The organism is Pseudomonas sp. RL_5y_Pfl2_69, assembly GCF_963970465.1.
Classification (GTDB): Bacteria; Pseudomonadota; Gammaproteobacteria; order Pseudomonadales; family Pseudomonadaceae; genus Aquipseudomonas.
This window is the reverse complement of sequence record NZ_CAXAOU010000009.1, coordinates 1-229090: the sequence shown is the minus strand read 5'-3', so window position 1 is coordinate 229090 and position 229090 is coordinate 1. Positions and strand designations below refer to the sequence as shown.

At 56.8% G+C, this 229090-nt stretch carries 201 protein-coding genes and 15 pseudogenes; 104 read left to right on the top strand and 112 right to left on the bottom strand.

Going from position 1 to position 229090, the window contains the following annotated elements; all coding sequences use genetic code 11:
- Positions 1 to 504: 504 nt before the first annotated feature.
- From ltnD to otnI, 5 genes are all read left to right on the top strand, one after another.
- Entirely contained in the window at positions 505 to 1422 is a 918-nt protein-coding gene (gene ltnD / locus AACY07_RS16900; protein WP_257622890.1) for an L-threonate dehydrogenase, read from the top strand.
- Positions 1423 to 1432: 10 nt separating this feature from the next.
- The gene (otnK, locus tag AACY07_RS16895; protein ID WP_339476272.1) at positions 1433 to 2725 is read left to right on the top strand and encodes a 3-oxo-tetronate kinase; all 1293 of its coding nucleotides are present in this window, start codon (positions 1433 to 1435) and stop codon (positions 2723 to 2725) included.
- Positions 2722 to 3360, top strand: coding sequence for a 3-oxo-tetronate 4-phosphate decarboxylase (otnC, locus tag AACY07_RS16890; protein ID WP_339476270.1), 639 nt, complete (start codon positions 2722 to 2724; stop codon positions 3358 to 3360). Before otnK ends, otnC begins: the two co-directional genes overlap by 4 nt.
- 174 nt (positions 3361 to 3534) lie before the next feature.
- Positions 3535 to 4995 (top strand): GntT/GntP/DsdX family permease, encoded by a 1461-nt coding sequence (locus AACY07_RS16885; protein ID WP_133078018.1) that lies wholly within the window; start codon positions 3535 to 3537, stop codon positions 4993 to 4995.
- 21 nt (positions 4996 to 5016) lie between these two features.
- Positions 5017 to 5799 (top strand): 2-oxo-tetronate isomerase, encoded by a 783-nt coding sequence (otnI, locus tag AACY07_RS16880; protein WP_339476269.1) that lies wholly within the window; start codon positions 5017 to 5019, stop codon positions 5797 to 5799.
- A 156-nt stretch (positions 5800 to 5955) separates the two neighbouring features.
- On the opposite strand, the gene AACY07_RS16875 is transcribed toward otnI, so the two are convergent.
- Entirely contained in the window at positions 5956 to 6777 is an 822-nt protein-coding gene (locus AACY07_RS16875) for a DeoR/GlpR family DNA-binding transcription regulator (protein ID WP_133078020.1), read from the bottom strand.
- Between the two features lie 330 nt (positions 6778 to 7107).
- Between AACY07_RS16875 and ggt the strand changes: the two genes are divergently transcribed.
- On the top strand, positions 7108 to 8940 hold the full coding sequence (ggt, locus tag AACY07_RS16870; protein WP_339476268.1) for a gamma-glutamyltransferase: 1833 nt from the start codon (positions 7108 to 7110) through the stop codon (positions 8938 to 8940).
- A 202-nt stretch (positions 8941 to 9142) separates the two neighbouring features.
- On the opposite strand, the gene AACY07_RS16865 is transcribed toward ggt, so the two are convergent.
- Positions 9143 to 9421, bottom strand: coding sequence for a DUF1652 domain-containing protein (locus AACY07_RS16865; protein WP_219261837.1), 279 nt, complete (start codon positions 9419 to 9421; stop codon positions 9143 to 9145).
- A 242-nt stretch (positions 9422 to 9663) separates the two neighbouring features.
- Here AACY07_RS16865 and AACY07_RS16860 point away from each other — a divergent pair, with 242 nt between their 5' ends.
- Genes AACY07_RS16860 through AACY07_RS16845 form a run of 4 tightly spaced genes read left to right on the top strand, consistent with a single transcriptional unit; the run spans position 9664 to position 13442 of the window.
- Positions 9664 to 10494, top strand: coding sequence for a helix-turn-helix domain-containing protein (locus AACY07_RS16860; RefSeq protein ID WP_339476267.1), 831 nt, complete (start codon positions 9664 to 9666; stop codon positions 10492 to 10494).
- Between the two features lie 35 nt (positions 10495 to 10529).
- Positions 10530 to 11936: an NAD(P)/FAD-dependent oxidoreductase gene (locus AACY07_RS16855; RefSeq protein ID WP_339476266.1), complete on the top strand. Its 1407-nt coding sequence runs from the start codon at positions 10530 to 10532 to the stop codon at positions 11934 to 11936.
- A gap of 30 nt (positions 11937 to 11966) precedes the next feature.
- Positions 11967 to 12308 carry a cupin domain-containing protein gene (locus AACY07_RS16850; RefSeq protein WP_133078025.1) on the top strand — a complete coding sequence of 114 codons (342 nt, stop codon included), beginning with the start codon at positions 11967 to 11969 and terminating at the stop codon, positions 12306 to 12308.
- 54 nt (positions 12309 to 12362) lie between these two features.
- Positions 12363 to 13442 carry a polyamine ABC transporter substrate-binding protein gene (locus AACY07_RS16845; RefSeq protein ID WP_339476264.1) on the top strand — a complete coding sequence of 360 codons (1080 nt, stop codon included), beginning with the start codon at positions 12363 to 12365 and terminating at the stop codon, positions 13440 to 13442.
- On the opposite strand, the gene AACY07_RS16840 is transcribed toward AACY07_RS16845, so the two are convergent.
- The 5 genes from AACY07_RS16840 to AACY07_RS16820 form a co-directional block, all read right to left on the bottom strand.
- A complete protein-coding gene (locus AACY07_RS16840) occupies positions 13443 to 14417 on the bottom strand; it encodes an NAD(P)-dependent oxidoreductase (RefSeq protein ID WP_339476262.1) in 975 nt (324 codons plus the stop codon).
- Positions 14418 to 14437: 20 nt separating this feature from the next.
- Positions 14438 to 15733, bottom strand: coding sequence for an MFS transporter (locus AACY07_RS16835; protein ID WP_219261840.1), 1296 nt, complete (start codon positions 15731 to 15733; stop codon positions 14438 to 14440).
- A 66-nt stretch (positions 15734 to 15799) separates the two neighbouring features.
- Positions 15800 to 16753 carry a sugar kinase gene (locus AACY07_RS16830; protein ID WP_339476260.1) on the bottom strand — a complete coding sequence of 318 codons (954 nt, stop codon included), beginning with the start codon at positions 16751 to 16753 and terminating at the stop codon, positions 15800 to 15802.
- On the bottom strand, positions 16746 to 17528 hold the full coding sequence (locus AACY07_RS16825; RefSeq protein ID WP_339476258.1) for a sugar phosphate isomerase/epimerase family protein: 783 nt from the start codon (positions 17526 to 17528) through the stop codon (positions 16746 to 16748). The genes AACY07_RS16830 and AACY07_RS16825 overlap by 8 nt, the downstream gene beginning before the upstream one ends.
- Before the next feature lie 84 nt (positions 17529 to 17612).
- Positions 17613 to 18638, bottom strand: a complete 1026-nt coding sequence (locus tag AACY07_RS16820) for a LacI family DNA-binding transcriptional regulator (RefSeq protein WP_339476256.1) — start codon at positions 18636 to 18638, stop codon at positions 17613 to 17615.
- A gap of 655 nt (positions 18639 to 19293) precedes the next feature.
- Between AACY07_RS16820 and AACY07_RS16815 the strand changes: the two genes are divergently transcribed.
- The 6 genes from AACY07_RS16815 (at position 19294) to AACY07_RS16790 (ending at position 27598) form a co-directional block, all read left to right on the top strand.
- Positions 19294 to 20736 carry a serralysin family metalloprotease gene (locus tag AACY07_RS16815; protein WP_339476253.1) on the top strand — a complete coding sequence of 481 codons (1443 nt, stop codon included), beginning with the start codon at positions 19294 to 19296 and terminating at the stop codon, positions 20734 to 20736.
- Positions 20737 to 20788: 52 nt separating this feature from the next.
- Positions 20789 to 21178 carry an AprI/Inh family metalloprotease inhibitor gene (locus tag AACY07_RS16810; protein ID WP_339476251.1) on the top strand — a complete coding sequence of 130 codons (390 nt, stop codon included), beginning with the start codon at positions 20789 to 20791 and terminating at the stop codon, positions 21176 to 21178.
- Between the two features lie 122 nt (positions 21179 to 21300).
- A complete protein-coding gene (locus tag AACY07_RS16805; protein ID WP_339476249.1) occupies positions 21301 to 23049 on the top strand; it encodes a type I secretion system permease/ATPase in 1749 nt (582 codons plus the stop codon).
- 17 nt (positions 23050 to 23066) lie between these two features.
- Positions 23067 to 24368 carry an HlyD family type I secretion periplasmic adaptor subunit gene (locus AACY07_RS16800; protein WP_445261388.1) on the top strand — a complete coding sequence of 434 codons (1302 nt, stop codon included), beginning with the start codon at positions 23067 to 23069 and terminating at the stop codon, positions 24366 to 24368.
- Between the two features lies 1 nt (position 24369).
- On the top strand, positions 24370 to 25725 hold the full coding sequence (locus tag AACY07_RS16795) for a TolC family outer membrane protein (RefSeq protein ID WP_339476244.1): 1356 nt from the start codon (positions 24370 to 24372) through the stop codon (positions 25723 to 25725).
- 25 nt (positions 25726 to 25750) lie between these two features.
- Positions 25751 to 27598, top strand: a complete 1848-nt coding sequence (locus AACY07_RS16790) for a polyurethane esterase (RefSeq protein WP_339476242.1) — start codon at positions 25751 to 25753, stop codon at positions 27596 to 27598.
- A gap of 38 nt (positions 27599 to 27636) precedes the next feature.
- On the opposite strand, the gene AACY07_RS24315 is transcribed toward AACY07_RS16790, so the two are convergent.
- Together AACY07_RS24315 and AACY07_RS24310 are read right to left on the bottom strand one after the other, a co-directional pair.
- Positions 27637 to 28371: a methyl-accepting chemotaxis protein gene (locus tag AACY07_RS24315; RefSeq protein ID WP_445261389.1), complete on the bottom strand. Its 735-nt coding sequence runs from the start codon at positions 28369 to 28371 to the stop codon at positions 27637 to 27639.
- A gap of 123 nt (positions 28372 to 28494) precedes the next feature.
- Positions 28495 to 29181 (bottom strand): annotated as a pseudogene (locus AACY07_RS24310) (cache domain-containing protein); the annotation flags it as partial.
- 372 nt (positions 29182 to 29553) lie between these two features.
- Here AACY07_RS24310 and AACY07_RS16780 point away from each other — a divergent pair.
- From AACY07_RS16780 to AACY07_RS16760, 5 genes are all read left to right on the top strand, one after another.
- Positions 29554 to 30384 carry an undecaprenyl-diphosphate phosphatase gene (locus AACY07_RS16780; protein WP_133078033.1) on the top strand — a complete coding sequence of 277 codons (831 nt, stop codon included), beginning with the start codon at positions 29554 to 29556 and terminating at the stop codon, positions 30382 to 30384.
- A gap of 35 nt (positions 30385 to 30419) precedes the next feature.
- The gene (locus tag AACY07_RS16775; protein ID WP_339476286.1) at positions 30420 to 30818 is read left to right on the top strand and encodes a DUF1294 domain-containing protein; all 399 of its coding nucleotides are present in this window, start codon (positions 30420 to 30422) and stop codon (positions 30816 to 30818) included.
- Positions 30819 to 30930: 112 nt separating this feature from the next.
- Positions 30931 to 31467 carry a hypothetical protein gene (locus AACY07_RS16770; RefSeq protein ID WP_339476238.1) on the top strand — a complete coding sequence of 179 codons (537 nt, stop codon included), beginning with the start codon at positions 30931 to 30933 and terminating at the stop codon, positions 31465 to 31467.
- A gap of 4 nt (positions 31468 to 31471) precedes the next feature.
- Positions 31472 to 32206, top strand: coding sequence for an S-type pyocin domain-containing protein (locus tag AACY07_RS16765; protein WP_339476284.1), 735 nt, complete (start codon positions 31472 to 31474; stop codon positions 32204 to 32206).
- 11 nt (positions 32207 to 32217) lie between these two features.
- Positions 32218 to 32487 (top strand): bacteriocin immunity protein, encoded by a 270-nt coding sequence (locus AACY07_RS16760; protein WP_339476237.1) that lies wholly within the window; start codon positions 32218 to 32220, stop codon positions 32485 to 32487.
- Between the two features lie 552 nt (positions 32488 to 33039).
- On the opposite strand, the gene AACY07_RS16755 is transcribed toward AACY07_RS16760, so the two are convergent.
- On the bottom strand, positions 33040 to 33384 hold the full coding sequence (locus AACY07_RS16755; protein WP_339476281.1) for an MmcQ/YjbR family DNA-binding protein: 345 nt from the start codon (positions 33382 to 33384) through the stop codon (positions 33040 to 33042).
- Positions 33385 to 33389: 5 nt separating this feature from the next.
- Positions 33390 to 34298 carry a LysR substrate-binding domain-containing protein gene (locus AACY07_RS16750; RefSeq protein WP_133078034.1) on the bottom strand — a complete coding sequence of 303 codons (909 nt, stop codon included), beginning with the start codon at positions 34296 to 34298 and terminating at the stop codon, positions 33390 to 33392.
- Positions 34299 to 34424: 126 nt separating this feature from the next.
- On the opposite strand from AACY07_RS16750, the gene AACY07_RS16745 reads away from it, so the two are divergent.
- Together AACY07_RS16745 and AACY07_RS16740 are read left to right on the top strand one after the other, a co-directional pair.
- Complete coding sequence (locus AACY07_RS16745) at positions 34425 to 35036, top strand: FMN-dependent NADH-azoreductase (RefSeq protein WP_339476235.1); 612 nt, start codon at positions 34425 to 34427, stop codon at positions 35034 to 35036.
- Positions 35037 to 35194: 158 nt separating this feature from the next.
- Entirely contained in the window at positions 35195 to 36226 is a 1032-nt protein-coding gene (locus AACY07_RS16740; protein ID WP_339476234.1) for an alpha/beta hydrolase family protein, read from the top strand.
- Position 36227: 1 nt separating this feature from the next.
- Here AACY07_RS16740 and AACY07_RS16735 read toward each other — a convergent pair whose 3' ends face one another.
- The 3 genes from AACY07_RS16735 to AACY07_RS16725 all read right to left on the bottom strand — a co-directional run bounded on the left by AACY07_RS16735 (position 36228) and on the right by AACY07_RS16725 (position 39935).
- The gene (locus AACY07_RS16735) at positions 36228 to 37415 is read right to left on the bottom strand and encodes an MFS transporter (protein WP_326427714.1); all 1188 of its coding nucleotides are present in this window, start codon (positions 37413 to 37415) and stop codon (positions 36228 to 36230) included.
- 160 nt (positions 37416 to 37575) lie between these two features.
- The gene (locus AACY07_RS16730) at positions 37576 to 38811 is read right to left on the bottom strand and encodes a saccharopine dehydrogenase family protein (RefSeq protein WP_133078037.1); all 1236 of its coding nucleotides are present in this window, start codon (positions 38809 to 38811) and stop codon (positions 37576 to 37578) included.
- 26 nt (positions 38812 to 38837) lie between these two features.
- Positions 38838 to 39935: a carboxynorspermidine decarboxylase gene (locus AACY07_RS16725; RefSeq protein WP_133078038.1), complete on the bottom strand. Its 1098-nt coding sequence runs from the start codon at positions 39933 to 39935 to the stop codon at positions 38838 to 38840.
- A 548-nt stretch (positions 39936 to 40483) separates the two neighbouring features.
- Here AACY07_RS16725 and nirB point away from each other — a divergent pair.
- Positions 40484 to 43045 carry a nitrite reductase large subunit NirB gene (nirB, locus tag AACY07_RS16720; protein ID WP_339476233.1) on the top strand — a complete coding sequence of 854 codons (2562 nt, stop codon included), beginning with the start codon at positions 40484 to 40486 and terminating at the stop codon, positions 43043 to 43045.
- Entirely contained in the window at positions 43045 to 43407 is a 363-nt protein-coding gene (nirD, locus tag AACY07_RS16715) for a nitrite reductase small subunit NirD (protein ID WP_133078040.1), read from the top strand. The genes nirB and nirD overlap by 1 nt, the downstream gene beginning before the upstream one ends.
- An 88-nt stretch (positions 43408 to 43495) precedes the next feature.
- Here the strand turns inward: nirD and AACY07_RS16710 are convergent, their stop codons facing one another.
- The 3 genes from AACY07_RS16710 to AACY07_RS16695 all read right to left on the bottom strand — a co-directional run bounded on the left by AACY07_RS16710 (position 43496) and on the right by AACY07_RS16695 (position 48976).
- The gene (locus AACY07_RS16710; RefSeq protein WP_339476232.1) at positions 43496 to 45649 is read right to left on the bottom strand and encodes a TonB-dependent siderophore receptor; all 2154 of its coding nucleotides are present in this window, start codon (positions 45647 to 45649) and stop codon (positions 43496 to 43498) included.
- A 319-nt stretch (positions 45650 to 45968) separates the two neighbouring features.
- Complete coding sequence (locus AACY07_RS16705) at positions 45969 to 47555, bottom strand: ABC-F family ATPase (RefSeq protein ID WP_133078041.1); 1587 nt, start codon at positions 47553 to 47555, stop codon at positions 45969 to 45971.
- A gap of 791 nt (positions 47556 to 48346) precedes the next feature.
- A complete protein-coding gene (locus AACY07_RS16695) occupies positions 48347 to 48976 on the bottom strand; it encodes a flagellar biosynthesis protein (RefSeq protein WP_339476230.1) in 630 nt (209 codons plus the stop codon).
- Between the two features lie 190 nt (positions 48977 to 49166).
- Between AACY07_RS16695 and AACY07_RS16690 the strand changes: the two genes are divergently transcribed.
- Positions 49167 to 49466 carry a hypothetical protein gene (locus tag AACY07_RS16690; RefSeq protein WP_339476229.1) on the top strand — a complete coding sequence of 100 codons (300 nt, stop codon included), beginning with the start codon at positions 49167 to 49169 and terminating at the stop codon, positions 49464 to 49466.
- A 109-nt stretch (positions 49467 to 49575) separates the two neighbouring features.
- On the opposite strand, the gene dapA is transcribed toward AACY07_RS16690, so the two are convergent.
- Complete coding sequence (dapA, locus tag AACY07_RS16685) at positions 49576 to 50451, bottom strand: 4-hydroxy-tetrahydrodipicolinate synthase (protein ID WP_339476226.1); 876 nt, start codon at positions 50449 to 50451, stop codon at positions 49576 to 49578.
- A 436-nt stretch (positions 50452 to 50887) separates the two neighbouring features.
- On the opposite strand from dapA, the gene AACY07_RS16680 reads away from it, so the two are divergent.
- The 5 genes from AACY07_RS16680 (at position 50888) to msrA (ending at position 56257) form a co-directional block, all read left to right on the top strand.
- Positions 50888 to 51472 carry a DUF6630 family protein gene (locus tag AACY07_RS16680; RefSeq protein ID WP_339476224.1) on the top strand — a complete coding sequence of 195 codons (585 nt, stop codon included), beginning with the start codon at positions 50888 to 50890 and terminating at the stop codon, positions 51470 to 51472.
- Positions 51473 to 51714: 242 nt separating this feature from the next.
- Positions 51715 to 53811 carry an ATP-binding cassette domain-containing protein gene (locus AACY07_RS16675; RefSeq protein ID WP_339476221.1) on the top strand — a complete coding sequence of 699 codons (2097 nt, stop codon included), beginning with the start codon at positions 51715 to 51717 and terminating at the stop codon, positions 53809 to 53811.
- Between the two features lie 15 nt (positions 53812 to 53826).
- The gene (locus AACY07_RS16670; RefSeq protein ID WP_339476219.1) at positions 53827 to 54876 is read left to right on the top strand and encodes an ABC transporter substrate-binding protein; all 1050 of its coding nucleotides are present in this window, start codon (positions 53827 to 53829) and stop codon (positions 54874 to 54876) included.
- Positions 54873 to 55793 carry a homocysteine S-methyltransferase family protein gene (locus AACY07_RS16665; RefSeq protein ID WP_339476216.1) on the top strand — a complete coding sequence of 307 codons (921 nt, stop codon included), beginning with the start codon at positions 54873 to 54875 and terminating at the stop codon, positions 55791 to 55793. The genes AACY07_RS16670 and AACY07_RS16665 overlap by 4 nt, the downstream gene beginning before the upstream one ends.
- Entirely contained in the window at positions 55790 to 56257 is a 468-nt protein-coding gene (gene msrA, locus AACY07_RS16660) for a peptide-methionine (S)-S-oxide reductase MsrA (protein WP_339476213.1), read from the top strand. The genes AACY07_RS16665 and msrA overlap by 4 nt, the downstream gene beginning before the upstream one ends.
- A gap of 17 nt (positions 56258 to 56274) precedes the next feature.
- Here msrA and AACY07_RS16655 read toward each other — a convergent pair whose 3' ends face one another.
- Both AACY07_RS16655 and AACY07_RS16650 read right to left on the bottom strand, forming a co-directional pair.
- Positions 56275 to 56487 carry a hypothetical protein gene (locus tag AACY07_RS16655; protein ID WP_133078050.1) on the bottom strand — a complete coding sequence of 71 codons (213 nt, stop codon included), beginning with the start codon at positions 56485 to 56487 and terminating at the stop codon, positions 56275 to 56277.
- Positions 56488 to 57104: 617 nt separating this feature from the next.
- The gene (locus AACY07_RS16650; RefSeq protein ID WP_339476211.1) at positions 57105 to 58043 is read right to left on the bottom strand and encodes a LysR family transcriptional regulator; all 939 of its coding nucleotides are present in this window, start codon (positions 58041 to 58043) and stop codon (positions 57105 to 57107) included.
- 129 nt (positions 58044 to 58172) lie between these two features.
- Between AACY07_RS16650 and AACY07_RS16645 the strand changes: the two genes are divergently transcribed.
- The 8 genes and pseudogenes from AACY07_RS16645 to AACY07_RS16610 all read left to right on the top strand — a co-directional run bounded on the left by AACY07_RS16645 (position 58173) and on the right by AACY07_RS16610 (position 64168).
- Complete coding sequence (locus AACY07_RS16645; RefSeq protein WP_339476209.1) at positions 58173 to 58448, top strand: DUF2798 domain-containing protein; 276 nt, start codon at positions 58173 to 58175, stop codon at positions 58446 to 58448.
- A gap of 143 nt (positions 58449 to 58591) precedes the next feature.
- Positions 58592 to 59629: a zinc-dependent alcohol dehydrogenase family protein gene (locus AACY07_RS16640; RefSeq protein ID WP_339476207.1), complete on the top strand. Its 1038-nt coding sequence runs from the start codon at positions 58592 to 58594 to the stop codon at positions 59627 to 59629.
- A 251-nt stretch (positions 59630 to 59880) separates the two neighbouring features.
- Complete coding sequence (gene hdeA / locus AACY07_RS16635; protein WP_133078054.1) at positions 59881 to 60195, top strand: acid-activated periplasmic chaperone HdeA; 315 nt, start codon at positions 59881 to 59883, stop codon at positions 60193 to 60195.
- A gap of 469 nt (positions 60196 to 60664) precedes the next feature.
- A pseudogene (locus tag AACY07_RS16630) lies at positions 60665 to 61027 on the top strand (Hcp family type VI secretion system effector); the annotation flags it as partial.
- A gap of 107 nt (positions 61028 to 61134) precedes the next feature.
- Entirely contained in the window at positions 61135 to 61518 is a 384-nt protein-coding gene (locus AACY07_RS16625; protein WP_339476206.1) for a hypothetical protein, read from the top strand.
- A gap of 240 nt (positions 61519 to 61758) precedes the next feature.
- On the top strand, positions 61759 to 62550 hold the full coding sequence (locus tag AACY07_RS16620) for a hypothetical protein (protein ID WP_339476204.1): 792 nt from the start codon (positions 61759 to 61761) through the stop codon (positions 62548 to 62550).
- A gap of 82 nt (positions 62551 to 62632) precedes the next feature.
- Positions 62633 to 63004 (top strand): hypothetical protein, encoded by a 372-nt coding sequence (locus tag AACY07_RS16615; RefSeq protein WP_339476202.1) that lies wholly within the window; start codon positions 62633 to 62635, stop codon positions 63002 to 63004.
- Between the two features lie 15 nt (positions 63005 to 63019).
- Entirely contained in the window at positions 63020 to 64168 is a 1149-nt protein-coding gene (locus tag AACY07_RS16610) for a PQQ-dependent sugar dehydrogenase (protein ID WP_339476200.1), read from the top strand.
- A 46-nt stretch (positions 64169 to 64214) separates the two neighbouring features.
- Here AACY07_RS16610 and eco read toward each other — a convergent pair whose 3' ends face one another.
- Entirely contained in the window at positions 64215 to 64697 is a 483-nt protein-coding gene (gene eco, locus AACY07_RS16605) for a serine protease inhibitor ecotin (protein ID WP_133078057.1), read from the bottom strand.
- 195 nt (positions 64698 to 64892) lie between these two features.
- On the opposite strand from eco, the gene pgm reads away from it, so the two are divergent.
- Positions 64893 to 66533, top strand: coding sequence for a phosphoglucomutase (alpha-D-glucose-1,6-bisphosphate-dependent) (pgm, locus tag AACY07_RS16600; RefSeq protein ID WP_339476197.1), 1641 nt, complete (start codon positions 64893 to 64895; stop codon positions 66531 to 66533).
- 66 nt (positions 66534 to 66599) lie between these two features.
- On the opposite strand, the gene AACY07_RS16595 is transcribed toward pgm, so the two are convergent.
- From AACY07_RS16595 to AACY07_RS16580, 4 genes are all read right to left on the bottom strand, one after another.
- Positions 66600 to 68471, bottom strand: a complete 1872-nt coding sequence (locus AACY07_RS16595) for a DUF3857 domain-containing transglutaminase family protein (RefSeq protein WP_339476195.1) — start codon at positions 68469 to 68471, stop codon at positions 66600 to 66602.
- A gap of 173 nt (positions 68472 to 68644) precedes the next feature.
- Positions 68645 to 69118, bottom strand: coding sequence for a YbaK/EbsC family protein (locus AACY07_RS16590; RefSeq protein WP_339476193.1), 474 nt, complete (start codon positions 69116 to 69118; stop codon positions 68645 to 68647).
- A gap of 80 nt (positions 69119 to 69198) precedes the next feature.
- A complete protein-coding gene (locus tag AACY07_RS16585) occupies positions 69199 to 70209 on the bottom strand; it encodes a zinc-dependent alcohol dehydrogenase family protein (protein ID WP_339476192.1) in 1011 nt (336 codons plus the stop codon).
- Between the two features lie 53 nt (positions 70210 to 70262).
- Positions 70263 to 70559, bottom strand: a complete 297-nt coding sequence (locus AACY07_RS16580; RefSeq protein WP_133078106.1) for an ArsR/SmtB family transcription factor — start codon at positions 70557 to 70559, stop codon at positions 70263 to 70265.
- A gap of 320 nt (positions 70560 to 70879) precedes the next feature.
- Here AACY07_RS16580 and hemB point away from each other — a divergent pair, with 320 nt between their 5' ends.
- Both hemB and surE read left to right on the top strand, forming a co-directional pair.
- The gene (hemB, locus tag AACY07_RS16575) at positions 70880 to 71854 is read left to right on the top strand and encodes a porphobilinogen synthase (protein ID WP_133078062.1); all 975 of its coding nucleotides are present in this window, start codon (positions 70880 to 70882) and stop codon (positions 71852 to 71854) included.
- A gap of 71 nt (positions 71855 to 71925) precedes the next feature.
- Positions 71926 to 72702: a 5'/3'-nucleotidase SurE gene (surE, locus tag AACY07_RS16570; protein ID WP_339476189.1), complete on the top strand. Its 777-nt coding sequence runs from the start codon at positions 71926 to 71928 to the stop codon at positions 72700 to 72702.
- Here the strand turns inward: surE and AACY07_RS16565 are convergent.
- Entirely contained in the window at positions 72699 to 73634 is a 936-nt protein-coding gene (locus tag AACY07_RS16565; RefSeq protein WP_133078064.1) for a LysR family transcriptional regulator, read from the bottom strand. The genes surE and AACY07_RS16565 overlap by 4 nt on opposite strands.
- 339 nt (positions 73635 to 73973) lie before the next feature.
- Between AACY07_RS16565 and AACY07_RS16560 the strand changes: the two genes are divergently transcribed.
- Positions 73974 to 75251, top strand: a complete 1278-nt coding sequence (locus AACY07_RS16560; RefSeq protein ID WP_339476186.1) for a Wzz/FepE/Etk N-terminal domain-containing protein — start codon at positions 73974 to 73976, stop codon at positions 75249 to 75251.
- On the opposite strand, the gene modC is transcribed toward AACY07_RS16560, so the two are convergent.
- From modC to AACY07_RS16530, 6 genes are all read right to left on the bottom strand, one after another.
- Positions 75248 to 76333, bottom strand: a complete 1086-nt coding sequence (gene modC / locus AACY07_RS16555; protein ID WP_339476184.1) for a molybdenum ABC transporter ATP-binding protein — start codon at positions 76331 to 76333, stop codon at positions 75248 to 75250. The genes AACY07_RS16560 and modC overlap by 4 nt on opposite strands.
- A 2-nt stretch (positions 76334 to 76335) precedes the next feature.
- A complete protein-coding gene (modB, locus tag AACY07_RS16550) occupies positions 76336 to 77016 on the bottom strand; it encodes a molybdate ABC transporter permease subunit (RefSeq protein WP_019822781.1) in 681 nt (226 codons plus the stop codon).
- Positions 77017 to 77784 carry a molybdate ABC transporter substrate-binding protein gene (gene modA / locus AACY07_RS16545; RefSeq protein WP_326426907.1) on the bottom strand — a complete coding sequence of 256 codons (768 nt, stop codon included), beginning with the start codon at positions 77782 to 77784 and terminating at the stop codon, positions 77017 to 77019.
- A gap of 142 nt (positions 77785 to 77926) precedes the next feature.
- On the bottom strand, positions 77927 to 78577 hold the full coding sequence (gene alkB, locus AACY07_RS16540; RefSeq protein WP_339476182.1) for a DNA oxidative demethylase AlkB: 651 nt from the start codon (positions 78575 to 78577) through the stop codon (positions 77927 to 77929).
- Positions 78578 to 78582: 5 nt separating this feature from the next.
- Positions 78583 to 78750 carry a hypothetical protein gene (locus AACY07_RS16535; protein ID WP_219261862.1) on the bottom strand — a complete coding sequence of 56 codons (168 nt, stop codon included), beginning with the start codon at positions 78748 to 78750 and terminating at the stop codon, positions 78583 to 78585.
- 18 nt (positions 78751 to 78768) lie between these two features.
- Positions 78769 to 79071, bottom strand: coding sequence for a DUF1883 domain-containing protein (locus tag AACY07_RS16530; RefSeq protein WP_003445729.1), 303 nt, complete (start codon positions 79069 to 79071; stop codon positions 78769 to 78771).
- A gap of 208 nt (positions 79072 to 79279) precedes the next feature.
- On the opposite strand from AACY07_RS16530, the gene AACY07_RS16525 reads away from it, so the two are divergent.
- The 3 genes from AACY07_RS16525 (at position 79280) to AACY07_RS16515 (ending at position 81394) form a co-directional block, all read left to right on the top strand.
- Complete coding sequence (locus AACY07_RS16525) at positions 79280 to 79633, top strand: hypothetical protein (RefSeq protein WP_339476180.1); 354 nt, start codon at positions 79280 to 79282, stop codon at positions 79631 to 79633.
- A gap of 184 nt (positions 79634 to 79817) precedes the next feature.
- Complete coding sequence (locus tag AACY07_RS16520) at positions 79818 to 80471, top strand: c-type cytochrome (protein ID WP_133078069.1); 654 nt, start codon at positions 79818 to 79820, stop codon at positions 80469 to 80471.
- Entirely contained in the window at positions 80468 to 81394 is a 927-nt protein-coding gene (locus tag AACY07_RS16515) for a c-type cytochrome (protein WP_133078070.1), read from the top strand. The genes AACY07_RS16520 and AACY07_RS16515 overlap by 4 nt, the downstream gene beginning before the upstream one ends.
- A 59-nt stretch (positions 81395 to 81453) precedes the next feature.
- Here AACY07_RS16515 and AACY07_RS16510 read toward each other — a convergent pair whose 3' ends face one another.
- Both AACY07_RS16510 and AACY07_RS16505 read right to left on the bottom strand, forming a co-directional pair.
- Positions 81454 to 81735: a hypothetical protein gene (locus AACY07_RS16510; RefSeq protein ID WP_133078071.1), complete on the bottom strand. Its 282-nt coding sequence runs from the start codon at positions 81733 to 81735 to the stop codon at positions 81454 to 81456.
- Between the two features lie 27 nt (positions 81736 to 81762).
- Positions 81763 to 81951, bottom strand: a complete 189-nt coding sequence (locus AACY07_RS16505; protein WP_339476178.1) for a hypothetical protein — start codon at positions 81949 to 81951, stop codon at positions 81763 to 81765.
- 226 nt (positions 81952 to 82177) lie between these two features.
- Between AACY07_RS16505 and galU the strand changes: the two genes are divergently transcribed.
- Positions 82178 to 83017, top strand: a complete 840-nt coding sequence (gene galU / locus AACY07_RS16500; RefSeq protein WP_095029362.1) for a UTP--glucose-1-phosphate uridylyltransferase GalU — start codon at positions 82178 to 82180, stop codon at positions 83015 to 83017.
- 135 nt (positions 83018 to 83152) lie between these two features.
- Positions 83153 to 84511, top strand: a complete 1359-nt coding sequence (gorA, locus tag AACY07_RS16495; protein ID WP_133078073.1) for a glutathione-disulfide reductase — start codon at positions 83153 to 83155, stop codon at positions 84509 to 84511.
- 120 nt (positions 84512 to 84631) lie between these two features.
- Here the strand turns inward: gorA and bcsC are convergent, their stop codons facing one another.
- From bcsC to bcsE, 9 genes are read right to left on the bottom strand one after another with little or no spacing between them, the layout of a single operon-like run.
- Positions 84632 to 88162 carry a cellulose synthase complex outer membrane protein BcsC gene (gene bcsC / locus AACY07_RS16490; protein ID WP_339476175.1) on the bottom strand — a complete coding sequence of 1177 codons (3531 nt, stop codon included), beginning with the start codon at positions 88160 to 88162 and terminating at the stop codon, positions 84632 to 84634.
- Positions 88150 to 89262, bottom strand: a complete 1113-nt coding sequence (bcsZ, locus tag AACY07_RS16485) for a cellulose synthase complex periplasmic endoglucanase BcsZ (protein WP_339476173.1) — start codon at positions 89260 to 89262, stop codon at positions 88150 to 88152. The genes bcsC and bcsZ overlap by 13 nt, the downstream gene beginning before the upstream one ends.
- A gap of 4 nt (positions 89263 to 89266) precedes the next feature.
- Positions 89267 to 91594 (bottom strand): cellulose biosynthesis cyclic di-GMP-binding regulatory protein BcsB, encoded by a 2328-nt coding sequence (bcsB, locus tag AACY07_RS16480; protein WP_339476171.1) that lies wholly within the window; start codon positions 91592 to 91594, stop codon positions 89267 to 89269.
- Positions 91591 to 94194, bottom strand: a complete 2604-nt coding sequence (bcsA, locus tag AACY07_RS16475) for a UDP-forming cellulose synthase catalytic subunit (protein ID WP_339476169.1) — start codon at positions 94192 to 94194, stop codon at positions 91591 to 91593. Before bcsA ends, bcsB begins: the two co-directional genes overlap by 4 nt.
- Entirely contained in the window at positions 94191 to 94913 is a 723-nt protein-coding gene (bcsQ, locus tag AACY07_RS16470) for a cellulose biosynthesis protein BcsQ (RefSeq protein ID WP_339476167.1), read from the bottom strand. Before bcsQ ends, bcsA begins: the two co-directional genes overlap by 4 nt.
- The gene (bcsR, locus tag AACY07_RS16465) at positions 94910 to 95146 is read right to left on the bottom strand and encodes a cellulose biosynthesis protein BcsR (protein ID WP_133078079.1); all 237 of its coding nucleotides are present in this window, start codon (positions 95144 to 95146) and stop codon (positions 94910 to 94912) included. Before bcsR ends, bcsQ begins: the two co-directional genes overlap by 4 nt.
- On the bottom strand, positions 95116 to 96762 hold the full coding sequence (gene bcsG, locus AACY07_RS16460) for a cellulose biosynthesis protein BcsG (protein WP_339476165.1): 1647 nt from the start codon (positions 96760 to 96762) through the stop codon (positions 95116 to 95118). The genes bcsR and bcsG overlap by 31 nt, the downstream gene beginning before the upstream one ends.
- The gene (bcsF, locus tag AACY07_RS16455) at positions 96749 to 96949 is read right to left on the bottom strand and encodes a cellulose biosynthesis protein BcsF (RefSeq protein WP_133078081.1); all 201 of its coding nucleotides are present in this window, start codon (positions 96947 to 96949) and stop codon (positions 96749 to 96751) included. Before bcsF ends, bcsG begins: the two co-directional genes overlap by 14 nt.
- Positions 96946 to 98493, bottom strand: coding sequence for a cellulose biosynthesis protein BcsE (gene bcsE, locus AACY07_RS16450; RefSeq protein ID WP_339476161.1), 1548 nt, complete (start codon positions 98491 to 98493; stop codon positions 96946 to 96948). The genes bcsF and bcsE overlap by 4 nt, the downstream gene beginning before the upstream one ends.
- A gap of 541 nt (positions 98494 to 99034) precedes the next feature.
- Between bcsE and AACY07_RS16445 the strand changes: the two genes are divergently transcribed.
- The 4 genes from AACY07_RS16445 to AACY07_RS16430 all read left to right on the top strand — a co-directional run bounded on the left by AACY07_RS16445 (position 99035) and on the right by AACY07_RS16430 (position 101059).
- Positions 99035 to 99271, top strand: a complete 237-nt coding sequence (locus AACY07_RS16445) for a YdcH family protein (protein ID WP_019822745.1) — start codon at positions 99035 to 99037, stop codon at positions 99269 to 99271.
- A gap of 26 nt (positions 99272 to 99297) precedes the next feature.
- Entirely contained in the window at positions 99298 to 99594 is a 297-nt protein-coding gene (locus AACY07_RS16440) for a putative quinol monooxygenase (RefSeq protein ID WP_219261873.1), read from the top strand.
- Between the two features lie 164 nt (positions 99595 to 99758).
- A complete protein-coding gene (locus tag AACY07_RS16435; RefSeq protein WP_339476158.1) occupies positions 99759 to 100316 on the top strand; it encodes an Hcp family type VI secretion system effector in 558 nt (185 codons plus the stop codon).
- The gene (locus AACY07_RS16430) at positions 100313 to 101059 is read left to right on the top strand and encodes a hypothetical protein (protein WP_339476156.1); all 747 of its coding nucleotides are present in this window, start codon (positions 100313 to 100315) and stop codon (positions 101057 to 101059) included. The genes AACY07_RS16435 and AACY07_RS16430 overlap by 4 nt, the downstream gene beginning before the upstream one ends.
- Before the next feature lie 119 nt (positions 101060 to 101178).
- Here the strand turns inward: AACY07_RS16430 and AACY07_RS16425 are convergent, their stop codons facing one another.
- Complete coding sequence (locus tag AACY07_RS16425) at positions 101179 to 102951, bottom strand: acyl-CoA dehydrogenase C-terminal domain-containing protein (RefSeq protein WP_339476153.1); 1773 nt, start codon at positions 102949 to 102951, stop codon at positions 101179 to 101181.
- Positions 102952 to 103088: 137 nt separating this feature from the next.
- The gene (locus tag AACY07_RS16420; RefSeq protein WP_339476151.1) at positions 103089 to 104711 is read right to left on the bottom strand and encodes an acyl-CoA synthetase; all 1623 of its coding nucleotides are present in this window, start codon (positions 104709 to 104711) and stop codon (positions 103089 to 103091) included.
- A 180-nt stretch (positions 104712 to 104891) separates the two neighbouring features.
- Between AACY07_RS16420 and AACY07_RS16415 the strand changes: the two genes are divergently transcribed.
- Together AACY07_RS16415 and AACY07_RS16410 are read left to right on the top strand one after the other, a co-directional pair.
- Complete coding sequence (locus tag AACY07_RS16415; RefSeq protein WP_339476150.1) at positions 104892 to 106703, top strand: PAS domain-containing sensor histidine kinase; 1812 nt, start codon at positions 104892 to 104894, stop codon at positions 106701 to 106703.
- The gene (locus AACY07_RS16410; protein ID WP_339476149.1) at positions 106700 to 107335 is read left to right on the top strand and encodes a response regulator transcription factor; all 636 of its coding nucleotides are present in this window, start codon (positions 106700 to 106702) and stop codon (positions 107333 to 107335) included. Before AACY07_RS16415 ends, AACY07_RS16410 begins: the two co-directional genes overlap by 4 nt.
- On the opposite strand, the gene AACY07_RS16405 is transcribed toward AACY07_RS16410, so the two are convergent.
- Positions 107322 to 108725 (bottom strand): aminotransferase-like domain-containing protein, encoded by a 1404-nt coding sequence (locus AACY07_RS16405; RefSeq protein WP_339476148.1) that lies wholly within the window; start codon positions 108723 to 108725, stop codon positions 107322 to 107324. The two genes, AACY07_RS16410 and AACY07_RS16405, sit on opposite strands and share 14 nt — an antisense overlap.
- Positions 108726 to 108872: 147 nt before the next feature.
- On the opposite strand from AACY07_RS16405, the gene AACY07_RS16400 reads away from it, so the two are divergent.
- The gene (locus AACY07_RS16400; protein ID WP_339476146.1) at positions 108873 to 109508 is read left to right on the top strand and encodes a LysE family translocator; all 636 of its coding nucleotides are present in this window, start codon (positions 108873 to 108875) and stop codon (positions 109506 to 109508) included.
- Between the two features lie 88 nt (positions 109509 to 109596).
- Complete coding sequence (locus AACY07_RS16395) at positions 109597 to 110544, top strand: site-specific integrase (protein ID WP_339476278.1); 948 nt, start codon at positions 109597 to 109599, stop codon at positions 110542 to 110544.
- Positions 110545 to 110613: 69 nt separating this feature from the next.
- Here AACY07_RS16395 and AACY07_RS16390 read toward each other — a convergent pair whose 3' ends face one another.
- Complete coding sequence (locus AACY07_RS16390; protein WP_339476144.1) at positions 110614 to 111702, bottom strand: polyamine ABC transporter substrate-binding protein; 1089 nt, start codon at positions 111700 to 111702, stop codon at positions 110614 to 110616.
- Between the two features lie 49 nt (positions 111703 to 111751).
- Positions 111752 to 113053, bottom strand: a complete 1302-nt coding sequence (locus AACY07_RS16385; protein ID WP_339476142.1) for an NAD(P)/FAD-dependent oxidoreductase — start codon at positions 113051 to 113053, stop codon at positions 111752 to 111754.
- Positions 113054 to 113211: 158 nt separating this feature from the next.
- Between AACY07_RS16385 and AACY07_RS16380 the strand changes: the two genes are divergently transcribed.
- The gene (locus AACY07_RS16380; protein ID WP_133078093.1) at positions 113212 to 114084 is read left to right on the top strand and encodes a LysR substrate-binding domain-containing protein; all 873 of its coding nucleotides are present in this window, start codon (positions 113212 to 113214) and stop codon (positions 114082 to 114084) included.
- Between the two features lie 288 nt (positions 114085 to 114372).
- Positions 114373 to 115935 carry a TerC family protein gene (locus AACY07_RS16375; protein WP_133078094.1) on the top strand — a complete coding sequence of 521 codons (1563 nt, stop codon included), beginning with the start codon at positions 114373 to 114375 and terminating at the stop codon, positions 115933 to 115935.
- Between the two features lie 87 nt (positions 115936 to 116022).
- Here AACY07_RS16375 and AACY07_RS16370 read toward each other — a convergent pair whose 3' ends face one another.
- The 4 genes from AACY07_RS16370 to AACY07_RS16355 all read right to left on the bottom strand — a co-directional run bounded on the left by AACY07_RS16370 (position 116023) and on the right by AACY07_RS16355 (position 122500).
- Complete coding sequence (locus AACY07_RS16370) at positions 116023 to 118443, bottom strand: glucose/quinate/shikimate family membrane-bound PQQ-dependent dehydrogenase (protein WP_339476139.1); 2421 nt, start codon at positions 118441 to 118443, stop codon at positions 116023 to 116025.
- A 222-nt stretch (positions 118444 to 118665) separates the two neighbouring features.
- Positions 118666 to 119148, bottom strand: coding sequence for a cupin domain-containing protein (locus tag AACY07_RS16365; protein WP_326397893.1), 483 nt, complete (start codon positions 119146 to 119148; stop codon positions 118666 to 118668).
- A gap of 340 nt (positions 119149 to 119488) precedes the next feature.
- Positions 119489 to 119914 carry an N-acetyltransferase gene (locus tag AACY07_RS16360; RefSeq protein ID WP_339476136.1) on the bottom strand — a complete coding sequence of 142 codons (426 nt, stop codon included), beginning with the start codon at positions 119912 to 119914 and terminating at the stop codon, positions 119489 to 119491.
- 1212 nt (positions 119915 to 121126) lie between these two features.
- Positions 121127 to 122500 (bottom strand): Shedu immune nuclease family protein, encoded by a 1374-nt coding sequence (locus AACY07_RS16355; protein ID WP_339476133.1) that lies wholly within the window; start codon positions 122498 to 122500, stop codon positions 121127 to 121129.
- Between the two features lie 102 nt (positions 122501 to 122602).
- Between AACY07_RS16355 and AACY07_RS16350 the strand changes: the two genes are divergently transcribed.
- Both AACY07_RS16350 and AACY07_RS16345 read left to right on the top strand, forming a co-directional pair.
- Positions 122603 to 123571, top strand: a complete 969-nt coding sequence (locus AACY07_RS16350) for an IS5 family transposase (RefSeq protein ID WP_339476131.1) — start codon at positions 122603 to 122605, stop codon at positions 123569 to 123571.
- 730 nt (positions 123572 to 124301) lie between these two features.
- Positions 124302 to 124740: pseudogene (locus tag AACY07_RS16345) on the top strand (site-specific integrase); the annotation flags it as partial.
- A gap of 112 nt (positions 124741 to 124852) precedes the next feature.
- Here the strand turns inward: AACY07_RS16345 and AACY07_RS24305 are convergent.
- The 3 genes and pseudogenes from AACY07_RS24305 to AACY07_RS16330 all read right to left on the bottom strand — a co-directional run.
- Positions 124853 to 125072: pseudogene (locus tag AACY07_RS24305) on the bottom strand (transposase); the annotation flags it as partial.
- Positions 125073 to 125113: 41 nt separating this feature from the next.
- On the bottom strand, positions 125114 to 126505 hold the full coding sequence (locus tag AACY07_RS16335; protein ID WP_339476129.1) for an MBL fold metallo-hydrolase: 1392 nt from the start codon (positions 126503 to 126505) through the stop codon (positions 125114 to 125116).
- Positions 126506 to 126601: 96 nt separating this feature from the next.
- Positions 126602 to 127522, bottom strand: coding sequence for a universal stress protein (locus AACY07_RS16330; RefSeq protein WP_339476127.1), 921 nt, complete (start codon positions 127520 to 127522; stop codon positions 126602 to 126604).
- A 410-nt stretch (positions 127523 to 127932) separates the two neighbouring features.
- On the opposite strand from AACY07_RS16330, the gene fnr reads away from it, so the two are divergent.
- Together fnr and AACY07_RS16320 are read left to right on the top strand one after the other, a co-directional pair.
- The gene (gene fnr / locus AACY07_RS16325; protein ID WP_339476124.1) at positions 127933 to 128676 is read left to right on the top strand and encodes a fumarate/nitrate reduction transcriptional regulator Fnr; all 744 of its coding nucleotides are present in this window, start codon (positions 127933 to 127935) and stop codon (positions 128674 to 128676) included.
- Positions 128677 to 128876: 200 nt separating this feature from the next.
- On the top strand, positions 128877 to 129440 hold the full coding sequence (locus AACY07_RS16320) for a GNAT family N-acetyltransferase (protein WP_048361788.1): 564 nt from the start codon (positions 128877 to 128879) through the stop codon (positions 129438 to 129440).
- Between the two features lie 88 nt (positions 129441 to 129528).
- Here AACY07_RS16320 and AACY07_RS16315 read toward each other — a convergent pair whose 3' ends face one another.
- The 3 genes and pseudogenes from AACY07_RS16315 to AACY07_RS16305 all read right to left on the bottom strand — a co-directional run bounded on the left by AACY07_RS16315 (position 129529) and on the right by AACY07_RS16305 (position 131142).
- Positions 129529 to 129765, bottom strand: a complete 237-nt coding sequence (locus tag AACY07_RS16315; protein ID WP_339476117.1) for an Lpp/OprI family alanine-zipper lipoprotein — start codon at positions 129763 to 129765, stop codon at positions 129529 to 129531.
- A gap of 241 nt (positions 129766 to 130006) precedes the next feature.
- A pseudogene (locus tag AACY07_RS16310) lies at positions 130007 to 130171 on the bottom strand (universal stress protein); the annotation flags it as partial.
- A gap of 65 nt (positions 130172 to 130236) precedes the next feature.
- Positions 130237 to 131142 carry a universal stress protein gene (locus tag AACY07_RS16305; protein ID WP_339476115.1) on the bottom strand — a complete coding sequence of 302 codons (906 nt, stop codon included), beginning with the start codon at positions 131140 to 131142 and terminating at the stop codon, positions 130237 to 130239.
- Positions 131143 to 131345: 203 nt separating this feature from the next.
- On the opposite strand from AACY07_RS16305, the gene AACY07_RS16300 reads away from it, so the two are divergent.
- The gene (locus AACY07_RS16300) at positions 131346 to 132305 is read left to right on the top strand and encodes a sensor domain-containing diguanylate cyclase (RefSeq protein WP_339476114.1); all 960 of its coding nucleotides are present in this window, start codon (positions 131346 to 131348) and stop codon (positions 132303 to 132305) included.
- Here AACY07_RS16300 and AACY07_RS16295 read toward each other — a convergent pair.
- From AACY07_RS16295 to AACY07_RS16255, 9 genes are all read right to left on the bottom strand, one after another.
- Complete coding sequence (locus AACY07_RS16295) at positions 132247 to 133485, bottom strand: MgtC/SapB family protein (protein WP_339476113.1); 1239 nt, start codon at positions 133483 to 133485, stop codon at positions 132247 to 132249. The genes AACY07_RS16300 and AACY07_RS16295 overlap by 59 nt on opposite strands.
- Before the next feature lie 259 nt (positions 133486 to 133744).
- Positions 133745 to 135376 (bottom strand): diguanylate cyclase domain-containing protein, encoded by a 1632-nt coding sequence (locus AACY07_RS16290; RefSeq protein ID WP_339476110.1) that lies wholly within the window; start codon positions 135374 to 135376, stop codon positions 133745 to 133747.
- Between the two features lie 302 nt (positions 135377 to 135678).
- Positions 135679 to 137046 (bottom strand): sensor histidine kinase, encoded by a 1368-nt coding sequence (locus AACY07_RS16285; RefSeq protein ID WP_339476107.1) that lies wholly within the window; start codon positions 137044 to 137046, stop codon positions 135679 to 135681.
- Complete coding sequence (locus AACY07_RS16280) at positions 137043 to 137705, bottom strand: response regulator (RefSeq protein ID WP_339476104.1); 663 nt, start codon at positions 137703 to 137705, stop codon at positions 137043 to 137045. Before AACY07_RS16280 ends, AACY07_RS16285 begins: the two co-directional genes overlap by 4 nt.
- Before the next feature lie 11 nt (positions 137706 to 137716).
- Positions 137717 to 138361, bottom strand: coding sequence for a tetratricopeptide repeat protein (locus AACY07_RS16275; protein WP_339476101.1), 645 nt, complete (start codon positions 138359 to 138361; stop codon positions 137717 to 137719).
- Positions 138358 to 139167: an SDR family oxidoreductase gene (locus tag AACY07_RS16270; RefSeq protein ID WP_339476098.1), complete on the bottom strand. Its 810-nt coding sequence runs from the start codon at positions 139165 to 139167 to the stop codon at positions 138358 to 138360. Before AACY07_RS16270 ends, AACY07_RS16275 begins: the two co-directional genes overlap by 4 nt.
- Complete coding sequence (locus tag AACY07_RS16265; RefSeq protein WP_339476096.1) at positions 139154 to 139828, bottom strand: TenA family transcriptional regulator; 675 nt, start codon at positions 139826 to 139828, stop codon at positions 139154 to 139156. Before AACY07_RS16265 ends, AACY07_RS16270 begins: the two co-directional genes overlap by 14 nt.
- Positions 139825 to 141306, bottom strand: coding sequence for an AMP-binding protein (locus AACY07_RS16260; protein ID WP_339476093.1), 1482 nt, complete (start codon positions 141304 to 141306; stop codon positions 139825 to 139827). Before AACY07_RS16260 ends, AACY07_RS16265 begins: the two co-directional genes overlap by 4 nt.
- The gene (locus AACY07_RS16255; protein WP_339476090.1) at positions 141296 to 141973 is read right to left on the bottom strand and encodes a thermostable hemolysin; all 678 of its coding nucleotides are present in this window, start codon (positions 141971 to 141973) and stop codon (positions 141296 to 141298) included. The genes AACY07_RS16260 and AACY07_RS16255 overlap by 11 nt, the downstream gene beginning before the upstream one ends.
- Positions 141974 to 142157: 184 nt before the next feature.
- On the opposite strand from AACY07_RS16255, the gene AACY07_RS16250 reads away from it, so the two are divergent.
- Positions 142158 to 142703 (top strand): cytochrome b, encoded by a 546-nt coding sequence (locus tag AACY07_RS16250; protein ID WP_339476088.1) that lies wholly within the window; start codon positions 142158 to 142160, stop codon positions 142701 to 142703.
- Between the two features lie 201 nt (positions 142704 to 142904).
- Positions 142905 to 144158: a ferredoxin reductase family protein gene (locus AACY07_RS16245; RefSeq protein WP_339476085.1), complete on the top strand. Its 1254-nt coding sequence runs from the start codon at positions 142905 to 142907 to the stop codon at positions 144156 to 144158.
- A gap of 125 nt (positions 144159 to 144283) precedes the next feature.
- On the opposite strand, the gene AACY07_RS16240 is transcribed toward AACY07_RS16245, so the two are convergent.
- Positions 144284 to 144508, bottom strand: coding sequence for a hypothetical protein (locus AACY07_RS16240; protein WP_339476082.1), 225 nt, complete (start codon positions 144506 to 144508; stop codon positions 144284 to 144286).
- A gap of 1308 nt (positions 144509 to 145816) precedes the next feature.
- Complete coding sequence (locus tag AACY07_RS16235) at positions 145817 to 146044, bottom strand: hypothetical protein (protein ID WP_339476079.1); 228 nt, start codon at positions 146042 to 146044, stop codon at positions 145817 to 145819.
- A 116-nt stretch (positions 146045 to 146160) separates the two neighbouring features.
- Here AACY07_RS16235 and AACY07_RS16230 point away from each other — a divergent pair, with 116 nt between their 5' ends.
- From AACY07_RS16230 to AACY07_RS16215, 4 genes and pseudogenes are all read left to right on the top strand, one after another.
- On the top strand, positions 146161 to 146427 hold the full coding sequence (locus AACY07_RS16230; RefSeq protein WP_339476076.1) for a hypothetical protein: 267 nt from the start codon (positions 146161 to 146163) through the stop codon (positions 146425 to 146427).
- 74 nt (positions 146428 to 146501) lie between these two features.
- Positions 146502 to 146791: pseudogene (locus tag AACY07_RS16225) on the top strand (DNA cytosine methyltransferase); the annotation flags it as partial.
- Between the two features lie 103 nt (positions 146792 to 146894).
- Positions 146895 to 147257 carry a hypothetical protein gene (locus AACY07_RS16220; RefSeq protein WP_339476073.1) on the top strand — a complete coding sequence of 121 codons (363 nt, stop codon included), beginning with the start codon at positions 146895 to 146897 and terminating at the stop codon, positions 147255 to 147257.
- Between the two features lie 154 nt (positions 147258 to 147411).
- Complete coding sequence (locus AACY07_RS16215) at positions 147412 to 147552, top strand: hypothetical protein (RefSeq protein ID WP_339476288.1); 141 nt, start codon at positions 147412 to 147414, stop codon at positions 147550 to 147552.
- 255 nt (positions 147553 to 147807) lie between these two features.
- Here the strand turns inward: AACY07_RS16215 and AACY07_RS16210 are convergent, their stop codons facing one another.
- The 4 genes from AACY07_RS16210 to AACY07_RS16195 all read right to left on the bottom strand — a co-directional run bounded on the left by AACY07_RS16210 (position 147808) and on the right by AACY07_RS16195 (position 151441).
- Positions 147808 to 148629: a metallophosphoesterase gene (locus AACY07_RS16210; protein ID WP_339476071.1), complete on the bottom strand. Its 822-nt coding sequence runs from the start codon at positions 148627 to 148629 to the stop codon at positions 147808 to 147810.
- Between the two features lie 633 nt (positions 148630 to 149262).
- On the bottom strand, positions 149263 to 149682 hold the full coding sequence (locus tag AACY07_RS16205) for a DUF6691 family protein (RefSeq protein WP_048361841.1): 420 nt from the start codon (positions 149680 to 149682) through the stop codon (positions 149263 to 149265).
- Between the two features lie 2 nt (positions 149683 to 149684).
- Entirely contained in the window at positions 149685 to 150119 is a 435-nt protein-coding gene (locus AACY07_RS16200) for a YeeE/YedE family protein (RefSeq protein ID WP_048361842.1), read from the bottom strand.
- A 485-nt stretch (positions 150120 to 150604) separates the two neighbouring features.
- Positions 150605 to 151441, bottom strand: a complete 837-nt coding sequence (locus tag AACY07_RS16195) for an MliC family protein (protein ID WP_339476065.1) — start codon at positions 151439 to 151441, stop codon at positions 150605 to 150607.
- Positions 151442 to 151590: 149 nt separating this feature from the next.
- Here AACY07_RS16195 and AACY07_RS16190 point away from each other — a divergent pair.
- Positions 151591 to 151761: pseudogene (locus AACY07_RS16190) on the top strand (arginase family protein); the annotation flags it as partial.
- Between the two features lie 241 nt (positions 151762 to 152002).
- Here AACY07_RS16190 and AACY07_RS16185 read toward each other — a convergent pair.
- Both AACY07_RS16185 and AACY07_RS16180 read right to left on the bottom strand, forming a co-directional pair.
- A complete protein-coding gene (locus tag AACY07_RS16185) occupies positions 152003 to 153337 on the bottom strand; it encodes an ATP-binding protein (RefSeq protein ID WP_048361844.1) in 1335 nt (444 codons plus the stop codon).
- Positions 153334 to 153993, bottom strand: coding sequence for a response regulator transcription factor (locus tag AACY07_RS16180; protein WP_048361845.1), 660 nt, complete (start codon positions 153991 to 153993; stop codon positions 153334 to 153336). The genes AACY07_RS16185 and AACY07_RS16180 overlap by 4 nt, the downstream gene beginning before the upstream one ends.
- Before the next feature lie 132 nt (positions 153994 to 154125).
- Between AACY07_RS16180 and AACY07_RS16175 the strand changes: the two genes are divergently transcribed.
- The 7 genes and pseudogenes from AACY07_RS16175 to AACY07_RS16145 all read left to right on the top strand — a co-directional run.
- Positions 154126 to 154449, top strand: a complete 324-nt coding sequence (locus AACY07_RS16175) for a PepSY domain-containing protein (protein WP_339476060.1) — start codon at positions 154126 to 154128, stop codon at positions 154447 to 154449.
- A gap of 85 nt (positions 154450 to 154534) precedes the next feature.
- Positions 154535 to 155005: a DUF2271 domain-containing protein gene (locus AACY07_RS16170; RefSeq protein ID WP_048361847.1), complete on the top strand. Its 471-nt coding sequence runs from the start codon at positions 154535 to 154537 to the stop codon at positions 155003 to 155005.
- Between the two features lie 25 nt (positions 155006 to 155030).
- On the top strand, positions 155031 to 157211 hold the full coding sequence (locus AACY07_RS16165) for a PepSY domain-containing protein (protein WP_339476057.1): 2181 nt from the start codon (positions 155031 to 155033) through the stop codon (positions 157209 to 157211).
- Entirely contained in the window at positions 157201 to 158205 is a 1005-nt protein-coding gene (locus tag AACY07_RS16160) for an FAD:protein FMN transferase (RefSeq protein ID WP_339476276.1), read from the top strand. The genes AACY07_RS16165 and AACY07_RS16160 overlap by 11 nt, the downstream gene beginning before the upstream one ends.
- On the top strand, positions 158202 to 158903 hold the full coding sequence (locus AACY07_RS16155) for a VIT1/CCC1 transporter family protein (protein WP_048361850.1): 702 nt from the start codon (positions 158202 to 158204) through the stop codon (positions 158901 to 158903). The genes AACY07_RS16160 and AACY07_RS16155 overlap by 4 nt, the downstream gene beginning before the upstream one ends.
- A gap of 323 nt (positions 158904 to 159226) precedes the next feature.
- Positions 159227 to 159355 (top strand): annotated as a pseudogene (locus tag AACY07_RS16150) (transposase); the annotation flags it as partial.
- A pseudogene (locus AACY07_RS16145) lies at positions 159354 to 159737 on the top strand (MFS transporter); the annotation flags it as partial. The pseudogenes AACY07_RS16150 and AACY07_RS16145, both read left to right, overlap by 2 nt.
- Here AACY07_RS16145 and AACY07_RS16140 read toward each other — a convergent pair.
- Together AACY07_RS16140 and AACY07_RS16135 are read right to left on the bottom strand one after the other, a co-directional pair.
- A pseudogene (locus tag AACY07_RS16140) lies at positions 159668 to 160224 on the bottom strand (DDE-type integrase/transposase/recombinase); the annotation flags it as partial. The pseudogenes AACY07_RS16145 and AACY07_RS16140 sit on opposite strands and share 70 nt — an antisense overlap.
- A 222-nt stretch (positions 160225 to 160446) precedes the next feature.
- The gene (locus tag AACY07_RS16135) at positions 160447 to 160929 is read right to left on the bottom strand and encodes a helix-turn-helix domain-containing protein (RefSeq protein WP_339476055.1); all 483 of its coding nucleotides are present in this window, start codon (positions 160927 to 160929) and stop codon (positions 160447 to 160449) included.
- Positions 160930 to 161097: 168 nt separating this feature from the next.
- Between AACY07_RS16135 and AACY07_RS16130 the strand changes: the two genes are divergently transcribed.
- The 6 genes and pseudogenes from AACY07_RS16130 to AACY07_RS16110 all read left to right on the top strand — a co-directional run bounded on the left by AACY07_RS16130 (position 161098) and on the right by AACY07_RS16110 (position 164441).
- Positions 161098 to 161532 (top strand): hypothetical protein, encoded by a 435-nt coding sequence (locus AACY07_RS16130; RefSeq protein WP_339476053.1) that lies wholly within the window; start codon positions 161098 to 161100, stop codon positions 161530 to 161532.
- A 234-nt stretch (positions 161533 to 161766) separates the two neighbouring features.
- Positions 161767 to 161952 (top strand): hypothetical protein, encoded by a 186-nt coding sequence (locus tag AACY07_RS16125; protein ID WP_074836831.1) that lies wholly within the window; start codon positions 161767 to 161769, stop codon positions 161950 to 161952.
- A 140-nt stretch (positions 161953 to 162092) separates the two neighbouring features.
- Positions 162093 to 162248, top strand: a pseudogene (locus tag AACY07_RS24300) (EamA/RhaT family transporter); the annotation flags it as partial.
- 256 nt (positions 162249 to 162504) lie between these two features.
- Positions 162505 to 162825: pseudogene (locus AACY07_RS16120) on the top strand (IS66 family transposase); the annotation flags it as partial.
- A gap of 989 nt (positions 162826 to 163814) precedes the next feature.
- Complete coding sequence (locus AACY07_RS16115) at positions 163815 to 164039, top strand: DUF2188 domain-containing protein (RefSeq protein ID WP_017136943.1); 225 nt, start codon at positions 163815 to 163817, stop codon at positions 164037 to 164039.
- A 60-nt stretch (positions 164040 to 164099) separates the two neighbouring features.
- Positions 164100 to 164441 carry a hypothetical protein gene (locus AACY07_RS16110; protein WP_133076988.1) on the top strand — a complete coding sequence of 114 codons (342 nt, stop codon included), beginning with the start codon at positions 164100 to 164102 and terminating at the stop codon, positions 164439 to 164441.
- A 57-nt stretch (positions 164442 to 164498) separates the two neighbouring features.
- On the opposite strand, the gene AACY07_RS16105 is transcribed toward AACY07_RS16110, so the two are convergent.
- The 3 genes and pseudogenes from AACY07_RS16105 to AACY07_RS16095 all read right to left on the bottom strand — a co-directional run bounded on the left by AACY07_RS16105 (position 164499) and on the right by AACY07_RS16095 (position 167247).
- Positions 164499 to 165539 (bottom strand): DUF4062 domain-containing protein, encoded by a 1041-nt coding sequence (locus tag AACY07_RS16105; RefSeq protein WP_339476040.1) that lies wholly within the window; start codon positions 165537 to 165539, stop codon positions 164499 to 164501.
- 509 nt (positions 165540 to 166048) lie between these two features.
- A pseudogene (locus AACY07_RS16100) lies at positions 166049 to 166327 on the bottom strand (transposase); the annotation flags it as partial.
- A 47-nt stretch (positions 166328 to 166374) separates the two neighbouring features.
- Positions 166375 to 167247, bottom strand: a complete 873-nt coding sequence (locus AACY07_RS16095) for a DNA-binding protein (protein WP_339476037.1) — start codon at positions 167245 to 167247, stop codon at positions 166375 to 166377.
- A gap of 87 nt (positions 167248 to 167334) precedes the next feature.
- Here AACY07_RS16095 and AACY07_RS16090 point away from each other — a divergent pair, with 87 nt between their 5' ends.
- A complete protein-coding gene (locus tag AACY07_RS16090) occupies positions 167335 to 168465 on the top strand; it encodes a site-specific integrase (protein ID WP_339476034.1) in 1131 nt (376 codons plus the stop codon).
- Positions 168466 to 169336: 871 nt separating this feature from the next.
- Here AACY07_RS16090 and AACY07_RS16085 read toward each other — a convergent pair.
- The 6 genes from AACY07_RS16085 to AACY07_RS16060 all read right to left on the bottom strand — a co-directional run bounded on the left by AACY07_RS16085 (position 169337) and on the right by AACY07_RS16060 (position 176225).
- Positions 169337 to 169888 (bottom strand): DNA-binding protein, encoded by a 552-nt coding sequence (locus tag AACY07_RS16085; RefSeq protein ID WP_339476031.1) that lies wholly within the window; start codon positions 169886 to 169888, stop codon positions 169337 to 169339.
- A gap of 19 nt (positions 169889 to 169907) precedes the next feature.
- The gene (locus AACY07_RS16080; RefSeq protein ID WP_339476028.1) at positions 169908 to 171221 is read right to left on the bottom strand and encodes a hypothetical protein; all 1314 of its coding nucleotides are present in this window, start codon (positions 171219 to 171221) and stop codon (positions 169908 to 169910) included.
- Positions 171218 to 172171, bottom strand: coding sequence for a hypothetical protein (locus AACY07_RS16075; RefSeq protein ID WP_339476025.1), 954 nt, complete (start codon positions 172169 to 172171; stop codon positions 171218 to 171220). The genes AACY07_RS16080 and AACY07_RS16075 overlap by 4 nt, the downstream gene beginning before the upstream one ends.
- Positions 172164 to 174119 carry a helix-turn-helix domain-containing protein gene (locus AACY07_RS16070; protein ID WP_339476022.1) on the bottom strand — a complete coding sequence of 652 codons (1956 nt, stop codon included), beginning with the start codon at positions 174117 to 174119 and terminating at the stop codon, positions 172164 to 172166. The genes AACY07_RS16075 and AACY07_RS16070 overlap by 8 nt, the downstream gene beginning before the upstream one ends.
- Positions 174116 to 174766, bottom strand: coding sequence for a hypothetical protein (locus AACY07_RS16065; RefSeq protein WP_339476020.1), 651 nt, complete (start codon positions 174764 to 174766; stop codon positions 174116 to 174118). The genes AACY07_RS16070 and AACY07_RS16065 overlap by 4 nt, the downstream gene beginning before the upstream one ends.
- A gap of 511 nt (positions 174767 to 175277) precedes the next feature.
- Positions 175278 to 176225, bottom strand: a complete 948-nt coding sequence (locus AACY07_RS16060) for a LysR family transcriptional regulator (RefSeq protein WP_339476018.1) — start codon at positions 176223 to 176225, stop codon at positions 175278 to 175280.
- Positions 176226 to 176327: 102 nt separating this feature from the next.
- On the opposite strand from AACY07_RS16060, the gene araD1 (AACY07_RS16055) reads away from it, so the two are divergent.
- From araD1 (AACY07_RS16055) to AACY07_RS16040, 4 genes are all read left to right on the top strand, one after another.
- A complete protein-coding gene (gene araD1, locus AACY07_RS16055) occupies positions 176328 to 177326 on the top strand; it encodes an AraD1 family protein (protein WP_339476016.1) in 999 nt (332 codons plus the stop codon).
- Between the two features lie 71 nt (positions 177327 to 177397).
- Complete coding sequence (locus tag AACY07_RS16050; RefSeq protein ID WP_019822602.1) at positions 177398 to 178717, top strand: MFS transporter; 1320 nt, start codon at positions 177398 to 177400, stop codon at positions 178715 to 178717.
- Between the two features lie 55 nt (positions 178718 to 178772).
- Complete coding sequence (locus AACY07_RS16045) at positions 178773 to 180329, top strand: UxaA family hydrolase (protein ID WP_339476011.1); 1557 nt, start codon at positions 178773 to 178775, stop codon at positions 180327 to 180329.
- 116 nt (positions 180330 to 180445) lie between these two features.
- The gene (locus AACY07_RS16040; protein ID WP_339476009.1) at positions 180446 to 182032 is read left to right on the top strand and encodes an aldehyde dehydrogenase (NADP(+)); all 1587 of its coding nucleotides are present in this window, start codon (positions 180446 to 180448) and stop codon (positions 182030 to 182032) included.
- A gap of 237 nt (positions 182033 to 182269) precedes the next feature.
- Here the strand turns inward: AACY07_RS16040 and AACY07_RS16035 are convergent, their stop codons facing one another.
- From AACY07_RS16035 to AACY07_RS16015, 5 genes are read right to left on the bottom strand one after another with little or no spacing between them, the layout of a single operon-like run.
- Complete coding sequence (locus tag AACY07_RS16035) at positions 182270 to 183181, bottom strand: SMP-30/gluconolactonase/LRE family protein (RefSeq protein ID WP_339476007.1); 912 nt, start codon at positions 183179 to 183181, stop codon at positions 182270 to 182272.
- 15 nt (positions 183182 to 183196) lie between these two features.
- Positions 183197 to 184159 (bottom strand): ABC transporter permease, encoded by a 963-nt coding sequence (locus AACY07_RS16030; RefSeq protein ID WP_339476005.1) that lies wholly within the window; start codon positions 184157 to 184159, stop codon positions 183197 to 183199.
- Positions 184156 to 185142, bottom strand: coding sequence for an ABC transporter permease (locus AACY07_RS16025; protein WP_339476002.1), 987 nt, complete (start codon positions 185140 to 185142; stop codon positions 184156 to 184158). Before AACY07_RS16025 ends, AACY07_RS16030 begins: the two co-directional genes overlap by 4 nt.
- Complete coding sequence (locus AACY07_RS16020) at positions 185139 to 186593, bottom strand: sugar ABC transporter ATP-binding protein (protein WP_339475999.1); 1455 nt, start codon at positions 186591 to 186593, stop codon at positions 185139 to 185141. The genes AACY07_RS16025 and AACY07_RS16020 overlap by 4 nt, the downstream gene beginning before the upstream one ends.
- A gap of 47 nt (positions 186594 to 186640) precedes the next feature.
- Complete coding sequence (locus tag AACY07_RS16015; protein ID WP_133079486.1) at positions 186641 to 187663, bottom strand: ABC transporter substrate-binding protein; 1023 nt, start codon at positions 187661 to 187663, stop codon at positions 186641 to 186643.
- 276 nt (positions 187664 to 187939) lie between these two features.
- On the opposite strand from AACY07_RS16015, the gene AACY07_RS16010 reads away from it, so the two are divergent.
- On the top strand, positions 187940 to 189202 hold the full coding sequence (locus AACY07_RS16010; RefSeq protein ID WP_339475997.1) for a GAF domain-containing sensor histidine kinase: 1263 nt from the start codon (positions 187940 to 187942) through the stop codon (positions 189200 to 189202).
- Positions 189202 to 189960, top strand: a complete 759-nt coding sequence (locus AACY07_RS16005) for a response regulator transcription factor (RefSeq protein ID WP_339476274.1) — start codon at positions 189202 to 189204, stop codon at positions 189958 to 189960. The genes AACY07_RS16010 and AACY07_RS16005 overlap by 1 nt, the downstream gene beginning before the upstream one ends.
- A 77-nt stretch (positions 189961 to 190037) precedes the next feature.
- On the opposite strand, the gene sfnG is transcribed toward AACY07_RS16005, so the two are convergent.
- The gene (sfnG, locus tag AACY07_RS16000) at positions 190038 to 191138 is read right to left on the bottom strand and encodes a dimethylsulfone monooxygenase SfnG (RefSeq protein ID WP_339475995.1); all 1101 of its coding nucleotides are present in this window, start codon (positions 191136 to 191138) and stop codon (positions 190038 to 190040) included.
- A gap of 346 nt (positions 191139 to 191484) precedes the next feature.
- Here sfnG and ycaC point away from each other — a divergent pair, with 346 nt between their 5' ends.
- Entirely contained in the window at positions 191485 to 192111 is a 627-nt protein-coding gene (gene ycaC / locus AACY07_RS15995; RefSeq protein WP_339475992.1) for an isochorismate family cysteine hydrolase YcaC, read from the top strand.
- Between the two features lie 227 nt (positions 192112 to 192338).
- Here the strand turns inward: ycaC and AACY07_RS15990 are convergent.
- Positions 192339 to 193073, bottom strand: a pseudogene (locus AACY07_RS15990) (LysR substrate-binding domain-containing protein); the annotation flags it as partial.
- Positions 192992 to 194029 (bottom strand): LacI family DNA-binding transcriptional regulator, encoded by a 1038-nt coding sequence (locus tag AACY07_RS15985; protein ID WP_339475990.1) that lies wholly within the window; start codon positions 194027 to 194029, stop codon positions 192992 to 192994. The pseudogene AACY07_RS15990 and the gene AACY07_RS15985, both read right to left, overlap by 82 nt.
- 239 nt (positions 194030 to 194268) lie before the next feature.
- Here AACY07_RS15985 and AACY07_RS15980 point away from each other — a divergent pair, with 239 nt between their 5' ends.
- Both AACY07_RS15980 and AACY07_RS15975 read left to right on the top strand, forming a co-directional pair.
- Positions 194269 to 194709 carry a nuclear transport factor 2 family protein gene (locus tag AACY07_RS15980; protein WP_019822564.1) on the top strand — a complete coding sequence of 147 codons (441 nt, stop codon included), beginning with the start codon at positions 194269 to 194271 and terminating at the stop codon, positions 194707 to 194709.
- Between the two features lie 82 nt (positions 194710 to 194791).
- Positions 194792 to 195712: a LysR family transcriptional regulator gene (locus AACY07_RS15975; protein ID WP_339475986.1), complete on the top strand. Its 921-nt coding sequence runs from the start codon at positions 194792 to 194794 to the stop codon at positions 195710 to 195712.
- Between the two features lie 92 nt (positions 195713 to 195804).
- Here the strand turns inward: AACY07_RS15975 and AACY07_RS15970 are convergent, their stop codons facing one another.
- From AACY07_RS15970 to AACY07_RS15940, 7 genes and pseudogenes are all read right to left on the bottom strand, one after another.
- Positions 195805 to 196908 carry an alkene reductase gene (locus AACY07_RS15970; protein WP_339475983.1) on the bottom strand — a complete coding sequence of 368 codons (1104 nt, stop codon included), beginning with the start codon at positions 196906 to 196908 and terminating at the stop codon, positions 195805 to 195807.
- 622 nt (positions 196909 to 197530) lie between these two features.
- Positions 197531 to 197704 (bottom strand): annotated as a pseudogene (gene tssD, locus AACY07_RS15965) (type VI secretion system tube protein TssD); the annotation flags it as partial.
- Between the two features lie 309 nt (positions 197705 to 198013).
- Positions 198014 to 200128, bottom strand: coding sequence for an EAL domain-containing response regulator (locus tag AACY07_RS15960; RefSeq protein WP_339475981.1), 2115 nt, complete (start codon positions 200126 to 200128; stop codon positions 198014 to 198016).
- A gap of 9 nt (positions 200129 to 200137) precedes the next feature.
- Positions 200138 to 200527 (bottom strand): response regulator, encoded by a 390-nt coding sequence (locus tag AACY07_RS15955; RefSeq protein ID WP_133079469.1) that lies wholly within the window; start codon positions 200525 to 200527, stop codon positions 200138 to 200140.
- Positions 200512 to 202242, bottom strand: coding sequence for a PAS domain-containing sensor histidine kinase (locus tag AACY07_RS15950; protein ID WP_339475978.1), 1731 nt, complete (start codon positions 202240 to 202242; stop codon positions 200512 to 200514). The genes AACY07_RS15955 and AACY07_RS15950 overlap by 16 nt, the downstream gene beginning before the upstream one ends.
- Before the next feature lie 186 nt (positions 202243 to 202428).
- Positions 202429 to 203892, bottom strand: a complete 1464-nt coding sequence (locus AACY07_RS15945) for an MFS transporter (protein ID WP_339475976.1) — start codon at positions 203890 to 203892, stop codon at positions 202429 to 202431.
- Positions 203893 to 204175: 283 nt separating this feature from the next.
- The gene (locus tag AACY07_RS15940; protein ID WP_339475973.1) at positions 204176 to 206071 is read right to left on the bottom strand and encodes a sigma-54-dependent Fis family transcriptional regulator; all 1896 of its coding nucleotides are present in this window, start codon (positions 206069 to 206071) and stop codon (positions 204176 to 204178) included.
- A 243-nt stretch (positions 206072 to 206314) separates the two neighbouring features.
- Here AACY07_RS15940 and AACY07_RS15935 point away from each other — a divergent pair, with 243 nt between their 5' ends.
- On the top strand, positions 206315 to 208138 hold the full coding sequence (locus tag AACY07_RS15935) for an NAD(P)/FAD-dependent oxidoreductase (protein WP_339475970.1): 1824 nt from the start codon (positions 206315 to 206317) through the stop codon (positions 208136 to 208138).
- Positions 208139 to 208207: 69 nt separating this feature from the next.
- Here the strand turns inward: AACY07_RS15935 and AACY07_RS15930 are convergent, their stop codons facing one another.
- Both AACY07_RS15930 and AACY07_RS15925 read right to left on the bottom strand, forming a co-directional pair.
- The gene (locus tag AACY07_RS15930) at positions 208208 to 208921 is read right to left on the bottom strand and encodes an FCD domain-containing protein (protein ID WP_133079464.1); all 714 of its coding nucleotides are present in this window, start codon (positions 208919 to 208921) and stop codon (positions 208208 to 208210) included.
- A gap of 107 nt (positions 208922 to 209028) precedes the next feature.
- Positions 209029 to 210765, bottom strand: coding sequence for an IlvD/Edd family dehydratase (locus AACY07_RS15925; RefSeq protein WP_339475968.1), 1737 nt, complete (start codon positions 210763 to 210765; stop codon positions 209029 to 209031).
- Between the two features lie 190 nt (positions 210766 to 210955).
- Here AACY07_RS15925 and AACY07_RS15920 point away from each other — a divergent pair, with 190 nt between their 5' ends.
- Positions 210956 to 212278 carry an MFS transporter gene (locus AACY07_RS15920; protein WP_133079462.1) on the top strand — a complete coding sequence of 441 codons (1323 nt, stop codon included), beginning with the start codon at positions 210956 to 210958 and terminating at the stop codon, positions 212276 to 212278.
- A 16-nt stretch (positions 212279 to 212294) separates the two neighbouring features.
- The gene (gene araD1, locus AACY07_RS15915; protein ID WP_339475965.1) at positions 212295 to 213287 is read left to right on the top strand and encodes an AraD1 family protein; all 993 of its coding nucleotides are present in this window, start codon (positions 212295 to 212297) and stop codon (positions 213285 to 213287) included.
- A gap of 49 nt (positions 213288 to 213336) precedes the next feature.
- Here the strand turns inward: araD1 (AACY07_RS15915) and AACY07_RS15910 are convergent, their stop codons facing one another.
- A complete protein-coding gene (locus AACY07_RS15910) occupies positions 213337 to 213636 on the bottom strand; it encodes an ArsR/SmtB family transcription factor (RefSeq protein ID WP_133079460.1) in 300 nt (99 codons plus the stop codon).
- A gap of 83 nt (positions 213637 to 213719) precedes the next feature.
- On the opposite strand from AACY07_RS15910, the gene AACY07_RS15905 reads away from it, so the two are divergent.
- Positions 213720 to 214811, top strand: coding sequence for an NADH:flavin oxidoreductase/NADH oxidase (locus AACY07_RS15905; RefSeq protein ID WP_338647483.1), 1092 nt, complete (start codon positions 213720 to 213722; stop codon positions 214809 to 214811).
- Positions 214812 to 214932: 121 nt separating this feature from the next.
- Here the strand turns inward: AACY07_RS15905 and AACY07_RS15900 are convergent, their stop codons facing one another.
- From AACY07_RS15900 to AACY07_RS15880, 5 genes are all read right to left on the bottom strand, one after another.
- Positions 214933 to 215562, bottom strand: a complete 630-nt coding sequence (locus AACY07_RS15900; RefSeq protein WP_339475961.1) for a glutathione S-transferase family protein — start codon at positions 215560 to 215562, stop codon at positions 214933 to 214935.
- A 70-nt stretch (positions 215563 to 215632) separates the two neighbouring features.
- Positions 215633 to 216310: a type 1 glutamine amidotransferase domain-containing protein gene (locus AACY07_RS15895; protein ID WP_339475959.1), complete on the bottom strand. Its 678-nt coding sequence runs from the start codon at positions 216308 to 216310 to the stop codon at positions 215633 to 215635.
- A 140-nt stretch (positions 216311 to 216450) separates the two neighbouring features.
- Positions 216451 to 217110, bottom strand: coding sequence for an ankyrin repeat domain-containing protein (locus AACY07_RS15890; protein ID WP_339475956.1), 660 nt, complete (start codon positions 217108 to 217110; stop codon positions 216451 to 216453).
- A gap of 111 nt (positions 217111 to 217221) precedes the next feature.
- Positions 217222 to 218592, bottom strand: coding sequence for a metal-dependent hydrolase family protein (locus tag AACY07_RS15885; protein WP_339475953.1), 1371 nt, complete (start codon positions 218590 to 218592; stop codon positions 217222 to 217224).
- 258 nt (positions 218593 to 218850) lie between these two features.
- Complete coding sequence (locus AACY07_RS15880; RefSeq protein WP_133079747.1) at positions 218851 to 219540, bottom strand: GntR family transcriptional regulator; 690 nt, start codon at positions 219538 to 219540, stop codon at positions 218851 to 218853.
- A 140-nt stretch (positions 219541 to 219680) separates the two neighbouring features.
- On the opposite strand from AACY07_RS15880, the gene AACY07_RS15875 reads away from it, so the two are divergent.
- From AACY07_RS15875 to AACY07_RS15845, 7 genes are all read left to right on the top strand, one after another.
- Positions 219681 to 220766 (top strand): ABC transporter ATP-binding protein, encoded by a 1086-nt coding sequence (locus AACY07_RS15875; protein WP_133079746.1) that lies wholly within the window; start codon positions 219681 to 219683, stop codon positions 220764 to 220766.
- A gap of 1 nt (position 220767) precedes the next feature.
- The gene (locus AACY07_RS15870; RefSeq protein WP_133079745.1) at positions 220768 to 221685 is read left to right on the top strand and encodes an ABC transporter permease; all 918 of its coding nucleotides are present in this window, start codon (positions 220768 to 220770) and stop codon (positions 221683 to 221685) included.
- On the top strand, positions 221682 to 222470 hold the full coding sequence (locus AACY07_RS15865; RefSeq protein WP_133079744.1) for an ABC transporter permease: 789 nt from the start codon (positions 221682 to 221684) through the stop codon (positions 222468 to 222470). The genes AACY07_RS15870 and AACY07_RS15865 overlap by 4 nt, the downstream gene beginning before the upstream one ends.
- Positions 222471 to 222502: 32 nt before the next feature.
- Entirely contained in the window at positions 222503 to 223555 is a 1053-nt protein-coding gene (locus AACY07_RS15860) for an extracellular solute-binding protein (protein ID WP_133079751.1), read from the top strand.
- A gap of 80 nt (positions 223556 to 223635) precedes the next feature.
- A complete protein-coding gene (locus tag AACY07_RS15855) occupies positions 223636 to 224832 on the top strand; it encodes an amidohydrolase family protein (protein WP_339475948.1) in 1197 nt (398 codons plus the stop codon).
- The gene (locus tag AACY07_RS15850) at positions 224829 to 226331 is read left to right on the top strand and encodes an amidohydrolase family protein (RefSeq protein WP_339475946.1); all 1503 of its coding nucleotides are present in this window, start codon (positions 224829 to 224831) and stop codon (positions 226329 to 226331) included. The genes AACY07_RS15855 and AACY07_RS15850 overlap by 4 nt, the downstream gene beginning before the upstream one ends.
- A 12-nt stretch (positions 226332 to 226343) precedes the next feature.
- The gene (locus AACY07_RS15845) at positions 226344 to 227006 is read left to right on the top strand and encodes a flavin reductase family protein (RefSeq protein WP_219261935.1); all 663 of its coding nucleotides are present in this window, start codon (positions 226344 to 226346) and stop codon (positions 227004 to 227006) included.
- Positions 227007 to 227017: 11 nt separating this feature from the next.
- On the opposite strand, the gene AACY07_RS15840 is transcribed toward AACY07_RS15845, so the two are convergent.
- From AACY07_RS15840 to AACY07_RS15830, 3 genes are all read right to left on the bottom strand, one after another.
- Positions 227018 to 227626, bottom strand: a complete 609-nt coding sequence (locus AACY07_RS15840) for a dTMP kinase (RefSeq protein ID WP_339475944.1) — start codon at positions 227624 to 227626, stop codon at positions 227018 to 227020.
- 193 nt (positions 227627 to 227819) lie between these two features.
- Complete coding sequence (locus AACY07_RS15835) at positions 227820 to 228704, bottom strand: homocysteine S-methyltransferase family protein (protein WP_339475941.1); 885 nt, start codon at positions 228702 to 228704, stop codon at positions 227820 to 227822.
- 90 nt (positions 228705 to 228794) lie between these two features.
- Positions 228795 to 229090 (bottom strand): ABC transporter permease subunit (locus AACY07_RS15830; protein ID WP_339475939.1); only part of this gene is annotated, 296 nt, incomplete at its 5' end.

Here is a 229090-nt window from a genome sequence, read left to right as displayed (position 1 = left end):
TTCTTTTCGGTCACTTGATTGACCGCTTGGATTTTGAATTCTTCGGGGTAACGCGGGTTGCTCATGGCACCTCCTAATTGGCCTCAGTTTAAGGCAAAGAGATGTCTACGAAACCCGGGGCGATTCAAACATCGAGCCCACGATTCTGCGTGTCCGCCATTCCGGGTCCTTCGACCGTTGTCTTGTGTGCGATGCCATCCGAAAACAGCAAGTGATGGGGTATGCCTGGCGTGGGGCGATGTTATTCGGTTATGTTAAAAAATGTTAGATGAAAAAATAACTTCACATAATCTGATCATTGGTGGATTATCTGCTCAATCCGCATGACAACCTGAAAACAACATAAAACAGGATTGCGACGATGTTCGAGACTACGCCCAGCCGCCTTGTCGCCGCTTCTCCTGTGGCTGGCACCGCCATCACCATCGATCCAGTCTTTCCCCTCTCTGCACACGTGGACAATGCCCTGCGCCTTTACGGTCAGGCCGTGCCCGCAGCTTTTCTCTGGAGTACCCCATGAATAACAAGAATGTCGGCGTAATCGGTCTGGGCGCGATGGGACTGGGCATTGCCCGTTCGCTGTTGCGCAGCGGCTTCAACGTGCATGCCTGTGACGTGCGCGAAGCCGTCACCACGCAATTTGCCAGCGAAGGCGGTGTGGCTTGCACTTCACCGGCTCACATGGCCGGTGAGTGTGATGTGATCATCACCGTTGTGGTGAATGCCGAGCAGACCGAAACCGTGTTGTTCGGTGAAGGTGGCGCCGTGGCTGCATTGCGCCCGGGGAGTCTGGTGATTGGCTGTGCCACTGTCGCACCGACCTACGCGGTGGAACTGGGGCAACGCCTGGATGAGAAAGGCTTGCTGTACCTGGATGCGCCGATCTCCGGTGGCGCCGCCAAGGCTGCGGCGGGCGAGATGACCATGATGACGTCCGGCCCGGCTCCGGCCTACGCCAGGGCCGATGCGATCCTGGCGGGCATGGCCGGTAAGGTCTATCGCCTGGGTGATGTTCATGGCCTGGGTTCCAAGGTCAAAATCATCAATCAATTGCTGGCCGGCGTGCACATCGCCGCCTCCGCAGAGGCGATGGCCCTTGGGTTGCGCGAAGGGGTGGATGCCGATGCGCTGTATGAAGTGATCACCCACAGCGCCGGTAATTCGTGGATGTTCGAAAACCGCGTACCGCACATTCTCAAGGCGGACTACACGCCTTTGTCCGCCGTCGATATTTTCGTCAAGGATCTGGGCCTGGTTCTCGATACCGCGCGGGCCAGCAAGTTTCCGCTGCCGTTATCGGCAACGGCACATCAGATGTTCATGCAAGCTTCCAGCGCGGGTTTTGGCCGCGAGGATGACTCGGCCGTGATCAAGATCTTCCCGGGCATTGAGCTTCCGAAAGCCAAACCTGAATCCGTTTGAGGGCCGTGTCATGACTACTTCCATCGCCCGCCCGTTGCTGGGGTGCATCGCCGATGACTTCACTGGCGCCACGGATCTGGCCAATATGCTGGTACGCGGAGGCATGCGCACGGTGCAGAGCATCGGTATTCCCGGCAACGAAGTCGCCGCCGGGCTCGACGCCGACGCCATTGTGATCGCACTGAAATCCCGCACCATGCCGACCCAAGACGCTGTCGCAGAATCCCTGGCGGCGTTGAACTGGTTGCGAGAGCAAGGTTGCGAGCAGATTTTCTTCAAGTATTGCTCCACGTTCGATTCCACAGCCGCCGGGAACATCGGCCAGGTCAGCGAAGCATTGCTCGAGGCGCTGGGCAGTGATTTCACCCTGGCCTGCCCGGCATTCCCGGAGAACGGGCGAACCATCTTTCGCGGCCACTTGTTTGTGCAGGATCAACTGCTCAGTGAGTCGGGGATGCAGCACCATCCGCTGACGCCCATGACCGATGCCAATCTGGTGCGTGTTCTGCAATCCCAGACCACCCTGAAGGTCGGGTTGCTGCGCTACGACAGCATTGCACTGGGCGCTGAACACGTACGCGGGAAAATCGCCGAATTGCGGGCGCAAGGTATTGGCATGGCTATCGCCGATGCATTGAGCGATGAGGACCTTTACACCCTGGGCACGGCCTGTGCCGACCTGCCTCTGCTGACCGGTGGTTCGGGCCTGGCGCTGGGGCTGCCGGAAAACTTCCGTCGCGCAGGCAAGCTGAGGCATCTGGATGCGTCGTCATTGCCCACGGTGTCGGGAGGTGAAGTGGTCCTGGCGGGGAGTGCCTCTGTCGCGACCAATGGGCAAGTTGCTGCGTGGCTTGAATCAGGCCGCCCGGCCCTGCGCATTGACCCGTTGGCCCTGGCAGCCGGAGAGCCGGTTGTTGCCCAGGCGCTGGCTTTCGCCAGGGATCATGGGCAGACCGTATTGATCTATGCCACCAGCTCGCCGGACGAGGTCAAGTCGGTGCAACAGCAACTGGGTGTCGAGCAGGCTGGCAGCCTGGTAGAGCGCGCCTTTGGCGACATTGCCAAAGGTCTGCTGAGCACTGGCGTGCGTCGCTTCGTGATCGCAGGCGGTGAAACCTCGGGCGCGGTGGTGCAGGCGTTGGGGGTGCAACTGTTGCAGATCGGGGCGCAGATCGATCCGGGCGTGCCTGCCACGGTCAGCAGCACCGATGAGCCTTTGGCGCTTGCGCTCAAGTCGGGCAATTTTGGTTGCCGGGAATTTTTCGACAAGGCTTTGAAGCAACTGGCCGGAGGTGCGCAATGAGCCGCGAAGCCGCATTGCGCGAGGAAATTTGCGACGTGGGTCGCAGCCTGTATCAGCGCGGCTACACCGTGGGCAGCGCTGGCAATATCAGCGCCCGTCTTGACGATGGGTGGCTGATTACCCCCACCGATGCCTGCCTGGGTCGTCTCGATCCAGCGGCCATCGCCAAGGTCAACCTCGCGGGAGAGTGGGTGTCCGGTGACAAGCCGTCGAAAACCCTGGCCCTGCATCGCCAGGTCTATGACCGCAATCCAGGCGTCGGGGGTGTGGTGCATACCCATTCCACCCATCTGGTGGCATTGACCCTGGCCGGGGTATGGCATCCGGATGACATTCTGCCGCCGTTGACGCCTTACCAGGTGATGAAGGTCGGGCACATTCCATTGATCGGTTATCAACGGCCGGGCTCCCCAAAGGTGGCCGAGCAAGTCGCGCAACTCGCCAACAGCGTGCGGGGCGTAATGCTCGAACGGCTCGGCCCGGTGGTCTGGGAAAGCTCCGTATCCAAGGCCAGTTATGCCCTGGAGGAGCTTGAGGAAACGGCACGACTGTGGCTGATGAGCGACCCGCGTCCGCAGCCGCTGGATCAACTCGCCCTGGATGAATTGCGAGAAGCGTTCAACGTTCACTGGTAGGGCCGATACACCGCTAATGCAGGCTATGCCCGGGAGCAGCAGTGCTACTCCTGTGGGGAGCGGCTTGCCTAAAACAATAACAACAGGACTTGACCTCATGGCATACGATCACCGTATCACTCATGTTTTAAGTGGCATTCGCCCACCCATCGTTCAACCTGGAGCGCGGCAGTCATGAGCCCGTTCATTCTGATGTTGACTGCCGGAGCCGGGATCGCGCTGTTGCTGTTCCTGGTGCTCAAGTACAAGTTTCAACCTTTCGTGGCCCTGATGCTGGTCAGCATTCTGGTGGCATTGGTGGCCGGGGTGAAACCGGCGGATCTGGTGGCAACCATTGAAGGCGGCATGGGCAAGACCCTCGGTCACATTGCGATCATCATCGCGCTGGGCGCAATGATCGGACGGATCATCGAGCTTTCCGGCGGTGCCGAGGCGCTGGCCAAGACGTTGATGGAGCGCTTCGGCAACCGTCGCACGCCGTTGGCGCTGACGGTTGCCGGTTTTATCATTGGTGTACCGGTGTTCTTCGAGGTCGGGGTGATCATTCTGATGCCGCTGGCTTACGGAGTGGCGCGCAGAGCGCGTAAACCGCTGCTGGTGTTTGCGTTGCCGATGTGCGCGGCGCTGCTCACCGTGCATGCTTTTTTGCCACCCCATCCGGGTGCTGTCGCGGCGGCAAGCCAGTTGGGGGCTGACCTCGGTCGTGTGCTGATGTTCGGCCTGCCGATCACGGCCTTCCTGTGCTACGTCGGCTACCGGGTGGCCGGGCGCATGACGCGCCGCTTCTACCCGATGAGCGATGACATTCGCGCTGAAGTCTATGGCCCGCATGTGACCAACGAAGACTTGGCGGCATGGACCAATGGCCAGTCAACCGACACGGTAAAAGCGGCTGTCGCCGAGACCCACATGGGGCTGGAGGAATCCACCAGCAGTATCGTCTCCAAGCTGCCGCCGGCACCGCCGCCCGGCTTTGCACTGATTTCAGGCCTGATCCTGTTTCCCATCGTGCTGATCCTGCTGGGTACCCTGGCTAACTCGTTGCTGCCCCCGGAATCGACCTTGCGCGGGATCATGACCGTGCTCGGCGCACCGCTGGTGGCGCTGTTGCTGGACACCTTGCTGTGTGCTTGGCTGCTCGGCTCGCGCCGTGGCTGGAGCCGCACCCAGGTTTCTGATGTCATCGGTTCGGCTCTGCCCGGCGTGGCCATGGTCATCCTGATTGCCGGTGCAGGGGGTGTATTCGGCAAGGTGCTGGTCGACACCGGGATCGGCGCGGTGGTCTCCGACATGTTGCGTACCACCGGGTTGCCCGTGCTGGCCCTGGGGTTCCTGCTGACCATGTTGCTGCGTGCGGTACAAGGTTCGACCACTGTGGCGCTGGTGACTACCGCGGGTATCATCAGCCCGCTGATCGTCACCCTTGACCTGACGCCCAACCACATGGCGCTGCTGTGCCTGGCCATGGGCGGTGGCGGGTTGGCCATGTCGCACATCAACGACGCGGGTTACTGGATTTTCACGAAACTGGCCGGGCTCAACGTCGCGGACGGTTTGCGCACCTGGACCGTGATCACGACGTTGCTGGGCACGCTCGGCTTCTTGATCACGCTGGTGATCTGGCCATTTGTCTGACCCATTTCCCAAGGAGTTAACATGCCTCGTTTTGCTGCCAACCTCAGCATGCTGTACCCGGAGCACGCTTTTCTGGATCGTTTCGCCGCGGCGGCGGCCGATGGTTTTGAAGCGGTGGAGTATCTGTTTCCTTACGACTACAGCGCCCAGCAACTCAAGCAGCGCCTGAGCGACAACGGCCTGGTCCAGGCCCTGTTCAACGCGCCGCCCGGTGACTGGGCGGCGGGAGAGCGGGGCATTGCAACCTTGCCGGGCCGCGAACATGAGTTTCGCTCGGGCTTCGACCGCGCGCTGGAATACGCCGCGGTCCTGGGCAACAGCCGTATCCATGTGATGGCGGGGTTACTGCCTTCGCCAGCCGAGCGAGCACGCCACCATGGCGTGTACCTGGAAAACCTCTCGTACGCGACGGCTCAAGCGAGCCAGGCGGGCATCACCGTGTTGCTGGAGCCGATCAATACGCGAGACATGCCCGGGTTTTTCCTCAACCGCCAGGATCAGGCCCACGCCATTTGCAAGGAGGTGGGCGCGGCCAATCTCAAGGTTCAGTTCGACTGCTATCACTGCCAGATAGTGGAAGGGGACCTGGCCACCAAGCTTCGTCGCGACTTTGACGGGATCGGTCACATTCAGATTGCAGGTGTGCCTGATCGTCATGAGCCCGATTTGGGGGAGCTCAATTACCCGTTCCTGTTCGACCTGATGGACGAGTTGGGCTATGACGGCTGGGTCGGCTGCGAGTACCGCCCCAAGGGAGACACTTCGGCGGGGCTGCAGTGGCTGCGGGAGTGGAGAGCGCGCTGATCAGGTATTCACTCAAGTGATTTCTGCCTCTGTGGGAGCGGGCTTGCTCGCGATGATCGTTAACGATGACGCGTATTGACTGAGTCAATGCGCCCCTCTGAAGACCATCGCGAGCAAGCCCGCTCCCACAATTGCAGCCAGTACCAGCGCTGTTTGTCAGGCCGGCTTTTGATCGCCCGGTAACAAGAGTTCGATACCCTGCTTGCGAATCCCGTCGGCTGCCGCGGCCGCAAGGGCATCATCGCTGATGATGATGTCGAACTGCTCAAGCCCCGCGATCTTGTACATGCTGAACGTGCCGTACTTGGAGCTGCTGGCGATCAGCACCACTTGCGAGGCTGAATGCATCGCCACCTGCTTGACCTCCACCTTCAACGCCGAAGGCGTGGTGATGCCGCGGCGCAAATCCCAGGAACTGGTGGAAATAAAGGCGACGTCCGTGACTATCTGGCGCAAGGTCGCGACGGCCAGGTTGCCGACACAGGAATGGTTGGAGTGATCAAGCTGCCCGCCGGTATGAATGACCGTCACCTGGGGGGCGTCCAGCAAGGCTTGAACCACGCCAAAATCGTTGGTCACTACGGTCATGCCCGTCAATGCCTTCACATAGGGCACAATTTCCAGCGTGCTGGTACCGGCATCCAGGTACACCGTCATGTCGGCATGCAGAAGTCGGGACGCGAGCCTGGCCATGGCTTGCTTTTGCGGCAACTCGACCACTGCCTTGAGCTGATGACTGGGCTCGCTGTGCAGCTGGCTGGCAATCCGTACACCACCCGTTACCGAATAGGCGCGCCCCTCTTGCTCCAGCAAGGCGATATCGCGGCGTACCGTCATGTGCGAGCAGTCGAACATCTCCATCAACTGATGAACACTCAGTATCTGGTGCTTGCGCAACTGTCGCAGGATCAGCTCGCGGCGCTGGTCAGGAATCACCGGTGCGGTGCTTGGGGCTGCGGTGTCCTTTTGGCTGGGCATTCGGTGCTCCAAGGGGGTAGGGCTGCGTGTTTCGCATGTGCGTGCATAGTAGCGAATCCGCTGCCTGATCAGTAGTGCCAGGGCTCAATGAACGTGTGGATTTTCAGGGAGATAATGATGAATCAAAGATATGGTTTTTATCCTCCAGGCCGGGAAAATTGCCCTGGATGGCTCGACGGTCAAGAATGCCTGCCAGTGACTGTTGCAACGTTTGAGGCAAAAGTGGCCACTACGTTTCAGTACGTATAGATACACTGCGCGGGTCACCGATTCGCGACAAGCCTGTTTAATGAGTGATGTCCGTAAAACAAAAAAGTGAAGGAACTTCTTTTGATCAATACCCTGCTTGCCAAGAACAACCACGCCCGTGTTATTGGTTTATCGGCCCTTGCCCTCTTGATCGGGGGCTGCAGCAGCGGATACCAGCCACCTGATAAAGCCTCCGAATTGCCCCCTGCACCCGAGATATCCTCGGGCTTTCGGGCTGGCATGGCGCCCGTGCATGCAACCCGTCACATGGCCGCGGCAGCCAATCCATTGGCAACCGCTGCAGGGCAGCAGATGCTGCGCAAGGGTGGATCGGCAATTGATGCGGCCATCGCCATGCAAGCCGTGCTCGCATTGGTAGAGCCCCAGGCAAGCGGCATCGGCGGCGGTGCGTTCATCGTGTACTGGGACGGCAAGCGGGTTCAGGCCTTTGATGGCCGGGAAACGGCCCCGGCAGGTGCCACCAGCCATATGTTCATGGGTAAAGACGGCCAGCCGATCCCTTTTACGCAGGCCCAGATCGGCGGGCGTTCGGTGGGCGTGCCGGGGGTGCTCAGAGCGCTGGAAATGGCCCATCAGCAACATGGCAAACTGCCTTGGCGTGACCTGTTCCAGCCTGCCATTGAACTGGCGCGCGAAGGGTTTCCTGTCTCCAAACGCCTGCATACCCAAATCACCGCCGACCCCTTCATCGCCGCTTCACCGCAAATGGCCAAGTACTTCCTGACGGACCAGGGGCAGCCTTTGCCGGTCGGCACACTGCTTAAAAACCCTGAGTTGGCCCAGACCCTGGATGCCATCGCTACACGCGGGGCAGACGCCTTCTACCAGGGCGTCGTGGCGCAGGGGATGGTGGATCAGGTCAGGTCCCACACCAACCCGGGAACCCTGTCCCTGTCCGATATCAGCAGTTACCGGGCCATAGAGCGTCAGCCAGTGTGCGGTGACTATAAACAGTGGAAAGTCTGTGGCATGCCGCCGCCGTCTTCAGGTGGCGTTGCCGTGCTGCAGACCCTGGGGATTCTCGAAGCCCTGCAAAACAAATCGCCCGCGCTGGATCTGGCCACCCTGCAACCCGTTCCGAGCAAGACCGGAGCAGGCCTGGAACCTGCGGTTAGCGCCGTACACCTGATCTCGGAGGCCGAGCGTCTTGCTTACGCCGACCGGGCGCTGTATCTGGCAGATAGCGACTACGTGCCGGTCAATGTGAAAGGGCTGACCGATAAAGCGTATTTGCAGACCAGGGCATCTCTTGTCGGCGAGCGAAGCATGGGGCGCGCCCAGGCGGGGACTCCAGCAGGGGTGAACCTCGCGCTGGCACCGGATCGATCACCACTGCGTATTTCCACCTCGCAAATTGCAGCCGTTGACGATCAGGGCGGCGCTATATCGATGACCACTTCGGTTGAAGCTGCATTTGGCTCACATGTGATGACCAACGGCTTTATCTTGAACAACCAGCTGACTGATTTCTCCTTTGTCCCTGAGGAAAACGGCAAGCCGGTGGCCAACCGTATCGAGCCGGGCAAGCGACCTCGTTCTTCAATGGCCCCGACACTGGTATTCGATCGAAAAAGCGGCGAGCTGATTGCCACCATTGGTTCTCCGGGTGGCTCCCAGATCATCGAGTATGTGAACAAGGCGGTGATTGGCCTGGTGGACTGGAAACTCGACCCTCAGCAGGCGATCAATCTTCCCAACTTTGGTAGCCGCAACGTGGGCACAGAAGTCGAGGCCGGCCTTGTCAGCCCGGCATTGGTGCAACAGTTGAAGGATCGAGGGCACGATGTGTCCGTCATCGAGATGACCAGTGGCACCCAGGTTATCGTTCGCGATCAACAAGGCTTGGCCGCCGGTGCCGACCCGCGCCGTGAAGGCACTGCATTGGGGGACTGAGCCAGCGCCCACAGGTCTGGTGATGCCCTTGATGGCAGAGTCAATGTGGGAGCGGGCTTGCTCGCGATGCGGGCGCTGGGGTCTGTCAGTCAAACCGCAGGGATGCCATCGCAGGCAAGCCAGCTCCTACAGGTCTAGTGATGCCTTTAATGGCAGAGTCATGTGGGAGCGGGCTTGCTCGCGATGCGGGCGCAGGCGCAGTTCAGGCCTGCGCCTGCCAGGCCTGTGGCGGTACGAAGCTTTCGAGTTCGTCCTCCACGACCTGGATGATGTGCCCCAACTGGCCCAGGCTCATGACCGTGGCGCAGGGGATGCCGGCAATCGCAATCACGGTCTCGCCACTGGCGCGGTCAAACAGTCGGGCGATCATGCTGCTCGGCGCGTCCATGGTCGCCTCGAAGCCCATCGGATGAAAATGCCAGCGCATCAGTTGGCAGGCGTTCGGGAAGGTGACTTTATTGATGTTTCCCTGCGAGTACATAGAGCAATTCCTTTAGCTCAAGTTGTGGCTGCGGCACGATTCTGGCCGCGTGTGTTTGCACGTGTTTCGAGCTCAAAGCTAGCATCCAACACTGATAGCGATAAGCCTTATTTTGCCCGTTAGCCGATTGAGTGCTCAGGTTTTGATATGAATCATGCACTTAGGCTATTTATCTCCTGCCGATGGCCATTGAAGCCTGCGCACAAACTCGGCACTCTCTGTTTTTTGCCTTCGAGCACTCTATGTCAGCCCCAGACGACGGCCCCGAGCACACCCGCGCCACTGGCGAAACCGTGATGCGTTATCACCTGTGCTGGAAGCATCGGGACCTTGATGGAGTCATGGCGCTTTATCATCCCGAGGTGACCTACAACGATTTTTTCCAGAATCGGGTCATGGTCCTCGATGAACTGCGCGAGTATGTGCAGTCGTCCATGCCCAGAGAACCGGATGAAGCACTCGAACACAGCGATCGTATCCGCCTGGATGGCAATACCGCCTTTATCCAGTACCGCATGACCCTGCGCGGCAGCCAGGGCCTGGTGTCCTTCCGGGCCAGCGAAGCCATTACCGTGCGTGACGGGCTGATCTGGAGGGTCAATGAGTACGCCTCTCTGGTTCACGAAGCCGCCGCTCATTGTGCACGTCCGGGATCGTTTCGGCCTGCGGTCAGCCGCCTTGGGCTTTCGGCCCGGCAATTGAGCTTCATGGCCCAGGACCTGCAAACCTATTTCGAACGCCAGCAACCCTGGCTCGATCCCGACCTGGACCTGCAACAAGTGGCCAAAGCGTGCGGCTACACCCGCAATCAGATGTCCTATCTGCTCAATCAGGTGCTGGGGCTCAGCTTTTATCGGTATGTGAATCAGGCACGGCTGCGCCATGTACTGGCGGCGATGGATGTGGCCGCAACCCCTGTCAAAGTCGATGAGCTGGCTTTTTCGGCGGGGTTCAACTCGATATCAGCGTTTTACAGCTGTTTTCGCCAGCACACCGGGCAATCGCCCAAGGCCTACGCCAAACAAATTTCTTTGCGGGCACGCACGCAAGACGCGCCAGAGGCCAACGACTAGGATCGAGCCATTCTTGGATCGGTGTGGAGTCGGTAATGCCAGCATGGCGCTCAATCAGTTTGTGGATGGACCAGCTTGGGGAGGAGCTCGTACCTCGCCCGTCCCTTGAGCACGACCTGGATGTCGATGTGGTCATTATCGGCGCCGGTTACACCGGACTCTGGACGGCGTATTACCTCAAACGCCATGCCCCTGAACTGAGTATCGCCATCGTTGAGGCGCAAACAGCAGGCTTTGGCGCTTCCGGACGTAACGGTGGCTGGTTGATGGGCAACTTGCTGGGTGAAGACCGCTTGCTCGCAGGCCTGTCTGTGGAGCAGCGGCGCCAATCCTTCGATTTGCTGCACGGCATTCCCGATGAAGTAAAGAGCGTCATTGATCGCGAAGGGATCGACTGTGACTACCGCAAAGGGGGCGGGCTGTATTGCGCGGCCCGCTATCCGGAGCAGGAAGCCAGCTTGCGCAGCTATCTGGCGAGCCTTTATGCCGAAGGCCTGGACGAGTCCGATTACCGTTGGTTAAGCCCCGCCGAGCTGGCACAGCAGATCCGCGTCGCCAAACCCTATGGCGGGATTTTCACACCCCATATTGCAACCATTCACCCTGCCAAACTGGTACGCGGCCTGGCCCGTGCCGTTGAACGCATGGGGGTGAAGATTTATGAACAAAGCCCGGTCACCGAATGGCGCGCAGGTTTTGCCCGCACTGCCAGGGCCCAGGTCCGCAGCCGGTGGGTGGTGCCAGCCGTGGAAGGCTACGCCAACACCCTGGCCCCTCTGGGGCGTTATCAATTGCCTGTGCAGAGCCTGCTGGTGGCTACCGAACCCTTGTCGCAAGCCACTTGGGACGGCATCGGCCTGTCCCGGGGCCAGGCCTTCAGCGAAAGCAGCCGTCAGGTCACCTACGGCCAGCGCACTGCGGACAACCGCCTGGTGTTCGGGGCCCGGGGTGGCTATCAGTTTGGCGGGCGCTTGCGTGAGAACTTTGATCTGAGCAAGGACGAAGTCGAACTGCGTCGCTATCTGTTTGGCGAACTGTTCCCGCAGCTTAAAGACGTCGAGATCACTCACGCTTGGGGCGGCAATCTGGGGATGTCGCGACGGTTTCAGCCGCACATGCTCTGTGATCGCCAGCAGGGCATTGCGTTGGCCGGTGGGTACGGTGGAGAGGGGGTAGGCGCCAGTCATTTGGGCGGGCGCACCCTGGCAGACCTGATTTTGCAGCGCGATACCCTTGAGGTCAGGCAACCGTGGGTGCTGACCGAAGGCGGTCTCGGCGCACTCAAGGCCTGGGAGCCCGAGCCGTGCCGCTGGCTGGGCTACAACGCGATCATTCGCAGCTTTGTGTACGAAGACAAAACCCTGGCCAATCCGGACAGCCCGCCCTGGCGTCGGCAATTTGCCAGCCGCATGGCCGGGTTTATGGAAGGTTTCATGCATTAACCAACACTTGCGCTTAACAGGAAGCATCCCATGAGCATCACTCAGTTCAAAAATACCGCCCACGTGGCCTTGCACGAGTCTTTCCCTGTCGCCGTACCGCTCGGTACGCCGGTGGCGGTGACGTCAGTCACCTGTGTCGAACGTAGCGACGGTGTCGAAACCGGCATCTGGGAATGTACCCCGGGCCGCTGGCGTCGCCAGATCGTGGCGCAAGAGTTCTGTCACTTTATCCAGGGCCGCTGCACCTTCACCCCGGATAACGGTGAACCCCTGACAATCGAAGCGGGCGATGCACTGATGTTGCCTGCCAATAGCACCGGAATCTGGGACATCCAGGAAACCGTGCGCAAGACCTATGTATTGATCCTTTGATCGCCGAAACCTGCCAATAAAAACAGCTGCCCAAAATATGCAAGGAATCGAATCATGATCCGTATGACCCTGTTGCCCCTGATGCTGGCCGGTACGCTGTGTCAGGCCGCCGAAACTGTGAAGGTCTATAACTGGTCGGACTACATTGCTCCCGACACGATGAAGAACTTCCAGCGCGATACCGGTATTACGTTCAGCTATGACGTGTTCGACAGCAACGAGACGCTGGATGGCAAGTTGATGACGGGCTCATCGGGTTATGACGTGGTGTTCCCATCCAACCACTTCATGGCGCGGCAGATCCAGGGCAAGGCCCTGAAGAAACTCGACAAGAGCCAGTTGCCGAACTGGAAGAACCTCAACCCGGTGCTGCTCAAGGCGCTGCAGGTCAATGATCCGGGCAACGAGCACGGGTTTCCCTACCTGTGGGGCAGCACGGGGATTGGCTACAACATCGCCAAGGTCAAGGCCGTGTTGGGTGACGATGCGCCGGTGGATTCCTGGGACTTGATCTTCAAGCCCGAAAACATGGAAAAGCTCAAATCCTGTGGCGTAGCCATTCTCGACAATGGCCCGGAAATCCTGCCCGCGGCGCTCAACTACCTGGGCTTGCCCCATCACAGCAAGAACCCGGCCGACTACAAGAAGGCTGAAGAGTTGCTGCTCAAGGTCCGGCCCTATATCAGCTACTTCCATTCATCGAAGTACACCAGTGACTTGGCCAACGGCAATATCTGCGTGGCAGTCGGCTTTTCGGGAGACATTCTGCAGGCCGAAACCCGGGCCAAAGAAGCCAATAACGGCGTCGAAATCGGCTACAGGATTCCCAAGGAAGGTGCCGCCATCTGGTTTGACATGGTTGCCATGCCCAGCGACGCACCGGACGAAAAAGCGGCCTATAGCTTTATGAACTACCTGCTGCGCCCGGACGTGATGGCCGGTATCACCAACCATGTGCATTACGCCAATGGCAACGAGCAGGCAGATGCCTTGGTCAGCCCTGAAATCAAGGCTGACACCAAGGTCTATCCAACCCCTGAAATGATGGACACGTTGTTTGCGCTGGAGGCCATGCCGCTGAATATCGACCGGGTACGCACCCGTATCTGGACCAATATCAAAAGCGGCAAGTGATTAGCGCAGTGTTTGCGGGTTAACCAGGTTGGCCGGGCGATCACCGGCCAATGCCGCCAGCAGGTTATCGACCGCACAGCGCGCCATTGCTTCGCGGGTCTCGAACGTGGCCGAACCGATATGCGGGGTGGCCACCACGTTATCCAGTTTCAGCAAGGGCGAGGTCAGTTCCAGCGGTTCGCGCTCGAATACGTCGAGCCCGGCAGCCCGTATCTGGCCGTTTTGCAAGGCATGAATCAGCGCCGCTTCGTCCACCACCTTGCCCCGCGAGATATTGATAAAAATGCTCTCGGGGCGCATCAGGGCAAATTGCCCGGCACCGATCAGGCCTTCGGTCTTAGCGGTCAGGGGCAGGGTCAGGCAGATAAAGTCGGCTTGCTGCAACAACTCATCCAGGCTGCGGTATTGCGCGTTGAAGCGTGCTTCAACAGCGGGCTTGGGCGAGTTGCTGTGGTAAATCACCGGCATCCCGAAGCCAAAGTGGCCGCGTTGGGCCAGGGCTTCGCCAATGCGGCCCATGCCGATAATGCCCAGGGTCTTGCCATGCACGTCGGTGCCGAAATGCTCGGGGCCGACGTTTTTTTGCCATTGGCCATTACGCACCATATTGGCCAGTTCCACCACGCGGCGGGCGCTGGCCAGTACCAGGGCGAAGCCGGTGTCTGCGGTGGTCTCGGTGAGCACGTCAGGAGTATTGGTGAGCTGAATTTTACGTTCGGTCAGGTAATCGATGTCGTAATTGTCGACACCCACCGAGACGCTGGACACCACTTCAAGATCTGGCGCCAGATCCAGCAACTGCGCGTCCAGCTTCAGGCTTGCACCCAGTATTCCCTGGGCCTGGGGCAGGGCGGCACGCAATGTGTTCATGCCGTCGGCGTCCAGGCGCTCGATCAGCGTGACATTGGCGTGGGCTTCAAGGCGCTGCATCAGCGCCTGGGACAGTTCTTTGTAGAGCACGACATTCTTTTTCAAGGGAATCACCAACGTTGAATTCAAGAGTGGGCCAGGCGTTGCGAAGTACTGTGGTGCGGCGCAGCAGGGTCTTTGGCAGCGGGTTTGAGCATCAGTGTCAGGAGCACCGAAATCATCAGGGCACCGCTCATCAACAAGAAGGATGCGCCGGTGGAGCCGGTGGAGCTGTTCAGATAGCCAACCAGGTACGAGCCTGCAAATGAGCCCAGCGCGCCCATGCTGTTAATCAGGGCCATAGCGCCACCGGCCACGTTGGAGGGCAGGATTTCCGGGATGATGGCGAAAAACGGGCCATAGGGTGCGTACATGCAACCACCGGCGATCACCAGCAATGCGTAGGACCACCAGAAGTGTTCGGCGCCCAGCATGTAGGATCCGTAGAACGCGATAGACGCGATCAGCAGCGGTGGCCAGACAAAGCGTTTGCGCTTTTGCAGTTTGTCCGAGCCCCAGGACACCACCAGCATGGCGATGACCGCCGCCAGATACGGCAGAGCAGAAAGCCAGCCCGCTTCGATCATGTCCATCTGTGCGCCCTGCTTGAGGATCGACGGCAGCCACAGCACAAAGCCGTACACGCCGATACTCCAGCAAAAGAACTGCAAGGCCAGCAGGATAACGGCCGGTGTACGGAACGCAGCTGCGTAGTTTTTCACCGGCTTCATGCCAACTTGCTCGGCATCCAGCGCGCTTTGCAGGTCCACTTTCTCCTGGTTGCTCAGCCATTTGGCTTCGCTTGGACGGTCATCGGCCAGGCGCCACCAGATAAACGCCCAGAAGACTGCAGGCAGGCCTTCGACAATAAACATCCAGCGCCAGCTGTAATGCTGTACCAGATAGCCAGAGACCACCGACATCCAGAGCATGGTCACCGGGTTGCCCAGGATCAGGAAGGTGTTGGCGCGTGAGCGTTCGGCACGGGTGAACCAATGACACAGGTACACGAGCATCGCCGGCATCACGGCGGCTTCAACCACCCCGAGCATAAAGCGGATAGCGATCAGCCAGTAGGCGTTGGAGACCACGCCGGTCAGCGTGGCGAGGCTGCCCCAAAGGATCAGGCTGACAAAAATCAGCTTTTTGACGCTGTTTCTCTGGGCGTAGATGGCACCGGGTACTTGGAAGAAGAAATACCCCAGGAAGAACAGAGCGCCCAGCAATGACGACAGGCCTGGGGTGATATTGAGGTCTTCGGCCATCCCGGAGGCAGCGGCGAAGCCGTAGTTGGCTCGGTCAAGGTACGCCAGGCTGTAGGTGATAAACACGATCGGCATGATGTACCACCAGCGACGGGCGGCGAGTTTTAGCGATTGCATGTGGGGTGCTCCTGAGCTTGTTTTTGTTTTTTCGCAGCAGGTTACAAATGAAGCCAATGACGGTGTTTAAAGGGACGCGGGCAGCGCGCTGTAGGTGTTCAGTTCGGCACGGGTCGGCAAACCCTCCATGTCGCCACGGCTCTGTACGGCACGGCTGCCGATCCAGTTGCCCCGTTGTACGGCCTGGGCAAATCCGAGGTTTTCCAGCAAGGCACTGACCACCCCGACGGCAAAGCCATCACCGGCACCGACGGTGTCAATGACGTTGGCCACGGGTACGGCCGGGATAAATTGTTCATCCTGGGCCGTGCGATAGAACGCGCCTTTGGCACCCAGTTTGATGATCACTGCTTCCGCACCCTGGTCGAGGTAGAACGCGGCAATATCAGCCGGGTCGTCGTAGCCGGTCAGTATCCGGCCTTCGCTCAGGCCCGGCAGTACCCAGTCGGCACAGGCGGCGAGGGCGTTGATGTCGCGGATCATCTGTTGCTCGCTGGCCCACAGCGAAGGTCGCAGATTGGGGTCGAACGACACGCTGCTGCCTGCGGCGCGCATCGACTTCATCAAATCGAAGGACAACGCATTGCAGCTCGGCGAGAGTGCAGGGGGAATGCCGGTGGCGTGCAAATGCCTGGCACTGAGCAACTGCGCACTGAGCGCAGAACTGTTCAGGTGACTGGCGGCCGAGCCGCGACGGAAGTATTCGACCTGCGGGTCGCTGCCATCATCGACGCGGGACTTGAGCTGAAAGCCGGTCGGGTTCAGCGGATCGATTTCAACATGCTGGCAGTCCAGGCCTTCGGCTTGCAGCGTGTCGAGTACAAAACGCCCAAGGGAGTCGGCGCCTACGCGGCTCAGCCAGGTGACATTGAAACCCAGCCGGGCAAGGCCTATGGCTACGTTGCTGTCAGCCCCGGCGATGCGCTTGTGGAACTGCCCGACTTGCGCCAGATCACCGGTGTACTCGGCGACCAGCATGGCCATGGTTTCGCCAAACGACAACACATCAACCTTAGACATGGCTCAGCTCCTGTTGCTTCTGGCTCAAGCGGGCCAGCACGGCAACATGGGCCTGGGTCAGGCCGTCGAGATCCGCGCCCTGCAGCGGATATTCGATGGCACGGGTCAGGCCGTGGGGCATGTGGGTCATCAGGTGTTGCCACTGTTGCAAGTCGATGGCAGTCGGTGGCGTTGCGACCAGCTTGCCGTCCGGGCGACGGACCACGCCTTTGCAGTGCAGGTAAGTGACGTATCGGCCCAGCAGGCGGGCAGCGGTGTTGGCCGACTGGTCCTGCCACTGCCAGTTGCCGATATCGAACGTCATGCTGATGGGCGCTTGCTGCTGCTCAACCTGATCGAAAAAGCGCTGCATGGGTTCAATGCGGCCGCCGTAGGAGGTCTGGTCGTTTTCCACCAGCAGACGCACCGGTTGCTGGTTCAGGCAGGCTGCGAGGTTCTGCATGTCACAGTGTTCAGTGAAATAGCCCAGCGACACCTTCAGCCATTGGGCGCCGAACGCGTGGGCCCGCTTAAGGGTGGCGAGCAGTTGGGTATTGGGGCGTGATTGCCCGGCTTCCCACAGTTCCAATGGCGAGGAGAACACGCACTCCAGCCCCAGTTGCTGTACGGACTGGCTAAAGGCTATCGGGTCTTCTGTGGTCAACAGTTCTTCGCGCAACTCGATGCGGGACACGCCAGCATTGGCCAGCAACTCAATGAAACTGTGTTGTCCGCGCTGGCGAACCAGATCGGCGCCGTAGCTCGACAGGCTGATGGAAACGGGAAATGTCGTCATTGTTATTAATCTCTGAAACCGGTTTCATTTTATTGTGCGTTAAACGGCTGGTCACCGGTTCATGGGTTACCAGCCGCTGAAGTGTCAGGCCGTCAGGGGGTGTGTCGAGCCGCGAATAATCAATTGCGCAGGAAAATCCAGCGCCCGTGGCGGTGACGTGTCACCGCTCAGGCGCTTAAGCAGGCAGTCAAAGGCACTGGCGCCGATCTGTTGCGTGGGCTGGGCCAGTGCGGTGATGCCGCTGCCCACCAACGGGAACCATTCCAGGTCATCGAGGGCAATCAACCCTACGTCTTCGAACAACCGGCAGTTCAACTCGCGCAACACCTGGGTGCACGCCAGTGCGGCGAGGCCGTTGGCGCAAAAGATCGCCTTGGGGCCGTGGCCGGTTGTTTGCAGGAAGGTCTGGATGTCGGCGCGAAGGCCCGGGCCGGTCTTGAGCACGGCACCACGAAGGGCAGGGCGTGCGGCCAGTTGCCCGGTAAAACTGCTGATACGCTCGATCCGGGAACTGGTACCGTCAACCGGTTCACTGACCATCAGCACATCGCGATAACCCTGCTGATCAAGATGCTCCAGCGCCATGCGCACCGCCTCGGGGTTATCGAGGCCCACCAGGTCGGTGTGCAACTGCTCCACTTTGCGGTCGATCAGCACGATGGGCATTTCCTGATGCAGCGCTTGCAGCGCGTCAGGGTCATGGCCAAGGGTATTAAGGATCAGGCCTTCGATATTGTAGGCACGCAGAGCTGCCAGGTGCTGGCGCTCCTGCTCGTCATTACGGTCGGTGTTGCAGACGACAAGGTTGTAGCCATGCAGGCGGCAGGCGGTTTCGACGCCGTGCATGACCGCAATGGAATAGGGGTTGCGAATATCGGCCACCAGCATCCCGATCAGTCGGGTGCGACCGCGTTTCAGGCCGCGGGCCATTTGATTGGGCCGATAGCCCAGATCATTGATTGCCCGCTCGATACGCTCGGCGATGGCTTCGGACAGCAAGGCGCGGTCTTCGCCAATGAAGCGCGACACGCTGGCCTTGGACACTCCGGCCCGCTGGGCAACATCGAGCATGGTCACGCGGGTGCGCTGGGCTGCTGAAAAACTGTTCACGGCCTGAAACCTTTTATTTGAGTTATCGCAGGCGGTTTCGCGGCAAAGCGCTGAAACCGGTTTCATGGAAACTCAAATGCCCCGTTGGCGTCAAGTGACAATGGTCTCAGAAGCTCGTAAAACCGGTAAACACGATGTGCCTGAATTTCCAGGTTGTCTGGTTTTACGATTGCTTCGTCGCATTGGCGCACCAAGCCGATCGCAGCCTCGCTGCGCTCTTCAGCGGCTACAGTGCGCCAATGCGGTGTTCTGAATACAACTTGCCAGTCACGACGAAAACTTATCAACACGCGACATTGTGTATATAACAATCGACAACTGGAAGTGGTTCGAAAGTTATATGATGATTGTTATATCAGTGCACTTCTGGCCCTTATTGGAGACGGACGAGAAGCCGGTTAATTTAACTTTTTTGAATTTAGACCCTTCAGTCAGTTGGTGGCCGTTTGCGGATCAAAAAATACTTTCGCTCAAACATTCAATGTTTCCGGTAACTTCCGCCGTTTGCGCAAATTAGCCGGAAAAAGTGCTGGACTAAATATTTAAGGATGTGTCAGCTTCTGCCGGCCATATAAAGGCGAGTGATAGGACGATCTCGCCAAGGGGTCGTCGATGTCTGTCAAAATTTTCTACGGCTAAACAAGGAAATGTTTAAATGTCGAAACTTAAAGAGAAAGTGGCACTGTCTGTCGGCCCGACCCAGTCGGCAACTGGCAGCAGTTCCGTCTTCACTCAAATTGATAACTTCAGTCATTTCTATGATCGCGGCAATCACCTGGTCAATGGCAAACCTTCGTTCACCGTCGATCAGGCGGCCGATCAACTGACCCGCTCCGGCGCCAGTTGGCATGACCTGAATGGCGACGGCGTGATCAACCTCACGTACACCTTCCTGACAGCGCCACCGGTTGGGTATGCCACCCGCGGACTTGGGACCTTCAGCCAGTTCTCCGCAGTGCAAAAGGAACAGGCCAAGCTGTCACTGGAGTCCTGGGCAGACGTCGCCAAAGTGACCTTCACCGAGGGGCCGGCATCCCGTGGTGACGACGGTCACATGACGTTCGCCAACTTCAGTGCAAGCAACGGCGGTGCGGCGTTTGCCTATCTGCCAAACAGTGCGCGCAAAGGCGAGTCGTGGTACTTGATCAACAAGGACTATGACGTCAACAAAACCCCGGGCGAAGGCAATTACGGCCGTCAGACCCTGACCCACGAAATCGGCCACACCCTGGGGCTGTCGCACCCCGGCGACTACAATGCCGGCAATGGCAACCCGACCTACCGCGACGCGGTTTATGGCGAAGACAGTCGTGCATACAGCGTCATGAGCTACTGGAGTGAAAGCAACACCGGTCAGCACTTCACCAATAGCGGCGAAGGTGCCTACGCATCGGCCCCGTTGCTGGATGACATTGCAGCGGTGCAAAAACTCTACGGCGCCAACCTTGAAACCCGCGCCGATGACACCGTTTACGGTTTCAACGCCACGGCAGACCGTGACTTCTACAGCGCGACGTCAGCCAGCTCCAAGCTGATCTTTGCGGTGTGGGACGGCGGCGGCAATGACACCCTCGATTTCTCCGGCTTCACTCAAAACCAGAAGATCAACCTGACTGCAGGTTCGTTCTCTGACGTGGGCGGGATGACCGGCAACGTGTCGATTGCACAGGGCGTGACAGTCGAAAACGCGATCGGCGGCTCGGGTAATGACCTGCTGATTGGCAACAGTGCCGACAACGTGCTCAAGGGTGGGGCCGGCAACGACGTGCTCTACGGCGGTGGCGGTGCTGACACGCTCTGGGGGGGCACCGGTGCCGATGTATTTGTGTTTGGCGCGGTGTCAGACTCTGCACCCAATGCCGCCGATACCCTCATGGACTTCCAGTCCGGTATCGACAAAATCGACGTTTCGGCCATCACCAAACTGGCCGGGCTGAACTTTGTCGATGCCTTCACCGGGCGTGCCGGCGAGGCGATCGTGAGCTACGACAAAGCCAGTAACCAGGGCCACTTTGCCGTCGATTTCAGCGGCCATGCGGTCGCTGACTTCCTGGTCAGCACCGTGGGTCAAGTGGCAACTTACGACATCGTCGCGTAAGCCTGCCGGTACAGGAGCAGCGCGCAAGCGCTGCTTTCAGGGGGCTGAGTACATGAACTGCACGCTAACCGGATTTTTCAAGGTGATGGGGTGTCTCGCCGCATTGCTGACCTTTTCTACAGAGAGCGCCATGGCCAATTCCTTGCTGCTGCTGAGCCCCGCACAACTGGCGGGCAACTGGACATTTTATCCGCAGGACGATGTGGATCAGGCCTGTACGGTACAGCTGATTGCCGAGAACAGGACGTTCAGTCCCGAAGTTGAATGTTTGCAAACCTGGTTGGGCGAAGTCCCGAAAAGTTGGTCGCCCACCCCGGACGGCTTATTCCTGATGGGCGAAGACGGTACCGATATAGTGCATATGAACCGTATTGAGCCGGGGCACTATGAAGTGCAACTTGGCGCTCGAAGAATATTGGTGATGGTGCGCGCCAACCACTAATCGTTATTAAGGCGTTAGTGCAGGGGTAAAGGGCTGGACGGGTAATTGCCCGGCGCAGCTCGCGGGTAACTGTGGTTTTTTTTTGCGCAAGCATGCAATGCTTTATCTATCAAGGAAGCCTCATGAAGCGGCTGAATAACAGTCCCGTCGCCCCCTTGTTGCAGGCGCTGGGTGACTATAAAAATACCCTGATCAGCGTGGGGTGTTTTACGGCCTTGATCAATATATTGATGTTGGTGCCGTCCATTTACATGCTCCAGGTGTATGACCGGGTGTTGTCCTCGCAAAACACCACAACACTGGCCATGTTGTCATTGATGGTGGTGGGCTTTTTCATTTTTATCGGGCTGCTTGAAACGGTGCGCAGTTTTATTGTTATCCGCATCGGCAGCCAATTGGAGCGCCGGTTTAACCAGCAGGTGTACCGCGCCGCCTTCGAGCGCAATCTGTTCAGCGGTCAGGCGCATGCCGGCCAGGCGCTGGGGGATTTGACCCTCATCCGCCAATTTGTCACGGGCCCAGCCCTGTTCGCTTTCTTTGATGCACCGTGGTTTCCCGTCTATTTGTTCGTGATGTTCCTGTTCAACACCTGGCTCGGGGTGCTGGCCACTGCAGGCGCGCTGTTGCTGGTTGGGCTGGCCTGTGTCAACGAAGTGATGACGCGCAAATCCCTGGGCCTGGCCAGTGTGTACTCGCAGCAGTCCAGCCAACTGGCCACCAGCCATCTGCACAATGCCGAGACCATTCAGGCCATGGGCATGCTGGGCGTGTTACGCAAACGCTGGTTCAACCTGCATTCGCGGTTTCTGGCTGAGCAGAACAAGGCCAGCGACACCGGGGCCGTCATCGGTTCGCTGAGCAAGACCTTGCGTCTGTGCCTGCAATCACTGGTGCTGGGGCTGGGTGCCTTGCTGGTGATTCAGGGCGACATGAGTGCCGGTATGATGATTGCCGGTTCGATTTTGATGGGCCGCGTGTTGAGCCCCATCGACCAGTTGATTGCCGTGTGGAAGCAATGGAGCTCGGCCCGGCTGGCCTATGGGCGACTGGACAGCCTGCTGCGCGAACACCCGGCCAGTGAAGACAGCATGGCGTTGCCGGCCCCCAGGGGGCAGGTGAGTTTCGAGCAGGTCAGTGCTGCGCCGCCGGGCCAGCGTCTGCCCACGCTGCATCAGATCAGTTTCAGTCTCAATGCGGGCGAGGTGCTTGGCGTGCTGGGCGCGTCGGGTTGCGGCAAGTCGACCCTGGCGCGGGTGCTGGTGGGCGCATGGCCCACCCTGGCAGGCACGGTGCGTCTGGATGGCGCGGATATCCATCAGTGGAACCGCGATCAACTGGGGCCGCATATCGGCTACCTGCCCCAGGACATCGAGTTGTTCAGCGGCAGCATTGCCGAAAATATCGCCCGTTTCCGTGATGGCGACCCGCAACAGGTGGTCACTGCGGCCCGGCAGGCCGGGGTGCACGAGATGATTTTGCGCCTGCCCCAAGGCTACGACACGGTGCTCGGGGACGAGGGCAGCGGCTTGTCGGGCGGGCAAAAGCAGCGCGTGGCACTGGCCCGGGCCTTGTACGGCAAGCCAAGCCTGGTGGTGCTCGACGAGCCCAACTCCAATCTCGATGCCGTGGGTGATGCGGCGCTGACCCAGGCCATTGCCCAGCTCAAGGGGCAGGGTTGCACGGTGATACTGGTGACCCATCGCTCATCATCCCTGGCCCAGACCGACAAACTGCTGGTGCTCAATGATGGCCGCACCCAGGTCTTCGGGCCCAGTGCCGAGGTGCTCAAGGCGTTGTCCGGGGCACAGCAACAACACGCCGCCGCACAGGCGACGCCCGCCAGTATCAATCGCCAGAGTGTCGACGCATGAGCAAGGAAGCTCCCATCATGAGTGATGACCATCAGCCACAACGCGGGGCCGGGTTTTACGTCCGGGCAGGTTGGGTACTGACTATTCTGGGCGCAGGAAGCTTTTTTGTATGGGCCAGCTTCGCGCCGCTGGATGAGGGCATTCCCGTTCAAGGCACCGTGGTGGTGTCGGGCAAGCGCAAGGCCGTGCAGTCGTTGGGACCGGGGGTGGTGAGCCAGATTCTGGTACGCGAAGGGCAGACGGTGCGTCAGGGTGAACCGCTGTTTCGCCTGGACCCCACGCAGGTCGAGGCCGATGTGCAATCGCTGCGAGCACAGTACCGCATGGCCTGGGCCAGTCAGGCCCGCTGGCAAAGTGAGCGAGACAACCTTGGGCGGGTCAGTTTTGCGCCTCAGTTGAGTGACGACCCGGACCCGCGCCTGGCCCTGGTGCTCGAAGGCCAGCAACAACTGTTCAGCAGTCGGCGTGAGGCCTTCGCCCGCGAGCAGGCCGGTCTCAAGGCCAGCATCGAAGGCGCTGCGCAACAGTTGGCAGGGATGCGCCGGGCCCGAGGTGATCAGTTGGCTCAGGCCGATTCCCTGCGTCAGCAACTGAGCAATCTGCGGCCATTGGCTGACAACGGCTATATCCCGCGTAACCGCCTGATGGAATACGAACGCCAGCTGTCGCAGATTCAACAGGATCTGGCACAGAACGTCGGCGAAAGCGGACGAATCGAGCAGGGCATACTGGAGTCGCGCCTCAAACTGGCGCAACACATTGACGAGTATCAGAAGGAAGTGCGCACCCAGTTGGCCGAGGCTCAACTCAAAACCCTGACCCTTGAGCAGCAACTGGCTTCGGCCACCTTTGATCTGCAACACAGCGATATCAATGCGCCTGCGGACGGTATCGCGGTCAACCTGGGGGTACACACCGAGGGTGCGGTGGTACGGGCCGGGGAAACCCTGCTGGAAATCGTGCCCCAAGGCGCGCGCCTTGAAGTCGAAGGGCGCCTGCCGGTGAACCTGGTGGACCGTGTGGGCAGCGAGTTGCCCGTGGACATACTGTTTACGGCGTTCAATCAGAGCCGGACACCACGGGTGTCTGGAGCGGTGAGCCTGGTTTCGGCAGACCAGTTGCTCGATGAAAAAACCGGAATGCCGTACTACGTCCTGCGCAGCACGGTCAGTGATCAGGCCCTGGAAAAACTCAACGGGCTGGTCATCAGACCCGGCATGCCGGCCGAGATGTTCGTACGCACGGGTGAGCGCTCACTGCTCAACTACTTGTTTAAACCGCTGCTGGATCGCGCAGGTTCTGCGCTGACTGAGCGCTAGGATGCTGCGACCTATGAAAAGAGCTTCCCGGTTGGGCCTCTCGCTTGCGCTGTGGCTCGGGGTCACGGCCAGTGCACAGGCAATGGGACTGTTTGAGGTATATGAAGAGGCGTTGCGCAATGATCCGCAGTTCCTGGGTGCCATCCAGGAGCGCGACGCGGGCCTTGAAAGCCGGGCCATTGGCCGCGCCGGGCTGCTGCCCAAGCTGTCCTACAACTACAACAAGGGGCGCAACAACTCCAAAGCCACCTACCTCAACGAGCGCGGCAACACCCACGATGACCGCCACTACAACAGTTACGGCTCGACCTTCATGTTGCAGCAGCCGCTGATCGACTACGAGGCGTACGCCAATTACCGCAAGGGTGTCGCCCAGGCGTTGTTTGCAGATGAAGTGTTTCGCAGCAAAAGCCAGGAGCTGCTGGTGCGGGTGCTGACGTATTACACCCAGGCCCTGTTTGCGCAGGATCAGATCGACATCGCTCAAGCCAAGAAAAAAGCCTACGAGCAGCAGTTTCAGCAGAACGAACACCTGTTTCGCCAAGGGGAAGGTACGCGTACCGACATTCTGGAAGCCGAATCCCGTTACGAGTTGGCCACCGCAGAAGAGATCCAGGCCTTTGATGAGCAAGATGCAGCGTTGCGTGAGCTGGGCGCCCTGATGGGGGTGGCAGTACTGGATATCGAGCAGTTGACGCCGCTGGCCCGAAGTTTCAATTCATTGCCGCTGGAACCGGCGAACTTTTCGACCTGGCATGCCATGGCCCTGGCCAACAACCCGGTGCTCGCTTCACAGCGTGAGGCGCTGGAGGTGGCACGGTACGAAGTCGAGCGAAACCGGGCAGGGCATCTACCCAAGCTCAACGCCTACGCCAGTGTGCGCAAGATGGAGTCAGAGAGCGGCAATACCTACAACCAACGCTACGACACCAACACCATCGGCATAGAGGTCAGCCTGCCCCTGTACTCGGGAGGCGGGGTGACGGCGTCGGTGCGTCAGGCCAGCAGCAACCTGTCCCAGGCGCAATACGAACTCGAGGGCAAGACCCGGGAAACCCTGATTGAGCTCAGGCGCCAATTCAATGCGTGTTTGTCGGGTGTCAGCAAATTGCGGGCCTACCAGAAGGCTCTGGTCTCGGCCGAGGCGCTGGTGGTTTCGACCCGGCAAAGCATTCTGGGGGGCGAGCGGGTCAACCTTGATGCATTGAACGCCGAGCAGCAGCTCTACAGCACGCGGCGCGACCTGGCCCAAACCCGTTACGACTACTTGCTGGCCTGGACCAAATTGCACTTTTACGCGGGCACGTTGCGTGAACAGGACCTGGCACGGGTCGATGAGGCTTTTGTGGCGCGATAGGTTTATCAAAGAGGAGCGTAAAATCATGGCGATTTTTGACTATATGGATGTGGGATCAAACGTTTCAACGGCGCTCGTTAAAGATGCGCTGGCTATCACGCTTTACAGTTATCACAACCTCGACAACGGCTTTGCCGTGGGTTACCAGAAAAACGGCATGGGCACCGGGCTCCCCGCCACGCTGGTCAAGGCCGTGCTAGGCGGGACCGACTCACAGGGAGTGGTGCCGGGGATTCCCTGGAACCCGGATTCGGAAAAACTCGCCCGCGAGGCCGTCGAAAAAGCCGGCTGGACCCCCATCAGTGCCGAGCAGCTGGGTTACGCGGGCAAGGTTGATCAGCGCGGCACCTTCTTCGGTGAAAAAGCCGGCTATGGCACGGCTCAAGTGGAGATCCTCGGTAAATACGGTGCCGATGGCCAGTTGACTGCCATTGGCATCGGTTTTCGCGGCACCAGCGGGCCACGGGAATCGCTGATCACGGACTCCATTGGCGATGCCATCAGCGATTTGCTGGCCGCTGTCGGGCCTGGGGATTACGCCAAAAACTACAGCGCCAATGCGTTCGACTCGCTACTGGGAAAAGTGGCCGCCTTTGCCGGTGCCCAGGGGTTGGCCGGCAAGGACGTGCTGGTGAGTGGCCATAGTCTGGGCGGACTGGCGGTCAATAGCCTGGCCGATTTGAGCAGCGATCACTGGTCGGGTTTCTACCGTGATGCTCGTTACATCGCCTTTGCTTCGCCTACACAGAGCGAAACCACGTCCAGCGTGTTGAATATCGGCTACGAGAACGACCCGGTATTCCGCGCTCTGGATGGCTCGGACTTCAATCTGTCTTCCCTGGGGGTACACGACGCGCATCAACCGTCAGCCACCAACAATATTGTGAGTTTCAACGATCACTACGCGTCCACTGCGTGGAACCTCATGCCCTTTTCGATCGCCAATGTCTCGACCTGGGTCACCCATTTACCCAGCGGTTACGAAAGCGGGATGACGCGGATTCTTGACTCTGCGTTCTATGAGCTGACGGGTAAGGATTCGACCATCGTGGTTGCCAACCTGTCGAACCCGGCACGGGAAAACACCTGGGTTCAGGACCTGAATCGCAACGCCGAGCCCCACAAGGGCAGCACGTTCATTATTGGCAGCGACGGCAACGACCTGATTCAGGGCGGGCGCGGCAATGACTTCCTGGAAGGGCGTGAAGGCAATGACACTTTTCGGGACAGTGGGGGCCATAACATCATTCTGGGCGGTAAAGGCATCAATACCCTGGACCTGCAACAGGCCATGAGTCACGTGGAAGTCGTCAATGACGGGCACGGCACCCTCTATGTACGCGATGAGCACGGCGGGATCAGCATTGCCCGGGATATCAACCTGTTGGCCACGCAAGAGCCAGGCTGGCTGGGGATGAGCAAAACCGTGGTCCATCGGGTTGCCGATGACGGCTTGTGGTCCGGCAATAACCGCAGTGATTACACCGGCGCGGTGAAGGCCGGGTCCGGGGACAGCACGCTCAAGGCCGGTGAGCACGGCGACTGGTTACTGGGGCAGGGCGGCAACGATCATCTGATCGGTTCGCGGGGCAACGATGTGTTTGTCGGTGGCGCGGGCAATGACCTGCTGGAGTCCGGGGGCGGGATCAATACCTTCGTCTTCAGCGGGCATTTCGGCAACGACACGCTGGTGGGTTATCAGGCTACCGACACGCTGCTGTTTCTGGGGGTTGATGGCGGGTACAACACCGACTATCGGGCCCACGCCAGTGCTTCGGGGCACGACACCGTCCTGAGCTTTGGCAATGACTCGGTGACGCTGGTTGGCGTCGGGCTGGCCTCGCTGGCGGGCAGCGACATTGTGATTGCTTGAGGCGAGGCAGGCTGCACGTGTGCAGCCTGCCTCTGCTTTCACACCCTGAACTGGCGCAGTAGCCCATTGAGCTGCACGCTCAATTCCTTGAGGTGGGCACTGGCGGCGCTCGACTGCTCTGCCGCCTGGGCGGTGCCCTGGGACAGTTGGGCTGCCTGGGTCACGTTCTGGTTGATGTCTTCCACCACGTGGGCCTGTTGCAGCGTGGCGCTGGCAATGGATGCATTGAGATCGTTGAGATTGTTCAGTGCATGGCCAATGCTGGTCAGGCTTTGCCCGGCCTGGGTGGCCTGTTCGATGGTCAGTTGAGAGGCCCGGCTGCTCGTGCCGATGACATTGACCGCGGCTTCGGAGTGCTTCTGCAAGCCTTCGATCATGGTCTGGATTTCGGCCGTGGATTTTTGCGTGCGCTGGGCCAACAGCCGGACCTCGTCGGCCACAACGGTAAAGCCACGCCCTTGCTCGCCTGCGCGGGCCGCTTCGATGGCAGCGTTGAGCGCCAGCAGGTTGGTTTGTTCGGCAATCGAGCGGATCACCTCAAGCACGCTGCCGATTTCGCTGCTTTGCGTGGCCAGGGTCCGGATGACGTCGACGGCCTGATTGATGGTGCCGGACAGTTGGTCGATCTGTTGCAGGCTGCTGTCAATGTTTTGCTGGCCAAGCTCGGCTTGGGACTGGGCGCCGCGCATTTCGCCGGCAGCATGCTCGGCGTTTTTGGCCACCTCTTGCACGGCGTACGTCACTTCGTTGATTGCCGTGGCGACCTGATCCATTTGCAGGGCCTGCTGCTGGCTGCGCTGCTGGGCGTCAGTCGCGTCATTGCCCAGCTCAGTGGACGACTGCTCAAGTGCGGTGGCGGTGGACTGCAGATGGCTGATCACATTGCGCAGCTTGGCGGTAAAGGCATTGAAATGCTGTGCCAGGAGGGTGACTTCATCCCGGCCGTGGGTATCGAGGCTACGGGTCAGGTCGCTTTCACCGCTGGCAATATTGGCCATGGCCTGCACTGCCTCTTGCAGCGGTCGCACAATGCTGCGGGCAATGAGGGTGACCAGCAGCGCCATGACCAGCGCTATGCCAAGGCCTGCCCAACTGGCTTTCCAGGCCTGGGCGCGAAATTCGGCCTGCATGTCGTCGATGTAGACGCCAGAGCCGATGACCCAGCCCCAAGGCTCGAACAATTGCACATAGGAGGTTTTTTGCACCGGATCTTGCGCGCCGGGTTTTGGCCAGCGGTAGTCAACCATGCCCGCGCCCCTGGTTTTGGCCAGGTGTGCCATTTCGTTAAAAATCCCGAAGCCGTCCGGGTCCTTGATGGCGGACAGGTCCTTGCCGTCGAGCTTGGGGTTGGTGGGGTGCATGACCATGTACGGGCGCAGGTCGTTGATCCAGAAATAGTCGTCATTGTCGTAGCGCAGTGTGCTGATCACGCTCAGAGCCTGCTGCTGTGCCGCTTCACGGCTCAAGCTGCCGGCCGTCTCCAGGCCGTGGTAGTAGCTGAGCACGCCACTGGCGGCCTGCACCACATGTTGGGTCTTCTGGGCTTTGCCTTCATACAAATCGTCATGTATCTGCTTTAGCATCAATAAGCCCAACGCCAGCAGCATCGCCATTGCAACGATCAGAATCAGCCATAAACGACGGCTGATGGACAACCCGCGCAGGGTATTCATGAATGTTCACTCCTGTTTTTCTTCTTGTGGTGTTTCGCAGAACAACTTTTTTCAGACTTGCCTGTCAGACGAAACCGAAGTCATGTCATAGCAGCGAAAGTAGAACGTGTCTGATAGGATCTCGGCCGAAATTGGCAAAGCTTCATCTTTATTGATTTCTGACAGTTTTTTCACACCGTTCTGGGGAACATGTCGCACCTGTAACCCACTTCAGGGCAGCGGTGGCAAACACTTAATCAAGACTAATCAGCTCTGCATGAGGCAGGGCTTTATGGGGGAATAATGGATCTTTGGACTGCCGCTCAGGCGTTGATACTTGGCGTCGTTGAGGGCTTGACGGAGTTTTTGCCGATCTCAAGCACCGGTCACCAGATTATCGTGGCCGACTTGCTGAACTTCGGCGGCGAGCGGGCGATGGCGTTCAACATCATCATCCAGCTGGGCGCCATTTTGGCTGTTGTCTGGGAATTTCGTCGCAAGATCATCGACGTTGTCATCGGTTTACCCACTAAACCAGAGGCGCGCCGCTTTACCACCAACCTGATCATCGCGGTGATGCCTGCGGTGGTGCTGGGGGTGATTTTTGCCGATGTGATTCACGAGTACCTGTTCAACCCGATTACCGTTGCCACGGCATTGGTGGTGGGCGGTGTGATCATGTTGTGGGCTGAGCGTCGCCAACACGTGATTCGTGCCGAAACAGTGGACGACATGACCTGGAAAGACGCGGTGAAAATCGGCTTTGCGCAATGTCTGGCGATGATTCCAGGCACTTCGCGCTCGGGCTCGACCATTATCGGCGGCCTGCTGTTTGGCTTGTCCCGCAAGGCGGCGACCGAGTTTTCATTCTTCCTGGCCATGCCAACCATGGTCGGTGCGGCGGTGTACTCGGGCTACAAGTACCGTCATCTGTTCCAGCCTGACGACTTGCCAGTGTTCGCGATTGGTTTTGTGACCTCGTTTATCTTCGCCATGATCGCGGTACGGGCATTGCTGAAGTTCATTTCGAACCACAGTTATGCCGTGTTCGCCTGGTATCGCATCGGGTTTGGCTTGCTGATTCTGGCCACCTGGCAGTTCGGCTGGATCGACTGGTCTGCGGCTTCGGCGTGAAAACCAAGGTCAAGGACCGGCGCGAGCATGCCGGTATGCGTGAGCGCCAGGGGGCGCCGATTCGCGGCTTGAAACTCAAGCTGGCGATATTGGCGCTGCTCTGTGCATTGCCACTGGGCGGTTCGGTGAATGTACTGCTCACCGGGGGCAGCCGGTTGCCCTTGCTGGCCTATGCAGTTGCCAGCGTTCTTGCGTTTGGCCTGTATTGGTACGACAAGCAGCAGGCCAGGACTGGCCAGTGGCGCACCCCGGAAAATGTGCTGCACGGGGTTGAGCTACTGGGCGGATGGCCGGGAGCCTTGGTGGCGCAACAGGTGTTTCGCCACAAAACCCGCAAGGTGTCTTACCAGGTGTTTTTCTGGCTGATCGTGGCTTTGCACCAGGTGATCTGGATTGACGTTCTGTTCGTGAAAATGACCTTTGCGAACCTGTAGCGATTAAAGCAATAAACCGATCTGACGTTTTCAGATCTTCCTCGCCGTGCAAGTCATTGATGAGGTATAGCCTGGCGTTGCCCTAGTCTTCTTTAGAAGACATGGAGCGTTGATGTACCAAAACAAATACGGATTTAAAGACACTCCGGACTCGTTACCCATTCCAGCGTTTGATGACAGCCAAGAAAAAGCCGAGGCGGCGCAGGCCGCTTGGGCCAGAGCGGTGGCCGCGAACGAAAAGAACGACCGGGACGCTGATGAACGCTGGGAAGCGGCCCAGAGAAAGGTAGAGGGCAAGCAGGCGGGCTACGTTTTTGCGAAGTCCTGCGCACTGCCGGATGGCGTGACGAATCACCCGGGTTTTATACCGGTGGAGTCGCTGAAACAGTACGGAACTTACGCGGTGCTCGGCTCGAGCACCGCGATGACGGCAGGCGCCACAGCCCTGGAGTGGATTGGTGGCTCCGCCAGTGCTACGGCCTTGGCCAGTCGCCTGGGCGGAACCCTTGCGGCGGTGGTGCCCGCCAACCTGTCAATCGTTGTGGCGGCGCTGATGCCGAACACGACCTCGCCCGACAGTGCGTTCTATTCGTCCGCGCAATATGCCGAGTTGACCCAGGGGCAATACGCGGGCACGGGTAACGGTTAAACACCTGCCCGACGGCTCAGTCGACCTGTACGGGTTTTATACCGGGGGCCAACCACAATGGCAGAGCGTCCCGGTGATCAAGGCCGAGCCACGTGGCGAGCAACTGGTGGCGGATTTTGGCGGTGGCATAGAAATCATCTGGACACCGGCCGCAGACCCCAACGCCGTGCTGGGGATTCCGGCGCTCGAAGGCGTCACGATGAAGCCTGCTGTGTGGGTGTATCCACCGGGCGAGAAAGCTGACCAGATCTTGATTAACCCCGCGTACCCACCGGATTATCAGGATGCGATTATCTGGTTTCCGAGCCAGCCGCAAATCGCGCCAATCTACCTGTCGCTGAGTGTGCGTCGAGGTGAGCCAGGTGTTGTTACCGGGGTGGGGGAAGACGCTCCGGGAGCATGGCTCGACCATGCTCGGGCAGGACTTGGGGCGCCGATTCCGACAAGTATTGCTGATACGCTTCGAGGTCGGAAATTTTCGAGCTTTGATTCGTTCCGCCGGGCGTTTTGGGTGGCTGTATCGAGAGATCCAAATTTGAGTGAACAGTTTTCGCCAAAAGACCTTGTTCGTATGAGGGGCGGCGGTGCACCGCGTGCTCGCGAGATCGATATGGTTGGTAAACGGCAGTCTCACGACATACATCATGTCGAGCAAATTTCGGAAGGCGGCGAGGTCTACAACGTCGATAATTTACGGGTTAATACGCCGAAAAATCATATCGAAGTGCACAACATTTAAGGATGAAAAGTATGAGCGATCCGTATATCAAAAACAGTCTTCCCGATTACACCGAAAATGAGTTTGTCGAGTTTTTGGAGGAGCTTTTTCGGGAGGATGCAACACCAACCGGTAATCGTGACGACGAGCTTCTGTTCCATTTCAGACAGATTATTGGACACCCAAGTGGGGCGGACTTGATTTATCACCCTGAGCCGGGAGCCGACACGTCTGCCGAAGGGATCACCAAAACTATCAAAGAATGGCGAGCTGCCAATGGTCTGCCCGGTTTCAAAGAATGATTTTTTCCGAACGTGAGAACTATCAGCTCTCGCGTGCGGGAAATTTTCCCATGGTAAAAAGCACCAAGTGCAGCGGTTAGCACTGTTAAACACGCACTATTAAAGCGCGGCACTGCTTGCCAAACCGCGAATATCGCAATGGCTGAACGTCCCGGTGATCAAAGCTGAGCTACGTGGCGAGCAACTGGCGGCCGACTTTGGTGGTGGCATAGAAATCATCTGGATCCCGGCCGCAGACCCCAATGTTATTCACTTAAACGATTTCTGCCTCTGTGGGAGCGGGCTTGCTCGCGATGGTCTTCAGAACGCCGAATTGACTCAGTCAATACGCGTCATCGTTAACGACCCTCGCGAGCAAGCCCGCTCCCACACTCGAGCAGCGTTGCTCTCCAAAAAACAGGTGTTTCGAGAACATGTCCGGCATTCGAATCCAACTGATATAGGGATTTCGCCCTTACGGCCAGGCATGCCCAGCGTATGTCCTTCGCTTTGCACCAGGTGATCTGGATTGACGTTCTGTTCGTGAAAATGACCTTTGCGAACCTGTAGCGATTAAAGCAATAAACCGATCTGACGTTTTTTTGCCAGCTTGGCGACCACCAGTTGGTGGGAGCGGCGCAACAGGTCTTGCAGTTCTGCAGCGCCCATCGGGTAGGGCGCTTGCATGTTGATCCAGTACGCCCGCGCCAGATACGGCGACGGGCGTATGCCCGGACGATCGACATAGCCCAGAAACAATTCTTTCTCGACCTTGAACGAGAGCCCGTCGCGGTTCAGATTGAGCAGGGCGAACATCTTCCTCTGGTCGACATAAAACACCTGAACGCCTCCCCATTGCACCACTTCCTGAACGCCCGGCAGGCTGTGACAGAATTGGGCTACGTCATGTTGGGTCATCTGGCTCATAGCAGTTTGTCTCCACACCTTTCGAATGATTCGACCAAATGGTCAATCCAGGCCCTGACGGCAGGCATCACCCCGCGTCGGTGGGGGTAAACCGCATGCAGCCAGCCCCCTGGCAGGGTCCAGGAGGGCAGGATTTGAACCAGCTGCCCGTCCAGCAGTTCCTGTTCGCAATACATCATGGGCAGTACGGTAAAGCCCAGACCGGCCAGGGTGCAGGCTTTGCGCACCACAAAATCATCAATGCCCAGGCGCGCTTCCAGTACCAGGTTGCTGGCCTTGCCCTGTTCGTCGAGCATGCGCAGATGAACCATGCGATCAGGTTCAAGGGCACCCAGCAGCGGCACGTTTTTCAAGTCTTCCGGGGTATTGACCGGCCACTGGCGGGCAAATCCGGGGCTGGCCACCATCACGGTGCGGGCCTGGCGCAAACGCCGCGTGACCAGTAACGGGTCTTCATCGCCTTCTTCACGCACGCGCAAGGCGACATCAATGCCTTCAGTGACCAGATCAACGCGACGGTTGAGCAGGCTGACTTCCAGCTGCACAAGCGGGTAGGCCTGCAGAAACGAACTGATCACGCCGGGCATGAACTCGTGAGCCAGGCCCACAGGGCACGATACGCGCAGGCGGCCTCGCGGCTCGCTGGACATGCTGGCCACTGCCTCGTCGGCCATTTCGGCCTCAAGCAACATGGCCTGGCAGTGACGCAGGTAGCGCTCACCCACGGCCGTGAGCTTGAGTTGGCGGGTAGTACGCTGCAGCAGGCGGGCGCCAAGGCGCTCTTCAAGCTCGGCCACCCTGCGCGACAGGCGCGACTTCGGAATCCCCAGCAATCGACCCGCAGCGGCAAAGCCACCGGCTTCGACCACCTTGGCGAAGTAATACAAGTCATTGAGGTCTTGCATGACGGGCTCACTGTCCTATGGATGGGACGAACTATCGCACGATGGCTAACTTATCGTCGATTACTTTCATCGGTAGCATCTACTTCATCAGATCGCCCAGTAGCGGTCCTCATTTGGAGATCACACATGAAACTGTTGCATATCGATTCGAGCATTCTGGGCGACAACTCGGCTTCGCGTCAGTTGAGCCGTGAAGTGGTCAAGGCCTGGCAGGCTGCCGACCCGGACGTTGAGGTGAGCTATCGCGATCTGGCTGCAGAGGCCATTGAGCATTTCTCGGCCGCAACCCTGGTGGCGGCGGGCACACCGGCTGAGCTGCGTGATGCGGCACAGAAACATGAAGCCCAATTGAGTGCCGATACCCTTGCGCAGTTCCTGGCCGCTGACGCGGTAGTGATTGCGGCGCCGATGTACAACTTCACCATTCCTACCCAGCTCAAGGCCTGGATCGACCGCATTGCCGTTGCCGGTCAGACCTTCCGTTACACCGAAGCTGGCCCGCAAGGCCTGTGCGGCAATAAAAAGGTGATCGTGGTGTCGACCTCGGGCGGTCTGCATGCTGGCCAGGCCACGGGCGTTGCCCATGAAGACTATTTGAAAGTGATGTTGGGCTTCATGGGCATCACCGATGTCGAGTTTGTTCGCGCCCACGGCCTGGCCTATGGCGACGAAGTTCGCACCAAGGCCATGAACGATGCCCAGGCGCACATTAACCAGGATCTGTTCAGCGCAGCGTAAGTAATCTGGACGGTTTCACCGACTAAACTCTGTACTCTGGATGTCTTCAAAGACCGGAGTACGGAGTTTTTTTGCGTTTGGCTTGGGTTATGCAGAGTCTGTGGATAGACGTCCTGCATGTCCGGTTTCAAGCTACGCGCCATTAAAGGTGAGCCTCCATGATACGTCTCAATGCGGCACTGGTTTTACTCCTGGCATGTTGCCCCGTCCTGGTGCAGGCCGAACCTGCCATGCAATGGGGCGTGGGCTTTCATCGCTTGAGTTTTCTCGACCCTCTGGACGAGCAGCCCATGCGCGCTATCGCCTTTTATCCGTCCAATGAAGCCCGGGGGCTGACCAGAATGGGCGGTTATGAAGTCGAGGCGACTGAAGAAGCCAAAATCGCCATGGGCCATTACCCGCTGTTGATGTTGTCCCATGGCAACACCGGAACCCCGCTGGCCCTGCACGATCTGGCCACGTCATTGGCGCGCAAGGGGTTTGTGGTGGTGGCGGTGTTGCACCCGGGTGACAACTACAAAGACCACAGCCGTCTGGGTACCCTGAGCAACCTCTACGGACGGCCGATGCAGATATCGGCCGCCATCACTGCCACGCTGGCGGATCGCGAGCTGTCACCGTACGTGCATGACGATCAGGTGGGGGTCATCGGTTATTCGGCTGGCGGCGAAACGGCGTTGATTCTTTCCGGAGCCCAGCCTGATCTGGATCGCCTGCGCCGCTACTGCCAGGAGCGACCTGAGGACCGTGATGCCTGTACGACAAAAGGCGAGCTGATCGCCGATCGTGATGACCTTGTGCCCGTTGCCGATCCTCGGGTTCATGCACTGCTGCTGATGGCCCCCTTGAGCCTGATGTTTGGCCGGCAAACCCTGGCCGATGTGCATGTGCCGGTGCTGCTGTACAGCGGCGACAACGACAAGCTGGTGTTCCCGGACAAAAATGCCGACGCCCTTGCGCGCAAGCTGCCAGTGGAGCCTGAGTTCAAGGTGATTCCTGGTGCCGGGCATTTCGTGTTCATGGCGCCTTGCACCGACGAGCAAATGGGCGCAATGCCCGGTCTATGCACCGACGCGCAGGGGGTCGACCGCGAGGATGTGCACCGTGATCTGATTTATGAGGCGGGACGGTTTTTCAGCAAGACCCTGCAAGTCCGCCAGCGCACGGGGTTTCGCACTGCCGACCACTGATCTAGCCGTTTGCGCGACGCGACAGGGTCACGCTCAGCAGCAAGCCCACGCAGCACATGACTGCGGCGCTGAAGAAAATCCACGGGTACCCCATGTTCAACGCGATGGCGCCCATGATCGGGCCCGCGATGGCGAGGGCCAGATCGAAAAACACCGCATAGGCACTCAAGCCCGCGCCCCGGCTGGAGACCGGCACCCGCTTGACCGCCTCCACGCCCAGCGCCGGGTACACCAATGACAGGCCAAAACCGGTCAGGCCGGCGCCTGTCAGGGCATATGCCTCGGAGGGCGCCAGCCACAATAATGTCAGGCCGACCGTTTCGATCGTCATGCAGACAATCGCCACGGTGTAGCCGCCAAAACGGCTGATGCTGTTGGTGAAAATCAGGCGCGCCAGGATAAAGCACACGCCGAACACCGACAGGCAATAAGCGGCTCCGACCCAACCGCGGTCGATGTAAAACAAGGTAATGAAGGTGGTCAGGGTGCCATAGCCAATGGAGGCCAGTGTCAGGCTGATGCCATACGGTGCGATCAGGCCGAACACCGACCAGAAGGGCAGGCGCACGCCGCTGATCACCGGAATCGAAGGTTTTTTACGAATAAGCAGCAAGGCAAACAGTGCCAGCAGTAACAGCGTCACCCCCAAACTGAAAAAACCCAGCTGGTCGATCATCACGACACCCAGCGGGGCACCGATGGCGATGGCGCCATAGGACGCAATGCCGTTCCAGCCAATCGCCCGGGCGGTGTGTTGGGATCCGACCTGAGCGATCCCCCAGCTGATCGTACCGACGCCGATCAAGCCTTGGGCAATGCCCAGGAAAATCCGTCCGGCAATCAAAATGCACAGGCTAAGCAGTGGCCAGCCTTGCAGCGCGACGGCCAGGGAGGTGAGTACGCCGCTGATGGCAATCCCGATCAGGCCATACACGATGGCGGGCTTGGTGCCGAGGCTGTCCACCAGGCGTCCGGCGAAAGGGCGGCTGAGCAAGGTTGCCAGGTATTGCGAAGCAATGGTCAGGCCTGCGATTACGGCACTGAAACCCAGTTGGTCGTGGACATAACCGGGTAATACGGCTATCGGCAAGCCGATGCAAATGAACGCGATGAAGGTGTAGAACACGATCGAAAGGATTTGCAGCGTGACCGACAGGGAACTCTCGACGTGGGGTTGTTGCGCAGGCATAGACGGTGAATCCGGCTGACGGTCTTAGACCCGCATCATGGCTCGGCTTCAGAAGAAATGAAAGCAGGCTAACGATAACCTCAGAAAGCAAAAAGCCAATGCCCCGACACCTCGGGGCATTGGCTAAAGCGTAAAACACACACTACCTGTCAATCAGGCATCAGTTCCAGGGACGATCGCCGTTCTCATCCTTGATACGAGTCGGCAGGCCCATCACGTCCAGCGCCTTGAGGAACGGCTCTGCTGGCAGTTCTTCGACGTTGACCATGCGTTTTACGTCCCACTCGCCGCGAGCGACCAGCAAGGCTGCTGCCACCGGAGGTACACCGGCGGTATAGGAAATGCCCTGGCTGTCAGTCTCGGCAAAGGCGTCCTCGTGGTCGGCGACGTTGTAGATGAACACCTCGCGCGGCTGACCATCCTTGGTGCCCTTGACCAGATCACCGATGCAGGTCTTGCCCGTGTAGCCGGGGGCAAGCGAGCTCGGATCAGGCAGCACGGCCTTGACCAGTTTGAGTGGCACGACTTCCAGGCCTTCAGCGGTCTTGACCGGCTGTTCGGAGAGAAGGCCCAGGTTCTTGAGCACCGTGAACACATTGATGTAGTGCTCGCCGAAACTCATCCAGAAACGCACGTTTGGTACGTCGAGGTTCTTCGACAGGGAATGAACCTCGTCATGACCGGTCAGGTACAGGTTCTGCTCGCCCACGACCGGCAGATCGTCGGTACGCTTGACTTCGAACATGCTATTGCTGGTCCACTGGCTGTTCTGCCAGCTCCAGACCTGCCCGGTGAACTCGCGGAAGTTGATTTCCGGGTCGAAGTTGGTGGCGAAATACTTGCCGTGGGAACCGGCATTGACGTCGAGAATATCGATCGAATCAATGCGGTCGAAATACTGTTGCTGCGCCAGAGCTGCATAAGCGTTGACCACACCCGGGTCGAAGCCTACGCCGAGGATGGCGGTGATGTTTTTCGCTTTGCACTCCTCGATGTGGTTCCACTCGTAGTTGCCATACCAGGGCGGCGTTTCGCAGACCTTGCCCGGCTCTTCGTGAATGGCGGTGTCGAGATAGGCCACGCCGGTATCGATGCAGGCACGCAGCACCGACATGTTGAGGAAGGCAGAGCCGACGTTGATGACGATCTGCGATTCGGTTTCCAGAATCAGCGCCTTGGTCGCTTCGACATCCAGAGCGTTCAGCGAGAAGGCTTTGATGTCGGCGGGCTGCTTGAGGCTGCCCTTGGCGATGACGCTGTCGATGATGGCCTGGCATTTGGAGATGTTGCGCGACGCGATAGCGATACGACCAAGTTCATCGTTGTGCTGCGCGCACTTGTGGGCCACCACCTTGGCGACACCTCCTGCACCAATGATAAGAACGTTTTTCTTCAATTTGTTTAAATCTCCCTTCTGCCAGATTACGAGAGGCTGGACAGGTAGTCGTTGAAATCAAACTCGCGAACCACTTCGACTGTACCGTCGAGTTGTTTCACTACGATGGACGGCATTTTCAGACCGTTGAACCAGTTTTTCTTGACCATGGTGTAACCCGCTGCGTCGATAAACGACAGCCGATCGCCGATGGCCAGCGGACGATCAAATGGATACTCGCCGAAAATGTCTCCGGCCAGGCATGACTTGCCGCACACCATATAGGTGTGTTCACCCTCGCTTGGGGCCAGCTTGGCGTTCAGGCGATAGATCAGCAGATCGAGCATGTGGGCTTCGATGGAGCTGTCTACGACCGCCAGGTGCTTGCCGTTGTAGAGCGTGTCGAGCACGGTCACTTCCAGCGAGGCGCTCTGGGTGATGGCAGCTTCGCCAGGTTCCAGATAGACCTGCACGCCGTACTTTTGCGAGAAGGCCTTGAGGCGCGCGCAGAAAGCATCCAGTGCATAGTCGTCACCGGTGAAGTGGATACCGCCACCCAGGCTGACCCATTCAACCTTGTGCAGCAGATCGCCGAAGCGTTCTTCGATGGTGCACAGCATCTTGTCGAACAGGCCGAAGTCACCGTTCTCGCAGTTGTTGTGGAACATGAAGCCCGAGATCTGGTCGATGACCTGCTCGATCTTCACCGGGTCCCATTCGCCCAGGCGGCTGAACGGACGAGCGGGGTCGGCCAACAGGTAGTCGGAGCTGCTCACCTGCGGGTTGACCCGCAGACCGCGCACTTTGCCGGCAGAGGCCTGGGCATAGCGCTGCAACTGGCCGATGGAGTTGAAGATGATCTTGTCGCTGTTCTCGAGCATCTCTTCGATTTCGTCGTCGGCCCAGGCCACGCTGTAGGCGTGGGTCTCGCCGGCGAACTTCTGTCGACCGAGCTTGAGTTCATACAGCGACGACGACGTGGTGCCGTCCATGTACTGCTGCATCAGGTCGAACACCGACCAGGTGGCGAAGCACTTGAGTGCCAGCAGGGCCTTGGCCCCGGACTGCTCGCGTACGTAGGCGATCTTCTGCATGTTCGCCAGCAGCTTTTGTTTATCAATCAGGTAGTACGGTGTTTTGATCATTTCGAGGCGCCTGCGGCATGGCCAGCCAAAAAAGGATGCGCATTGTGCCTTCACTGACCGCAGATCGAAAGAGCAGAACGCCAAGTTTGATCGGCGCGAGGAGCGTAACGCCCGGCCCGCAGCGCCGATAATGCAATAAACATCGCACTCATGGCGTATGTGCTGGCTCGATTGGCGCCCGTTCATCGCCATGAAAAATTGCACGTTTACATCGCGCTAGAACGCTGGAGCGCACCAGTTGGAGGCGAAACTGTCGCTGCTCACAGTGATCGTTGTGCCTTAAAACTGCGTTGTGACAAGGCCCATCCCGGTCTGGCACAAAGACTGCAAGTCCTGATTCAGGTCCACCGGCGAGGCATTAGAGTGGACAGCCCCCTCGGTCAACGACGATCGACAGGCCGTACAGGTCATGGGCAACAGCGGTGGGTCAGGCGAAGCAGCCCGATTTAACCCCGCATAAGAACAGGCAAAGACGCCTGGAACCGTAAGGTTTCAGGCGTTTTTTTTTGCTTTTTAATAACTGTGATGGGCTTTGGCGGGTGCTTTATATGAACTCCAATGTTGCCGTGTTGAACAACGTGAAAACCCTGGTCGTAGTGGGCAATGGCATGGTCGGACATCATTGTGTCGAGCAGTTGATCGCGCGGGGCGCGCTGGATCACTACCGACTGCATGTGTTCAGCGAGGAGCCCATGCGGGCCTATGACCGGGTGCACCTGTCTGAATACTTCACCGGTCGCGATGCCGAGTCGCTGGCACTGTCAGAAGCGTCGCTCTACCAGACGCCCGGTGTCACGTTGCACTTGGGTGTCCCCGTACTGGAAATCGATCGCGCCCGTTGTGAGGTGATCACTGCGCAAGGCAGCGTGCCGTACGACAAATTGGTGCTGGCCACCGGGTCTTATCCCTTTGTGCCGCCGATTGAAGGGGCCGAGGGGGACTCACGCCTGGTGTATCGAACCCTTGAAGACCTCGACGCCATACGGGCTGCGGCAACCAATGCCCGACGTGGCGTGGTGGTGGGCGGTGGCTTGCTGGGCCTTGAGGCGGCCAACGCGCTCAAAAGCCTGGGCCTGGAAGCCCATGTTGTCGAATTCGCACCGCGCCTGATGCCGGTGCAACTGGATGACTTCGGCGGCCTGGCACTCAAGACGCAAATCGAACGGCTGGGGGTCGGCGTCCACCTGTCGCGCGCCACCCAGTCGATCAGCGCTGGCGAGCAGTATCGCTATCGCATGAACTTCGCCAATGACGAGTTTCTTGAAACCGACCTGATTGTCTTCTCGGCCGGTATCCGCGCCCAGGATGGCCTGGCCCGTCAGGCAGCTTTGGAGATAGGCCCGCGCGGCGGTGTGGTGATCAACGACGAGTGCTTGAGCAGCGATCCGAACATCTATGCCATCGGCGAGTGCGCTTCCTGGAACGGCAGTGTGTTCGGTCTGGTGGCGCCGGGTTACCAGATGGCCCGGGGGGTGGCGGCCGTGTTGTGTGATCAGGCCGCTGAGCCGTTTATCGGCGCGGACATGTCGACCAAACTCAAACTGCTGGGCGTAGACGTCGGTTCCATTGGCGACGCCCACGGCCATATGCCGGGTTCGCGCAGCTATCAGTTTATCGACGAGGCCACGGCCAGTTATCGGCGCCTGGTGGTCGACGCCACGGGTAAGCATGTGATCGGTGCCGTACTGGTCGGCGACAACAGTTACTACGACACCTTGCTGCAATACATGCAAAACAGCATTGCCTTGCCAGCGGAACCTGCCAGCCTGATTTTGCCGTCGTCTACCGGCGCACCCACCCTGGGGCCGGGTTCACTGCCGGAGTCGGCGACGGTCTGTTCTTGCCACAACGTCACCAAAGGCGCCATCTGTTCGGCCATTGACGGCGGCTGCGGCGACCTCGGCATGCTCAAGGCTCAGACCAAGGCCTGCACTGGCTGCGGTGGTTGCGCCGGTTTACTCAAGCAAGTGTTCGAGCACGAGCTGATTGCCCGGGGTGTGACTGTCGACAAGAGCCTGTGCGAACACTTCGCCTATACCCGTCAGGAACTTTACGCCCTGGTTCGCGTAGAAGGCGTGACCACCTTTGAAGAGTTGCTGGCCAGCCATGGCCGTGGCCACACCGGTTGCGATGTCTGCAAGCCGGCCGTGGGGTCGATACTTGCGTCGTGCTGGAACCAGCCGATCATGGATGCCTCGCTGGTGCCGCTGCAGGACACCAATGACACGTTCATGGCCAATATGCAGAAAAACGGCACTTACTCCGTAGTACCGCGCATCCCCGGTGGCGAGATCACGGCCGACAAGCTGATCGCAATTGGCGTGGTGGCGAAGAAGTACGACCTGTACACCAAAATCACCGGTGGCCAGCGTATCGATCTGTTTGGCGCCCAGTTGCATGAGTTGCCGGACATCTGGAGTGAGCTGATCGAGGCCGGTTTTGAAACAGGACACGCCTACGGCAAATCGACCCGCACGGTTAAATCCTGTGTCGGCAGTACCTGGTGCCGCTACGGTGTACAAGACAGCGTGAAAATGGCCCTGTTGATCGAAGACCGCTACAAGGGACTGCGCTCACCGCACAAGCTCAAGTTCGCCGTCTCCGGATGCACCCGCGAGTGCGCCGAAGCGCAAAGCAAAGATGTTGGCGTGATCGCTACGGAAAAAGGCTGGAACCTGTATATCGCCGGTAACGGCGGCATGCGTCCTCGTCACGCCGAACTGTTCGCCACCGATCTGGATGACGACACGCTGATTCGCTACATCGACCGCTTCCTGATGTTCTACATCCGCACGGCGGACAAGCTGCAACGCACTTCGGTGTGGCGCGAAAGCCTGGAGGGTGGCCTGGACTACCTCAAAGCCGTGATCCTCGACGACAGTCTGGGCCTGGGTGCCGAACTTGAGTCCCAGATGCAGATGGTGGTCGATCGCTATGAGTGCGAATGGGCCAACACCCTCAAAGACCCTGAAAAGCTCAAGCGTTTTCGCACCTTCGTCAACGACAAGCGTGCAGACCCCGATATCCATTTTGTCCAGGAGCGCGGCCAGCGTCGTCCGATCATGGCCGCCGAACTTAACCTTATTCCTGTTATCGAGGAGATTGCGTGATGAGCCAGTCCAATACCCGGCAAAACCTGGCCACCTGGAAAACGGTGTGCAATGAGCAAGACCTGGTGACCAACTCCGGTGTGGTGGTCTGGTTTGAAGGGGCGCAGGTGGCGCTCTTTTACCTGCCTCAACACGAGGGCAAATCCCTGTACGCCATTGACAACCATGACCCGCAATCCGGGGCTAATGTCATCGGCCGCGGTCTGATTGGCACGATCAAGGGTGAGCTGGTGGTGGCGTCGCCGATCTACAAACAGCATTACCGACTGGAGGACGGCCATTGCCTGGAGTCGCCGCAACAACGCTTGCGTGTGTGGCCCGCACGCTTGAGCGATGGCCAGGTGGAGCTTTGCGTGGGTTGATCACTCAAGCAAACCCCTTGCGGGTGAGTGTGGAGGGGCAGCCCTCCACACTCACAGGCTCGGGGTGAATGGTCTCAGCGCTCGCGCGTCACAACGTCCATTTCAGCGAAAACATCAGGTTGCGCGGGTCCCCGTAAGTGCCTGAGCCGCTGGCGGTCGGGATACCCTGCCAGTATTTTTGATCCAGCACGTTGTTCAGGTTGACCCGTGCATCCCAGTGTTCATCCAGGCGATAGCCGGCCATCAAGCCCACCACCGCATAAGGGTCCTGCTCGGCATGACCGTTGCCGACCCGGCCATAGGTAGCGCTTTGCGCGAGCACATCGGCGCCAATGCGTGCCTTGGCAAACGCACCTTGCAGGTGGTAAGTGGTGGCCGCCTTGAACAAATGCTTGGGCTGGTTGGGGGCGAACAGGTTGCCTTTGTCGAATGCCTTGTCCTTGACGTACTGGCTCAACACCAGGGTGTAGGCGGCAGATGCCTGCCAGTCAGGGGTGAGGGCACCGCTGATTTCCGCGTCCAGGCCACGGCTGCGAACTTCCCCGGCGGCTTCATAGCAGGTGCGGTTGGTGGCCAGGCAACTGGCGGGCTGGGTGTCGAGGGCATAGGCGCGGTTTTCCTGGGTCATGTCGAACAGTGCCAGGGAGGCGTTCAGTTCACCGTCGAAGTACTCGCCCTTGATCCCGACTTCATAGCTTTCACCGGTCATCGGTTTGAGCACCGAACCCGCGACGTCCTGTTGGGTTTGTGGCTTGAAGATTTCGGTGTAGCTGGCATAGACCGAGTAAGTGTCGTTGATGTCATAGACCACGCCCGCATACGGCGTGACTTGCTGAGTGACTTTGTAATCGCCGGTGCCCGAGCGGTTGTCGTATTCGTACCAGCTCAACCGGGAGCCGATGATCACGTGCAGTGGATCGAACGGGTTGAAGCGAGCGGCGGCGTAGACGCCTTCTTCTGTCGCGGTGTTCTGGCTTTGATAGGGGGTGCGGTCGGCAATGTTCGGCTTGGGAATGACACCCGGGTCGAAGTTGTAGATGTCGATCGGGGTCGCCTTGGCCCAGAAGCCGCCTTTCTGGTCGAATTTTTCCTGACGACGGCTTGCACCCACCGTCAGCTCATGTTCGCGGCCAAACAGGGTGAACGGACCCGAGAGCGAGCCATCGAGGTTGGTCTGTACATCGGTGGTGTCGTACTGGCCGGAGGACTGGGTAAACCCGCCGCCCTTGGCTGCGCTCAAATAGCTGGAAAAGGTGTTGGACTCGGCCCAGATCCTGGCGAAGGCCAGTCTTGAGGTCCAGCCGTTGTCGAAGCGGGTGGTGAGGTCGGTGAACAGGCTGACGTTGTCCCGATCCCAATAGGCCCAGTCGTTGCTCAGGAAGGTCGAGCGTGGCAAGTGCAGGTCTTCGCCATTTGGCCCGGCGGGCAGGCTGCCCCAGTCGGAGGTGGCGTCGTCGCGCTGCTTGGAGGCGCCAAGGGTCCAGGTGGTTGCATCGCTCAGATCCGCTTCAATGACGCCGTAGAACGTCTGGCGCTGTTTATCGCGCTCGTCGATGTAGCTTTTGTCGTCCTCATAGGCCGCTACGACACGGCCCCTCAGGGTTGCCGACTCATTGAGCTTGTTGGACGCATCCACTTCGGTTCGGTATCGATCCCAGCTCCCTGCGCTGGTGGTGATGCTGACCTGCGGCGTGGCAGTAGGGCGCTTGCGCACCAGATTCAGGGTGGCTGACGGGCTGCCGGCACCGCTCATCAGGCCCGTGGCGCCGCGTACGACCTCCACCCGGTCATACATGGCCAGGTCCGCCCCGGCGATGGTGTCCAGGGTAAAAGTACTGAGACTGGTGGGCAGGCCGTCGTACATCAGGTTGTCGATGATAAAGCCGCGGGCGAGGAACTGCTGGCGATCCCCGCCGAACTTGCGCAGGGTGATGCCCGGTGCGTACTTGACCACATCGTTGAGGTCATTCATGCCCTGATCGTCCATACGCTGACGGGTGATGACGCTGACCGATTGCGGCGTTTCGCGGATCGACAGCGGCAGGCCGACAGCCGTGCTCATGGCGCCGGTGGTATAGGAGCCGCTGCCTTCGGTGGTGGCGTTATCGGTTATCAGACTTTGGGCATTGATCTTCACTTCACCCAGATTCAACGGGCCCGGAATGGCCGTCGCTGCAAGGGTTGCAGCAGAAAAGCCCAGTGCCAGGGCACCGGTCAACGAGGGGATATAAGGACGGGGCATCAGATAGATCCTGCGAGTGGTGAATACTAGTGCCGGCTGGTCAGACATTTCGCAGTTAGAAATGCTTGTTGTCTGACAACGGACTACGCCAAGGGCCCGATACTAGAGATTTATTCGCAGGTGTAAATAGCAATTGTTTGCATATGCGTATGTTTTACATTCGTGCCTTTGATGTGTGCCCCTTAGCCAGTCCATCTGATGCGGTTTTTTCAGGCGCCAGAAACGCCAATGCCCCGACGAGTCGGGGCATTGGTTTTGGGTCCTGCTCAGGTTGCGCTGTTACACATCCAGAGCAAGGGGCCGTTCGCGGTGTCTAAAATCAGAACACAACGCCCTGGCTACGCAGGTAGTCATCGTATGTACCGCTGAAGTCGATCACGCCGCTTGGGCTCAACTCGATGATACGAGTGGCCAGGGAGGATACGAACTCACGGTCATGGCTGACGAATACCAGGGTGCCCGGGTAGTTCTCGAGTGCCAGGTTCAGCGCCTCGATGGATTCCATGTCCAAGTGGTTGGTCGGTTCGTCCATGATCAGCACGTTGGCTTTTTGCAGGATCAGCTTGCCGAACAGCATGCGACCTTGCTCACCACCGGAAATCACCTTGACCGACTTGAGGATGTCATCGTTGGAGAACAGCATGCGGCCCAAGGTGCCACGTACCATTTGCTCGCCTTGAGTCCACTGGCCCATCCAGTCGAACAGGGTCATGTCGTCTTCGAAGTCGTGGGCATGGTCCTGGGCGTAGTAGCCCAGCTCAGCGGCATCCGTCCACTTCACAGTACCGGCATCCGGGGTCAGTTCGTTGACCAGGGTGCGCAGCAGGGTGGTTTTACCGATACCGTTCGGACCAATGATCGCGACGCGTTCGCCGGCTTCAACGGTGAAGCTGAAGTCCTTGAACAGGATCTTGCCATCAAAGCCTTTGGCCATTTGCTCGACAATGACTGCCTGGCGGTGCAGCTTTTTGTTCTGTTCAAAGCGAATGAACGGGCTGACACGGCTCGAAGGCTTGACCTCGGCCAGGGTGATCTTGTCGATCGCCTTGGCGCGGGAGCTGGCCTGCTTGGATTTCGAGGCGTTGGCCGAGAAGCGGCTGACGAACGCTTGCAGTTCGTTGATCTGGGCCTTTTTCTTGGCGTTTTCAGACAGCAGCTGCTCGCGCGACTGGGTAGCGACAGTCATGTACTCGTCATAGTTGCCCGGGAACAGACGCAGTTCGCCGTAGTCCAGGTCAGCCATGTGGGTGCAGACACTGTTCAGGAAGTGCCTGTCGTGAGAGATGATGATCATCAGGCTGTTGCGCTGGGTCAGAATGTTTTCCAGCCAGCGGATGGTGTTGATATCCAGGTGGTTGGTCGGTTCATCGAGCAGCAGGACTTCAGGGTCCGAGAACAGCGCCTGAGCCAGCAGAACACGCAGCTTCCAGCCCGGCGATACTTCGCTCATCGGACCGTTGTGCTGTTCGATGCCAATACCCAGGCCCAGCAGCAACTCGCCAGCACGGGATTCGGCGGTATAACCGTCCATTTCTGCGAACTCGGTTTCGAGTTCGGCAACGGCCATGCCGTCATCTTCAGTCATTTCTGGCAGCGAGTAGATGCGGTCGCGTTCGGCCTTGACCTTCCACAGCTCTTCGTGACCCATGATCACGGTATCGATGACGGTGAATTCTTCGTAAGCGAACTGGTCCTGGCGCAATTTACCCAGACGCACGTTCGGCTCCAGCATGACCTGGCCGCCAGACGGCTCAAGATCATCACCGAGGATTTTCATGAAGGTGGACTTGCCGCAACCGTTGGCGCCGATCAGGCCATAACGGTTACCTGCACCAAATTTTACTGAAACGTTCTCGAATAGCGGCTTTGCGCCGAACTGCATCGTGATATTTGCTGTGGAGATCAATTACTTTACCTATCAATAGCTTAGAAAGCGCGAATTTGGACCGGGACCAATTATTGACCCCTTTGGGAGCTCTTCAAGCTCACTCCGATCTGAGCTTGAGTTGATCCATCGCGCATAAGTCGACAGCAGCATCTGCACGTTATGGCCGAGCTGCTGGGAAATAAATGCGGGGGTTCATGCCAGACATATTGCGTATTGTCTCATAGGTGTGAGGGCAGTTGTACGGTGGTCTGTGCCGTATCTTCAAGGCACTGATGGTCGGCTTCCACGGTTTAGGCACGTCATATGCCTGGCCAGCCTGTTCGCAGATCATGGAAGGCAGGGGAATTCATGAGGCCTTGGCACCATTCAAGCAGCGTTTTCCGCGCAGCGGCAGACTTTTAAGGGCATAGGGCATAGGGCATATGAAGAAGGGGTCTTAGACGCGAGCGAAGGCCCTTGGTAAAAAGAGTGTGTTCGTAGAGCGTATTTCAGGAGTTCACTTTGAGAACGTGTAGCGAGCAGGAGTCCCGGATTGCTTGTTGGGACCCGCCCTTGGTAATGGGCAGTGATCAATGGGCTTCAGCATTGAGCTTCGAGTTAATCTACTCCCTGCCAATCTAGGCCAATGACTCAAGGTTTTGGTTCATTGATCACATCTATTCAGGCTGCCCGACGGCTCAAAGCACGGGCAGTTCGCGCGCCGGGAGGAGCCGCACCCATGCTGCGGTCATCCCTGTATCCATCAGACTGGAGGCCGTCCATTTCAAGCGAAGTGGACGGCCTCTGACGTGTTGTGCTCGACACATCGCTCAAAGCTGCTTGAGGGTCTCCTGGGTTATGGCTTCAAGGCCAGCTTCGGTAATGTGCTTCCAGTCGGTATCCGTGGCCACTTTCACCTTCTCGCTGACCAGGGTTTTCAGGGAACGCTCAGGTGCGCCTGCGGTTTTTATCTGCAACAACGACTTGTTGCGCAGCACCTTATCGAGCACGCCTTCAGCCGTATACCATGACCAGAACTCAATGATGTTGACCTTCACTTCACTGACATCCGGGGCTTCGCGAGTGCTGACCACCTCATAGCCTGCCTGCCGGTAAGCGCTGGCAACAGCATCGCCCACCAGTTCTGAAACCGTATGCCCTTCAGGCAGTAGCACGTCGCCAATGGCCATGTTGTAGTTATTGCGTTTGCGCGCAATCGCCCGCGCAGTAATCGACGTGTCGTCAATCTCGTCATATTTCAGCGAAGGTATGTCGAAGCTGGAAGGCTTGATCTGAAAAACGCGACTGTCCACGGCGCTGATGTATACCTTCTTGCCATTGCTGGGGGCAGGGGGCTGTGTATTGCCAGGTGGCAAGACATTCACGCTCACTTCTGCCCTGTTAGTGGCGCACCCTGCCAGCAGCACCAATGCCATAACCGCCAAAACTCTGCGAACCATCTTTATTACTCCCTTTCCATAGTGCGCCTTCACAGGCTTGACCCAAAAATGGCCAAAAAAGAGTGTAGAAGACAAATCGCAGCTCAATTGCGCGTGTACGGACATTGAAGACACCGTGTGCAGTGGCGTGTTTTATTCAAGTAAGGTATCGCTTTGGTTTGGGCGCTTGGTCTGTCAGGGAGTTACTTGAATGAAACACATACTGTTGGCGGTTGTTCTGGCATCTGTTGCCACCGTTGCGCAGGCCGGGATTCCTTTGGTTAACGCAACCTGTCCTGGAGGCATTGAGGTCCATGCGGATCGTGGCGGCCCCATTTATATCAACGGCAAAGAGGCCAGGCTGAAGAAGTTCAGTGAAACCTATTTCGAGGCCAAGGGCAGCGGTATCACGATCTCATTGATGATCAATCCGGACGGCTCGGCGAGTGTTTCGTATACAGGTAAGGCCAGAGCCAATGGGATATGCCAGGTAAAAGGGCAGGACGCCTGACAAGTCCCCCTCTTCAGGTTTTGGTGGAGCGCAGTGGGATAAATCAAATGAACCCCTGAAGACCGCCCCTGTGCCGGGCGGCCATAACTGGGTCTGGGTCGTTGGCAATCTAGCAGTCGCTGTTTTTCAGCCCGTTCACTACGCCTTGCAAACGCAGCTTCATGGCTTCACTGCTGCGCTGCATTGGCGCTCGCAATTCGTCATGGATCAGGCCTGCAAGCGCCAGGGCGGCTTTCACCGGAGCAGGATTGGGTTCGATGAACAGGCTGTGAATCAACGGTACTAATCGCAGGAACGTTGCACGACCCTCGGCCAGCTGGTTATCGCGAATTTGCTGATACAGCGCCACGAACAGTTCGGGATGAATGTGTGCCGAGGCGGCAATTGCGCCAGATGCCCCGAGGCACAATGCACTGAATAGCTGGTTGTCTTCGCCGCACAACACATCCACTTTTTGACTGGCCAGCAGGGCCAGTGTGTTGGCCTGATTGCCGCCGCAATCCTTGATAGCGACAATCCGCTCATGCTCGACAATGTTGAGCAAGGTCGCTTGTTCGAAGGTCACGCCGGTGCGATACGGGATGTCATAGAGAATGATCGGAACGCTTGAGGCATTGGCGACGGTGTTGAAAAACCCTTCGAGCCCCGCTTGGGACGGGCGGATGTAATACGGCGGCGGAACCAGCAAGCCTGCCACCGGGCGCTTGAGGATTTCACTCTGAAAGTGCAGCAGTTCGGTCAGATTATTACCGGCCAGCCCCATGACCACCTGCGGTCCTGGTACCTGTTCCAGCACCGCATCCAGCACATCCAACTGCTCACGTTTGCTCAGCGCCGCTGCTTCGCCCGTGGTGCCGCAGACCACAATACCGTCGATGCCACTTTCGAGCAGATGGCTGACCAGCCGCCGAAGTGCGACAAAGTCGATCGCGCCGTTATGGAAAGGTGTAACGAGTGGAACCCAGATCCCTTGAAACGATGACATGTACTGACTCCTGAAGGTTGACCGATTGAGTCACCGCCAGAAGTGCAGAAGGGAAGAAAGCAAGGGAGGAAGTCCGTAGCGCTCATGTCCTGTCAGCCCATCTGACGGGACAGCGCGCCCCGGTCAAATGAGCGACTGTTTCTTGGATTTGGAGGCGATGCAGGCACGACCCGACGCATCGGCATGTAAACCGATATCGCGCAGCATAAGGTCGGTGATTAGCAACATCAGAGGGATCGCCTTCAATCAATGAACCCTTTTTTAGAAGTTTGCCGCGCAGATGTCAACTGGCCATTGGGCCTTGGCCTGAAAAGGGCGGGAAGCTCACAGCAAGGCAGTTGATCGACAATCATCACGTAGCGCCCGTAAGCTACGACGGGATCTGGGGCCCGGACTTGAACGGGAGAGTTATCCTCAACGTGAAACAGGGAGTGACATGGGCTTTTTAGATCGGCTGTTTGGTGGACGCTTCACCATGCCTCCACCCGAGGAAACCAACCTCAGCGCTTCAAAAATCATGAAAGAACTGCGACCTGAGGGGCACGATCCCGCCCGGAAAAAAGCACTTGAGGCTTTTGCCAATGAGTTGGTAGCCCTCGTTCCGCAAAAGGAAGGGGCCAGGCTTGTGCGGCGTGTGATGCGTCGATACACGATGGGAGATGACGCACCCACCGCCCTCACAGAGGGGCTGTTGAATGACGTCAAAGGACAAAAACTTGAAACCCTCGTTCTGCTTAGCGTGGACTGGAAGGGTTATGACGTGTTCGAGTATCAAGCGCCCTTTTTGGTGAGCGCCAGTGGCTTGAAGGAACCCTATGTCTACGTCCATGAAGGCGCCTCATCGATGCCCGAAGTTCTCGGCAACCTTGACCAGTGGTTAGCCCGGCTGGGTAAACGTTATCTTCACCTGGACTCGGGAGGGGACAATTACGACGGTTTCATTGTTGATGCTGATCGGGTACCCGGGATTATCGAGTTGGCGGGGCGTGCGGGGATAAAAGTCAGCCTTGAGAATTTTTAGAGGCTTCGCATCTTGATGATCGGAGAGAGGCTGATATTGGCCTAAGCTAATTCCAAAATAGTATTTATTTCTAGTTTTTAAGATCGTTTAGCTTTATGCCTCTGCAAGGCGCCGCCCTCAACTGCGGCGCTTTTTTTTGCATCAGGCTTACCGTATTCGGAGCATGGCCTGGGGCGCAGCCCTTTTTCCCACTCTGGAGCGAGCAGCACGCCGCCTCCAGGGAGTGCTTGCTCGGAGCTACTGTGACACTGACTCAAACCGCTTCATCAGCAGCCCGGATCGAGCCCTCTCAATGGCTCGCCCATCCCGCCAGCCATCCCGAAAGGGAGGGTGACGTCGTCCTCGAATTGCGAAACGTCACCAAAACCTATCAGCGCAAGAACGCCTCGGCGTTGCCTGCCGTCAGCGATGTAAGTCTGAAGGTGCGTCGTGGTGAGGTGCTGTGCCTGATGGGAACATCCGGCAGTGGCAAGTCAACGCTGCTGCGCCATATCAATCGCCTGATCGAGCCCTCGAGTGGCGAAGTCCTGATCGAAGGCCAGGCCATCAGCGGCTTGAGTCCCGAGGCCTTGCGCGAGTTGAGGAGCCAGCGCATCGGGATGGTGTTTCAGCATTTTGGCCTGCTGCCCCATCGCACGGTGCTGGACAATGTCGCGTTGCCCCTTGAATTGCGCGGCGAACCCGAGTCGATTCGCTATGCGGCGGCCACGCTGCAGTTACAGGCGGTGGGGCTGCAAGGGTGGGGCGATCATTATCCCCATGAGCTATCCGGTGGCATGCAGCAACGGGTCGGGCTGGCACGGGCATTGGTGACTGACCCCGACATCTTGCTGATGGACGAGCCATTCAGCGCACTCGATCCGACCATCCGCCGGGATCTGCAAACTCATTTTCTGGCCCTGGTGCGTGAACGCGGAATCAGCACATTGCTGGTCACCCACGACCCGGCGGAAGCCATACGTCTTGCCGACCGGATTGCCGTGCTGCGCCGCGGTCGGCTGGTGCAGTTGGGCACACCCCAGGAGTTGCTGGAGCATCCGGTTGACGCTGAAGTGGCGGATTTTTTCCGGGACTGCACCCCAACCCCGTCAGTGCTGCGAAGCGTTGAAAACGTTCCCGTCCCGGCTGCTGAAGGTGCTCCCCGCGAGCAAGCGTCCAACCCTGGGTTGAGTGGCTGGCAATCCGTGTTGCTGGGCCCCGCGGCCCTGGCCGCACAGGGCAAGGGCGGTGCCTTCTGGCTTACGTTCGTTGCAGAGCTCGCCGCTTTGGCTTTGGTGGGGCAAAACATTACCAGCGGTTTGTGGCTGGCGATTCTGGCAGCCGTGGCGCTGTTTGGCGTCAGTCGCTATGCAGCGTTCTCGTTGAGCCGCCATCCCGTGCGCAGCAACGCATCGGGTTGGGCGCTGCCTTTGGTGGTATTGCTGGTCAGTCAGGCATTGGTGATCTGGCGTGTCATCACGCCAGACACGACTAATGTGCTGCTGCAGTTCCCGAGCAATCGCCAGGCGCTGTTGCTGACAGCGCAGAGCATTGATGACTTTATTGGCTGGTCCCAGGTGACGTTCGAGAGCGCATTCGTGGGTGTGATCGTTGCGGTCAGGACCGTCATCGAAGGCATCGAAAGCCTGCTGGGCTGGTTGCCGTGGCCGGTTTCGGCGCTGGCGCTGGTGTTTCTGGCGTGGCGCTCGGCGGGCTTGGCGTTGGCGCTGACCAGTGGGGCTGCGTTGCTGTACATCGGCCTGTTCGGCTTTTGGGAGCGAACCATCGCCACTCTGGCGCTGGTGGGGTCTTCCGTGTTGATTGCCCTGGTCATTGGCGTGCCCACCGGCATTCTGCTTGCCAAGCGACCGCTGATACGCAAGGTGATCACGCCCTTGCTGGATGTGATGCAAACCCTGCCAACGTTTGTGTATTTGATCCCCGCCGTGGCGTTCTTTTCGGTCGGCAAGACGCCGGCGGTAATCGCAACGGTGATTTTTGCGCTGGCGCCGATGATTCGCCTGACCTCCCTGGGGATTCAGCAAGTTCCCAAGGATGCCGTCGAAGCTGCGGTCGCCCATGGAGCCAGTCCCTGGCAAACCCTGACCAAGGTGCAACTGCCTCTGGCTCGACGGTCGCTGTTGCTTGGGGTCAATCAAACCATCGTCATGAGTCTGTCGATGGTCGTCGTGGCGGCACTGATCGGCGCTGGCGGCCTGGGTTATGACGTCATGACGGCGTTGCGCAATATCAAGGGTGGCGAGGGCGTGCTGGCTGGCGTGGCGATCGTTCTGTGCGCGCTGATCCCTGATCGAATCATTCAATCGAGCTTGCGCAAGCAAGATCATCTGCACACCTGAACAGTGAGACTTATTGTGAAGACACACGTATTGCGCAACTGGGGCGCTGCAGCACTGCTGGCCTCCCTGATTCTTCCCGCCACAGCCCAGGCCAAGGACAAAATAGTCATTGGTGAGCAGAACTGGACGGGCGCTATCGCCATTCAGTACATCCTGGGGGAAGTGATCAAAACCCGTCTTGATGGCGATGTTTCGTACCTCGCAGGGGATGTCCCGGTGCTGTTCAGTGCCGCGTCCAAAGGGGATGGCTCGGTGGACGTGCTGACGGATATCTGGCTGCCCAACCAGTCGGCAGCCTGGGCGAAATACGTCACAGGCGGCACCCGGTCCCTGGTACCGAATACTCAACCCTACACGGCCGTGCAGGGCTTTTATATTCCCGGCTATGTGCAGGACAAGTACGGGGTCAAATCTGTCTACGACCTGAAAAAACCGGAAGTGGCCAAACTCTTCGAGCCTCTGGGCGGCGGCAAGGCCGAGTTGCTGGTGGGACCTGCCGGATGGGAGTCGACTTACATCGGCCAGATCAAAGCCAAGGATTACGGGTTCGCCGACAAATTCGAGTCGGTGTCCACGGAGGCATCGGTGACCTACGCCAAGCTGGCGTCGGCTTACAAGGCGCAGCGTGGCGTGGTGTTCTATGCCTATACACCGGACTGGATCTTTTCGGCGTTTGACCTGCGTCGTCTGGATGAACCCGCGTTTGACGGCTATGCCCAGGACAACAAAAAAGATGACCCGCTGTACAAGGCCGATGGCTGCTGGAAATTCATCAGCCCGACCGTTGACCCGGACTGGCTGAACAAGAGTCAGATCACCTGCGCCTTCCCGGATGCCAGGGTTCACGTTCTGGCGTCCTCATCCTTGCAGAAACGCGCACCTAAAATTGCCGAGTTCCTGCGCAATGTGGCGATCGAGCCTGCGCAACTCAATGACCTGATTCTGAAGATCGAAAAGGAAAAACTGCCTGCAGACGTCGCCGCCAAGGCGTGGGTCCAGGCCAACGGTGCCATCGTCGACCAGTGGCTCGCCCCATCGGCGCCGAAAGTGAGTGCGATCCAATGAGCCACCCATCCTTGCGTTTACTCGATGGCGGCATGGGGCGTGAGCTTCAGCGGATCGGGGCGCCGTTTCGCCAGCCTGAATGGTCAGCGCTCGCGCTGATCGAGGCCCCCGAGTTTGTGCTCCAGGCCCATCAAGCGTTCATTGAGGCCGGTGCACGAATCATCACCACCAACAGCTACGCGGTGGTGCCTTTTCATATCGGGGATGAGCGCTTTGCCAGGGACGGACGCGCCCTGGCCGAGCGGGCTGCAGGCCTGGCCCGTGAGGCTGCATCCGGCAGTAGCGAGCCGGTCACGGTGGCCGGTTCTTTACCGCCAGCCCTGGGGTCGTATCGACCGGATTTGTTTGATCATCAACGTTCGGTCGCGATTCATCGCGAGCTGATCGCCGGGCTGCGGGCTCATGTCGATGTCTGGTTGGCGGAAACCCAAAGCTCCATCGCTGAAGTACGGGCTGTCGTGGAGGCGCTCGGCGCAGAGACCAAGCCACTCTGGGTCGCGTTTACCCTCCTGGATGAGGCCGACGAGCCGCCGCGACTGCGCTCATCGGAGTCGGTCGCCGATGCCGTGCGTGCAGCGCTCGAGCTGGGGGCAAGGGCAGTGCTGTTCAATTGCAGCCAGCCAGAAGTAATGGCTGCGGCACTCGCCAGCGCACGGGAAGTCATTGGCAGCGTGGATCAAACCGTTGAGCTTGGGGTTTACGCCAATGCGTTTCCTCCCGTCAGTACACAGGCAAAAGCAAACAGCACCTTGCTGAAGATTCGCAGTGATCTGGGGCCGGAGTCATACCTGCACTGGTCCAGGTCGTGGGTGGCGGCAGGCGCCAGTATTGTTGGCGGGTGCTGTGGTATCGGGCCTGAACATATCGCGCAGTTGCACTCGCATCTGCTGCCGCAAAAAGAGGAGGTCAGCCCATGACTGATGTTGAAGAAGACGTAAGTGTTGAGCAGGCTACTTTCGGTGCGGGCTGTTTTTGGGGGGCTGAAGCCGCGTTTCGTTTATTACCGGGAGTGATCGACAGCCGGGTCGGTTTTGCCCGTTCGCCCATAGATGGGGCCGCGTGGATTGAAGTGGTGCAAGTCGACTTCGATCCGGGGGTGATTTCTTACAGTGGCCTGATCGAACAGTTCTGGACATTGCATGATCCAACTTCGTTCGATCGTCAGGGTGCGGATGTCGGGGTGAAGTACCGTTCGGCCTTGTTTTTCAACTCTGATCTACAAGCCCAGTCAGGACAGGCCGCCATACAGCAACTGGATGCCAGCGGGCGGTTGGAAAAGCCGGTGGCCACGGTGATTCTGGCACTGGGCGAGTTTCAAAAGGCAGATGAAGATCAGCAGCGTTATCTTGAAAAACACGGTGCCAGCGCTTGCTCTATCTGAACGGCTGGCGGGCGTGCTCAGTGAAGAGTGACCGCCCGGCGACTTTCGCCAATCCTGATCCTGTCCAGCGCACGGTTCAAAGCATCCAGTGCATCGATCAGGGCTTTGGCCTCGGCTACCCGATCCTCTCCCCACAGGCGCTCAGCCATTTTGTTCAGGGCCTGAATTGAGCGTTCTATGTCTGCTGCGGTTACGGCCGGGGTCTCTGCGGGTTGCTTCTTCTTTGGCATTATCTGGACTTCTTGGGCACGGGCTCGATGAGCCTTGCGTTCAGGCATGGCTCATCAACCGGACAGCCAACAGGTGACTTCAACCCCCCTCCGTCAGGCAAGGGGGGGAATGGATGCAGGCAATTGTACTGGCTTGCTCGCGTAACAACAGCATGGGAGCTTCCCCATTGCGCTTGCGAGACCTCTGGATTTCAACGGGTATATAAAATGCCTGCAATTTATGTGCAGGCGAGCCACGCAACGAGACTGAAAGCCGTTAGCGGCTAATGCGGATTTTTTTGTGTGTCACTTCACAAACAAATGTACCCGTGTTCCCGCGAAGAACGTACAGGGTGGCCCTGTAAAAGGCAGAAGGGCGCGTGCAGTGCAGATCACGCAGCTTGCGGTAGGCCCACTTCCACCCTCGTTTAGTTGAGGCACTCATATGCTTCGTCCTTGAATGGCATTTTTAACTAAGTGTAACAGTACATTAAAAAATAGAATGCCCCCTTACTTTGGTATTTTCATCTGCTGAACACGAATGTGTGAAGAAGTTAACTGTTATAGGTTTTTTGGATGTATTAAATTATCACGTTAATCCAAAGAGATGCCGCGCTATTTTGGTGCGTTTAATAAAGTCATACAGTAATAAAACTGTCTTTAGTCCAGCGTTGTTCAATATGTGCCGTCAAATAGTCCAGGAACGCTTTGACTTTTGGCGTCATGGCGGCGCGATCCTGGACACACGCATAAATATCCAGGGGTTCTGCGCAGGACTCGGTGGATTCATGGCTACTTTCAAGCAGTGTCACCAGTCGACCTGACTCGATAAAAGGGGCCGCCAGGAACTCGGCAAGGCGCGCAATCCCTGCGCCGTGAATCGCCATTTGAGTCAGCGCATCGATATCATCACTGATCGCGGTGACGTTGAGCGCTGCGTAGTAGTGCTGGCCTTCGCGGATAAACCCCCAGCGCAGGAAGCGCCCGTCCAGCGGGTAACGGAAGGCCAGGCAGGCATGCTGCTGGAGTTCCTCGGGAGTACGGGGGGCACCGGCTCGGGCCAGATAGGCCGGGGAGGCGCAGATGATGAAAGGAACGGAAGCGATTTTGCGCGCAACGATGCCTTCTTCCAGTTGCGGCTTGATCCGCAGGCTAAGATCAATGCCGTCCTGGATATGATTGATCTTGCCATCGGTGGTACACAGCTCCAGGGTCAAACGCGGGTAACGGTTAGCAAAGCCCGCAACCAGAGGGGCCAGCACATGCCGTCCGAATGCGGATGTCGACGCAATGCAAAGCCGCCCTTGAAGTTCAGTTTCTCCAGTGCTGATGGCCCTGTGCGCTGACTCAAGGTCGGACGCGATATGTCGCACCCTTTCATAGTAAGTCGCTCCCTGTTCGGTGAGCGCCATGCTGCGTGTGGTGCGTTGCAGCAGGCGTGTGCCGAGATGTTCTTCCAGGCGATTGATGGTCTGGCTGACGGCCGCTGCACTAAGACCAAGACTTTTGGCTGCGCCTGCGATGGAGCCTGTTTCGACCACTTTGATAAAGCTGGTAATTGCCGCTAGCAGATTCACTGTGGGGGGCTCATAAAGTCTATTCGTAAGTTTTTATTTATAAAGTAACTGTCGATAGGCGTCTAGTTGCCGGTTTTTGATCTTGTTAAGGTGCATGACTCCTGAAAATGAAGCTGGATAAGGTCCCGTATGACATCAAAAGTATCTGCTGAAACCCCGGTTTCGAAACGTCTGAAGCTCTCTGTACGGGCTACGCCCTACGTTTTCGCGTTTTACATGTCGACGATCATGGCCTTCCTGATGTCGCTGGTGATTACGGCGGCGAACGCCGGTATTGAGCACGATTATCTAAGCAATGTGCTGCATGCCTATCAACTGGCAATGCCTGTCGCGTTCCTGTGCATTCTGGTGGTGCGGCCGATTGTGGTGAGGCTGGTGTCTTTCACGGTTCATCCGCACCGTTAGTCCAAAAAGGCTTTTTATGACCTGCGGCAAGGGCGCTGTCGAAAAAGGCTGCTTAACTGCATCAATGATTTTAGGGACTGCCACTCGGGGTCCACCTGAGTGGCAGTGCTGATTATTTTTTGATCAGGTAAAGGATGGCCATCATGAAAGCGCTCACTTATCTGGGGCCTGGCAAAAAAGCCTGGGCCGATATCCCCCAACCGGTCATCGACAAACCGACCGACGCCATTGTTCGAATCCTGCACACCACCATCTGCGGCACTGACCTGCACATTCTCAAGGGCGATGTGCCTGAAGTCACCGAAGGGACCGTCTTGGGTCATGAAGGAGTGGGAGTGGTCGAAGCGGTCGGCTCTGCCATCCGCAACTTCAAGCCCGGTGATCATGTGCTGATTTCCTGCATCACCTCCTGTGGCAGCTGTGCAAACTGCCGGCGTCAGATGTACTCCCATTGCGCCGATGGCGGCTGGATCCTGGGGCACACCATTGATGGGACCCAAGCCGAATATGTGCGCATCCCCCATGCCGACAACAGCCTCTATCCGGTTCCGGCAGGTGCGGATGAGGAGGCGTTGGTGATGCTGAGCGACATCTTGCCAACCGGGTTCGAAATTGGCGTGCTTGCCGGCAAGGTCAAGCCGGGTGACAGCGTGGTCATCGTCGGTGCAGGACCGGTGGGCATGGCGGCGCTGCTGACGGCGCAGTTCTATTCTCCGGCCCAGTTGATCATGGTGGATGGCGACACCAATCGACTTGAGGTTGCACAGCGCTTTGGCGCGACGGATGTGATCGACATCACGACCCAAAACGCAGTTGAGCGCATTTTCGAGCTGACCCACGGGGTCGGTGTGGATGTCGCGATCGAAGCAGTGGGTATTCCTGCCTCCTTCGATACCTGCCAATCGGTGATCGCACCGGGGGGCAGCATTGCGAACGTGGGTGTCCATGGAAAAAGCGTTGAGCTGCACCTGGAAAAACTCTGGATCCAGAACGTCACCATCTCGACCGGGCTGGTTAACACCAATACCACCCCCATGCTGATGAAAACCGTGCAGTCCGGGAAAATCGATGCCGGGAAGTTGATTACTCACCGCTTTGCGCTGTCTGACATTCTCCAGGCGTATGAGGTGTTCGGGAACGCGGCAAAAGAGAAGGCAATGAAGGTCATTCTTTCTCAGTAGTGCACGTTAAAACAGCGTCGATTATATCGGGGCTGTTTTAACGGCTCGGTACATGAATGGCGGATTTATAGACTGGCCGCTGCTCGCGTTAGTGTGCCTCTTGTTTGTTCGGTTAACTAGAGCTCAAGGGGTGAAGTGATGTTTTAAAGAGGATGATTTTGCTGTTGTTTTTGACAGAAACATCATTCGATACTATGTTTTTTGCGGCACACCACATGTTATTGAATCTTTGACAATAGGGATATTTGCATATGAAGAAGCACATTCTGTTAATGGGCGCTGTGGGTCTGGCTGCACTGTCTACCCTGGCTCAGGCCGAAACCAAACAGCCCGTCGCAAAATGGACGTGCGCGGATTTCCTGGCAGTGGATGAAAGCTTCCAGCCGACCGCAGTCGGCCTGGGTGAAGCCATCAACAAGAAGGGCAAAGTTGAAGATGCGGTGCTGGACGTGGACGGTATCGCAAAAATCACGCCTCTGGTCGTGACTGCCTGTAAGGAAACCCCAAAAGAATCATTCGTATCCAAGCTCAAGGCTGAGTGGGACAAAGTCAAAAAAGACGTGTAACCCGCGACTGGCCTGTACTTCGCAAGAGTACAGGCTACTTCTCTGTACGCTGGCCCCGTCAGTGGCCCAAAATACCCTCACCCTTGACGTGTTGTTTTTCTTCAGCGATGGAAGAGAGCAAAGCGCCCCATTTGACACTTCTAAATTTCATGGCTGTTGAGCCAAATATCAAAGTGACAGCCGCAAACCATTATGTGCATTAAGTTGCGCACTTATTCCCGATTTATTAACTGGAAATCCCTTTAGGGCAGGCCGCATGTGGACTGCAGTCTTGCGCGCAACTTCTTGCGCAACTTGTTACGCACTTTTGCAGGTTTTTGCTAGGTGAAAGCTTTTTTTGGCTGTGTAATTAGATTAACTAATTGTTAAATATGTGTATTTTAAAAGTGGCATGAACCTTGATGCTTAAAACAGGCGTTGACCGGTTGTTCGGTCTTCCAACTGCTTTTTTTCAGCAAGGAGCATCACCATGGCTACACCCGCTTACATGCCCATAACCGGCACCAAGCAAGGTTTGATCGCCGGTGGCAATACCTACCAGGAAAGTCACGAAGACCAAGTCATTGTCCAAAGGTTTCAACACGAAGTGATCATCCCGCGTGATCCGCAGTCCGGCCAGCCGACCGGTCAACGTATGCACAAGCCAGTGGTTATTACCAAGGTGTTCGACAAGTCCTCGCCACTACTGCTAGCTGCCCTGACCTCGGGCGAGCGTTTGACCCCAACCGAAGTCCAGTGGTATCGCACCTGTGCTGCTGGCACCCGTGAGCATTACTACGCCGCCAAGTTCGAAGACGCGTTCATCGCCGATATCAAAGACTGTCGTACCCCGATCGCTGGCTGAACTTGAGCAATCTGCCTCGCCTCGCGCCGGTCGCTGCCATGCCACGTGCATGCATGGCCAAGCAGTTCATTAACAAGTGTTTTTTAAGGATCAAAATGAGCTCGTCCATTACACATATTCTTGGCTTGAAAGTTCACTGCAATGCATGTGAAAAAGAATTTCCCATCGACAAGGAACAGCAGGCGCTACTGCATGTAAACCAGCCAACTGTGTGCTTGGGATGTCAGAAGGAATTGATGATATCGGCTGAAGAAAAGCAGCGCCTTCTAAGTTTTGGTAACCCGCTCAAATACATGATGCTGGCCAGTATGATCAGTGGATTGATGGCAGTGGTTTTGTTTGGAGGTTACATTCTAGGCTTCCTGAAATCCGAGGCGTTAGTGCCGGTGGCTGGAGTGGTCGTGCTCGGCAGTAACCTGATCTTGGGCCAGAAGATTAAGAGCGCTTCCAAGTCTCTGATCGTCAATCTGGACCCATAATGCGCTCCGATGGCCGTGTCTTCAGTCCATTGATACTTGAGTTTTCCGCCAGGTTAATCTTCATTCAACGGTCAGTTCTGTTCCTGTAGATCTATCGACCCACACTAAGGTGGGTCTTTAGTGGAGTGAGTGTTTATAGAACGCCCTGCCTAGCGCAGGGCGTCAGGCCCTAGCTTGGAACTCAACAGACTACAGAAATTGGTTTTGCGGGCACGCGCAGATTAATTCTGGTTGTTGAAAATGCTTGACAAGATCTTTGCGCGGACACGCTCCCCTAATACCTGGATGCCAGCCAGCACTTCAGGCCGACACGACCTCTCAAAAAAATCATCGCTCAATGCATATTGTTTTGTGCTTGATTGTTTTTGGCCGGTGTATTTTCAGGTCAATGGCTTAAAACATCCCCGCCTTTGTGAATTTCCTTCGCTGTTACCCCTCTACATGAAGACAGGCCTGCCTTGCTGGTCAGAAGGGCGTAGTAGACTACGCTGGTTTTATTTTTATCTGTCGGGGGATCCTATGTTAATCAGGTCATTAGCCGAGCTCGATCGTATACGTGACGAGTGCCGGTCCATGGTCACCAAGCGCTCGGCAGTTTCTGCAGGTGCGGCTGCAATCCCGATACCCGGGCTCGATATCGGTACCGATGTCGCATTGCTGGTTGAAATGCTGCCGGCTATCAACAGCAAATTCGGCTTGACCCCCCACCAGATCGAGCAGATGGACTCACGGTCCAAGCGCCTGATTGTGGTAGCGGTCACCGGGATTGGCAGTGAGGTGATCGGCAAATTCATCAGCCGAACGCTGGTCATGTCTCTGGTGCGCAAGATGGGCGCAAAAGTGGCAACCAAATCAGTGATTCGCTTTGTCCCGTTTGTAGGGCAGGCGGTGGCGGCAACCATCAGTTTTGGCGTGATGAAACTGGTCGGCAATGGCCATATCGAGGATTGCTATCAAGTGTGCCGCGAGGCCCTTCTGGCGCAGGCGAGGGAGTCAACCGTGATCGAAATTGGCCCTGAAACAGATGCCTGACACGTTTTGTTATCTTTGAAACCGAACCTGTGACGTGCACGACCCTCAAAGCTACACGGTCGTGCAAAAAGCGGAGGACGTGATGAACGGTGTCAGATCCAGTCTGTTGTTTCTATTGATGGGCGGCGTACTTGCCTTCCAGGCACAGGCACAAACGTTTTCGAACCCTGTGGCCCGCCCAACAATTGCGGCCCATGCTGGGCTAATGGCGCAAAACACCTTGCCAGCCAACACGCCGCCAGCCAACAACGTCATCCGCCGCATCAATCCAAACAGCCGGCAAGGCACGGGGGCGTCCGTGTCAGGCGCAACAGGTCCCTCTACAGCTCCCACGCTGCGAACCCCTTCAATCGAGAACGGCAAGATCGGTAATGGTTATCCACGTAGCCAGACACCGCCAACGACCGTCAAGCCCACCGCGCCGTCGTTGCAGCCCAGAGACAAACCTCAATAGAACAAGGAATAGCTAATGTTGAGAAAAACCTTGCTGGCCACTGTGTGCGCCGCTTCGCTACTCAATATTGCGTTCACGGCCCATGCCGATGCGCAGAAGACGTTTACTTCCGAGTCTGGAACTGTCACCGCAACCCCGGTCGTCGAGGGGCTTGATCATCCTTGGGCATTGGCTTTTCTGCCCGATAAACAGGGCATGCTGGTCACCGAGCGGCCGGGAAATCTTCGCGTCGTGAGCCCGGATGGCAAATTGTCTGCACCGGTTTCCGGTGTCCCGCAGGTGTGGGCCAAAGGGCAGGGCGGCTTGCTCGATGTGGTGCTGTCGCCCAGTTTTGCAGAAGATCGCCTGGTGTATTTGTCTTACGCAGAAGGCGGTGAAGACGGTAAAGCAGGAACCACCGTCGGCCGCGGGCGCTTATCGGAGGATTTGACCCGTTTGAGCAACTTTGAAGTGATCTTCCGCCAGGAGCCAAAACTTTCTACCGGTAATCACTTTGGCTCGCGCCTGGTGTTCGACCGGGACGGCTATCTGTTTATAGCCCTCGGGGAAAACAACCAGCGTCCGACATCCCAGGACCTGGACAAACTGCAGGGCAAAATTGCGCGCATTTTTCCTGACGGGCGCGTTCCCAACGACAACCCTTTTGTCGGCAACAAGGACGTGAGGCCAGAAATCTGGTCGTACGGCCATCGTAACCAGCAAGGCGCCGCCCTCAATCCCTGGACTGGCACCCTGTGGACTCACGAGCACGGACCAAAAGGGGGGGACGAAATCAACCTGATCGAGCGTGGTAAAAACTATGGCTGGCCGCTGGCTACCCACGGGATTGACTACTCGTCGAAACCTATCTCCGAAGCACAGGGCAAAACCGTCGAAGGTACTGTGGGGCCCCATCATGTCTGGGAGAAATCCCCCGGCATTAGCGGTATGGCCTTCTACGATTCAGACCGTTTCAAGCCCTGGCAGCACAATCTGTTTATTGGCGCACTTGCAGACAAAGACCTGATCCGGCTGCAGCTGAGAGATGGCAAGGTGGTGCATGAAGAGCGGCTGCTGGGAGATCTGAAGGCACGTATCCGCGACGTTCGCCAAGGTCCGGACGGCTATGTGTATGTACTGACCGACGAGGATGATGGGGTGCTGTATCGGGTAGGGTTGCAATAACACTCAATCAAGGCGGGAGCGGGCAAGCCCGCTCCCGCAATGACACTTATTCGCTCACGGCCTGCTTGATCTGCTTGGACGCAGACCAGATCCGGTAACGCACTTCGATGTCCTTGGGGACGTAGACCACGATGGGCAGTTTGCTGTTGTAGCGCAGCATGAAGCCATCACCGACCACCGGAACAAACTCGGGATGTGCCTTGCCTTCGGGGCAGGCCATCATCGTGCTCATGGGGCCGGTGACCTTGTTCAGGCGATACATCGGATAGCCCCAGCCCTTGAGGGTTTTTTCTTCCAGCTTGCCGCCCAGGCGCTGCTGGTTGCAGTCGACCTGTAATGTCTTGCCCGCAATGATCTGAACCTTGTAGTCGTCTTCATTTTTCTGTTTTGGCAGATTAATGACCTGGCGGCTAAAGCCCGGTTCGGCTTTAGGGTAGGGGGCGACGTCTTCCAGTTTGGCTGCGTTGGCCACACTGCACAGCGTACTCAGGGAGAGTAATACGGCTGCGCTGATCACCAGTGGTTTCATGGTGCTTTCCTTAATTCAGAGCTGAAATGTACATCCAGGAGAGTTAAACAAGGTGTCTGGATCAAGCTCAGACAACCAATAGTGCATTAAAGTGCAAAACAGACCCCTTGGTGTGGATAGATTACTTCGCGCCAATGTCGAACTGCCAGTAAACTGCCTTTTTTCCTCCGAATCATTAATTTCCCGAGGTTTTGCATGACACTCAGTCCTCTTGCGGGCAAACCGGCCCCGGCTCAATTGCTGGTCGACATACCGCGACTGGTGACCGCTTATTACACCGGTCAACCCGATGCATCGATCGCCACCCAGCGTGTCGCCTTTGGTACATCCGGACACCGTGGCAGTTCGTTCGAGCTGAGCTTCAATGAGTGGCATGTATTGGCCATTAGCCAGGCCATATGCCTCTACCGTCAGATGAAGGGCATCAATGGTCCGTTGTTTGTCGGTATCGACACTCACGCGCTGTCGACTCCAGCGGGCGCCAGTGCCCTGGAAGTGTTTGCAGCCAATGGCGTCGAAACCATGATCGCCGCTGACGATGAGTACACGCCGACTCCGGCCATTTCTCACGCAATCATCTGCTACAACCGTGGCCGCACCACTGGCCTGGCAGATGGCGTAGTGATTACCCCGTCGCACAACCCGCCAGAAAGCGGTGGTTTCAAGTACAACCCGCCTAACGGTGGCCCGGCCGATACCGATGTCACCAAATGGATTGAAGCCAAGGCCAACGAACTGCTCGCGGCCAGATTGGCCGGGGTCAAGCGCATCAGTTACGAGCAGGCGCTCAAAGCCAGCACGACGCATCGCCATGACTACCTGAACACCTATGTTGCCGATCTGAAAAACGTGATCGACATGGACATCCTTCGTGGCGCCAACTTGCGCCTGGGCGTTGATCCCCTGGGTGGCGCAGGTGTGCACTACTGGTCCGCGATCGGCGAACACTACGGCTTGAATCTGGAAGTGGTGAACACCACAGTCGATCCGACTTTCCGCTTCATGTGCGTGGACTGGGATGGCCGGATCCGCATGGACCCGTCCTCCAGCTATGCCATGCAAGGTCTGATCGGGCTTAAAGAACGTTTCGACGTGGCCTTTGCCTGTGACCCGGATCACGACCGTCACGGCATTGTCACGCCATCAGGCGGTCTGTTGGCGCCGAACAACTACCTGGCGGTGTCCATCGACTACCTGTTCCAGAATCGCCCGCAATGGCGCGCTGATGCTGCGGTGGGCAAGACCGTGGTCAGCAGTGGCCTGATTGACCGCGTAGCTGCACGCCTGGATCGCCGCTTGTATGAAGTGCCGGTGGGCTTCAAGTGGTTTGCCGATGGCCTGTTCGAAGGCTCGCTGGGCTTTGGCGGCGAAGAAAGTGCCGGTGCCTCGTTCTTGCGCCTGGACGGCAGCGTCTGGTCCACCGACAAGGATGGCCTGATTCCGTCGCTATTGGCCGCAGAGATGACGGCTCGTACAGGTCGCGATCCGTCCCAGCTGTACCAGAAAATGACCGAAGACCTCGGTCTTCCGTTCTCGACCCGGGTCGATGCCAAGGCAACCCCGCAGCAAAAAGCGCTGCTGGGAAAATTGTCACCTGATCAAGTCAAATCCACGCGCCTTGCCGGTGAAGACATTACCCGGATCCTCAGCCATGCCCCGGGCAACAATCAGGCCATCGGCGGGCTCAAGGTCATGACCGAAAACGGCTGGTTCGCTGCACGTCCTTCGGGCACTGAAGACATCTACAAAATCTACGCCGAGAGCTTTATCGGCGACGATCACCTGAACCTTCTGGTTGAGGAAGCTCAAGTGCTGGTAGACACCGCCATCGCGTAACACCCGCAAAAAAAAGCCTGGCCCCGCAATGGGGCCAGGCTGCTTGAAGGACCAGGCTGGCAGGTATCAGCCTCTGGTACTGAGTTGCACCACTTGTTGCATGTTTTCGTTGCAGGCACGGGCCTGCTGGAGCATGGCTTCGAACGGCGCGCTCATGATCTCGTCATGACTCAACCAGCTGTGTTTTTGCGTGATGGAGTACTGGTAGCGGTATTTATCCTTGCTGCGTTTGCTGCTCAGTTCCATATCAAACCACGGTGAGTTCACCTTGCAGGACTTGATTTCCTTGCCGACCTTGGCGCCCGAAAGGGTGATGTCGTAGGTCAGTTTCTCTGGATCGGCCATGTACAAGTCAGCCAGTTGCCCGGTGCGGCGATAGTTCATCAAGCTGTCCCAGCGCTCGCTCATGAATGCCGGCTTGTAGATCTGCTGCCCGGACAGGTTCTCCAGTGCACGAAGGTTGGTCAGGGTGGCGTGTACCGTGTAACGCTCGGGCACCACAAAGCCGGTTTTATCCCGACTGATCTTGCAGTCAGTGATCTCTTTGCCAAAGTGGTTGCACAGGTTCAGGTCGGTAGCACTGACCCCCGAATCAGTGTCGGCGTAGTTGAGTTGCATCAGCGTCATCTGCCCCATTTCGACTTCAGCGGTGGTGCGAGCCTGGCCATCGCGATTGAAGTGCTCAAACTTCTTCACGTCCATGCTCAGGCTCGGTTGCTCTTCAGGGATGTGATCCTGGCGCACCTTGCCATCGGCATCGATGACCAGCGCCCAGCGATTCTGGATGTCAGGCATGCTACGGCCCGGCAAGAACACGGGGTTGGTCGGATCAAGCCACCAGACCTGTCCATCGACTTCAGCCCGCACGATGGCGTGATTGGCTGAACTGGTACCAGGCAACAACAGGCCCAGCGGGTTGGTGCCCCGGCTGACCCAGGCTGTTTGGGCGGTGATGCCGCTGGCTTTCAACATGGCGGTTAGCAGTACCGAAAGATCCTTGCAGTCGCCGTAGCCACGGTCTTCGATCTCGCCCAGGGTGAACGGCACGTAACCGCGATCAGTGGCGCGCCAGTCGCCCATATAGCGGTATTGATCATGGATGTATTGCATCAGCCCGGATACTTGTTGGGCGGGGGGTAGACCCTTGAGCCCTGAAACGGTCTTGGCTGCGCTCACAGGCAGCCCGGCAGTCACGATTTCGTTGTAGCGTTTGGCGAGGTTGCCAAAGTGATCCTGTACCTGGCTGGAGCTGCCGATTTCAACCCGGGGCATCTGGCGGATGTAGGCGTTGCCGGCTTCATTGATGTAATTCACGAAAAGAGGTCTTTTCTGCTCGATCACGAGGGTCTTGTTGTCGGCAGACGGGGTGAACGTGAAGTCTTCCATCATCTCGCTGCGCCACACAATCGGCCGCTCGGCGGTAAACGTGCTTTTAAAGCCATCCGAGCGGGCAGGGGACGGGCCAAACGTCATGAGGTAATGGAAGTGGTCCATCAGCGGCTTGCCCACCGTATGCTCGCGTACGGTGTAGGTAAGCTCGGTGCCAATGCGCAGGTTCGGGAAGGCAATCGAGGTCTGGCTGGCCCGCAGGAAACCTTTGTCCGGGTTAGGCGCCATGCGCGTGTCGATTTGCGATTGAGCCAGGGCCACCGGCTTGGCGCCGGGTTGTGTGGATTGAGCGTTGATGATCTCCAGTTGATCCGTTTCAGGGAAACTGAAGTCGATACGTGACAGCATCTCTCGGCCATTGTTGGTGAGGATGGTGTAACGGTAGGTCGTGGTGCAATCGGTGCTGGTGTCTTTGTTGAAATGGCAGGTTCTTTGCGTTTCGCCCGCCAGGGCAGCCTCTGACTCTGGTTGCAATGCAGCGAAAGCCGGCAGGCTGACGATCCCCAATGTTGCGCAAATCAATGATTTGCTGAAAGTAAAGCGGTGCATGAGCGCCTCAGGTTATTCCCTTAAAACAGCACCCTGCGACGTTTTAATGTTTTTGAAATGGCGTTGGAGGGTGCTGCGCGAGTAGCGGATGATAATCGATCGCAACTGTATTTTCTACATTGTCGAACAATTAACATCGCTGAAAGGCCCGCGCTAGAGCATTGCACCTGTGTTTAAGCGGCAGGGAGAGGCTGGCAGACGTCAACCCACTGCGCGTTGACCAGGTCGGCCATGCGCGACGGGCAAATCTTTACGGCAGTGTGAGTGGCCCCGGCCGCGGGCATGACTTCGGTAAAACTTTGAAGGGAAATATCGCAGTAAACGGGCAATTCAGTCGCCAGCCCGAAAGGGCAGACGCCCCCCACAGGGTGGCTGGTGAGTGCGACGACCGTTTCGGCGTCCAGCATTTTGGCTTTGCTGCCCAGGGCGTCTTTTAATTTCTTGTTGTCGATGCGTGCATCACCCCGTGCCACCAGCAAAACATTGCGTTCGCCGACTCGAAAGGCCAGGGTTTTAGCAATTTGACCGGGCTCAACGCCATGGGCTTCGGCAGCCAGTGCGACCGTCGCCGTGCTCGTGGCCAATTCGATGATGTGCAGATCAGGGGCGTTGGCGTGAAAAAAGGCGCGTACGGATTCAAGGCTCATCGGGCTAGGCTCTTTGGGCAAAAGCCTGAATCTAGAGAAGCCGATGGCGCACTGTCAATGCGCCACCGGCGATGGGGCGGTTAAATATCCAGAATGATCTTGCCGAAATGCTGGTTGGTTTCCTGGTACTTGAACGCCTCGACCATATCGGTCAGAGGGAAGTGACGATCAATCACCGGGCGCATGCCGTTGGCATTGATTGCACGAACCATGTCTTGCTGCTGGCTGCGGCTGCCGACGAGTACGCCTTGCAGGCGAACTTGCTTGATCAGCATCGGTACAAAGTTCATCGCGCCGCTGACACCGCTGAGGATGCCAATGATCGAGATATGCCCGCCAACCCGGATGGCGATCATCGACTGCTCAAGGGTCGCAGGGCCGCCGACTTCAATGATGTGGTCGACACCGCGGCCACCGGTCAGGGCCAGGGCTGTCTCGCCCCAGAGCGGGTCTTTGCGGTAGTTGATGACATGGTCTGCGCCCATGGCTTTCAGGCGCTCCAGTTTCTCGTCGCTGGAGGAGGTGGCGATCACCGTGGCACCGGCCATTTTGGCGAATTGCAGGGCGAAAATCGAAACGCCACCCGTGCCTTGAATCAGCACCGTGTCACCCGGCTTGAGGGAGTCATCGGCCATCAACGCGCGCCACGCTGTCAGGCCTGCGGTGGTCAGGGTCGACGCCTCGGCGTGGCTCCAGCCGGTGGGTGCCAGGGTGAACGATGTGGCTTTGGCGGTCACTTGCTCGCGGGCATAGCCGTCGATGCCATCGCCGGGTACGGTAACGAAACCTTCAACCAGCGGGGTGCCGGCGATCCATTCCGGGAAAAAGGTACTGACCACCGAATCGCCGACCTTGAAGTCGCTGACATCCGCGCCCACCGCAATCACTTCACCTGCACCATCGGCCATGGGAATGCGCTTTTCGCTGGGTCCCCACATACCGCTTACTACTGCAAAATCATGATAGTTCAATGAGTTGGCGCGTAAACCTACAGTTATTTCACCACTGGCCGGCACACTGACTTCGCTGCTGCCAACGACTACATTGTGATAACCGCCGCCAGGTAGGACGAAGAGGGTTTTAGTACTCATGGGATTTCCTCATGTTTTTACATTGCGCGAAATAACGAAATGTATGGGTAAAATTACAACTCGATTTTCAGCCTAGCTGCAAAGTCATCGATCGCCTGTTCATTGCGTCGATAGTACGTCCACTTGCCAATGCGCGTAGTCAGGACAAAACCTGCACGTTGCAAAATGGCCAGGTGCGCTGACGCCGTAGAAGGGGACAGCCCGGCCTTGTGCTGCAAATGGGTCACGCACACGCCAATCGCGGGATCACCGTGATCCTGAGGCGGGAAATTGCGGAGCGGGTCTTTGAGCCACTCCATCATTTGCATGCGAGTGTCATTACCCAGGGCTTTGAGTTGTTCAAGAATCATGGGGGGCGATATTACGCTTTTTTCCGAAATGTTCAACCGGCGGTAATGCCATCGCGAGCAACCCCGGCTCCCACAGGTCCGTGCTGTTCACTAATGCTCAACCTGACAGGGCAACTGTGGGAGCGGGCTTGCTCGCGATGCAGGCAATGGGGTTTACCTGAAGCACCGCTGTAATTAGGCTCCGTTCCCCAGTAAACACACCCCGCGACAACCGGCCGCACGTAGGGCGGATGTTTTGCAATTGCGGGATCAATCCTGTATTTGTTCCGCCATTGAGCCAAGGCTCGTCTGTTTTTTGAATCTGCCCATCAGGAACCATGATGCCTAACCAGTTCCCCGCCGTTCGTCCGCGCCGCCTGCGCCGCTCCCAGACCCTTCGCGACATGTTCCAGGAAACCGAATTCAGCCTGAACGACCTGGTGCTGCCGATTTTCGTCGAAGAAGAGATCGACGACTTCGTGCCCATCACCAGCATGCCTGGCGTAATGCGTATTCCTGAGTCGAAACTGGCCGGTGAAATCGAGCGTTATGCCCGTGCGGGCATCAAGTCGGTGATGCTGTTCGGTGTGTCTCACCATCTGGATGCCACCGGCAGCGATGCAATGCGTGAAGACGGGCTGGTGTCGCGCATGGTGCGCATCAGCAAGGATGCTGCGCCGGACATGATCGTCATGAGTGACACCTGCTTCTGCGAGTACACCTCCCATGGTCATTGCGGCGTGATGCACGACCATGGTGTCGACAATGACGCGACTCTGATCAACCTCGGTAAACAAGCTGTAGCGGCTGCCGCTGCCGGCGCGGACTTTATCTCGCCATCGGCCGCAATGGACGGCCAGGTTCAGGCTATCCGCAGCGCTCTGGATGGTGCCGGTTTTATCGATACCTCGATCATGGCGTACTCCACCAAGTTCGCCTCGGCACTCTACGGCCCGTTCCGTGAGGCGGGCGGGAGCGCCCTTACCGGCGATCGCAAGTCGTACCAGATGAACCCGATGAACCGCCGTGAAGCGATTCGCGAGTCCCTGCTGGACGAACAAGAGGGCGCAGACGTGCTGATGGTCAAGCCTGCCGGTGCTTACCTGGACATCATTCGCGATATCCGCCAGGCCTCGCATCTGCCTTTGGCGGCGTATCAGGTCAGCGGTGAGTACGCGATGATCAAGTTCGGCGCCCAGGCGGGTGCCATCGACGAAGCACGTGTGGTGCGCGAAAGCCTGGGTTCGATCAAGCGCGCCGGTGCCGACATGATCCTGACTTACTTTGCAATGGATCTGGCCTTGCAGGGGATCTAAGCTGCAGGCGGCAAGTCGGGAGTCGATCGCGTTGCCCAGGCTTGCCGCCAACCCACAAAAGGAATTTACCCATGCCAGACGCTCGACTCGAACGAATCCTGATCACCAACGACGACGGCATCGACGCTCCGGGCCTTGCAGTGCTGGAGGAAGTGGCCCGCGAGTTGGCGGACGAAGTCTGGGTGGTCGCACCGGATCATGACCAAAGCGGTATTTCCACGGCCATCAGCATTCATCACCCGTTGCGCGTGACAAAACGCGGTGAACGACGCTTTTCGGTATCCGGGACACCTGCGGACTGTGTCGCAATGGCCTTGCAGCAGTTGATGGACAAACCACCGAAGCTGTTGCTCTCAGGTATCAACAAAGGCGCCAATCTGGGGGTTGAAACGCTGTTTTCCGGCACCGTTGGGGCCGCGATGACCGGTTTGCTGATGGGGGTTCCGTCCATAGCCTTGAGCCAGTACTTCACCCGTCGCAGTTTTGTACGCTGGGACACCGCTCGCGCCTTGGCCCCTGGTGTGATCCGCCAGTTGCTGGGCAAGGGCTGGGAGCAATCGGCGTGCCTGAACATCAATTTCCCGGACGTTCCGGCGGATGAAGCCGGGCCGATACAAATCACTCGCCAGGGTGCCGGTCGCATGGATGGGGTGGACGCGATAGAGCGCACCGATTTTCGTGAGGCCAAGTATTACTGGCTAAGTATCACTCGCCATCAGCACCCCGAAGCGGTTGACACTGAGACTCAGGTCGTGACGCAGGGCGGGATTTCCGTCACGCCGCTGGAGTTTGATCGCACCGCCATTTCCCTGCGTGAGCAACTGCGTACAGCGCTTCAATCGATTTAAGCCCAGTGCTCCGGGTCATCGACGATGGCCTGGTGCCCTTCAAGCACTTTCGGTATTTCCTGCTTGAGAAACTCGACCCAGGTTTTGACCTTGGCATCCAGAAACCGCCGGGAAGGGTAGAGCGCGTAGATGCTTTTTTCGTGCAGCCGATACTGCGGCAGCAGGCGTACCAAAGAACCGCGCTGATAAGAACTGACGGCCACGTAGTCGGGAAGCAGGCACACGCCAAGCCCGGCCTCGGCCGCTTGTGCCATTGCCTCGGCGACGTTCACCTGGAAGATGTTGCCGGGGCGGATCACTTGCTCGCCCTCAGCATCGCGAAAGGTCCAGCTGTCGGTAAACAGGGGGTCAACCAGGTGCAGGCAGCGGTGCTCGTGCAGATCGTCCGGGGTTTTCGGAACTTCCCGTCCCTTCAGGTAGGAAGGCGCGGCACTGATGACACTGAAGATACTGCCCAGGGGTTGGCCGATCAGCTCCGAGTCCGGCAAGTTGGCAGACAGCGTAATCACAACGTCATGGCCTTCTTCGAGCAAGTCCGGTTGGCGCTGGGACAGCGTCAGGTCGACATTGACCTGCGGATAGAGCTCTGTGTAGCGGGCCACCAGCGGTGCCAGCAGCTGGATGCCAAGCCCTGTGGTGGATTGCACCCGTAAATGCCCGCGGGGTATCAGGTGCGCCCCAGCCGCTTCGGCATTGGCGTCTTCGATTTCCCCCAGGATCATTCGGCAGCGCTCCAGGTAGCGTGCCCCTACCTCGGTCAGTGCCAGGCGTCGGGTGCTGCGCTGCAACAGCCGGGCTTGCAGCGAAGACTCCAGTTCAGACAGCAACCGCGAGGTTTGCGCAGTGGAATATCCCAGTACCTGCGCCGCAGCGGTGAAGCTGCCCGTTTCGACGACGCGCACGAACACGCGCATTGCCTGAAAAATATCCATCTTGATTCTTACCCCACACGTAAGCGTGCTTTTTTGTGGCGGCAATAATTACACAGACCACGCGGGTGTGCCTTCGTGAAGTGGGCATTTCGTTATAGCGGGTAAGGATATGCTGCTACTTTCTTTATTCTTTGTAGGCATACGCTTACAAAAATGTAGGAATAGTCTTAAATTTCACAAAGTTGTAGGAAATTACTTTGCGCTTCGTCGTTTTTATCGTTCTATGAGCACTCATTTACAATGAGTTCGGATTTTTCCTTGAGATAATCTGTAAGGCTCGGACCTTTTCCTGTTGTAGGTGCGCACCTTGCAATAACTAGACTTATAAGGTGCATTTATTTGAACGTCCGTCAAGATCCGCAACTCAAAAATATTCATGCTGAGATAGATTTTTTTGATTTGCTCCACTCTTTTTGGCAGCAAAAAAAGTTAATCGGTGCGACTACGGTACTAGTTGGAGTAATAGCCTTTGGCTATGTGTCATTTGCGCAACAGGTCTACCAGACCAGCAGTTTATTGCGTCCTGCAGCCATTAATGAGCTCGACGCCCTTAACCGCTCGGAGGTCTACACACTCCCTGCTGCAGACGCTTTGCTGAAAGTTGGCGCGGCGCTCGAGTCCTATGAAAACCGACATAATTATTTCATGGCCCACCAGGACTTGTTCAAGCCGCTGGAAAAAAAAGGGGAAACCCTTGAGCAGAGTTTTGAAATATTTAACCGTGATGCAATTACGTTGACCCGTCCTGACCCCAGCCGGGCTAATGCACTGAACTCCTTTATAAAGTTGGAGCTTAATTACCCGGAAAATCTCAATGGCGTTGAGATTCTTAATGGTTTTATTGAATACGCGATCAATAATCAGCGAGATCAAATCAGTGCCGATCTAAAAGTCATCATTAATAACCGACTCAGCGAGCTGGACACAAAAATCAATTCTGCTCGCTCAAGCTATCTTCTTGAAAAAGAAGGGAAAGTTGCTTATTTAGTTGAGTCGGACAAGCTGCAGCGGGCAACGTTAGGGGATGAATTGAGAGCCTTGCGCATGCAGCTCAAAATAGAGCGAGATGGGCGCATCAATCAGCTTGATGAAGCGATTTCTATCGCCAAATCACTGGGGATCAAACATCCGACCACGCCTGCGGCGATGGCTGATGCAGCACAAGGCTCGTCTTCCAGACTGGTACGCACTGAAATCACGTCCCAAGGCATCCCGCAGTACTTCATGGGCTTCCAAGCCCTTGAGGCCGAGCGTGCAGTGTTACTCAAGCGCACAACGGACGATTTTACGGATAAGCGCGTTTCGCAGATCCGTAAAAAAATGCAATTGCTTGAGGTCAACCGCCAGGTCGAAATGCTCGGTAAACGCTCAAATGAAGACGTGTTTCTCAAGGATATTGAGCCGTTACGGGCCGAAGCCTACCGCCTTGGCAATCTGCGCACAGACATGAGCAATCTTGGTCTGGTGAGTGTTGACCGCAAGGCACAGGCGCCGCTTGATCCGATCAAGCCCAAAAAGGGTCTGATAGTCGCACTGGGTGTGATTATGGGCCTGATGCTTGGCCTTATGATTGCGACCGTTCGCTGCTTCATGAATCACCGGCGGCAAATGAATTAGGCCAATACCGCCACCGCCTTGATCTGCGCCCAAAGCGTCTGCCCAACACACAGCCCGAGCTGGTCCCGCGAATAACGGGTTATCCGTGCCAGCAAGGCTGTACCGCCGGCATCAAGGCGTACCAGGACATGGGCCTGATTGTCAGCAGGGGTTTCGCCCACGACAGTCACACGCAGGCTGTTGAGGATGCTGCTGTGCTCGCCAGGGCTCAGGCTCAGGCTGATGTCCCGTGCCTGGACCTTGACGCGTAACGTCTGGCCGATGGCCATTGAGGCATGGGCAACTCTCAACAGCTCGGTGCTGCCGGGCAATTGCAGGGTCAGCAGTTGATAGGGGTGGTTGTAATCACAGACCTTGCCTTCAATCACTACTCCAGCGTCATCCCCCCGGGCGAGGGGCAGATCCAGCCTGGCCAGGGTTTCGCCAATCGGGCCGCTGGCAAGTACCTTGCCCTCACTGAGCAGCACAATGTGGTCCGCCAGGCGCGCAACTTCATCCTGGGAGTGGCTGACGTACAGCACCGGGATATCCAGTTCGGCGTGCAAACGCTCCAGATAGGGCATGATTTCACCCTTGCGCTGGCTGTCCAGCGCGGCCAGGGGCTCGTCCATCAGCAGCAGCCTTGGACTTGTCAGCAGCGCCCGGGCGATGCCCACCCGTTGACGTTCACCTCCTGACAGATTGTTCGGTGCGCGCTCCAGCAGGTGGCTGATTCCCAGCAACTGCGTGGCGTGAGCCATATCAACCCGTTGATCCTTGAGCGCAATGCGGCGCAAACCGAACTCCAGGTTGGCCCGCACAGAGAGATGGGGAAACAGGCTTGCTTCTTGAAAGATATATCCCAGCGCCCGCTTGTGCACCGGGACGAAGAAACCTGCCTGGCTGTCTTGCCAGACTTCATCGTTGATCTGCACATAGGCGTTGCTGGCACGCTCAAGCCCGGCAATACAGCGCAGGCAGGTGGTTTTGCCCGAGCCAGAATGACCATAGAGTGCGGTCACACCCTTGCCCGGCAGTTGCAGGTCCAGGTCCAGGGCAAAGCCGGGGTAGCTGTGCTGCAGCCGAAGGTTGATCGAGGACATGCTCAGCTCCAGCCGGTTTGAGATTTGCGGCTTGAATACAGCGCCAGTAGCACCAGGAAAGAAAACACCACCATTGCGCCCGCCAGCCAGTGTGCCTGAGCGTATTCCAGCGCCTCGACGTGGTCGTAAATCTGCACCGAGACCACCCGGGTTTTTTCCGGGATGTTGCCGCCAATCATCAGCACCACACCAAACTCACCGACGGTATGGGCAAAGCCCAAAATCGCGGCGGTGATAAAGCCGGGTCTGGCCAGGGGCAAGATAACGGTGAAAAAGGTATCCCACCGATTTGCCCTCAGGGTGGCAGCCACTTCAAGCGGCCTGGGGCCAATGGCCGTGAATGCGTTCTGCAAAGGCTGTACGACAAAAGGCATGGAGTAAATCACCGAGCCAATCACCAGCCCGGCAAAACTGAAGGTCAGGGTGCCGAGCCCCAGGAATTGGGTGAATTGCCCGATGTAGCCGTGGGGCCCCATCGTCAGCAGCAGGTAAAAGCCAATGACGGTGGGCGGCAACACCAGAGGCAGTGCCACGATCGCCCCAATGGGGCCACGCAACCGTGACCGGGTATGCGCCAGCCACAGTGCGATGGGAGTGCCGACAATCAGCAAGATAACAGTGGTCAATGACGCCAGTTGCAGGGTCAGCCAGATCGCAGCAAAGTCAGCACTCGTGAGCGGCATTTAGAGATGGTAACCGTAGGATTGGATGATGGCAGTGGCTTTGGGACTTTTCAGGTAGTCCGCCAGGGCCTTGGCGGCAGGGTTGTTCTCGCCTTTTTTGAGGATAACGGCATCCTGCCGGATCGGGTCATGCATCACCTCGGGGACTATCCAGGCAGAGCCGCTGCTGACTTTGCCGTCTTTGTAGATCTGCGACAAGGCTACAAAACCCAGTTCGGCATTACCCGTGGAAACAAACTGATAGGCCTGGGTGATGTTCTGGCCTTCAACGATCTTGGTTTTGACTTTATCCGTCAGCCCTAACTTGGCCAGTACCTGAGTGGCTGCCAGCCCGTAGGGCGCAGCCTTCGGGTTGGCGATGGACAAGTGTTTGAACTGATTGGCCAACAATGCTTTGTCAGTGCCATCAATGTAACCCTCTTTGGCGGACCACAGCGCCAGGGTGCCAATCGCATAGGTAAAGCGCGAGCCGGGGACGATATCGCCTTCTTTTTCAAGCTTCTCTGGCGTGGTGTCATCGGCGGCTAAAAACACTTCGAATGGCGCACCATTTTTGATCTGGGTATAGAACTGACCGGTGGCGCCGTAGGCTGCAATCAATGTGTGCCCGGTGTCTTTCTCAAAATCCCTGGCAATGGCCTGGATCGGCGCCGTGAAATTGGCGGCCACTGCAACCTGCACCTCATCCGCCTGGACAGAGGTGAATGCAAGGCACCCGATCAATGCTGCTAGCGCTGTGGGAATAAAGGGGCGGGCACGAACATTCATGACAAAACTCCATTAGAGACGGGGGCAGCCCATGGTTATCAAATTGTTTTGGGCGCAGGAAAGATATCCGCTATATAAAAATATATACAGCGCTTTATAAGGTCCTGCGGCACGGGGAGGGCTGCGGGGTCTGAAAAGCGGCTTAGCCAGCCTGGCGCAGGGTGATATTGATCCGCTGTTCACCCAATAACGAATGGTGTCCGGGTTTGATGGGCATCACGCCGTGAAAGCGCAATCGATCGACACCCCCCCACACCATGATGTCGCCATGGAACAGAGAAATACGTTGGCTCGGGTCGCTTCGCTCAAATCCGCCGAACTGAAAAATCGCTGGCAGCCCCAAGGAAATCGACACGATGGGCGCACTGAACGAGCGCTCGTTCTTGTCCTGATGCAGCGACATCCTGGCGCCCGGGGCATAGGCGTTGATAAGGCAGGCATCGGGTACGAAACCCTCGAAACCTGCAGTCTTGGCTGCAGCCTCGGCCAGTGCCAGGAAGACACCCGGCATGTCCGGCCAAGGACAGGCGTTCAGGGGGTCGACAGGGCTGTAGCGGTAACCATCGCGATCAGTCGTCCAGCCCAAATCACCGCAACTGCTCAAACGGGCGGACATGGTAAAGCCGCCAGGTGTCTGCATCTGGCGCAAGGGTGATTGGAGCAGGACTGAATCGATGGCCGTCAGCAGCTCTTTGATTGCGGGCAGGGCAAACCCGCGAAGCACAAACGCCTGGGCGCTGATGCGCTCGACACGGGCGGGCTGTTGCAGGTCCTGCTCGGCAAACAAGTCCATGGACTTTAGAGCGCCTTGCTTGCCTTGATATCGGTGATGACATCGTCGGCATCGCTGTGGATCTTCTCAAGTGCTTCGCGGGCTTCAGTTTCCGAGCCAGTCTGAAGCTGGGCAAACTCGAAGCGGCGTTCGCCATTGAGTTTGTACTTGATGACGTACTTGGTGGTTTGCACGGTATTTCCTGCCTTGGTTTAGCGAAGTTTGGAGCTGGAGCGACGCACGATTTTAATGGTCGGCTGGAAGCTCGGCTTGCGAGTGACGCTGATTGCCCGGCTGGTGACGGTGTCAATGGTGATGTTCCAGAAACCGGTGCTTGGTGCAGTGATTCTGGCCGGAAAATCTTTGAACGCGCCGCCGTGGTAGGAGTGGCGCCCACCGTTCTTGAAGCTGCGAAAGTGCGCATCGCTCATCAGGCGGATGTTGCAAGGTTGGGAGCACTCGATGACAACAATGTCATCCTCGTTGAGGTGCTCACGCTGGTGAATAAATTTCATTTGGGCTCCAGAATGGGAATCTGCTTAAAAATCAGCACGATAGCATGTGCTTTAGTCCAGTCAGGGGGCTAAAGCCGAGTATTATGCCGTGATGCAGGTGAGTTTGACGTAAAACGTGGATAATCCGCCACTATTGAGTATTTATTCACTATGCCCAGGGAGAAATCCTGAATTTCTGCTGTCGTAGGGTCTTTAACGGAGAATGTATATGAAGTGGGGCGTACTAGCGGTGGTGCTGGCTTTGGGTGGTTGTGCATCCGTCACGGATATTGAACAGACTCTTCCCACCATGAGTGTGATTTCTGGCAAGAAGCCGGATGCTTACGCTCAATGCCTGGTGCAGCAACTGTCCAAGACGCGCAGGGCACCACAGATAGAACCGCACAAGGAAGGGTTTCGAATCATCGTCCCGCAAAAGCTGACGTCTAATCCTACAGCGGTCATTGATATCGAAGAACGCTCCGGTGGTAGCAGCATCAAGGTCTACGAAAGCATGTCGAATGTGCCGGTTCGACCGGGCGACATCCGCAAGGCCGCTACACACTGTATTTCAGGCGAGTGAGCGGGCGTTTCAGCCAGCGCTCCACAGCCCCCCGAACCTGACAACTGCCTTGCGCGGTGTCAGGTTTTTTTTCGCCTCGCGTTCGGATCAGGCTCAATTCAATCTTGTGAGGGGCAGGGAAGTCTCCTAGGCTCTATGTGCTTATATTTTGTAGGCCTAAGCTTATAACAATAATGGAGTGGCCATGATTCCACTTAAACCAACGCTTCTTGGCAGCCTGATGTTGCTCGTCTTCACCCACGTTCAGGCGGCGCAGCCGTCCCCAAACATCTACCTGCAAGGTGGAGCCCAGCCGGGCGCTACCGCCTGCGTGGCATGCCACGGGGCAGATGGCATGGGGCTTGCGCCAGCCGGTTTTCCGCGATTAGCGGGAATTTCTGCCGATTACCTGAGCAAGCAGTTGCACGACTTTCAAAGCGGCAAACGGGTCAGCCCCGTGATGCAACCGCTGGCCAAGGCGCTGACCGACCAGGAAATAACCGCTGTCACCACTGCCATCGCGGCGATGCCAGCGCCTGAAGTGCCTGCCATCAACCGCAGCAGCATGCCCACGTCCCTGGGCGAAAAACTGGCCCTGCGCGGCGCCTGGGATCGGCAGATCCCTGAGTGTGTCAGTTGTCATGGGCCTGGCGGGGTGGGGGTGGGGAGCGCGTTCCCGCCATTGGCCAATCAACCTGCGATGTACCTGACGGCGCAGTTGAATGCGTGGCGAGAGGGCACCCGGCACAATGATCCCAATGACTTGATGGGCCATATCGCCAAGGCCATGACCGAGGATGAAATCAAGGCGGTGTCCGAGTATTTCGCCAATGTGGGTCACAAGGAGGTTTCCCCATGAAAATGCTGACGCCAGTGTGTGCCATTTCGATCTTCCTGAGCTCCGGGGCTTATGCCGCGACCATTGCGATGGAAGACCAGTCCCAGATTCAGACACCCGCCACAGCCGATCAGGCTACGGTCTATTTTCAACCGCCACTGCAAAGTGAATTGCCGGACAACGCCTACGGCAAAATGGTCCTGGACGGCTACGCCCTGTTTGTCGACACCAAACGCCAGGCGCCGCAATTTGTGGGCAACGGGCTTAACTGCACCAATTGCCACCTGGACCAGGGCCGCATGGCCAATTCGGCACCACTCTGGGGCGCTTACCCCATGTACCCGGCGTACCGAAAGAAGAACGACAAGGTCAACACCTTTGCCGAGCGCTTGCAGGGGTGTTTTCAATTCAGCATGAACGGGGGCACGCCTCCAGCGGCCGACAGTAGAGAGATCACTGCGCTGTCGACCTATGCCTACTGGCTTTCGACCAAGGCTCCTACGGGGGTTGAGTTGCCAGGCCGCGGTTACCCGGACGTACCCGAGCCTGAAGGGGGGTACAACCTGACGCGCGGTGCGGCGGTGTACAAGGATCAGTGTGCCATTTGCCACGGTGACAGCGGGCAAGGGCAGAAATCGGGAGGGGACTACGTAATGCCGCCGCTATGGGGCAAAGATTCATACAACTGGGGGGCGGGCATGCACCGGATCAATACCGCTGCCTCGTTCATCAAACACAATATGCCGCTGGGCAAGGCCAACAGCTTGAGTGACCAACAAGCCTGGGATGTGGCGGCGTATGTAAACACCCACGAACGGCCGCAGGATCCGCGGTTGGTTGAAGGGTCAGTGGAAAAAACCCGGGTCAAGTTTCACGCCAATGACGGCGTCAATGCTTATGGCCAAACCATTAATGGGGTGTTGATCGGTCAAGGCGTCAAGTAATCCCTGAATGCCGCTAAAGCCACGGGCTTTAGCGGCATCAGCCGACGCTTGCCGGCAAGCTATTTGCAAGCCACCACGATATTTCGGCTGTTGAAATTACCGACGTCGACGCCCAGTGTCTTGTCGCGCTCTTTGACTGCAGGCGAGCCATCAGTGCCAATGATGGTATAGCCGGTGCCGGCACAAGAGGCTTCCGCTTTCTCGTAGCACTTGGCCCACGACATGGCTTCGCCAGAGCAGTCTATGCTCAACCCTTGCTTGCCGTCGGCCAGGTAGGTATTGGACGCTGTGGCACAACCGCCCAATGTAACCAGTACGAGTAATGTCAGAATGTTTTTCATCGAGGTAGTGTTATCACGTCAGTAGGATTAGTTTGATTTGTTGCGTCGGCGAGCAGGAGGGGCAGGCTGGTCCTGGAAAACCGAGGCAACCTCAGTGGCAACCTGTTGCGAGTCAAATGGACCTGCAACGTTTTCACCGGATGCATTAAACACGCACCACTCGCCCTTTTCGTTGGGCTTGATTTCATAACCGTTGACGCTGATTGTTGCGGACATCGAAGAACTGCCTGATTGCCTGGATTAATGGCCTGATGATAGCGCAAGCGCAACTCGGGTGTTGCTAAACACGACCGACCAACACTCAAATTCAAAGGCAAAGGAACTAACGCTCAAAATATTTATCTAGGTTGGCATCAGTTTGCTATCGAGAGGCATTGTAACGTCGATGCCGCCTGATTAGACTGCGCCAAAATTGGAACGTACAGCCCTTTAAAGGACTCATATGATCAAGAAATGCTTGTTCCCAGCAGCCGGTTACGGCACTCGCTTTTTGCCAGCGACAAAGGCCATGCCTAAAGAAATGCTGCCGGTGGTGAACAAGCCACTGATCCAGTACGGGGTTGAAGAAGCACTGGACGCTGGCTTGACTGAAATTTCCATCGTAACGGGCCGTGGCAAGCGCGCTCTGGAAGACCACTTTGACATCAGCTACGAGCTGGAAAACCAGATCAAGGGCACTGACAAAGAAAAGTACCTGGTGGGTATCCGTCGTCTGCTGAGCGAGTGTTCGTTCTCTTACACTCGTCAAACCGAAATGAAAGGCCTGGGTCACGCGATTCTGACCGGCCGCCCACTGATCGGCGACGAACCCTTTGCCGTAGTACTGGCGGACGACTTGTGCGTCAACCTGGAAGGCGACGGCGTCCTGACGCAGATGGTCAAGCTGTACAACCAGTACCGCTGCACCATCATCGCCATCCAGGAAGTTGATCCGGCAGAGACCAACAAGTACGGCGTGATCGCTGGCGACCTGATTGGTGATGACCTGTACCGTGTGCGCAACATGGTTGAAAAACCGGCACCTGAAGATGCGCCGTCGAACCTGGCGATCATCGGTCGTTACATCCTGACCCCGGACATCTTCGATCTGATCAAACAGACCGAGCCAGGCAAAGGCGGTGAAATCCAGATCACCGACGCCCTGATGAAACAGGCGCAAAACGGTTGCGTGATCGCGTACAAATTCAAAGGCCAACGCTTTGACTGCGGCGGCGCTGAAGGCTACATCGAAGCAACCAACTTCTGCTTCGAAAACTTCTACAAAACCGGCAAGGCTTACTAATTAGCGCCGAGTTGTAGAGAGCTTCAAGAGAAAGCCACCCTCGGGTGGCTTTTTCGTTTTTTTGCCTTCGGCAAGCTGCGGCGCTGGTCAATCGCGCCGAAGTGATTATGCTGATGGCCTGCCTGGGAGATAGAAATGGCCTACGAATTTGATCTGTTTGTGATTGGTGCGGGTTCTGGCGGTGTACGCGCTGCCCGTTTTGCTGCAGGTTTCGGCGCGAAAGTAGCCGTAGCCGAAAGCCGCTATTTGGGCGGGACCTGCGTCAACGTGGGGTGCGTACCTAAAAAGCTGCTGGTTTACGGTGCGCATTTTGCTGAAGATTTTGAACAGGCTTCAGGTTTTGGCTGGAGCCTGGGAGAGGCGAACTTTGATTGGGCGACCCTGATCGCCAACAAGGATCGCGAAATCCATCGCCTGAACGGCATTTACCGCAACCTGCTGGTGAACAGCGGCGTCACCTTGATGGAAGGTCACGCCAAACTGACCGGGCCGAACGAAGTTGAAGTCAACGGTCAGCGCCACACCGCCAAACATATTCTGATCGCCACCGGTGGCTGGCCGCAGATCCCCGAAATCCCGGGCCATGAGCACGCGATCAGCTCCAACGAAGCGTTCTTTCTCAAAGAGTTGCCCAAGCGCGTACTGGTCGTGGGCGGGGGGTATATCGCCGTTGAGTTCGCGGGGATTTTCCACGGCCTGGGGGCCAAAACCTCCTTGCTGTATCGCGGTGAAATGTTCCTGCGCGGTTTTGACGGTGCGGTGCGCAAGCATTTGCACGAAGAGCTGACCAAGCGCGGGATGGATGTTCAGTTCAACGCCGATATCGAGCGTATCGACAAGCAGCCTGACGGCAGCCTCAAGGCCACGCTCAAAGACGGTCGTGAGCTGGTCGCCGATTGTATTTTCTACGCCACGGGCCGTCGTCCGATGCTCGATAACCTGGGCCTGGAGAACACCGGGGTCAAACTCGACAAGCGCGGCTTCGTTGAAGTGGACGATCTGTACCAGAGTGGCGAACCGTCGATTCTGGCTATCGGAGATGTGATCGGTCGCGTGCAGCTGACCCCGGTGGCACTCGCTGAAGGCATGGCCGTGGCACGTCGCCTGTTCAAGCCTGAGCAATATCGCCCGGTGGATTACCAAATGATCCCGACAGCGGTGTTCAGCCTGCCCAACATCGGCACAGTGGGCCTGAGCGAAGAGCAGGCGGTTGAAGCCGGGCACAAGGTGCAGATTTTCGAGAGCAGCTTCCGGCCCATGAAACTGACCCTGACCGAATGCCAGGAACGTACGCTGATGAAGCTGGTGGTCGATGCCGACACCGACAAGGTGCTGGGTTGCCACATGGTTGGCCCGGAGGCGGGAGAGATCGTGCAGGGACTGGCGATTGCCTTGAAGGCGGGGGCGACCAAACAGCACTTTGACGAAACCATCGGGGTACACCCGACGGCCGCCGAAGAGTTTGTGACCATGCGTACACCGGTTAAACGCTAAATCCCCTGGCAAGCGCGGGTAGTCGCTGCCGAGGCACGAGAGCTGCGAGCCTTTATCGATTCAAAGCTCGCAGCTCTCGTGCCTCGGCAGCGACTACGGGTTTCGCGTTACGCGATGTTGTTAACGGAAGTCGGCATACGGAATCAACGGCTGTACCGGCAATGGCAAGTTGCCCTGCCAGACGTCGAAGGTATAACGCAGGTAGAGCATCGCCCGACTCGGTGCGTAGCTGTCACTGTGCTGATAGAGCAAACCGCCTCCCAACACCAGATGGTCCGACAGCCTGCGTTCCACCAGCCCTTGCAGGCGGTAGCCGATACCCGTACTGCTGCCGCCCGACGTCTGGCCCAGGCCGTCGGCCAGCTGGAAGCCTCGCTCGTCCAGTCCCTGGATCAACTTGTCATTCAGCCCGCTGAGTGGATAAAGGTCATTGGCGTCAGTCTTGGCATACGACCAGCTCACCGAGCTTTCCAGGGCCACCGACCAGTTGGCGGTACGGAACGCATAGTTCAGCGGCACGCCAATCGAATAGTACTTCTGCGGGCTGTAGTAACCGCCCTGGCCCAGGGTGTACTCACTCAAGTCCTTGTCATACCCCCAGTACATCAGCGTCAGACCGGTGCGCATACGTTCGTCGGCGCGTTCGACCAAACGATAGTAGTAACCGGCCATGGCCGTGCTCTTGTGGTTGTCTTCTACGTTCTTGCCGCGCAACCAGTGCTGGCCGAAGCTGGCCCATACGCCGTCCACGCCACCTTCGTCGTGGCTCAGGCTCAAGGTCAGGCCGTTGGAGGTGACACCGCCCCAGGTAATCCCTGTATTGGGGTCTGTGGCACCGGCATAGGACAGGATCGAGTTGCTCAAGGGACGACGCGAGCCGGTCAGGGTCCAGCCCACGGACTCGAACTTGCTGCTGTAGGCCACGCCGCCCAGCCAGTTGGGCACTTTGAAGTTATCTGGCGTGCGACCGATGTCGACATTCCAGACTTCGTTCTTCCAGCCAGCGGCCATCATGGTGCCGTTGACCGACTGGGAACTGTCTTCGCAACCTGACAAGTCGGGGCTGGTGGTGCCCTTGACGTTGTATTTCACGGCGCAGGTACCGTAATTTTCGCGAACCAGCCCGTCGGGATCGGCACTGAATTTACCCGCATCCATATTCAGCTGTTCTGCACGTAAAAAGCCGGTGCCATCCGCCACTGGCAGGTCCAGTTGCAGGATGGTGGTGCGGGTATCCGTATCTGATGTACCGGCAGAGGCGTTGTCCGAGCGCCACCCGTAATCGGTGTACAGGTGGACCGTAGGATTTTGCCGCTGGTACAGCTCATCCACGTCGCTGCGCAGGCTACGTGCCAGCCACTGATCATCGTCCTTCTCGCGACTGGCCATGGTCATTGCGCGGTTGTCGCGAGGGTTGGCCTGCTCAGGGGTAATCAGGCCTGCGGCAGCCATACTCTTGGCGTAGTAATCCAGTGCCTGTTGCGGCTCCTTGACCGACATCAGCCGCGCCGCATCGCGGTACACCAGCGGATCGGCCTGGGGGGACTTGAGCAGCTGCGCGTAGATGGCCCGGGCTTTGTCGGGCTCACCCACGGCGACCCAGGCATTGGCCACCCGTCGTTGTTCGGAAGAGGTCAATACGGTGCCGGGGGCCGGATTGAACTGTGCCAGTTGTTGCCGGGCTGCAGGCAGTTGCCGGTTGGCAATCAGGGTTTCGATTTGCCCCAGTCGTGCCCCGGTATTGCCGGGATCCTTCTTCAGCACCTGGCCATACAGGCTTTGCGCTTGCTCGAAGTCGCCGCGCTCCTGGGCCCAGCCGGCGACGGTCATCAGGTCGTCGCTATCGCTGGTTTGCATCAACAGGGCAATGGCTTGCGGTTCATGACCTTCTGCGCGCAGGCGTTCGGCGCGGGCAACCAGTACGTTGCGCTGCAGGCGTGAGTCGAGCTCACGCATGGAGTCGGTCCATTGCGCCTTGGGCAATTTCTCCAGCGCGCTCAGGGCGCTGGCATCGCGGTCGGTGTTCGACAAATAAAGTGCGTAGGCGTAAATGGCTTCCGGGTTTCGCCCCTGGCGGGTCATCAACTGCTTGAAGCTGTCATCGGCTGCGCCAGGCTGGTTGATCTCGCGCTGGGCATTGGCCAGGCGGTAAGTCACCCAGGGTTCATCAGGGCTCAGGTTGCGGATCTTGCTCAGCAATGCGGCCACTTGCGGCCAGTCCTTGCGCTCGGTAGCCGCATCGGCCTGCTGGTTCAGTTCGTCCAGCTCCATGCTCTGGCGCAGCCCGGAGAATTCCTTCTGGCTGGAGGCGGGCAGGCCATTGAGAAATGCCTTGGCCTTTTGCGGGTCCTGGGCGCTGTACAAGCGAACCAGCCCCCTGACGGCGCTGCCATTACCCGGTTCCAGGCGACGGGCCTGCAACAGCAAGGCTTCCGCCTGGATATCGTCATGCTCGGCCTGTGCAACGCTGGCCAGGCCAATGAGTGGGTCGGCATCGGCGGGCTTGGTCTTGCGGGCCTGAGAAAATGCATTACGTGCCGCTGGCAGGTTCTTTTGCTCAAGGGCTTTGTCACCCTGGCTGAGCAACATGCGGTAGCGGCTGGCGTCCATCAGGTCCTGCCACTTGCTGATGTTGGAGGTGTCTTGCTCCTTGGTTCGCGCCGTGGAAAAGCTGGTGTTGGCTTCGGCATAGCGGCCCTGACGAAACAGTGCCATGCCCAGGGCACCGTAGAGGGTCGGATCGTCCGGGTATTGCTTGAGGGCTTGGCGCAATTGCCCTTCAGCGGCCACCGGATTGCGCGACTGATCAATCATCTGCTTGCCTTGAGCCCCCGCATTCCACGCCGGGTCGCCAAGCAAACGCTGCTGTTGTTGCAGGTTCTTGTTGGCCTCACCGATCAGTGGAGAGTTGGGGTAGCGGGCGATAAACCCCTGCCAGGCCTGGGCCGTAGTGCGATCGACGGGTAATGTACCGAGGTAGGTGTACTCACGCTCTGCGGCGGCGTTACTGGCAATCGGGTCGCTGGACAGTTCTTGCAGGACCACCAGGGCTTCTGGCGCCCTTTTTTCCCGAAACAGCAAGTCGGCCAGGGTTTGGCGCAGCCCGGCATTGCCCGGGTATTGCTTATCCAGAGCCCGCAGTTGATCGATTACTTGAGGATGCTGGCCCGGGATATTGCTGCGGATACGCAGGTACTCCAGCGCCGTGGCGAAATCGGGTGGTGCATTGCCAAACAGTCGCTCGAAGATTGCAGCGGCCTCTTCAGGTCGGCCAGCGGCTGCAAACAGGCGCGCCTGCTGCAGGTCTTTTAGGCTTTGCGGGTCTTGCAACTTCATCAGGCTCTGGGCCTGGCGCAGCGCCGCTGAATCGGGAGCAACGCTTTGCAATTGCGCCAGACGCTGGCGGGCCAGATCCGGATTCTTGTCCAGCAATGCCTGGCGTATAGACGCGACCAGCGCCTGCGGGTCGTTGGGGGCGATCAATTGCAGCCGTGCCAGTGAGGCGCGTACCAGATCTTCCCGGTACATGGCTTCACCGATACGTACCTGCTCCAGTAGCCACTGTTGCTGTTCCTGCACCGTGGTCGGTTGTGCAATGGCTGCAGTGGACAATCCACCGAGCAGGAACGCCCACGTTGTTATTTTTGGCATGTCTTGATCCACGAAGGTAAAAGCTGCCCATCCTTGTCAAAGCGATAGCGTTCTTCATCCCAGCCCTGGCCAAACAGCAGCAGCGACTGGTTGTAATAAGCATCCGCCGCAGGCGGTTGTTGCTGGATCCGTGCCTGTTGTACGGCCAGTGCGGGGGAGTCCAGGCTTGCCAGTAACGGCAGCATGGCGGCGGAAAAACCCACCGGACCCGTTCCGGTGTATTTACCGGTCACTGCATTCACGCTTTCCGGCGGATAGCCCAGGGTTTGAGTCAGCTTGGCCATCGGCGCAAAGTGCTGTTGCAGGACCTGACGGTTGGCCGCGTCCGGAGCCAGCATGCCGACCCACAGGTAGACGCGAATGGCATCGTAGTCGCCCTGGGAGCCGTCCTTGGTGTCGGGAGCCCAGCCACCACCGGCTTTCCATAACAGCCAGTCGGGGGCAAAACCTTTGGGTGAAGTCTCTATCAACATGCGTTGCTGATTGTTTGCCAGCTCAGCCCATATCGGTGAAATCCGCGCAAAGCGTGCCAACAGTTGCGGTGGCAGGTAGCTGGGGTTCAGGCGCCAGCCTTTGGGGCTGTCGAACCCCACATCGCCGGGCAATAGCATCAGGCCCAGGCCGGGCATTTTGCGCAGGCTTTGGGCCGCACTGCGCCAGAGGATGTTTTGCCCCAGCGCGACGTACTCGGGCCACTGCCACAGGCGTCCGGCTTCAAGCAGGCTGTAGGCGATCCACAGATCGGCATCGCTGGCATTGTTGCTGTCCAGGATGTGCCACTGGCCGCTTTTGTCGCGCCCCCATTGCCAGGCAGGCAGATGACCTTCAAGGCTGCCATCTGCCAGGTTATTGCGGGTCCATTCGAGAATCGAGGCGAAGCTTTTCCTGTCGTTGGCCAGCAAGGCAAAAAACAGCCCGTAACTCTGGCCTTCCGACGTTGTGATCAACTGCGTCGACGAGGCATCGATGATGCGCCCGTCGCTGCTCATCATGGTTTTCTTGTAACTGTCCCAGGCGGGCCAGTCACAGGATGCCGCACTCGCCACCAGGGGAAGACAACCCAAGGTCGAAGTCAGGGCGAGTGCCGCCAGTCGTTTCATGGCCTTAGTCATCCTTGTGCAGACGACGGTTGGCCGCCCAGCTCAGGGCACGCCACAGCAGGAAGGCGCTGAGCAGAACGCTGATCACGGCCAGTATGGCCAGCAATACCGGGTGCTCTGACAGCTGGTACCACAACAGCAGGTACCACGGCAGGTTGCCGACAAAGTATTGATCACCGACCAGTTGGCTGTAGACGCCGCTGCTGCGAACCAGTGCCACAGAGCCTGCCACCGCGTCCAGCTTGCCGCTGTCGCCCAAGGCCTCGCGCAGCAGGTTGTAGTCGGCATCCTCATTGCCCAGCAATGCGACGATGCTGCGCTGATTGTGGGTAGGTGACTGCATGCCCAACATGGCCGCAATCGGTGCCTGGGCTGTAACTTCGGTTTTGTTGGCCGGTGTGTTGCGACCGTCGGTTGATGGCCCGCGGCGGTTGTTGGCATCAATGCCAGTGGTGCCGTAAGGCTGCACCAGCATGTCGTGCTGACGTTGCAGCAGCACGCTCATGTCCGGGTTGTCGCGCAACTCCGGCGCCATCTCGCCCAGTAACAGCAAGTCGACATCTTCCTTGGACGCCGACGCCCAGTCATCGCTCAGGCGCACACCAAAGGCCGGGTAGCCGGAGCGGGCAGAAATGCCGGATACCGCTTCAAGCAGGGTGCTGATTTGTGTTGGCGAAGCGTTGCTTGGAACCACCACGATGGATTCGGACATGTCGGCCATGCGGCTGAACGGGAAGCCGCTGCGCACAAATGCCTTGAGGTCCGGCATGCTGATGTAGTGGTGATAGCCGGACATGTCGATGGTGGAATCTTCATCGATGATGGCCTGGGTGTTGGCCGGCAGGATGGTCTGGCAGCGATCACGCTGGGAACTGCCCACGGTGCTGGCAAAGTTGAAATCGAAACGCAGGCGGTTGCGGTCGCCAATTTTCAGCGAGGGTACGATCAGCTTTTCATTGACGTTTGCGGTGTCATTGGACAGCACTGCCAAGCGCAGCTCTTCCAGGTTGCTGGTGTCTTTGCGCAGCAACGGCAGGCTGGTGATGAACTGGTCGTTGAGGCTGATATTGAGGCGTGAATCATCATTGGCCGACGGTGCGGTGTAGCGGTATTGAGTGCGCAGCGGGATACCCTGGTTGCGCCACACGAAAAGATCGGGTGGCAGGTTTACATCCAGGGTGATGGGGCGCGGCTGCAACCCGCTGACCTGCAATTGTTGCGGGTAGGTAATCAGCTCGGCAAAACGCACTGGCCGGTCGGTCCGCATCCAGGCCGGAGCATCGTAGGGTTTGCGTGGCTGCAGTTCCTGAACCTTGTCGATGGTGACGCGCGAACCGCGCAGCAAATTACCGCCCAGGGCCAGTGCCTTGGCAGCAGTGGTCAGGTCTTCTTCGTTGCGGCCCATGATCAGCAGGACTTTGCTATACGGCGCATCCGGGTGATCGATCATTTCGACCACAGGCGCCGTCACGGCCGGGAATTTTTCCAGGTCGCTCATGAAAGCCGGACGGTGATCGTTCGTGGCGAAGACCACGGTCGGTTGCACTGCATCCTTGTTCTGTACCCCTGGCAGCGTATCGAACGACACCGGGAAACTTGCGCCACGCCAGTTGGACTGACTGCCAAAGTAAGAGGCCAGGATCGTGGCCGCTTTCTGTTCACCCAGCGTCGGGTTGGCGGCGAACACAAATGGCAGTTCCAGCTTGCTGTTGTTGCGTGGATCAAAGAACGGCAGCGGGAAGAACGCCAGGTCGTTTTGCAGGCTCAGGGCCTGTTCTTGCAAGGTAATAGCGCTACCGCGGCTGATATTGACCCACAACGTGTTGTTGGCCGGGTCTTCACAGATATCGGTGTAATGACCGACAAACTCCAGCCGCAGGCGGTTGAAGTCCGAAATCAGCCGTGGATCAAGGGCTATTTTCTGCGTGGTTTTGCGCCCCAGCTGGTCTTTCTCAATCGGCAGAACGCCCATCAGCACATCGTTGAGGTACACCCGGATATGCGAAAGCGTCGGGATCAATGCAGGTGAGGGCGTGTAGTCCAGTTGCAGGCTGGCATCGCTGGCAATCCGGTCGCGACGCAGGCTGAACTCCACCACGTCTGAGCTGTTGATCCCCAGCAGCAGGGAGTCCGTGGCTCGCCCCAACTGTTCGAATGAGTAGGTGACTGGCCAGCTTGGCAGCACCTGATCCGTCTGGGCGACCGCCGGCTTGGGCAGTGGAGCGGGCACAGGTGAATTGCCAGGTAAAGGCAAAGGGGCCGACATAAGCTGCGAGGCGAAGGTCATCAGCGCGAGGCTGGCGAAGATAGCTTTTTTAGATAGACGACTCATGATCTGCTCACTGGCCGGGAGATAAGGGGGGTAGGTGCTTCGGGCATGCGCGGCAAAAAGCTGCCCAGCCACTGAAAAATGAGCAAAAACGGTTTCGCGATGACGCGTATCCACTTGGGCAGGTATTCATAAAGGCGGTAATAGCCTTTGACGCCCAGGGCCAGAATCTCCTTGAGACTCTGGATCGGCTTGTCAGCTTCAAACCCGCTATTGTGGTCAAGCCAGGCATCGGCGCGGCCAAAGGTGCACTGCACGAACTCGATCTTTTGTTCAGGCGGCAACTGGGCAAAGCTCAAGCCGATAAACCGGTCGCTGGAACGGGTCAGGTTGCCGGTGAACACAAACTCTCGGTTGCCCCGCTGAAGGATCAGCGACACCTGTGTGCCGACGGGCAGTTGCAGGGCCTGGCTCACTTGCAGGCCGACGCCACCGTCCGAGTAGTCCACCAGTTCACACGGGTAGCTGTGCCCGTCGGACAATCTGATGGCCCCTGGCAAACGGGCGAGCACACGGTGCGTGGTGCGCACCTGGCGCACCTCGGCCGCAACGGCAACCGCAGCACCAATGATCAGCAGGTTGTAAATCACCCACAGCACACTGACGAGGATCGTGAAGATCTCATCCTTTGGCCCGGTAAAGAGGCGCCAGACGGCAAACCCCAGGCCGACCACGTTGAGCACCGACAGCACCAGATACGGTTTGGCGGTCTGCCAGTCGAACTGGTTTTCTTCCATCATGCCGCCCTTGGCGGTCACGTTGAACTTGCCCCGCGACGGGCTGAACAATGCCACGGTGGTCGGTCGTGCGATGTACCAGGCCAGCACGGTCTCGTACACCTCGCCCCAGAAAGTCTGGCGGTAGGCGCCTTGCATCCGTGAGTTGGTGAGGCTGGCGTGGATCATGTGCGGCAACACGTACAGCAGGATCATCACCGCCGGGGCGTAGATGATGTAGGCGTGCAGCAACAGGAAGGCCAGGGGCGCAGTGAGGAACACCAGCCGTGGCAACCCCACCAGGAAGTGCATCATGGCGTTGGTGTAGCAGATGCGCTGGAAGATGGTCAGGCCCTTGCCCAGCAGCGGGTTGTCGGTGCGGAAAATCTGCACCATGCCCCGTGCCCAGCGGATGCGCTGGCCGATATGCGCCGACAGGCTCTCGGTTGCCAGGCCTGCTGCCTGCGGGATGCGCAGATAGGCCGAGGTCCAGCCGTTGCGGTGCAGACGCAAGGCGGTGTGGGCATCTTCGGTCACGGTCTCGACCGCGAACCCGCCAATGGAGTCAATCGCAGTACGGCGCACGATGGCGCAGGAGCCGCAGAAAAACGCAGCGTTCCACATGTCGTTACCGTCCTGGATCAAACCGTAAAACAGCTCGCCTTCGTTGGGGCGGTTACGGAAGGTACCCAGGTTGCGCTCAAATGGATCAGGTGACAGGAAGTGGTGCGGGGTCTGTACCAGCGCCAGGGTCGGGTCACGCAGGAACCAGCCAACCGTCAACTGCAGGAAGGAGCGGGCAGGCATGTGGTCGCAGTCAAAAATCGCCACCAGATCGCCGTCGATCAAGGTCAGTGCATGATTGAGGTTACCGGCCTTGGCGTGGCGGTTGTCGGTCCGGGCGATGTAGTTGATGCCCACCTCTTCGGCGAATGCCTTGAAGCTTGGACGGTTGCCGTCATCGAGCAGGTGAATGCGCAGTTTGTCTTTCGGCCAGTCGATACCAAGCGCGGCGTACACCGTGCCACGGGTTACGGACAGCTCTTCGTTGTACGTCGGAATCAACAGGTCGACGACCGGCCATTGCTCCATGTCGGCGGGCAATTGCGCCGGTTGGCGATTGAGCGGCCATGAGGTTTGCACATAGCCCAGCAACAGGATCAGCCAGGAGTAGGTCTCGGCGATCAGCAGAATCAGGCCGCAGATCAGATCCAGATTGTCGTTCCAGTTCAGGGTCGAGGTGTACCGCCACCACAGGTAGCGGCACGAAACGATGATCGACAATACGATCAGCAACAAGGTCGGAAAGCGTCCCGGCATGCGGCGCACCAGCATTGCCAGTACCCACAACAGGATCACGAACACCAGTTGCGCCAGATAACCGAAAGGCTCGGTGATACACAGCACAATCAAGGCCAGTGCGATGATGCCAATGCCGATGTAGAGCACCTTGCGCAGAGGCCATTGCATGGTGTTCCACCAGTGGGAGCCTTTGCTGACCTGCGGGCTGATCGCCGTGGGTAAATGGGCAAAGGAATTGGACAGCAGGTTCCACGGACGCTGGACAATATTGAGCACCACCGACACCCAGGAGCCCAGACGTTGACGGAAACGCTGGCGGCCGATCTGGTTCAGGTTCGGCGTACGCACCAGCAGCAGCCACACGGTTTGCACGACGTAACGCAACGGGTCGCCAATGGTAGATCGCTTCTGGGCGAGGTGCGGATACAGGCGTCTGTGCTGATCACGCAAGGCTTTCCAGCTGCGCGACTCAAGGCGCAGGAAGATCCACCCCAGGGCCTGGATCAGCGCCAGAATAAAGGCCGTGAACCGGGTGCAGTTCTGCTCACGCCGCAAGCGTGTGTAGGGGAACCAGTGCGCAATCATTCAGCCCTCCTGCCACGAAGCAGGCACCAACTGGCCAGGCTGATGACATCCAGTGCAATCAGGCTGGTGGGTGCATAGCGGCCAGCGGGCTCGCTTCTGGCCAGGGCTTCACCCATGGCTTCGTCTGCGTGCAGGTTCACAGGCACCAGTGCCTGGGCATAGCGGTGCTGCCAGATCAGCAGCAGATCCCGTTGCAGCTGGCTGGCGGCATCGAAACGGTTGACCAGAAACAGTGGCGTTTGGGCCAGTTGCGGTTGCAACAGTACGTGGCAGGCGGCGTCGGCGTTGAGCACCATGATTGAAATACTGCAGTGCGGGTTGGCCATGTGGCCTGGCAAGCGCTGCGGCAGATCGAACAGTATCCAGTCAAAGGCATCGGTCAGCGCGGCCTGGCGCTGGCTCCAGAGTTGTGGCTGCTCAAGCAGCAGGCCGTCGAGCTGGATGAATTCGACCGGTTGCAGTTGCCCGTAGGGCAGCACGCACAGGCCGGGCTCTACACACCATGCATGCTCATGCCAGGGTTGCTGATCCAGAGTCGCCCGGGCCCAGCCCTCGCGGGGTGCCAGGTCCATGTTGAAATGCAGGCCGAGGGAGTTCTCCGGGCACATGTCCACCAGCAGGACCCTCTGGCCCAGCTCATGCAGCGCATGGCCCAGCGCCGCCAGGGTTGAGCTGGTACCCACGCCACCGCGCACGCCACGCAAACTCATGGCAATCATGGGGTGTGCTCCGTGTCTTTATCCAGATCAAGGGGCGGCGTGTGCTGCGCCTCCAGATATGCCAGCAACGGCCAGCGCTCAAAAGCCTGCAACAGCTCCATATGCGCCGACACGTCGATGTATTCCAGGGCGTGCAATTCCATCATCGATTTGAGACGGGCGATATCATCGGCCCGCTCTTTGCGCGAAAGGATATCGGCGCTTATTTGAACCGCTGTGGGTAAGGCAGCCATCCGCCGTTCTCCTTGATTCGCACATAGGGCTTGCCGTTGTAATCAAGCACGACGGTCCCTGAGTTTTCAGATACTTTCGGGGTTTGTGGCAGATCGGTCAGCAATCTGGACCAGTCCACGGTCTGGCCATTGCTCAGTGCCGGGTCGGCATACAGGCGCGCAATGATTTCGGCGACCGCCAGGTAGCTGCTTGGCTCGCTGATATGGACGGGCGAGGATTGGCCGTTGTCGCCCATGTTGATCAGCTTGATGCCAACCGGTACGTGGGTGATCGAGTCGCTCGGGATTTCGCGCATCCCGGCAATCTGCATGCGGTCACCATGCAGCGCGGCACCATGTTCGGGAACGATGGCCACCACCACGCGACGTCCACTTTTTTGCAGTTCCTTGAGGAACGCATTGAGGTCGTCGAGCAGGACCTGTGCGCGGCTGCTGTAGTCAGCTGGCTGGGTACCGCCATCGGACTGCACTTGCCGGTTGCCGTCATGCAGGCTGGTGGTGTTGTAGAACAGCGCCATGTTGGGCGCGTCTTCGGCCATGCGGTGTTGCCACCACTTGCTCAATACATCGCGGTCGCGCCAGATAGGCGAGCCATCAAAACCTACGTACGTTCTTGGCAGGCCTGCAGGGACTACGCCCAGTGCCGGAGGCGGCAGTTGGCCTTGCTCGCGGACTTCCTGGAGGAAGCCGTCGAATGCGCCCGTGTGGTTGAGCATCAACTCGTCGGAGAAACCCAGCTTGCGCAAGTCATCGAACAACAGGCATTGATCTGCCGGTTGCTTGTAGAGCTGTGCATGGGAGGTCTGGCCGCAACTGGCGCGCATCAAACGGATGGCTGCCGGGCCGCTATAGGCGGTGGCCGAGTTGAAGTTGTCGAAAATCACGTCCATCTGACTGAACAGGGTGTTATCGCGCAAACCCACGGCTTCCAGATCATCCCAGGCCATGGAGCAGATGTTGATCACCAGCAGGTCAAAAGGCGGTGGCTTGACGGCAGGCTCCTTGAAGTCGACTTTGCGGGTCGATTCAGTGAGGTAAAACTTGTCCAGATAACCATTGAGCGTGGCGTCGTCCGGCTCGCCCACACTGCTGGTTTGCCCGCCGGTTACGGCTTGAGTGCCGGCCATTTGTGGCGCGACCGAAGGGGGCAGCAGCCATTGCAGGTTACCCATGCCCAGCCAGGCAAAACCCAGCAGGGTGAAGGTCGTCAGGCGCAGCCACTGATTGAGGAACAGGTAGCCCACGATCAACAGCAGCAACATGGCGCACACTTGCCAGTCGATGAATCGCCCCAGCAACTCGACCACGTAGTCAAAGGAGAAATCCAGTACCCCGGGCTGTGCCAGTAACCGGGAGAAGGGCGGGAACCAGGTGTCCTGATACAACAGCGCCACGGCCACCGGGATCGCAATCAGGGTGCGCGCACGGCGCAGCACAGGGTTGGCGATCGGGATCAGCAACACCACCGCAAAAATCAGGTTGGGCAATATCTGGAGATTCAGGTGCCCTGTCCAGGCCAGCAGGAACTTGGCCAGGAAATACAGGTTCCAGGCTCCCAGGCCGCGCCAGGGTCCGGCAATTTTTTGCGCCGGTGCGTCAGACTTAAACAGACTCATCAGGCGTTCTCTGAGCAGGGCTGGCAGGCATGCGACGTCTGACGCCGCACGATTTCATATAGCGAGGTGACAGGTACTGCTCGAAATGCTTTTTCAGGAACATCCGGATGCGCTGCCAGAACAGCGTCAGCAGTATGGTGACCACACAGGTCAATGCAATGACATCGATCAGCTCAAGGAACGTCATGACTGTGGCTCACTGAGAGGAAGCGTGAAACGTTGAGGATTTAGCGGTGCACGCTCACTGACGCCCGGTGTCGGCATGATGGCCGGTGCCTCGACGGGGATATGCAAATGCGCCGGTACCGCCCGGGCCTTTGTGAAGGTCTGCGCAGGCAGGTCGGAAGGCCCGCTCAACATGCGGCGCTGGGTGAACATGTCACGCCAGGGCAGACGACAGATGTTGCCCAGTGCCGGCTCCAGTCCATCTGCACGGCAGGCAAACAGAAACAGGTACAGTTCACCGTCCAGCAGGCAGGCGAAGTCGCCAAAACGACGAAGGCACATCTGGTTCAAAAACAGTTCCTCGGCCAGCCCCGGTACAGGCTCGAACTTCATCAACTGATGGGTCACTTCACCTGAGCTGTCCCTGTAGATCTGCGATACGGCCTCATAAAAGTCATTGGGGCTGACCAGCCCGCGAATCTGAGGCGGGCGCTGACGCTCAAGCAGCGTCTTGAAGTCGATGCTCTGGGTGTATTGCCAGCGTTGGCCCTGAATGCTTTCGATCATGCTCAGGAACCGGGAAAGCAGTGTGCCGTCAGGAACAATCATGTTGGCGCCACACGCCAGCAGCAGGCGCTCGTCGCGATAGCGCACCGAGGGCTCCATTTCACGTACGACGATCTTCAGCTCGGGGCCGCAATGTTCCCGTAAGTCGTGCAGCTGCTGGGCCAGTTCGAGTAGCTGGTAACTGTTGTCGATGCCCACGATTACGGTGGCCGCACGGGCAGAATCGGCGGCTTCAAGCAACGCCTCACGGCCTTCGAACAGGTACCAGTGTTTAGACATCGACGGCGCGCCTTCCAGTACGGTGCGCTCGGCGAGGTACACGTGCTGATCGTCGGCCACCCGTGGCTGGGTATCGACAACCGTTTGCGGAATCAGCGTCAGGGCATTGCCTTTATCGGTGAGCTTGAATTCCTGGCCAGCAGTGACTCCCAGCTCGTTGTGCCAGAAGTGCAATTGGTAGCGCAGATCGCCGTTGAAGCGGTACAGGCGACTTAAACCGGACAGGGTCTGGTTGAGTTGCAGCAATTGGGCATGCAGCAGCGCAGCTTCACCGTGGGTGATCACCAACAGCGTTGCGTTGCGCTCGAGCAGCCAGCCGCGTATGCGCTCGATCCAGCGTTGCAACTGGATGGCCGTAGTCGATTCGGCCCAACTGTTCGAGGGCAGCATCAGCAGGATCTGGCTTGAAGGGAGTATGCCGGCACGGCCAAGATCGCGGGTCAGTGTGGCCAGTCCAGGCTCTATGACTCTCTGGGCGATTTCGAACAGCTTGAGCTTGCCGGGACCGCGATCGGGTGCCATATCGCTGATGATCTGCTGGACCGAACCGGCGCCAGCAATCAGCGTGGCTGGCACGCTTTCGGGTAATGCTTCAAGAAATTGCCTTGCCAGCAGTTTTGCGTCAGTCGAGTGATCGACCGTGACCCAATACAAGCCGCCTGCGCGCAACACAATCTGTTGATCCAGCAATCCGCTGATGGCCAAACTGATATGAACCAAGCGTAAAGTCCCCCCCAGGGAAAAGCATTTGTCGAGGCGTCTGGTACTGTCATCCATTCAAAACAATCACAATCGCCTTTAGGTTTACCCTTTTATGGCGTCAATTGAATGGCTGTCAACATACTACCCAGTAATTCTGGCCGTTTATTGTTATGGGCTTGCTGCCTGCTTCGTCTGTCACAAGCGTAGTACTACAGCTCAGGTTGTGTCGGAAAGTCAGCAGCTTATCACCGGAAATTTATCAAACCCATGATTTGCAGCGTAAAAAAGTCAAAAAAATACCGCTTATGTGAATCAAGTCATTAAATTGGCACATGGATCGCAGGGGTTGACAGGCAAGGGCTGCAGGGCATGCCAGGCAGGTTTTGCTGTGTAAAGTGGCTGAGACGGCGGGGTAGAAGGGGGACTAAAGTGCTCTCCCGGCTTTCTGACGGGCCTTTTGCGTGCTATTGCTTAGGTGGTTCATCGCGAACTGAATACTTTCGATCAGGTTCTCCCTCAGAGCCTGACCCCGTAACCAAGATGTCCATGAGGTGTATCTATGCCAGTCAAGCACGACTTGTTACAGGACTTGGGGCTTACCAAAGAGGCCATCAGCAAGTTTCGCAGCGAAAACCCTCATCTGAATCAGCTGTTTGTGCAGTACGGCGAAAAAGATGCCGAAGTGGTTGAGGCTGAAGCCAACGATGCAATAGGGGTTGCGGATGATGTGCTGCGCAAGCTCAAGGAGCAGCGCCTCCTTATCAAGGATAAAATCGCGCAAATCTTGAGCGCTTAAGTCATCGCACGTTGCAGGAAGTACACATGTCTCAAATCATCAAAATTGTAGCCACATTGCGCGCCAAACCTGGTCATGGCAGAACGGTAGAGCAGGCCCTGCGCGCCTGTGTCGAAGGCTCCCGAGCTGAGCCTGGCTGTCGTTTCTATGACCTGCACGTGGATCGAACCGATCCTGAGTGCTTTGTATTCATTGAAGGCTGGGCGGACATGGAGGCCATTGAGCACCACAAAACCACCCCGCACTATCAGGCGATGGCCCATGCGGTGGGTGATCTGCTGGCCCATCGTGAAGTGTTGCTGCTGGACGAACTGAGCATTTAAGGCTCAGGGGCAATGGTGCAGCACCCTGCGGCGGCCCCTGAACGGGGCCGCCGTTTTTATTGGGTCTGATTTTTACCCGCACTTTTCAAAATCTCGGAAGCGTCCTACAGCCTGTCGATCTCCTGCCCAATAGAATGTCGGGCTGACAAAAAGGAGATGTACCCATGGCGAACCCAGGTTATATGAGTATCAAGGGTGTGGCTCAAGGACTGATTTCAGCAGGCTGCTCAACCCCGGAATCCATCGGCAATAAATACCAGTCAAGCCATACCGACGAAATCATGGTGCTGTCTTACCGCCATAACCTCGCCAATATTGGCACCATCAGCAAGCCCACACACAGCCCGATTGTCATCACCAAAGCCATTGATAAATCCTCCCCGTTACTCGCTCAGGCGCTCTCAAGCAGAGAAGAAATAAACTGCACGATCAGTTTTTACCGCGTGTCTTCCTTTGGCCTGCAGGAAAAGTTCTATTCGGTTTCGATCAATGGCGCAGTCATCGTTGATCTGACGTCCGAGCTGCCCCATGTCGTTTTACAGGGTGACGCCGAGCCACAAGAGCAATTGGCAATTCGTTACCGCGAGATTACCTGGACCCTTGGGGCAGGTACGTTCGTATGTGGGCTGATAGTAGTAGGTGTGGGCTCTTTGACCGCAGGGGCATCCCTTGGATGGGCGGGTGAAAAAGCAGGTGAACTAATTTATGAGGTCTCACAATGAGCCTGAGCATCGCTGACACTATTTTCCTGTGTGGCAGCTTAATCGGTTTAGGGGGCGCGTTTATTTATCTTGGTATTGCGCTCTATATCGCCTACACCAAGATGGATATGATGTTGGCATGTTTTAAAAATAGCCCATATATCATGATTCGAGCACCGATTCTAAATGGTGGGCCTTGGGGGCGATTATTCGTCTTGCGTGAAATTGTTGGCGTACTTCAAGTGCCAGGCTTGTACATACCTGATGGCGACGTATGCCCTGCAGATATCGATCAATTCCCTAAGCAATTAAAAGCGCGACTTATAATGCTTCAACGTGTGGGAGGTTATTTTGCTTGGGAACTAATACTATTATGTATTGTTTTTCGCATCGACTGGGCGTCCATGAAGCCTCTGCGGCTTGGCATCGCCCTCCTTGCAATGGCCGCCATACCCGTGTGGATCGGTCTATGCCTGAGGGTGGCGAGTACACAGACAAACTTTATTGTCATGCACTTTAAAAACAGTTCGGCAATAAAAGCCCGAACAAAATTCAATTCTGGCGGACGCTTTGCAAAGCTGGTCTTTATAGTGGCGCTGTCAGTGATAGTGGCCTGTAGTGTTCTTTTTGTAAGGCGTGGCACACTCGATGCTGCAGAGTTGGAAACCTTGCCGCGACAGCTTAAAGTCAAGCTTTCAGCTTTGTTTGTGTTGATGGTAGTTATCGTCGTGAGTTTTATATTGCTTTACGTGTTCCGTCCGTAATCGTGGCGTGAATGAGATGCTTGAGTGCCTTAATAACTGCACGACCGTAAATAAAGTACAGGGGCAATAGTGCAGTACCCTGCGGCGGCCCTTACAGGCCACCGTTTTATTCCACGGGTTTAAAAGTGAGCGGCATCCAGCTCATACAAGGATTCGCTGCCTGCCCGGATGGTGTGCTCAAGGCTCAACGTGCGCGGCAGCAGGCGACTGAAGTAAAACTGCGCAGTGGCCAGCTTGGCGCTATAGAACGCCGGATCGGCATCCATCGAACGCTGCGCCACATCGGCCATGCGCGCCCAGAGCCAGGCGTATGCCACATACCCGAACAGGTTCAGGTACTCGACGCAGGCGGCGCCAGTTTCGTTGGGGTTGACCTTGGCCCGAGCCTGCAACCAGTCACTGACGTTTTCAAGACGCTGTACCGCGTCGAGCAACTCGCTGGTGTAAGGTTTGCCGGGGCTTTGGGCAAAGTCGCGGATCTGCGCGGTAAACATGCGCAGGCTTGCTCCGCCGTTGGCGATCACTTTACGACCCAGTAAGTCCAGGGCCTGGATCCCGTTGGTGCCTTCATAAATCTGGGCGATGCGCACATCACGGACCAACTGCTCCTGACCCCACTCACGGATGTAGCCGTGGCCACCCAACACTTGCTGCCCCAGCACGCAACTGTCGAACCCGGTATCGGTGAAAAAGGCTTTGGCCACCGGCGTGAGCAAGGACACCAGCGCGCTGGCGTCCTGTTGTTCCCGGGGGTCGGGTGAGAACTTGGCGAGGTCCAGTTGTTGACCCACGTAGCTGGCGAAAGCCCGACCGCCTTCGGTCATGGCCTTCATGCTCAGCAGCATGCGTCGCACATCCGGATGAACAATAATCGGGTCGGCGATTTTTTCAGGTGCCACGGCTCCGGTCGGCGCTCGGCCTTGCAGGCGCTCGCAGGCATAGGCACGGGCACTCTGATAGGAGGCTTCGGCGCAGCCAATGCCCTGAATGCCGATCGACAGCCGTTCGTAATTCATCATGGTGAACATGGCTGCCAGGCCTTTGTTGGCGTCGCCAATCAGCCAGCCCTGTGCACCGTCAAAATTGATCACGCAGGTGGCGGATGCCTTGATCCCCATTTTGTGTTCGATGGAGCCACAGCTCACGGCATTGCCTTGACCCAGGGAGCCATCGTCATTGATCAGTACCTTGGGCACCAGGAACAGCGAAATGCCCCGTGGACCGGCAGGCGCGTCCGGTAGTTTGGCCAGCACCAGGTGAATGATGTTTTCGGTCAGGTCCTGGTCGCCGCCGGTGATGAATATCTTGCTGCCGCTGATACTGAAACTGCCGTCCGGCAGGGGTTCGGCACGGGTACGGATAATGCCGAGGTCGGTACCGGAATGGGCTTCGGTCAAACACATTGAACCGGCCCAGCGACCTTCATACATCGGGGGCAGAAAGATGCGTTTGAGGGCTTCACTGGCGTGGGCATCAATGGCCAGGCAGGCGCCGCTGGTCAATGCCGAGTACAGGGCAAAGCTTGCGTTGGCGCCGTAGAGCATTTCTTCGAATTGCACGGCCAGCATCTTCGGCATGCCAAGCCCGCCGAATTCAGGGTTGCCCGACAAGCCGACCCAGCCGCCTTCGATGTAGGTGTCATAGGCCGACTTGAAGCCCTTGGGGGTCGTCACCTGGCCTGCGTGCCACTGGGCGCCTTGCTCATCGCCACTGCGGTTGAGTGGAGCAATCAACTGGCCGGTGACTTTGGCGGCTTCTTCGAGAATCGCATCGCTGGTATCGGCATCCACATGGTCGGCCAGTGCGGGCAGTCGGGCCCAGAGCGCAGGGGCCTCGAACAGTTCGTGCAGGACAAAGCGCATGTCGCGAAGCGGGGCATTAAATTCAGGCATGTGAAGTCTCTTATTCTGGCAAAAGATTACCTGTGGGAGCGGGCTTGCTCGCGATTGGGTCATCACGGTTTGTCTGGATAACCGTGGCGATACCATTGCGAGCAAACCCGCTCCCACCATTGATTCAGGTGGCGCGATTACAGCGCTTTGGCCATGTCGCGCAGTACGTACTTCTGGATTTTCCCCGTAGAGGTCTTGGGCAACAGGGTAAACACCACCGTACGTGGCACCTTGAAACCGGCCAGGTGATCGCGGCAAAAGGCGATGATTTCTATCTCGCGTACCTGCTGGTAATCAGCCTTCAGGGTGATGAAGGCGCAGGGGGTCTCGCCCCATTTTTCATCCGGACGTGCAACCACGGCGGCCTCCATCACGGCGGGATGGCGATACAGCACGCCTTCGACCTCGATGGTTGAGATGTTCTCGCCACCGGAAATGATGATGTCCTTGAGGCGGTCACGGATTTCGACATAACCGTCGGCATGACATACCGCCAGGTCGCCGGTATGGAACCAGCCACCCTCGAAGGCTTCGGCTGTGGCGCTGGGGTTCTTCAGGTATCCCTTCATCACCGTGTTGCCGCGCATGAAGATCTCGCCCATGGTTTCGCCGTCACGGGGCGTGGGGACCAGGGTCTTGGGGTCGGCCACCATCAGGCCTTCCAGCGTGGGGTAGCGCACGCCCTGACGGGACTTTATCTGTGCTCGTTCGGTCAATGGCTGCTCGTCCCACTTGTCATGCCAGGCACAAATGGTGACGGGGCCATACACTTCGGTCAGGCCGTAAACATGGGTCACCTTGATGCCCATTTCTTCCACGGCGCCAATGACTTTGGCCGGTGGCGCCGCCCCTGCAACCATTGCATGTACCGGGTGGTCGATGGCGGCCTTGGCTGACTCGGGCATATTGACCAGTGCATTGAGCACAATCGGCGCACCGCACAAGTGAGTGACCTGATGCTCGCGAATCAGAGTGAGGATTTTTTGCGGATCAACCCGGCGCAGAAACACATGCACACCCGCCAATGCCGTAATGATCCACGGGTAGCACCAGCCGTTGCAGTGGAACATCGGGAGGGTCCACAGGTACACGGGATGGTTGCCGATGGCCCAGACCATCTGGTTGCCCAGGGAGTTGAGGTAGGCGCCGCGATGGTGATACACCACGCCCTTCGGGTTGCCGGTGGTGCCCGACGTATAGTTGAGCGCAATGGCCTGCCACTCGTCTGCGGGCCACTGCCAGTCATACTCGGGGTCGCCTTCAGCCAGCAGTGCTTCATAGTCCAGTGTGCTGACAGGCTGGCCTTCGCCATATTCTGGGTCATCGACATCGATGATCAGCGGCGGATGGTCGAGCATGGCGACAGCGGCATGGACCACGTCATGGAATTCGCGGTCGGCAATCAACACCTTGGCTTCGCCGTGGGCCAGCATGAAGGCAATGGCTTCAGCGTCCAGGCGTACGTTCAGGGCGTTGAGCACTGCGCCGATCATGGGCACCGCAAAATGCGCCTCGAGCATGGCCGGGATGTTGGGCAACATCACCGCCACCGTATCGCCCTGGCCAATCCCGCGCCCGGCAAGTGCGCACGCCAGTCGGCGACACCGGCTGTACGTCTGCGCCCACGTGCGGCGAATGGAGCCGTGAATGACGGCAGGGTAGTCGGGGTAGACGTTGGCGGTGCGTTCGATGAAGCTCAGGGGGGTCAGGGCAATATGGTTTACGGCAGTCGGCTCAAGGCCGTGCTCAAAAATCGACATGAGGGTCATTCCGGTGGCTGATTGTTAGCTCTATGGCTGCCTGCTCTGCCAATGGCGAGCGGGTCAGTTTTATGTCCGGTCTGACTTATAGCCCACTCTGGGTTTGATATGGAAGTAATACCTAAGCACTATAGTAGTTGTACTATATGGCTAACCGCTGCCCAACCGTCAGGATGCCGAATGCCGCCAACCCTGCTGCCCCATGATCCCCAACCCACTGTAGTGCTTGACGCAGACGGCTTGCCGCTGACGGCGAACCGGGCGTTGACCGGTCTGCTGAAGGGCGCGTTGCTGAGCAGCGTGAGTAACCTGTTGCCTGGCAATCTGCCCGAACTGGTTCGGGCCTGCCTGCAACAGGACAGGGCCATAGAGCAGGTAGAAGCACAATGGGATCAACAGGTATGGCTCTGGACACTGATTCCAGATCCCGATAGCCAGTGTGTCGTGGCCCGAGGTCGCGAGGCGAGTACAGAGTTGCTGGCGGGGCGTGAAGCGGCCAAGGCCAGGCGCCTTTACCGGCTGATTACCGAAAACACCACTGACCTGATCTCACGTCACACCCCGGACGGGCGCTTCCTGGATGCCTCCCCGGCGTCCTGGACCCTGCTCGGTTACTGGCCCGAGACACTGCGCGGCACCCGGGCCCAACGCCTGTTCCATGCACACGATCTCAAGCTGGCGCTGCGCCAGGCCCGGGATGCCCTGCAACTCGATGGCTATCACACCATGACTTATCGCATTCGCCATCACGGGGGGCATTACCTGTGGTTTGAAACCGCAAGCCGGGCAATCCGTGAAACGTATACCGGGGCGGTGGTTGAAGTGGTCAGTGTGTCGCGGGATATCACTGCCCGTATCCAGGCTGAAGAGAACAAGCGGCGTCTGGCCGATGTGGTGGAGGCCAACCCTGACCCTGTGCTGTTTATCGACCCCGCGGGCGGAGTGTCTTATCTCAATCCGGCGGCCCGGCGCATCCTCGGCCTGTTGCCCGCACAGGGCATGCCTTCATTGGCCGCGTTTCTGACGGCTCACACCCTGGCGATGCTGGAGTCCAGTGGCTGGAGCAGTGCCGAGCAGCAGGGTCTATGGAGTACTGAAACCCGTCTGCAGCCTTTGAATGGCGAGCCTTCGGTGCCTGTGTCGCTATTGCTGCTGGCCCATCGATCGACCGCAGGCGAACGGTTTTTCTCTCTGGTTGCCCGGGATATGCGCGAGCGTGAGTTGCGCGAAGCCCAGCAGCGTCATCATCAGGACGAGATGGCTCACACGACACGGTTGATCACCCTCGGTGAGCTGGCGTCAGGCATCGCCCATGAAATCAACCAACCCCTGGCGGCCGTGGTCAATTACGCCAACGCTAGCCAGCGTTACCTGCAGACCCTGGCCAGCAATCCTGAGGCTGTAGCGCGTGTGGCCCAGGGGCTGGAGCGGATCAATCTGCATGCCAACCATGCCTCTGAAGTGATCAAGCGTCTGCGCAGTTTTCTGCGCAAGGGGCGACGTAACCTGCAAGCGCTGGATGTCAGCGAGGTGGCGCGTCAGGCCGTGAGTCTATGTGCCTGGGAGGCCCGGGAACGCAATGTGGACATTGAGCAGCAATTACCGGACAACCTCGGGCGGGTATATGTCGATCGTGTGCTTCTGGAGCAAGTGCTGCTCAACCTGTTGCGCAATGCCATAGACGCCAACAGCGAGCAGCATCCCGGCCAGGCTTCACGCATTACCCTGCAGGCGCAGACCATCGCGGGCGGGGTCCTGCAGATCAGCGTGCAGGATCAGGGGCCGGGTGTCAGTGCCGGGCAGCTTGAGCAACTGTTTACGCCGTTTTACACCAGCAAGGTGGATGGGCTGGGACTGGGGCTGTCAATGAGTCGCAGCATCATTGAAGGCTTCGGCGGTGAACTCGACGCCCGGCCACAACCCGACGGCTTATTGATGTGCTGCAGCTTGCCGTTGATGGCATCACTCAAACCAACAAGAGAGGCAACATGACAACCCAAACCCGGTCTGTGGTGTACGTGGTGGATGACGATCAGGGCATGCTTGACTCGACCGTCTGGCTACTGGAGTCCGTGGGCCTGAATGCGCTGGCGTTCACCAGTGGGCAAGCGTTTCTGCAGGCGTGCGATCCATCGCTCAGCGCCTGTGTGGTGCTGGATGTCCGCATGCCGGCAATGGGCGGCCTTAACGTGCAACAAGCGCTTCAGGACCGCGGGATCAAGATGCCGGTGATTTTTGTCAGTGGCCACGCCGATGTGCCGATCGTGGTACGTGCTTTCAAGGCGGGCGCCCATGATTTTATCGAGAAGCCCTATAACCAGCAGTTGCTGCTCGATAGCGTGCAGCAGGCCCTCAGCGGCGGCAACGCACAGCAAACGGCAACCCTGGAGCAGACGCAGCTGGAGGCGCGACTGGACAGCCTGACGCCCCGTGAGCGGGATGTGCTCCTGCCCTTGGTCAAGGGCTACACCACCCGTGAAATTGCCGAGCAACTGGCGGTAAGCGTCAAGACCATCGACCTGTATCGCTCCCGGGTGATGAAGCGTATGCAGGCCCGACATTTGCCGGATCTGGTGGGCATGGCCATCGCAGCCGGTTTGGTCGATCCGCTCAGGTTGCGCTAGCCAGTAAAGCCTCAAAGGCGGCCATGACAGCGGGCGTATCGGTATGGGCGACGTTGAAGCGCATGCAGCGGCGCAACCGGGGGTCGAAACCGAACAGTATGCCGGGGGCGAGTACCAGGTCACGGGCAAGCGCCTGCTGCGCCAGTGTTTCTGCATCCAGCCCGGCAGGCAGCGTGACCCAGATAAACATGCCGCCCGCATAGGGCACGCTCAATGTGAAGCCCAGCCCCCGCAGCCATGCAGCCACGCGTGCACCGCTGACCAGCAGGCCTTGCACCACGCGCTTGCGGTGCTTGTGATAAGTGCCGTCATTGAGCATCGAGCACACCACCTGTTCGAGCATTTCCGAAGTGATCCCGCCGCACATCAGCTTCATGTGGGTCAACTCGGCGGCCATTTGGGGGGTGGCCACCACAAAGCTCACCCGCAAGTTGGCACTGAGGGTTTTCGAAAAGCCGCTCAGGTAGGTCACTTGCTCTACGCCTGCCAGAGCCACCAGCCGCGGAGGCGGTTCGGGGTGCAAGTCGCCATAGAGGTCGTCTTCGATAATTGAGCAGTCATGGCGCTTGGCAAGTTCCAGCAGGCCGTAAGCCTGGCTCGGCGTAAAGGAGTGGCCGGTCGGGTTGTGCAGCAGCCCCGTGGTCAGGTAAAGCGTGGGGCGGTGCTGGATGAACAGATTTTCCAGGGCTTGCAGGTCAAGCCCTTGGGCGGTGCGCTCCAGCGTCACTACGCGCACGCCGTGCAAGGCCAGATTGGCGTGAAAATTGAAATAGCAGGGCATATCCAGCAGCACCGTATCACCGGGCCGCACGCGCAGGCGCAGCAGCATGTCCAGTGCCAGCACGGTATTGGCGGTCGTGATGATCTGCTCGATACCCACATCCAGGCCTTGGCCCAACAGCTTCTGCTGCAAAGCCTGGCGCAATGGCAGATACCCCGCCGGATCGCCATAGCCGGTCAGGCGCAAGGTTAGCGAGCGGCTGAGCTGGCGCACGCTGGCACGCAGGGCACTGGACTCCAGCCAGCTTTCAGGCAGATGCCCGCTTCCCGGGCGCAGGGCACCGCTGGCGCCGGTCAGGGAACGGCGCAGGACGCTGCTCAAATCCTGTGGCAACAGATCAAGACCAATGGCGCGTCTGGCCACAGGTGCTTTCGACGCCACGAAATAGCCCAGCCCCTGACTGGAGGTAATCCGACCTTGGCCGCGCAAGCGATCCAGCGCCTCAATCAGGGTGAACTTGCTGACACCCCAGTGTTGGGTCATCAGCCGCGCTGAAGGCAGTTTACTGCCGGGGCTGAACTGACCCTGATCGATGGCCTGGCCCAGCGCATCAACAATCTGCTGGACCTTGGGAATGCCGGGCTGAAACGAAACGCTGGGTAAGTGCATGCAGGACCTCATACTTTGCCGGTGATGTTACCAGTAAAGGTCGGTAAAGTTTGCCGTTGGTTGATCTGCCCATTCGGCTACGTCCTGCCTAGACTGCGGTGTCGCTCGCACAGGTTCGAGCGTTGATTGCGGGATGTAACGATCGAAATGGCCACACAACTCACACTGGTTTCCTTTTCTTATTTTCTGGTGTTCTGCGCCACCATGACCTTCAGTCCTGGCCCCATGACCCTGTTACTGATGGGTTTTGGTATGCAGGAAGGCTTGAAGCGTTCAATGCCGGTGCAGTTGGGCGCCAGTGCGGCGTATCTGGTGTCGATCCTGATTTTTGCCGTCGGGTTTGCCGAGTTGATCAAAGGCAATCCACTGATCAGCCGTGCACTTCAATACATCGGAGTGGCGTACTTGCTGTATCTGGCCTGGCGGCAATGGAACAGCAACGGGCTGGCGCTGGATCGCACGACAACCCTGGACAGCGGCTTTAAGGGCCGATTTGGCAAGGGCTTGCTCACCGGTTTCTCGAACCCGAAAACCATCGTCATGTTCAGCGCAGTGTTCCCGCAGTTTGCCGGGCAGGGCAGTGCCACTCGGGCCCAGGACCTGATCGTGCTGGGGCTGGCGTTTTTGCTGTTGCAGTTCGCCAGCGGCTGTTTGTATTGCTACTTCGGCCAGCGGATTCGCCGTGTGCTGCAAAGCCCGTCGCGGCAGGTGTTGTTGCAAAGGGCGACGGCAGTGATGCTCTTGGGTGTGGCCCTGATGCTGGCGCGGGGATTTGACAACTGATCAAAACGCTATAAGTGCGCTGAATTATCATGGCTATGGGTTATATTGAGACGTGTTTCAACCCGTATCGAGATTGGTTGTGTCGACTATTGACCCTGCAGTAACCCTGGTATCAGCCATTGAGTTAAATCAGGTTCAAACACCTGTGGCGCTTTATCTTCAGCGGCTTGCTCCCTCCAGCCGGCAAACCATGCGCTATGTCTTGCAGGAGGCGGCAGACCGGCTGGGCGCTGAAGACGTGGCGATTGACGAATTCCCTTGGCATCACTTGCAACCCGGGCATATCACTGCACTGGTGGCAGCATTGCGCGAGGACGGCTACGCGCCCAATACCTCATCGCTGTACGTCAATGCCATTCGCGGCGTCATGAATCAGGCCTGGCAGCAGAGCCTGATTACCCAGGATCATTTGTTGAAGATTCGCGCAGTGAAGGCAGGCGGCGGCTCGCGTCTGGTCAAGGGGCGCAACCTGCGACGCAACCTGATCCGCGAACTGATGGATGTCTGTGCGGCAGATCCGCGTCCGCAAGGGCTCAGGGATGCTGCGATTATCGCGATTCTGTACGGCTCGGGGATGCGCAAATCGGAGTCGGTGAACATGGACCTTAGTCAGGTCGATGTGGAGCAGCGCAGCTTGCAGGTATTGGGCAAAGGCAACAAGGAACTGATCAAGTTCGCTCCGGCCTGGGCCTTTGAAAAGCTTGAGGCGTGGCTGGCGTTTCGTCGGGCCCATCTGCCGGAAGGCGTGAGCGATGATGCGTTTCTGTTCAATCGCATCCGCCGCGGCAATCACATCACCCGCGAGCGCATTACCAAGCATGCGATTTACTACATTGCCAAGCAGCGGGGCAGGCAGGTGGGGGTAGACATCATGCCCCACGACTTTCGCCGTTCGTTCATTACCCGCGTGATTGAAGAGTACGACGTATCCATTGCGCAAAAACTGGCCCACCACGCCAACATTGCCACCACCGTCAGCTATGACGTGCGAGATGACAATGAACGGCGCAATGTGATAGACCGGTTTTTGTTGTAGCACCAGCCTTGCGGGATGCGGGTGCTGGCATTTGATGCTATCGCGAGCAAGCCCGCTCCCACAGGTTCGTCAGGTGTTGGTTTTAAGCTTGGTCCACAGCCGGGTGGTCAAGCGGGCAACCTTGGCCGGCAGGTCTTCTACGGTGAACAGGGTGTCGATCACTTCCTTGGACGGGTAGATCGCCGGGTCTTGTTTCACGTCTGGGGACAAGTACGCATCCGCCGCCTGATTAGGGTTGGCGTAGTGGATCTGGTTGCTGATATTGGCAATCACTTGCGGGGCCAGCAGGTAGTTCATGTAGGTGTAGGCATTCTTCTCATGGGGCGCGCTTTTGGGCATGACCACCATGTCGAGCCACAATGTGGAGCCTTCCTTTGGAATCGAGTACGCAATATTGATTCCGTTCTTGGCTTCCTTGGCGCTGGCCGCTGCCTGCACCACGTCACCGTTGAAGCCGATCACCGCACAGATATTGCCGTTTGCCAGATCGCTGATGTATTTGGACGCGTGAAAGTACTGAACATAGGGCCGGATTTTCAACAGCGCCTGCTCGGCTTTCTTGTAATCGTCCGGCTCGTGGCTGTGGTGTGGCAAGCCCAGGTAGTTAAGCGTGATGGGCAGCACTTGCGTCGGGTTGTCGATGATCGCGACCCCGCACTGGCTGAGTTTTTTGATGTTGTTTTCATCAAAAAACAGGCTCCAGGACTGGGTGACATCGGTCGTGCCGAAAATGGCCTTGATCTTCTCGACGTTGTAGCCAATCCCCGCCGTTCCCCACATGTAGGGGTAGCCGTACTGGTTGCCGGGGTCGTTGACTTCAAGCTTTTTCATCAAGACCGGATCAAGGTTTTTCCAGTTGGGCAGCTGGCTGCGGTCCAGTTTCTGGATGGCACCGGCCTTGATCAGGCGAGACAGGAAATGGTTTGAAGGGCTGACCACGTCATAACCGGTATTGCCGGTCATCAACTTGGATTCCAGGACTTCGTTGCTGTCGTGAATGTCGTACGTTGCCTTGATCCCTGTTTCCTTGGTGAAGGTGGTCAGGGTGTCGTCGGCGATATAGCCGTTCCAGTTGGAAATATTGACGCTCTCGTCCGCCAGGCTGGCTGTGGAAAACGCTGCAAGCATGACCGCAAGGGAAACCGAGTTGATGTGCATGTTCAATCACCTTTTCAAGGAGCTTTTATTCTTTTGTGGTGTGAAAGTTTCAGATTTCTGTTTTGGCCCTGACCGCTTCCATGCGCATTCGCAGCACTGCACCGATATCAAAGAACGGGCGGGGTGGAAGCCAGCCTGGCTGGGCTCTGTCCATGACCGACTGCAGCAGCGCAGAGCTGGCGCCAGATGCCATTTCGGCGAGCAGACGCCCCCACAAAGTGCCGCGGGCTACGCCGGAGCCATTGCATCCGGCTACGGCATAAACCCCTTCTTCGACCTTGGCAAAGTAAGGCTGGCCGCTGCGTGTAGCGCTCAGGTGGCCGGTCCAGGTGTAGTGAATGTCTTGCTCGCCGAGTCCGGGGAAGCGACGCTGCAGGCCCACTACGTGGTGCTTGCGACGCTGAATCAGATCGCTGTCGGATAGATCCCGGGTCCGGTACTCCGCCGTGTTGCGGATCATCACCCTGCGATCCGGAGTCAGTCGTACCGTGGCGCCCAACGGACGGGTCGACAGCACACCCCAAGGCTCAACACTGCCGATGGCCTGGTATTCCTTGTCCGTCAGCGGTCGGGTCAGGCTGGCGCTCAGTTCCATCGGGAAGGTCGCGCTGTTGTCGATTCCGGCTCGGGGGATAAATGCATTCAGGCACACCAGCACCTGGGTAGCCTCGATGCTGCCCTGGGTGCCTGCGGCTCGAATCCGCCCGCCACTGAGGCGCTCAAGACCGGTGATCTCGGTGTTTTCAAACAGGGTGACATTGGCCGGCAATGAATCCAGCAGGCCTTTCACGTACTTGGCGGGCTGCAGCAAGGCATTGCCATTGCCGCACCAGATCGCGGCCTGGTAATGCCGGGTGCCGAGCTTTTGTGCCAGTTGCGCGCCTTCCAGAAATTGCGCAGACGCGCCCACAGCGCTCAGGGTGTTGAGTTTGGCTTCGACATGGTTCAGCTTGCGCGGGTCATTGACGGCGAAGTAGTAACCCGAGTCCCGGTACTCGCACTCGATGCCGTGGCGTGCAATGCGCATGCGCACTTCTTCACCCGCTGCCTGGCCAATGGATGAGTCCACTGCAAACCCTGCAAACCCGCTTTTGCCGATCAGCTCATCGTCGCCCGGATTTTCGTGGGCCACGGCATATCCGGAGTTACGCGCCGAAGCGCCCTGGGCCGCCCGTTGCCTGTCGACAATCACGATGCGTGCCTCTGGGTGCAGTTCAGCCAGTGAATGGGCCGCACTCAGGCCGGTGATGCCAGCACCGATAATGAGCCAGTCGGCTTTCTCTGAGCCTTTGAGGTGATCACGGCAAGGGGAGCTCCCTGCGAGCGCAATCCAGCCACATTCATTTTTCACGGTTCACCTCGTTTGACTGTTGTTCTGACCGCACCCTGGCGTTAATTCATGCACTAATCGCATGACTGCTAGCAGGTAGCGCTCTCTATAGCTTGAATTTAGGCGGTGACAGGTGATATATCCAACGTTATAAATTCATTGATTGATTCTGAAAACGCATGGATAAAATCCGTCACGTACCCTCGCTCCAGGGATTGCAGGCGCTGGTCGAGGTTGCAGACTCGGGCAGCTTCACTCAGGCCGCGCAAACCCTGTGCCTGACTCAAAGTGCTGTCAGCCGCAAGATTCAGCAACTTGAAGCGCATTTCGGTGTTGCACTGTTTGCCCGAACCAGCCGCAACGTGCGCATGACAGGGGAAGGGGAGCAGGTACTGGCCAGTGCCCGCAGTATTCTTGAGCAATTGAAAGTGCTCGAAGACCGGATTTCGCCGCAAAAACGGCCCTTTCGAATTCGCATGCATGTTTCGCTGGCCGTTCGCTGGTTACTGCCAAAGCTGAGCGACTTTTACCTGCAGCATCCGGATATCGCCTTGTCGATTGAGACGGTAGCGACCGAAATTGTCGAACCGGCCAGCGACAGTGACGCCTATATCCTTTATCTGGCGCGGCCTTCGAACGATCCGGCCTGTATGGCGCTCTTTGACGAAGCACTGGTGCCAGTGTGCGCGCCGGGTCTGGGCCCGCTGACGTCAATGGAGCAGCTTGTGCACTTTGCGCTGTTGCATCGCTCGGCCGACCAGCAAGCCTGGATTGACTGGCTGGCAGCGAACGGCGGCAAATCGCTGCAGGCCTACAGGCATATTCCGTTCAATCTCGACGAGCTGGCACTGGATGCCGCAGCGCGGGGCCTGGGTGTGGCGGTGACCGACATGACCCTGGCCGCAGAGTCCATTCAGCGCGGGGTGTTGATTGTCCCGTTCGGCGAGCCGTTAAAGACCGGTGGCAACTATTCGCTGTGCCTGCAGCCATCGGCGAACTCCCATCCGGCGTGTTCCGAAGTGCTGCAATGGTTTGCCCGGCAGGCCGAGTGATAATGGAGGAGGGGGGAGACTTGTTAAATTTTGTAATAAGTCTTCTCGCAGGAATATTTATAAATCGCTGTAGGATTGCCTCCCCAATTCAATACAGGTTTGTATGAACGCCCTACAGGAACCACCCAGTCGCAGCTCTGAGCCTGCGCCCCTTCTTCGCTTGATCACCTCTGTCGAGCGTGCTTTACCTTTCTCCAGCCCTCCGTTTTGCGATAGCACATCCGCTGCTACGCTTGCCCGTGCGCGCTCGTCGTTAACCCTGAACCTTCGTGAGATTGACTGATACCTATGGAATGGATTGCAGATCCCACGGCCTGGCTCGGCCTGTTGACGTTGATTGTGCTCGAACTGGTACTGGGCATTGATAACCTGGTGTTTATCGCCATTCTGGCGGACAAGTTGCCGCCGGAGCAGCGCGACCGTGCCCGGGTGATCGGTCTTACGCTTGCACTGGTGATGCGCCTGGGCCTGCTGGCCAGCATCTCGTGGATCGTCACGCTGACGGCGCCGTTGTTTGAAGTGTTCGACAAATCGTTCTCGGGTCGCGACCTGATCATGCTGTTCGGTGGTCTGTTCCTGTTGTTCAAGGCCACGATGGAGTTGCATGAACGACTGGAAGGGCATGTGGCCGAACGTACATCAAACATGGGCTACGCCATGTTCTGGCCGATCGTGGCGCAGATTGTGGTGCTCGATGCCGTGTTCTCCCTGGATGCGGTGGTAACTGCTGTGGGCATGGTTGAACACCTGTCGGTGATGATGATCGCGGTGGTGTTCTCGATCGGCTTGATGATCATTGCCAGCAAACCCCTGACCAAATTCGTCAACAGTCATCCGACAGTGATCATGCTGTGTCTGGGCTTCCTGATGATGATCGGCTTCAGCCTGACCGCCGAAGGCCTGGGCTTCCACATTCCCAAGGGCTACCTGTATGCAGCCATCGGCTTCTCGATTCTGATCGAAGTGCTGAACCAGATTGCCCGTGCGCGTCGCAAGAAAAGCGTGCAGGGCCTGCGCCCGATGCGCGAGCGTACGGCTCATGCAGTCTTGCGTTTGCTGGGCGGTCGTACCTTGAATGCAGATGAAGTGGGCGAAGACATTGCTGACATGCTTGAAGGTGGCGAAGACAAGGAAGTTTTCCACCGGCGCGAACGCGTGATGATCAGTGGCGTACTGCAACTGGCAGAGCGCCCGATTCGTACCGTGATGACGCCTCGGGCCGAGATCGATCATATCGACCTCGCGGATTCAGCAGACACCATTCGTACGACGCTGATGCACTCGTCGTACTCTCGACTGCCGCTTATCCGCGAAGGCCGGGTTGACGAGCCGCTGGGCTTTATTCATAAAAAGGAATTGCTCAAAGAGCTGTTGGCAGGTCACGAACCTGATCTGGAAGCCATGGCCCGCAAGGCCATCAACCTGCTGGACAGTTTCACGATACTCAATGCTCTGGAGCAGATGCGCAAAGAGTCGACGCACATTGCGTTCGTCATCAACGAGTTCGGTGACTTTATCGGCCTGTTGACCATGACCGACATTCTGGAGTCCATTGCCGGCGAACTGCCGGATGCCAGCGAGATCGAAGGGCCCAATATCGTTGCCCGCGAGGATGGTTACCTGGTCAGTGGTGCATTGAACCTGAGCCAGATCCGTCAGCACATTGGCTTTGCGGCCAAGGCTACGGATGACTATCAGACAATAGCCGGGATGGTCATGAGTTTGCTGGATCGCCTGCCGATGATTGGCGACAAGCTGGAGTGGGAAGGCTGGACCATGACTGTGGTCGAGGTAGAAGAGCGTCGAGTGACGCGGGTGTTGCTGAGCAAGCCTGCAGAGGTTTTGGCTTAAACATAGAACCTGTGGGAGCCGGGCTTGCCCGCGATGGCAATACCTCGGTCAATCAGACCGAGGTATTGCCTCCCACAAGGCTAGTGTTTACTGGCTGTCAGGCAGCGCGTAAGCGATCACGTAATCGCCACGATCAGGCGACTGGCGTGCACCACCGGCGGTGATGACGATGTATTGCTTGCCTGTTTTAGGCGATACAAAGGTCATCGGGCCGCCCTGGCTGCCGACTGGCAAGCGGGCTTTCCAGGCTTCTTCACCGTTGGCCGAGTTAAAGGCGCGCAAGTAGTAGTCCTGGGTCCCGGCGATAAACACCAGGCCACCTTGAGTGGACAGCGTACCGCCCAGCGTCGGCATGCCGATTGGCAGTTGCAGACCCATTTTGATACCCATCGGACCGGTGTCCTGAACGGTGCCGACTGGCACTTGCCAGGCGATTTTCTGGGTCTTCATGTCGATGGCCGTCAGCGTCCCGAAAGGCGGTGCCTGGCACGGAATGCCTGCCACCGACAGGAAGCGGTTCTTGTTCACGGCATAAGGCGTGCCCTTGAGCGGTACTGCGCCCATGCCGGTGTTCAGTGCTTCACCGCCGGAAGAAGCCTTGGCGTCTTTTTGTTGCGGCACCATCTGAACCCACAAGCCCAAACGCATATCGTTGACGAAGATAAAGCCGTGTACCGGGTCAGTCGACAGGCTGCCCCAGTTCATGCCACCCAGCGACCCCGGGAAGCTCAGCGACACGTCAGTGCCCGGCGCGGTGTACAGGCCTTCGTAACGCATTTTCTTGAACGAGATACGGCACAGCATCTGGTCGAAGGGGGTGGCACCCCACATGTCAGATTCAGTCAGTGTCTGCGCGCCAATCTGAGGCATGCCCACGGACTTAGGTTGAGTCAGCGAGTAGGGCTCATCAGGGATGTTCGACGGTTTGACCGCAACTTCTTCGACTTTGGTCAGTGGCTGACCCGTGTGACGATCCAGCACAAAAATCTGACCGGCCTTGGTACCGATCACCAGGGCAGGCACCTTGCTGCCATCTGGCTTGGCAAAGTCGATCAGGCTTGGCTGCATCGGCAGATCGAAGTCCCACAAGTCATTGTGGACGGTCTGGTACACCCATTTTTCTTCACCGGTGGTCGCGTTAAGCGCCAATACGGATGCGCCGTACTTGTGATTCAGAGCGGTACGTTCCACACCATAGATATCGGTGGACGAACTGCCCATCGGCAAAAACACGGTGTTCATCAGCGGGTCGTAGGACATCGGCGCCCAGCTGTTAGGCGTGCTTCGAACGTAGGTCTTGCCGTCGGCCGGTGCGTGTTTGTCTTCTGGATTGCCCGGATCAAAAGCCCAGCGCATGGCGCCCGTGATCACGTCGAAACCGCGGATAACGCCGCCTGGCATGTCGGTTTGCACGTTATCGGCAACACGGCCGCCCACCACCACTGTGGTGCCAGCCATCAACGGCGCTGACGACAGCTGGTAGTAGGAGTCAGGCACATTGCCCAGCCCGTTTTTGAGATCAACCTGACCATTGGTGCCGAAGTCCGGGCAGAACTGGCCGGTATCCGCGTCCACAGCAATCAGGCGTGCATCGATGGTATTGGTCAACAGCCGACGCTGGCACGCAGCACCGGGGGCAACGCTGACGGCCGCTGCCGGAGTGCTGCCATCGGTAGGCTGGGTGACGGCGCCAGTGGCGTCAAAATAGGCCAGGCCACGGCAACGCTGCCAGACTGCGGCCTGTGCATTGATGTTGTTTTTCCACAGCTCTTTACCCGTGTCGGCGTCCAGGGCAATGAGGTTGTTGTGCGGTGTGCAGATGAAAACCTTGTCGCCCACTTGCAGCGGGGTCATTTGATCTTCCGCACCGTTGCCGTTGCTGATGGCCACGTCGCCGGTCTGGTAAGTCCAGGCTGGAACCAGTTTGGACACGTTGCTGCGGTTGATCTGGTCCAGTGCCGCGAAGCGGCTGCCGCCCTCGTCGTTACCGTAGTGTGCCCAGTCTTTCTGGGCCTTGTCCGGATCAACCTTGGTCAGGCCGGGACCGTTGCCGGTTGGCGCGACCGAAGCGTGGGGCTGAAACATCCCCCAGGCACCGGCAACGATGGCCACTGCCAGCACTGCGCCGAGCGCGTAGCCAGCGTTGCCGTTGAGTCCGTTGGCCTTGCGCAGAGTCGGGTAAACCAGCGCCACGACCAGGCTCAGTACCGCGAGGGCGAACAGGCGTGAAACCAGCGGCCAGAACACCAGTCCGGCGTCGACCACTGCCCAGATAACACTGGCAACCATGACGGCGGCGAATAGCCAGGCACCTGCAAGGCGCTTTTTGAACAGGAGAATGGACGAGGCAACCATCCCCAGGCCTGCGAGCAGGAAGTAAAGGCTGCCACCCAGCGTGGCGAGGTAACCGCCGCCGGCTACATAGAGCAAGCCGAAAACAAGCACACCGAGAGCGGCGACCCAGATGGGCCAACGGCTTACAGCTGCCGAAGGTTGAGAGTTAATCATTTTTCATGACCCTATTGATGCATGAACGGTTGGGAGGAGGGTATAGCGTTTAACTGTAGCGGCTTGCAGGGCAGGAGCAGGCGCGTTCGGTGATTCTTCACGTCGTCGTGGCCCATGCAGGGCGAGTCAACAGAGCGAGGAAAGGTCGAAATAGTTTTGTACTAAACAGTTAGTTTCCTAACTTTAACAAAAACACGGCCCTGCGACAAATTGTCAGTGCCCTCACGCGTAGGGGGTGCCATCTTTATGGGCGAAATGCCATTTGCCATCAGCCTGCGTAATGGCCTGCAGATCGTCAGAGGGGTAGGTCACGCAATCGCCTGGGCTGCGGTCGCCGACTTCCAGAATGACGCAGACGGCGTCCGTCCTGTTCTCCAGATGGTGGGCAAGGCCTTTGGCGGGAAAGCCTGCGACCATCCCCGGGGCCAGTTGCAGCGTGTCATCCCCTCGAAGCAGGGTGGGATGACCTTCCAGCACATAGATAAATTCATCCTGCTGCGAGTGCGAATGATGAAGCGCCGAAAGGCTCCCCGGGGGAAGGTGGATGAGATTCACGCCAAAATTTTTCAGATTGAACAGATCTCCCAGGGGCCGCTTGGAACGGCCCAGCATCAGGGAAGCGAAGGGCTGCGGGTAATTGCTGGGGCGGGTTCGCTCTGGGGTGTCGAGCGCATAGATCGGATCAGGCTCAGTGGGGCGGGTCATTTTGCATCCCTCACGCTCAGCGGGCAGTGGCAAAGCCAAAGCATAGTTGCTCCTGGCCTGTGTAATCAGTACAAGCGCCGGTTTTTTGGATGCGCCTTGAGCGGGACGGAGGTGAGGGAAAGAGGCATAAAAAGGTGTTATTTATAACTATACTAAATAGTTCTTTAGTTTAGTTATTCTATTTGGTTATGTGCGGGGCAGTGGTGCCAGGGCTTGGCAGGCGGACAATGCATGGACTGACCTCTTATTTGGCAGCCATGTCTACCGGGCTTGAAACGGTCTCCGGAGCGAATAAAACGGCGGGAAAACAGACCGCAGAGCCCATTTCAAGGTTCTCGGTTCAGGCTTTGTACGCCATCAGGTACTCACTACGGCCTGTTTGCTCGTCAATCTGCTCCTTGACCACCCCAAAGCCTTGGGACTGATAAAAGGCGAAACTGGGCGAATTCTCCTTGTAAACAGCCAGTGTCAGCTCATCGCGCTGGCTTTTTACATGCCCGAGCAATTGCTTGCCCAGGCCTTTGCCTTGCTGGTCGGGATCGACAAACAGCGCTGCCAGTTGATTGCCCAGCAGACAACAAAACCCCAGAACCCGGGATTGGTCTTCAATCACATAGGTCTCAGAAGCCGGGATGTAAACGTCACGCATCGCCTCTAAATGTGATTGCCAGTAGGAAGCGTCGATAAAGTCATGGGCCTTGATGGATGCGCTTAGCCAGATGTCCAGAACCCGTTCCATGTCGCGATGTTCAAATGCTCGTATCATGTGTCCATTCCATTGTGGTTTGTGCGCAGACCAGTGCAGTGCAAAGCTGGGGATTATGCAGCAAACCAATGGCCATGCATTGATCCAGGCAACCTGCATGGCAAAGCACGAGAGATGGTCGAACTGATCGATGGGACCGGATTGGCCCTGTGGCGTATTTACAGGTTTGAAATCTGACCACCGCTGACCCTGATACGCTTAGTGGTTATTACGCATAATGTATATTATGTTAAATCACGTATCTCTCTGCAGAGACACGCTGTCTGTTTCCAAGCACACCGAACTAAATCTCAGAAAATCCGGCTAGTAATTCTAAGAAATGGTAAAGCTGCACACCATTTTTGATTTTTACCCTCTGTTCCGGTAAGCGCCTGGAGCACACTGATATTAGACCGCCTTGCGACTGCGCGAATTTGAGAATTTTCGAGTCTCAACACCCCTGGTGTTGCCTTTTTGTCCGCAAATTTGAAACTGTGTGGTAAGAATTTGTGCAAATGTGCAACTCTAGTGATTGGTTCTGCATGCCTCCTTGTTCATCGCTTCCTGCAGGCGACATGCTGCTGATGTGACCGTTGCATTTGAATCCCATGATGATTTTCCAGATCAGGATTTTACTGTGGGTCGTCATCTATACGCAGCGTCAATGACTACTTGGAAAGTTTCGGTAAAGAGCTTCTGGCCGTCGACGGATAACTGGCCGCGCGCGCGTACCTGCGGCATTATGCGGAAAACCCCCTGACTTTTAGCACCTATCGCTGTCAAGTCGAGCGCCTCTTGCTGTGGTCGTTGAATGTTCTAAAAAGGCCAATCACCGAACTCAAGCGCCTTGAAGCTGAGGCGTTTTTAGCGTTTTGTAAAAAACCGCCGACTAGTTAGGTTGGGTCCATTATCCGCAATCGCTTTCTGGATAATGAAGATTCGACAACTACGCTGAAGCATCCTGTGGTAACGAACCCCAAATGGATGCCATTTACGCAAAAGACGTCGAAACAATTCCGGGATGACTTAGTTAATTCCGACGACCACACGTCTCAAGCAAGAGAAGACGCCGCTGATCACCACCCTGAGCGGTCGACCAGGCCTTTCAGATCGACAAGTGCGCGCCCTCCTCCAAGCGGTTTTGGACAACGCACTGAATGCAGGCAGGTATCTGATAGGCCGCGGCGTTCCCTCGCTGTGTATCTTCATTCGAGATCTCACGCGGCCTGCTCTTCAGAAAATGTCTGGGATGTCGACTGGATCTACGGGGGCCAGGTGCTGAGCCAGCATCCGCAGCTTACCAAGCAACTCGTCAAAGGTGACGACCTCGACGTCCTTACAGGCGTTGCGAAAGATCTCGAAGCTGCGCCGGCGACCCTCTTCGGTTGACTTGGTACCTGCAATGATGACGCACCTCGCTGTGTCTGGTTGCAAGCCTCGCATCGTCGGGTCTTGCAGGTGTGACAGCCAGTTGGAGCGCATCAGGCCTTGCTGATGCAGTACCTGAGTAATCGCTCCACTGAGCTGCAGATTTGGGCCGAAAACATCGCGATTGCGATACGCCCTGCTCTGCATGAGTGGGGTGGAAGGCTTCTTGATCTCCACGATGGCCAGCTCGCGTCCCTGCGCGAAAAGCAGGTCGCCGATGTGGGCGCCAGCTCCATTGACCATGGATCCCCGAGCATGGAACTGAGTATGCAGAAGTGCCACCGGGCGCGCGAACAACATCCCTAGGATGAACAGATTGGCCTCGAAAAACTGCTGCCAGTGCCCCTCGCTGAGGTTCTGGCCAAGCATGGTCTCGAACTTTTCGATCATCACAGCCAAGGTAACCCTCTCGATCTCAGCGCGCAGTTCGAAAAGTTCGCGTGGAGCTTCCTTCGCCAGCATCTCAACACCGACTTTCATCTCCCTAAGCTGGTGACGCCGCGCTCGCACAGCAGCTTGTGCAATTGTATTGCCGACCTTACGAGCATTCGTATCGCTCACCAGTACAGGGCGACTGCCTTCGAACACCACATTGGGCATCAGCGTCGGAAACACCTGGCTCATCACCCAGTGCAACTGGGCTGACGTCTCACTCTTTTTTCGGGCCCGGGTAATCCGCATGCATGTTCTACGGCATTCATCCACCCTAGCCTCACTCACAAAGACAATGTCGTCTGTGATCGAGGTGTCAATATCATCCGATATGACTAGGGTTTTTAAACCAGGAGCGAATCGCAAACCTCGCCAGAGCGGGGTGAGCTGTTTCACAAGCCCCAGCCCTTCATCACAGGAATCAAACAGTTTGCGAGGGAGACTGACGTCGATATAGAGCACGGCATCATCCGGAGTGTTTGGAAAGTCGCGCGTAGACTGATGGCTGTACAGGATGCAACCCACGTTTCCGTTCTTAGGGCTCCGATAGCGCTGAGTGTGTGGGTTGGTATAGATGGGATACATCGTAATCCAGCCCGGCTCGATCGTTGCTAGGTGATGCCATCTGTCTTCGGGCAGAGACCGCCATTTGTCCATGGAGACTTTTTCGAAGACCTGAAGATACAGGTCAACGCAAAAGCCGCTTTCCAACGGCCGGCGAATAGTGATGAAGCTAGGCTCAAGCACGTCCTCCCCATTCCACATGTCCTGCGAGGTTTGCTTAGGGAAACTCCGAACAAGTCTCCAAGTATGCTGAAATACAGCCTCACCACCTGCCCCGAGTGCGTCATGAGCCAGATGAGCCTTTCCGATTTCGAATACGCGGGCAAGCGCAAGCAAACACGCCGCGAACGGTTCCTCGCCGAGATGGATCAGGTCGTGCCCTGGAGCGGTTTACTGGCGTTGATCGAGCCGTATTATCCGAAGGCTGGTGGTGGCCGAAAACCGTATCCGCTGGAAACCATGCTGCGCATTCACTTGCTGCAAAACTGGTTCTCGCTGAGCGATCCTGCCATGGAAGAAGCGCTGTATGAAATCACGCCCATGCGCCAGTTTGCGCACTTGACCCTGAGCGCGCCGATCCCTGAAGACACCACGATCATGAACTTCCGACACCTGCTGGAGAATCATAAGTTGGCGCCGGCGATCCTGGCGGTCATCAACGGTTATTTGCAGGAGAAAGGCCTCTCGCTGCGCCAGGGCACCATCGTCGATGCGACGATTATCCACGCGCCCAGTTCGACTAAAAACGAGGACGGTAAACGCGATCCAGAGATGCATCAGACGAAGAAAGGTAATCAATATTTCTTCGGAATGAAGGCCCATATTGGTGCCGACGTTGAGTCGGGGCTGGTTCACCACGTTCACGGCACCGCGGCGAATGTAGCCGATGTCACTCAGGTTGCCGAACTGCTGCACGGCGAGGAAAACGCGGTCTACGCTGATGCTGGTTACACCGGTGTCGAGAAGCGCGAAGAGCATGAAAACCGTGAAGTGGTTTGGCAAATCGCCGCGCGACGCAGCACCTATTCCAAGCTGAACAAGCGCAGCGTGCTGTACAAAGCCAAGCGCAAAATCGAGTACCTCAAGGCCCAGACACGGGCCAAGGTCGAACACCCATTTCGGGTGATCAAACGTCAGTTCGGTTATGTGAAAGTGCGCTTTCGCGGCCTGATGAAAAACACCGCTCAATTGACCACGCTGTTTGCCTTGTCCAATTTATGGATGGCTCGAAAAAAGCTGATGGGTATGGGCTAATTACGCACGTAACACGGAGAAATGGGCTGACAAGCTCGCCAAGGTGGCGCGTACGGGATATTTCGCGGTCAATAGCGCCAAATTCAGCGGGATTTTCAACTTACTGCGCGGTTGCGGCAAGTTGATCGGAGCTTCCTTAGGCCCTTCCATTGCTCTATCTCCATGACGATTGTTATTGGCATCGCTGGTTGGTGAACATGAAGCTCACATGCCAAGGACTGTCCGCGATATTGCCTGACGAAGGCTGGTTGAGCTGACAATGCAATGCTCTTACAGCATAAAGAGTCGGGGGACTTGCCCTTTCAGCCCTTGTGACTTTAAACGTCGTACCTAGCTAACAAATTCCTGGGTTAACCCCATATAGTGATTGCGCCAGAGACAATCGACCTTGTAAGCACCTGTTAGGGGTTTACCAATGACCTCTCGGTCTCAGGTGAGGCAAGAACATGGTCATACAGGCCAAAGGCCTTCAAAAAGCTGCGCCAATCTGAGCTGCCGTAATTGATGCTTTAGTAGCTCAATACAGCCTTCACGTTCGGTACGCTGGTCGCACAAGGGAAAGATTTATTTACTTTAAGACTGTTTAAAGCCTTAAGGGAAAGATTTCTTTTCCTTAAGGAGAAATTATTTTTTTGAATTTATGAGGTTGCACTATTTTTCAGAAGTGCCCGGAAGTAAACATCCAAACTCATGTTTCCTACCTCATTTTGGATGTTTCTTTCATTCCAGTTTTGCTGTTTGTGGCAGTTTTTTTCAGTACACAATCGACGAAGGCCTGACCGCTGACGCCAATCCTATTCGGTCCGTCAAACAAAAATCCAACTTTAAGCAGCGCAACACGGTGATCAGCTCTGGTAAGGCGCTGACTCCGCGCCAGTGGAATTATGTAATCGAGACCGCAGAAGTCATGGCTGCAGAGGATCCTAGGCGCGAGCGTACGCTATTCATTGTGGCCACCCTCTTCTCTCTCTACCTCCGGATCTCGTCGGTCGGGACAACTGGAAGCCTACAATGGGTTCGTTTGAGTACGACGGTGAAAACTGGTGGTTCAACGTTGTCGGTAAGGGCAACAAGGCCGTGAAAATTAGCGTGCGAGAGAATGCATTGAAGCCTACTTGAAGCGTTATCGGACCACCCTCTCCCTTCCCCCCTTGCCGTCTTACAAGGAGTATCGACGCTTCTTACTGGCAATCCCGTTTAGAAGCTATGCGTGACGTTTACATACCGGGATCTGAAACGTATGTAGTTGAAGATCAATCGGGAGTTTTGGGGTTTTGTTGTCAGCGCGAACGCTCGAGATCTTTCGACATCAAGAGCGCGGTAGCCTAATGAGATGATCACCCCCACACCCTGTGAGGCCCCCCTTGGGGGTTACGCCTTTGCGCTCCTGCAGAAGCTGGTTAACCCAGCGGCGCAGGGCCGATTCGCCAAGTCCGTGCGAGCGACTAGCTTCGATGAAACTGTAATTCTGCTTGAGTACGAGGAGGGCGGCAGCTTTGCGTTATGCCGTGGTGGTGAACGCGAAAGATGCGTGGGTGTCAGTCATGACAAATCGTCCTTTGAACGCGAGTCGTTGCGGCAAAGCTCGGCGCTGTCGCGGTATTCCGGCACTGACACTGACCAGCCCAGCTCCTGGCTGATACGCCGGCGTAATGTGTCAGAAGCATTTGGTTCTCCATGTACTACATAGGTGTGTTTCGGTGCTCGTTTGAAACCGCGCAGCCACTGGAGGATTTCATCGGCATCGGCATGCGCGGACAAAGACTGCATCGGTACGACCTCGGCCCTTACAGGGACATCCTGGCCATGGATACGCACGTACGGTGCGCCTGCAATGATTTGTGCACCGCGAGTGCCTCCGGCCTGAAAACCCGGCATCAGTAGCGTGTTGAGTGGGTTGGGAGCAAGTGCATTGAGGTGATGAAGTACCCGTCCGCCGGTAGCCATGCCGCTTGCGGCAATGATGACTGCCGGGGTGAGCTGCTTGTCCAGAGCGATCGACTCTTGGACTGAACTGACAAAGTGAGTGCCTTGGCACATGCCTTCGCAGTCTTGAAGTGACAACCGGTGTTCACTGTTAAAACGCTGATACAAACGGGTGATATCCGTTGCCATGGGGCTATTAAGGTAGATCGGCAAGTCCGGAATGTTATGTTTGAGTTTGAGCTGATACAGGTGATACATCAGTAATTGTGCGCGTCCTACCGCAAACGACGGCACCAGAGTGATACCGTGACGCAGCGCGGTGCGACAGATGACCTGGGCCAGTTTTTCCTGCGCAGACTCCAGAGGATGCTGACGGTCGCCGTAGGTCGACTCCACTAATAGATAGTCCGTCTGCGGGATGAGCTCTGGGGCAAACATCAGCGGATCGTTTGGCCTGCCCAAATCACCTGAACACACCAGCGTGACGTCATCGGCCACAACTTCTACTGTAGCAGCCCCCAGTATGTGTCCGGCGCAACGCAGCAGAATGCTCAAGCCCGGAACAATATCTACTCTCTTATGCAATTCCACGGGGCGCAATAATTGAAGTGCTTTTCGGGCGTCCTCTTCGGTGTACAGCGCCAATGCCGGAGAGTGTCTGGAAAAACCGTGCCGATTGGCAAACTCGGCCTCCTCCTCTTGTAGACGACCACTGTCCAGCAACAGGATTTTCATCAGTTCACAGGTTGCAGCCGTTGCATACACCGGTCCGCAATAACCGTTTCTGACCAGCACGGGCAAGTAGCCGCTGTGATCAAGATGAGCATGGGTCAATACAATGGCTTTGAGGTCACTAACTGGCAGTTGGAAAGGATCCCAGTTGTGCAAGCGCAGTTGTTTATAGCCTTGGAACAGTCCGCAATCGATCAGTACGTGTTGATCGCGGTGTTCCAGCAGGTACTTGCTGCCTGTGACCGTGCCGGCGGCTCCGAGAAAGGTGATTCGCATGTCCGTTTCCTTGAACTTTCATGGCAATGCTATTGATGGCTCCTTTGCAAGCCCGACAGTTGATATTTATCAACTTCAAGTGTGACGGCAGCGTACTTAATCAAGCCAGGATGCTGGCTTGACGATTGTCAAACTGCAAGAGCTTCGGTTCAGCAGGTTCTCGGCGGTACTGCCGATGAATCGTTCAATACCGTGTTGATATCCTGTACCCAGTACAACCATGTCGAAGGCATTGCCTTTTGCGTAATCAGCGATCACCCGATGAGGTATACCAGTCAGCTGATGCCGGTGTGTTTTTTCGATGTCATAGCGTTCGCCAAGCACCTCAAAGCCTTCGTCCTGCGCATCGGTCACGGCGTCTCGCAAACTGTCGTCCAGACTTTGAGTCGGCACACTTTTGGTGGAATGCTCCACCACAGACCAATTGCTGACGTTGACCATATGCAAGTCAGCACTACAGGCGTGTGTCAACGTCGTGGCCAGTTCAAGAATATGCTCGTTAAGGCCATGGCTGAGTGCCTCCAGATGTGACAGATCTATGGCCGCGAGAATTTTCAAGGGCTTTGGATTGTTGCCATTGGTCACCAGATGGACAGCCGCTGAGCAGTCACGCAGCAGTTGCCAGTCCAGGGGAGGATGGAATACGCGGTCAATAGCTCTGACATGTAGGGTGTCCTTGATCACCAGATCGGCTCGAAAGTTATTCACATAGGCCAGCACATGCGCCAGGCTTGATCTGGCCCACACAACTTCCGTGGTCACCTGCGCCCCCGCCGACCTTTGAAAACGTGCTTGTTGCTCCAGCCACTGACGATGTACCTGCAAATAACCTTCCCTAGCCTGAGCCATTGCGTTGTAGTCAAACAAACCGGCCACAGCCAGTGTCTGCACATAGTCAAAGGCGACAATATGCAGTAACGCTCTGGTTGCACAGGCCAGCTCCTGCGCTCGGTTGAATGCCGGGGTACGGGTCATTTCGGTGGGGGCAATCAACAAAATACGCTTTATTTTCAGCATGACAGACCTCATGAACCGTGAAAGCCAGACGTCCTGTCAGGGCTTTTTGGCCAGCTCATTGTCAGGTGGATCGTGGCCAGAACGTGTATCAGAAGTTGTCCAGATTCCTCCTTAGCTCTCAAGCGGGCTTGATCTATATCAGATACCCGTGCCCCCACCCTGTCCGCTTTATTTAAGCTCCCCTGCGTCTGCGCAGCCCCCCCATCTATGTCGTGTGTTTCCAGTTGCGGTACATGCATCGGGAGCTGAACGGTCGCCGAAGGCTGTGTGATGTGAACGTCATGCACCTTTGAAGGGCCACGTGTTCAGACCCGCTCGTCTGTTATCACGCCAAGCACGTAAATGAGCGATATGTGCAACTTCACCTCCCCCTATGCTTACCGAGCACATTCTCAGATGACGCTACCTCCATGTCAGAAGTCTTGGCTCTGCACATTCACCACCTCAAGGCTGCTTGCTCCAGCTGCAGCGTGCTTGAGCTGTGTTTGCCGATTGGTTTGACCGGGCCGGAGGTCGAACGTCTGGATACACTGATAGTGCAACGCCTCAAGGTTAAAAAAGGGGTGGCGCTCTACAGGACCGGGGATCCACTGCGCTCGCTTTACGCAGTCCGCACAGGTTCATTTAAAACCAGCATGGTGTCAGTCGACGGGCGCGAACAGGTCACCGGCTTTCATATTCCTGGCGAGATGCTGGGGCTGGACGCCATCAGTGCCGATGAGCATGTCTGCAATGCGCTTGCCCTTGAGGACAGCGAAGTGTGCCCTATCCACTTTGCACAACTGGAGAAACTGGCGCAAAACCTGCCGTCGCTGCAGCACAACCTCAACAAGCTTCTTAGCCGCGAAATCGTCCGTGACCACAGCATGTTGATGCTTATGGGCAACATGAACTCTGATGAAAGGATGGCAGCTTTTTTGCTCAACCTGTCGCTGCGTTTCAGTACCCGTGGTTATTCTTCCAGAAGCTTCGTGCTGAAAATGCGACGGGAAGAAATCGGCTCCTACCTGGGGTTGCGACTTGAAACCATCTGCCGGGGCATTGCGCACCTGCGCGATCAAGGGCTGGTCAGCATCGCAGGACGAAACGTCACTATCCTTGACATGGAAGGACTCAAACAACTGGTTGCAGGCTGTCATCGGGCTCCGATGTGAGAGAGCGGATGCCCACTTGAATGGCGATTTTTCAATAGCAGAATATGCGCCCTCCCCGCCACCAACGGCTGATAGTTCACCTTTGTGTCAAGAAAATCTGATCCAGATCAGACTCAATGGCTGTCAGCGAGGTAGAAAGGTATGAACCGCGCGGTTTTTCATGGCGCGTCAGCCTTTTAAACCCTATAGAGGATTGCCCCATGCTGACTGTCAAAGAGCACAACGACCAGGCTGCTGCAGCCTACGCTTGGCCAGGTGGACAACACTGGATTGAAGCGCTCGGGGATGGTCGCCACGTATTGATTCGGCCTCTGACGGAAAATGACCGGGAGCGGGAAGTCGTCTTTGTCAAACGTCTGTCCCCCGAGTCCCGGCATATGCGCTTTCTCACACAGGTAAATGAGCCGGGCGCTGCCATGCTCGATCAATTGATGGATATCGATAATCACGATCGGATGGCTTACATCGCACTGGTCCACGAAAATGGCAGCCTGATCGAGATAGGCATAAGCCGCTATGCAGCAACGGGCGAGGATGAATGTGAATGTGCGATAACTGTCGCGGATGACTGGCAGCATCTGGGGCTGGGCACGCTCTTGATGGAGCATTTAATCAAGGCCGCTCGCACGAACGGTTTTACCTCTATGTATTCCCTTGATGCCTCCAGCAACAACCTTATGCGGCAGTTGGCTTCAGCGTTGGGCTTCAAGACCCATAGCGATCCAGACGACCTGCACCAAGTTATCCATCACCTTGATCTTTAACACCGCCATTCGCCTCTGCCGATAGGCCGGCGATGCCCCCAAACCGTGCGGCCCGTGCGAGCTAGACGTGATTTAGATTGCGTCGAATTCATCTGTGCGGCGATACCTTCGGGGCCGTAGGTCGGGTTCGCTGATTGGCTTCGTCGGCAGCCTGCTGGGCCTGTTCGGCCTTTAAGTAGGCTTCGTCAGCATGCAAGCGCGCGGTTGCCGCGTTGTCCTCTGCAGACTCTAGACGCGCGTTCCACTCCTGTTCATGCTGATGACTGCACCCAGCGGTTGTTATCAGCATTAAAGTCAGCAATGAGATGGACAGGCATTTACGCATGGTTGTTCCTCTGCAGCGTGGTTTCGAAAAGGTGAGTTAAAGGAGGAAGTATCCGCGGCTGTCCGGGATGGCATTTGATCTTTATCAATAAATCGGAAACTGCAGGGAGCATGTCGGGTCATTGCATGGCAAACAGGTTCATGAAATACCTTGGCTTTTTATTGCGGTTGTCTGACCGCCAGCACACTGCCGGGCACGGAATACAGGGCCCGCTCCGTATTACTGCCAATGAACCGATCAAATCCTTCCGGGTTTCCCACAAATGAACCATGGGTGTAGGTTCAATGAATGAACGTATGCCCAAAGCCGCATCACACGCCTTTGCCAGGGCCACTGCACGTAACAGTGCTGGCGAGTGATACAGCGTATGGTCGGCAATCAGCAGCAAGCGTTGATATTGGCTCATCACACACACTCTTCGAGTGCCGGGCAAACCTGCCAGCAGATTCTCAGCATCAGTGACCGGACGCTCTACGGCTTGATCGCCAGCACGCTACACGGCGCCTTTTGCAACAGACCTTCTGCAGTTGAGCCCAACCACTTGCTCAAGCCCCGATGCTGCACCGTACCCATAACGATGACGTCACTCTCATGATCCCGGGCAAAGTCACAGATACTCAGCAGTGGCGAGCCCTCTATGAAATGACGGTGCTCAAGAGGCACGCCGTGGCGATCGGCAAGGGATGTAAATGCATCATGTTGTGACTCCCCAAGCGCTTCATAGAGGCCGGTGGCCAAGGGGAGCACACCAAGCCCCATGTCCATGGCATACACCGCGACCCAGTCATAAACATGCACCAGTTCGAGCTGAGCATTGCATTGCTCAGCGAGCTTGCTGGCCGCTTCGAGTATCTGGTCATTGAAGACCAGGTCTTGCTGTTCACTGCGCAACACATCGACAATTGCCAGCACTCTGCGCGGAAGCGGGTTGCGTGAGTGCGTCACCAGATGTACCGGGGCCGGGCAGTCGCGCAACAGTTGCCAGTCCAGTGGCGTGAAAAAGACACGTTTCAAGGCTGTTTCTTCCTGGACATCCTTGATGATCAACGCCAGTGACATGTCATTGACGAAGTGCAGTATCTCTTCATAAGGGTGATGGACCCACAGCACCTCACTGGTGACTTTAACGCCATGTGTGCTCATCAAGCCGGCTTGCTCTGCGAGCCATTGCCGGTGGGTTTGCAAGTATCCGTCCCGGGCAAGGTTGATTTGCTCGGGGGCGAACAGGCCTGCAACAGCCAGGGCCTGTAAATAATCAAACGCCACGATATGCAGCGGTAATTGCATTGCAAGCGCCAATGCCCCTGCCCGCCCGAACGCAGGTGTGCGAGTCATTGTCTGGGGGGCAATCAACAGTAAGCGCTTAGTCTGGGACATAATACACCTCGGCCAAAGGCCGCTTCAATGCGTGAGTAGGTGTTCAGATTGAGCTTTATGTGCCCTGGCAACTTGATCTTTATCAGTTGCAGACGCTCTTTGTGACGCCGCCCGTTCAGTTGATTTTGATCAACACCCTTCCAGCCTTTTGCACCTAGGCTTCATTAAACTATCGCGCAACGATGGCGGTATCGGAGGGTGCAATGATCGAAACTGACCAGCAATTACTGTTAAGGGCGTTTGATGCTGCGTCTAACCCGGTATTGGTCACGGAGCGGACAGGGTGCATCGTCTGGATCAATAAAGCCTTTTGCCTCCTGAGCGGCTATTCGAGGCAGGAGTTGATTGGCAAAACCCCGCATCTCCTTGCTTCGGGCAGACAAAGTACGAGCTTCTACTGCAATCTGTGGCTGACGATACTGGCAGGTCTGACCTGGCGGGGGCAGATGGTTGAACGGCGCAAGGATGGAGGCAACTGCATGGTCAATCAGGTGATTACTCCAGTGCTCGACGACCACGGCGTTGTGACCCATTTCATCGCCATCCTGCATAACGTCCAAATCATGGATGACGAGCGCGCGGCCATGCAGCAGTTGGCGTTCCACGATGCCCTGACCGGGCTGCCGAACCGCAGTTTATTCCTGACGTTGCTCAACCAGTCGATCAATCACGCCGGTAAACACTGTCAGTCATTGGCGTTAATGTTCATAGACCTGGATCATTTCAAATCCGTTAACGACAGCATGGGGCACGCTTGTGGGGACAAACTGCTGTATGCCGTGGCTGAACGTCTTGGCCAGTCTGTTCGCAGTTCCGATGTCGTCTCCCGTTTAGGCGGAGACGAGTTTGCAATCATGATTACCGGCATGGACACGCCGGAGAGTGTTGAAGCTCTGGGCAACAAATTGGTCGCCACGATGAATCAGCCGTTCATGATCGATGCACACCGTGTAGAAATCAGCATCAGCGTCGGCATAAGCTTGTTTCCCGTCGATGGCGCCTGTGTCGAAGAGCTGCTCGGACACGCTGACAGCGCGATGTACCAGGCTAAAAGATCCGGTGGCAACGCCTGTTGTTTGAGTCTTACGACCAGGCTTAACACCCTCAGTGCACCCAGACTCCCCCCCATAGAGACAGTGTCAGCAATATCTGGCCCGGGATGACGTAGGCTGCAAATCGTCTGCCTCCGCTGACCCAGGCCACCAGGCACTTGCTGATGGAATTACTGCTGATTGCAATTACCGTGGGAGTAGCAATGGCAGAAAACGGCAACAGCCCTGCCTTGGCCAGGGAGGCAATGGACGCGGTCGAGGAATGCGGGTCGGCAAACCCAGTAAAGGTGGCGGTCAGCATCACGCCCACCTGACCGAAGTGGCTGAGCATTGCGGATGACAACAGGGTAATGCCGGTCATGGTCAGCGTCACGATCAATGCGAGCTTGAGATTGAATGCGCCTTCAACCTTGATCGGTGCACTGCACCCTCCTGTTGTGTTGTGAAACAACAAGCAAGCGCCGTATAGCGCGGTATTGATGAATCCGCACAGCAACGGCGTCCACATGCTCTGCAAAAGAGCCGGGTCAACCGCCACAAGGATCAGGCCGATCTGCGTGATGGTAGCCAGATTGGAAAGGACAGCTGCCGCGCTGAGGATTTTGACATTCGCTGGCTCACTGATGACCCGCTGTCCCATGTTGGCAATTGTTACGGTACTTGAGGCGAACCCGGAAGCGATGGCGGAGATTGCATAGCCGTAACGCGAACCCAGAATACGAACTGCAATATGCCCCACTGCTCCGATCACCATCAACAACACGGTAAGAGTGCAAATGGTCCGTAGATTGATGGCAGCATAGGGACCAATGAAACGATCCGGCACCAGTGGCAACACTACGAGCGCTGCAATCAGCAAAATTAGTCCGTCGCGTATTTCTGCTTCGCTCAACTGACTGATTGCAAAGTGATGCAGTTTCTGGCGATAGGTCAGCAATCCCGCGATCACTACTCCCATGGCAATGGCCAGCTCCGGTGCAATGTTGCATAACGCACCGAGTATTAAGACCGAAAATAATGCGACTTCGCTCGTGACTCCTGGGTCATGACTCTGGTGTCGCCAATAAGCCACCGAGACAAGCAATGCCAGACCGGTTGCCACGATCCCTACCAGCAGGCCTCCGCCGACCTGCATCGCGCCATAGCCCAACAATGCGGTGATCGTGAACGTGCGCAAGCCGGCACAGGCGCGACTGTCCCCCCGCCCCTTGCGCCGTTCGCGCTCAAGACCAATCAGCATCCCGATCCCTAGCGCAGCTGCCGCTCCTGCAATATCAAGAGTGTCGTTCATTGTTCCCCCGCCCTCGTTAGCCATTGAGCGCTGTAGCGGTCTTTGAATTCGCCGGCTTTGCTCTGCCGCAACCCGGGCGAGCAAGCTGATTGCATCGTTGATGATGCCTCCAGGTTTGATTTCAAGAATGCAGAGGTTCGACGGGGGGCAGATTGATAATGGTCAACAATTTGCGGATGGACGCAACTGGGGGGTTAGCGCACAGTGTTTCGACTGCCCCGGTAAATGCTGGAAGAGCATGTTCAGAGCCGGCAACCGTTTAGACCCGGCAGGCCATGTACCGGCCACGCCCGGCTTTTTTGACTTGGTACATAACCTGATCAGCTGCTAATAGAAGCTCATCCGAAGAGCTATCCCCATCACCTAGAGCAACTCCTATCGAAACGCCCACGACGCAAACTTCTCCTGCAATAAAAAAAGGAGAACTTAGTGCGTCAATGCATTTGGCCGCTATTGTGTGTGCGGTATCTTCTGCGTTATCGCCAAGATCAGTTGCAACAACGATAAATTCATCGCCTCCGATCCGTGCCAACGTATCGCTTTCCCTTATGATGCTTGAAAAACGCTTCGTTACCTGGCGCAAAACCTCGTCCCCGGCCTCATGACCCAGTGTGTCATTAATATATTTAAAGCCATCTAAATCCATGAATAACAACGCCACAACCGTATGTTGCCTTTGTGCCAGAGCCAACACTTGTCGCAGCCGTGCAGAGAGATAGGCTCTGTTGGGTAAACCTGTGAGGGGGTCATGAAGAGCAATTCTTTTTAGTTCGGTCTGATTCTCATTCAGCTTGAGCAGCAAGCGATTGAAAGCTGTAATCAGATGTCCAATTTCATCGTTGTAAACAACAGGTATCGGGGCCAGTGGTATTTCATCCCGTGTCATGCGGTCAGCTTGGGCGACGGCGTGGAACAGATGACGAAAAACTATATACAGTCCGGCTGATGACAAAATGGCGAATAAGAAAATTGCCACCACGGCACCTTTAATCAAAAAAATCTGAACGCGACTCACTAATGCAAACGCTTCTTTGTTTGGCAAACTGGCTACAACAAACCAGCCCGTACTCGGCACAGATGCCATGGCCGAAACAACTTCAACACCTCCCGAGTTAGTCGTCAGGCCTGCGCCACGAAACCCCGCAACGGCACTGTCATAAAGTGTGTTGATGCCCGGGGCTGGTGTTGATTTAAGTGTTATGCCAAGCGCTGAAAACGTGACGAGCATTTTATCTTTCGGAAATACTACTTTTACCCAACCTGCTGGATTATCCATGCTTTTGTTGAGCAATAACTCCATAAACCCAGGCGCAGCCAGCGCGGTAAAGCCGACTAATATAGCCTGCACTTTACCGGTATCGTTAAAAATAGGCGCTGCTATAGGTAACATCGGTTCCTTGAGGCCCCCCGTCAATTCGGGGCGACCGATGAGCGAACGGCCGGCACGCCCCGCTTCAATGTAATCCCGATCAGAATAGTGAACGGTTGCTTGTCCCTTCTGGGCAGGATAACCCGCGAGCAACTGACCGTCCGGGCTGACGATTAATAATCCTACAGAAAATAGAACCTGGTACTCGTAATGCTCTTTGAGCCAAACACTCAACTTCCCAGGCTGGGCGATGAGATCAATGGGTAATGATACAGCAAGACGCTGAATCAACATCTGACGCTGGGTGATTTTCCTATCAATATCATGAGCAACATAAGTGGCAAGCGCTAACTGTTGCTTTTTTACGACTGTGCTCAACTCTTCATGCAGAAACTTGGTCAGCGCATACTCGCGTATGACAGCACCAAAAATGACAATACACAACGCCACCAATAGCAGTCGTGTGACAATGCTATTCAATATTTTTGAGGGTTTTAACAGCAAATAATATTTTTTAGGCATTTTGGCAGTATAGCCGGATGAGCTGCACCAGGAGTTTTTTCGGGCGCATGCATGGCGCCTTCATTTTCAGACGCTGGCTACCGTAACGATGTGTGGCCGCGGCTGTATTAGACGTCTCGTCCTCTTTCGCTTCTCGGAGCATGAAGAGCCCCCACTTCAAATAACCAAGACTAGATTGACTGAAGCCCTGTTGTCCCAATTTTACAATTGCGTGACTAAGGGTTGGTGCGTGGCGCGCTAACCAATTCGTTGATCGACCAAGTCACAGATTTACCTACATTAGATGAACGCAGTGATGGCCTTTAAAAACGCCAAATCTCTAACGTTGCACAGAGCCCCCCACATGCACGATTTTCTAGGCGGACCTCCCCTCCTAAGTGAACAGCAATCGCCTGAACAATCGTCAATCCCAACCCGGCTCCCTGATCATTTCTGCGACTATAAAAGCGCTCAAAAAGCCGCTCACGTTCCGACTCATCAATCCCAGGCCCATCGTCCTCAACTGAAAGCGCGTAGTGATCGATTTTTTTAGCTAATCGCACGGTAATCAATCCGTTGGCAGGGGAGAAATTGGCAGCGTTGGTTACCAAGTTATTCAAAGCAATATTGATTGCCGAAGCATCAACCCGGACAGGGCTAATCTCACCATTGACATCAAAAACCAGTTCTAACTTTTTACTCAATAACCAAGGAGTTAACTGAACCAGGCTTTCACGAACCGTGGCGGCAAGATCAATGTATTGAGGAGTACTCACGCCTGGTTGCGGCTCCATTCGAGCCATGGTGAGCAATTGGTTGACTAACCGACTGGTACGGTCCACACCTGCAATCAAATACGCCAGTGATTCACGACGCTCCAGCTCGGTACCCGCCTCTAGCAAGTTTTGCGCATGTACCCGTAGCACAGCCAGTGGCGTGCGCATTTCATGGGCAGCATCGGCGATGAAGCGCCGCTCACGGCCTAGCACTTCTTGGATTTGCGCGAGCATCCGATTCAGCGCTGCTTGCATGGGTTCCAGCTCACTGGGCAACGGTGCCATGTGCAGAGGTTCCAGAGACCCGCTGTGACGCGCCCGTAATATTGCAGCCATATTTTCTAAGGGCCGCAGGCCCCAACCAATCGCTAGCCAGATCATCGCGGCCAGAAGCAGACTTCCCAGGATATTGGGCCACAGGGTGTGACGTACGATCCGATCCACTAAGTCCGTACGCACATCGTCTCGCTCACCAACCCAGATACGTAATTGGTTCTGTTTGTCTTCAAGCATAAACGCACGCCATTGACGATTATTCAGGTCAACGACATCGTTGAAACCAGGCATACCAGGGGGAGAGTTCAAGGTTGGGGCGCTTGCAGTGTGCACCAGCACATCACCCTTAGAGTCCCAGACTTGAAAAGCGATCTTGGATTCATAGGGATGACCATCAGTCCATGGTTGTGCTTCGCTCAAGGCTTTGTTGAACGCTTGATAAAGATCTGCTTGCTCCTTGCTGGCCAACGGCATGCGCATCACGCCCTGCAGTAATCGTGCATTTTGCACCAGTTGTGCATCATAGACTTCAGCGATTTCATGATTACTGTCGTGCAAGTTGAAGACGCTTATCACTCCCAGGCCAGCGAGCAGCAAGCCAATGATAAGCGTCAAGGTTCGGCGCCTGATCGACATCATCCGCGCTCCTCCACCAGATAGCCTACGCCGCGAATAGTGCGAATCAGGTCGCTTGAGAACTTCTTGCGCAGATGATGTATATGCACTTCGAGCGTGTTGCTTTCAGCTTCCTCACTCCAACCGTAGAGTAACTGCATCAGGTGATCGCGTGTCATTACTCGCCCAGGTGGCGAGAGCAGCTCATGCAGTAACTGATACTCCTTGGGTGTCAAAGCCACCGCTTTACCTTGATAGCTGACTTGCTGCGTTCCCGGATTCAGACTGATACCCGCGTGCTCTATCAACATTTGCGCACGCCCAGCACTTCGTCTTAATAAAGCGCGTATACGCGCTTTGAGTTCGGCTAGATCGAAGGGCTTGATCAAGTAGTCATCTGCTCCGGCATCTAAACCGGCAATACGGTCTTCGGTAGCATCCCGAGCGGTTAGAATGAGTACCGGTAGATTAGAGGTACTGTCTCGCAGACGACGCAGTACCTCCAAACCGTCCATTCGCGGAAGACCGAGGTCGAGTATTGCCAAATCGAAACTTTCGCTGAGTAGCGCATGTAGAGCGCTGCTACCATCCTGGAGCCAATCGACAGTGTAACCCTCGCGCACCAGGGCTTGATGGATACCTTCGCCAAGCGCCGCGTCATCCTCAATCAGTAATAGCCGCACACAGACCCCTGTCAGTTTATTTTTTTATTCACGTCCGCCAGCAAAACCTCGATCTCTTTGCGTCGTCCTGTATCGGCGCTTTCCCTTCCTGGTCGAGGCGCGGCAAGCAAGGCTCTTTGCAAAGCAATTTTGGACTCAGCGTAATGTTTTTGACGGTAAAGGTGGTCACCCCAGAAGTACAGACTATCGATGCCCGTCGGGTTCAGTTGCAAGGCCTGTTTGAGCAACTGTTCTGCTTTGTTGGCATCGCCGAAACCTATAGGCCAGCCAGGTACACGGTCATACAAAGCTGCAAGGCTTGTGTATGCAGAACCTTGCAGAGCGTCAGGATCAAGGACCAAGGCTTTTTCCAGGTCAGCCTTCGCCTCTTTCACTTTGTTCAATGCGCCGAGGCCACCCTGCGCACCAGCCCAGCTGCTGGTCACAATACCGGACCAAATCCAGGCTTCGGCCACGGATGGACGCTCTTGGGTGAATGCCGTGGTTTGAGCCGCCAGTTGTTCGAAGGCTGCAGTACGTTGTTCGGTAGGAACTTCGTACTGGACATGTGCCCAGCTTTTCTGAATGCCAGCTAGGCGTTGCTGGTCACCATTATCCATGGCCCAAACACTTGGGCTTAAAGTCAGCAATAGCAAGCATGCGGTGAGGTTTTTCATGGCTCGTGCTTCTCTTTTTCAGGCTTGATGCTGAGGCGGCGAATCAAAGGCAAGTGCTTACGTAAACCTTTGTCCACCAAATGGGGCAGAAGACTATTGAGCCGTACGAAAAAGCGCTCCTGCCAGCCTAAATACAAATCCCGACGGTCACCTGCAATCGAATGGATCACCGCCGAAGCAACGGTTTGTGGATCATCAACGCTGGCATTCAATGCATCGTTCAGTGCTTGTGCCGCAGGGCTGTTCATCGTGGTACGGGTGGCACGCGGCGCAACATAGAGCACGCCAACCCGGGTATCCGCCAGCTCCCGCCTTAGGGCTTCAGAAAACCCACGCAGTGCAAACTTCGTCGCGCAGTAGCTGGCGTAACCGGCATAGCCAATGGAGCCATACGTCGAACCAACGTTAACTATCATCGCAGTGTCAGCCTGCTTAAGCAGAGGCAAGAGCAGCTTTGTCAGACAAATCGGGGCGCTGATATTAACCGCCAACATTGCGTTGATTTCGCTGTCATCGAGCTGTTCAAGCATTGCAAAGTGATTGACTCCGGCAGCATTGATCAACAGATTGATGCCGCCTATGGCCTCAGCAGCCGCTAACACTTTGCTTCGGTCAGTAGAGCACGTCAGATCAGCAGCTACCCAACACAAATGCTGCGGATAGTGTGTCAGCAGCGGGCCAAGCGCTTCCCGGTGTCTGGCTATCGCTAGCACGCGAGCGCCACTGGCACAAAGTGCGTTGGCAATTGCCAGGCCGATTCCTCCACTTGCACCGGTCAAGACCACGCGAGCATCAGACAATCGCATGCAAGCTCTCCTGGTCACGTGGCAAACCGCGAAACATGTCGGTATAGAGCCTGTAGACCACTTTCGAGGCATGAATAACGGCAGCTTGGTCGGCAGGGTCATCGAGTCTGTTCATCAAACGGCGGTAAGTCTGCATGTGTTCAACGTCGAGGGAGCCGTGAGAGCTCAGGTAACTGAACGCGCTTTCCGGCAGTTCAAGACGTTCGCGAATGCTGCCTGCAGCGTGAGTGGCCAAAGCAATGCTGGTACCCTCCAAAACATTGACCATGCCGAATAGTCCGACAGGGTTGTCACGGGCGATCAAGTCATAGAGGAAGCTGACCATCAACTCGATCGGTAAAGACGGCTGACCATCGGGTACCGCAGCCTTGTCTGCGCCGCAAGCCTCAATGTCGTTGAGTACCCATTGCTCGTGCCCGTACTCATCTTCAATATATTCGCAGACTGCTTTACGCAGCCATTCCAGGCGCGACGGCAGACGGCTGCCACACGCCATCATCAACGGTACGGTGTGACGCACATGGTAATAGGCTTGGGTCAGAAAAGCCTGGTAGCTCTCCAGGCTTACCTTGCCTTCGAGGGCATCGCGGATGATCGGCAAAGTGAACAGCTCATGACGTTCCTGCTTGGTAGCTTCTTGGAGAGTGTCGAAAAAATTCATTTTGTAGATCCTTCGGAAAAAGCGAATTGAGTAAGCTGCGCTTGGTAATGCTCGACGATTGCGTCGCGACGTGGGCGGCCATTTGCGGTGAGAAAACCATTCGCGGGGGTGAAAGGTTGATCCAACCGGGTCCAGTGATGGACTTGAGCGTAATCGGGCAAGGCTTCGTTGGCTTGAGCTACGGCAGCGGCCAGATCAACGTCGGCACAATCGGGACGATGGGGCCAGAGCAGAGCATGATTACCAGGCATGGCTTCGCCGTAGACAAAGGCCTGAGCAATATGGCGGCCCTGGGTCAGTTCGGCTTCGACCCATTCAGGATTTACATTACGGCCGAAGCTGGTAACGAACTGATGTTTCTTGCGTCCTCTGAGATAGAGATAACCTTCAGGATCAAACTCCCCAAGATCCCCGCTTGGCCACCACTGTTCAACGTGCGGTGTATCGCCTAAATAACCGAGCAGAGGAGCCCCCTTGATCAGCACTTCACCGTCGTCGGCCAAGCGGATTTCCACATGCGGTAGGGGGCGACCCACACTACCGGGACGCTGGGAACCTGGCCGATTCAGGCACACTACCGAGGCGCACTCCGAGAGTCCGTAGCCTTCGTAAACTGGCAAGCCCTCCCGATGCGCACGATGCAGCAATGCTTCACTGACACGAGCCCCGCCCACAGCCACAAAGCGTAACGTCTGCGGATTGAACACTTTCTGCTCCGCAGCGCTGACCAATATCAACAGTAGTTGCGGCACCAGAATCAGGCTTGCCGGCGCACGGCTGGCCAAGCAACCAAGCAATCGCGCCACATCGACGCCACTGGCGCCCTCAATACCCAGGGTTTTCTGGCCTGGCAAACTCAAGGTCGCACCCGCGTATAGCGCGGCGTAGCACCCGATATTTTCCAGCAAGATCGCCAGAGGCAGCAGAGCCAGGTGATGCTGCAAATCGGTGGGTTTGCTCGCATGATCCAGCTCGCGAACGACCCGCAAAATCGCTTCGGCGCTTAAGCAAACGCCTTTGGGGGTTCCGGTAGTACCCGAGGTGAAGGTCAGTTTGGCAGTCCCCTCGTGCATCGGACTCGCGCCGCTGAAGGCTTTACTCCAGAACACCCCGCTACGCACATATCCTGCGGATTCCAGTTCTGCTTCCAGCTGCGGCTCCGCAATCACCCGCTCAGCCTGGCTCTGTATCAAACAATGCTTACGTTGTCCCGGGCTAAAGAATGGTGGCAGCATGAGGCATGTCACGCCTTCAAACAGAGCAGCCAGGTCCCAGAGAATTAGTTCAGCGCCATTGTCCAACGCCAGTGCAATAACCTTGATCTGCTCATCGCGCAGTCGTTGCTGGCGATACATCACTTCAGCGTAGAGCGTGGCGTAGTTCAACTTCAGTTGATCGCCCCACAAGGCGATGGTGTTGGTTTTCTGTTCAGCGTGGCTGCGCAACATATGTTTGAAACGTTGGACTTCAAGCGACATGACTGGACTCCTCACCGGACAATGTCAGCCCAAGGCGACCGAGCAGTCCCGCAGTATGCAGATGATTGAAGCCTGCCAGGATGTTACCGACGTGCACACAAGGCTTGCTTTCGTAGTAACTGCCCCACTCGTGTTGGTCATCACCCAATCGCGCCGGATCGGCGGCACAGAGTGTCACCGGCTTCAATCCAAGCCGATGGAAGCTGTTCACCAAGCCCGCGTTGCCAGTAAACGCCACCCACTCCTGCCCGCCCATGGCCAATAAATAGGTGATAGCTATGATGCTCAAACGTGCACTGCCAGTGTCGCTGGCTACCAGGTTACCTACCTCGACTATGCCCGAGCGTTCCACGGGACGACCCGCTGTGGCACTTATCAGCGGATCAATCGATTCATCCAGATAGCGTTCCAGAAATAGCGGCTCGGCACTCGCCCTGCGAACACCCGCTACCGCAAAGAGTTCACCCGCAGCGTCACTCATACCGAATAGCTCGGGCATAAAATGACGGATGTCGGCACCGTGGGCTGTTCGGAAGCGTTGTTGAATAAAGGCTTCAAAAACTGGACGCTGGGGGTCATCTGGCAGCGCTCTAGCCAGACACATCTGAGAATTTCCGACGTGACCGAAGCGCAGTGGTAAGGGAATTTTCCAGTCGAAATGGGGCATTGCTGACTCCTCCCGGGATCATGTTGGGAGGAGTATCGGGAGCATTTCTTAACGAAGTCTGAAGATCACCTTCAGACTTCATTAAGACTCTGACTATAGGTTGACATACGTCGATTCGGTTACAGGCCGAATCCAGGCAACACGAATAATTCGAATGCCTGCAATGACTCTTTCGAGGCCTCTCATGACCCACGATTCAGTTGCTCAGCGTTACGCAAATCTGTCGATTATTTTGCATTGGTTAATACTGGCGCTATTTTTCGGTGTTTACGCTTGTATAGAGATCAAGGGATTACTACCTCGAGGCAGCACATTCAAGGCCCCCTTGCTGGGAATGCATGCCATGTTCGGGATGGCTATTTTCGCACTGGTATGGGTCCGGCTTCTGGGGCGTTTGAAACAACGCCCGCCAATCTTGCCCCGTCCTCCTGCCTGGCAGAGGACATTAGCCTTTCTGACGCACATCTCACTTTACGTGCTTATGATTGCCACACCCGTGCTGGCCTGGTTAATGCTCAGTGCCGCAGGCAAATCCGTTCCGTATTTCGATTTTACGCTCCCCTCGCCCATAGCTCTGGATCCCGATATGGCGAGGCAGTTTAAACACTGGCATGAATGGTTAGGCAGTGCTGGATATTGGCTAATCGGTCTACACGCCGGCGCAGGACTTTTCCATCATTACCTGGTTGGCGATAACACACTGATTCGAATGCTACCCAGACGCCACTAGCCGGACTTGCTTACACGCCTTATATGTTTATCTGTAACTCTCTCGATTACCGACGAGGCTCACACTTCACGTGCCATGGTGCTGATCGAGATCACCCTCCCTTTTTTTGTAACCTGCTAAGGTCTGAGATACGTGCCTTCTCAATGAAGATAAAAGTAAATTTTCAAACCATACCTCGGGTTGCTAAAAGGAGCATAAGCGTTGAAAAACTGGCACTGGATCGTCGGTTTATTGTTAATCACAACCATATCTCTGCTAATCGAGATCCCTGTCAATACTTGGCTAACCTCGGCGACCCTGAGTTTGGTTCTCGGCGCGACAGCCATGGTTTACATGGCTGCGTCCTGCCTGCTCGCGAGTCGCTGGAGGGTGATTGAAAACATTTTTGGTGGCTTGGACCGAGTCTATGATGCGCATAAATGGCTAGGTGTCTGGGCCTTGGTATTTGCCACCTACCACTTTGTTTTCAAGGCCAATCTGGATGCCTGGAACAGCGTACCTATTTGGGAGCTGCCCAAGTACTGGACCCGGCTCGTACGTCAATTGAGCTACGTCGCCCTGGGCTTGATTGTTCTGCTCGCCTTAAACCGTAATATTCCCTACAACGTCTGGCGCTGGTGGCACAAACTGTCCGGCCTATTGTTCTTGATCGTAATTGTGCACTGGCTCAGCTTTAAATCACCGATTACTTTGACTAGCCCTTCCGGGGTATGGCTGGTCTCGCTATGCGGATTGGGTGTGATTGCAGCAGTCTACAAATTAACGCTGTACCCCTTTGTCGCCCGCGCTGGAGAATATCGGGTAACCGCAGTTACGAGCAAAAATGGAACACTTCACTTAACACTCACTCCGGTACACAAAGGGTTCGCCTTCAAACCTGGGCAATTTGCTTTTCTGGCGATGAAACAAAATGGCCTGCGAGAGCCTCATCCTTTCACCATTGCAAGCGCCAATGATGAAAGTGGACAGATCGAGTTCTTGATACGGCCACTGGGGGACTACACCAAAAAACTGACCGAACAGGTCAAGATTGGCATGCTCGCAGATATTTACGCCCCATATGGCCGCTTTAAACGCCAGCCCCAGGCTGAACGCGAAATCTGGATTGGCGCAGGCGTAGGCATCTCACCATTTGTTTCCTGGCTGAAAGATCCTGGCGCTAAAAATCTGGATAAAGCGACCCTTGTATATTGCTTCAATCCCGCTCGCGCCTTCCCGCCCGCAGAGCACTTGCTCGGTATGGCACAAGCTCGAGGCGTCGAGTTTGTGAGCAATGACAAGGGTCTCGATGTACTGGCCGAAACAATGCGTCAAGCCGTTAAAAAAACCTCCCCCGACAAGGTTCAAATCAGTTTCTGCGGTCCTAAGGGCCTATTGGTTAACGTTCGTGAAATTATGCGAGCACTGAATATTCCACCAACTAACTTGCACATCGAACTTTTTGAATTCCGGTAAATAATCAACACTAGAACACTGAGCCCTCTGAGTGAAATATTCCGATTACTACAGGCCATGGGTCTAAATCCATCACTCTGAGACGAACACACCTGCAACATAGGTCTTACAGGCCTGCAACGCGATCAATCCTTGATCGCCGTAGCTGGTGGTACCGATAATTCGTTGAGCATGCGCTGGCTCATATGAGCCACGCAGCCGGTGCCGCGGGTGGTTAGTGTCTGTCGCGTCAAGTTGGACTCCGGGATCACATCGAGCAGCTTCAGGCCGGTTTCTACAGGATCAAGGTTGGTATCTGCAGCGCCTTCACCCTCTCCCGCGTCATCCTTGCGGCCCTGCGCCATGTTCAAGCTCGGCGTTCACCTCCAAGGCGCGATGGTCGCCTAAGCGATGCGCCGACAGATCGTCACACCGCTCTGCTTGCTGCTAGTCGGAGTGATGACTATGCAAGGTCTTGATGACAGCGGGATAGCTCGACGTAATCGCCGCCCCAGTGAGCGCAGAGGCGGCGAACTGAGAATTACGCGCCGCGCTGACTCTTTTGATCTGGTCGGTTAATCCGAATTAACCAGCGCCACGACAGCCTGTCGCTAACTGCCAGAGCCCTTGGTACTCCCCAGCACCAGGATGCATCGGACTGTGCTCCAGCTTTGTTACGGCTTGAGCAAAGACCGATGCGGATGCCAGTCCAGCAGACACTGCACACCTGTATCACCCCTTACCTGCTGACACTCAAAACGGAGGACTCAGACATGCACAAGTAAATCGTGAAGGGCACGCCCGCACAGCCTTGCTCTTAAATTCGGTGGCTTTTAAGAGTGCAACACAGCCCGGTTTCGACTTGGCTTTTTACTGCCTGCAGGTATTCCTCAGCTCTCCCTTGTCGTAAGGTCTGAGTGCCGACGAATACTCGTAGCCCAAGTCGAGGGTCGACCATACACCCATCAATCGCTCAGCGATCAACGTTCTCGACGGGTTGCGCGCACGAGCCCAGCAGGCCACGGCCGAATTCTACAAAAAGCCCGGCGTACAACCGCCACCTCTGGCCCCGCTAATCATCGTGCGCCCGAGCGGCAACAACACCTTTTCGCTGATCAATCAGGCTATAGGCGCAGTCGTAGCCGAGGGCTTCGGCCACAACAACGTCATTACCTATGCTCGTGAGCTAGAGGCAAAAGCAGAGTAGTTCAACGCTAAGCAGTTCGGAAAATTCCTGAACTGCTGGACTTTGCGCATTGGCATCACGCTGACAGTGTTCGCCTTCTTCGGCAGTCACATGTGAAGCGCGTCAACGCATCGGCACAACGACGCCTTGGCAAACCCAACACCACCTGCCTCCCAGGGGGCTTGAAGATGCAAGCCATGGGCAGATCTGCAACCGAACAGAAGCGCGATAAACGCGACTGCGAGAGGCTGAGTACGAAGGAAAAAGAAGCACTCGTGCTGTCACGAACGATTGTCACAGCTCTTTATCATAACGATGACGCCCCGCTGAAACGAACCATGGCGCGTACCGGGATCGATGGGGACAGGATCTGATATCGCGCTTCATTCGCGGCGCCAACCGGATGAGTGAAAAGCAATTGGCAGGCCTTATTAGCCTTCCGTAACTGACATTCTAATTATCAAAAACAAAAAATATGAGTGCCTGATAGAACCTATTCGCACTTATCAGCAGACCTAAAAAAAGCTCTTGCCCAGAGTAAAATAGCACCAATAAAAAATGGAGGCCAAACTATTAATGCAAACTGCTCGGGATCAAACAGGTAGTCTAATCTTCCGATTTCTAGATAAAAAAGTACTAAAAGTATAGCCCCTACTAATAAGGACCCCACCCCTAATACTACGAGAGATATCTCAACAAGGCTGCGCTGCGTGGCATTCATGTAGAGGCTCCTTTTCCAGTCATATCCAGATGCCGCCCTATAAATCAAGTTTCGGCACTCTTCTCTCTAAAACCCGTTACCTCAATTTGGGTAAGGATAGCCTATGCCATGTACACATGGATAAATCTCTTCTCGATTTCAAAACTGAATACGGCGGGAATGCTCGCAGTGGCGTGCATTTGCTTGAAACGATCACTGTAGTGATTGACTGCGGGACTGCCGCTTTATTCCTCGCACATGCCCTTTGGGTCGTGAACAAAATGCAAAAACTAGACTGCTGGCGCGCTGGAAGCACTGACAGTTACACCAAAGAGGTGTCATCTGCACACGCAGCTCCGCCCAACAAACCCAAGGTCAAGGCAGCGACAGAGTTTGTGGACTAAAGCAAATATCCAGAATGTCGCAGTCTTCCGGAGCAGCTAATGCGACAACAGTGATAAGGCGACACGCAGTATCTGCGCCGACCATCACTACCCACGACCGCCTGGCACTGGTCGCCATGACCATCAAAGGCACTCCGCATGTGATCGTCGATATGTGCCTATGGATGCTGTAACCGGCTTAGCAGTACAAAACCACGGCTTCTCGGGCGACTACATCATCAACCATCGCGTCGACGGTAAGTCCTTCACCAAAACCCAACAGGTTCATATGTGTGGCAACAGCGTCAGCCCACCGTCGATGGCTGCGCTGATCAGAGCTAACGCCCCTTGGATGATGAAAGAGAGCCGAGCAAATGCCGCCTGAATAAGGATTTCATCGCTAGCATTACCAAGAAATAGACTTTAACAGCCGAAATCTATAGTTTTACCTACCTAACAAGAACATGCATCGTTATGGAGAGTGAAGCATGAGTACCCTCTCAGAGAGATTCAAATACATAGAAGTAAAAAATATCGGTGGACAGTTTCATGTCTCCTGGAACTATCAAGGCGCCCCAGGAGGGCTGTCACGTCTTGCTCAATGCGAGCGACTAGAAGGTTATATTGATGGTTTCATTGATGGGTTTCTTGTGGCGCTAGAAATTCCAAACGGACAAATCCATCGATCACTTAGCTCAAAATGTACAATTACCGATCTTGAAGAGCATGTAGCGCTGAAACTAAAAAAACTCCTTATTGGACTTTTTGAGCCGCTTATAGCCCATGAGCATAAGGCTCAATATGTTAATTCTGAAAAGCATTCAATAAGGCAAAACTACTGCGCTGCCTGAGCGCATGACAAACTATTCTGGCTTGCGCTTCCTAGAAGCGCTTACTCGTCTGTCTATCAAAACCGACTCATCTCAACCCCCCGCAACAAAACCTCTCCCAATTCAAAGTCAGCCGTTATAGCGGCAAGTACGATGTCATCCTGAAGAGGTCAAATTGATCAAGCCAGCCCAAGTCGTGCGCGATGACATGGGTTCGTTTCAGCATCCAGATATGCACGACTTCGACGAAGGTGACGGCGACAAGTGCAAACAGATCCTTTTCAAGTGCGGCTATTGCACCCAGATGATGCCATGAGTCTGGAGGTGAAGCATATGCTAATCGAGGATATATGCACTAGGAACAACACCACTGCTCTACTTGTTTTATCTTGAACATATCCGGGCGACAGTTTAATTTTGTGGTACGGAAGTGTTTCAGCCCTATTCATGCGCCCGATCGACAAAATAACCCTATAGCGCCCATCAATTAGCAAAACGTACGCTCCCCCTATAGACAGCTCAGCTACTGCAAAAGTAATCTTTCGGGTACGTCTATAACGTCAGGGGTGACTCACTGTGCTAACTGCATACTGGTCCCTTGTGGTTCATCGGGCAGTAAACAACCTTTAGCCATCCACGGACATTCTCTAACCCAGCGATAACCAACTTCCAGGCCACCTAGATCATTGTAATAAGCTAACCGCAGTTGATTGGCATCCAAGTCGAGCTTAGCAAAACCGGCTGACGATGTAGAGAATGTACTATCAGGCGCAGGCGTCTTAAGGGCATAAAGGCTCTGACCTCCAGCACCGGAGATGACCCAAGCAGGCTCCCCTGCACGCAACAGCAATTGCTGATTGTGATCATGACCTGATAAAAGCATATCCACTTTGTTGCGCTGTAAAGCCGGTAACAGCCTGGCCACCAGATCCGAGTCATCACCATGCTGACCTTGATTGCGTACAGGGTGATGGGACGCCACGATTCGCCATACAGGAGCCGCTCCGCCTGCCTGAAATGCCTGATCAATCAAGTCAATTTGCTGTTGCAAGCTTTCACGTGGTGCCGATGTGTCAAGGAATACCATGCGCACCAATGGCCGCCCGTCTACATCACCGAAATCCTTGACGTAAAAGCTCGCAGGCATATGCCAGCGGCCTGACCCCTTGTGCTGTTGCCCGTACTCGATCTCATACTTTTGCGACACTGGGTAATCATGGTTACCTCGCACAGGGTAGAACGGTACATGACTGAGCCAGCGGCCCCAATAAACACGCTCGAACTTGATTTGCCAGCTGAGGTCATGAGTACTGGTTAACGAGTTACCGTAAAAATTGTCGCCTAGAAGCACCACCATGTTCAGCCGCCCCTCAGTGGACGCAACTTTCTCCATGGCTTGACCTACTTGCCACTGCAGCCACTTGCCGCTGCCTTGATCACCCACAGCTATCATTGACACCGACGCGGGATCTAAGCCGCTCAAGGTACATAAGGTGCGGGTGGCGTAAATAGCCAGTAGCCACCCGCTGTCAGAAGAAGAGCGAAGGTCACTCCCGAGCAAAGCGCAATCCTCCGGAGCATCGAACGTTTTTCAACCATCAAAGGGGAAATTGTGCGTTTCAATTAATGCACTCACAGGGTATCGCCAGAAAGGCGGGAAGTTCAGTTCGAACTTACGCCCAATAAATCACACCTGTTGTTCATTCTTCGTTAAAAACTGAAGTGTTTTTCATATCTTTTCTGTCCGATACTCTTTTCAGGGTGGCACGAGGTCGACCATTGATAAGCGACATATGCCGTGCCCATAGTGCGGTGCATTACTGGCGTGTAAGAGCCATCGCCAAGCCCACATAGTGAAATAGTTTCGGAACTCCACCCTAAAGTTTCGGATTCATGCTGCGCGTAAAAACGTTTTTACACACTCTGGGCCAAAAACGGCACTAAACCTATCCACTCCCCACACGCCGATCACACGGACAGACCGAGGCAAATGAGAAGCAGTCCGGCAGTAATTCGCAGGCTTCGGTCAATGGTTGCGCCGGCTCTCCAGCGCGGTAAACAACAACATGCCGGCCAGCATGGCCAACATGAAAACGATCACTTGCCAGCGTCCTGTCAGCAGAACTGCCACTGCGGGGCCAGGACAGATGCCCGCTATTCCCCAGCCGATGCCGAACAACAGGCTCCCGCCGATCAAGCGCTTGTCCAACTCACGTTTGATCGGAAGCTGCATTGGCTTTCCCAGCAGCGAACTGGATTGTCGGTGTGCCCATGCTAGCGGGCCAACGGCCACGGCAATTGCCCCGACCATGACTAATCCCAAGGACGGGTCCCAAGCACCGGTTAGGTCCAGGAAAGCGAGTACTTTGCTTGGGTTGGCCATCCCTGCCAAAAGCAGCCCCAAACCGAACAGCAGGCCAGTAATGAACGCAGTCAGTTTAGTCATATTCAACCCCCAAGCAGATGACGCAAGACAAACACCGTGACGAAACCACTGAACATGAAACACGCAGTAGCAACCATCGATCGCGGCGAAAGGCGCGATATGCCGCATACCCCATGGCCACTGGTGCAACCTGATCCGTAGCGTGTGCCGATACCCACCAATACACCGGCGACGATCAGTCCGAACCAGCCACTTTGGAACTCAATCTTTGGTAGCGAGGAGAACGATCCCCATAGAAGCGGCGAGATAAGCAGGCCTAGGAGAAAAAGCGCTTTCTCACTCCCCCCCTCACTCCCTCGCTGTAAAAGACTGCCAATCAGGCCACTGATACCTGCGATACGCCCATTAGCGACCACGAATAGACTGGCCGCGAGACCAATCAATGCGCCACCGGCAAGGGATGACCAGGGAGTGAAGTTAAGCCAGTCGACATTCATGAAACTTCTCCATAACATAAGTGTTGATACAGGGTCTGGGATTTGTGCTCTCACAAATCTTGTTGGATCGGAAGGTTGATCTCCCTGAAGGGAGTCATCGAAGAACGACTGAAGCTTGTCGTAGTCAATTCAAAGAAAAAATATCAAACATAGATGACTACTGCGCAACGCTCCGGGTCTATTTACTATCAGATAATGGTGAGTGCCACCTTAAACATACTTTCACTAAAGCTAAAGTCGACATCGTTGAGCTAATGGATGTCCCGTAGCCCGGCCCCACTCCAGCGCGGACCCAGTGGAGTACTGAGTACTTGTTGGATTGGTCGCTTTTGGCAGATTTATGCCTGTCACGGTCGGCAGATATTGGTAGAAAACAGAGAGTCAGGCAGGTCTGATATCGGCCGGTGCATCCTTTCACGAAAGCTGCCTCAGGCTACTTGCTAGCTTTCGCCAGAATGCAATTACCCAGCTGACTGGATCGTTGTTCAAGGTTTTCTTTTGCAATGTGATTCGGGCGCACCGTATCCCCAAGTGATTATAGTTTCGTCCTGATGTTCCCAAAGAGTTTCATTGCGTCCAAGATACTTTACGCCACTGCCACTTGGCTGCTGGTACATGAGCGATACGCTGTCTCCACGCTCGGCGATTAATGTCGGCGGATCGGTTTTAAAGAACATGGCAGCAATCTCTCTGGCAGGGTTGCCCTCGCATTCGTAATAGACAGGACCGGTTTCCGGTACCAATCGGTACCGTGCTTGCAACTCGGCGATGCGGCGCTGGTACTCCATGCGCAAGCATGCACCGACGTCATCACTCTTCCAGCAGTCGTCGCGACCCTTTATCCATCCACGTTGTTCTGCTTTAAGCCGGGGTGGATGCTCGTTGCCGGCCTTGACTCTCGCGCTGGCATAAACTTCCGACAGATTGCGATCGAGCACGGATAACGCCTTGTCCTCACATATCATCGCTTCGATAGCGCCAGGCTTCACCTTGGCGCAATCGTAAGAAGGGCCAGGCGTCTCATTGACTATCGACGATTTTTCCGTACTGCCCCCGGTCACTTGCATCCCATTGATATGCTGATCAATGTATTGGCACCACTGATCGGAACTTCGTTCAGGGACATTTGCCCCATCGCGAACCCCTAATTTGAATTCGATCACTGATTTCCATTCATCGGAGCCTATATCCGGCCCATGCCCTTGCCCGTCAGTTGTATGGAATCTCTTATCGACTGATTGATACCATGGATAAGTGCATATCGATTGCGCCTGAGCAACTCCTGTGGCACCAACCAACAACAAAACCAAATATTTTCTCATGCGTGGTCCCTTTTGATTTAAGCAGTCGCCAACCTTATCGCACCGCCGTTTTTGGCCGGTCGCCGTCCCTGATGGATGTCCTATTTGGCCGATTTTGTTGAAAAAATCGTATTTCAAAATGGCCTGAACTCAGGCACACCCAGAGGAGGCTATGCGGAGGTTTATCAACTTTTCATGCCTTTGAGATTTTGCGTGGGCTGCGAGGCATTAATATCATAGGTATGGATGTGGCAGAGGTTGCACCTGCCTATGACCAAGCAGAGATAAGCGCGCTGGCTATGGAAATGATCTGCCCTTATGCCGCTCAACATAAATTCTAATGGTGCTATGCGACCTTGCAGATTTAATAAATAGCCTTAGCGGAGCTTTGGCTTATTTTTGCTAGAGACTCAGTTTGGCGACAGCATAACTCCTGTTGAGGATGATGCTGTCGCCAATGGCCAATTAATAAAAAGCCTGAATCGCAAACTATCCCTAGCAGAGGGCTTAGCGAATTCTAGCGCCGTGCTGTTAGACGTCAATCCGATGCGATACTGATAGCCGTCAGGGCTCAATCCGCATTTACCTTGGCAGACACAAAAACTGAACGCTGACTTCAAACCCCTCCTTCCGACCTGTTGCTGGCGAGGCCAGGGTTAAAGTCGCCTTGACCCCTATCGCAATCGTTTTCGCAATAGCCAAACCCAGCCCTGAGCCACTGGCTTCGCTGTTTCCCCGCACAAATCGTTCGGTCAGGCGCTGCAATACTGCCTCAGGCACGGCCGGACCTCCGTTGATCACCTGCAGCAGCGCCTGGTCTGTGAGGCTGACTTCAACCGGCTGGTCCACGGTACCGTACTTCAACGCATTTTCGATCAGGTTGCGCAGTAGGATGCCAAACGCGTCAGGATCAATCGCTGAATAAACACTGCTCTGGGTCGGCAGTCGCAGTTGGATTCTTTGCCCACTGTTGCGATTCCACTCGTCGACCCCATGGGCCAATAACGGGATCAGGTCCTGGGGCGCCTCGGATAGCAGCCCACCACCCTCGGCCTTGGCTAGTTGCATAAGCTTTTCCGAGAGCCTCGCCAGGTCGCGTAATGAGTTTTCGATCTTCGCCGCCCGCACGCGTAACGGGCCTTCTGGCGCTTCCTGGTGCAAGCGCTGAATCTGCGCCAATGTCGCGGCCATCGGCGTGCGCAGTTCATGGGCGCTGTTTGCGGTAAAGCTACGTTCGGCCTCCAGCGTCTTGCGTAAGCGCTCAAGCAAGTGGTTGACCGCGTCGGCCAGTGGGTCGATTTCTGCCGGCAGTCGTGCCACGTTGATCGGTGACAAATCCCCTGCACCCCGAGCTTCCAGGGCGCGACGATAGGCCAATACGCTGCGTAAGCTAATGCGCACAAATAACCAGGTGCCCAACAGGCTGACAGGGATCAGCGCCAACAACGGCAGCAACAACGCAAACAAGGCTTCCCGCGCCGCTTCACGGCGATGAGCCAGCGGTTCGGCAATCTCAATGAACAGCGTTTTGCGCAGCGCGCTCGCGCCATATAGCCGATACTTGTCAGTGGTGGAAAACCCTTCCCCCGGCTGTTTATTGAAGATCTTCGGGTTGGCGTCATGGGATTGCATCAAAATCCGGCCCTGCGTATCGCGCACCAGGTACGTTAGGTATTCCTTGTGCATTTTCAAGGTGGCCACGTGTTGTGCTTCGCGGGGCGCTTCGCGGTTGCTAATCTCCAGTACGGCCAAGGGCAGGATGCGTTGCGCGGTCTCTTCCAGGGCGCTGTCGAATGCCTCATTCAACTCATGTTGTACCACCAGCCAAGCGCCGACGGTCGCCCCCAGCCAGAGCAATGTCATGCCCAGGGTTAACCCTAGGCCGAGGCGCTTTTGCAGGCTTATCGACGACTTCATACCGGTGTCAACCGATAACCCATGCCACGAACGGTTTCAACTAGGTCGCGTCCCAGTTTTTTGCGCAGACGACTGATATAGACCTCGATGGTGTTGCTCTCTATCTCCGCGCCAAAAGCGTACAGGCGCTCTTCGAGTTGGGACTTCGAAAGCAACGCATTGGGACGCTGTACGAATGCCTCGAACAGCGCCCACTCGCGTGCGGTCAAGTCCACGGTGGTACCGGCGCGCTGAACTGTGCGAGCGTTCATGTCGATCTGCAGTTCACCGAGTTTGATCTGCGGGTTGGGGTTGCCGCTGTAACGTCGGGCCACGGCTGCCACCCGGGCCGAGAGTTCAAACAGGTCGAACGGTTTAACCAAGTAATCGTCGGCTCCGGCATTGAGGCCGGCAATGCGATCGGATATTTGGTCCTGGGCGGTGAGGATAATCACCGGGGTCACGTTGCCCGCTGAGCGCTGCTCGCGCAAAAAGTCCAGCCCGCGACCGTCCGGCAACATCAGGTCCAGCAGGATCAAGTCATAAGGCGTGGTGCGCACGCTATTGCTCGCGTGGTTCAGGCGCTGCACCCAATCGACGGCATGACCATCGTCGGCGATTTGTTCGCGCACTGCCTCCCCCAGCCCGGGGGCATCCTCGACCAATAAAACCCGCATCTGCTACCTCATCCTGATGAGTGTCGTGCAGTACCTTAACCGCCAAACCTGAGGTGAATCTGAAGATTCAGCTGGTTGTCAGGAATGCACCTTAGGGTATGCCACAGATGCCCATCCGGCAGGAGACAGATCATGAAAACCGCTTTTATTGCACGTACTGCGCTGTTGAGCCTGTTGCTCAGCGCAAGCGTCCTCGCTGATGACGACTGCAGCGAGCCCGCCAGCGATTGGCAACCGCGGGAAACCTTGCGTCAACGCGTGGAGCAGCAATACGGCTGGAGCGTGCAGCGCATCAAGGTCGACGACGGTTGCTACAAGCTCAGGGGCGCTGACCGCAGGGGCAACGCCATCGAGGCGCGTTATGCCCCCGCCTCCCTGCGTCTGCGCACGTTGCACGTCAATTTCGGCGACGACGGTGATGCCCGGGACTACCTCGTCAGCCCGGGTGCTGAATGAGCATTTCGATTTTTTCCAGGGCTTTCAGGCTGTTGTTAGCCAGCAAGTTCAGGCTCTCGCTACAACGCTCAACCAGGACGTCCTCATGAAAAAAATCATCGCTGCAACTTTCCTCGCCGGCGCCATTGCCTTGCCGGGGCTGGCCCAGGCCCGTGAAGTGACCCTGACGACCCAGCTCAAGGACTACAACGGTAACGATGCGTACCTGGCGATTTACGTCACCGATGCCAATGGCCAGTACCAGAAAACCCTGTGGGTCGCCGGCAAGAAGGCCAAGTACTACCGGCATTTGACTGACTGGGCCCGCGGCAGCGGCCAGAACCCCAGGGAGTTTGACGGGGTCAGCGGTGCCAGCGTGGGCAGCGGACGCACCCTCAAAGTCAGTGTTGAATTGGCAGACACCTTGATTGATGCCGGGTATCAGATCCGAATCGACAGCGCCGTGGAGAACCAGCGTGAAGGCCGAGCCGACATCAGCGTGCCCCTGACCACCCAAGGATCAGGCAAGCCGGCAACCGGCAGCACTTACGTCAACGCGTTTACTTACGACCTGTAGCAACCACCACTTCTGGAGGCTGAACATGCTTCGCCAGTTTCATTCGCTGCCCGGTCTGATCGCCGCCCTGTTGGTCATGATATTGGCCATCAGTGGCGCGGTATTGTCGGTTGATCCGGCTCTGGAACGCCTGCACAACACGTCCACCGTTGCCGGCCAGCTTAATGTCGGCCAGTTGGCGGAAGGCGTCGCCCGTCACTTTCAAGGCGTGGAGCAAATCCAGCGCACCGCCTCCGGCACGGTCATCGTTTACTACAACCGCGATGGCCAGTCCGGGGCGGAAACGGTTGACCCACTGACCGGCCAGGGCCTCGCGCCCTACGCGCCGTCCGCCTTCACCCGCTGGGTGAAAGACTTGCACCGCTCGCTGTTCATGGGCACACAGGGCCATGGCGTGTCGGGCGTCGGTGCGTTGCTCATGTTGATCCTGTCAGTGTCCGGCGCGTTGCTGCTGGCCCGGCGCCTGGGTGGCTGGCGCAATTTGCTGCGGCCACTGCGCGGTACGTTCAGCCAGCGCTGGCATGCGGAAGTCGGGCGCCTGGCCTTGCTCGGGCTGCTGCTGTCGGCAGTAAGCGGGCTGTACATGGCCGCCACGACCTTCGGCTTGATCGCCGACGGCAGCCAGAGTGAACCGGCCTTCCCCACCCACATCAGCGCTGGCCCGGCGTTACCGGTGGCGAAACTGCAAGCCTTGCAGGCCATCGACCTGAATGACCTGCGTGAACTGGTCTACCCGAGCCCGGGCAATCCAAACGATGTGTTCTCTCTGCGCACGTCCCATGGTGTTGGCTACGTGGACCCGGTCAGCGGCGCCCTGCTGTCCTATCAACCCCACGACTCAATGCGCACCGTCTACCAATGGATCTATCAGTTACACACCGCAGAAGGCCTCTGGTGGTTGGGCTTGCCACTCGGGCTCTGTGCCCTCTGTGTGCCATTGATGAGCGTGACCGGCATCCTGCTCTGGTGGCGCCGTCGCAAAGCCGGTCCGAACATTCGCCACAACAGCCCTGCTCACTCCGCCGACAGCGTGATTCTGGTAGGCACTGAAAACAACACCACATGGGGGTTTGCCAACACGTTGCATGCGGCCTTGCATCAGGCTGGGTACCAAGTGCATAGCGCGCCCATGAATGAATGGAAAGGCAAGTACCGCAACGCACAGAGACTATTGATCCTCACCGCGACCCACGGTGATGGCGATGCACCGGCGTCGGCCGCGCAGTTTCTGGCACGGCTGAACCACGAGGGCGTCAAACCCGGCCAGCCCTTTGCAGTGCTGGGGCTTGGGGACCGCCAGTTTCCACAATTCTGTCAGTACGCCCATCAGGTGCAGGCAGCGCTGGAACTGGCCGGTGCCTCACCGTTGCTGGGGCTGGAAACCGTCAACCGCCAGTCTTCCCAGGAATTTGCGCGCTGGGGCCACGCCCTAGCCACAACACTGGGGCATGACTTGGCCCTGGCCCATACACCGGAGCCACCGCGCACCTATCAACTGGAGCTGGCCGAGCGCATCGCTTATGGCGAAGAAGTGAATGCGCCAACCCACATCCTGCGCTTCAAGGCGCACAGTGAACTACCGGGCTTCCAGGCAGGAGACCTGGTAGGGATTATCTCGGCGAATAGCCCAGTTCCGCGTTTTTACTCGTTGGCCAGCAGTTCCACGGACGGCGTGCTCGAGATTTGCGTACGCAAACACCAAGGAGGCCTCTGCTCGCAACTCCTGCATGCCCTGGACATCGGCGATTCGATCGAAGCCTTTATCCAGCCCAACCCACAGTTTCGTCCTGCGTCGGGCGCACACCCGGTGATCCTGATCGGTGCCGGTACCGGCATTGGCCCCTTGGCCGGCTTCATTCGCAACAACACTGCCCGCCACCCGATGCATTTGTATTGGGGCGGGCGCAACCCGGCCTCGGACTTTCTGTACGAGCCTGAACTTAACCGCTACCTGGCAGACCAGCGACTTACCGCCTTGCGCGCGGCTTTTTCCCAGGTACAGAACGGTAGCTACGTCCAGGACCGGCTGCTCACTGATGCACTGTCCTTGCGCCGGCTGGTGGAAAAAGGCGCACAAGTACTGGTTTGCGGCAGTCGTGAAATGGCCAAAGGCGTGATGCAGGCCCTGGATGAAATATTGGCTCCGCTGAACCTGAGCGTGCTGACCCTCAAGGCACAAGGACGCTACCGTGAAGATGTCTACTGATGTGCAGCGCTACAGCCTGAACGGCGAGACCATGGGCACCCGCTACACCGCGGTGTTCTATGCGGCGGCCGGGATCGACACCGACGAGATCGGTCAGCGCCTGTCCCACGCTGTGAGCCGGGTGGACCGGCAAATGTCTACCTGGAAAGCCGGCTCTGACCTCAGCCGCCTCAACGCGGCCCCCGAGCATGAGTGGCTGCCAGTGCCCAAAGAGCTGACCACGGTGCTGGCGGCCGCGCTGCGGGTCAGCCAGCAATCCGGGGGCGCCTTCGACATCGCCGTCGCAGACATGGTGGAAGCCTGGGGCTTCGGTCCCGGCGAACAGACGATCACCGAGCAGGCGCTCATGATAGCGTCGCCACGCGCTCGGCTTTGCGCCAGCGCGGGACTGGAGGTAGACGCGCAACGCAATCGGGTACGCAAACGGGCGCCTCTGAAGCTGGATTTGAATGGCATTGCCAAAGGCTTTGGCGTCGATGAACTGGCCCTTTGCCTGGAAGCGTCAAGCATCACCCGCTACCTCGTCGGCATCGACGGCGAAATGCGCGCCCAAGGCATGAAGCCTGACGCCCAACCCTGGGTCGTAGCGATTGAAAAACCCTGCCGGGGCGTGCGAGAAGTCATGGGCGTGATGGAACTCAGCGACGCCGCCATCGCCACGTCCGGGGACTACCGACACTGGGTGGAGGTAGGTGGGCAAACCTACGCCCACACCATGAACCCGCTTACCGGCGCACCACTGTGCAACACACTTGCGGCGGTCACCGTCGTAGCTGCCTCATGCATGCTTGCCGATGCCTGGGCCTCGGCACTGCTGGTGCTGGGCGAAATCGAAGGCCCACGCCTGGCGCAAGCACGTGGCATGGACGCACTGTTCGTGGTGCGCGACGGTGAACAGCTAAAAGAAATATCGATTGTAGGCGGCAAACAGCAAGCGCAGGCTGAGGCCGCCGAATCCAACCTCGTCAATAACCTGAGTCCCGTTAACCCATGAAATTCATGCACAGGCACACCGAGCTCCACCGCAGTGACCGTATCGGCTGGCTGCGTGCCGCAGTCCTGGGGGCCAATGACGGGATCGTCTCCACCGCCAGCCTGTTGATTGGCGTCGCCGCCGCCAACGCCACCCACTCCACGCTGATCGTGACCGGTATGGCCGGGCTAGTGGCGGGCGCCATGTCCATGGCGGCGGGTGAATACGTTTCCGTGCACTCCCAGGCCGATACCGAACAGGCTGACTTGTCGCGGGAACGGGCCGAACTGGCCAGCAACCCGAAATCCGAACACAGCGAGCTTGCCCACATCTACATGCACCGAGGGGTGTCATCCGACTTGGCGCACCAGGTGGCCGATCAATTAATGGCGCACGATGCACTGGGCGCACACGCCCGAGACGAGCTAGGCATCAGCGAAGCACTCACGGCCAAACCACTGCAAGCCGCACTCGCCTCAGCCGCCAGTTTCGTGCTTGGCGCCGCGTTGCCCCTGGCGGTCATTTTCATCGCCCCGTCCCACAGTGTTGTGCCGTGGATATCTGGCATGTCGCTGATATTTCTTGCCGGCCTTGGCGCCATTGCAGCCAAGGCCGGGGGTGCAAAAATAGGGATCGGCGCTTGGCGGGTAACCCTCTGGGGGGCGTTGGCCATGGGCATTACGGCAGCCGTGGGGGTGCTGTTCGGGGCGGTGGTTTAGTACGCAGCCGCGGTCCAGTAACACAAAAGGCGCCCGATCCTCGATGGGGCGCCCTGTTTGCGTTAGAAACTAGACCTCGCCGACGAAATCGCTCGCCTTCAGGGCGATATGCCCGACTAGATCGATAGCACCGTAGGGCTCTGCCCTACCACCCGGTCTGCCTTGCGACGCGGCAGGAGCACGGGACGACGGAGCTATCACGACGAGCCGAGGTCTCGACCCTTGACCTAAAGTTCCATCGTGGAACTTTAGATGAGATCTGAAGTGGTCTAATGATTCCGGACACCCATTTAGGCGATTATGCTCGCCTAAATGGGTGTCCGATGAACAAGCAGCGTCGTTCTTTTTCCGCTGTGTTCAAACGCGAGGCCGCAGCTCTCGTGCTCTATCAAGGCTATAGCCATATAGAGGCCTGCTGCTCGCTCGGGGTGGTCGAGTCCGCGTTGCGTCGCTGATCGCATCGGGCGCAGGGCCGTATTTACCTTTGGTGCATTAGGAACGGCGGTTTTTTTGCCGGTGATCGTACTGTTCCAAAGCCAGGAAAACATATTGTGGATGCTGGTGGTGTTCGGCTTTTTGTACGGTATTCCTTATGGAGTAAACGCGACGTACATGACCGAAAGCTTTGAGGCGAAGTTCCGCGGTTCTGCTGTGGGTGGGGCCTACAACATTGGTCGCCTGGGCGCTGCAGTTACCCCAGCTGCGATTGGTTTTCTGGCTTCCCATGGTTCGATTGGCGTGGGCTTTCTTGTAATGGGGGCAGCCTACTTCATTTGCGGTGTTATTCCGGCTTTGTTTATCCGAGACAAGCAATTTGATCCGCTAAAGCAATAATCTTTTTTCTCGGCCAGTGCGGGCGTCAGCCCGCCATTGAACTGATGAGGCCGTATCCAGTAGTAGCGATGCATCAAGTAATGGCTGATGTCCCGTTGTGCCTGTTGAAACTACATATAGCTGAGGGGATCCACTCAGTATTCAAACTCCGAAAGACACGCTCCATCGGCAAGTTGTCAAAGCCATTGCCTTGGCGACTCATGCTCTGGCTGATGCGGTGCCGCCACAGACGCTGGCGAAACTAGCAACTGCCATATTGCGATCTCTGATTCTAGTGAAACAGTAGCCCTTGAGGCTTACCACGTAGCACATAGGCCATATCTAGTGCTTTGATAACCAAGTCAGCATCGGGTTTTCCCGACAACCCTCAGCTTACTAACCGGTGAGGATTGAAATCCATAAGCACGGCTAGGAAGTGCCATTATTCTTGTGCCCAGGTGTAGGTGATATCACCACACCAAGCTTTGTTCGGCTTGGGAACATCGAACTCAAGCTAATGCTAGATTTTTGACAGCCCCCCGAGACTATTGACATCTCCAACCTATGGTCCCGGGGGCTGTTATGAATACAGCTGAAGCGCTCCAGTGAAAAACGATCAAAATTTCACCAATGAGCGGCTTGTAAGCAATGGAGATGGGGCAGCAAGACGTCAGCAAATGGAGTAGTTTCGCATTTGCTGTCACAGGGTTACAAATCAAAGTCATTAGACTCACTGAGGTTGATTTACTGAAAGTTTCCAGTAACGGTTAACAGTTGATTTGGATAGGCCTAGCTCTCTTGAAATCTCTGCTTGGTTGAGGCCGCGCGCACGAAGTTTCATTACGGATGCCAAATTGACACCATTGGTGGGCTTACCAGGTTTTCTCGGAACAATCTTTCCACCGTTTAACTGAGATCGTAGCTGGGCCATTCCTTCTCGGGTCGAGAACGTATCCAGCGTCGCAGAAGCACGCTGAATTATTTGTTCTGGGTCTGCGTCTTCTCGCAGGGCTACACACAGAGCAACCAAGGCTACAAAATCGAAGTTCAGCGCGCTGGCGAGATCATCAAGCTTGCCGATGGATATATTGACTTGAGCTTGCTCTAGGGAACTGATGGTGCGTCGTACAGTAACGTCGGCGAGGTCTTCATACGCGAGACCTTTCATCCGTCGTATAGTCCTGATAGCCGCCGCGATTTCGTGATTGAGCACCCAACAATCCTCAAATATGAGGATAGAGCCACATTGCGGCCATTCCGATAAACGCACTATAATGCTCGTATTGGAATATCCATCCATTTGGGCGCTGCCAAGCTACCGGATGTCGACCCGCAGCCCCGTTGTTCTGGGTTGAGCTGTAGGTGCCACTCAGGAAAAAATATGTTTAGAACGATGCGTGAAGCTGAACTGATGCCCAATATTTTTAGAGCAGCAAATGGTTTTCAGTTCTGGTCTCTTGTGGAGCTAGAAACCATGTGGCCATGGTTCCACGTAGAGACTATCGACTCTAGGAGTAATGGCATACATCAAGGGGTTGTTCTTGCTCCCAGCGTTCCGCTTCTGGTGGATTTGATCGGAGGACAAAGCAAAACAGCTTGGATCAACCAAGTACAAGTTGTCACCCCTGGTGAGATCAATGGCACAGGTAGTTGGAGAATGGAGGCTCTGGTGAGTCTTCATGAGCTAGTTGATAGCGCAGGGCAGATCGTAGGACATGCATATCAAGTCGCGACCGGAGCAGAGTATTCAACTGTCGCAGATTACGATCAGCACAGGCGTAATTTACTATATGCACCCAAAGCATCAGATTTCTAGCAGCGGAAGGTGGTTTTGAAGATAAAAATTTAGCTAGGTCCACATAAGTGAGGAACTGCTTAGCTGAATACCATTGGCCATCCAATATCTTGGGAGTGCTTAACTCTTGCCATTTCAAAAAGTTGATCTAGAGATCCTCCTATGGGCCTTGATCAAAAACACTGAGCAAGCTATCTATCCGATGTAGCCAGGTATACGAGGCTTGCCGCAACTGCTTTGTATTAACTGAGTATCATGAGGTATGACAATGCGATGAAAGGCCGACAAAAAGTAAAAACCCGCAAGTGGTATACAAAATCAACAGCTGAAGCCGAAGCCCGACAGCAACTCCAAAATCGATCTGAAAATCAGGGAAGGCTTCTCGACATTGCGGCGAAAAATGATAGCAAGCTGGAACCTATTGGACGACTTTCCGGTTGAAAAAATCTAAGCTCATCTTTAAAGCATCTCGACCGTTGAACAATCGCTCAACATACCTGGATCATGTCGGACGCTCTTAAAAGGCGTGAGAATTGATACCTTAGCTTCTAGAAACTTCGTGACCTCATTGAGCACTACAGTACTTCCGCTTGATCGCGGATATTGGGCCGGTGCGTTCGCTGACCGTGACCTTCCTTATCCCTCCCTTTGGCGTGCTGTGGGGTGTGATGTTCCTTGGTGAACGTCTTTCGGTCGCGCATTTGTACGGCGGCGGGCCTATCTGTTTAGCTGTGTGATTCGTTCTCAGCAAGAGCACACCGAAACAAGAACCCTCACCAGCTTCGGATTGATCCAACAACTTAACTGCCCTCAGCGATTTCTCATCTGATTGGCTGGTGGCCACTTAAGTGAATACATTGTCTTGGTCTCGCGGCGTCTGGTAGATGACTTGGCCGGACGGATACCCTAGAACGTCAGAGAGATGTATCCGTACGGCTAGACACCTCACAGCGGCGCGGGATGGCGGTAACCTTCCGGCCAAGTCATCTACTCATCAGCAAAGCACTCGATTACAGCCTGAAACGCTGGGCAGCGCTGTCGCGATACCTCAATGACGGGGCCGTACCCATAGACAACAATTGGGAGGAAAACCAAATTAGGCCATGGGCGCTTGGACGCAAAAACTGGCTCTTCGCAGGGTCGTCGCGCAGCGGAAAACGGGCTGCGACACTCATGAGCCTGATTCAGTCGGCACACATGAACGGGCATGACCCGTATGGCTATCTCAAGGATGTGCTTACGCGGTTGCCGACACAGATGGCCATTGAAATTGGACAGTTGCTGCCGCACCAGTGGGTAGCTCCATCGCATTGATCAAATGGGCGTAACCCACTAGATTTCCCATTTTTTCCCCTGTCGTTGGCTAGATTTTCTTAACCGCGCCAAGATTTTCTTAAAATGTGCGCCGAACACTCAGAAAATATTAACCGAAAATGGCCGCGCAACCACTATTTTTGGGGTTTTCGCTTATTGGCAGTAAGCGTCCCGCAATCAAACCTTGCCGCATTGCGCTTTCTGAACGACCTGGGCTTTGAACGGTTTGGGATAAGAGCTACGTTGGCGCATGGAAATCCTAGCGATAATGGTGATAGCGTTCGCTTAAAAAGACGCGGACACCATCGTCCTTAATGCTGGAGTTCGGTAGGTGACTTGGCCGGACGGTTACCGTTCAGCGCGACACAACCGTCGTTGGACTTCGTGGATGATCGGCATGGCATTTAGGAAACGGATGTCTGCCAGTCCCGCCCACATATTTGGCTGTCCTACAGTCGGGAAAATCATCAGTTTGGCTGAATCGCAACCCACCCCGTCACAAGTGCTCAATTATCTGCGAAATGAAATGAAATGCGATAGCTGTAGCTCTGAGACAGATTGGGGGGCGACTCCCGTACGCTCGCAATTTATCAGTGTTGGAATATGCAACCGAAGCCAGTCACGCTAGCGATTTTATGCCTGCCACAAAGGGCAACTACCGGCCAAAAGCAGACTGTTCTCCAGCGCGGGAGTAGTTCAAAAGCATGTCGAAAACCTTGGCGTAGATTTCTGCATTTCATAAGCCCGAAGCCTAGCTAGCCTGATCATTCTTTTTCATGGATATAGTAGAGGAGCAGCCGCGTCGCGAATCGGTGAGGCACTTCTGCTTCTGCTTCTGCTTCTGCACGTAAGCTTGAGCAAGACAGGCCGATTTGCTGAGAAAAAGCACTACATACATGCACTACCAGTCGATCTAGCACTACATGTTGTATTTGCCCGTTTCGATGCTACCTTCTACTAGGCTGGCAACTCACTAGTAGAGGTGTTCCATGGCAGGCAAAAATCAGCACGTCGTGAAACGTGATGAAGGCTGGGCGGTTCGGGGTGAGGGGAATACTAAAGACACCTCCCACCATCGGACTCAAAAGGAAGCTGCTGACGCGGCTCGTCAGATAGCTCAAAACCAAAAAAGCGAGGTGCTCATCCACGGCCGGGACAACCTGATCCGTGAACGTGACTCCTATGGCAACGACCCCCATCCTCCCAAGGGCTGATTAAGACCTCATAGCGTCTCCGGAAGGAGGCGCATCCTGGGCTTCAATAAGGTATTCGGTATGAAGATCGTAACGGTGGTTCACGTGCACCTGAACCGAATCGGTTCTACCCGTGGCGGGTTTGGAAGTCATAAGCGACTGACCACCTATGCAGAAGCATCTGATGCAGAAATCGAAACCCTTCGAGATCTAGTGATTTCGATTGCCGAACAAAATGGTGAGGCACCTGGGTCTCTGAACGACCTTCGCCATGAACGGCAAAGCGGCCACCCTCCCCAGGTTAAGGTCTTCAATATTCATGCGCCCAGCACTTTATTCAGCGAGCCCTATGCATATTGCGAAGCCTTTCCAGCGCTCAAGGCTGACAACCGGATCTTCAAGCTAGAAGAACTGCCAAGCTGAGACACGAAGGGTTCATTGTTGCTTATCCGCCATCCGCCTGCTGGCCACGCTCAATTCTTAGGAAAGCTTGCGCCCTATTCGGAACAAAGCGTCTTCCAGCCACTGGTTGAAAATGCCCTGTGACGCTGGAATCAGCAGTTTTCTTTCCTCAATATTTTTCTCACTGCGGTACGGCATGGACATCGACGATGCAGGGGTTGTTGGCGGCTCGGCGTAGACTTGGTGAGAAATTCCGTAGATCCCCAGCTGGAACCAGCCTCCCTTACCTCGGCTAATCAAACTAAAAGCTTCTTCCGCAAAACGTTTTAGCCGGCTGGGCGAGAGGTAGTAGGAGGCAAAATATTCGCCGTCCTTTGCTGGGGCTGCCAGAGGAATAGAGAGCCAGGTCATCCCATTATCGTGTTGCCGCCAAGAGGCCTCCGCATCTAGGCCGGTGATGTCTCCCTCGTTAAATGACTTGTAACCACCCTTGATAGAAACCAAGCCCGCCTGAGAAAGCTTGAGGAAGAATTCATCATGCTGGGTGTGTATGGAACGCAACGTACCCGAGAGAATGGGCTGCGGCAGAAACACGAGCTCAAGGCGATCTTCACGAGGCCGGCTATTCCAATTTCGGCTGTTGCTACGATTCTGCAGGTGCTGAACGAACTCCTGTTCGGAAATGGCGCTGCGACTGGCTGCAAGTTGGCTTAGCCCCTGGATGATTTTGTCTGAGAGATCGCGATCACCTGTGAAGGTGGAACGGAAAAGGCCGTCGACGTAATCGGAAACCTCCCAGTGAAAGCGCTTTTGATCATCCTCGACCGGAACCTCTTCCAGAAAAGCCAGGATGGGTTTATTGGCAGCTTTGGCGCGATGGAACTCCTGCTGAGTGACGGACTCACCTGTGTGGGTTTTGAAGCCGAAGTCCGCGCCAAGAATCAGAACCACTACGTCGGCCTGGTCAACCTCAGTCATGCATGCGACTTCAGATGAATAGGGTCGCGCACCAAAATCCTCACACATCACCGGGATGTGCCCCAACAGAGAAACTGCTTTTTTGGCGGCCGCACGATAGTGCTCAAAATTACGTACTACAGAGCTGATAAACACGTTCATAGCAGTCCTCATCACTTAGGCCACATCCGTTTCGCCTCATCATACCGGCCGCTTTGCTCGAAATGACAGTAGCCGAAAAAAGCTAGCCGCTGAATAGCCCCCGATTTCGTAGATACTGACTGCTTTTAGCCGATTTCTGCCTGTCGTGAGGAGCAGCAAGCGGCCCAGAGTGTGTAAAAACGCTTCGCCAGAATTGAAGTGTGCGCGCCTGCGTTAAATCTTGGCGAATGGCATTCCACTTGACCGCCCGTTTGCATTGCCACTGACCAGCCATTTGCATTCGACTTGACCAGTTGTTTGCATGGGATCTGACCAGCCCACGGGGTGGCCTTGACCGGCAGAAATCGGGCGATTCTGTTGAAAAAATCGGATTTTCAGTTCGACTGAACTCAGGCACGGCTACCACCGGAGAACCTACTCACCACATTGAGTGGTTTCTCGGCCCTTCGTTGACCTTTGTTGCTCTGTTATTGGGTTAGTTTGAGGTTTGTTGCCTAGTGAAGGCGCACCTATCCCGTGGCAGGTGGCCCTTGAGAGGTAAGTTTGGCCAGTCGACGCAGGTTCTGTACCGCAGCCGCCAGCGTGAACTCATCGGTCGCGCCACTCATGCCACGTAGTCGCAAGCGATCCAGTTTCAGGATGCGCTTGAGGTGGGCAAACAACATTTCGACCTTCTTACGTTCGTGGCGAGAGCGCACATACTCCGACGTCGCTGCGATGCGTCGGGCCACTTCACGAGCGGCTTCATGGACGCTGCGGGCGATCTTGCGAATCGAAGTGTTCGGGCAGCCGTGGAAGCTCAGGCGCCGTATGCTGAAGATGTAGCCTAACGTGCTTACTTCGCTGGCGAAGGCACCGGCTTTTTCCTCGCTCGTGTCTTACCTTCGCTGACTGGCAATGAGCGTAGTTGCACTAACTGCTGCTCCAGCGTGTCGCCACGCGCCAGCTGTGCTGCGGCATTTTGCAGTGCCTGACCCAGCGCGTCCTGAGCACCTTCAAGCCTTTGCTGCAAATGCTCAAGTTGGTAGCCTGCTTCCTTCACTTGGGCGGTCATATGCTTGCTCTCTTCCCGGGCACGATCGACTTCACGATGTGCACGATCCTCGACCCCACGCACGTAGATCTCCTGCGCTACACGTTCCTGCTCGGCTTTGCGTCGCAAGTCATTCAGCTCCTGATGCAAGGTCTGGCTGTGCTGTTGCCCGTCACCGCGCTCCCGCAGCAGGCTGTCGCGCTGCTGCTGCAGGTCTAGAATCTGCGTCGCACGCTGTTCCAGAAGCGCCTCTAGGTCCGCCAAACGAGTCTCGCTAACTTGCTGTGCCGCTTGGGCGACCATCGCATGCTGTCGAGCAAGTGCAGCGTCCTGACGAGCCTGGTCCTCTACGACGGCAACTCGCTCACGCTCGGCGGTCACGACCTGACGTTGTTCGGACAGTCCCTGCTCAGCAACGGCCTGTGCCAGATGAATTGCCTGTTGCCACACGGCGACAAAGGCCCGCGAGACCCCCGCCGGCAAAGTCGGCAGGCGAGTCTCGCTGCTCAGCCTTTCGGCCAGACTCGCCCACCATTGATCGAGCAGACCACCAACCCGCGCGGGGCTTCCGCGGCCCAGCTCCAGGCGCACTCGCTCCACCGTCGGCCGTTCGCCACGGGCTAAGACTGCGTCGGCGGCGGCAAATACCTCGTTTTCCGGCACCCCTACTGCCATGACTTAACTCCACGTATATTAGGTCTGATAATTAAATGTTATCCGACTATATAAAATCCAAACATCATTTATAATACGTTGAACGTAATGAATAATACAGAACTGCAACAGGCCCCGTTCGACGCCCCACTGGCCGTCCATGAACTGACCGATAGCACACGCTCCGCCGCCGACGCGTTCATCACGGCAGGCACCGCGGCCAATACCGTGCGCAGCTACCAGAGCGCCCTCGCCTACTGGTCCACCTGGTTGCACCTGCGCTACCGCCGAGCGCTCGGCGATGGCGCCCTGCCGCCGGAGGTCGCGGTGCAGTTCATCGTCGACCACTTGGCCCGCCCGGACGGCGCGGGTGGTTGGAGCCACCTGCTGCCGGCAGACATCGATGGCACGCTGGTCGCCGCTAGGGTCAAGGGCAAACCCGGGCCGCTGGCGTTCAGCACGGTCAGCCACCGCCTCGCCGTCCTGGCCAAGTGGCATCGCTTGAAGCAATGGGAGAATCCGGTCGAGAAGTCGGCGGTGAAAACCCTGTTGCGTGAGGCGCGCAAGGCTCAGGCCCGTCAAGGCGTATCAATCCGCAAGAAAACCGCCGTGGTCCTCGAACCGTTGCAGGCGATGCTCGCCACCTGCACCGACGGCGTGCGCGGCATCCGCGATCGCGCCCTGCTGCTGCTGGCCTGGAGTGGCGGTGGCCGGCGGCGTTCGGAGGTGATTGGCCTGCAGGTCGAAGACCTGCGCCGGCTGGATGCCGAGACCTGGCTCTACACACTGGGGGCGACCAAGACCGACACCGGCGGCGTACGCCGCGAGAAACCGCTGCAGGGACCGGCGGCGCAGGCGCTGAGCGCCTGGCTCGCCGCGGCACCGGCAAGCAGCGGCCCGCTGTTTCGCCGCCTGTACAAGGGTGGCCGGGTCGCCCCTACCGGGCTGTCCGGCGACCAGGTTGCCCGGATCGTCAAACGGCGAGCCTCGATGGCCGGCCTCGACGGTGACTGGGCGGCGCACAGCCTGCGCTCCGGCTTCGTCACCGAGGCCGGACGCCAGGGGGTACCGCTCGGTGAGGTGATGGCGATGACCGAGCACCGCAGCGTCAGCACGGTGATGGGCTATTTCCAAGCGGGATCGCTGCTAGGCAGTCGGGCGAGCCAGTTGATGCCAGGGGGCGACTCGCAGACCGACGAAAATTCGAACGAGACACCGCCCGCTGACTACCAGCCCTAACCGGGGACATCCGGTCCAAATCCAGGCGTGCCCCTCGCACCATCCTCTCCGCCGGTTAGCCATGGTGGCAAATCCCAACGTGTCAGGTGACGTTGAAGCTCGGAGCGATAACTGCAAGCTGACGACAAGTTTTCGAAACATGCCGAGCTTGGCCTAGTCGCCCCGGCACACGCCGCACTGGCCCTCAAGCAATGTCAGGATCAAGGGTCGAGGTAGTTCGGCCTGCGGCTGCGCGCTACTTGAGCGCCGCCCCGCCATAAGAATCAATGGTTGCCTGCACGCCGTTATCTGTGTGGACGATTACGCTCAGACCAAGGAGAGTCGATTCAACAAAACACACATTGGGCATGTGCACGCGAAATCTGCGGCAGGGACATTTAATTTCATACGCACTGGCGTACGAGCTGAGCGTGTGCTCGCGCGCGCTAAGCCTGCCTGACAGAGGCACAGGTCAGTGTCGCCGGGCTTTGGGCGGTCATACCAACGCAGGCACGTCGGCACGAAGTGTCTATCGGGGGGGGGTAGGCGACGCGACTAGTTCAGAGCCAGGCACATTTTGCCAGCTTGGAAAGCGATCAGCACTTCGCCTGTGCCCTGATACGCCACCAAGGCTGTCGCCAAACAGGCTTGTGGATGAGTTACTGAATTGTCAGGTACACCGTACTCGTACCGCTGGTGATGAGCTAGTGTGCTGTCTCTGAAATAAGTTTCTAACCTGAGCTATGCTTCTATGGTCAGTCAGTGCTTGGAGTGATCACATGAACTCGCAGGACATCGTGCCTCAGAGGCATGAAATGCATGTTGCACAAAGGTATTTTCGCCCCCTCTGTGGATTTGAACTGAAATCCAACGAACCCGATCTACGACAGCGTTATTCATCGCTCTCACGGTCAGCAGTCACCCCCTCACGGCGGAAGTAATCTAACGCCTCGCGTATTTGCTTGTTTTCTGTAAGCAAGCGCGTACGCTCCATCTCTAGCCACTCGACTTTACGCGCATAAATTTTCACCCGATCTCTCGCTGCTGCGAGAACACGGTTTGCTTCGGATATCAGGCCGTCATAGTCTTCTTGTAGCCTCCTGAAGCGCTCTGTCAGTGCAAAAAGCTCATCATCAACAACGTGATCAACACGTGGGGCCGTGTGGAACGCCGATGGCTGAGCGCCACTGATAGATTTGAACATTGCGTCTGTAATTTTTTTCTGTCGGCTCACCTTCAATGCCACTTCAACTGCCTCATCGGAAACTTCAAAAGCCCCCTCCCTGACGCCCGGAACTTTCAAGTAATTGGATATGGTAGTGTAGCTACCACTGGTGATTTCCCGCACACTCCTAACAGTAACTGATTCGCCGCCAGCCAGGAGTTTCCTTGCTGCCAATGCCACTTGCTCAAGAGTAGCTCGATGCACAATCTGCCCCTCCATCCATATAATGTACCTATGATCACAAATTCAGCACTATGCTTTTTCCACCCGCGTCGCCGGTCAGCGACATTGTCCAGCCATAGTTATCGCTCCGACCAAAGCACACGCCGGATTTTCCAGCATGCAATTTCCTACAATAGAACGCCTTGCTCAGTGGAATGCCCCCTAATACCGTCACCCCCTCCCCTTCGCGTCTTCCTGGTAGGGATAAATCATAAAGCAAGCCCTCCCAAGGGAGCAGTCGAACTCTCACTGAATAACCTAAATTTAGATAGATGCTTAGATTATACAGCAACTTCAAAAAATAGATTCCAATGAGCGCTGCAGGGAATCCATACTTAGTAGGCTGAACGTGCTCTAGAACCAATAGGTATTCAAAGCCCATTTGCTGAGGGCCCCCAACGGGAATGCTTGACTGACTCAAGCATGCGAAACGAATTCTCAAGAGGAAATAGACGACAGATTTAATGCACAAGGTATGTGACAATTTTTTTCCATCCCAATATCCTGAAAATTGTTCAACCATGCCTTCGCAGTGCGGGCACTGTGCACGAAAATGTTTTCTTTCTAAATGTTGGCATGCCTCGATCCAGTCCAATGCGGTGTGGAATTTCTCCGTCGTCACCCAGCGGACTATTCTGGCCTTGCGCGTTGCTATAGTTTCGTCGCACTTGGTAAGCGGCAGTGGCCACCCTAGGGCCCTTATAAACGTCGCATCGATAGGATTGACATCATAATTTCCCATCTTGTCAATGCTCAGAAACAAAGCACTCCCGGACGTGACGTGCCGAACAATATTAGAATACCATCTATCTAGCACGCTAAACGCATGATACATTTTTAATTTTAATTGAATATCCTTCCGATAATGGATTTGATCGGAAACGTCGGCCATTTGAAATCCGCACGAAACACAGGGCAAACTCTCGATGTCGATAGTTTTGAAATTTTGACATCTCTCGCACGCCTCAATGAGTTGCTCGCGATGAACGATGCAGCTATTGACCTGGGGTAAGCAAAAGAAAACAGCATGATACCCTAGCTTTAGACACGACCCACAAAACTTGAATTTTAAGCCATGAGAAAAATTGGACAGCATAAACAGGCGAGGAAAACACCGCACTGCATGAGTCGCCAAGGCTTGCGTAATAAAATCCTGTTCAACAGCCTCCGGGTGGTAATACTCCGTGATCTTATTGCGCCCGCTTCTAGTGCCAATCAGCTTAACAATCACGCTTGGCTGCACCTTATGAAAAGAAGCCGTGTTTAAAATTATCCCCACGAGTGACTCGTAGGGATAAATTCCTCCTTTGTAGAAGCCGATGGAGGTCATGGCATTTTACTGCCATTTAAGAGGCAGAATTCCAGGAGATTGGAGCGCTCTACCATATCCTCACACAGCACATTGGTTATTGTCAGTTCGGGCTCATCATGGCTGGCGATATACCTGAGTAAATACCTGATTGTCAGAAACACATGCTCGAGAGGCACGTTATTTTTATAGGCACCTACCGCCGCAGTTTCCAGCGCCTTCCACAGTGGTGAGACATAGCTTGCCAATCGAAACCCTGCTTCAAATGCACGAGGTGCAAAGTTTTTGGTATATGACTCCCGAGAACCAGCAGGATACTCGGACTTTTCATCGTAAGTTTGAAGAATGATGGCAAGATCGCGCGCACTTCCGCAGCCTTTGAATTCCACAAGCTTGCTCATGAAGCGCGCAATAAGTTGCTGATTATCTCCATTCGTCATGAAGCGCTTTCTCTGCTCAAATACAAGGGGCATGGCAAATGATAAGATTGTCATTGTGATTCCTTTCCTATCCAGCCGATTGAATAAATCGAACAGAACATTGAGGTCATATTCTCGAAGACGTTGAAACTCGTCCAAGAGGAGCACCCAGTGGTTACAGTTTTTTTCGTGGCAGCGCGTGATTACCATGTCAGCAACCTTGCCCAGTTTGACAACAGCTATGGTTTTTTCGGGGTAAAGTAATTTTTCCTCCTTCGCCAATTGGTCCAAAATATTGTTCGTAAAGGAGCCTTCCTTCTTGACTACCTCAATTTGCGTCACATACGCGCGGGGCATGAACCCTTTGGCCTTTGTGTGAATACTTTTAATGCAACATGTTTTGCCTACCCGCGACAACCCATAGAAGATAATGCCTGTCTGCCTCATAAAAATTGCTTCCAATGCAATATTCGAGGCCTCCGACACTGCTTTGGTTGCTACGGTAAAATCTTTCCGGAAGACTGGGTGCGCGTCTATTTGATCTTTATTCATCGACAACTCCACCAGACTCGATATTAAAGAAGTCATCGATTTTGGAGCGACCGCTGTTATTTTTGATGTCTTCCACTTCAATCACGGTCTCCGCCTCTATTGGTGCAGGCGGACTTGGCCAGTGAGATGGGGTCTTAGGTCCAATCACATCTGTTTTCAACTGCTGAACTTTCAGAAGGCTCCGTTTGGAAGGGCTCTGCATAAGGTAGTCGACGTAGGACAGGACAATGTCATCCGGACGAGTCAACTCAAACGCTTTATCACCATAGGCTCTGTTTATTTGCTGTCGAGTCGTGATGCTATGTTGGGTCTTTCCCCAATACCCTAATACCTTGAGTTCTCCCAAAATCTCACCCGTATCCAGTACGGCCTCTACGACACGATAATCCCTTGGATTGACTTTCACTACAACTCGACGACCGATCAAGCTTAGATTTTTTGAAAGTACCCCATTGGTATACTGTGCTTTGTCCAAAGTTATATGAGGAGCCCTTCCGCCCTCGGCGCTGCCTCTTATTACACAGTGCCGGACGTCATACCCAAGAGTCACTCTACTTCTTTTTGATTCAGGTAACGTTGGGCATATTACTTGCCGTTTCGAGTTTTCAAAATGCATCCGGACAACGTCTATCGGACTCATTGAGAAATTAGCCCCTTGCTTAGGTGTGCAGTTGTAATTTGCCAGCCAAACGTCCAAAAGTATTTCAGCCTCGTCCACATAAATTTCGTATTTCTCAGCATTGGCCTCTGGAGTATCTGCTCTGCCTCTCCCGGGGCCACTGCCAGTCGTGGATTGCACGCGGTGCATTATTTTTGTTGCAATCTGCTTGAATGTATTTTCCACCGCCGATCTACGTTCAGGTCTTTTTAGCTGACCATAGTTAATCGAGCAGCCTACATTTCTTCTGAACTTATGCTTGATTTTGTTGGCATGATGCGCCATGGCATTATCTAGCATAAGCGTCCCCCAAATGACTCCTTGACTTTGAGGTACCGCGTATCCCAGCATTCCACCGCCTTCTGTGTATGATAATCCGGGAATCGTAATGTTGTCGTACGGCTTCCAGTCACCGATTACCGCGTCAAGCAGAACTGCCTCTACATCCATCGACGTTACTTCGCTGCTGAACACATATCGGGCCGAAAGAAAGCTCCCGGACGTCGCCTCGACAGCAGCTAAAATCCAAAATCGGTCAAGGACTCGGTATGTATAAATACCGGGGAGTGGCTCCATCCGTAGGATGCAGAACTTGTCTACCTTATAGGCATCAAGTTGTACAACATCAAACGGCATATCTGCCGATATAAGACCGGTGGTGCCCGACCCCAGCCGGGCATGGGTCACGCCATGGCTACCCAGGGTCAGGGATGCCACAGAGAAATCATCGCTGAGAATTCCGTTTATGTATTTTTCAATGGAGCGCTGCCCCAGCCCTCTTTGATTAAACGGCCAATCGTCATCAGAAGCACCCGCACTTTTCAATGCATCTCTAAATTTGGCTGAGGCAAATTTTATGTCAAATGCTTGACCTTTGAAGTCACGATGGAAGCCCTGAACGTACTCCTTAATATCTTTTGCGGCTTGCGGAAATTTTTTTAATGTTATATCGAGCATTCCGCTGGCACCACCTTTCTGCTGGGATCGCATTTTTTTCAAAGGGGCGCGTCGTTCGTAATCTTTAGTCCGCGCATTGGGAAGTAATGATCGATCGCCCCAACACACGCCAGCTTCGTCTAATTCTAGAAAGCGTTTGATTAAACGAGTCTGCTCGGCATTGGATATACCACATGCTTTATATATCTCATCGCAGGTTTTGCCGCGGTGTGCCATTTTTACAGCCTTAACTCGCCGCTCATATACCGTACGTACCTCATCCTCCAATACGTCTGCATTAATTGTGAACAGCGGCGAAATGTCGATAAGTCTTAGTTTTCGCCTTGCGCTCATGAGGCCTCCCAGCAGGCAGCACGATCAAAGAAACCAGGTAGGATTTCCAAATTAATAATGCCTTCAGAACAAAGCCTTGCAATTAAAAAGCATATGAGGGCTTGATCCTCGTAATCTAGAAATCGAAACAGATCACCAAGGCATCCACTCTTATTCCTGTAAATGAAAGCTTTTAGGTTATGGTAAGTGTCATAATCGACTTCAACCGTCTGCCAAGATGAAAGGCACGCACAGGCTTTCAGCAGTGGGATAATCTTCACTTTATGGGGGGCTATATCTTCCGCATGAAACAGACGCAGCCGGACCCCGACGCCACTTGCATATTTATCGAGTTCCTTCAATACCTCAGGACTGTATTGCTGCGAGGAGCACAACAGATGCCATTCCAGATCGCCACTTCGCGTCATAATTTCAGCTGTGAGCGGGATCTTTCGCGGTTTTGGGCAAGACACTATTCTAGGAAGTGGGTGCAGTTCGTATCGGGCGACGGACGAATTGAATTCGAGATTTACCAACCAATATCCTAATTCAATGTCGCTGTGTAATTCAACATCAATCTTTGCCTTGTAACTAAACGAAGCCCATATATTGCCAAAGTGCTTTCCGCGATTTGTAAAATTGTGCGTTTTGGATTTTGCTTTTGGCATAAACCCATCCTCCTTAGCGCAAGGCGTCATAAGAAAAGATGGGTCTATTTTTATCTCTTGTCAGCGCCGCAGCGCCAGGTGGAATAGCCCACGAATAGCTTAGAGCTATATTCCAGGCTCGTTATAACTAATGGCAATAAAAATAGAAAGTTAAATAGCCAGGTCAGAGTGGCTCAATGTCGACCACATCTCCGGCTTGAAGAGCCTCGATTTGGAGAGGAGGCCAAAGATGAGAAATGATCAAAAAAACAAAAGAAAACATTGGGGTTAGAAGCGTACTGTTACTTTTTATTTTTAGTTCGGTGTGCTTTCCACTAACCCCCGATGAGATTCTCATAAAACTCCATACGCGTTCAGGAATCCAAATCAAGGCAGCTTGTCACTTCCTGTGACCTTGGCCACACCTGCTTCACATTGCTGATTGATTTTCGTCTTAACCCTCAAGATCCCAGATCAGTGCAGTCGTACGCTTCTAACACGCCCGAGGTTCAGCCCCATTAGCGAAACCGCGCTATGGCACCGATGATGCTGAACTGGAGTTTGCGCCGGTTAGCTCATCGATCAACAAAACCATAGGTGCCGTGTACTCCACATCCGCCCGGGTGACTATTTCATAGGGCTCGCTAGTCGAATGGATGGTCAACGCCAACTTGACCAACATACCGTGATCCAGAGCCATCTGAGCTACATCGTTAGGCATAACGGCAACCAAGTCAGGGTCTTTCAGCAACAATGACAAAGTAGTAAATGTCGAAGAGGTTTCGATTGCATAGAGCGGAAAACTTAATCCCAATTGGCGAAATTCACGCTCTAACGTCAAACGCATGGGCATATTGACCGGGAATACTACCCAGCGACTGTCCATCAGGTCAGCGAGCTGCAGCGATGCTGCGCTTGCCAGTCGATGCCCCGGGTTAGCAACGACTACCAGTGGTTCTTGTGCGCGGAAGCGAGTTTGATAAGCGGTCGGGCGTGTGCTTACGCTGATTCGACAGATCGCTACATCCAGCCTCCCCTGGTCCAACAAGCTCAACAACCGCGAGCTGGTGTCCTCAACTATGGCAATCGACAGCTCCGGCTGTTTATTGCGCAGGCGCGCCAGGCTATCAACCAGCGCCGGTACGGCGCCCATGATCGTACCTACCGTCAGGCGCCCTCCGTGTCCCTTCAGAATTCCAACCATTTCTTCACGAAGATGCTCGAGGTCGGTGTGTATCAAGCGGGCATAACGAATCACACAGCGGCCAAGGTCGTTGGCTTCCAGGCCCTTGCTCGTGCGCTCGAAGAGACTTGAGCCGAAGATTGTTTCGATTTCCTGCAATGCCTTGGTTGCGCCCGGTTGGGACAACGCCATTATCTCGGAGGCCTTGCGCACTGAGCCATGCTCGTCGAGGGCAATCAATAAGCGCAGTTGCTTGAGCCGCAGGCGAGAAACGATGGATGAGAAGGACGGAAGCATGGGTATACCTGAAAGTTATCGCTTGGGTCGTAACTCTCATTAGGCAGCAACAGCATGGAAATTTAAAGTGGCCCCAACGATAACAACAAGCCGAGGCCCACCATGCGTTTAATCCAATTTGAAGACTCTACAGGCCAGCGACGTGTCGGCGTCGTTGAGGGCGACTCGATTCAACAGGTCAATGGCACATCCAGTACACGCGCCCTCGCCCTCGCGGCCATTGCCAATGGACGCAGCTTGCTGCAAGAAGTTAAGGCCGTGGGCACCGCACTCGGCTCCGAGAGTTATACCGTGCTTCTGGAGTCTGGCCGAGTGCTTGCGCCACTCGACCATGAAGACCCGGCCCACTGCCTCATCAGCGGCACTGGCTTGACCCACCTGGGCAGCGCTTCGACTCGCGACAAGATGCACCAGAAAAAAGCCGACGATCAGGCCACGCTGACCGACACCGCCCGGATGTTCCAGTGGGGTATCGACGGCGGCCGCCCAGCCGCGGGTAAGGTGGGAGCTCAGCCTGAATGGTTCTACAAAGGCGACGGCTCGATTGTGGTACGTCCAAACCAGGCTTTCCAGTCCCCGGACTTTGCGGAAGATGCCGGTGAAGAACCAGAGCTGACTGGCCTCTACGTAATTGGCGAAGACGCCAAGCCCTACCGCGTGGGCTTCGCCCTGGGTAACGAATTCTCTGACCATGTCATGGAACGTCGCAATTACCTGTACCTGGCACACTCCAAGCTGCGTAACTGCTCCTATGGGCCAGAGCTTCGGGTCGGTGCCCTGCCCCGGCACCTGGCCGGCACTAGCCGGATTTGGCGCGACGGCCAGGTACTCTGGGAAAAAGAGTTCCTCAGTGGTGAAGACAATATGTGTCACAGCCTGGAGAACCTTGAATACCACCACTTCAAGTACACCCAGTTCTTGCGCCCTGGCGATGTGCATGTGCACTTCTTCGGCACTGCCACCCTTTCGGTCGCAGACAATATCAAGACTCAACCAGGCGATCGTTTCGAAGTCAGCATGAGCGAGTTCGGCGCACCGCTGTGCAATACCATCGAGCTCGCCGCCGCAGCGTTCAGCATCGGAGAAATTAAATCGCTGTGAGGGATCAGGCCCTTTTAACCGGGCCGTTAGGAAAGGATGCATTTCATAATAAACATAAGAGTGAGATGAACATGACCACTGGCAATGTACAGGTCGTCACTGCTACTGCATCGACTGGCGCCGAAAATGCCCGTCCAACCACTGTTCGCTGGAGGATTTTCCTTCTTCTGCTGCTGCTATCGGCCATCAATTACATCGACCGGGCTTCACTGTCAGTTGCACTGCCACTGATTTCTGCTGATTTCAATATGACGCCGGCACTGGAAGGTTTGATGCTGAGTGCGTTCTTCTGGTCTTACGCGCTGATGCAGATCCCAGGCGGCATGCTGCTCGACCGTTTTCAGACACGCAACATCGTTGGCATTGCCACCGTTGGCTGGGGGCTCTTTCAGGCCTTGGCCGGCGGCGCGCATAACTGGATCACTTTGCTCATTACACGGATCGGCCTGGGTGTTGCCGAGTCGCCGATCATGCCGGCCGGAGCCAAGCTCAACGGTGCCTGGCTTACGCCCAATGAACGCGGTCGCGGCGCAACGCTCGTGGATGGCGGCGCCCCTCTGGGTACTGCACTGGGGGCAATCCTCATCGCAGGGTTGATCACCTGGTTTGACTCCTGGCGCATCGCGTTCGTAATCGCGGGCGTTGGCACCATGGTCGTAGGCATCTGGGCTTGGTGGTACATCAGAAACCATCCAAGCGAACATCCTAAAGTGAATGCTGCAGAACTGGCTTACATCACAGATGCCAACGAAGCCGCCAGAAAAGCCACTGGTGGCCGTAAGGCGATCCTTAAGGAACTGCTTAAGAGCCGTTCGGTACTGGCAATGTTCGCGGGCTACGCTTGCTACAACAGCGTGTTCTACGGCCTGCTGACCTGGATGCCGAGCTACTTGCACAAAGCCCACAACCTGGACATTAAGGCCATGGGAGGCGCCACCTTCCTGATCTTTATGTGCGGGTTCATTGGTGAGTTGTTTGGTGGCTGGCTGTCCGATAAATGGAAGGCTGCAGGCGGCCAACCCAATACCGTCATGCGTAGCATGTTCGCAGGTTCCGCAGCGATAGCCGCCATTTGTATTCTCGCCGTGGCTTACAGCGGTGATGCAGTGGTTGTCATCTCGCTGCTGTGTGTAGCCCTGTTTTTCATTCGCTGGTGCGGCATGTACTGGTGTTTGCCAGCCATCCTCGGTGGCCAGTCCAAAGCCGGTGTGTTGGGCGGGAGCATGAACTTCTGCGGCAATATGGTCGGGGTGATCGTGCCGATCCTGATCGGTCTGATCGTGCAATACACCGGTTCATACTTCCTGGCACTGATCTTTTTTGTCGTCATGGCGTCAGGGCTCATGCTGTTCTCCAGCCTGATTGATTATCGCGAGCGTGGACTGGCTTGACCTGTCCTGTCCTGTGGGAATCCATTGCGCTACCTGAAAAACCGAGGGACCTGTCATGCAACTCATAACTACAACAGGCAGTGAAACCGCTGCCAACGCCGTGATCAGACTCAACGTACTGGACGATGTATTGATCGCGCGGCAACCGCTGATCAAAGGCCTGGAACTGAAAGCCGAAGGCATCCAGGTGCTTGAGCCCGTACCCTCCGGCCATAAGGTCGCTGCGCGTCATATCGACGTTGGCCAACCGGTTCGACGCTACGGCCAGATTATCGGTTTCGCGAGCCAACCCATCGAGGCGGGCCAACACGTGCACGTCCACAACGTGGCGATGGGCGATTTCTCTCGTGACTATGCGTTCGGCATCGATGCCAAAGGCAGCCCCGCGCCCACGGTGGAAACGTTCATGGGCATCGTGCGTTCCGATGGTCGAGTGGCGACGCGCAACTACATCGGCATTCTGACGTCAGTCAATTGCTCCGCCACAGTGGCGCGGGCGATTGCCGACTATTTTCGCCGCGACATTCACCCTGAGGCATTGATTGAATACCCCAATGTCGACGGCGTCGTTGCACTCACCCACGGTGTGGGCTGCGCCGTCGACCCTGGCGGCGAAGCACTGGCAATGCTGCGCAGGACTCTGGGTGGTTATGCCGTTCACCCGAACTTTGCCTCGGTACTCTTGATCGGGCTGGGTTGCGAGACCAACCAGATTCCAGAGCTGCTGGCGGCCCAGGGTCTGACAAGCAGCGACTCGCTTCGCACTTTCACTATTCAGGGCACGGGCGGCACGTCCAAAACCATCGCCAGTGGCATCGCGCAAGTCAAGTCACTGCTGGCAGAAGCCAATAAAGTCAAACGCGAACCCGTCAGTGCCAAGCATCTGATCATCGGCCTGCAATGTGGTGGCTCGGACGGTTACTCGGGCATCACTGCCAACCCTGCATTGGGTAATGCAGTCGATCGCCTGATAGCGGCCGGCGGCACAGCAATTCTGTCTGAAACGCCGGAGGTATACGGCGCCGAGCACTTGCTGACCCGCCGCGCCGTCAGCCAGGCAGTCGGTGAAAAGCTCATTGCACGTATTCATTGGTGGGAAGCCTATTGCAAGCGGATGGATGCCGAACTGAACAACAACCCTTCAGCGGGCAACAAAGCGGGAGGCTTGACAACTATTCTGGAGAAATCCCTGGGTGCTGTCGCCAAGGCAGGCTCCACCGATCTTGTGGATGTCTACGAATACGCTCAAACAGTCCGGGCACACGGCCTGGTATTCATGGACACCCCCGGCTACGACCCGATCTCTGCAACCGGCCAAGTCGCTGGCGGGGCCAATCTGATTGCCTTCACTACGGGGCGCGGGTCTGCTTATGGGTGTGCGCCCTCGCCGTCCATCAAGCTCGCCACTAACAGCCGTCTTTGGGAAACCCAGGAAGAAGACATGGACGTCAACTGCGGCGGGATTGCCGACGGCACCATGACCATTGAGGAGCGCGGCGAATACATCTTTCGCATGATGCTGCGCATCGCCTCGGGTGACAAAAGCAAAAGCGAACAGCATGGTTACGGCCAGAACGAGTTCGTGCCCTGGCAGATCGGTGCGATCACTTAAGGCCTTTCATTCACTTCGACACTGCGGCTCCCGTCGTCCAGCACGATGCGCAGCCGCTTCATTCATTGGGTGTCGAACCTAGAAGTGTGTTTAATCATCCAATCAGGAAGCCTGACATGACTCAGACTCTCGGTCAGAACTACATCGGTGGTCAGCGACTCGGTGCGGGTAGTGTGTATCTGCAAAGTTTCGATGCAACAACAGGCGAAGCACTACCAGGCCATTTCATCCAGGCCACACAAGATGAAGTCGACGCGGCAGCCAAAGCGGCCAGCGACGCCTACCCGATTTACCGCAATTTACCTGCATCCCGCCGGGCGGAGTTTCTGGATGCTATCGCCGAAGAACTGGATGTCTTGGGTGACGACTTCGTCAGCACCGTCTGCCGTGAGACCGCCTTGCCTGCCGGGCGTATCCAGGGCGAGCGTGGCCGCACAAGCGGGCAAATGCGCCTGTTCGCCAAGGTGCTGCGTCGCGGTGACTTTTACGGAGCCCGCATTGATCGTGCCCTGCCGGATCGTAAACCCCTGCCCCGCCCCGATTTACGCCAGTTCCGGATGGCCGTGGGCCCGGTCGCCGTGTTCGGCGCGAGCAATTTCCCGCTGGCTTTTTCTACGGCCGGTGGCGACACCGCCTCTGCCTTGGCCGCTGGCTGCCCGGTAGTGTTCAAGGCCCACAGTGGCCACATGGCTACCGCCGAATGGGTCGCGGACGCGATCATGCGTGCAGCGAAGCGCACCGGCATGCCCAGCGGTGTGTTCAACATGATCTATGGCGCGGGCGTCGGTGAGTGGTTGGTAAAGCACCCATCAATTCAAGCCGTGGGGTTCACCGGCTCTCTCAAAGGTGGCAACGCCTTGTGCCAGATGGCTGCACAGCGTCCCCAGCCGATTCCGGTATTCGCCGAGATGTCGAGCATCAACCCGGTGATCATTCTTCCCCAGGCGCTCAAGGTGCGTGGCGAAACCATCGCCAACGAGCTCGCGGGCTCGGTGACCTTGGGTTGCGGGCAGTTTTGCACCAGTCCAGGGCTAATCATCGGGGTGCAGTCAGCTGATTTTACGGCGTTTTTACAACGCTTCACTGCGCACATGAACGATCAAGCGGCGCAGACCATGCTCAACGTCGCAGCCTTGGCCAGCTACAGAGAGGGTCTACAACATCTGCACGCTCATCCGGGAGTGGAACATCTGGCGGGAAGTGCGCAACAGGGCAAGCAGGCTCAACCGCAATTGTTCAAAGCCGACGTAAGCTTGCTGCTCAACGGTGACTCACTGCTCCAAGAAGAAGTATTCGGGCCGGCCACGATCGTTATTGAAGTCGCCGACCAGGCGCAACTGGTTACAGCGCTCAATGGTCTGCGCGGGCAGTTGACGGCCACCGTTCTGGGTGAAGCGGAAGAGCTGCTCGAATACAGCTGGCTGACCGAGCTGTTGCAAGAGAAGGTCGGGCGGATCCTTTTGAACGGATACCCGACAGGTGTGGAAGTCACTGACGCCATGGTTCATGGCGGGCCTTACCCGGCTACCTCTGATGCGCGCGGTACATCGGTGGGAACATTGGCGATTGATCGCTTCCTGCGCCCGGTTTGCTTCCAGAACTACCCGGACGCCCTTTTGCCCGAAGCCCTGAAAGACGGCAATCCACTGGGCATCCAGCGTTTGGTCGATGGAAAACATACGGCCGACGCGCTGGATGATTAAATAAAGCGATGCTGTTCACTTAAGCGATTTCTGCCTCTGTGGGAGCGGGCTTGCTCGCGATGGTCGTTAACGGTGACGCGTATTGACTAGGTCAATGCGGTGCTCTGAAGATCATCGCGAGCAAGCCCGCTCCCACACTTGAGCAGCGTAGCTCTCAAGTGAGCAAAACCGCCCCCTCCGGGCGGTTTTTTCATACCGATGCAACTCAGTTTGTGCCGTGTTGGGGAGCGATCACCTTCACGGCCTCTGTGCGCCCGCCACCGCCACATGGATCATGTAGAGCGACGTATTCGCGGTGATAAACAAGCGGTTGCGACGTGGACCGCCGAACGTGAGGTTGGCGACTTTCTCCGGCAGCAGGATCTTGCCCAGTAATGTGCCGTCAGGAGCAAAGCATTGAATCCCGTCACCCGCGCTCGTCCACACGTTCCCTTGTACATCGACGCGCAAGCCGTCGGGGATCCCGGGTTCGATCTCGGCGAACACCCGCGAACGACCCAAACGACAGTGGTCTATCACCTCCAGCGCTCGAATGTGATGTGGGGCTGCGAGGTCATGTGTGCGCGCCGAGTCGGCAATGTACAGAGTCTTGCCATCGGCCGAAAATGCCAGGCCATTGGGCTGAACGAAATCATCCGCTACGCATTGGATTTCACCCGTCACCGGATCGACCCGATAGACATTCTGGCTTTGCTGCTCCGGCTCGGCCTGGAAGCCTTCGTAATCAGTGAGGATTCCGTAGGTCGGGTCAGTAAACCAGATGGCGCCGTCACGGTGAACCACCACGTCGTTCGGTGAGTTCAGGCGTTTGCCCTGGTAACGATCCGCGATCACCGTGATCGACCCGTCCGGCTCAGTGCGGGTTACGCGGCGTGGGCCGTGTTCACAGGTGACCAGCCGGCCCTGAAGATCTCGGGTATTCCCGTTAGCAAAGTTGGAGTCTTGACGAAACACCGACACGCCCTGCTCTGGCGTCCAGCGCAAAATACGCTGGTTGGGAATGTCACTCCACAACAGGTAACCACCGTCGTTAAACCAGACCGGCCCCTCGGCCCAGCGGCATTGGTTATAGAGCTGCTCGAGTTGAGTGTTGGGCAGTGTCAATGCGCGGAAGCGTTCATCGATGTATTCATAGTGAGGTTCAAACATGGAAATACCCTCTATTCAGGCAGTGCGTGCCGACTTGCGGCCACTGACGGCGGTGATGACCGCAATGATGATCAGGCCGGTAAGGATCAAGCGCACCCCGGCACTGGCGCCAAAGGTGTTGAGCATGCTTACCAGCAGATAAAGAAACAGCGCCGCTCCCCAGATGCCGGGCACGTTGGAAAATCCACCCGCCACTGAGGTCCCGCCGATCACCACGACTGCAATCGAGGCCAGCAGGTACTCCTCGCCCATGCTCAACGAAGCCCCTCCGGAAAAACCGGCCAGCAGAAGGCCGCAGAGGCTGGCAAAGACCGCACTGAGTACGTAGGTCGCGAAGCGGATCAGGTTGACATGCCCACCGGCAAGCTCCGCAGCACGGGCGTTCTGGCCAATGGCGATCGTCCATCGGCCGTAGATGCTGCGTGTCAGCACGTAGCCCATGACGACTGCCAGCAGCACGACGCTGATTGCCAGGTACGGCACGCCCAAGATGTTGCCGGTGCAGAACTGGTAGAACATTTCCGGTGGCTGGATCCGAATGCTTCGACCGTAGGCAATCGCCATTGACTGCAACAGGAAACTGGCTGACAGCGTGGCAATGATCGGCGGTATGCGAAGCACCCGGATCAAGGCGTAGTTGGCACAACCGATCAACATACCGGCCCCCAGTACACCTAGAACGCCCAACCAGATCAGACCTGGCTGGCCGTCCATCAACTTCATGCCAATGGCCCCGCTGAGTGCGATATTGGCCGGAATCGACAAATCTATGTTGCCCGGGCCCGTGGTAATCACAAACATCTGGCCGATGCCGACTATCACGAAGAACGCCGAGAAGCTTAGTGAGCCTGACAACAGCGAACCTGCACCCTGGCCCCCGGTGAACGCAATGGTCGCGATCCAAATCAGCAAGGCGGCGAGGAACGACCATACCCAGGGCTTGCCCATGACAGTGGTGAGTAACGGAACACGCTTCATAGTGGGCGAGCCTCAAGACGGTTGACGGACGTACGCAAGGCGAGGACGAGAATCAGAATCGCGCCCTGGGCACCCATCTGCCAGTCTGGCGAAATGCGCATGAAGGACAGCAGCGAGCCTGCCAGCACCAGTGTCAGGGCTCCCAGCACTGCGCCGGTGGGCGAGACGCGGCCGCCGACAAACTCACCGCCCCCGAGGATCACGCCCGCGATGGACAACAAGGTGTAACGCAGCGCGATGCTTGCGTCAGCAGAGGTGGTCAGGCCGACTAAAAACAGGCCGGCGAAGACCCCGAATGTACCGGCCAGCGCATACATGGTTATCTTGATGCGCAGCAGCGACCACCCTGCCTTCGCAATGGCCAGCGGATTTCCCCCCGCCCCCCGCAACACAACACCCAGCGTCGAACGCATCAAAAACACATGTACGGCAATCGCTAGCACCACACAGACAATGATCGCGAATGGCAGCAACGGTGTCTTGATACGAACCAGGCTCTGCAGCCATTCAGGCGCACTGCCTCCCGGCGCAGGCAACAACAGCACAGCAGCGCCCATCCACACGAACGACATGCCCAGAGTTACAACGATGGAAGGCAAGTTACGTATATGAATCAGCGCGCCCAGCAACGCGTACACCGCAATGCATCCGAGCAACGCCAGGCAGCCAAGTACGGGGTGCTGGTCCAGCAACGTTGCCGCCACGCAGGCGACGAAGCTGATAAAACTGCCCAGCGACAGGTCAAGATCGTTGACGGTGATGATCAGCATCTGGGCGACGGTCGCCAAGGCGATCGGCACCGCCAGGTTAAGCATCAGGTTCATGCCCATGTAACTCATGGCCCTGGGCTGCATGATGAAAATGGTGATCAGCAGCACCACGAGTGAAACCCCGGGCAACGCACTGCGCAGCAGGCGTGCATAGTTCAATCCGGGCGATTTGACCGCAGCGCCTTTCAGCGGTAGCGAGGTAGATGCATTCATGCCGTTTGCTCCACAAAGGAGCAGCGAAGAATCTGCTCCTCGCTTAGTTGGCTGCGTGGCAGGTCAAGGACTGCCTGGCCATCACGAAACACATAGATGTGGTCACAGTAATCGAGCTCTTCCAGCTCTGTGGTGTACCAGATGAAGGTGCGCCCTTTGGCCGCCTCCTGAGCGATGATCGAGTACACCTCACGCTTGGTGCCGACATCAACGCCACGCATGGGATCATCCATCAGGATCAGATCGCTGCGCGATGCCAATGCGCGGGCGAACAGTGCTTTTTGTTGATTACCGCCCGACAGTGAAAGGATGGGGTTTCCCATATCCGGGGTGCGGATTCCCATGCGTTTTTGCCATTCTTCAGCCATGGCATGCTCTGCGTCCGGATCGATCAGGGCGCCGCGCTTCAGGTGGGCCAACGAACTGATCGTGATGTTCTCGGCGATAGACCACATCGCAAACACACCGTCATTTTGTCGATCCCCGGCCACGAGCGCGGCGCCCTGCCCCCTGGCAATACGGTGACGCAGTATTTGAATGAGTAACTGGCTTTGGCCATGTCCTGCCAACCCGGTGAGACCGACGATTTCGCCAGGATGCGCATTGACTGTCATTGCATTGGCTTGACGGGCCGGACGTTGAGCCACCACGGGAGAACCATGGGCCCGTCGCGAGACAAAAACGTGCTGTTCGCAAGCCGCCTTTGCGGCGCTCCCCATGCACTCCACCAGGGACGCGTGGGTAAAATTCGTCGCGGGGCGAATCTCTACCACTCGCCCGTCACGCATTACGGTAATGCGGTCACAGGTGTCCAGCATCTCCCCAAGAATGTGGCTAATGAGCACGATGCTGCCGCCAGCGCCGACAAAGCGCCGGACAAACTGCAGGAGTTGTTCGGCAACCCGCGAATCCAGAGAGGACGTGGGCTCATCGAGGATCACCAAGTCCAGGCGTTCATCGACACGCACGAATGCACGGGCAATTTCGACCATCTGGCGTTTGCCGATCGGCAACTCGGCCACGATGTCGTCGCCACGAATATCATGGCCCGGAAAAATCTGATCAAGACTGGCTTCGATCAGCGCCCTGGCTTTACGTCGCCAGCCCCAGCCACGAATAGCCGGTGACATCAGCCGGGTATTTTCGGCGACGCTGAGGTTTGGGCATAACGACAGTTCCTGAAACACACAGCGGATCCCGTGCTGGCGTGCCACCTGCACGCCATAGCTGGAGCGTACTTCCTGATCGCCGACCAGCAGCGCACCGCAGTCGGCAGAAAGAGTGCCGGCCAAGACCTGCATCAGGGTGGATTTACCCGCGCCGTTATGGCCGATCAACCCCAGACACTCTCCGGCCTGAACACTCAGGTTGACGTCACACAGGGCACGAACAGCGCCAAACGATTTGCCGATACCTTGGAAGGTTACCAGCGCTCGTTGAAAGTCAGACATGACATTCTCCTCGGCATTGCCGCGCACTCAGGCGCGGCACACGCGGGTCAATGAGCGGATGGGCTTGTCAGCGTGGCGACGTCCTCGACGCTGTAGACCTGACTGACAATCCCGCCCTTCTCAAGGCCCTTGAGTGCAGGCTCCAGTGAGTCCTGAGTCACGCTGACTGCTGGCGACAGCAAGTCATGGGGCATTTTCTTGCCATCCAGCAATTGCTGGGCTACCCAGAACGCCAGGCTGGAGATGCTCGGAGCGCTGGAAATCGAAAAGCTTTGGTAGCCGTTGGCGTCTTTCTGTTTCTTCCACCACGACAGCTCTTCCTCGCGATTACCGAAGATAATCGTCGGCGTCGGCCGTCCAGCGGACATGAACGCCTGGGCCGCGCCGTAACCGTCATCCCCTTGAGTCACCAGGGCATCTATAGGGGGCAGGCTAGGTAAAATGCCCGCCACCGCTTTCTGCGCGGCAGTCTGTGACCAGTTGCCGTTTACCGAACCAACGATTTTCAGGTTGGGATACTTTTGCGCACCCGCAACGATCCCGGAATGGATCTGCTCATCCACCGAGACGCCTGCCAGCCCGCGAATCTCCAAAATGTTTGCGCCATTTGGGAAGCGTTTGGCCAGATAATCCATCTGGTCAAGACCGCTTTGTTTAAAGTCCATGGAGATGCGATAGGCACAGGGTTCGGTGACGATGCCATCGAAGGACACGACGATAATGCCCGCATCGCAGGCCTGCTTGACGGCGCCATTTAGAGCGGTCGGCGACGCTGCGTTGATGACGATGGCGCTGTAACCCTGAAGGATGAGGTTCTGGATTTGTGCCGCCTGCTCGGTGGCCTGATTTTCACCGGTTGTGAAGGCGTCTGCCGAAGCGATAACGCCTTTTTTCACAGCGTCGTCGGTGGTCTGTTTCCAGCTGCCAAGCATATTCTGACGCCAGGAATTACCCGCGTAGTTATTGGACAAGGCGATGGTCTTGTCGGCCGTATCGGCCTGCACTTGCATGAAGGGAGAAAGCAACAGCGCGCTTGATAGAAACAGGCATCGCAACGGACGAATTTTCATGGATTGACCTTTGTTATTATTTTTGGGGTTCGGGCGGTCCAATGGATGGATGCTCACCGTTTTACGCAAGTTCGATTTCAGTCTGCGCCGTCTCACAGCCAGCGTCTGCGCACATCAATGCAGATATGCGGCGCGACACCGCACCAAATATGCGGGATCACGCAGTCTGCCTGCGAGCATTCGCAGTTTTTCAATCAGGTCACCTGATCGCCCGCGCAGAGGGATGCCCGCATTCGGTGATAGCGGGTATGGTAGGGCTACAAAAAGAAAAGGTGCATGACCGTGAAACGACCCAGCATCCATGCCGAGGATGTCCTCCATCACTTTCTCGGCATCTCCAGGGCCCTCGCGGGTCAGTTGGACTTCCAGTCGATGATCGACGCAATTTCCGAGGAAATTCGCATCATCCTGCCCCATGATCACCTGGACATCAGCTTGCTGTTGCTGGATGGAGAAAACCATCTGCATGCTTATGAAACGGGGTTACACACCGCATGGAGCAACTTTGCCAATCACCCGCTGCCGATCGTGGAAAGTCCGATCCGTGCCCTGCTGTTGGGAGAGGAACCTTACATCCTCAGTCAAGACGCTACGACTGACCCCCGCTATCAGTTTGCCGGCGCGTTCAACACGCCCATTTTCGATGCGGGACTGCGCAGCAGACTTCACGTGCCGTTGCGTGCGCGAGGTGAAATTATCGGTGCATTGAGCTGTTCCAAACATGCAGCCGATTACTACACCCTGGAAGACGTGCACCATACCCAGCATGTCGCCGATCTGCTGGCGTCCTACCTCTACGCACTCCGCCAGACCGATCAAGCAAAAAGACTGGCGATCGCCGAAACCCAGATTCGCGCCCGAGAAGAGGGCTTGCGCCTGGGTGCCCTGCGCTTGACCGAGGAGCTGGAAAACGAACGGCAGCGCATTGGCATGGATTTACACGACCAGACGCTGGCCGACATGACGCGCCTGCACCGCCGGATCGCACGCCTGATGACCGTGGATACGTTGTCGGGGAATGACCTGAAACCCGTCAGTGACGCGTTGCACGAGAGCATGCAGGAGCTGCGCCTTATCATTGATGCGGTCAAACCCACAGTGCTCCAGCTTTTCGGCCTGGAAGAAGGCGTAGAGGATTTGTTGTTGCGCAGTGTGCGCAACAGTGGCCTGAGCATTGCCACTCGCCTGCGTGACACCACAGACGGGTTAGCAAACAAGCTTGCAGAGCCGCAGAAAATTGCCCTGTTCCGCATCATCCAGGAAGCGGTTAACAACGCTATCAAACACGCATATCCGGATTCCATCGACATCGAGATCAGCCGGGTCGCAAACCGCCTGCAGTTTTCCATCGTCGATGATGGCCTGGGACTTGACCGGGATAATCTGCTGAACTGCGGCGGTATACAGAACATGAAAATCCGCGCTCGCTTGCTCGACGCCCAACTGCAGATCGAGACCGGTCCGCAAGGCAAGGGAACACACGTCTGTATAAGTCTGCCCCTGCCCGTCCCTCACCTTGAACCGGAGCAAAACGCTTGATGGATGTCTTGTTGATTGAAGATGACCCCGTTCATCGCGCATTTCTCAAGGAAGTTATAGAACTGGCGCTTCCTGAGTGCACCCGGTTGCTGGAGGCCGAGGACGGGCTGGCAGGAGAGCGACTGGCCCATGAGTATGGGATCACGGCGGTGGTGATGGATTTGCAGATGCCCAGACGCACCGGGGTCGAGGCTGCCAAGACGATCTGGCGAGACCGGCCCGATACATCGATTCTGTTCTGGTCTAATTATGCTGATGAAGCCTATGTGCGAGGCATCTCGCGAATCGTTCCAGAGGGCGCTGCTTACGGCTACGTGCTCAAGACCGCCTCGGAGGAGCGCTTGCGCCTGGCGCTGCGCAGTCTTTTCATTGAGCAACAATGCGTCATAGATCGCGAGATACGCGGCGTGCAGCAGAAGTCCCAAGACCAGGTGCTTGGCCTGACGGACACCGAGTATGAAGTGCTGCAAGACATCGCACTGGGACTTACAGACCGTGCCATAGCCAGCCGACGCTGCCTTTCATTGCGCAGCGTACAAAATAGATTGCAGCAGTTGTACGAAAAGCTCGGTGTCTATCAGCCAACCGATGGCCATCTGGGTAGCTATACCTACAATCTCAGGGCTCGTGCGGTCAGCATCGCATTGATGCGAAAGTTGCTTAACCGCAATGCCATGGAGCAAGCCGAAACGGAATTGCAGCAATGGCTCCGCGACCCCCGACACGTCCACCAAATGCCTGCCCGCCAATCGTCTTGAGGGGTATTCCAGCTGGGTCCTGAGGCCGGATTGCACATCGGATCAGGGGCTCAGCCGCGAGACGCCCATCCCGTCTTTTAAGCGAGTGCCGCAGCCTTGGCCGTGACCGCCTCGCGCTCCAGCTCACGCACCAACGGCAACACCTTTCTGCCGAAGTACTCCACTTCTTCATGAAAGTGCAGGAAGCCACTGAGGATCAGGTCCACGCCCACGGCCTTGAGGGCTACGATGCGTTCAGCAATCTGCTGCGCAGTACCGATCAGGTTGGTCTTGAAGCCGTCGTTGTACTGCACCAGGTCTTCGAAAGTGGACTTGGCCCAGTTCCCTTCGCCTTCAGGACTGGAGGCACCGGCGTTCTTCACCTCGCTGCCGAAACCGTTGACGGCCTCTGGATTGGCCTTCGCGATGATCTCCTCCAGTACCGCTTGAGCCTCAGCTTCTGTTTCTCTGGCGATGACAAAAGCGTTCACCCCCACTTTCACCGAATGGCCATTGAGCGCAGCCTTGGCCCGAATGTCGTCGATCTGGGCCTTGATGCCTTCGACGCTGTTGCCGTTGGTGAAGTACCAATCGGAAACCCGCGAAGCCATCTCCCGCGCAGCGCGTGAGCTGCCACCCTGGAAGATTTCCGGGTGCGGTTGCTGCAGTGGCTTGGGTTTGAGCGTGAAGTCATGGAAACGGTAGAAGTCGCCATGAAAACTGAAGTTGTCCTGGGTCCAGATGCCCTTGAGCGCCTGGATGAATTCTTCCGAGCGACGATAGCGCTCATCGTGGTCCAGCCACGGCTCGCCAATGGCCCGAAACTCGCCCTTGAACCAGCCCGACACGATATTGACCGCAACCCGACCGTTGGTGAACTGGTCGATGGTGGCCAGCTGTTTGGCAGCCAGTACCGGACTCCAGGGCCCAGGCAGGATGGCAGCGATCACTTTGAGCTTCTCGGTGGCGGCCAACAATGCGTGGCTGATGGTCACCGACTCATGCTGGTTTTCGGCGCCATAACCGGCGGTAAAGCGGATCTGTGACAAGGCGTACTCGAAACCGGCCTTTTCGGCAATTTGCGCCAGCTTGCGGTTGTAATCGATGTCCCAGCTGGTGCGTTGTTCGATCTTGCTGATCACAAGTCCCCCGCTGACGTTGGGAACCCAGTAGGCAAACTTGATGTTGTCCTGGCTCATTGCGCGTCCTCGTGATTGCAGAGGCCGCCGCGGCACCTGCACAAGGACTGGAGCAGAAACCGTGCCATTTCAATATCTCTATAAAATCAATGAGTTATGACGTTTCGTGAAGCGCCATAGTGTCGCCCGCCGGACAGATTGTTGATCCACTGTTCCGCTTGCAACAGCTGCCTTTCTGTCCGTTCCCTACGGCACCCTGCTCGCTCACCCAAAGAGCTGAAGATGCATTGTCTCGCTCAGGTGGACAGTCAATCGTTTTTCAGGTGCTTTTTCATTGCAGATCAGAACATTAATCTGAGCTCATCGCTGAACGACAGCCACCCGCCACTTCGAAAAGGATTCCACCATGACTAACGCAACTTACAACCGCCTGAACAAAGACGACGCCGTAGTTCTGCTGGTCGACCACCAGACAGGCTTGATTTCTCTGGTGCAGGCCTTCACACCCAACGAGTTCAAGAACAACGTGCTGGCCCTGGCTGACGTCGCGAAATTCTTCGAGCTGCCTACCATCCTCACCACCAGTTTTGAACAAGGCCCCAACGGCCCGCTGGTTCCCGAACTCAAGGAAATGTTCCCGGACGCGCCGTACATCGCTCGTCCAGGCCAGATCAACGCTTGGGACAACGAGGACTTCGTCAAGGCGATCAAGGCAACGGGCCGCAAGCAATTGATCATCGCCGGCGTGGTGACAGATGTCTGCGTAGCGTTCCCAACGTTGTCGGCACTGGCTGAAGGGTTTGACGTGTTCGTGGTAACTGACTCGTCGGGGACGTTCAACACCACCGTACAACAAGCGTCCTGGAACCGCATGAGCCAGGCTGGCGCCCAGATGATGAACTGGTTCTCTGTAGCGTGCGAGCTGCAACGCGATTGGCGCAACGACATTGAAGGCCTGGGCAACCTGCTGTCTCAGCGTATTCCCAACTACCGGAACCTCATGAACAGTTACTCCGCGCTGACTGCTCGCTGAAAACCGGCATAGCGTTCACGGCAATGTTAATTCGGCCTCTGTGGGAGCGGGCTTGCTCGCGATGGTCGTTAACGGTGACGCGTATTTACCAAGTAAATGCGGCGCACTGAAGACCCTCGCGAGCAAGCCCGCTCCCACACTTGAGCCGCGTTGCTCTTGAGTGAACATTATTGCTGCTCTGCGGGCCCTTTTGCTTTGGTGGGCAATCACATCTTGTCACCGCTGCATCAAACATCCGGATCAACAGTTTCTGCTGGGCCAAGCAGTAACTCCGTTAACTGCTTCATGGCTGGTGTAGCCTGACCGCCCCTGCGGGTGACCAGTTCGTAGGGATCGCTGACCGACTTTATCGAGTGGGGCAAGATCCGTATTCGGTGGTGTTGAGCACATTGGTTCGCTACATCTATTGAAACCAGGGCCACAAAATCGGACTGGTTTTGCAGGAGCGACAAAGTCGCCAGGATTGAAGTGGTCTCGACCAGATGGAGCGGGAAGCGAATGCCTGCATCGTGAAACTCACGCTCCAGTTGCACCCGCATCGGCATGTTCGCCCTGTACACAATCCATCGGCTTGAAGCCAGCTGCTCAAGGCTAAGCGTCTGCGCTTCCTTGAGCGGATGATCGATATTGCCGATGACGGCCAGCGTCTCATCCTGAACAAGCGAACTCGAGAACAGATGCGGCGAGTTGCTCACACACGTTCTACACAGCGCCATGTCCAGTCGGCCGCTCTCGATTTGCGCCAGCAGAGATTGACTGGTGTCTTCAATGATCTCGAACGACATCTCGGGCTGGATGGCAATGAGCTACGAAATCGCCCCCATCAACAGGGGGACAGCGCCCATGATTGCGCCTACTGCGAGTCGCCCTCCTACACCTCTCAAAATCGCATCAAGGTCGTGCCGAAGGTTTGAGATATCTGTTTGAACCACCCGAGCATATCGGATCGCACAGTAGCCAGCGCCACCTGCAGGCCAATCTTCTTGCCATCGACGCTGACGGTCGACAATGCCGGGTAAACCTGAGCCGCACTGCTCAAATCCCCGAAGCCCATGACCGCAAGATCAGCAGGCACCTGCATCCCGCGACTGGCGGCTTCAGCCAGCACTCCTTGCGCAACAGTATCCGAGCTGCACACCACGATATCCGGCTGCACTGGGCGCCCAAGCAGGCGTCGCAGCCCTTCCCTGCCGACTTCAAGTGTGGCGGGTGGCGCCAAGACTTCCATAGGCACTTGTTCAATACCCAGGCGTTTCAGTTCGCCAATCAGACTGTTGCAACGGCGCAGGCCACGGGGGTCACTGATTGTGACCACGGAGAAACGCTTATAGCCCTTCTTGACCAAATGGCGTGCGGTCTCCTCCCCCACCTTTTCGTGGGAGAAACCGACGAGCATGTCCAGGGGATCTTCACTCAGGTCCCACGCCTCAACCAGCGGGATGCCTGCCTGCGCCAGCCGCAAACGGCTGGACTCGGTGTGGAGTGTGCCGGTCAGGACAATGCCATCCGGGCGCCGCCCGAGCACCGCTTCGAGCAGCCTTTCTTCTTCTTCGGCAGAGTAGCCCGTCAAACCCAGCAAGGTCTGGTAGCCCGCTTGAGTCAAGCGATCCATCAGAGCCTGCACGGTGTCGGCAAAAATCGAGTTGGCAATGGTCGGCAGGAAAATCGCCACCAGTCGGCTTTTATTGCTCGCCAGCCCACCCGCCAGCATGTTCGAGACGTACCCGGTCTGTCGCACGGCTTCACGCACTTTGTCTCGCGTCTGTTCGGTGACCAATTCCGGTCGATGCAGTGCCCTTGAAACGGTCATGGGCGAAACGCCGGCAACCTTGGCAACATCGATCAAGGTAAGGCTGGCCCCCTTCTTGGGTGCTGTGATCGATCGCTCGGTAGCGGGTGCTGCTGGTTTTTTTGCCATGAAGATTTCCGAATCTGAAGCCCAGAAGAGGATGCTACGTGCGATGCATGCTGTTTGCTGGGCGAATTTACCAAAGGCCGCCACATAATCAATCATTTCATCCTTAGGGGATTAAATGATTGGAATAGAACCTGGATTATCTTCCATTCGAACTCTGTCTAGAGTGGCAGCAATACTGTTTGCCGGTTTGGATGACCCGGCAGGCGCAAACCATTCATTAACGACAGAGGCTTCTGATCATGGACATCTATCTCAAAGAACTGTTAGACCGCGAACAAATCCGCAACCTTAGAACGCTCTACGCGCACTTGCTCGACGGCAATAACATTGCCGCACTCGACCAGGTCTTCTCCGCGGATGCGGTAGTGGAGGTCACTGTCGGCAAGATGGAGGGTATCGAGGCCATACAGTCCGGTCTCAATGACGCGTTCAAATTGTACGATCGAGATCATCGAGAAAATTATCCCTTCATGCATGCGATCACCAACCACTGGGTCCAGCTCACGGGGCCGGATACCGCACAAGGCCGCTGCTACTTGATCGACTTCGAAACGGCCTCAAAACCTGACCCTAACCCGTTGTTGCTGCTTGGTATCTACGCGGATGAGTACACACGTATCGACGGCGAATGGCGCATTACCCACACCCGCCTGGAAGTCGTCTGGCCGGCAGGCAGCTGACTGCGTTAGCAAAGGCACTATCTGTGTATGATCGGGCGATAAAACGGGTTAAATCCCATGTATTACAGAACTGGACTCCATAATGACGGACAACACCTTTGACGGTATTCGGGAGTTCGTAGCCGCCGCACAGCTACTCAGTTTTACAGGCGCCGGGCTTGAACTTGGCGTGACCAGCTCAGCAGTGGGAAAAAGCGTGAGCCGTCTGGAAGCGAGACTGGGGGTCAAGCTGTTGCATCGTACAACCCGCCGTTTGACGCTCACTCAAGAAGGAGAAACCTACCTGGCGAGCTGCTTGCGGGTGATGGACGAACTGGCTGAAACCCAGGGCCTGCTGACTACAGGACAGCAAGAACCCATCGGCCGCCTGCGGGTTGATCTGCCTGCGACCTTTGGCCGACGTCACATCCTGCCTACCCTGATCGATATGTCTGTTCGATACCAAAAGCTCGATCTGTCGGTCAGCTTCAGTGAGCGGCTGGTGGATATCGTCAACGATGGCATCGATCTAGTGGTGAGAATCGGAACCTTGAAAGACGATGGGGACATAGTGGCTCGAAAACTGGGCAGCCAATGTTTGTTGATCTGTGCAACGCCAGACTACCTGGCCAGACACGCAGCACCTCAAAATCGAAACGACCTTCTGCAACATGACTGCATCGTAGGCTGGCGTAACGGCACCCGAAAAACCTGGATGTTGATTGATGAAAACGGCCAGACATTTGAGCAAGAGGTGCGCGTCAAACATGAGATAGGGGACGGTGAGATGATGCTGAAGATGACCCTCGCAGGCGGAGGACTCGCCCAACTCCCCACCTGGCTGGTTCAGGACTCAATCGAACAGGGTGCACTGGTTCCTGTTCTTGAACGTTACGCTGGCGCCGAGATGCCCATCCATGTGATCTGGCCACGAACACGGTACATTCAACCGAAGATCAGAATGATCGTTGATGAACTGTTGGCACTGGCCCAGCGGGACTCAATCATTTTCAGGCCCGACTAGGTGTATCCGATGGAGACACCCTGCCGGATGCGGGGCAACACTTCCCGGATGAAACCCGAGAACTGTTGTCCCGCATGCATCATGAATCGTGACTATTCGACAGATTCATACACTGGGTAATCGACATAGCCTTTTTTACCGCTGTTGCCGTAGAACGTTGATCGATCAGGTGTTGCAAGGGGCCAGCCGTTCTTCATTCGCTCCACCAGGTCGGGGTTTGCAATGAACGGTCGACCGAAAGCGATTAAATCCAGCTCCCCGGATTCAAGGGCACGTTCTGCAGACTCGCGATCAAAGCCGCCAGCAGCGATCAACGTACCCCGGAATGTTTCACGAAAACTCCTCGCAAATCCGTCAGGCATGCCCTCCGCACCAATGGTCAACTGATCGCTCAAATGGACGTACGCGATATCCCGCTGTTGAATCTCGCGGGCGACTTCAACCCAGGTTTGGGCCTCATCGTCGAACGGAGCCATGTCGAAGAGACGGCCAAATGGAGAAATACGCACACCTACTTTGGCGCGGCCTACCTCCTGGGCAACCGCATCGATGGTTTCCAGCAGCAAACGGATTCTGTTCTGAATCGAACCGCCGTAATGGTCTGTGCGATCGTTGACCGTTGGGTTGATGAACTGTTCGAACAAATACCCGTTAGCGCCATGAATTTCGACGCCATCGAAACCGGCTTCCATCGCTTTGCGAGCAGCCTGGACAAAGTCATTCGTGATGCCCGGGATTTCCTCTGTAGAAAGCGCTCGCGGAACACTGGCCTGGATCGGACCTGGCTCATGTTCCTCGTTGTAGGCATAGGCCAGGGAGTTGGCCGCGTGTTTATGGCTCGATGAAACAGGCGCCCCGCCGTCTGGCTGTAACGTCATATGGGACACACGGCCCACGTGCCAGAGTTGGGCGAAAATTTTCCCGCCTTCTTCATGGACTGCCCGGGTTACGCGCTTCCATCCCTCAACCTGTTCCTGATTGTAAAGACCGGGGTTGAAGAGATAGCCCCGTCCCTGAATAGAAACAGGAACACCTTCACTGACGATAAGCCCGGCGCCAGCTCGCTGGCGGTAGTAAAGCACTGTCAAGTCATCGGGAATGTCATTCAGCGCACGCGCGCGAGTCATCGGAGCCATGACGACGCGATTTTTCAACGTAAGACCGCAAAGCGTGAAGGGCGAAAAAAGAATACTCATGGAGGCCTCTGAAGTGAGCGCTTCGAAGCGCCGGGAGGAGCCAATATACTCAGTCTCTCGTGTTCGATAATCCACGTTGAATTCCAATCATTGTGGAATGTGGGTCTGAAATCTAATAGGCGTTACGGCAAGCCCGGCTCACGTGGAACGGTTACTCTGAGCGGGACTGATCAGATGTGAGTTTTCTTTCATGAAAACCAGCGCTTAGGCTCATATTGGGTGGGAACACAGCATGTGTGCAGGAAAATACTTACAAATGCGATCCATCCAACTGCATCATTATTTTGAAGGATAGGTTTTAGTGCAGGAAAAATAAGATCATATCCATATTTAACGGTACTCATATGAAATGACCCGAAGAAGATAGTCAGAGATAAGCATATAAAAAACCATCTCCATCTGAACCGTTCGCCAGAATAAAATCTCGATAGAAAATATAAGGAAGTGAGTACCACCAAAGAGAGCACTAGATATCCGATTGACGTTATATCGCTATTTGTCATTGGTCTTTCACTCTAGGTACATTGATTTGCCTGTAAGACTATCATCGGCCTTTAAAATATAAGTGTGCTACTGCCCATTACCTTCAGCAATCACAGCTGCCAGGCATGCAACTTTAGGTTGTTGGCTTATCGATATTTCCAATGTTGATCATGCTGTGGGTGTAAGACAACACCATAATTTCGTCGGCATAACCGGTCTGACATTTATTGCCAATAGATTCCTGGGTTGAACAACCTGCTGAAATAAGTCCTTGAGCCTTGCCGGTGATCGTCATGTAACCATGATTAGCCATATATACCGCTCCTTTTAGTCAGCCGAACATCTTACTGCAAGAGTTTCAGGCGCGCCGTAGGACATTTCTTAAAGTCATATCAGAAATATGCCAAATTCTTACCGGCGGCTTGGCTAAATTCCTGACTAGATAACTCTGCGGGTTCATCGCGAAACCGAGATACGCAATTGTTCTATCCAGGAAAAGTCCAGGAGCAGGGCTATCTGCGCAATTCCAAGTATTCTGAAATGTTGAATCTGAAATACAGGTATGAATCATGGATGCGCCCCGCTGCGAGGCGCATTTTTGGATTGCACTGCCTGCAGTGATCTAAGTAAAACACCCTCGCGCGCGCAAGTAAGCTTCTAGCTCAAGAACCGGCAGTGGCTTGCTGAAAAGATAGCCTTGCACCTGATCGCAGCCGTTTTTCTTCAGAAAATCCAGTTGCTCAGGGGTCTCCACACCTTCGGCAATCACTTGCAGGTTGAGGCTATGGGCCAACTCGATAATGGTCCGGGCAATGGCTGCGTCTTGGGGGTTGGTGGTCACCTCGCGGATGAAGGCGATGTCGATCTTCAGTTTGTCGATCGGGAATCGTCGCAGGTACGCGAGGCTTGAATATCCCGTACCGAAATCGTCTATGGAAACTTTGACTCCCAGTTGTTGCAAAGTCTGCAAGCTGGCGATGGTGTGCGAAGTGTTCTCCATGAGCGAGCTTTCCGTCAGTTCGATCTCAAGCCAGTGGGGATCTATCTGATGGTCGATCAGCGCCTGCTGAATGCTCACAATGAAATCACTGTCTATGATCTGCTGGCAGGAGACGTTGACCGCCACCTGAATGCCCTCCTCACCTGCCCGTTGCCAATCGGCGATTTGCTTGCACACACGGGTGATCACCCAATTGCCGACCTGGGAAATCAGCCCCAGGTTTTCCAGTATCGGCACGAATACCGCTGGCGAGATATTGCCCTGCCCCGGTTGTTGCCAGCGCAACAGGGCCTCGAGACCACAGACGCTGCCGTCGACCACACTGATCTTGGGTTGGTAAAACAGCTCAAATGTCTGCTGTCTCACCGCATCACGCAGGGCGGTTTCAATCGCTTGGCGCGTTGAGGCCTCCTCATTCATTTGCGCCGTGTAGTAACGATAATTATCCCTGCCGAGCTTCTTCGCACGGTGCATGGCGGTGTTCGCGTGCCGGATCAACCCATGCGCGTCGTTCCCGTCGGCCGGGTACAGTGCAATACCAATGCTGGCGGTCATCGCCGTGGACTGATCACCCAACTGAAAAGGCTCGCGCAGGGTTTCGCGTATGCGCTCCACGGTTTGCAGGGGATCTGCCTGACCCTCGCGAATCATCAGGATCAGCGCAAACTCGTCACCATCCATGCGCCCCACTGTGTCGCTCACATTAAGGCAGTTGGTCAATCGCTGCCCCACCTGCGCCAACACGCGATCACCCAGTTGGTGGCCCCAGGTTTCATTGACGCGACTGAAGTCATCCAGATCAACCGTCACCACTGCCAGCTGCCAATTACTGAGCGACGCTTGGGTCAGCCCCATTTGCAGGGTGGTAAAAAACAGTTTGCGATTGGGCAGCCCGGTCAGCGTGTCGTAATGGGCCATTTTCAACATGCGTTGATCGGCGGCCTTGCGCTCCGTGATGTCATGGGCAATGCCGACGATGATCCAGTCATCGCCTGTCTTGTATGCCTGGCGGTGGACTTCTACGGGGAGGAAACTGCCGTCCTTGCAGCGGATTTGTGTTTCCGTGGCTTCGCTTGGGCCCTTGCCCGCGATGATCTGGTCATACAACATTTCCAGGTGTTCGATGGAGTCATCGCTGAGGTCGGCGGGTGTTTTACCCAGCAGCTCTTGCGCGGTAAAGCCCAGTACCTGGCAGGCCCGTCGGTTGAACTCGATCAAGCACATGGTGCTGCGATTGATCAGAAATATGGCATCGCCCGAAGCGTCCATCGCCGAGCGAAAGCGCTCAAGGTCGATGGTGCGTTGTTGCAATTGCTCTTCCAGCATCAGGCTGTGGCTTTTCAAATAATCGCCGAACGCCTTGAGCCTCAAAAGGTTGCGCACCCGCAACCACAACTCTGCACTTTCCACGGGTTTGCTGAGGAAGTCTTCGGCGCCTGCTTCCAGACCGCAAATACGCGCACTGTGCTCTCCAAGGGCGGACAGCATGATGATCGGGATATTCGACGTGGCCTTGTTCGTCTTGAGCTGGCGGGCAACGTCGAAACCGTCCATGCCCGGCATCATGATGTCGAGCAGGATCAAGTCGGGTGGCTGTTCCTCGACCATGACAAGGGCCTCTTCTCCCGAACTGGCAGCCAGGGTTTGATACCCCTGATTCTCCAGCAGGATCTTCAGCAGTTTTCGGACATGGGGTTCATCATCGACAATCAATAGGGTAGCGGCAGGGTTGGGCATAGGAAGTGCTCAATGAGAGGGCTGCTGAGGCCGATTGCCTTGCAGCAACGCGTCGATGACCCGGTAAAGTTCCTTGTAGCGCAGAGGTTTGATGATGTAGGCATTACACCCCGCCAGCCGTGTTTTTTCTTCGTCTTCCTTCATGGCCATGGCAGTGAGCGCGATCACCGGGATGGCCGCGGTCAGTGCATCGCTCTTGAGCAACGAGGTGGCTTTGAGGCCATCCATTCCCGGTAACTGGATGTCCATCAGAATCAGCGCAGGCTGCAGCTCTCGCGCCAGCTTCAGCCCGGTTTCCGCATCTGCCGCACAAATCACGCTGTGGCCGGCACTGGTCAGCAGCAACCGGGCCAGCCGCATGTTGGCGGCATTGTCTTCGACGATCAGGATCTCGGCCATGGCGCCTCCACAGGGGTTAAACGACGGATCGGCAGCCAGACCACGAATCGTGCTCCGGCCCCTTCCCTGCTGGTCACCGCGACACTGCCGCCATGCAGCTCGGTCAACTGTTTGACCATGGCCAGGCCCAGGCCGGTGCCCTCGAATTTACGCGCCAGACTGCTGTCGATTTGACTAAAGGCCTTGAACAACTTGTCCATATTGCCCTGGGCGATACCGATGCCGGTGTCACTCACGCTCAACTCCAGGAACACATCGTAATCGCTGTCCTGAACCTCGAAGCCATGCACGGGCCAATCACCCGCCAGTTTCCCCACGTGTTCACGGGTAACCTGGCGTACCGCCAACGTCACTACGCCCCCTGGCGCGCTGAATTTCACGGCATTGGCCAGCAGGTTGTAGACGATCTGCTTGGTCTTGCGCAGGTCGAGCTCAAAGCTGCCGAGCTCGGCATCGGTGTCGAGTTTCAACTGGATGCGTTGCAATGCGGCTTTCTCGCGCACGATCAATAAACTGTTGCTCAGCAAGCTCTGCAGTTCGACGGGCTCCAGCTCCAGCGCCATCATCCCGGCTTCGACTTTGGACAGGTCGAGGATGTCATTGATCAGCGACAGCAAGTGTTGGCCGCTGTTGAAAATGTCGGTGATGTACTCGCGCTGGGTCTCGCTCATGTCACCGACCATGCCGTCCTTGAGCGCCTCCGAAAAACCGATGACAGCGTTCAGCGGCGTGCGCAGTTCATGGGACATGGTGGCGAGAAACTCGGACTTCATGTGGCTGGCGTGTTCGAGCTCGATGTTCTTCTCTTCCAGGGTTCGCTCGAAGCGCTTGCGCTCAGTCACATCACGGGCAGCAGCGAACACGCCTTGCAACTTGCGGTCGCGGTCGTGAAAGGTCGCCGCGTTATAGGACACAACGGTTTCAGTACCGTTATAAGCGCGCACCGTCAGTTCATAGTCGCTGACCTTGTTTTCACTGAGCACCCGCTTGATGGCAGCGTCGGCGCGGGCCGGATCGGTGAAAAAGTTTTTGCACGGCGCACCAATCAACTCGTCCCGGGTACGCCCCGTGAGCGCCATCATCTGTTTATTGACGTCGGAAATGATGCCCTGCGGATCCGTCATCATCAGGGCATCGATGTTCGACTCGATCAACGAGCGCGTATAAAACTGCTGGTCGCGTAAACGCTGATCCAGCAAGGCCTGGGTCGCTTCTTCTTGTTTGCGCGCCGTGTTGTCGGTGCCGATCAGCAAGTAACCGATGATGGTTTCTGCGCTGTCGCGCAATGAGGTGACCGACACCATTGCCGAGAGGCGGCTGCCATCCTTGCGGATATAGGTCAGCTCATAAATGTCCTCAATCCCGCGTGAGGCCTTGAATACCAGCGCTTCGAAGCCAGGAGTGATCGGTGTATTGAGCTCAAGGCTCAAGGCGGCTGCGCGGGCAATTAATTCCGCAGGGTCGGAGATATCTGCCGGAGTGATCCGGTTGACCACGTCTTCGGACTGATAACCGAGCATGCGTTCGGCGCCGACATTGAAGATCTGGATGACGCCTTTTTCATCGGTAGCGATACTGGAAAAGTAGGCACTGTTGAAGATTGCGTCTTGAAGGGCGCCGGTCTTGAGCAGGGTTTTCTGCCGGCGAAACTCGACAAGCTTCTCTGCCCGGGACAGGGGTTCGGTGGGCGGACGGTCTACAGGCGGAGTGTCCATTGATTCGTTTCCCGTTAACTCGCGAACCTGACCGTGATCACGGTGCCGTAAAGCGTGCTTACGGAAATCGCCCAAATGAGCGACTAAAGGCTTTAACACCATAGCAGAGGTGCTGGAGTAAGCGTAAACAGGGCAGCTTTTGTTCACGTGCAGGCGAGTTTTTCAACTGCCTGCACGGGAATGACCCTATTGGCTTTTGTGGTGCTTCAACACAAACCAGACCAACAGGCTCAATGCGCCGACGAGTGCAGCCGCCGTCAGCAAAACCACACTGTGAGAGGCGCTGAAAGCCTTTTGCCCCGCTGCAGCAAGCTGCTGACCTTGAATGCCTCCAAGTGCTTTTGCCGCAATCATCGTTTCACCAATAGACCGCACGGCTGTCTCGGCAATGGCAGATGGAATGCCCGCAGGCAGCTGTATGGATTTTTCATAAGTGGATACGAGAAGAATACCGAAAACGGTAATGCCCAGTCCGGTGCCAAGGTCGTAACTCGTGGCTTCAAGGGCTCCCGCAGAGCCCGCTTTCTCCATTGGAATGCTGTTCATGATCGCCACTGACGAGGCGGTTAAACCAATGCTGAGGGAAAGCCCCAGAGCCACCAGCATCACAATAACGGCCACCCCGCCGCTGCCCAGGTGTATTTGGGCCAACCCGACAAGACTGGCCGCAGACACCAGCAACGAGCAACTCGCAACCCACCTCAGGCCAATCGCCCGAAGGATGACGCCTGCAAGAGGCCCACCGATTGCAGCCGCAATCATGAGCGGCATCATGAAAATACCGGCCTCCAGGGGGGTACGCCCCATAACGAACTGCAGTTCTTGAGCCAGCAGCAATTCGAACCCGGCAAGCGCACCCATGGTGACCAGAGCCATGACGATACCCGTGCTGACCGCCGGAATGGAAAATAGGCTCAGATCAAGCATCGGGGTCGAGGTATTAAGTTGCTTGCGTACAAACCAGACAAGCATCAGTGCTCCGAATACAAAACAGGCACCGGTAACGAATAGAGAGCTGTTGGTTTTGAAGCCCGACTTGAGGGCGTAAACACTTGCCATGACACCCAGGATCAGAATCACGGACTGTCCGATGGTCCAGTTTCCATCGCCGACCACACTTCGTCGCGGTATGTAGGCGATCACTAAGGGGATGACCAGCAGCATCACGGGCACATTGATCAGGAAGACCGATCCCCACCAGAAATGCTCAAGCAGTGCGCCACCCACCAAGGGCCCGATGGCGGCTCCGGTGGAAGCAACAGCGCCCCAGATACCCAGCGCCACGGCTTGATCGCTCTGATCTTCAAATGTTTGTCGAATAATCGCGAGGACGCTGGGCATGACCATGGCGCCACCGAATGCCATGAACGCCCGGGCCCCGATCAACGATCCAACATTCGGAGAAAAGGCGGCCAATACGGAACCGGCGCAGAAGATACCCAGTCCAGCCAGCAGCATTCGGCGATGGCCGACCCTGTCCGCCAGCGTGCCCATGGGAATCAGCAGGCTGGCCATCAACAACGGGTAGATGTCGATGATCCACAGAATCTCGGTACCCGTTGCTTGCAACGCAAGGGTCAGTGACGGAACTGCGACATGAAGAATGGTGTAATCCAGGACAATCGGCATGAAAGCCAGAATGACCGACATGAGGACTAACCAACGGTTTGAATTGCCATTAGACACAATAAAGAGACCTTTTTTACCGGGATCCCGGCTTTCAAACGCTTGTCAGCCATTTGAAGCCGTTGTCGTTACCACGCTTGCGCCCCAAGGCTGCGCCGCGATGCTAACCGATATCCCCCCGCTTTCCCGCCGTGCAAATGTGAAGCTTTGTGAAGTCGCAGGTTTGAACCAGGACGATCCGTTCCCGCCTTGGAAACCCTGCTCAAATACTGCCAGGGCGAGGACACTCGACGATCCCGCTCTGCACTCAACCGGGCCGTGAAATACCGTGCTGGCGCAGTTTGCGATAGAGCGTATTGCGACTAATCCCCAGGCGGGCGGCAACATGGGCGATGTGCCAATGTTCTGCCTCGATCAACGCCAGCAGCGTCTGGCGTTCGCAGACTTCCAGTGGGTTTTCGCCCGGCGCGGCCGTGGCGGGCACTGTTGGCAGTAACTCCTCCAGGTCCTCCAAAGTAATGCGCCCCTCAGACGACAACGCGACCAGTGTGCGCAGGCACGTACGCAGTTGCCGCACGTTGCCCGGCCAGGGCTGAGTCAGCAAACGCTCTCTGACACCTGCTTCCAGGCGAACCCTTGCGCCTTTTGTCTCTTCACGCAGCAGAAGGTCGAGCAAACTGCCCTTGTCTGAACGCTCGCGCAGCGGCGGAAGTTGCACGGTAAACCCGGCAACCCGGTAGAAAAGATCTTCGCGAAAGCGCCCTTGCGCCACACAGGCTTGCAGATCCTGGTGGCTGGCACTGACAAGGCGGACATCGAGCGCACGTGCCGTCGCACCACCGAGCGGCACCACCTGACGCTCTTCAAGCACCCGCAGCAGGCGAGTCTGTAACGCCAGTGGCATATCGGCGATTTCATCGAGAAAAAGAATGCCGCCATGGGCCTGCTCCAGCTTGCCGATCATCCCGTCCTTGCGTGCCCCGGTGAAGCTGCCGCCGCGATAGCCAAACAGCTCGCTCTCGATCAGCGTCTCGGGGATGGCCGCGCAGTTGATCGCCACAAACGGCTGGTTCCTTCTGGAGCTGGCTCGATGCAGCGCCGCAGCAAAAGCCTCTTTGCCAGTTCCGGTTTCACCCTGTAAAAAAACCGGCACATCATGCTCTATAACACGCAGTGCGCGAGCAATGCCGCGTTGCAGGCGCGGGTCTTCGAGGCATACATGCACGTCATTGATTGTTTGAGGGGCAGGCGTGACTGAAGGCGCAGGGCGAACAGGTTCTCGCAACTGTACGTAAACCAGGCGCCCGTCCATGAGCCGCAAAGGCCAACAAACACTCGGTTGTGAACTGGCCTGACTGATCACCTGATCGACAGGTGTTTGCAGCAACATCGCCAGAGATTGCCCGACCACCTGGTCCCGGCTCAGGCCCAGAAGATCCAGCGCGCAATGATTGACTGAACAGATAGTCGCACTTTCATCGAAGCTGAGCAGGCCTTCACCCAGCAGCCCGACGAAGCCCGCCTCGGGATGGAAGCGCAGCAAATAGCGTTGAGGGTCATGCCCCAGGAAAAAACAGCTCTCGATCAGATTGGCTGACAGTTGGGTCAACGCCATGGCTCTGAAGTAGTGCTGCTGGCTGTGATTATCCCGAATAGAAGAGAGGTTGAGCACGGCCAGCAACTCTCCATTGGCATCAAATATAGGGCTCGCCGAACAGCTCAGACCAACGTGCTTGCTACGAAAATGCTCATCACGACGGATGGTGACCTGTTGTTGCTCGACCAGGCAGGTGCCCACACCGTTGGTGCCTTCGCAATCTTCACTCCAGACCGAGCCGAGCCAGAGCCCGGAGCGCTGGAAATCGGCTCGTTCGGACTCGTTGCACACACTGTCGATCGCCACACCGCGAGCATCGGTGAGCAGCACCACGTGGCCATCGCGTCCGAGCTGTTGGTGCAAGTGGTTCATCTGCCAGTGCGCTACAGCGATGATGTGTTCCAGGGGGGCGCGATGATCCTGCAAGCGCGGATGTTCAACCACATGAGGGGCCCGGCGACTGGCGGGATCGAGCTGATACTGATCCAGGCACCGACGCCAGGATCGGGTGATGGCCAGGTCATTAACAGGGGCTTGGTGGGTGTGAGTACCCTGCACGGCTTGAAGCACTAGTTGTGCATGGTCGTTGATCAAGGCCGGCTTCATTATTCTTGTTCTCCCTTACGGTTGGAGCACGGGTCTGTTCGCAGCTTATATGAAAAGAACGCAACGAGCGCTTTATGCACCGAGTGACACTCTGTCATCCACCCTTCACGAATTCGTGACAGATCTGCGAATCAACACTTCAGCAATACCGCAGCAACAGCTCTGCAATAGGGCTTTTGCGAAGGTGGCCCGAGCCTTGCTCTGGAGCAGGTTGTACAAAAACAACAAGATCGGAGAAGCCCAATGAACATTGCTGTTGAAAAACCGCTGCACACGCCGACTGCTCAGCTCGCGGCCTGGGTCGAAAGCCTCGGTGAACGGCTCGCCCGGCGTGATGTGGACGGCGCTCTGGAGCTGTTTGGCGAAGAGTGTCACTGGCGTGACCTGCTACTGTTCAGCTGGAACCTGGTGACCCTGGAAGGCAAACCGGCCATCCGCGACATGCTCGAAACACGCCTGGAGCAGACGCGTCCTCAACAATTGAAACTGGAAGGTGAGGCGACGCTCAGTAACGGAGTACTCGAAGGCTGGATCAGCCTGGAAACCGATGCGGGACGGGGCAAAGGCTATGTTCGCCTAAAAGAGGGCCTGTGCTGGACGCTGCTGACCACCATGCGCGAGCTCAAGGGTTTTGAAGAACCGAGCGGGCGCCGCCGTCCAAAGGGGGCCAATCATGACCACGGCCATCCTGACAAACGCAACTGGCTGGAACGCCGTCGTGATGAAGAGGCCTCGTTAGGCATCACCACCCAACCTTACTGCCTGATCGTGGGCGGCGGTCAGGGCGGGTTGGGGCTCGCAGCGCGGCTCAAGCGCATGGGTGTGCCCACTTTGATCGTCGACAAAGCCGAGCGCCCGGGTGATCAGTGGCGCAGTCGCTACAAGTCGCTGTGCCTGCACGACCCTGTCTGGTACGACCACATGCCTTACCTGCCCTTCCCCGACCACTGGCCCGTCTTCACCCCAAAAGACCAGATTGGCGACTGGCTGGAAATGTACACCAAAGTCATGGAACTCAATTATTGGCCGCGCACAGAATGCGAGAGCGCAAGCTTTGACGAGCAAAGCGGTACCTGGACGGTTCAAGTGCTGCGCGACGGCGAGCGCATGACTTTACAGCCTGCCCAGTTGATCCTTGCCACCGGCATGTCTGGCGTGCCCAATGTCCCGCAATACCCGGGTGCCGAAACGTTCCGTGGCCAGCAGCATCATTCCAGCCGACACCCCGGCGCAGACGCCTGGCGCGGCAAGCACGCGGTGGTCATAGGGGCCAACAACTCGGCACACGATATCTGCGCCGACCTGGTGGAGAACGGTGCGCAGGTCACCATGGTGCAACGCTCCAGCACCCACATCGTGCGCTCCGACAGTCTGATGGATCTCGTCTTCGGCGGGCTCTACTCCGAAGACGCGCTGGAAACGGGTTTGACCACGGACAAGGCAGACCTGCTGTTCGCCTCGATCCCCTACAAGGTCATGCCGGGCTTTCATAAACCCATCTTCGATGCGATCAAGGAACGTGACAAAGATTTCTACGAGCGCCTGGCCAAAGTCGGTTTCATGCTCGATTTCGGTGACGACGAGTCTGGCCTTTTCATGAAGTATGTTCGCCGTGGTTCTGGTTACTACATCGACGTCGGCGCCTGCGAGTTGATCGCCAATGGCACGATCAAGCTCAAGAGCGCACCCGGCCTGGGTGTCGAGCGTATCGAAGCAGACGCCGTCATCCTCAACGATGGCACCCGGCTACCGGCAGATCTGATTGTTTATGCCACGGGCTATGGCTCAATGAACGGTTGGGCGGCGAAGCTGATTTCCCAGGAAGTCGCTGACAAGGTCGGCCGCTGCTGGGGCTTGGGTTCCGGCACCACGAATGATCCGGGCCCGTACGAGGGTGAACTGCGCAACATGTGGAAGCCGACACAGCAGCAAAACCTCTGGTTTCATGGAGGCAACCTGCATCAGTCACGGCATTATTCGCTGTATCTGGCCCTGCAGTTAAAAGCGCGCTTCGAAGGTATCGACGCAGCCGTCTATAACCTTGCCAAGAGCCACCATACTGGCTGAGTCACATGGCGCCTGGCCTTTGGTTGGGCGCCGCTCCAGGTCGAATCGGGCTTGCCAGTATCAACCGCCCTACCCTTGGCTCAACACCACATCCAGCGCCATGCGCGCGTCTTCGAGCTGTACCAGTGTGGCCTGGCGCGCGCCCAAAGCATCGCGGCTTTCGATTGCGGTCAAAATTGCCTTGTGCCGTGGCAGGGCAAGTTCGTGCAGGTTGGGTCGACGGTTGGAGTGCTTCATGGCTTCGCGCAAGGCCAATGACAGCATGTTGCACAAGTTGGCCAGCAAGTCGTTGTGAGTTGCGTCGGCAATCCGGCTGTGAAAGTCCAGGTCGGGTTGCAGCAGCTCTTCAGGGCTGGAGGCACTTTCCATGCGTTGGTAGGCTTCTTGAATCGATGCCACATCTTCTGCAGTTGCATGCTGGGCTGCGAGCGCTGCCACGGCGGGCTCGATAATGCTGCGCACGGTGGTCAGCAAGCCAAAAAATTCATTTTGGGGCGAGGCCTGCAGCAACCAGTGCAACACATCAGGATCGAGCATGTGCCACTCGCGGCGTGGTTTGACCACGGTACCCACGCGCGGCTTGGAGTACACCAGGCCTTTGGCAACCAGGACCCGGGTGGCTTCGCGCAAGACCGGGCGGCTGACCGCATATTCTGAGCAGAGCAATGCTTCGGCGGGCAGTTTGTCGTCGGATTTGAAACGCCCGGAGACAATCTGCAGGCCGAGTTCCTGAACGATGCGCGTATGCATGCTTTTGCGGTCGGAGGGCTGACGATAATCCATGGGGCGCGGGGCGATCCTTTCGATTCAAAGCGCGGATCATAGCAGGCGCGGGTTGATTCGCGCCCGCTCTGATTGTCATGGCGGGTTCGCTTTGCCGGTGTCGCCACTTAGTGGGAATGACGGGGTACTTCCGATCCTCGGCAGCCCACCAGGAAATCGAAATCGCAGCCTTGGTCGGCCTGCATGACATGGTCGATGTATAACTGGCGATAACCGCCAATCAACAGGCTTTTGGGCGGCTCGATATCAGCCAGGCGAGCGGTCAGTTCGGCATCGGAGATATCCAGGTGCAGGCGTCCACTGGCGCAATCCAGTTCAATCCAGTCACCTTCCTGCACGGCAGCCAGTGGTCCACCGGCTGCGGCTTCCGGAGCCACGTGCAGCACCACCGTGCCGTACGCCGTTCCGCTCATGCGGGCATCGGAAATGCGCACCATATCGGTCACGCCCTGAGCCAGTAGCTTGGCGGGCAGGCCCATGTTGCCCACTTCGGCCATGCCCGGATAACCCTTTGGCCCACAGTTCTTCATCACCAGAATCGAGTCGGCAGTGACCGCCAGTTCAGGGTCATTGATGCGGGCCTTGTACATGTCGAAGTTCTCGAATACCACGGCCTGTCCGCGATGTTTCATCAGGGCCGGGGTCGCAGCGGATGGCTTGAGTACCGCGCCCAGAGGCGCCAGGTTGCCGCGCAATACGCAGATACCGCCGTCGGCGACCAGCGGGTTATCGATTGCCCGGATAACTTCGTCGTCGCCATAGATCGGTGAGTTTTTAACGTTCTCCCACAGACTCTTGCCGTTGACGGTCAACGCTTGCGGATTCGGGATCAGGCCGTTCTCACCCAGGCGCCGCAGCACGGCCGGCAGCCCCCCGGCATAGTAGAACTCTTCCATCAGGAAGCGGCCCGACGGCTGCAAGTCCACCAGGGTCGGAGTGCCCCGGCCTATGCGGGTCCAGTCATCCAGTTCCAGGTCCACGCCAATCCGCCCGGCGATGGCCTTGAGGTGAATCACGGCGTTGGTCGATCCGCCAATGGCGGCATTGACCCTGATCGCATTTTCAAAGGCTTCCCGGGTCAAAACCTTGGACAGACGCAAATCCTCGCGGACCATCTCGACGGCGCGCATGCCCGACATATGGGCCAGTACGTAGCGGCGCGAATCCACCGCCGGGATGGCCGCGTTATGGGGCAGCGAGGTCCCCAGCGCTTCTGCCATGCAGGCCATGGTCGAGGCCGTGCCCATGGTGTTGCAGGTGCCCGCCGAGCGCGACATGCCGGCCTCGGCCGAGAGGAATTCGTCGAGGCTGATGGTGCCGGCTTTATAGGACTCGTGCATCTGCCAGACGATGGTGCCGGCGCCGATGTCCTTGCCTTTGTGCTTGCCGTTCAGCATCGGGCCACCGGTGACCACAATGGCCGGGACATCGCAGCTGGCCGCGCCCATCAACAGCGCCGGGGTCGTTTTGTCGCAACCGGTCAACAGCACCACCCCATCGATCGGATTACCGCGAATGGCTTCTTCCACATCCATGCTCGCCAGATTGCGCGTCAGCATGGCGGTAGGTCGCAGATTGGATTCGCCGTTGGAAAACACCGGGAACTCGACCGGGAAGCCACCCGCCTCGATGACACCACGTTTGACGTGCTCGGCGATGGTCCGAAAATGAGCATTGCAAGGCGTCAGTTCCGACCAGGTATTGCAGATACCGATGATGGGTTTGCCCTGGAACTGATGATCGGCAATGCCCTGGTTCTTCATCCAGCTGCGGTACATGAAGCCGTTTTTATCAGCGCTGCCAAACCATTGGGCGGAACGCAAGGGAGGACATTTGTCGGACATGTTGGCGGCCTCTTATTGTATGACTAATTATTTTCCGTGCCGCTAAATTAGCCTTAAAAAAGCCAATGTGGAAGAGTTGTTGGCTAAATAGTAATACTATATAGTCGTTTTCACTGAGAGCTGATCCTGGCGAAAACCCGCTTGAGGCCACTCCAGAGGTTCCATAACAAAAACAATGGGAGACCGTCTCATGAGCCAGGAACTCCGGCTTATTCGCCGCATCACGCTTAAACTCATTCCGTTTCTGATCCTGCTGTACCTGATTGCTTACGTCGATCGCTCGGCGGTGGGCTTTGCCAAGCTGCACATGGGCGCTGATATCGGCATTGGCGATGCAGCCTATGGCCTGGGCGCGGGCCTGTTTTTCATCGGCTATTTCCTGATGGAAATCCCCAGCAACCTGATGCTTGAGCGTTTCGGCGCTCGGCGCTGGTTTGCCCGGATCATGCTCACCTGGGGCGCCATTACCATTGGCATGGCCTTTGTGCAGGGACCGCACAGCTTCTATGTGATGCGTTTCCTGCTGGGGGTCGCCGAAGCGGGATTCTTTCCTGGCGTGCTGTACTACATCACCCAATGGTTCCCGGTCCGCCATCGCGGCAAGATCCTGGGGCTGTTTATCCTGTCGCAACCTATCGCCATGATGATCACCGGGCCCGTGTCCGGCGGCTTGCTGGGCATGGATGGCATCCTGGGTCTGCAGGGTTGGCAATGGCTGTTCATTGTGATCGGCATGCCCGCCATTCTGTTGACCTGGCCCGTACTGCGTTACTTGCCGGACGGCCCGCAACAGGTCAAGTGGATGGATCAGGGTGAAAAGGACTGGCTGCAAGGCGAGCTGGAAAAGGACTTGCAGGCCTACGGTCAGACCCGTCATGGCAACCCGTTGCACGCGTTGAAAGACAAGCGCGTGTTGCTGCTTGCGCTGTTCTATCTGCCCGTCACCCTGAGCATTTACGGGCTGGGGCTGTGGCTGCCAACGTTGATTAAACAGTTTGGCGGCAGTGACTTGAGCACCGGGTTCGTGTCTTCGGTGCCCTATGTCTTCGGCATTATCGGCTTGCTCATCATTCCTCGCAGTTCCGACCGCCTCAATGATCGCTATGGCCACCTGGCAGTGCTCTATGTGCTGGGCGCCATCGGACTGTTCTTCAGCGCCTGGCTGACGGTCCCGATGCTGCAACTGGCGGCCTTGAGCCTGGTGGCGTTCTCGTTGTTTTCCTGTACCGCCATCTTCTGGACATTGCCGGGACGCTTCTTCGCCGGTGCCAGTGCCGCCGCCGGCATTGCCCTGATCAACTCGGTGGGCAACCTGGGTGGCTACATCGGACCGTTTGTGATCGGCGCGCTCAAGGAATACACCGGCAACCTGGCCTCGGGCTTGTACTTCCTGTCCGGGGTGATGCTGTTCGGGCTATTCCTGACGTTCGTGGTGTATCGCACCCTCGAACGCAAACACGTGCTCCAGCCGAGCGAATTTGCCGCCAGCGCCCGCGCGGCGACTCATCTTTAATCAAGGGACTTCCGTTATGCGTTTAGTACAATTTGAACTCAACACCGGCGAGCGCCGCGTCGGCCTGGTAGACGGTGATCTGGTACGTGAAGTGCTGGGGGCCAACAGCGTGCGTGATCTGGCCCTCGCGGCCATCGAAGCGGGTGTGAGCCTGGCACAGCAGGTCGACCAGCGAGGCCTGGGCATTGCCCATGACTACCCGGCGTTGTTGGCCGAGTTGCGCATCCTCCCCCCTCTGGATCATCCGGACCCGGCCCATATGCTGATCAGCGGTACGGGCCTGACCCACCTGGGCAGCGCATCTGCGCGAGATAAAATGCACCAGCAGGCCGGTGATGAAGCGGCCTTGACCGACACCATGCGCATTTTCAAATGGGGAGTGGAAGGCGGAAAGCCCGCCGCCGGTCAGGCGGGCGTGCAACCGGAATGGTTCTACAAGGGCGATGGCAGCATCGTCGTACGGCCGGGAGCTGCCTTCCCACTGCCACCGTTTGCCGAAGACGCAGGCGAGGAGCCGGAAATCGGCGGCCTGTATGTCATCGGCCACGACGCAAAACCCTATCGACTGGGGTTCGCGGTAGGTAATGAATTCTCCGATCACGTGATGGAACGTAAAAACTACCTGTACCTGGCTCATTCCAAATTGCGCAGCTGCTCGTTTGGGCCGGAACTGCGGGTCGGTGCATTGCCCCAGCATTTGTCGGGCCGCAGCCGAATCCTGCGCGACGGCGAGGTGCTATGGGAAAACGAGTTTCTGAGTGGCGAAGCCAACATGTGCCACAGCCTGGAAAACCTTGAATATCATCACTTCAAGTACAGCCAGTTCCTGCGCCCAGGTGATGTGCATATCCACTTTTTCGGCACGGCGACCTTGTCGTTCGCCGACGGCATTCGCACACAGCCGGGTGATCGCTTCGAAATCAGCCAGGCCGATTTCGGTGCGCCGTTGATCAACGGTATCGCCCCGGTCGATGGGGTGTTCGCAGCCGGTGGCATGGGCACACTTTAAAGGAGCGCCCCCGAGGAAACCCCTTGGCCGTAGCTGCGCCGCAGGGCAATCAGGCCTGGGACAGGATGCAATCCAGCAAGCCCGGGAAGCGCTGATTGAGCTCCTGCGCGCGCAGTGAGTTCATGTGCGTGGTGCCGACATTTCGCGTATGAACAAGCCCCGCGTCGCGCAAGACCCGGAAGTGATGGGACATGCTGGACTTGGGCCGACCGCCGTCCAGCTCGCCGCACGAGGCTTCAGCGACGCCCGCAAGGTAGCGGACAATCTCGAAACGGACGGGGTCGCTCAGGGCGTAAAGCAAACGCTCGAGAATGAAGTCAGATGGAACGGGATGTTTGAAGGTACGCATGTGTCGATGATAACGAAGGCTTTTAATGAATGCCATATTTCGATTACTATCGAACAAGCGAATCAATCTACCGGAGCCTGCACATGTCTGCCCTGTTCGAACCGTACACCTTAAAAGACGTCACCTTGAGAAACCGCATTGCCATTCCGCCGATGTGCCAGTACATGGCAGAGAACGGCATGGTCAATGACTGGCATTTGGTCCACCTGGCCGGTCTGGCACGGGGCGGCGCTGGCCTGGTTGTGGTCGAGGCGACGGCCGTTTCCCCGGAAGGACGTATCACCCCCGGTTGCGCAGGCATCTGGAGCGATGCCCATGCCCAGGCTTTTGTGCCTATGGTAAAGGCGATCAAGGATGCCGGTTCTGTGCCCGGTATTCAGATCGCGCATGCCGGGCGTAAGGCCAGCGCCAACCGCCCCTGGGAAGGCGATGATCACATCCCTGAAGGCAATCCTCAGGGTTGGCAGACTATTGCGCCCTCGCCTGTCGCGTTCGGCGCCAATCTGCCTAAAGTCCCCAAGCAAATGTCCCTTGAAGACATTGCCCGCGTGCGCCAGGACTTCGTGGATGCGGCACGTCGTGCCCGTGATGCCGGTTTTGAATGGATCGAGCTGCACTTTGCGCACGGCTACCTGGGCCAGAGTTTCTTCTCCGAGCACTCCAACCAGCGTACCGATGAGTACGGTGGCAGCTTTGAAAACCGCAGCCGATTCCTGCTTGAGACGCTGGCCGCTGTGCGCGAGGTATGGCCGGAGAATCTTCCGCTAACTGCGCGCTTCGGGGTCATCGAGTACGACGGACGTGATGAGCAAACCCTGACTGAATCGATCGAGTTGGCGCGACGTTTCAAGGACGGTGGGCTTGACCTGCTGAGCGTCAGTGTAGGTTTCACCATCCCACAAACCAACATCCCGTGGGGCCCTGCCTTCCTGGGCCCGATCGCCGAACGGGTGCGTCGTGAGTCGGGTCTGCCAGTGACTTCTGCATGGGGCTTTGGAACCCCGCAGCTGGCAAACGCCGCTATCGAATCTCGCCAGCTGGACCTGGTGTCCGTGGGCCGGGCGCACTTGGCGGATCCGCACTGGCCGTACTTTGCAGCCAAGGAACTGGGGGTTGAAAAGGCCTCGTGGACACTCCCTGCGCCCTACGCACACTGGCTTGAACGCTACAGATAAGTTCGATTCCAGCTTCTGTGGGAGCGGGCTTGCTCGCGATGGCATCCCCGCGATGTGCCTGGCAAACAGCGTCGTCTGCATCGCAGGCAAGCCAGCGCCCCCATGCCCCGCCGCAATTCAACTATTCGTCGAGTTCATTCTCAAGCTTCAAAGCTCGCTTCCAGCTGTCCAGTTCCGCCAGACGTTGCAGGTAAGCCTGCAGATGAGGGTACTGCGCCCCGCACTTCATCTGCTCGACCACCGTGATGGCAACAAAAGCCAGCATGAAGTCAGCCCCTGACAATGTGTCCCCCACAATGAAGGTTCTGTTGGCAAGCGCACTGTCCAGAAACCCCAGGACCTTATCAAACTCAGTCCGGGTATAGCCGTCCAGGAACTTGAGCTGAGTCCCGGCATTGATCTCAAACTGGGTAAACAGCTTGAGTAGCACCGGCACCATCGCCGAGCTTTCCGCAAAGTGAATCCATTGCAGGTACTGAAGATAATCCGGTGAGCTGAACGCAGGTTCCAGCCGGGGCGCAAACCGGCGGATCAGGTATTCGACGATGGCGCCGGATTCAACCAGCACATGCCCGTCGAGCTCAATCACCGGTGACTTGCCCAGCGGGTGAATGTTTTTCAATGAGGCCGGGGCGAGACGAGTGGCTGGATCGCGCTGATAGCGAATCAGGGTGTAAGGCTCTCCCATTTCTTCAAGCAGCCAAAGAATACGCAGCGATCGGGACGCGTTGAGGTGGTGAAGTGTGATCATGAAGACTCTCTCTGATGAGGGGGCACCCGGGGCGTACGAACGTTTCAGCCTGCCCGGGCGCCATGCGCGGTTACTTCAATTGGGCGACAAGTGCTTTGGCAACGCCTTCGGAACTGGCGGGGTTCTGGCCAGTGACCAGCTTGCCATCTTCGATGACAAAGGGAGCCCAGTCCGGCCCTTTTTCATAAAATCCGCCCAGGCTCTGGAATTCATCTTCGATCAGAAAGGGCACGACATCGGTCAGCTCTACTGCAGCTTCCTCGCCATTGGTGAATCCGGTGACTCGGCGCCCTTTAACCAGCGGTGCGCCGTCAGCGGCCTTGACATGACGCAGGACCCCGGGCGCGTGACAGACAAAACCAATGGGCTTGCCAGATCGCTCGAAGGACTGGATAAGCTCGATGGACGTCTTCGACTCGGCCAGATCCCACAACGGTCCATGACCGCCAGGGTAGAACACGGCGTCAAAATCTTTACTGTTGACGGTATCCAGCTTGACGGTGTTCGCCAAAGCCCGCCGGGCATCGGGATCCGCGTTGAAACGGTGGGTCATGTCCGTCTGGAAATCCGGCAACTCACTCTTTGGGTCCAGGGGTGGCTGACCACCGGCTGGCGACGCCAGAACCACCTCGGCCCCCGCATCCTTGAAGACGTAGTAAGGCGCTGCGAACTCTTCAAGCCAGAACCCTGTTTTCAAGCCCGTATCCCCGAGTTGATCGTGGGACGTTAGAACCATCAGAACTTTCATGTCTTAGCCCTCATTGCTGCGGTTTGGCCTTTGGCAACGTGATCTGCCTCGGGTTTATGCTGGTTGCACTGTCTTGACTATGTACGACCACCGTTTTTTGAATACGTGCAACACGAAAACCGCCACTCAAGAAACGCGAATCAGTGTGCCCCGGCGTCACGCAGCAACTGCGCGATAGCGGTCTGACCGCGTTCCTGCGCGTGTTGCAACGGGCTCACGCCCTTGTCGTCAGGCAGGTTCAGGTCTGCGCCTGCCTCGATCAACTGGCTGACAATCTGTTGATGTGCCGGTCCGCCGTCTGAGAGCACGATGGCTTCCATCAAACAGGTCCAGCCCAGGCGATTGACATGGTTCATGTCAACGCCTGCCGCGATCAGCAGGCGCACGGTCTCAACATGGCCGCGCTCGCACGCCGGGATCAAGGCGGTGCCGCCATAGCGGTTGGTGCTTTTCAGGTCGGCACCATGGGCCAGGGCAAGCTGGAGAATTTCATTTCGCCCGCTCGCCCCGGCCAACAGATAAGGGCTGTCCTGGATCAGGTTCTTCTGGTTAACGTTGGCACCGGCTTCGATCAGTGCCCTGGCGATCTCTATCTGGTTCTCACGCGTTGCAAGCAGCAGCGCACTGCTGCCATCGAGCGAACGGTCATCGAGCTTCGCACCTTCAGTGATCAGTTGCTGCACCCTGCCCAGCTCACCGTTTCTCACGGCGTCAAGGAGTGTCTTGTCGCTTGCCATCACTACTCCAGTCATCAACAGTGCGACCGTCAACAGGCCGTATTTAAGCGTCCGGGAACCCATGTCACGCCCTCCAGAAAATCCATGAGAAACCAGTATGGTCAGGGCGCCAGGTATTCGGAAATTAAATATGCCCATGCTTTTCAGTGGCTTTGTGCATGGTCCTGCTGAGGACTAGAAGTTCTGTTTATAGATTTTCCCGCCTTTCATGATCATGCTGATATTGATCTGCGGGTCCTCCAGAAAGGCCAGGCTTACCGTGGGATCGCCTTCGACAACCAGCAGATCTGCCAATGCACCGGCCTCTATCCGGCCAACTTTACCGGGATAAGGATTGCGCGCTCCCGACAGCCCCAAAAGCTCTCCATTGATCTTTGTCGCCATGTTTGCAACGTCGTGCGCGGCGTAAAACCGGGTCAACTTCGCCAGCTGTCTTCCCTGAGTCGGTGTCTTTAGCGGATTGAATAAAATATCAGTCCCCCAGGCCGTTTTTATATTGAAGCGCTGGGCAAACTCATAGGCTTTCGCGGTGCCCTCGGCCACCACGCGCTGACGCTCTCGGCGCACAGGATCTGGATAAACATTGGCATCTTCATCCTGCAGAAAAGGCTGAAGGCTCCACCAGATATCGTGGTCTGCCATCATGCGCACGGTTTCTTCATCAGCCAGTTGGCCGTGTTCGATCGATTTCACACCGGCGCGAATGGCACGCTGGATACTTCTGGGCGTGTACGCATGCACCATCACATAGGTGCCCCAATCGGCAGCCGCTTCAACCGCCATTCTTAATTCTGACTCCATAAACTGGGTGCTATCGAGATGATCATAAGCAGAAGCCACGCCGCCACCGGCCATCAATTTTAACTGTGAGGCCCCGAGCATGAGCTGCTCTCTTGCCCGCCTGAGCACTTCGGCATCGCCATCGGCGATGGCGGCAGCACCCAGTTGTTCGGTAACGCTCAGTGACCTGAGAGAGCTGCGGGGGATCTCGGATCGCATCCTGAAATCACCGTGGCCCGAAGTCTGTGAAATCATGGCGCCGGATGGATAAATACGTGGCCCCGGGATAACGCCCTCATCAATTGCACGCTTCAAGGCAAACGAAGGTCCACCAGGATCGCGCACCGTCGTAAAGCCGCGCATCAGGGTGCTTTCTGCTTCGCGGGCGGCGACTAAATGGATATAGCCCGGGTCTGCACTCATCGCATCAAGTTGCGTAATGCCCGCCAACGTAGTGTGCCAATGGGCATCAATCAGTCCCGGCATCACCACCCTTCGCCCGCAATCGATAACCACGGCCCCTTCGACATCGGTATTGGCGGGTAGCAGTGAGTCGATCACGCCAGCCTTGATCAGGATGCAGACGTTATCGTCAAGCACAGCGCTACCGTTGAATAAACGAAGATTCTTGAGCAATACAGTACTCACGCCGGACTCAGCGTTCGTGCCCTGAGCTGAAGTACTTGAGGTACGCACTTCTGACAGCGGTGAACCTTTGGGCTTGATCCCGCTATAGACGTCACGTCGAGACAGATCGAGCATCATCCTGGCGTGAAAATCCTGTATGTCCGGCGAGCTACAGGTGCACAGGTCATGGGCTTCAAGCTCAACACGATGACTGGGTGTAAAGCGCGAACAAGCCGTTGCAGATTTATGCCTCATAGCGAGCGTTCCGTAAGCATTTTCAGGAACAGAGACTATAGATCGGATTAAAAACGCTGATCGAAAAACGGCAGGCACACTGAAAATCCTTGGCGACGTGGCCCAAGGATTGGCTTCGGTGAAGGGGGAGCACGCTTTCCCTTAGAGTGATATCAGGTGTTTGAGCGGGTGGTAGCCCGTTTTCAGGGTGGCCGCGACGTCGAGAATCGCCTTCTCGATGCCATTTAAATGAATGCACGTCAGCTCGATCGCGGCGCCCTGGTTGCCAGCCTCGATGAACTCGATCAGGCGCAAATGCTCATCGTCGCGACAGGCTTCGTGGCTGTCATCATCGAGCGCGGCAGCATACAGCGAGGCGCGGGAAATCAGCTTCTGGAACCAGTCCAGCAACACCGGGTTGTTCAGGCTACGGGCAAGCTTGATGTGGAACTCGCCGAGCAAATGGATCAACCGTTCGTGGTCGCCATTTCGGTGCGCCTCATCCTCCAGCAACAGGTGATCGCGCAAGTCGCGGGTCACGGCTGTGTCGCGCCGGCGACAGAGTTCGCTGACGATACCGATCTCGACCAGGCGCCGGGTTTCGAACAGCGAACGGATCTCTTCGTCACTCGGTAGAGATACGGATGCACCTTTATTGGGCTCTGTGGTGACCAGTCCATCGGCCTCCAATTGCTTGAGCGCGGCACGAACCGACGTTCGGCTCACGTTAAAAAGTTCGGCCAGGGAGGCCTCGCCCAGCTTCATCCCCGGTCGCAACGAGCGCTTGCTGATTGCCTCGTAAACCCCTTGATAGACGCGGTCGACCGTGGTTTCGAGTTTCTTCTCGGTCATCTCAACACTCCTTTAGCGCAAAACAACCGGCCCCAGGCGATGAGCAGCCTTAAAAAAAGGGGGTTGCACGGGCAGATTAATCCGGTTATCTCTAGATTGCATCCAGACATTGCATACAATAATTAGAGGAATGCACCATTATGGGTCATCCAGTCGCAATTGAAGTGCGTAACGTCTCCAAACGGTATTCCGACGATCCGGGGCTGGCTCCAGCCCTCGACAACGTTTCAGTCGACATTGCCGACAATGAGTTCTTTACCCTGTTGGGACCTTCGGGCTGTGGCAAAACCACCTTGCTGCGCACCATCGCCGGTTTCGAGCATGTGAGCGACGGGGAGATCCGTCTCGCGGGCGAACCGGTCAATGACTTGCCGCCGTTCAAGCGCCGGGTCAACACGGTCTTCCAGAGCTACGCGCTGTTTCCCCACATGAGTGTCGCGCAGAATATAGCCTTCGGCCTTGAGATGCAGGGCCTTGATCATAAACTCATTCCCAAGCGTGTCGATGAGATGCTCGCGCTGGTGCAAATGCAGCACCTGGCCAAGCGCAAACCTGCCGAGTTGTCCGGCGGGCAGCAGCAGCGGGTCGCCCTTGCCCGGGCCCTGGCCCCCAAACCCAAAGTACTGCTGCTGGACGAACCGTTGTCGGCGCTGGACCTCAAGCTGCGCAAGGAGATGCAGGTCGAACTCAAGCGCGTGCAGAAGGAAGCCGGGATCACCTTTATCTTCGTGACCCACGATCAGGAAGAAGCCTTGACCCTGTCTGACCGGATTGCCGTGATGTCCGCTGGCAAAATCCTGCAGATCGGTACGCCCAATGACATCTACGAGCGGCCGCAGCACCAGTTCGTCGCCCAGTTCATCGGCGATATCAACTTCCTGCCGGGGCATCTGAAACGTGGCCAGCAGAACGAAAACCTCTTTGTGCCAACCGGCATGCCGGTGGAAATCCCCTGCCCGGCCCAAGGCTTTGATGGCGCAAGAGTGCAACTGGCGTTCCGCCCGGAGCGCTCGCAACTGGTCGATCCGCAGCAGCCCCACCATTTGCGCGGCGTGATCGAAGCCGTCCTGTATGTCGGCACCGCGACGCTCTATCAGTGCCGGTTGAACAACGACATCAAGGTCATGCTGCGCGAAAACAACGAAGGCCTTAACCGCGGGCGTGTGGTCGGTGATCGCGTTGCGGTCAACCTGCCACCCCATGCCTGCCTGTTGATGGAGGCTTGAGATGAGCGTCAGCAGCACTTCCCCCGCTCTCAACCGTGCGCTGTTGCTCAGCCCGGTGGTTCTGACGTTACTGGCACTGATCGCCATTCCGCTCGGCATCATGGGCTACATCAGCCTGCTGCCACGCAACGTGTACGGCGGCGTCGACTGGCAGGCCAACTGGCAATTGCAAAGCTACGTGCAGCTGTTTTTCCAGGAAGGTTTCGACGGTGAAAAGGAGCTCAACTGGGTGTACGCCCAGGCGCTGCTGCGCTCGGTGTTCCAGGCCGGCGGCACCACGTTGTTGTGTTTTCTGTTCGGCTTCCCGGTGGCGCTGTGGATGTCCAGCCTGACCCCGCGTCGGCGCAACCTCATGGTCTTGCTGATCACCATTCCGTTTTGGACCAACCTGCTGATCCGCAACTATGCGTGGCTGATCATTCTGCGCGAGCACGGGTGGGTCGCCCAAAGCCTCAATGCCCTGTTCCCCCAGGCTGGCGGCATCACCCTCCTCTACAACGACTTCGCCGTCAGCGTCGGGCTGGTCTACAGCTTTCTGCCGTTCATGATTCTGCCGATCTACTCGACCCTGGAAAAACTCGACTGGCGCCTGGTAGAAGCGGCCTACGACCTCGGAGCCAACCGCTGGCACGCGCTCAAGCGGATCATTCTGCCGCTGTCGATGCCCGGCGTGATTGCAGGTGCATTGCTGGTGTTTGTGCCGAGCCTCGGTGCATTCATCACCCCGGCGATTCTCGGTGGTGGCAAGACGTTGATGATTGGCAACCTGATCCAGCAACAGTTCGGCACTGCCCGTAACTGGCCGCTGGGCAGTTCGCTGTCTTTCCTGTTGCTGGGGATCCTGCTGCTGTCGCTGATGCTCTACGCCCTCTATACCCGCAGCACCGCCAAGACTCTACGTCGGGGAGCCACCGCATGATCGCCCTGCACCTGAAAAAACTGCCGCTGACCCGCGAAGTCAGCCTGTTGATCCTTGCGTACCTGTACGTGCCGATCTTTGTGCTGATCGCGTACAGCTTCAATGCCAACCGCTCCGCCACGGTCTGGACCGAGTTTTCGTTCGCCTGGTACGGACGAATTCTGGCCAACCCGTCAATTCAGACCGCGGCACTGAACTCGATCATCGTTGCGAGCATTGCCACGGTCTGCGCCACAGCCATTGCGCTGCTCGCCGCGCTGGCGACGTATCGGCCGTTCTACGGGCAGAAAGTGGTCGAGGGCGGGATCAACCTGCCGCTCATCCTGCCGGAGATCGTTACCGCGGTCGCCACGTTGCTGCTGTTCATGGCGCTGGGGATCAAGCTCGGTTTGCTGACCGTAATCGTGGCGCACATCGGCTTCTGCATCCCGTTTGCCTACCTACCGATTCGCGCTCGCTTGAATGACCTGGACAAAAGCCTGCTGGAAGCGGCCAACGACTTGTACGCCAACCCGTGGCAGGTGTTTCGCCGGGTGACCTTGCCGCTGCTGTGGCCGGCGGTGTTGTCCGGGTCGGTACTGGCATTCGTGGTCAGCCTCGACGATTTCATCATGACGTTCTTCGTGGCAGGGCCTGGTTCGACGACCTTGCCGGTGTACATCTTCTCGGCGATCAAGGCCGGCGTGACGCCGGAGATCAACGCAATCTCGACCCTGATGCTGGTGATTTCCATCGTGCTGGTGGTGCTGGCCTTCTGGCTGGGACAACGCGGCAAACAACAATGAGTCTGGAGCTTGCTGTCATGAATAAGAAAAGCATGAAATTGAAACGTCTCGGTTACGGCGTCGCCGGCCTGGCCCTCAGTTGCTTCACCGTTTTTGCCGCACAGGCCGATGAGCCCAAGGAGTTGTTTTTCTACAACTGGACCGATTACTACCCGGTCGACCTGCTGGCCAAATTCGAAAAGGAGACCGGCATCAAGGTCACCATGGACGGCTACGATAGCAACGAAACCCTGCTGGCCAAGTTGCAGGCCGGTGGCGCGGCGTATGACGTGATCGTGCCGTCGCAATCGATCATGCGCACCCTGATCAACCAGGACTTGCTGCTGGAAATCGACACCCCGACCCTGCCCAACTTCCAGTACGTCAAACCGGCGTTCCGCGACCCGAGCTTCGACCCTGGCCGCAAGTTTTCGGCGCCTTACTTGTGGGGCACCACGGGGTTTTCCTATGACAGCGCGCGGGTCCCCGGCGGCAAGCTGGACGACTCATGGAAAGAATTCTTCGAACCGCGCAAGGAACTCCAGGGCCAACTCGCCGCCCTCGACACCTCCAGCAGCGTGATCAATGCAGCCAGCCATTACCTGGGCGTCGACGAATGCACCGAAAACCCCCAGGACGCCAAGCGCATCCTGGAATTGCTGCAAAAACAGAAACCGTTCCTGAAGATGTACAGCTCGGACAACACCGTGGACCGCATGGCCTCCGGTGAAGTGATCATGATGCAAAACTGGAACGGTTCCACCGCCCGCGCCACGTTGCAGAAGAGCAGCATCAAGTACGTGTACCCCCGTGAAGGCCTGGCGATGTTCCAGGACAACTTCGCCGTGCCAAAAAGCGCGCCACACCCCGGCAACGCCAAGATCTTCATCGACTGGATGATGAAGCCGGAAAACGCCGCTGCCGTGTCCAATGCCATCGCCTATGACAACGGCATTCAGAGCGAAAACCTGATCGACGCCAAATGGCGAGTGATGGATGCCATCAATATGCCCGAAGAATTCGCTTCGCGCCTGCGCCCTGAAAAGGAATGCAGCAACAAGGCGCGGGAGCTGCAAGACCGGATCTGGTCCAAGCTCAAGGGCTGATCCAGAACCAGGGGGCCGCCTTCGCAAGCAAGACCGCGAAGAGGCCCCGTCAAACACCCTAGAAATCCAAGAGGTTTGCCATGAACCAACCCCGCTGGCTGCGCAACGTGCGGCCCTACGGCCTTGCTGCCCAAGACCTGCTTCTGGAGAACGGCCTGTTCAAGCAGCGGCGTCCAGCCTCCAGCACAGCGCTGACCGCCACCGATATTGATGGCCAACACCAGCTCCTGACCCCGGCCCTGGTCGAAAGCCACGTTCATCTCGACAAAACCCTCTGGGGCCAGCCCTGGCACTCGAACAGCGCCGGGCCGACGCTCAAGGATTACATCACCAACGAACGCCGGGTACTGCGCGAAGTCCAGAGCCCCATCGCCGAACGCGCCGGTGCGCTTCTGGAAAACTGCATTGCCCGTGGGTCGCTGACCATGCGCTGCCACGTCGACATCGACCCGGATTTCGGCCTGCGCCATGTAGAAGCCATGCAACAACTGCGCGAACGCTACCGCGACCTGATCGACCTGCAACTCGTGGTGTTCCCGCAAACCGGCCTGATCAGCCGCCCCGGCACCGCCGAACTGATGCGCGAAGCCATGGCGCTGGGGGTGGAAAACGTCGGTGGGCTCGACCCTTGCGGTATCGATAACGACCCCCTCGCCCAGCTCGACTTCGTGTTCAAGCTGGCCAGCGAATTCGACCGTGGGGTCGACATTCACCTGCATGACAAAGGTGAACTGGGCCTGTGGCAGATCGCGCTGATCGCCGATTACACCGAGCGCTACGGGCGTCAGGGCCGGGTGATGATCAGCCACGCCTATTGTCTGGGCATGTTGCCCTGGAGTCAGGTCCGGCCGGTGGCCGATCGTCTGGCCAGGCTGGGCATTTCGCTGATGAGTTCGGCCCCGGCCGATTGCGCGGTCCCGCCGTTCCTCGCGTTGCGCGAAGCCGGCGTCAACGTGTGCCTGGGTTCGGATGGTATTCGCGACGCCTGGTCGCCCATGGGCAACGGCGACATGCTGGAACGGGCGATGCTCCTGGCGTTCCGCTTTGACATGAACAAGGACGAGGAACTGGCAGCGGCCTTTGCCGCCGCCACAGTCAATGGAGCGCAAGCGCTGGGCTGTGTCGATTACGGGCTGGAGATCGGGCAACGGGCCGACTTCCTGTTGATGCCGGTGCAAACCCTCGGTGAAGCGGTGGTGGCGCGTCCGGTACGCCAGGTCTATCGCGGCGGCGAGTTGATCGCCTCGGGCGGTCGATTGCTGGACAGCCGTCTGTGAAGCGCGGGCCACGTGCAACGGTCGGCCTCAAAAGCAGCTGCGTGGTCGGCTTTGACGGCACGCAGCACGTACTGTGGCGCGACGGCGAAGTGGTGTTCGAAGGTGCGCGCATCGTGTTTGTCGGGCGCGGTTATGCAGGTCCCGTGGATCAGTGGATCGACTATGGCAATGCGTTGATCGGCCCGGGCTTCATCGACCTGGATGCCCTCGGGGACCTGGACTCTACCGTGCTGACCCTGGACAACGGCGATGAGTGCGGTATGGGCCGGATGTGGTCCGAGGACTATCTGGCGAGCGGTCCGCGGGAGAGTTACAGCCCGGACGAAGAGGTTTTCAAGTACCGCTACGCCTTCACTCAGTTGATTCGCAACGGCATCACCACGGCCATGCCGATCACCTCGATGTATTACCGCCAGTGGGCCGAGACCTACGATGAAATGGCTGCGGTGGCGGGTGTGGCCGCTGAGCTGGGCCTGCGCACGTACCTCGGGCCTTGCTACATGAGCGGCATGAGTTACTGGCGCGCCGATGGAACCCTGGCCCATCACTGGGATGAAGCCCGAGGCCTGGCCGGGCTCGATGGGGCCGTGCGCTTTTTCGAGGATTTCGACGGGGCACAGGACGGTTTGATTCGCGGGGCGCTGCTGCCTGATCGCATTCAAACCTGCACGCCCGCGCTGCTGCAACGTACCGCCGACCTGAGCCGGGCGCTGAACGCGCCCATGCGGCTGCACTGCTGCCAGGGGCTCGGCGAAGTCGAGATGGTCAAACAACTGCGCGGAGTTTCGCCGTTGGCCTGGCTGGAGCAACTGGGGCTGTTGACCCCGCGCAGTCTACTACCCCACGGCATTTACACCGAGGGTGATGACGACCTGCAACGGCTGGTGGACGGCGGTACCAGCCTGGTGCATTGCCCGGTGGTGTTTGCCCGGGATGGCGAGGCGTTGAACTCGTTTGGCCGTTACCGGGCCAAGGGGATCAACTTAGCCCTGGGCACCGACACCTGGCCGGCGGATTTGCTGGAGAACATGCGCCAGGGACTCAACATCGCCCGCCTGATGGAAGGCGGTGCATCGTTGACCAGCACGCTGGACCTGTATAACGCCGCCACGCTGGGGGGCGCCAAGGCTTTGGGGCGTGACGACATCGGCCGTCTGGCCCCGGGGGCGAAGGCCGATATCACCGTGTTCAGCCTGCGTGGCCTGCACCTCGGGCCGCTGTTCGACCCGCTGAAAAACCTGGTGCTGGCCGGTCGCGGTGATGACTGCATTGCCAGTTACATCAACGGGCGCTGCGTGATGCATGACGGTCAGGTTCAAGGGGTCGACTACCCCGCCCTGCAACGCCAGGCCCAACGACAATTCGAAACACTGATGCGCAGCCACAGCCCTCGGGCCTTTGGCCAGCCGGACTGGAACACCCTGTTCAAACCGTCCATCCCGTACGCCGACAACTACAGCGCACATGCCCCGCTCAGCGCGATCGATCCTCTTCTCTAGAGATTTGTGCCTATGCAAAGCTTCGACTTCAGCACCCTGAGTGCCCGCGACAAGTACAAGATCCTGATTGGCAGCGTGGTGCCTCGACCGATTGCGCTGGTGACGACCGTTGATGGCGAAGGACGTATCAATGCAGCCCCCTTCAGCTTCTTCAACGCGTTGTCTGCCGACCCGCCGATTCTGGCGCTGGGCGTGGAGAACTACGGCGACCTCAGCCCCAAGGACACCACGCGCAATATCCAGCTCAACCAGGAATTCACCGTCAATATTGTCAGCGATGCGTTGGTGGAAGCGATGAATGTCTGCGCCGTGCCCTTCGCCCCCGGTTTCGACGAACTGACCGCCGCCGGCCTCACGGCGATTGCCGGGACCACTGTCAAATGCCCGCGTATAGGCGAAGCCCCGGTGGCGTTGGAGTGTCGCCGGATGATGGCGCTGTCCATTGGGCAATCGCGGGAAATCATCTTTGGCGAAGTCCTGATGGCCCATGTACGGGACGAGCTGATTGACCCGCACACCCTGTACATCGACCAGTTGGGGCTTGATGCGATCGGGCGGATGGGCGGGCATGGGTATGCCCGTACCCGGGACTATTTCGACTTGCCGACGCGTTCGCTACAGGCCTGGACGGAAGCGCCGGGCGGTGGCGTGCGGTTTTGGCCACAGGCCAAATAGGCCTTCGAGGGTCAAAGGACGCTATAGATCCCGGCAACCACCTGCATCGTAGCGTCTTCGATCGATCCTTCGTTACGGCATAACACCCAGCCCTGATCTGCCGCCGCCTGCTCGAATGCTTTCGTGCTCGCGACATGCTCTTGCAGCGCGTGCATCACCGTACTCCCCAGCCCGCGGGACCGTGCCGCCGCCCTCGCCCATGACATTTCAGGGGCGGTGACGACCCCGACATGCAGGTCTGGCACTTGCACGTTTCGATCCATGTTCAACTGCAGGATTTCTGCAAACGGGACTATCCGGCGAAACGCCGCATCAGACGGGTACCAGCGATCGATCAGGATGATGCAGTCTGGCGGCTGTTTGGTCAGCACGTGCCGGGTCATCCAGGCTCGGCTGTCAGCGAGGCGCTCACACACGGCCAATTCCAGATCCCGGCACGGATCTCTGGCGAGCCTGTTCACGAGGGCCATTGTTTCACCCCGGTAGGGATCGCTTTTTTTCTCGCACAGCCGGATCACCTTTTTGCTGTCTGCCCTCAGTACTTTCGTGACGGCTTCCAGCAGTGTGGTTTTGCCGGTCCCCTTGGGCCCATCCAATGCAACAAACAGCGGACGATTCATGTTCAGGCAACGATTGTTGTACGTTTCAGTCTGCCCGACCCGTTCGCCGGCAACGCTTGGCGCCACCAGGCGAATCGAGTGCAGGGCCCGTGAGCATGAGCCAGTAATGACGCCCTTCGCCCATACTCTCGGAGCATAGTAATCGACATCGGCGCCCGTGCAGGTTTTCACTCAACACTGGCGTGTTGCCAGGTCACTTCAGGCTGCGTTTGAGCTCGGCAATATGCTGCGGGCCGATACCACAGCATCCGCCGATCATGCTTGCCCCTCTGTGTTGCCAATCCTTGGCCCACTCCAGGTAGCCCAGGGGATCGAGGTCTTCGCGCAGCTCGTCCAGGCCGTCATTCGCCGTCGCTTCCTTCGGTTGCGGCGGGAAGGCATTGGCGTAGACACCAATGGCGATGTCGGCATCCAAACGCTCGGTAATGGCTCGCGCCACATCCACGGCAGCACCGATCACTTCCGGCTGGCTGCAGTTGAACAACACCGCGGCAACCCCCATTCCTGCGACCGCTTCGATGGCGTCGGCCACGGGTTCGCCTGAACGCAGGCGAGGCACACCGTCAGTCTCTTCATCCTGAAGGGTGAAGGATACCCAGAATGGCTTGCCGTCTGACGGCAGATGAGCGTGGATCGCCTGCACTTCGGCCAGTGAACTCTGGGTCTCTGCCAACCACAGGTCCACGTGCGCGCCCAAGCCTTGAAGCAGAGGCGTGAGCACTTCTGTCACCCGCTCAGGCTGGAACAGATCAGGCCTGTAGGAGCCGAACAACGGCGGCAGAGAACCCGCGACCTTGACCGGTCGGGCACTGGCGTCAGCCGCTTTGCGTGCCAGTCGGCCTGCAATCGAGGCGAGTTCCAGCCCCTCACTGGCAAAGCGCTCCTCACCTATATGGAAAGGAACCACTGCATAACTGTTGCTGGTAATGACTTGAGCGCCGGCTTCTATGAACGCGGCATGAACGGCCACCACGACTTCCGGGGCTTCGCTCAATGCAAGCGCCGACCACTCAGGCTGCCTGAAAGGTGCGCCACAACGTTGCAACTCCCGGCCCATGCCACCATCAAGAATAACCATTGATCGTTCCTTCATGTCTTGTCTCTGAATGTGTGAGATTTGGCTGAACCTGTTGATGACTGACACCCACGGGTTCGTAAACAAGCAGGTTCAGCGCTGCTGTGTGAACCCTTTGCCGTAGTGGCGCTCGAGGCGGTTCTGCACCAGTTCGAGCCCGATCGACATCAACCAATAGATAACAGCGGCAGTGGTGAGCATTTCGATGTAGCGATACGACGAACGCCCGTAGGACTGCGCCAGAAACATCACTTCCCACACGCCCATCACCGAAATCAGCGAGGAGTCCTTGAGCATTGAAATGAACTGGCTGGTGGTCGGCGGCAAAATCGTGCGCATGGCTTGCGGCAGGATGATGTGCAGGAATGTCGCCGTCGGCGACAGCCCCA

Coding starts and splice junctions, on each gene's coding strand:
- AACY07_RS16275 (WP_339476101.1), bottom strand. CDS start 138,361: ATGAAAAACCTCACCGCATGCTTGCTATTGCTGACTTTAAGCCCAAGT.
- AACY07_RS16095 (WP_339476037.1), bottom strand. CDS start 167,247: ATGGCAGTAGGGGTGCCGGAAAACGAGGTATTTGCCGCCGCCGACGCA.
- AACY07_RS16195 (WP_339476065.1), bottom strand. CDS start 151,441: ATGAGAAAATATTTGGTTTTGTTGTTGGTTGGTGCCACAGGAGTTGCT.
- modB (WP_019822781.1), bottom strand. CDS start 77,016: ATGCCGCTCACGAGTGCTGACTTTGCTGCGATCTGGCTGACCCTGCAA.
- AACY07_RS15910 (WP_133079460.1), bottom strand. CDS start 213,636: ATGCGTACCTTCAAACATCCCGTTCCATCTGACTTCATTCTCGAGCGT.
- AACY07_RS16085 (WP_339476031.1), bottom strand. CDS start 169,888: ATGGAGGGGCAGATTGTGCATCGAGCTACTCTTGAGCAAGTGGCATTG.
- AACY07_RS16790 (WP_339476242.1), top strand. CDS start 25,751: ATGGCGATTTTTGACTATATGGATGTGGGATCAAACGTTTCAACGGCG.
- AACY07_RS16520 (WP_133078069.1), top strand. CDS start 79,818: ATGATTCCACTTAAACCAACGCTTCTTGGCAGCCTGATGTTGCTCGTC.
- AACY07_RS16185 (WP_048361844.1), bottom strand. CDS start 153,337: ATGAAGTCGTCGATAAGCCTGCAAAAGCGCCTCGGCCTAGGGTTAACC.
- AACY07_RS16020 (WP_339475999.1), bottom strand. CDS start 186,593: ATGTCTGACTTTCAACGAGCGCTGGTAACCTTCCAAGGTATCGGCAAA.
- AACY07_RS16710 (WP_339476232.1), bottom strand. CDS start 45,649: ATGCCCCGTCCTTATATCCCCTCGTTGACCGGTGCCCTGGCACTGGGC.
- galU (WP_095029362.1), top strand. CDS start 82,178: ATGATCAAGAAATGCTTGTTCCCAGCAGCCGGTTACGGCACTCGCTTT.
- AACY07_RS16595 (WP_339476195.1), bottom strand. CDS start 68,471: ATGCACCGCTTTACTTTCAGCAAATCATTGATTTGCGCAACATTGGGG.
- AACY07_RS15860 (WP_133079751.1), top strand. CDS start 222,503: ATGAAATTGAAACGTCTCGGTTACGGCGTCGCCGGCCTGGCCCTCAGT.
- AACY07_RS16435 (WP_339476158.1), top strand. CDS start 99,759: ATGGCGAACCCAGGTTATATGAGTATCAAGGGTGTGGCTCAAGGACTG.
- AACY07_RS15900 (WP_339475961.1), bottom strand. CDS start 215,562: ATGATCACACTTCACCACCTCAACGCGTCCCGATCGCTGCGTATTCTT.
- AACY07_RS16210 (WP_339476071.1), bottom strand. CDS start 148,629: ATGGAGAAAGTTGCGTCCACTGAGGGGCGGCTGAACATGGTGGTGCTT.
- AACY07_RS16005 (WP_339476274.1), top strand. CDS start 189,202: ATGGATGTCTTGTTGATTGAAGATGACCCCGTTCATCGCGCATTTCTC.
- AACY07_RS16205 (WP_048361841.1), bottom strand. CDS start 149,682: ATGACTAAACTGACTGCGTTCATTACTGGCCTGCTGTTCGGTTTGGGG.
- AACY07_RS16505 (WP_339476178.1), bottom strand. CDS start 81,951: ATGTCCGCAACAATCAGCGTCAACGGTTATGAAATCAAGCCCAACGAA.
- bcsF (WP_133078081.1), bottom strand. CDS start 96,949: ATGACGTTCCTTGAGCTGATCGATGTCATTGCATTGACCTGTGTGGTC.
- AACY07_RS16075 (WP_339476025.1), bottom strand. CDS start 172,171: ATGAATAAAGATCAAATAGACGCGCACCCAGTCTTCCGGAAAGATTTT.
- AACY07_RS16165 (WP_339476057.1), top strand. CDS start 155,031: ATGCTTCGCCAGTTTCATTCGCTGCCCGGTCTGATCGCCGCCCTGTTG.
- pgm (WP_339476197.1), top strand. CDS start 64,893: ATGACACTCAGTCCTCTTGCGGGCAAACCGGCCCCGGCTCAATTGCTG.
- AACY07_RS15950 (WP_339475978.1), bottom strand. CDS start 202,242: ATGGACACTCCGCCTGTAGACCGTCCGCCCACCGAACCCCTGTCCCGG.
- sfnG (WP_339475995.1), bottom strand. CDS start 191,138: ATGAGCCAGGACAACATCAAGTTTGCCTACTGGGTTCCCAACGTCAGC.
- AACY07_RS16015 (WP_133079486.1), bottom strand. CDS start 187,663: ATGAAAATTCGTCCGTTGCGATGCCTGTTTCTATCAAGCGCGCTGTTG.
- AACY07_RS16065 (WP_339476020.1), bottom strand. CDS start 174,766: ATGCCAAAAGCAAAATCCAAAACGCACAATTTTACAAATCGCGGAAAG.
- AACY07_RS16125 (WP_074836831.1), top strand. CDS start 161,767: ATGAGGTATGACAATGCGATGAAAGGCCGACAAAAAGTAAAAACCCGC.
- araD1 (WP_339475965.1), top strand. CDS start 212,295: ATGCGTTTAGTACAATTTGAACTCAACACCGGCGAGCGCCGCGTCGGC.
- AACY07_RS16080 (WP_339476028.1), bottom strand. CDS start 171,221: ATGACCTCCATCGGCTTCTACAAAGGAGGAATTTATCCCTACGAGTCA.
- AACY07_RS15930 (WP_133079464.1), bottom strand. CDS start 208,921: ATGGATTATCGTCAGCCCTCCGACCGCAAAAGCATGCATACGCGCATC.
- AACY07_RS16860 (WP_339476267.1), top strand. CDS start 9,664: ATGTCAGCCCCAGACGACGGCCCCGAGCACACCCGCGCCACTGGCGAA.
- AACY07_RS15905 (WP_338647483.1), top strand. CDS start 213,720: ATGTCTGCCCTGTTCGAACCGTACACCTTAAAAGACGTCACCTTGAGA.
- AACY07_RS16740 (WP_339476234.1), top strand. CDS start 35,195: ATGATACGTCTCAATGCGGCACTGGTTTTACTCCTGGCATGTTGCCCC.
- AACY07_RS16805 (WP_339476249.1), top strand. CDS start 21,301: ATGAAGCGGCTGAATAACAGTCCCGTCGCCCCCTTGTTGCAGGCGCTG.
- nirB (WP_339476233.1), top strand. CDS start 40,484: ATGAACTCCAATGTTGCCGTGTTGAACAACGTGAAAACCCTGGTCGTA.
- AACY07_RS16855 (WP_339476266.1), top strand. CDS start 10,530: ATGCCAGCATGGCGCTCAATCAGTTTGTGGATGGACCAGCTTGGGGAG.
- AACY07_RS15880 (WP_133079747.1), bottom strand. CDS start 219,540: ATGACCGAGAAGAAACTCGAAACCACGGTCGACCGCGTCTATCAAGGG.
- bcsR (WP_133078079.1), bottom strand. CDS start 95,146: ATGGCTGCCTTACCCACAGCGGTTCAAATAAGCGCCGATATCCTTTCG.
- AACY07_RS16360 (WP_339476136.1), bottom strand. CDS start 119,914: ATGATACGAGCATTTGAACATCGCGACATGGAACGGGTTCTGGACATC.
- AACY07_RS16640 (WP_339476207.1), top strand. CDS start 58,592: ATGAAAGCGCTCACTTATCTGGGGCCTGGCAAAAAAGCCTGGGCCGAT.
- AACY07_RS16400 (WP_339476146.1), top strand. CDS start 108,873: ATGGCCACACAACTCACACTGGTTTCCTTTTCTTATTTTCTGGTGTTC.
- AACY07_RS16750 (WP_133078034.1), bottom strand. CDS start 34,298: ATGCAAGACCTCAATGACTTGTATTACTTCGCCAAGGTGGTCGAAGCC.
- AACY07_RS16745 (WP_339476235.1), top strand. CDS start 34,425: ATGAAACTGTTGCATATCGATTCGAGCATTCTGGGCGACAACTCGGCT.
- AACY07_RS16875 (WP_133078020.1), bottom strand. CDS start 6,777: ATGCCCAGCCAAAAGGACACCGCAGCCCCAAGCACCGCACCGGTGATT.
- AACY07_RS16160 (WP_339476276.1), top strand. CDS start 157,201: ATGTCTACTGATGTGCAGCGCTACAGCCTGAACGGCGAGACCATGGGC.
- AACY07_RS16265 (WP_339476096.1), bottom strand. CDS start 139,828: ATGAATTTTTTCGACACTCTCCAAGAAGCTACCAAGCAGGAACGTCAT.
- bcsQ (WP_339476167.1), bottom strand. CDS start 94,913: ATGATTGCCATGAGTTTGCGTGGCGTGCGCGGTGGCGTGGGTACCAGC.
- AACY07_RS16865 (WP_219261837.1), bottom strand. CDS start 9,421: ATGTACTCGCAGGGAAACATCAATAAAGTCACCTTCCCGAACGCCTGC.
- AACY07_RS16615 (WP_339476202.1), top strand. CDS start 62,633: ATGAACGGTGTCAGATCCAGTCTGTTGTTTCTATTGATGGGCGGCGTA.
- AACY07_RS15865 (WP_133079744.1), top strand. CDS start 221,682: ATGATCGCCCTGCACCTGAAAAAACTGCCGCTGACCCGCGAAGTCAGC.
- bcsC (WP_339476175.1), bottom strand. CDS start 88,162: ATGCCAAAAATAACAACGTGGGCGTTCCTGCTCGGTGGATTGTCCACT.
- AACY07_RS16200 (WP_048361842.1), bottom strand. CDS start 150,119: ATGAATGTCGACTGGCTTAACTTCACTCCCTGGTCATCCCTTGCCGGT.
- araD1 (WP_339476016.1), top strand. CDS start 176,328: ATGCGTTTAATCCAATTTGAAGACTCTACAGGCCAGCGACGTGTCGGC.
- AACY07_RS16230 (WP_339476076.1), top strand. CDS start 146,161: ATGGATAAATCTCTTCTCGATTTCAAAACTGAATACGGCGGGAATGCT.
- AACY07_RS15890 (WP_339475956.1), bottom strand. CDS start 217,110: ATGGGTTCCCGGACGCTTAAATACGGCCTGTTGACGGTCGCACTGTTG.
- AACY07_RS16270 (WP_339476098.1), bottom strand. CDS start 139,167: ATGCGATTGTCTGATGCTCGCGTGGTCTTGACCGGTGCAAGTGGAGGA.
- AACY07_RS16680 (WP_339476224.1), top strand. CDS start 50,888: ATGGGCTTTTTAGATCGGCTGTTTGGTGGACGCTTCACCATGCCTCCA.
- AACY07_RS16050 (WP_019822602.1), top strand. CDS start 177,398: ATGACCACTGGCAATGTACAGGTCGTCACTGCTACTGCATCGACTGGC.
- AACY07_RS16445 (WP_019822745.1), top strand. CDS start 99,035: ATGCCAGTCAAGCACGACTTGTTACAGGACTTGGGGCTTACCAAAGAG.
- AACY07_RS15945 (WP_339475976.1), bottom strand. CDS start 203,892: ATGTCGGTCATTCTGGCTTTCATGCCGATTGTCCTGGATTACACCATT.
- bcsB (WP_339476171.1), bottom strand. CDS start 91,594: ATGAGTCGTCTATCTAAAAAAGCTATCTTCGCCAGCCTCGCGCTGATG.
- AACY07_RS16335 (WP_339476129.1), bottom strand. CDS start 126,505: ATGCGAATCACCTTTCTCGGAGCCGCCGGCACGGTCACAGGCAGCAAG.
- eco (WP_133078057.1), bottom strand. CDS start 64,697: ATGAAACCACTGGTGATCAGCGCAGCCGTATTACTCTCCCTGAGTACG.
- AACY07_RS15920 (WP_133079462.1), top strand. CDS start 210,956: ATGAGCCAGGAACTCCGGCTTATTCGCCGCATCACGCTTAAACTCATT.
- bcsG (WP_339476165.1), bottom strand. CDS start 96,762: ATGAGTCTGTTTAAGTCTGACGCACCGGCGCAAAAAATTGCCGGACCC.
- AACY07_RS16515 (WP_133078070.1), top strand. CDS start 80,468: ATGAAAATGCTGACGCCAGTGTGTGCCATTTCGATCTTCCTGAGCTCC.
- AACY07_RS15840 (WP_339475944.1), bottom strand. CDS start 227,626: ATGAATCGTCCGCTGTTTGTTGCATTGGATGGGCCCAAGGGGACCGGC.
- otnC (WP_339476270.1), top strand. CDS start 2,722: ATGAGCCGCGAAGCCGCATTGCGCGAGGAAATTTGCGACGTGGGTCGC.
- AACY07_RS16220 (WP_339476073.1), top strand. CDS start 146,895: ATGAGTACCCTCTCAGAGAGATTCAAATACATAGAAGTAAAAAATATC.
- fnr (WP_339476124.1), top strand. CDS start 127,933: ATGTCAGAAGTCTTGGCTCTGCACATTCACCACCTCAAGGCTGCTTGC.
- AACY07_RS16665 (WP_339476216.1), top strand. CDS start 54,873: ATGAGCCACCCATCCTTGCGTTTACTCGATGGCGGCATGGGGCGTGAG.
- AACY07_RS15885 (WP_339475953.1), bottom strand. CDS start 218,592: ATGATGCTCGATCTGTCTCGACGTGACGTCTATAGCGGGATCAAGCCC.
- modA (WP_326426907.1), bottom strand. CDS start 77,784: ATGAATGTTCGTGCCCGCCCCTTTATTCCCACAGCGCTAGCAGCATTG.
- msrA (WP_339476213.1), top strand. CDS start 55,790: ATGACTGATGTTGAAGAAGACGTAAGTGTTGAGCAGGCTACTTTCGGT.
- modC (WP_339476184.1), bottom strand. CDS start 76,333: ATGTCCTCGATCAACCTTCGGCTGCAGCACAGCTACCCCGGCTTTGCC.
- AACY07_RS16610 (WP_339476200.1), top strand. CDS start 63,020: ATGTTGAGAAAAACCTTGCTGGCCACTGTGTGCGCCGCTTCGCTACTC.
- AACY07_RS16420 (WP_339476151.1), bottom strand. CDS start 104,711: ATGTCGATTTTTGAGCACGGCCTTGAGCCGACTGCCGTAAACCATATT.
- AACY07_RS16835 (WP_219261840.1), bottom strand. CDS start 15,733: ATGCAATCGCTAAAACTCGCCGCCCGTCGCTGGTGGTACATCATGCCG.
- ycaC (WP_339475992.1), top strand. CDS start 191,485: ATGACTAACGCAACTTACAACCGCCTGAACAAAGACGACGCCGTAGTT.
- AACY07_RS16130 (WP_339476053.1), top strand. CDS start 161,098: ATGTTTAGAACGATGCGTGAAGCTGAACTGATGCCCAATATTTTTAGA.
- AACY07_RS16655 (WP_133078050.1), bottom strand. CDS start 56,487: ATGCCAAAGAAGAAGCAACCCGCAGAGACCCCGGCCGTAACCGCAGCA.
- AACY07_RS16430 (WP_339476156.1), top strand. CDS start 100,313: ATGAGCCTGAGCATCGCTGACACTATTTTCCTGTGTGGCAGCTTAATC.
- AACY07_RS16255 (WP_339476090.1), bottom strand. CDS start 141,973: ATGCCCCATTTCGACTGGAAAATTCCCTTACCACTGCGCTTCGGTCAC.
- AACY07_RS16010 (WP_339475997.1), top strand. CDS start 187,940: ATGACCGTGAAACGACCCAGCATCCATGCCGAGGATGTCCTCCATCAC.
- AACY07_RS15940 (WP_339475973.1), bottom strand. CDS start 206,071: ATGAAGCCGGCCTTGATCAACGACCATGCACAACTAGTGCTTCAAGCC.
- AACY07_RS16415 (WP_339476150.1), top strand. CDS start 104,892: ATGCCGCCAACCCTGCTGCCCCATGATCCCCAACCCACTGTAGTGCTT.
- AACY07_RS16035 (WP_339476007.1), bottom strand. CDS start 183,181: ATGTTTGAACCTCACTATGAATACATCGATGAACGCTTCCGCGCATTG.
- AACY07_RS15895 (WP_339475959.1), bottom strand. CDS start 216,310: ATGAAAGTTCTGATGGTTCTAACGTCCCACGATCAACTCGGGGATACG.
- AACY07_RS15960 (WP_339475981.1), bottom strand. CDS start 200,128: ATGCCCAACCCTGCCGCTACCCTATTGATTGTCGATGATGAACCCCAT.
- AACY07_RS16775 (WP_339476286.1), top strand. CDS start 30,420: ATGCGTGAGCGCCAGGGGGCGCCGATTCGCGGCTTGAAACTCAAGCTG.
- otnI (WP_339476269.1), top strand. CDS start 5,017: ATGCCTCGTTTTGCTGCCAACCTCAGCATGCTGTACCCGGAGCACGCT.
- AACY07_RS16845 (WP_339476264.1), top strand. CDS start 12,363: ATGATCCGTATGACCCTGTTGCCCCTGATGCTGGCCGGTACGCTGTGT.
- AACY07_RS15855 (WP_339475948.1), top strand. CDS start 223,636: ATGAACCAACCCCGCTGGCTGCGCAACGTGCGGCCCTACGGCCTTGCT.
- AACY07_RS15975 (WP_339475986.1), top strand. CDS start 194,792: ATGACGGACAACACCTTTGACGGTATTCGGGAGTTCGTAGCCGCCGCA.
- AACY07_RS16510 (WP_133078071.1), bottom strand. CDS start 81,735: ATGAAAAACATTCTGACATTACTCGTACTGGTTACATTGGGCGGTTGT.
- AACY07_RS16525 (WP_339476180.1), top strand. CDS start 79,280: ATGAAGTGGGGCGTACTAGCGGTGGTGCTGGCTTTGGGTGGTTGTGCA.
- AACY07_RS16030 (WP_339476005.1), bottom strand. CDS start 184,159: ATGAAGCGTGTTCCGTTACTCACCACTGTCATGGGCAAGCCCTGGGTA.
- AACY07_RS16350 (WP_339476131.1), top strand. CDS start 122,603: ATGAGCCAGATGAGCCTTTCCGATTTCGAATACGCGGGCAAGCGCAAG.
- AACY07_RS16115 (WP_017136943.1), top strand. CDS start 163,815: ATGGCAGGCAAAAATCAGCACGTCGTGAAACGTGATGAAGGCTGGGCG.
- AACY07_RS16105 (WP_339476040.1), bottom strand. CDS start 165,539: ATGAACGTGTTTATCAGCTCTGTAGTACGTAATTTTGAGCACTATCGT.
- AACY07_RS15845 (WP_219261935.1), top strand. CDS start 226,344: ATGCAAAGCTTCGACTTCAGCACCCTGAGTGCCCGCGACAAGTACAAG.
- AACY07_RS15955 (WP_133079469.1), bottom strand. CDS start 200,527: ATGGCCGAGATCCTGATCGTCGAAGACAATGCCGCCAACATGCGGCTG.
- AACY07_RS16800 (WP_445261388.1), top strand. CDS start 23,067: ATGAGTGATGACCATCAGCCACAACGCGGGGCCGGGTTTTACGTCCGG.
- surE (WP_339476189.1), top strand. CDS start 71,926: ATGCCAGACGCTCGACTCGAACGAATCCTGATCACCAACGACGACGGC.
- AACY07_RS16425 (WP_339476153.1), bottom strand. CDS start 102,951: ATGCCTGAATTTAATGCCCCGCTTCGCGACATGCGCTTTGTCCTGCAC.
- AACY07_RS16725 (WP_133078038.1), bottom strand. CDS start 39,935: ATGATCAAAACACCGTACTACCTGATTGATAAACAAAAGCTGCTGGCG.
- AACY07_RS16155 (WP_048361850.1), top strand. CDS start 158,202: ATGAAATTCATGCACAGGCACACCGAGCTCCACCGCAGTGACCGTATC.
- AACY07_RS16175 (WP_339476060.1), top strand. CDS start 154,126: ATGAAAACCGCTTTTATTGCACGTACTGCGCTGTTGAGCCTGTTGCTC.
- AACY07_RS15980 (WP_019822564.1), top strand. CDS start 194,269: ATGGACATCTATCTCAAAGAACTGTTAGACCGCGAACAAATCCGCAAC.
- AACY07_RS24315 (WP_445261389.1), bottom strand. CDS start 28,371: ATGGATCAGGTCGCCACGGCAATCAACGAAGTGACGTACGCCGTGCAA.
- nirD (WP_133078040.1), top strand. CDS start 43,045: ATGAGCCAGTCCAATACCCGGCAAAACCTGGCCACCTGGAAAACGGTG.
- AACY07_RS16375 (WP_133078094.1), top strand. CDS start 114,373: ATGGAATGGATTGCAGATCCCACGGCCTGGCTCGGCCTGTTGACGTTG.
- bcsZ (WP_339476173.1), bottom strand. CDS start 89,262: ATGAAACGACTGGCGGCACTCGCCCTGACTTCGACCTTGGGTTGTCTT.
- AACY07_RS16585 (WP_339476192.1), bottom strand. CDS start 70,209: ATGAGTACTAAAACCCTCTTCGTCCTACCTGGCGGCGGTTATCACAAT.
- AACY07_RS16365 (WP_326397893.1), bottom strand. CDS start 119,148: ATGACCCGCCCCACTGAGCCTGATCCGATCTATGCGCTCGACACCCCA.
- AACY07_RS16440 (WP_219261873.1), top strand. CDS start 99,298: ATGTCTCAAATCATCAAAATTGTAGCCACATTGCGCGCCAAACCTGGT.
- AACY07_RS16850 (WP_133078025.1), top strand. CDS start 11,967: ATGAGCATCACTCAGTTCAAAAATACCGCCCACGTGGCCTTGCACGAG.
- alkB (WP_339476182.1), bottom strand. CDS start 78,577: ATGGACTTGTTTGCCGAGCAGGACCTGCAACAGCCCGCCCGTGTCGAG.
- AACY07_RS16300 (WP_339476114.1), top strand. CDS start 131,346: ATGATCGAAACTGACCAGCAATTACTGTTAAGGGCGTTTGATGCTGCG.
- AACY07_RS16025 (WP_339476002.1), bottom strand. CDS start 185,142: ATGAATGCATCTACCTCGCTACCGCTGAAAGGCGCTGCGGTCAAATCG.
- AACY07_RS16695 (WP_339476230.1), bottom strand. CDS start 48,976: ATGGTTCGCAGAGTTTTGGCGGTTATGGCATTGGTGCTGCTGGCAGGG.
- AACY07_RS16235 (WP_339476079.1), bottom strand. CDS start 146,044: ATGAATGCCACGCAGCGCAGCCTTGTTGAGATATCTCTCGTAGTATTA.
- AACY07_RS16770 (WP_339476238.1), top strand. CDS start 30,931: ATGTACCAAAACAAATACGGATTTAAAGACACTCCGGACTCGTTACCC.
- AACY07_RS16735 (WP_326427714.1), bottom strand. CDS start 37,415: ATGCCTGCGCAACAACCCCACGTCGAGAGTTCCCTGTCGGTCACGCTG.
- AACY07_RS15875 (WP_133079746.1), top strand. CDS start 219,681: ATGGGTCATCCAGTCGCAATTGAAGTGCGTAACGTCTCCAAACGGTAT.
- AACY07_RS16390 (WP_339476144.1), bottom strand. CDS start 111,702: ATGCACATCAACTCGGTTTCCCTTGCGGTCATGCTTGCAGCGTTTTCC.
- AACY07_RS16285 (WP_339476107.1), bottom strand. CDS start 137,046: ATGATGTCGATCAGGCGCCGAACCTTGACGCTTATCATTGGCTTGCTG.
- AACY07_RS15835 (WP_339475941.1), bottom strand. CDS start 228,704: ATGGTTATTCTTGATGGTGGCATGGGCCGGGAGTTGCAACGTTGTGGC.
- AACY07_RS15970 (WP_339475983.1), bottom strand. CDS start 196,908: ATGAGTATTCTTTTTTCGCCCTTCACGCTTTGCGGTCTTACGTTGAAA.
- AACY07_RS16810 (WP_339476251.1), top strand. CDS start 20,789: ATGAACTGCACGCTAACCGGATTTTTCAAGGTGATGGGGTGTCTCGCC.
- AACY07_RS16380 (WP_133078093.1), top strand. CDS start 113,212: ATGGATAAAATCCGTCACGTACCCTCGCTCCAGGGATTGCAGGCGCTG.
- hdeA (WP_133078054.1), top strand. CDS start 59,881: ATGAAGAAGCACATTCTGTTAATGGGCGCTGTGGGTCTGGCTGCACTG.
- otnK (WP_339476272.1), top strand. CDS start 1,433: ATGACTACTTCCATCGCCCGCCCGTTGCTGGGGTGCATCGCCGATGAC.
- AACY07_RS16825 (WP_339476258.1), bottom strand. CDS start 17,528: ATGACGACATTTCCCGTTTCCATCAGCCTGTCGAGCTACGGCGCCGAT.
- AACY07_RS16815 (WP_339476253.1), top strand. CDS start 19,294: ATGTCGAAACTTAAAGAGAAAGTGGCACTGTCTGTCGGCCCGACCCAG.
- AACY07_RS16530 (WP_003445729.1), bottom strand. CDS start 79,071: ATGAAATTTATTCACCAGCGTGAGCACCTCAACGAGGATGACATTGTT.
- AACY07_RS16040 (WP_339476009.1), top strand. CDS start 180,446: ATGACTCAGACTCTCGGTCAGAACTACATCGGTGGTCAGCGACTCGGT.
- AACY07_RS16830 (WP_339476260.1), bottom strand. CDS start 16,753: ATGTCTAAGGTTGATGTGTTGTCGTTTGGCGAAACCATGGCCATGCTG.
- AACY07_RS16590 (WP_339476193.1), bottom strand. CDS start 69,118: ATGAGCCTTGAATCCGTACGCGCCTTTTTTCACGCCAACGCCCCTGAT.
- AACY07_RS16885 (WP_133078018.1), top strand. CDS start 3,535: ATGAGCCCGTTCATTCTGATGTTGACTGCCGGAGCCGGGATCGCGCTG.
- AACY07_RS16405 (WP_339476148.1), bottom strand. CDS start 108,725: ATGCACTTACCCAGCGTTTCGTTTCAGCCCGGCATTCCCAAGGTCCAG.
- AACY07_RS15925 (WP_339475968.1), bottom strand. CDS start 210,765: ATGTCCGACAAATGTCCTCCCTTGCGTTCCGCCCAATGGTTTGGCAGC.
- AACY07_RS16170 (WP_048361847.1), top strand. CDS start 154,535: ATGAAAAAAATCATCGCTGCAACTTTCCTCGCCGGCGCCATTGCCTTG.
- AACY07_RS16690 (WP_339476229.1), top strand. CDS start 49,167: ATGAAACACATACTGTTGGCGGTTGTTCTGGCATCTGTTGCCACCGTT.
- AACY07_RS15870 (WP_133079745.1), top strand. CDS start 220,768: ATGAGCGTCAGCAGCACTTCCCCCGCTCTCAACCGTGCGCTGTTGCTC.
- AACY07_RS16320 (WP_048361788.1), top strand. CDS start 128,877: ATGCTGACTGTCAAAGAGCACAACGACCAGGCTGCTGCAGCCTACGCT.
- AACY07_RS15985 (WP_339475990.1), bottom strand. CDS start 194,029: ATGGCAAAAAAACCAGCAGCACCCGCTACCGAGCGATCGATCACAGCA.
- hemB (WP_133078062.1), top strand. CDS start 70,880: ATGCCTAACCAGTTCCCCGCCGTTCGTCCGCGCCGCCTGCGCCGCTCC.
- AACY07_RS16645 (WP_339476209.1), top strand. CDS start 58,173: ATGACATCAAAAGTATCTGCTGAAACCCCGGTTTCGAAACGTCTGAAG.
- AACY07_RS16330 (WP_339476127.1), bottom strand. CDS start 127,522: ATGCTGAAAATAAAGCGTATTTTGTTGATTGCCCCCACCGAAATGACC.
- AACY07_RS16760 (WP_339476237.1), top strand. CDS start 32,218: ATGAGCGATCCGTATATCAAAAACAGTCTTCCCGATTACACCGAAAAT.
- AACY07_RS16620 (WP_339476204.1), top strand. CDS start 61,759: ATGCTTGACAAGATCTTTGCGCGGACACGCTCCCCTAATACCTGGATG.
- AACY07_RS16780 (WP_133078033.1), top strand. CDS start 29,554: ATGGATCTTTGGACTGCCGCTCAGGCGTTGATACTTGGCGTCGTTGAG.
- gorA (WP_133078073.1), top strand. CDS start 83,153: ATGGCCTACGAATTTGATCTGTTTGTGATTGGTGCGGGTTCTGGCGGT.
- dapA (WP_339476226.1), bottom strand. CDS start 50,451: ATGTCATCGTTTCAAGGGATCTGGGTTCCACTCGTTACACCTTTCCAT.
- AACY07_RS16580 (WP_133078106.1), bottom strand. CDS start 70,559: ATGATTCTTGAACAACTCAAAGCCCTGGGTAATGACACTCGCATGCAA.
- AACY07_RS16625 (WP_339476206.1), top strand. CDS start 61,135: ATGAGCTCGTCCATTACACATATTCTTGGCTTGAAAGTTCACTGCAAT.
- AACY07_RS16305 (WP_339476115.1), bottom strand. CDS start 131,142: ATGTCCCAGACTAAGCGCTTACTGTTGATTGCCCCCCAGACAATGACT.
- AACY07_RS16295 (WP_339476113.1), bottom strand. CDS start 133,485: ATGAACGACACTCTTGATATTGCAGGAGCGGCAGCTGCGCTAGGGATC.
- AACY07_RS16795 (WP_339476244.1), top strand. CDS start 24,370: ATGCTGCGACCTATGAAAAGAGCTTCCCGGTTGGGCCTCTCGCTTGCG.
- AACY07_RS16045 (WP_339476011.1), top strand. CDS start 178,773: ATGCAACTCATAACTACAACAGGCAGTGAAACCGCTGCCAACGCCGTG.
- AACY07_RS16315 (WP_339476117.1), bottom strand. CDS start 129,765: ATGCGTAAATGCCTGTCCATCTCATTGCTGACTTTAATGCTGATAACA.
- AACY07_RS16180 (WP_048361845.1), bottom strand. CDS start 153,993: ATGCGGGTTTTATTGGTCGAGGATGCCCCCGGGCTGGGGGAGGCAGTG.
- bcsA (WP_339476169.1), bottom strand. CDS start 94,194: ATGATTGCGCACTGGTTCCCCTACACACGCTTGCGGCGTGAGCAGAAC.
- AACY07_RS15935 (WP_339475970.1), top strand. CDS start 206,315: ATGAACATTGCTGTTGAAAAACCGCTGCACACGCCGACTGCTCAGCTC.
- AACY07_RS16370 (WP_339476139.1), bottom strand. CDS start 118,443: ATGATTAACTCTCAACCTTCGGCAGCTGTAAGCCGTTGGCCCATCTGG.
- AACY07_RS16290 (WP_339476110.1), bottom strand. CDS start 135,376: ATGCCTAAAAAATATTATTTGCTGTTAAAACCCTCAAAAATATTGAAT.
- AACY07_RS16565 (WP_133078064.1), bottom strand. CDS start 73,634: ATGGATATTTTTCAGGCAATGCGCGTGTTCGTGCGCGTCGTCGAAACG.
- AACY07_RS16250 (WP_339476088.1), top strand. CDS start 142,158: ATGACCCACGATTCAGTTGCTCAGCGTTACGCAAATCTGTCGATTATT.
- AACY07_RS16070 (WP_339476022.1), bottom strand. CDS start 174,119: ATGAGCGCAAGGCGAAAACTAAGACTTATCGACATTTCGCCGCTGTTC.
- AACY07_RS16755 (WP_339476281.1), bottom strand. CDS start 33,384: ATGACCCAACATGACGTAGCCCAATTCTGTCACAGCCTGCCGGGCGTT.
- AACY07_RS16110 (WP_133076988.1), top strand. CDS start 164,100: ATGAAGATCGTAACGGTGGTTCACGTGCACCTGAACCGAATCGGTTCT.
- AACY07_RS16090 (WP_339476034.1), top strand. CDS start 167,335: ATGAATAATACAGAACTGCAACAGGCCCCGTTCGACGCCCCACTGGCC.
- AACY07_RS16410 (WP_339476149.1), top strand. CDS start 106,700: ATGACAACCCAAACCCGGTCTGTGGTGTACGTGGTGGATGACGATCAG.
- AACY07_RS16260 (WP_339476093.1), bottom strand. CDS start 141,306: ATGTCGCTTGAAGTCCAACGTTTCAAACATATGTTGCGCAGCCACGCT.
- AACY07_RS16060 (WP_339476018.1), bottom strand. CDS start 176,225: ATGCTTCCGTCCTTCTCATCCATCGTTTCTCGCCTGCGGCTCAAGCAA.